The 228,660-nt window shown below is 73.6% G+C and carries 191 protein-coding genes, 5 pseudogenes and 2 riboswitches (1 of these 198 cut by a window edge); of the genes and pseudogenes, 105 read left to right on the top strand and 91 right to left on the bottom strand.

From position 1 onward, the window contains the following. The 7 genes from mmsA to AC6JBM_RS31605 all read left to right on the top strand — a co-directional run. A protein-coding gene (gene mmsA, locus AC6JBM_RS31635; protein WP_497977678.1) for a CoA-acylating methylmalonate-semialdehyde dehydrogenase crosses the window boundary here: on the top strand, positions 1-373 show its 3' end. It extends 1,112 nt beyond the left edge of the window; 373 of the gene's 1,485 nt are visible here — the last part of the coding sequence; its start codon lies off the left edge, out of view; it ends in the stop codon at positions 371-373. Positions 374-376: 3 nt separating this feature from the next. Continuing rightward, positions 377-1,372, top strand: coding sequence for a TIGR03842 family LLM class F420-dependent oxidoreductase (locus AC6JBM_RS31630; protein WP_497977677.1), 996 nt, complete (start codon positions 377-379; stop codon positions 1,370-1,372). Further along, positions 1,369-2,241, top strand: a complete 873-nt coding sequence (locus AC6JBM_RS31625) for an ABC transporter permease (protein ID WP_497977676.1) — start codon at positions 1,369-1,371, stop codon at positions 2,239-2,241. Before AC6JBM_RS31630 ends, AC6JBM_RS31625 begins: the two co-directional genes overlap by 4 nt. Before the next feature lie 56 nt (positions 2,242-2,297). After that, complete coding sequence (locus tag AC6JBM_RS31620) at positions 2,298-2,996, top strand: ABC transporter ATP-binding protein (protein ID WP_497977675.1); 699 nt, start codon at positions 2,298-2,300, stop codon at positions 2,994-2,996. Further along, on the top strand, positions 2,993-3,742 hold the full coding sequence (locus tag AC6JBM_RS31615) for an ABC transporter permease (protein ID WP_497977674.1): 750 nt from the start codon (positions 2,993-2,995) through the stop codon (positions 3,740-3,742). Before AC6JBM_RS31620 ends, AC6JBM_RS31615 begins: the two co-directional genes overlap by 4 nt. Positions 3,743-3,757: 15 nt before the next feature. Next, on the top strand, positions 3,758-4,891 hold the full coding sequence (locus AC6JBM_RS31610; RefSeq protein ID WP_497977673.1) for an ABC transporter substrate-binding protein: 1,134 nt from the start codon (positions 3,758-3,760) through the stop codon (positions 4,889-4,891). A gap of 114 nt (positions 4,892-5,005) precedes the next feature. Continuing rightward, positions 5,006-6,613: a cellulose binding domain-containing protein gene (locus AC6JBM_RS31605; protein WP_497977672.1), complete on the top strand. Its 1,608-nt coding sequence runs from the start codon at positions 5,006-5,008 to the stop codon at positions 6,611-6,613. Between the two features lie 12 nt (positions 6,614-6,625). On the opposite strand, the gene AC6JBM_RS31600 is transcribed toward AC6JBM_RS31605, so the two are convergent. After that, entirely contained in the window at positions 6,626-7,966 is a 1,341-nt protein-coding gene (locus tag AC6JBM_RS31600; RefSeq protein WP_497977671.1) for an aspartate aminotransferase family protein, read from the bottom strand. A gap of 78 nt (positions 7,967-8,044) precedes the next feature. On the opposite strand from AC6JBM_RS31600, the gene AC6JBM_RS31595 reads away from it, so the two are divergent. Genes AC6JBM_RS31595 through AC6JBM_RS31580 form a run of 4 tightly spaced genes read left to right on the top strand, consistent with a single transcriptional unit; the run spans position 8,045 to position 11,358 of the window. After that, complete coding sequence (locus tag AC6JBM_RS31595) at positions 8,045-8,656, top strand: pyridoxamine 5'-phosphate oxidase family protein (RefSeq protein WP_497977670.1); 612 nt, start codon at positions 8,045-8,047, stop codon at positions 8,654-8,656. 49 nt (positions 8,657-8,705) lie between these two features. Beyond that, positions 8,706-9,995, top strand: coding sequence for a sensor histidine kinase (locus AC6JBM_RS31590; protein ID WP_497977669.1), 1,290 nt, complete (start codon positions 8,706-8,708; stop codon positions 9,993-9,995). Beyond that, the gene (locus AC6JBM_RS31585) at positions 9,947-10,588 is read left to right on the top strand and encodes a LuxR C-terminal-related transcriptional regulator (RefSeq protein WP_350618483.1); all 642 of its coding nucleotides are present in this window, start codon (positions 9,947-9,949) and stop codon (positions 10,586-10,588) included. Before AC6JBM_RS31590 ends, AC6JBM_RS31585 begins: the two co-directional genes overlap by 49 nt. Next, positions 10,585-11,358 carry a putative protein N(5)-glutamine methyltransferase gene (locus AC6JBM_RS31580; protein ID WP_497977668.1) on the top strand — a complete coding sequence of 258 codons (774 nt, stop codon included), beginning with the start codon at positions 10,585-10,587 and terminating at the stop codon, positions 11,356-11,358. Before AC6JBM_RS31585 ends, AC6JBM_RS31580 begins: the two co-directional genes overlap by 4 nt. Positions 11,359-11,364: 6 nt before the next feature. Here the strand turns inward: AC6JBM_RS31580 and AC6JBM_RS31575 are convergent, their stop codons facing one another. From AC6JBM_RS31575 to AC6JBM_RS31565, 3 genes are all read right to left on the bottom strand, one after another. Next, positions 11,365-11,859: a YciE/YciF ferroxidase family protein gene (locus AC6JBM_RS31575; protein WP_350618487.1), complete on the bottom strand. Its 495-nt coding sequence runs from the start codon at positions 11,857-11,859 to the stop codon at positions 11,365-11,367. A 112-nt stretch (positions 11,860-11,971) separates the two neighbouring features. Next, positions 11,972-13,285, bottom strand: coding sequence for an ABC transporter substrate-binding protein (locus AC6JBM_RS31570; RefSeq protein WP_497977667.1), 1,314 nt, complete (start codon positions 13,283-13,285; stop codon positions 11,972-11,974). A gap of 12 nt (positions 13,286-13,297) precedes the next feature. After that, complete coding sequence (locus AC6JBM_RS31565) at positions 13,298-14,602, bottom strand: diguanylate cyclase domain-containing protein (RefSeq protein WP_497977666.1); 1,305 nt, start codon at positions 14,600-14,602, stop codon at positions 13,298-13,300. 62 nt (positions 14,603-14,664) lie between these two features. Between AC6JBM_RS31565 and AC6JBM_RS31560 the strand changes: the two genes are divergently transcribed. From AC6JBM_RS31560 to AC6JBM_RS31550, 3 genes are all read left to right on the top strand, one after another. Continuing rightward, positions 14,665-15,990, top strand: a complete 1,326-nt coding sequence (locus AC6JBM_RS31560; RefSeq protein ID WP_497977665.1) for a bifunctional 3-(3-hydroxy-phenyl)propionate/3-hydroxycinnamic acid hydroxylase — start codon at positions 14,665-14,667, stop codon at positions 15,988-15,990. Between the two features lie 368 nt (positions 15,991-16,358). Beyond that, complete coding sequence (locus tag AC6JBM_RS31555) at positions 16,359-17,648, top strand: ATP-binding protein (protein ID WP_497977664.1); 1,290 nt, start codon at positions 16,359-16,361, stop codon at positions 17,646-17,648. A gap of 197 nt (positions 17,649-17,845) precedes the next feature. Next, positions 17,846-17,986, top strand: coding sequence for a hypothetical protein (locus AC6JBM_RS31550; RefSeq protein ID WP_497977663.1), 141 nt, complete (start codon positions 17,846-17,848; stop codon positions 17,984-17,986). A gap of 2 nt (positions 17,987-17,988) precedes the next feature. Here the strand turns inward: AC6JBM_RS31550 and AC6JBM_RS31545 are convergent, their stop codons facing one another. Then, entirely contained in the window at positions 17,989-21,264 is a 3,276-nt protein-coding gene (locus AC6JBM_RS31545; RefSeq protein ID WP_497977662.1) for an NACHT domain-containing protein, read from the bottom strand. A gap of 150 nt (positions 21,265-21,414) precedes the next feature. On the opposite strand from AC6JBM_RS31545, the gene AC6JBM_RS31540 reads away from it, so the two are divergent. The 6 genes from AC6JBM_RS31540 to AC6JBM_RS31515 all read left to right on the top strand — a co-directional run bounded on the left by AC6JBM_RS31540 (position 21,415) and on the right by AC6JBM_RS31515 (position 26,873). Continuing rightward, entirely contained in the window at positions 21,415-22,167 is a 753-nt protein-coding gene (locus tag AC6JBM_RS31540) for an NUDIX hydrolase (RefSeq protein WP_497977661.1), read from the top strand. After that, positions 22,164-23,114 carry a serine/threonine protein kinase gene (locus AC6JBM_RS31535; RefSeq protein WP_497977660.1) on the top strand — a complete coding sequence of 317 codons (951 nt, stop codon included), beginning with the start codon at positions 22,164-22,166 and terminating at the stop codon, positions 23,112-23,114. Before AC6JBM_RS31540 ends, AC6JBM_RS31535 begins: the two co-directional genes overlap by 4 nt. A gap of 9 nt (positions 23,115-23,123) precedes the next feature. Continuing rightward, on the top strand, positions 23,124-24,089 hold the full coding sequence (locus tag AC6JBM_RS31530) for a hypothetical protein (protein ID WP_497977659.1): 966 nt from the start codon (positions 23,124-23,126) through the stop codon (positions 24,087-24,089). Between the two features lie 8 nt (positions 24,090-24,097). Then, positions 24,098-25,279, top strand: coding sequence for an adenylosuccinate synthetase (locus AC6JBM_RS31525; protein ID WP_497977658.1), 1,182 nt, complete (start codon positions 24,098-24,100; stop codon positions 25,277-25,279). Between the two features lie 81 nt (positions 25,280-25,360). Next, entirely contained in the window at positions 25,361-25,774 is a 414-nt protein-coding gene (locus tag AC6JBM_RS31520; protein WP_497977657.1) for a hypothetical protein, read from the top strand. A gap of 265 nt (positions 25,775-26,039) precedes the next feature. Continuing rightward, on the top strand, positions 26,040-26,873 hold the full coding sequence (locus tag AC6JBM_RS31515; protein WP_497977656.1) for an SCO6745 family protein: 834 nt from the start codon (positions 26,040-26,042) through the stop codon (positions 26,871-26,873). Positions 26,874-26,882: 9 nt separating this feature from the next. Here the strand turns inward: AC6JBM_RS31515 and AC6JBM_RS31510 are convergent, their stop codons facing one another. Next, positions 26,883-28,613, bottom strand: coding sequence for a DEAD/DEAH box helicase (locus AC6JBM_RS31510; protein WP_497977655.1), 1,731 nt, complete (start codon positions 28,611-28,613; stop codon positions 26,883-26,885). Between the two features lie 111 nt (positions 28,614-28,724). On the opposite strand from AC6JBM_RS31510, the gene AC6JBM_RS31505 reads away from it, so the two are divergent. Beyond that, a complete protein-coding gene (locus AC6JBM_RS31505) occupies positions 28,725-29,135 on the top strand; it encodes a hypothetical protein (RefSeq protein ID WP_497977654.1) in 411 nt (136 codons plus the stop codon). Here the strand turns inward: AC6JBM_RS31505 and AC6JBM_RS31500 are convergent. From AC6JBM_RS31500 to AC6JBM_RS31490, 3 genes are read right to left on the bottom strand one after another with little or no spacing between them, the layout of a single operon-like run. Beyond that, positions 29,119-29,661, bottom strand: coding sequence for an RNA 2'-phosphotransferase (locus AC6JBM_RS31500; protein WP_497977653.1), 543 nt, complete (start codon positions 29,659-29,661; stop codon positions 29,119-29,121). The two genes, AC6JBM_RS31505 and AC6JBM_RS31500, sit on opposite strands and share 17 nt — an antisense overlap. Before the next feature lie 53 nt (positions 29,662-29,714). Next, a complete protein-coding gene (locus AC6JBM_RS31495; protein ID WP_497977652.1) occupies positions 29,715-30,314 on the bottom strand; it encodes a TetR/AcrR family transcriptional regulator in 600 nt (199 codons plus the stop codon). A 30-nt stretch (positions 30,315-30,344) separates the two neighbouring features. Then, complete coding sequence (locus AC6JBM_RS31490) at positions 30,345-32,063, bottom strand: AfsR/SARP family transcriptional regulator (RefSeq protein ID WP_497977651.1); 1,719 nt, start codon at positions 32,061-32,063, stop codon at positions 30,345-30,347. 101 nt (positions 32,064-32,164) lie between these two features. Between AC6JBM_RS31490 and AC6JBM_RS31485 the strand changes: the two genes are divergently transcribed. Next, positions 32,165-32,287, top strand: coding sequence for a hypothetical protein (locus tag AC6JBM_RS31485; protein WP_350618537.1), 123 nt, complete (start codon positions 32,165-32,167; stop codon positions 32,285-32,287). 20 nt (positions 32,288-32,307) lie between these two features. Here AC6JBM_RS31485 and AC6JBM_RS31480 read toward each other — a convergent pair whose 3' ends face one another. After that, positions 32,308-32,673 (bottom strand): MmcQ/YjbR family DNA-binding protein, encoded by a 366-nt coding sequence (locus tag AC6JBM_RS31480; RefSeq protein WP_497977650.1) that lies wholly within the window; start codon positions 32,671-32,673, stop codon positions 32,308-32,310. Between the two features lie 186 nt (positions 32,674-32,859). Here AC6JBM_RS31480 and AC6JBM_RS31475 point away from each other — a divergent pair. After that, positions 32,860-33,537: pseudogene (locus AC6JBM_RS31475) on the top strand (hypothetical protein); the annotation flags it as partial. An 851-nt stretch (positions 33,538-34,388) separates the two neighbouring features. Here the strand turns inward: AC6JBM_RS31475 and AC6JBM_RS31470 are convergent. Next, positions 34,389-34,613 carry a hypothetical protein gene (locus AC6JBM_RS31470; RefSeq protein WP_497977649.1) on the bottom strand — a complete coding sequence of 75 codons (225 nt, stop codon included), beginning with the start codon at positions 34,611-34,613 and terminating at the stop codon, positions 34,389-34,391. A gap of 290 nt (positions 34,614-34,903) precedes the next feature. Between AC6JBM_RS31470 and AC6JBM_RS31465 the strand changes: the two genes are divergently transcribed. From AC6JBM_RS31465 to AC6JBM_RS31435, 7 genes are all read left to right on the top strand, one after another. After that, positions 34,904-36,229 (top strand): DUF4132 domain-containing protein, encoded by a 1,326-nt coding sequence (locus AC6JBM_RS31465; protein WP_497977648.1) that lies wholly within the window; start codon positions 34,904-34,906, stop codon positions 36,227-36,229. A gap of 68 nt (positions 36,230-36,297) precedes the next feature. Beyond that, positions 36,298-37,395 (top strand): ATP-binding protein, encoded by a 1,098-nt coding sequence (locus tag AC6JBM_RS31460; RefSeq protein WP_497986557.1) that lies wholly within the window; start codon positions 36,298-36,300, stop codon positions 37,393-37,395. Positions 37,396-37,660: 265 nt separating this feature from the next. Next, complete coding sequence (locus AC6JBM_RS31455) at positions 37,661-40,231, top strand: DUF5682 family protein (RefSeq protein WP_497977647.1); 2,571 nt, start codon at positions 37,661-37,663, stop codon at positions 40,229-40,231. Next, a complete protein-coding gene (locus AC6JBM_RS31450; RefSeq protein ID WP_497977646.1) occupies positions 40,228-41,403 on the top strand; it encodes a VWA domain-containing protein in 1,176 nt (391 codons plus the stop codon). The genes AC6JBM_RS31455 and AC6JBM_RS31450 overlap by 4 nt, the downstream gene beginning before the upstream one ends. After that, positions 41,400-43,385, top strand: coding sequence for a YehQ family protein (locus AC6JBM_RS31445; protein ID WP_497977645.1), 1,986 nt, complete (start codon positions 41,400-41,402; stop codon positions 43,383-43,385). The genes AC6JBM_RS31450 and AC6JBM_RS31445 overlap by 4 nt, the downstream gene beginning before the upstream one ends. 104 nt (positions 43,386-43,489) lie before the next feature. Beyond that, the gene (gene dnaE / locus AC6JBM_RS31440; RefSeq protein WP_497977644.1) at positions 43,490-47,023 is read left to right on the top strand and encodes a DNA polymerase III subunit alpha; all 3,534 of its coding nucleotides are present in this window, start codon (positions 43,490-43,492) and stop codon (positions 47,021-47,023) included. A gap of 25 nt (positions 47,024-47,048) precedes the next feature. Then, on the top strand, positions 47,049-48,413 hold the full coding sequence (locus tag AC6JBM_RS31435) for a hypothetical protein (protein ID WP_497977643.1): 1,365 nt from the start codon (positions 47,049-47,051) through the stop codon (positions 48,411-48,413). Here AC6JBM_RS31435 and AC6JBM_RS31430 read toward each other — a convergent pair. Then, positions 48,380-48,673 (bottom strand): CBU_0592 family membrane protein, encoded by a 294-nt coding sequence (locus tag AC6JBM_RS31430; protein WP_350608934.1) that lies wholly within the window; start codon positions 48,671-48,673, stop codon positions 48,380-48,382. The two genes, AC6JBM_RS31435 and AC6JBM_RS31430, sit on opposite strands and share 34 nt — an antisense overlap. 75 nt (positions 48,674-48,748) lie before the next feature. On the opposite strand from AC6JBM_RS31430, the gene AC6JBM_RS31425 reads away from it, so the two are divergent. Then, positions 48,749-49,645, top strand: coding sequence for a LysR family transcriptional regulator (locus AC6JBM_RS31425; protein ID WP_497977642.1), 897 nt, complete (start codon positions 48,749-48,751; stop codon positions 49,643-49,645). Between the two features lie 31 nt (positions 49,646-49,676). Here AC6JBM_RS31425 and AC6JBM_RS31420 read toward each other — a convergent pair whose 3' ends face one another. From AC6JBM_RS31420 to AC6JBM_RS31410, 3 genes are all read right to left on the bottom strand, one after another. Beyond that, positions 49,677-50,933 carry an SGNH/GDSL hydrolase family protein gene (locus tag AC6JBM_RS31420; RefSeq protein WP_497977641.1) on the bottom strand — a complete coding sequence of 419 codons (1,257 nt, stop codon included), beginning with the start codon at positions 50,931-50,933 and terminating at the stop codon, positions 49,677-49,679. 72 nt (positions 50,934-51,005) lie between these two features. Continuing rightward, a complete protein-coding gene (locus AC6JBM_RS31415; RefSeq protein WP_497977640.1) occupies positions 51,006-52,064 on the bottom strand; it encodes a coiled-coil domain-containing protein in 1,059 nt (352 codons plus the stop codon). A 40-nt stretch (positions 52,065-52,104) separates the two neighbouring features. After that, positions 52,105-52,653 carry a hypothetical protein gene (locus AC6JBM_RS31410; RefSeq protein WP_497977639.1) on the bottom strand — a complete coding sequence of 183 codons (549 nt, stop codon included), beginning with the start codon at positions 52,651-52,653 and terminating at the stop codon, positions 52,105-52,107. Positions 52,654-52,756: 103 nt separating this feature from the next. Here AC6JBM_RS31410 and AC6JBM_RS31405 point away from each other — a divergent pair, with 103 nt between their 5' ends. Then, positions 52,757-52,975 carry a ferredoxin gene (locus tag AC6JBM_RS31405; RefSeq protein ID WP_350608938.1) on the top strand — a complete coding sequence of 73 codons (219 nt, stop codon included), beginning with the start codon at positions 52,757-52,759 and terminating at the stop codon, positions 52,973-52,975. A gap of 12 nt (positions 52,976-52,987) precedes the next feature. Here AC6JBM_RS31405 and meaB read toward each other — a convergent pair whose 3' ends face one another. The 7 genes from meaB to AC6JBM_RS31370 form a co-directional block, all read right to left on the bottom strand. Beyond that, on the bottom strand, positions 52,988-53,929 hold the full coding sequence (gene meaB / locus AC6JBM_RS31400; RefSeq protein WP_497977638.1) for a methylmalonyl Co-A mutase-associated GTPase MeaB: 942 nt from the start codon (positions 53,927-53,929) through the stop codon (positions 52,988-52,990). A gap of 17 nt (positions 53,930-53,946) precedes the next feature. After that, positions 53,947-56,082 carry a methylmalonyl-CoA mutase gene (scpA, locus tag AC6JBM_RS31395; RefSeq protein WP_497977637.1) on the bottom strand — a complete coding sequence of 712 codons (2,136 nt, stop codon included), beginning with the start codon at positions 56,080-56,082 and terminating at the stop codon, positions 53,947-53,949. Next, a complete protein-coding gene (locus AC6JBM_RS31390; RefSeq protein WP_497977636.1) occupies positions 56,079-57,788 on the bottom strand; it encodes a methylmalonyl-CoA mutase subunit beta in 1,710 nt (569 codons plus the stop codon). The genes scpA and AC6JBM_RS31390 overlap by 4 nt, the downstream gene beginning before the upstream one ends. Positions 57,789-57,865: 77 nt before the next feature. Next, the gene (locus AC6JBM_RS31385) at positions 57,866-58,468 is read right to left on the bottom strand and encodes a hypothetical protein (RefSeq protein ID WP_497977635.1); all 603 of its coding nucleotides are present in this window, start codon (positions 58,466-58,468) and stop codon (positions 57,866-57,868) included. Then, positions 58,422-59,816: a hypothetical protein gene (locus tag AC6JBM_RS31380; RefSeq protein WP_497977634.1), complete on the bottom strand. Its 1,395-nt coding sequence runs from the start codon at positions 59,814-59,816 to the stop codon at positions 58,422-58,424. Before AC6JBM_RS31380 ends, AC6JBM_RS31385 begins: the two co-directional genes overlap by 47 nt. Further along, positions 59,813-60,205 (bottom strand): hypothetical protein, encoded by a 393-nt coding sequence (locus tag AC6JBM_RS31375; RefSeq protein ID WP_497977633.1) that lies wholly within the window; start codon positions 60,203-60,205, stop codon positions 59,813-59,815. The genes AC6JBM_RS31380 and AC6JBM_RS31375 overlap by 4 nt, the downstream gene beginning before the upstream one ends. A gap of 90 nt (positions 60,206-60,295) precedes the next feature. Next, positions 60,296-60,877: an ATP-dependent Clp protease proteolytic subunit gene (locus AC6JBM_RS31370; protein WP_497977632.1), complete on the bottom strand. Its 582-nt coding sequence runs from the start codon at positions 60,875-60,877 to the stop codon at positions 60,296-60,298. 194 nt (positions 60,878-61,071) lie between these two features. Between AC6JBM_RS31370 and AC6JBM_RS31365 the strand changes: the two genes are divergently transcribed. Next, positions 61,072-61,575 carry a chemotaxis protein CheX gene (locus tag AC6JBM_RS31365; protein WP_497977631.1) on the top strand — a complete coding sequence of 168 codons (504 nt, stop codon included), beginning with the start codon at positions 61,072-61,074 and terminating at the stop codon, positions 61,573-61,575. Positions 61,576-61,643: 68 nt separating this feature from the next. Here AC6JBM_RS31365 and AC6JBM_RS31360 read toward each other — a convergent pair whose 3' ends face one another. After that, a complete protein-coding gene (locus AC6JBM_RS31360) occupies positions 61,644-62,276 on the bottom strand; it encodes a hypothetical protein (protein ID WP_497977630.1) in 633 nt (210 codons plus the stop codon). A 135-nt stretch (positions 62,277-62,411) separates the two neighbouring features. On the opposite strand from AC6JBM_RS31360, the gene AC6JBM_RS31355 reads away from it, so the two are divergent. Continuing rightward, positions 62,412-64,457: a sensor histidine kinase gene (locus AC6JBM_RS31355; protein WP_497977629.1), complete on the top strand. Its 2,046-nt coding sequence runs from the start codon at positions 62,412-62,414 to the stop codon at positions 64,455-64,457. Positions 64,458-64,462: 5 nt separating this feature from the next. Next, on the top strand, positions 64,463-65,119 hold the full coding sequence (locus AC6JBM_RS31350; protein WP_350608950.1) for a response regulator: 657 nt from the start codon (positions 64,463-64,465) through the stop codon (positions 65,117-65,119). Here AC6JBM_RS31350 and AC6JBM_RS31345 read toward each other — a convergent pair. Beyond that, a complete protein-coding gene (locus tag AC6JBM_RS31345) occupies positions 65,116-65,880 on the bottom strand; it encodes a hypothetical protein (protein WP_497977628.1) in 765 nt (254 codons plus the stop codon). The genes AC6JBM_RS31350 and AC6JBM_RS31345 overlap by 4 nt on opposite strands. Next, entirely contained in the window at positions 65,867-66,418 is a 552-nt protein-coding gene (locus tag AC6JBM_RS31340; protein WP_497977627.1) for an RNA polymerase sigma factor, read from the bottom strand. The genes AC6JBM_RS31345 and AC6JBM_RS31340 overlap by 14 nt, the downstream gene beginning before the upstream one ends. 162 nt (positions 66,419-66,580) lie before the next feature. Between AC6JBM_RS31340 and AC6JBM_RS31335 the strand changes: the two genes are divergently transcribed. The 4 genes from AC6JBM_RS31335 to AC6JBM_RS31320 all read left to right on the top strand — a co-directional run bounded on the left by AC6JBM_RS31335 (position 66,581) and on the right by AC6JBM_RS31320 (position 79,910). Further along, the gene (locus tag AC6JBM_RS31335) at positions 66,581-69,154 is read left to right on the top strand and encodes a putative bifunctional diguanylate cyclase/phosphodiesterase (protein ID WP_497977626.1); all 2,574 of its coding nucleotides are present in this window, start codon (positions 66,581-66,583) and stop codon (positions 69,152-69,154) included. A gap of 250 nt (positions 69,155-69,404) precedes the next feature. Next, positions 69,405-72,947, top strand: a complete 3,543-nt coding sequence (locus tag AC6JBM_RS31330) for a LamG-like jellyroll fold domain-containing protein (protein WP_497977625.1) — start codon at positions 69,405-69,407, stop codon at positions 72,945-72,947. Positions 72,948-73,048: 101 nt separating this feature from the next. Next, positions 73,049-79,609 carry an RHS repeat-associated core domain-containing protein gene (locus AC6JBM_RS31325; RefSeq protein ID WP_497977624.1) on the top strand — a complete coding sequence of 2,187 codons (6,561 nt, stop codon included), beginning with the start codon at positions 73,049-73,051 and terminating at the stop codon, positions 79,607-79,609. Position 79,610: 1 nt separating this feature from the next. After that, on the top strand, positions 79,611-79,910 hold the full coding sequence (locus tag AC6JBM_RS31320) for a YrhB domain-containing protein (protein WP_497977623.1): 300 nt from the start codon (positions 79,611-79,613) through the stop codon (positions 79,908-79,910). A 75-nt stretch (positions 79,911-79,985) separates the two neighbouring features. On the opposite strand, the gene AC6JBM_RS31315 is transcribed toward AC6JBM_RS31320, so the two are convergent. Then, entirely contained in the window at positions 79,986-80,564 is a 579-nt protein-coding gene (locus AC6JBM_RS31315) for a TetR/AcrR family transcriptional regulator (protein WP_497977622.1), read from the bottom strand. 94 nt (positions 80,565-80,658) lie between these two features. Between AC6JBM_RS31315 and AC6JBM_RS31310 the strand changes: the two genes are divergently transcribed. From AC6JBM_RS31310 to AC6JBM_RS31290, 5 genes are all read left to right on the top strand, one after another. Beyond that, complete coding sequence (locus AC6JBM_RS31310; protein WP_497977621.1) at positions 80,659-81,108, top strand: MarR family winged helix-turn-helix transcriptional regulator; 450 nt, start codon at positions 80,659-80,661, stop codon at positions 81,106-81,108. Then, on the top strand, positions 81,105-82,676 hold the full coding sequence (locus AC6JBM_RS31305; protein WP_497977620.1) for an MDR family MFS transporter: 1,572 nt from the start codon (positions 81,105-81,107) through the stop codon (positions 82,674-82,676). Before AC6JBM_RS31310 ends, AC6JBM_RS31305 begins: the two co-directional genes overlap by 4 nt. Positions 82,677-82,761: 85 nt before the next feature. Continuing rightward, complete coding sequence (locus tag AC6JBM_RS31300) at positions 82,762-83,526, top strand: phosphodiesterase (RefSeq protein WP_350608965.1); 765 nt, start codon at positions 82,762-82,764, stop codon at positions 83,524-83,526. A 121-nt stretch (positions 83,527-83,647) separates the two neighbouring features. Continuing rightward, a complete protein-coding gene (locus AC6JBM_RS31295) occupies positions 83,648-84,085 on the top strand; it encodes a hypothetical protein (protein ID WP_497977619.1) in 438 nt (145 codons plus the stop codon). Between the two features lie 201 nt (positions 84,086-84,286). Then, on the top strand, positions 84,287-85,390 hold the full coding sequence (locus tag AC6JBM_RS31290; protein WP_497977618.1) for a hypothetical protein: 1,104 nt from the start codon (positions 84,287-84,289) through the stop codon (positions 85,388-85,390). Positions 85,391-85,424: 34 nt separating this feature from the next. Here the strand turns inward: AC6JBM_RS31290 and AC6JBM_RS31285 are convergent, their stop codons facing one another. The 4 genes from AC6JBM_RS31285 to AC6JBM_RS31270 form a co-directional block, all read right to left on the bottom strand. After that, the gene (locus tag AC6JBM_RS31285) at positions 85,425-85,988 is read right to left on the bottom strand and encodes a hypothetical protein (RefSeq protein WP_497977617.1); all 564 of its coding nucleotides are present in this window, start codon (positions 85,986-85,988) and stop codon (positions 85,425-85,427) included. A gap of 298 nt (positions 85,989-86,286) precedes the next feature. After that, entirely contained in the window at positions 86,287-86,655 is a 369-nt protein-coding gene (locus tag AC6JBM_RS31280) for a hypothetical protein (protein ID WP_497977616.1), read from the bottom strand. A gap of 74 nt (positions 86,656-86,729) precedes the next feature. After that, a complete protein-coding gene (locus AC6JBM_RS31275; RefSeq protein ID WP_497977615.1) occupies positions 86,730-87,515 on the bottom strand; it encodes a hypothetical protein in 786 nt (261 codons plus the stop codon). Between the two features lie 136 nt (positions 87,516-87,651). Further along, positions 87,652-88,521 carry a hypothetical protein gene (locus tag AC6JBM_RS31270; RefSeq protein ID WP_497977614.1) on the bottom strand — a complete coding sequence of 290 codons (870 nt, stop codon included), beginning with the start codon at positions 88,519-88,521 and terminating at the stop codon, positions 87,652-87,654. Positions 88,522-88,623: 102 nt separating this feature from the next. Next, positions 88,624-88,745, top strand: a riboswitch (cobalamin riboswitch). A gap of 57 nt (positions 88,746-88,802) precedes the next feature. On the opposite strand from AC6JBM_RS31270, the gene AC6JBM_RS31265 reads away from it, so the two are divergent. The 6 genes from AC6JBM_RS31265 (at position 88,803) to cobM (ending at position 95,017) form a co-directional block, all read left to right on the top strand. After that, complete coding sequence (locus tag AC6JBM_RS31265; protein ID WP_497977613.1) at positions 88,803-90,005, top strand: magnesium chelatase ATPase subunit I; 1,203 nt, start codon at positions 88,803-88,805, stop codon at positions 90,003-90,005. A gap of 109 nt (positions 90,006-90,114) precedes the next feature. Beyond that, positions 90,115-90,849, top strand: coding sequence for a vWA domain-containing protein (locus AC6JBM_RS31260; RefSeq protein ID WP_497977612.1), 735 nt, complete (start codon positions 90,115-90,117; stop codon positions 90,847-90,849). 4 nt (positions 90,850-90,853) lie between these two features. Next, complete coding sequence (cobO, locus tag AC6JBM_RS31255; RefSeq protein ID WP_497977611.1) at positions 90,854-91,456, top strand: cob(I)yrinic acid a,c-diamide adenosyltransferase; 603 nt, start codon at positions 90,854-90,856, stop codon at positions 91,454-91,456. Beyond that, complete coding sequence (locus tag AC6JBM_RS31250; RefSeq protein ID WP_497977610.1) at positions 91,450-92,778, top strand: cobyrinic acid a,c-diamide synthase CobB; 1,329 nt, start codon at positions 91,450-91,452, stop codon at positions 92,776-92,778. Before cobO ends, AC6JBM_RS31250 begins: the two co-directional genes overlap by 7 nt. Beyond that, entirely contained in the window at positions 92,769-94,277 is a 1,509-nt protein-coding gene (cbiE, locus tag AC6JBM_RS31245; protein ID WP_497977609.1) for a precorrin-6y C5,15-methyltransferase (decarboxylating) subunit CbiE, read from the top strand. Before AC6JBM_RS31250 ends, cbiE begins: the two co-directional genes overlap by 10 nt. After that, positions 94,274-95,017 carry a precorrin-4 C(11)-methyltransferase gene (cobM, locus tag AC6JBM_RS31240; RefSeq protein WP_497977608.1) on the top strand — a complete coding sequence of 248 codons (744 nt, stop codon included), beginning with the start codon at positions 94,274-94,276 and terminating at the stop codon, positions 95,015-95,017. The genes cbiE and cobM overlap by 4 nt, the downstream gene beginning before the upstream one ends. A 6-nt stretch (positions 95,018-95,023) precedes the next feature. Here the strand turns inward: cobM and AC6JBM_RS31235 are convergent, their stop codons facing one another. Continuing rightward, positions 95,024-95,758, bottom strand: a complete 735-nt coding sequence (locus AC6JBM_RS31235; RefSeq protein WP_497977607.1) for a LamG-like jellyroll fold domain-containing protein — start codon at positions 95,756-95,758, stop codon at positions 95,024-95,026. A gap of 162 nt (positions 95,759-95,920) precedes the next feature. On the opposite strand from AC6JBM_RS31235, the gene AC6JBM_RS31230 reads away from it, so the two are divergent. The 7 genes from AC6JBM_RS31230 to AC6JBM_RS31200 all read left to right on the top strand — a co-directional run bounded on the left by AC6JBM_RS31230 (position 95,921) and on the right by AC6JBM_RS31200 (position 106,508). Next, positions 95,921-96,958, top strand: coding sequence for a hypothetical protein (locus AC6JBM_RS31230; protein ID WP_497977606.1), 1,038 nt, complete (start codon positions 95,921-95,923; stop codon positions 96,956-96,958). A 115-nt stretch (positions 96,959-97,073) separates the two neighbouring features. Further along, a complete protein-coding gene (locus AC6JBM_RS31225) occupies positions 97,074-98,270 on the top strand; it encodes an ROK family protein (RefSeq protein ID WP_497977605.1) in 1,197 nt (398 codons plus the stop codon). 257 nt (positions 98,271-98,527) lie between these two features. Next, positions 98,528-99,934 carry a ricin-type beta-trefoil lectin domain protein gene (locus AC6JBM_RS31220; protein ID WP_497977604.1) on the top strand — a complete coding sequence of 469 codons (1,407 nt, stop codon included), beginning with the start codon at positions 98,528-98,530 and terminating at the stop codon, positions 99,932-99,934. A gap of 238 nt (positions 99,935-100,172) precedes the next feature. After that, complete coding sequence (locus AC6JBM_RS31215) at positions 100,173-100,742, top strand: hypothetical protein (protein WP_497977603.1); 570 nt, start codon at positions 100,173-100,175, stop codon at positions 100,740-100,742. Between the two features lie 69 nt (positions 100,743-100,811). Then, positions 100,812-103,001: a pectate lyase-like domain-containing protein gene (locus tag AC6JBM_RS31210; RefSeq protein ID WP_497977602.1), complete on the top strand. Its 2,190-nt coding sequence runs from the start codon at positions 100,812-100,814 to the stop codon at positions 102,999-103,001. Positions 103,002-103,018: 17 nt separating this feature from the next. Continuing rightward, a complete protein-coding gene (locus AC6JBM_RS31205) occupies positions 103,019-103,729 on the top strand; it encodes a cobalt-precorrin-6A reductase (RefSeq protein WP_497977601.1) in 711 nt (236 codons plus the stop codon). Positions 103,730-103,739: 10 nt separating this feature from the next. Continuing rightward, the gene (locus tag AC6JBM_RS31200) at positions 103,740-106,508 is read left to right on the top strand and encodes a tetratricopeptide repeat protein (RefSeq protein WP_497977600.1); all 2,769 of its coding nucleotides are present in this window, start codon (positions 103,740-103,742) and stop codon (positions 106,506-106,508) included. Here AC6JBM_RS31200 and ileS read toward each other — a convergent pair. The 4 genes from ileS to AC6JBM_RS31180 all read right to left on the bottom strand — a co-directional run bounded on the left by ileS (position 106,490) and on the right by AC6JBM_RS31180 (position 112,512). Further along, positions 106,490-109,579, bottom strand: coding sequence for an isoleucine--tRNA ligase (gene ileS / locus AC6JBM_RS31195; RefSeq protein ID WP_497977599.1), 3,090 nt, complete (start codon positions 109,577-109,579; stop codon positions 106,490-106,492). The two genes, AC6JBM_RS31200 and ileS, sit on opposite strands and share 19 nt — an antisense overlap. 218 nt (positions 109,580-109,797) lie before the next feature. Further along, entirely contained in the window at positions 109,798-110,631 is an 834-nt protein-coding gene (locus AC6JBM_RS31190) for an ABC transporter ATP-binding protein (protein WP_497977598.1), read from the bottom strand. After that, positions 110,624-111,625 carry a FecCD family ABC transporter permease gene (locus AC6JBM_RS31185; RefSeq protein WP_497977597.1) on the bottom strand — a complete coding sequence of 334 codons (1,002 nt, stop codon included), beginning with the start codon at positions 111,623-111,625 and terminating at the stop codon, positions 110,624-110,626. The genes AC6JBM_RS31190 and AC6JBM_RS31185 overlap by 8 nt, the downstream gene beginning before the upstream one ends. Next, positions 111,622-112,512 (bottom strand): FecCD family ABC transporter permease, encoded by an 891-nt coding sequence (locus AC6JBM_RS31180; RefSeq protein WP_497986556.1) that lies wholly within the window; start codon positions 112,510-112,512, stop codon positions 111,622-111,624. The genes AC6JBM_RS31185 and AC6JBM_RS31180 overlap by 4 nt, the downstream gene beginning before the upstream one ends. Positions 112,513-112,667: 155 nt before the next feature. Between AC6JBM_RS31180 and AC6JBM_RS31175 the strand changes: the two genes are divergently transcribed. Both AC6JBM_RS31175 and AC6JBM_RS31170 read left to right on the top strand, forming a co-directional pair. Beyond that, a complete protein-coding gene (locus tag AC6JBM_RS31175) occupies positions 112,668-113,669 on the top strand; it encodes an ABC transporter substrate-binding protein (protein WP_497977596.1) in 1,002 nt (333 codons plus the stop codon). Further along, complete coding sequence (locus AC6JBM_RS31170; RefSeq protein WP_497977595.1) at positions 113,666-114,418, top strand: siderophore-interacting protein; 753 nt, start codon at positions 113,666-113,668, stop codon at positions 114,416-114,418. The genes AC6JBM_RS31175 and AC6JBM_RS31170 overlap by 4 nt, the downstream gene beginning before the upstream one ends. Positions 114,419-114,463: 45 nt before the next feature. Here AC6JBM_RS31170 and AC6JBM_RS31165 read toward each other — a convergent pair whose 3' ends face one another. From AC6JBM_RS31165 to AC6JBM_RS31155, 3 genes are all read right to left on the bottom strand, one after another. Beyond that, complete coding sequence (locus AC6JBM_RS31165) at positions 114,464-115,960, bottom strand: flavin-containing monooxygenase (RefSeq protein ID WP_497977594.1); 1,497 nt, start codon at positions 115,958-115,960, stop codon at positions 114,464-114,466. A gap of 2 nt (positions 115,961-115,962) precedes the next feature. Beyond that, positions 115,963-116,427, bottom strand: coding sequence for a cupin domain-containing protein (locus tag AC6JBM_RS31160; RefSeq protein ID WP_497977593.1), 465 nt, complete (start codon positions 116,425-116,427; stop codon positions 115,963-115,965). A gap of 81 nt (positions 116,428-116,508) precedes the next feature. Further along, the gene (locus tag AC6JBM_RS31155) at positions 116,509-117,270 is read right to left on the bottom strand and encodes an IclR family transcriptional regulator (RefSeq protein WP_497977592.1); all 762 of its coding nucleotides are present in this window, start codon (positions 117,268-117,270) and stop codon (positions 116,509-116,511) included. A 14-nt stretch (positions 117,271-117,284) separates the two neighbouring features. On the opposite strand from AC6JBM_RS31155, the gene AC6JBM_RS31150 reads away from it, so the two are divergent. The 6 genes and pseudogenes from AC6JBM_RS31150 to AC6JBM_RS31125 all read left to right on the top strand — a co-directional run. Beyond that, positions 117,285-118,040, top strand: a complete 756-nt coding sequence (locus AC6JBM_RS31150; protein WP_497977591.1) for an SDR family oxidoreductase — start codon at positions 117,285-117,287, stop codon at positions 118,038-118,040. Beyond that, the gene (locus AC6JBM_RS31145; protein WP_497977590.1) at positions 118,040-118,534 is read left to right on the top strand and encodes a cupin domain-containing protein; all 495 of its coding nucleotides are present in this window, start codon (positions 118,040-118,042) and stop codon (positions 118,532-118,534) included. Before AC6JBM_RS31150 ends, AC6JBM_RS31145 begins: the two co-directional genes overlap by 1 nt. Beyond that, complete coding sequence (locus AC6JBM_RS31140; protein ID WP_497977589.1) at positions 118,527-119,405, top strand: alpha/beta fold hydrolase; 879 nt, start codon at positions 118,527-118,529, stop codon at positions 119,403-119,405. The genes AC6JBM_RS31145 and AC6JBM_RS31140 overlap by 8 nt, the downstream gene beginning before the upstream one ends. Before the next feature lie 85 nt (positions 119,406-119,490). After that, a complete protein-coding gene (locus AC6JBM_RS31135) occupies positions 119,491-120,423 on the top strand; it encodes a DODA-type extradiol aromatic ring-opening family dioxygenase (RefSeq protein WP_497977588.1) in 933 nt (310 codons plus the stop codon). Positions 120,424-120,500: 77 nt separating this feature from the next. After that, positions 120,501-120,695, top strand: a pseudogene (locus AC6JBM_RS31130) (acetaldehyde dehydrogenase (acetylating)); the annotation flags it as partial. A gap of 126 nt (positions 120,696-120,821) precedes the next feature. Next, positions 120,822-120,977, top strand: a pseudogene (locus AC6JBM_RS31125) (4-hydroxy-2-oxovalerate aldolase); the annotation flags it as partial. Between the two features lie 45 nt (positions 120,978-121,022). Here the strand turns inward: AC6JBM_RS31125 and AC6JBM_RS31120 are convergent. The 4 genes from AC6JBM_RS31120 to AC6JBM_RS31105 all read right to left on the bottom strand — a co-directional run bounded on the left by AC6JBM_RS31120 (position 121,023) and on the right by AC6JBM_RS31105 (position 124,673). Next, positions 121,023-121,397 (bottom strand): hypothetical protein, encoded by a 375-nt coding sequence (locus AC6JBM_RS31120; RefSeq protein WP_497977587.1) that lies wholly within the window; start codon positions 121,395-121,397, stop codon positions 121,023-121,025. Positions 121,398-121,492: 95 nt separating this feature from the next. Next, positions 121,493-123,004, bottom strand: coding sequence for a precorrin-2 C(20)-methyltransferase (locus AC6JBM_RS31115; protein WP_497977586.1), 1,512 nt, complete (start codon positions 123,002-123,004; stop codon positions 121,493-121,495). After that, the gene (locus AC6JBM_RS31110) at positions 123,001-123,621 is read right to left on the bottom strand and encodes a precorrin-8X methylmutase (protein WP_350609029.1); all 621 of its coding nucleotides are present in this window, start codon (positions 123,619-123,621) and stop codon (positions 123,001-123,003) included. Before AC6JBM_RS31110 ends, AC6JBM_RS31115 begins: the two co-directional genes overlap by 4 nt. After that, positions 123,618-124,673: a ferredoxin-like domain-containing protein gene (locus AC6JBM_RS31105; protein ID WP_497977585.1), complete on the bottom strand. Its 1,056-nt coding sequence runs from the start codon at positions 124,671-124,673 to the stop codon at positions 123,618-123,620. The genes AC6JBM_RS31110 and AC6JBM_RS31105 overlap by 4 nt, the downstream gene beginning before the upstream one ends. Before the next feature lie 36 nt (positions 124,674-124,709). Next, positions 124,710-124,845, top strand: a riboswitch (cobalamin riboswitch). Between the two features lie 37 nt (positions 124,846-124,882). Here AC6JBM_RS31105 and cobN point away from each other — a divergent pair. Next, positions 124,883-128,432: pseudogene (gene cobN / locus AC6JBM_RS31100) on the top strand (cobaltochelatase subunit CobN). A gap of 22 nt (positions 128,433-128,454) precedes the next feature. Here the strand turns inward: cobN and AC6JBM_RS31095 are convergent. Further along, the gene (locus tag AC6JBM_RS31095; RefSeq protein WP_497977584.1) at positions 128,455-129,243 is read right to left on the bottom strand and encodes a class I SAM-dependent methyltransferase; all 789 of its coding nucleotides are present in this window, start codon (positions 129,241-129,243) and stop codon (positions 128,455-128,457) included. Positions 129,244-129,293: 50 nt separating this feature from the next. Here AC6JBM_RS31095 and AC6JBM_RS31090 point away from each other — a divergent pair, with 50 nt between their 5' ends. Next, positions 129,294-129,881: a TetR/AcrR family transcriptional regulator gene (locus AC6JBM_RS31090; protein ID WP_497977583.1), complete on the top strand. Its 588-nt coding sequence runs from the start codon at positions 129,294-129,296 to the stop codon at positions 129,879-129,881. Between the two features lie 210 nt (positions 129,882-130,091). Next, entirely contained in the window at positions 130,092-131,201 is a 1,110-nt protein-coding gene (locus AC6JBM_RS31085) for a lytic polysaccharide monooxygenase (protein ID WP_497977582.1), read from the top strand. A 7-nt stretch (positions 131,202-131,208) separates the two neighbouring features. Here AC6JBM_RS31085 and AC6JBM_RS31080 read toward each other — a convergent pair whose 3' ends face one another. Both AC6JBM_RS31080 and AC6JBM_RS31075 read right to left on the bottom strand, forming a co-directional pair. Next, entirely contained in the window at positions 131,209-132,039 is an 831-nt protein-coding gene (locus AC6JBM_RS31080) for a histidinol-phosphatase HisJ family protein (RefSeq protein WP_497977581.1), read from the bottom strand. 25 nt (positions 132,040-132,064) lie between these two features. Continuing rightward, positions 132,065-132,842: pseudogene (locus AC6JBM_RS31075) on the bottom strand (class I SAM-dependent methyltransferase). Positions 132,843-132,991: 149 nt separating this feature from the next. On the opposite strand from AC6JBM_RS31075, the gene AC6JBM_RS31070 reads away from it, so the two are divergent. Both AC6JBM_RS31070 and AC6JBM_RS31065 read left to right on the top strand, forming a co-directional pair. Continuing rightward, complete coding sequence (locus AC6JBM_RS31070; protein WP_497977580.1) at positions 132,992-133,543, top strand: cysteine hydrolase family protein; 552 nt, start codon at positions 132,992-132,994, stop codon at positions 133,541-133,543. Continuing rightward, positions 133,540-134,442 carry a GlxA family transcriptional regulator gene (locus tag AC6JBM_RS31065; RefSeq protein ID WP_497977579.1) on the top strand — a complete coding sequence of 301 codons (903 nt, stop codon included), beginning with the start codon at positions 133,540-133,542 and terminating at the stop codon, positions 134,440-134,442. Before AC6JBM_RS31070 ends, AC6JBM_RS31065 begins: the two co-directional genes overlap by 4 nt. Positions 134,443-134,879: 437 nt before the next feature. On the opposite strand, the gene AC6JBM_RS31060 is transcribed toward AC6JBM_RS31065, so the two are convergent. Further along, positions 134,880-139,175 carry a galactose-binding domain-containing protein gene (locus tag AC6JBM_RS31060; RefSeq protein WP_497977578.1) on the bottom strand — a complete coding sequence of 1,432 codons (4,296 nt, stop codon included), beginning with the start codon at positions 139,173-139,175 and terminating at the stop codon, positions 134,880-134,882. A 723-nt stretch (positions 139,176-139,898) separates the two neighbouring features. Here AC6JBM_RS31060 and AC6JBM_RS31055 point away from each other — a divergent pair. Together AC6JBM_RS31055 and AC6JBM_RS31050 are read left to right on the top strand one after the other, a co-directional pair. Next, complete coding sequence (locus AC6JBM_RS31055) at positions 139,899-141,200, top strand: ROK family protein (RefSeq protein ID WP_497977577.1); 1,302 nt, start codon at positions 139,899-139,901, stop codon at positions 141,198-141,200. 529 nt (positions 141,201-141,729) lie between these two features. Next, positions 141,730-141,957, top strand: coding sequence for a hypothetical protein (locus AC6JBM_RS31050; protein ID WP_497977576.1), 228 nt, complete (start codon positions 141,730-141,732; stop codon positions 141,955-141,957). Positions 141,958-142,377: 420 nt separating this feature from the next. Here the strand turns inward: AC6JBM_RS31050 and AC6JBM_RS31045 are convergent, their stop codons facing one another. Next, entirely contained in the window at positions 142,378-143,007 is a 630-nt protein-coding gene (locus AC6JBM_RS31045) for an alpha-ketoglutarate-dependent dioxygenase AlkB (protein WP_433086059.1), read from the bottom strand. Positions 143,008-143,266: 259 nt separating this feature from the next. Here AC6JBM_RS31045 and AC6JBM_RS31040 point away from each other — a divergent pair, with 259 nt between their 5' ends. Beyond that, entirely contained in the window at positions 143,267-144,487 is a 1,221-nt protein-coding gene (locus AC6JBM_RS31040) for a cytochrome P450 (RefSeq protein ID WP_497977575.1), read from the top strand. Positions 144,488-144,824: 337 nt separating this feature from the next. Further along, positions 144,825-145,205 (top strand): STAS domain-containing protein, encoded by a 381-nt coding sequence (locus AC6JBM_RS31035; protein ID WP_497977574.1) that lies wholly within the window; start codon positions 144,825-144,827, stop codon positions 145,203-145,205. Between the two features lie 458 nt (positions 145,206-145,663). Here AC6JBM_RS31035 and AC6JBM_RS31030 read toward each other — a convergent pair whose 3' ends face one another. Beyond that, the gene (locus tag AC6JBM_RS31030; protein WP_497977573.1) at positions 145,664-147,052 is read right to left on the bottom strand and encodes an aminotransferase-like domain-containing protein; all 1,389 of its coding nucleotides are present in this window, start codon (positions 147,050-147,052) and stop codon (positions 145,664-145,666) included. On the opposite strand from AC6JBM_RS31030, the gene AC6JBM_RS31025 reads away from it, so the two are divergent. From AC6JBM_RS31025 to AC6JBM_RS31015, 3 genes are all read left to right on the top strand, one after another. Next, complete coding sequence (locus tag AC6JBM_RS31025; RefSeq protein ID WP_497977572.1) at positions 147,051-147,983, top strand: DMT family transporter; 933 nt, start codon at positions 147,051-147,053, stop codon at positions 147,981-147,983. The two genes, AC6JBM_RS31030 and AC6JBM_RS31025, sit on opposite strands and share 2 nt — an antisense overlap. A gap of 20 nt (positions 147,984-148,003) precedes the next feature. Next, entirely contained in the window at positions 148,004-148,447 is a 444-nt protein-coding gene (locus tag AC6JBM_RS31020) for an RpiB/LacA/LacB family sugar-phosphate isomerase (protein WP_497977571.1), read from the top strand. Between the two features lie 445 nt (positions 148,448-148,892). Next, the gene (locus AC6JBM_RS31015) at positions 148,893-150,644 is read left to right on the top strand and encodes an ABC transporter substrate-binding protein (protein WP_497977570.1); all 1,752 of its coding nucleotides are present in this window, start codon (positions 148,893-148,895) and stop codon (positions 150,642-150,644) included. 117 nt (positions 150,645-150,761) lie between these two features. Here the strand turns inward: AC6JBM_RS31015 and AC6JBM_RS31010 are convergent, their stop codons facing one another. Further along, positions 150,762-151,409, bottom strand: a complete 648-nt coding sequence (locus tag AC6JBM_RS31010) for an NAD(P)-dependent oxidoreductase (RefSeq protein WP_497977569.1) — start codon at positions 151,407-151,409, stop codon at positions 150,762-150,764. An 83-nt stretch (positions 151,410-151,492) separates the two neighbouring features. Here AC6JBM_RS31010 and AC6JBM_RS31005 point away from each other — a divergent pair, with 83 nt between their 5' ends. Then, on the top strand, positions 151,493-152,065 hold the full coding sequence (locus AC6JBM_RS31005; RefSeq protein WP_350609070.1) for a TetR/AcrR family transcriptional regulator: 573 nt from the start codon (positions 151,493-151,495) through the stop codon (positions 152,063-152,065). Between the two features lie 81 nt (positions 152,066-152,146). Here the strand turns inward: AC6JBM_RS31005 and AC6JBM_RS31000 are convergent, their stop codons facing one another. Beyond that, positions 152,147-153,223 carry an AOC03_06830 family ribosome hibernation factor gene (locus AC6JBM_RS31000; RefSeq protein ID WP_497977568.1) on the bottom strand — a complete coding sequence of 359 codons (1,077 nt, stop codon included), beginning with the start codon at positions 153,221-153,223 and terminating at the stop codon, positions 152,147-152,149. Positions 153,224-153,619: 396 nt separating this feature from the next. Here AC6JBM_RS31000 and AC6JBM_RS30995 point away from each other — a divergent pair, with 396 nt between their 5' ends. The 4 genes from AC6JBM_RS30995 to AC6JBM_RS30980 all read left to right on the top strand — a co-directional run bounded on the left by AC6JBM_RS30995 (position 153,620) and on the right by AC6JBM_RS30980 (position 159,158). After that, positions 153,620-154,993 carry an FAD-binding oxidoreductase gene (locus AC6JBM_RS30995; protein ID WP_497977567.1) on the top strand — a complete coding sequence of 458 codons (1,374 nt, stop codon included), beginning with the start codon at positions 153,620-153,622 and terminating at the stop codon, positions 154,991-154,993. Beyond that, entirely contained in the window at positions 154,990-156,336 is a 1,347-nt protein-coding gene (locus AC6JBM_RS30990) for a class I SAM-dependent methyltransferase (RefSeq protein ID WP_497977566.1), read from the top strand. Before AC6JBM_RS30995 ends, AC6JBM_RS30990 begins: the two co-directional genes overlap by 4 nt. Positions 156,337-157,008: 672 nt before the next feature. Beyond that, positions 157,009-158,649 carry a S1C family serine protease gene (locus tag AC6JBM_RS30985; RefSeq protein WP_497977565.1) on the top strand — a complete coding sequence of 547 codons (1,641 nt, stop codon included), beginning with the start codon at positions 157,009-157,011 and terminating at the stop codon, positions 158,647-158,649. 152 nt (positions 158,650-158,801) lie between these two features. Then, positions 158,802-159,158, top strand: a complete 357-nt coding sequence (locus AC6JBM_RS30980) for a hypothetical protein (RefSeq protein ID WP_497977564.1) — start codon at positions 158,802-158,804, stop codon at positions 159,156-159,158. Between the two features lie 210 nt (positions 159,159-159,368). On the opposite strand, the gene AC6JBM_RS30975 is transcribed toward AC6JBM_RS30980, so the two are convergent. After that, positions 159,369-160,115, bottom strand: coding sequence for an SAM-dependent methyltransferase (locus AC6JBM_RS30975; RefSeq protein ID WP_497977563.1), 747 nt, complete (start codon positions 160,113-160,115; stop codon positions 159,369-159,371). A gap of 67 nt (positions 160,116-160,182) precedes the next feature. Here AC6JBM_RS30975 and AC6JBM_RS30970 point away from each other — a divergent pair, with 67 nt between their 5' ends. The 3 genes from AC6JBM_RS30970 to AC6JBM_RS30960 are packed head-to-tail and all read left to right on the top strand — an operon-like array spanning position 160,183 to position 163,834. Then, the gene (locus AC6JBM_RS30970) at positions 160,183-162,390 is read left to right on the top strand and encodes a PAS domain S-box protein (RefSeq protein ID WP_497977562.1); all 2,208 of its coding nucleotides are present in this window, start codon (positions 160,183-160,185) and stop codon (positions 162,388-162,390) included. A 30-nt stretch (positions 162,391-162,420) separates the two neighbouring features. Further along, on the top strand, positions 162,421-163,260 hold the full coding sequence (locus AC6JBM_RS30965; protein ID WP_497977561.1) for a class I SAM-dependent methyltransferase: 840 nt from the start codon (positions 162,421-162,423) through the stop codon (positions 163,258-163,260). Continuing rightward, a complete protein-coding gene (locus tag AC6JBM_RS30960; RefSeq protein ID WP_497977560.1) occupies positions 163,253-163,834 on the top strand; it encodes a TetR/AcrR family transcriptional regulator in 582 nt (193 codons plus the stop codon). The genes AC6JBM_RS30965 and AC6JBM_RS30960 overlap by 8 nt, the downstream gene beginning before the upstream one ends. Here the strand turns inward: AC6JBM_RS30960 and AC6JBM_RS30955 are convergent. Continuing rightward, on the bottom strand, positions 163,718-164,932 hold the full coding sequence (locus AC6JBM_RS30955) for a hypothetical protein (RefSeq protein WP_497977559.1): 1,215 nt from the start codon (positions 164,930-164,932) through the stop codon (positions 163,718-163,720). The two genes, AC6JBM_RS30960 and AC6JBM_RS30955, sit on opposite strands and share 117 nt — an antisense overlap. Before the next feature lie 116 nt (positions 164,933-165,048). Between AC6JBM_RS30955 and AC6JBM_RS30950 the strand changes: the two genes are divergently transcribed. The 6 genes from AC6JBM_RS30950 to AC6JBM_RS30925 are packed head-to-tail and all read left to right on the top strand — an operon-like array spanning position 165,049 to position 171,390. After that, entirely contained in the window at positions 165,049-165,996 is a 948-nt protein-coding gene (locus AC6JBM_RS30950; protein ID WP_497977558.1) for an ABC transporter permease, read from the top strand. 6 nt (positions 165,997-166,002) lie between these two features. Further along, the gene (locus AC6JBM_RS30945; RefSeq protein WP_497977557.1) at positions 166,003-166,968 is read left to right on the top strand and encodes an ABC transporter permease; all 966 of its coding nucleotides are present in this window, start codon (positions 166,003-166,005) and stop codon (positions 166,966-166,968) included. A gap of 9 nt (positions 166,969-166,977) precedes the next feature. After that, on the top strand, positions 166,978-168,720 hold the full coding sequence (locus AC6JBM_RS30940) for an ABC transporter substrate-binding protein (protein WP_497977556.1): 1,743 nt from the start codon (positions 166,978-166,980) through the stop codon (positions 168,718-168,720). Positions 168,721-168,725: 5 nt separating this feature from the next. Beyond that, a complete protein-coding gene (locus tag AC6JBM_RS30935) occupies positions 168,726-169,505 on the top strand; it encodes a serine hydrolase (protein ID WP_497977555.1) in 780 nt (259 codons plus the stop codon). Beyond that, a complete protein-coding gene (locus tag AC6JBM_RS30930; protein WP_497977554.1) occupies positions 169,502-170,599 on the top strand; it encodes a mandelate racemase/muconate lactonizing enzyme family protein in 1,098 nt (365 codons plus the stop codon). Before AC6JBM_RS30935 ends, AC6JBM_RS30930 begins: the two co-directional genes overlap by 4 nt. Next, positions 170,596-171,390 (top strand): C40 family peptidase, encoded by a 795-nt coding sequence (locus AC6JBM_RS30925; protein WP_497977553.1) that lies wholly within the window; start codon positions 170,596-170,598, stop codon positions 171,388-171,390. Before AC6JBM_RS30930 ends, AC6JBM_RS30925 begins: the two co-directional genes overlap by 4 nt. Here AC6JBM_RS30925 and AC6JBM_RS30920 read toward each other — a convergent pair. The 4 genes from AC6JBM_RS30920 to AC6JBM_RS30905 form a co-directional block, all read right to left on the bottom strand. Next, complete coding sequence (locus AC6JBM_RS30920) at positions 171,335-173,254, bottom strand: N-acetylmuramoyl-L-alanine amidase (protein WP_497977552.1); 1,920 nt, start codon at positions 173,252-173,254, stop codon at positions 171,335-171,337. The two genes, AC6JBM_RS30925 and AC6JBM_RS30920, sit on opposite strands and share 56 nt — an antisense overlap. Before the next feature lie 6 nt (positions 173,255-173,260). After that, positions 173,261-174,484 (bottom strand): C39 family peptidase, encoded by a 1,224-nt coding sequence (locus tag AC6JBM_RS30915; protein WP_497977551.1) that lies wholly within the window; start codon positions 174,482-174,484, stop codon positions 173,261-173,263. A 104-nt stretch (positions 174,485-174,588) separates the two neighbouring features. After that, positions 174,589-175,494, bottom strand: coding sequence for an N-acetylmuramic acid 6-phosphate etherase (gene murQ / locus AC6JBM_RS30910; protein ID WP_497977550.1), 906 nt, complete (start codon positions 175,492-175,494; stop codon positions 174,589-174,591). Next, the gene (locus AC6JBM_RS30905) at positions 175,491-176,387 is read right to left on the bottom strand and encodes a MurR/RpiR family transcriptional regulator (protein WP_497977549.1); all 897 of its coding nucleotides are present in this window, start codon (positions 176,385-176,387) and stop codon (positions 175,491-175,493) included. The genes murQ and AC6JBM_RS30905 overlap by 4 nt, the downstream gene beginning before the upstream one ends. Positions 176,388-176,440: 53 nt before the next feature. Here AC6JBM_RS30905 and AC6JBM_RS30900 point away from each other — a divergent pair, with 53 nt between their 5' ends. The 4 genes from AC6JBM_RS30900 to AC6JBM_RS30885 all read left to right on the top strand — a co-directional run bounded on the left by AC6JBM_RS30900 (position 176,441) and on the right by AC6JBM_RS30885 (position 180,604). Then, complete coding sequence (locus AC6JBM_RS30900) at positions 176,441-177,400, top strand: BadF/BadG/BcrA/BcrD ATPase family protein (protein ID WP_497977548.1); 960 nt, start codon at positions 176,441-176,443, stop codon at positions 177,398-177,400. A gap of 75 nt (positions 177,401-177,475) precedes the next feature. After that, the gene (ngcE, locus tag AC6JBM_RS30895) at positions 177,476-178,882 is read left to right on the top strand and encodes an N-acetylglucosamine/diacetylchitobiose ABC transporter substrate-binding protein (protein ID WP_497977547.1); all 1,407 of its coding nucleotides are present in this window, start codon (positions 177,476-177,478) and stop codon (positions 178,880-178,882) included. A gap of 2 nt (positions 178,883-178,884) precedes the next feature. Next, positions 178,885-179,766, top strand: a complete 882-nt coding sequence (locus tag AC6JBM_RS30890; protein ID WP_497977546.1) for a carbohydrate ABC transporter permease — start codon at positions 178,885-178,887, stop codon at positions 179,764-179,766. Between the two features lies 1 nt (position 179,767). After that, complete coding sequence (locus tag AC6JBM_RS30885; protein ID WP_350609116.1) at positions 179,768-180,604, top strand: carbohydrate ABC transporter permease; 837 nt, start codon at positions 179,768-179,770, stop codon at positions 180,602-180,604. Here the strand turns inward: AC6JBM_RS30885 and AC6JBM_RS30880 are convergent. Genes AC6JBM_RS30880 through AC6JBM_RS30870 form a run of 3 tightly spaced genes read right to left on the bottom strand, consistent with a single transcriptional unit; the run spans position 180,597 to position 184,012 of the window. Beyond that, entirely contained in the window at positions 180,597-181,799 is a 1,203-nt protein-coding gene (locus AC6JBM_RS30880; protein WP_497977545.1) for an NAD(P)/FAD-dependent oxidoreductase, read from the bottom strand. The genes AC6JBM_RS30885 and AC6JBM_RS30880 overlap by 8 nt on opposite strands. 9 nt (positions 181,800-181,808) lie before the next feature. Further along, positions 181,809-183,113 (bottom strand): glycoside hydrolase family 16 protein, encoded by a 1,305-nt coding sequence (locus AC6JBM_RS30875; protein WP_497977544.1) that lies wholly within the window; start codon positions 183,111-183,113, stop codon positions 181,809-181,811. Positions 183,114-183,124: 11 nt separating this feature from the next. Then, positions 183,125-184,012: an EamA family transporter gene (locus tag AC6JBM_RS30870; RefSeq protein ID WP_497977543.1), complete on the bottom strand. Its 888-nt coding sequence runs from the start codon at positions 184,010-184,012 to the stop codon at positions 183,125-183,127. A 56-nt stretch (positions 184,013-184,068) separates the two neighbouring features. On the opposite strand from AC6JBM_RS30870, the gene AC6JBM_RS30865 reads away from it, so the two are divergent. After that, the gene (locus AC6JBM_RS30865; protein ID WP_497977542.1) at positions 184,069-184,554 is read left to right on the top strand and encodes a MarR family winged helix-turn-helix transcriptional regulator; all 486 of its coding nucleotides are present in this window, start codon (positions 184,069-184,071) and stop codon (positions 184,552-184,554) included. A 20-nt stretch (positions 184,555-184,574) separates the two neighbouring features. Here the strand turns inward: AC6JBM_RS30865 and AC6JBM_RS30860 are convergent, their stop codons facing one another. The 4 genes from AC6JBM_RS30860 to AC6JBM_RS30845 all read right to left on the bottom strand — a co-directional run bounded on the left by AC6JBM_RS30860 (position 184,575) and on the right by AC6JBM_RS30845 (position 188,233). Continuing rightward, a complete protein-coding gene (locus tag AC6JBM_RS30860; RefSeq protein WP_497977541.1) occupies positions 184,575-185,354 on the bottom strand; it encodes a methyltransferase domain-containing protein in 780 nt (259 codons plus the stop codon). Between the two features lie 51 nt (positions 185,355-185,405). After that, a complete protein-coding gene (locus AC6JBM_RS30855) occupies positions 185,406-185,960 on the bottom strand; it encodes a phosphonate degradation HD-domain oxygenase (protein WP_497977540.1) in 555 nt (184 codons plus the stop codon). A 99-nt stretch (positions 185,961-186,059) separates the two neighbouring features. Next, a complete protein-coding gene (locus AC6JBM_RS30850; protein WP_497977539.1) occupies positions 186,060-186,566 on the bottom strand; it encodes a hypothetical protein in 507 nt (168 codons plus the stop codon). A 2-nt stretch (positions 186,567-186,568) separates the two neighbouring features. Next, positions 186,569-188,233, bottom strand: coding sequence for an Hsp70 family protein (locus tag AC6JBM_RS30845; protein ID WP_497977538.1), 1,665 nt, complete (start codon positions 188,231-188,233; stop codon positions 186,569-186,571). Between the two features lie 116 nt (positions 188,234-188,349). On the opposite strand from AC6JBM_RS30845, the gene AC6JBM_RS30840 reads away from it, so the two are divergent. From AC6JBM_RS30840 to AC6JBM_RS30830, 3 genes are all read left to right on the top strand, one after another. Further along, positions 188,350-191,346, top strand: a complete 2,997-nt coding sequence (locus AC6JBM_RS30840) for an FtsX-like permease family protein (protein WP_497977537.1) — start codon at positions 188,350-188,352, stop codon at positions 191,344-191,346. Then, positions 191,343-194,369, top strand: a complete 3,027-nt coding sequence (locus AC6JBM_RS30835; RefSeq protein ID WP_497977536.1) for an FtsX-like permease family protein — start codon at positions 191,343-191,345, stop codon at positions 194,367-194,369. Before AC6JBM_RS30840 ends, AC6JBM_RS30835 begins: the two co-directional genes overlap by 4 nt. A gap of 1,077 nt (positions 194,370-195,446) precedes the next feature. Further along, complete coding sequence (locus AC6JBM_RS30830) at positions 195,447-195,896, top strand: hypothetical protein (protein ID WP_497977535.1); 450 nt, start codon at positions 195,447-195,449, stop codon at positions 195,894-195,896. A 430-nt stretch (positions 195,897-196,326) separates the two neighbouring features. On the opposite strand, the gene AC6JBM_RS30825 is transcribed toward AC6JBM_RS30830, so the two are convergent. Genes AC6JBM_RS30825 through AC6JBM_RS30800 form a run of 6 tightly spaced genes read right to left on the bottom strand, consistent with a single transcriptional unit; the run spans position 196,327 to position 202,672 of the window. Continuing rightward, positions 196,327-197,397, bottom strand: a complete 1,071-nt coding sequence (locus AC6JBM_RS30825; RefSeq protein ID WP_497977534.1) for an endonuclease/exonuclease/phosphatase family protein — start codon at positions 197,395-197,397, stop codon at positions 196,327-196,329. Next, positions 197,394-198,410: a glycosyltransferase family 2 protein gene (locus AC6JBM_RS30820; RefSeq protein WP_497977533.1), complete on the bottom strand. Its 1,017-nt coding sequence runs from the start codon at positions 198,408-198,410 to the stop codon at positions 197,394-197,396. Before AC6JBM_RS30820 ends, AC6JBM_RS30825 begins: the two co-directional genes overlap by 4 nt. Beyond that, complete coding sequence (locus tag AC6JBM_RS30815) at positions 198,407-199,423, bottom strand: glycosyltransferase family 2 protein (RefSeq protein WP_497977532.1); 1,017 nt, start codon at positions 199,421-199,423, stop codon at positions 198,407-198,409. Before AC6JBM_RS30815 ends, AC6JBM_RS30820 begins: the two co-directional genes overlap by 4 nt. Beyond that, a complete protein-coding gene (locus tag AC6JBM_RS30810) occupies positions 199,420-200,358 on the bottom strand; it encodes a UbiA prenyltransferase family protein (protein WP_497977531.1) in 939 nt (312 codons plus the stop codon). Before AC6JBM_RS30810 ends, AC6JBM_RS30815 begins: the two co-directional genes overlap by 4 nt. Beyond that, on the bottom strand, positions 200,358-201,368 hold the full coding sequence (locus AC6JBM_RS30805; protein ID WP_497977530.1) for an NAD-dependent epimerase/dehydratase family protein: 1,011 nt from the start codon (positions 201,366-201,368) through the stop codon (positions 200,358-200,360). Before AC6JBM_RS30805 ends, AC6JBM_RS30810 begins: the two co-directional genes overlap by 1 nt. Further along, positions 201,362-202,672 (bottom strand): aspartate aminotransferase family protein, encoded by a 1,311-nt coding sequence (locus AC6JBM_RS30800; RefSeq protein WP_497986555.1) that lies wholly within the window; start codon positions 202,670-202,672, stop codon positions 201,362-201,364. Before AC6JBM_RS30800 ends, AC6JBM_RS30805 begins: the two co-directional genes overlap by 7 nt. A gap of 276 nt (positions 202,673-202,948) precedes the next feature. On the opposite strand from AC6JBM_RS30800, the gene AC6JBM_RS30795 reads away from it, so the two are divergent. The 3 genes from AC6JBM_RS30795 to AC6JBM_RS30785 are packed head-to-tail and all read left to right on the top strand — an operon-like array spanning position 202,949 to position 205,362. Beyond that, positions 202,949-203,908 (top strand): glycosyltransferase family 2 protein, encoded by a 960-nt coding sequence (locus tag AC6JBM_RS30795; protein ID WP_497977529.1) that lies wholly within the window; start codon positions 202,949-202,951, stop codon positions 203,906-203,908. After that, the gene (locus tag AC6JBM_RS30790; RefSeq protein WP_350609149.1) at positions 203,905-204,555 is read left to right on the top strand and encodes a polysaccharide deacetylase family protein; all 651 of its coding nucleotides are present in this window, start codon (positions 203,905-203,907) and stop codon (positions 204,553-204,555) included. Before AC6JBM_RS30795 ends, AC6JBM_RS30790 begins: the two co-directional genes overlap by 4 nt. Before the next feature lie 6 nt (positions 204,556-204,561). Further along, on the top strand, positions 204,562-205,362 hold the full coding sequence (locus AC6JBM_RS30785; protein ID WP_350609151.1) for an AfsR/SARP family transcriptional regulator: 801 nt from the start codon (positions 204,562-204,564) through the stop codon (positions 205,360-205,362). A gap of 12 nt (positions 205,363-205,374) precedes the next feature. Here AC6JBM_RS30785 and AC6JBM_RS30780 read toward each other — a convergent pair whose 3' ends face one another. The 5 genes from AC6JBM_RS30780 to AC6JBM_RS30760 form a co-directional block, all read right to left on the bottom strand. Then, complete coding sequence (locus tag AC6JBM_RS30780; RefSeq protein ID WP_497977528.1) at positions 205,375-206,001, bottom strand: class I SAM-dependent methyltransferase; 627 nt, start codon at positions 205,999-206,001, stop codon at positions 205,375-205,377. 10 nt (positions 206,002-206,011) lie between these two features. Further along, on the bottom strand, positions 206,012-207,859 hold the full coding sequence (locus tag AC6JBM_RS30775; protein ID WP_497977527.1) for a glycosyltransferase: 1,848 nt from the start codon (positions 207,857-207,859) through the stop codon (positions 206,012-206,014). A 78-nt stretch (positions 207,860-207,937) separates the two neighbouring features. Beyond that, positions 207,938-208,315 carry a cupin domain-containing protein gene (locus AC6JBM_RS30770; RefSeq protein ID WP_497977526.1) on the bottom strand — a complete coding sequence of 126 codons (378 nt, stop codon included), beginning with the start codon at positions 208,313-208,315 and terminating at the stop codon, positions 207,938-207,940. A gap of 79 nt (positions 208,316-208,394) precedes the next feature. Continuing rightward, on the bottom strand, positions 208,395-209,330 hold the full coding sequence (gene lipP1, locus AC6JBM_RS30765; RefSeq protein WP_497977525.1) for a LipP1 family hormone-sensitive lipase: 936 nt from the start codon (positions 209,328-209,330) through the stop codon (positions 208,395-208,397). Further along, on the bottom strand, positions 209,330-209,920 hold the full coding sequence (locus tag AC6JBM_RS30760) for a GDSL-type esterase/lipase family protein (RefSeq protein WP_497977524.1): 591 nt from the start codon (positions 209,918-209,920) through the stop codon (positions 209,330-209,332). The genes lipP1 and AC6JBM_RS30760 overlap by 1 nt, the downstream gene beginning before the upstream one ends. A gap of 68 nt (positions 209,921-209,988) precedes the next feature. Here AC6JBM_RS30760 and AC6JBM_RS30755 point away from each other — a divergent pair, with 68 nt between their 5' ends. From AC6JBM_RS30755 to AC6JBM_RS30745, 3 genes are read left to right on the top strand one after another with little or no spacing between them, the layout of a single operon-like run. After that, a complete protein-coding gene (locus AC6JBM_RS30755; protein ID WP_497977523.1) occupies positions 209,989-211,095 on the top strand; it encodes an alpha-hydroxy acid oxidase in 1,107 nt (368 codons plus the stop codon). Further along, the gene (locus AC6JBM_RS30750; RefSeq protein WP_497977522.1) at positions 211,095-212,333 is read left to right on the top strand and encodes an aminotransferase-like domain-containing protein; all 1,239 of its coding nucleotides are present in this window, start codon (positions 211,095-211,097) and stop codon (positions 212,331-212,333) included. Before AC6JBM_RS30755 ends, AC6JBM_RS30750 begins: the two co-directional genes overlap by 1 nt. After that, complete coding sequence (locus AC6JBM_RS30745; RefSeq protein ID WP_497977521.1) at positions 212,330-212,938, top strand: 4'-phosphopantetheinyl transferase family protein; 609 nt, start codon at positions 212,330-212,332, stop codon at positions 212,936-212,938. Before AC6JBM_RS30750 ends, AC6JBM_RS30745 begins: the two co-directional genes overlap by 4 nt. On the opposite strand, the gene AC6JBM_RS30740 is transcribed toward AC6JBM_RS30745, so the two are convergent. The 17 genes from AC6JBM_RS30740 to AC6JBM_RS30660 all read right to left on the bottom strand — a co-directional run bounded on the left by AC6JBM_RS30740 (position 212,919) and on the right by AC6JBM_RS30660 (position 228,304). After that, the gene (locus AC6JBM_RS30740; protein ID WP_497977520.1) at positions 212,919-213,680 is read right to left on the bottom strand and encodes a 2-hydroxy-acid oxidase; all 762 of its coding nucleotides are present in this window, start codon (positions 213,678-213,680) and stop codon (positions 212,919-212,921) included. The genes AC6JBM_RS30745 and AC6JBM_RS30740 overlap by 20 nt on opposite strands. Beyond that, entirely contained in the window at positions 213,677-213,961 is a 285-nt protein-coding gene (locus tag AC6JBM_RS30735; RefSeq protein WP_350609171.1) for an acyl carrier protein, read from the bottom strand. Before AC6JBM_RS30735 ends, AC6JBM_RS30740 begins: the two co-directional genes overlap by 4 nt. 26 nt (positions 213,962-213,987) lie before the next feature. Further along, positions 213,988-214,911, bottom strand: coding sequence for a 3-oxoacyl-[acyl-carrier-protein] synthase III C-terminal domain-containing protein (locus AC6JBM_RS30730; RefSeq protein WP_497977519.1), 924 nt, complete (start codon positions 214,909-214,911; stop codon positions 213,988-213,990). Then, on the bottom strand, positions 214,908-216,287 hold the full coding sequence (locus tag AC6JBM_RS30725) for a condensation domain-containing protein (protein ID WP_497977518.1): 1,380 nt from the start codon (positions 216,285-216,287) through the stop codon (positions 214,908-214,910). The genes AC6JBM_RS30730 and AC6JBM_RS30725 overlap by 4 nt, the downstream gene beginning before the upstream one ends. Further along, entirely contained in the window at positions 216,280-217,911 is a 1,632-nt protein-coding gene (locus AC6JBM_RS30720) for a class I adenylate-forming enzyme family protein (protein ID WP_497977517.1), read from the bottom strand. Before AC6JBM_RS30720 ends, AC6JBM_RS30725 begins: the two co-directional genes overlap by 8 nt. 11 nt (positions 217,912-217,922) lie before the next feature. Next, positions 217,923-218,693 carry an SDR family NAD(P)-dependent oxidoreductase gene (locus tag AC6JBM_RS30715; RefSeq protein WP_497977516.1) on the bottom strand — a complete coding sequence of 257 codons (771 nt, stop codon included), beginning with the start codon at positions 218,691-218,693 and terminating at the stop codon, positions 217,923-217,925. Position 218,694: 1 nt separating this feature from the next. After that, a complete protein-coding gene (locus AC6JBM_RS30710) occupies positions 218,695-219,675 on the bottom strand; it encodes an alpha-ketoacid dehydrogenase subunit beta (RefSeq protein ID WP_497977515.1) in 981 nt (326 codons plus the stop codon). After that, positions 219,672-220,637: a thiamine pyrophosphate-dependent dehydrogenase E1 component subunit alpha gene (locus tag AC6JBM_RS30705; RefSeq protein WP_497977514.1), complete on the bottom strand. Its 966-nt coding sequence runs from the start codon at positions 220,635-220,637 to the stop codon at positions 219,672-219,674. Before AC6JBM_RS30705 ends, AC6JBM_RS30710 begins: the two co-directional genes overlap by 4 nt. Positions 220,638-220,648: 11 nt before the next feature. Beyond that, positions 220,649-221,446: a DUF3050 domain-containing protein gene (locus tag AC6JBM_RS30700; RefSeq protein ID WP_497977513.1), complete on the bottom strand. Its 798-nt coding sequence runs from the start codon at positions 221,444-221,446 to the stop codon at positions 220,649-220,651. Positions 221,447-221,465: 19 nt separating this feature from the next. Then, positions 221,466-222,383, bottom strand: coding sequence for a phytanoyl-CoA dioxygenase family protein (locus tag AC6JBM_RS30695; protein WP_497977512.1), 918 nt, complete (start codon positions 222,381-222,383; stop codon positions 221,466-221,468). Beyond that, a complete protein-coding gene (gene hppD, locus AC6JBM_RS30690; RefSeq protein ID WP_497977511.1) occupies positions 222,380-223,480 on the bottom strand; it encodes a 4-hydroxyphenylpyruvate dioxygenase in 1,101 nt (366 codons plus the stop codon). Before hppD ends, AC6JBM_RS30695 begins: the two co-directional genes overlap by 4 nt. Before the next feature lie 30 nt (positions 223,481-223,510). Continuing rightward, a complete protein-coding gene (locus AC6JBM_RS30685; RefSeq protein ID WP_350609191.1) occupies positions 223,511-224,773 on the bottom strand; it encodes a beta-ketoacyl-[acyl-carrier-protein] synthase family protein in 1,263 nt (420 codons plus the stop codon). Continuing rightward, positions 224,770-225,228, bottom strand: a complete 459-nt coding sequence (locus AC6JBM_RS30680) for a beta-ketoacyl synthase chain length factor (protein WP_497977510.1) — start codon at positions 225,226-225,228, stop codon at positions 224,770-224,772. The genes AC6JBM_RS30685 and AC6JBM_RS30680 overlap by 4 nt, the downstream gene beginning before the upstream one ends. Next, positions 225,225-226,292, bottom strand: coding sequence for a beta-ketoacyl-[acyl-carrier-protein] synthase family protein (locus AC6JBM_RS30675; RefSeq protein ID WP_497986554.1), 1,068 nt, complete (start codon positions 226,290-226,292; stop codon positions 225,225-225,227). The genes AC6JBM_RS30680 and AC6JBM_RS30675 overlap by 4 nt, the downstream gene beginning before the upstream one ends. A 73-nt stretch (positions 226,293-226,365) precedes the next feature. Beyond that, positions 226,366-226,608, bottom strand: a complete 243-nt coding sequence (locus tag AC6JBM_RS30670) for a hypothetical protein (protein WP_497977509.1) — start codon at positions 226,606-226,608, stop codon at positions 226,366-226,368. 2 nt (positions 226,609-226,610) lie between these two features. Next, entirely contained in the window at positions 226,611-226,886 is a 276-nt protein-coding gene (locus AC6JBM_RS30665; RefSeq protein ID WP_350609195.1) for an acyl carrier protein, read from the bottom strand. After that, positions 226,883-228,304 (bottom strand): class I adenylate-forming enzyme family protein, encoded by a 1,422-nt coding sequence (locus tag AC6JBM_RS30660; RefSeq protein WP_497977508.1) that lies wholly within the window; start codon positions 228,302-228,304, stop codon positions 226,883-226,885. The genes AC6JBM_RS30665 and AC6JBM_RS30660 overlap by 4 nt, the downstream gene beginning before the upstream one ends. Positions 228,305-228,660 lie beyond the last annotated feature (356 nt).

The following is a 228,660-nucleotide window of genomic DNA, read 5'->3' as shown; positions in this document are numbered from 1 at the left end:
GGACTCGGCGCTCTACCGCGACGAGATCTTCGGCCCGGTGCTCTCGGTCGTGCGCGCGGACTCCTACGACCAGGCGTTGCACCTTGTGAACGACAACGAGTACGGCAACGGCACCGCGATCTTCACCCGCGACGGCGGCGCCGCGCGGCAGTTCCAGTACGACGTGGTCTGCGGCATGGTCGGCGTGAACGTCCCGGTGCCGGTCCCGGTCGCCTACTACAGCTTCGGCGGCTGGAAGTCCTCGCTCTTCGGCGACCTGCACATGTACGGCCCCGAAGGCATCCAGTTCTACACGCGCAGCAAGGTCGTCACCTCGCGCTGGCCGGACCCGGCCACGTCCGAGATCGACCTCGGCTTCCCAAAGGTGCGGTGACATATGGACGTAGGGGTGGTGCTGCAGTGCGACCCGCCCGCCATGGGCGTGGTCGAGCTGGCCAAGAAGGCCGAGGCGGCCGGCTTCAGCCACGTGTGGACGTTCGACTCCCACGTGCTGTGGCAGGAGCCGTTCGTCATCTACAGCAAGATCCTCGCCGACACCGAGCGGGTCGTGGTCGGCCCGATGGTGACCAACCCGGGGACCCGGGACTGGACGGTCACCGCGTCGCTGTTCGCCACCCTCAACGAGATGTACGGCAACCGCACGGTCTGCGGCATCGGCCGCGGCGACTCGGCGGTGCGCGTGCTCGGCTCCCGCCCGACCACCCTCGCCGAGCTGCGCGAGTGCGTGCAGGTCATCCGCGAGCTCGGCAACGGCCGATCGGTGCGCCTGCGCGACCGGGATCTGCACTTCGAGTGGGCGCCGGAGAGCCGGCTCGAGGTCTGGGTCGCGGCCTACGGGCCGAAGGCGCTCGCGCTCACGGGCGAGGTCGGCGATGGGTACATCCTGCAGCTGGCCGACCCCGACATCGCGGCCTGGATGATCAAGGCGGTCCGCGCGGCGGCGGAGAAGGCCGGCCGGGACCCGGCGGCCATCAAGTTCTGCGTCGCCGCCCCGGCCTACGTCGGCGACGACCTCGCGCACCAGCGGGAGCAGACGCGGTGGTTCGGCGGCATGGTCGGCAACCACGTCGCCGACATCGTCGAGCGCTACGGCGCCGACGGGGCCGTGCCGACCGTGCTCACCGACTACATCAAGGGCCGCCAGGGCTACGACTACGCCGAGCACGGCCGCGCCGGCAACCCGCACACCGACTTCGTCCCCGACGAGGTCGTCGACCGGTTCTGCATCCTGGGCCCGGTCGAGCGCCACCTCGAGCGCCTCGCCGAGCTCAGGGCGCTCGGCGTGGACCAGTTCGCCCTGTACCTGCAGCACGACGCGAAGGAGTCCACGCTCGCCGCCTACGGCGAGCATGTCATCCCGGCCGTCGGATGAGACGAGTCCTGGGTGCCCTGAGCGCAACCACCGCCGGGGTCGCCGCCTTCGTCCTGCTGTGGGAGGGCTACAAGGCGGTCGGCAACGACGAGGGCACCAAGGTCTTCGGGGTGCGCATCCTCCCGCGCGCCGACGACCTTTCCATGCCCCACCTGTACACCGTCGTGCAGCGCCTGGGCCGTCCCGAGCTCACCGGCGGGCGGCCCATCTGGCGGGTGGTCCTCGACGCGTGCCTGTTCACCCTCGGCGTCACGGCGGTCGGCTTCGCCGCCGGGGTCGTGATCGGCTTCGTGCTCGCCGCGCTCATGCAGCGCTTCCGGGTCGTGGAGCGGGGCCTGCTGCCCTACGTGATCCTGTCGCAGACCGTGCCACTGGTGGCGCTGGCGCCGCTGGTGGCCGGCTGGAGCGGGGCGCTGTCGTTCGGCCCCTACCCGTGGCAGGACTGGATGACCGTGTCCACGATCGCCGCGTACCTCGCGTTCTTCCCCGTGGCCGTCGGGCTGCTGCGCGGCCTGCAGTCGCCCTCGGCGAGCGGCGTCGAGCTGATGCGCAGCTACGCCGCCGGCTGGTGGCGCACGTTCGTGAAGCTCCGGCTGCCCAGCGCGCTGCCGTTCCTGTTCCCGGCGCTGCGCCTGGCCGGGGCGGCGGCGGTCGTCGGCGCGGTCGTCGGCGAGATCTCCACCGGCACGCGGGGCGGGATCGGCCGGCTCGTCATCGAGTACTCCCGGGAGGCCACCTCCGACCCCGCCAAGGTCTACACCGCGATGCTGGGCGCGGCCCTGCTCGGCCTGTGCGTCGCCGCGTTCGTCAGCCTGCTCGAGCTCCCCCTCATGCGTCATCGTCGTCGGGTAGAGGTGAACGTCATATGACCGCGGTATCGATCGCGGGTGTCACCAAGGTTTTCAATCAAGGGCGTCCCGACGAAGTGACCGCCCTCTCCGACGTGGACCTCACCGTCGACAGTGGACAGTTCGTCTCCCTCATCGGCCCCTCCGGGTGCGGCAAGTCCACGCTGCTGCGGCTCATCGCCGACCTCATCGAGCCGAGCGCGGGGACCGTCAGCGTGGCCGGGAAACCCGCGGGGCAGGCCCGCCGCGAGCAGGAGTACGGCATCGCGTTCCAGCAGGCCGGGCTCTTCGAGTGGCGGACCGTGCGGCGCAACGTCGAGCTGCCGCTGGAGCTGCGCCGGATCCCGCGCCAGCAGCGGCGCACCCGCGCGGAGGAGATGCTCGCGCTGGTCGGGCTCGCGGACTTCGGCGGCCACTACCCGGCCCAGCTCTCCGGCGGCATGCAGCAGCGGGTCGCGATCGCGCGGGCGTTGGCCGTACACCCGCCGCTGCTGCTGATGGATGAGCCCTTCGGGGCCCTGGACGAGATGACCCGCGAGCGCCTGCAGGGCGAGCTGCTGCGGATCTGCGCGGCGACCGGCACGTCGACCGTGTTCGTCACGCACTCGATCTCCGAGGCGGTGTTCCTCTCCGACAAGGTCGTCGTGATGTCGGCCCGCCCCGGCCGTATCACCGCGACCATCGACATCGCGTTCGCCGAGCGCGACGAGGCGGCCCGCCAGTCCACCGAGTACTTCGACTACGTGACCGCCGTGCGCAAGGCCCTGCGGTCATGAAGCGGGTGCTGCCCCCGGTGCTCGTGGGCATCCTCGGGCTTCTCGGCTGGGAGCTCGTCGTGCGGGCCGGCCGCATCGCGCCCTTCATCCTGCCGGCCCCGTCGGCGATCTGGGCCGAGCTCGTCGAGCAGCGCTCCAACGTGCTCGACGCGGCCCTGGCCAGCGGGGCCAACGCGCTCGCCGGCCTCGTCGGCGGCACGGTCGTGGCGGTCCTCGCGGCGCTCGCGACCAGCCGGCTGCGGCTGCTCAGCGAGGTCTCGGTGCCGTTCGCGGCGGTGCTCAACGCGCTGCCGATCATCGCGCTCGCGCCGATCCTCAACAACATGTTCGAGTCCACCAGCAGCGTGCCGCGCCGGCTGGTCGCCGGGATCATCGTGTTCTTCCCGGTCTTCATCAACACGCTGCGGGGCCTGCGCGAGGTCGACCCGACCCACCGCGAGCTCATGGACAGCTACGCCGCGGGCGGCTGGACCTTCGCCCGCCTGGTGCGCCTGCCGGGCGCGCTGCCGCACCTGTTCACCGGGCTGCGGCAGGCCTCGTCGCTGGCCGTCATCGCCGCGGTCGTCGCCGAGTACTTCGGCGGCCTGCAGGACGGCCTCGGGGCGCGGATCACCTCGGCCGCCGCGTTCACCGCCTACCCCCGGGCGTGGGCGTTCGTCTTCGGCGCCTGTGTGCTCGGGCTCGCCTTCTACCTCACCACGCTGCTCGTCGAGCGGCTCGCGATGCCCTGGAAGTCCCGTTTCTGACGGAGGTTCCCCCCAATGAAGAGAATGCCGATCATCGGCGCCGTGGTCGCGGCCGGGCTTGCCCTGTCCGCCTGCGGCACGGCCGACTCCACCTCCCCCACCACCACGACCAGCGGCGGCATGACCACCGTGAAGCTGCAGCTGCAGTGGTTCTACCAGGCCCAGTTCGCCGGCTACATCGCCGCCGTGGACAAGGGCTTCTACAAGGAACAGGGCCTCGACGTGCAGCTGCTGGAGGGCGGCGTCGACATCGTGCCGCAGACCGTCCTCGCGCAGGGCAAGGCCGACTACGCCGTGGCCTGGGTGCCCAAGGCCCTCGCCTCGCGCGAGCAGGGCGCCGGCATCACCGACGTCGGGCAGATCTTCGCCCGCTCCGGCACCTACCAGGTCGCGTTCGCCAGCTCGAACATCAAGGGCCCGGCCGACTTCAAGGGCAAGAAGGTCGGCAACTGGGGCTTCGGCAACGAGTTCGAGCTCTTCGCCGGCATGACCAAGGCCGGCCTCGACCCGGGCAAGGACGTCACCCTGGTGCAGCAGCAGTTCGACATGCAGGCGCTGCTGAAGAAGGAGATCGACGTCGCCCAGGCGATGTCCTACAACGAGTACGCGCAGCTGCTCGAGGCCACCAACCCGGCCACCGGCCAGCTCTACAAGCCCGAGGACTTCCAGATCATCGACTGGAAGACCGTCGGCTCCTCGATGCTGCAGGACGCCGTGTGGGCCAACACCGAGAAGCTCAAGGACAAGGCGTACCAGGACCAGACCGTGAAGTTCCTGACCGCCACGATCAAGGGCTGGGCCTTCTGCCGCGACAACGCGGAGGAGTGCCGCGACCTCGTGGTGGCCAAGGGCTCCAAGCTCGGCAAGACCCACCAGCTGTGGCAGATGAACGAGGTCAACAAGCTCATCTGGCCCTCGCCGAAGGGCGTCGGCCTGGTCGACGAGGCCGACTGGTCGCGCACCGTCGACATCTCCATGACCACGAAGAACCAGACCGGCGACACGGTGCTCAAGAAGAAGCCCGAGGGCCTGGCGTACACCAACGACTACATGCAGAAGGCGCTCGACGCCGCGAAGGCCGCCGGCGTGGACACCACGGGCTCGTCGTTCGCCCCCAAGACGGTCACCCTGACGGCCGGCGGCGCGTAACTTTCAGCGCTTTGTATATGTCGCGCGTTCATCGGCGCACCGCACGTTGACGGCGCTCGCTGGGCGTGGGCCTACTGAAGCGGTTCAGTAGGCCCACGCTGCCCAGGAGTGTCCATGAAAGCCCCCGCCCGGCTCGCGCTCGCGGCCGTCTTCGCCGTTCTCATAGCCGTCGTCGCGGTGCCGCTCGTGCGGGCCTCCGCGGCCACCGCCGGCTTCGTCAGCCGCTGCGGCATCCACTTCTGCCTCGGCGGCCACACCTACTACTTCGCCGGCGCCAACGTCTACGACACCTTCACGTACGGCGGCAGCTACGGCGACACCGAGACGCAGTGGATGGACAAGGCCCGCATCGACAACCACATGGCCGAGATGGCCGCCGACGGCGTCACGGTCCTGCGCACGTGGATGTTCGACCACGAGGCCTGGCACGGCTTCGAGCCCAGCAAGGGCGTCTACAGCGAGCAGCAGTTCGCCGAGTTCGACTACATCCTCTACTCGGCCGCGCAGCACAACATCCGCGTGATCCCCGTCTTCGAGAACTACTGGGAGGCGTACGGCGGCATCGACACCCGCCTGTCCTGGGAGGGGCTGGCGACGGGGCAGGCCAACCGGTGGCGCTTCTTCAACCAGGCCGCGTGCCCGGGCTGCTTCACGCAGTACCAGAACTACGTGTCGTACGCGCTCAACCGCACCAACCACTACACCGGCGTCAAGTACAAGGACGACCCGGCCGTGTTCGCGTGGGAGCTCATGAACGAGCCGCGCTACGAGGGCCAGGGCGCCGCGGAGAACGTCAACGGGACCACGCTGCGCAAGTGGGTCGACACCATGGCCGCCTACATCAAGGGCATCGACGGCAACCACATGGTCGACGCCGGGCTGGAGGGCCACGGCACCAAGTACGGCTTCGGCGGCGACGAGGGCAACCCGTTCGTCGCCATCCAGCAGTCGCCGTACATCGACTTCACCTCGGCGCACCCGTATCCGAACGAGGGCTGGGCCAACCTGACCCTGGCCCAGACGAACACGCTCATCAACGCCTGGATCGCCGACTCCCACACCGTGGTCGGCAAGCCCTTCTTCCTGGGCGAGTTCAACACGCAGGGCGTGGACCGCAGCACCTGGTGGACCTCGATCTACAACAACCTGCAGGCCCAGGACGGGGACGGCAGCGCCTTCTGGTGGTACCCCGACGGGCAGGCCGGCGGCGACAACTACAGCGTCAAGAAGGGCGCGCCGGAGCTGTCGGTGTTCAAGGCGCACTCCGCGTTCATGGTGGCCAAGAGCGGCGGCAACCCCCCGACCTCCACGAGCGCCTCGCCGTCCAGGTCCTCGTCGCCGTCGCCGTCGCCGTCGGCATCGGCCTCCGCGTCCCGTTCGCCCTCCGCGTCGCCCTCGGCCGCCGGCGGGTGCAAGGTCGGCTACACGCTCAACGACTGGGGCGGCGGCTTCACGGCCAACGTGACGGTCACCAACGCGGGGACGGCCCCGGTCACCGGCTGGACCCTGAAGTGGACCTTCGGCGGCAACCAGACGATCGGCAACGCCTGGAACGCCACGGTGACGCAGTCGGGTCAGGCGGTGACCGCGGCCGCGATGTCCTACAACTCGACGATCCCGGCCGGCGGCAACGCGCAGTTCGGTTTCCAGGGCACCTACAGCGGCACGAACGCGGTCCCGGCGCAGTTCACCCTCAACGGGGCGGCCTGCGCCAGGGTCTAGCACGGAGCCTGGCTACCCCAGGTGCTCGTCCGCCGTCTCCAGGGCGTCGTCGATCGCGTCGATGCCCTGGAGCAGCTCCTCCTCGGAGATGATCAGCGGTGGTACGACGTGCACGCGGTTGAAGTGCGTGAAGGGCCACACGCCGCGGCGCTTGCACGCGGCGATCACGTCCGCCATGGGCTTCGCGGCCGGGCCCGCCGCGTTGTAGGGCACGAGCATCTCGCGCGTGCCGCGGTCGCGGACGAGCTCGATCGCCCAGAACAGGCCGAGCCCGCGCACGTCGCCGACGGACGGGTGCCGGTCGCGCAGCTTCTCCAGGCGCGGCCGGACCACCCGCTCGCCGAGGTCGCGCACGCGCTCGGGGATGGCCTCGTCGCGCATGACCTCGATGGTGGCCACGGCCGCGGCGCAGGCGAGGGGGTGCCCGGAGTAGGTGAGTCCGCCGGGGAAGGGGCGCTCGGCGAACGTCTCGTAGACGCGCGGGCCGAGGATGACGCCGCCCAGCGGTACGTAGCCGGAGTTGACGCCCTTCGCGAACGTGATGAGGTCGGGCACCACGCCCCAGCGGTCGACCGCGAACCACTCGCCGCACCGGCCGAACCCGCTCATCACCTCGTCGGCGATGAGCAGCACGCCGTGGCGGTCGCAGAGCTCGCGGACGCCGGCGAGGTAGCCGGGCGGGGGCACGAGGATGCCGTTGGTGCCCACGACCGGCTCGAGGATCACCGCCGCGATCGTCTGCGGGCCCTCGAGCGTGAAGACCTCCTCGAGGTGGGCGAGGGCGCGCTCGGACTCCTGCTCCTCGGACTCGGCGTGGAAGGGGGAGCGGTACGCGTACGGCCCGAAGAACCGCACCACGCCCGGCATCGCGGGCTCGTTGGCCCAGCGGCGCGGATCGCCCGTGAGCGTGATCGAGCCCGTGGTCGCGCCGTGGTAGGAGCGGTAGGCGGCGAGGATCTTGTGCCGGCCGGTGGTGCCGCGGGCCATGCGGATCGCGTGCTCGTTGGCCTCGGTGCCGCCGTTGGTGAAGAACACGTGCCCGAGATCTCCGGGCGCGACCGAGGCGATGAGCCGGGCGGCCTCGCTGCGCGCCGCGTTGCCGAACGTGGGCGCGATCGTGCACAGCTTCGCGGCCTGCTCCTGGATCGCGGCCACGACCCGCGGGTGCTGGTGGCCGAGGTTGAGGTTCACCAGCTGCGAGGAGAAGTCGAGGTACCGCGTCCCGGCCTCGTCCCAGAACGTGGCCCCGAGCCCGCCCTCGACCACCACCGGGTCGAGCAGGCGCTGGGCGGACCAGGAGTGGAAGACGTGCGCGCGGTCGTCGCGGTAGGCGTCGGTGCGTTGTCCCGTCATGAGCCGACGTTAATGGCACACGTTCGCCCGAACAATATCCGCTCTGTTTCAGATTGTTACCGGCAGTATCCTGACCCCATGCAGATCACCTCGGTGACGGAACTGGAGGAACTGCTCGGGTCGCCGATGCCCCGGGCCGTGACCAAGGAACGCGACCGCCTGTGCGCGACCGACCGCGACTGGCTCGGTCTCTCCCCGTTCGTGCTCGTCGGCACCGCCGACGCGGACGGCAACTGCGACGTCTCGCCGAAGGGCGACCCGCCGGGGTTCACGCACATCATCGACGACCGCACGATCGCCATCCCCGAGCGCCCCGGCAACCGGCGCGCCGACGGCTTCCACAACATCCTCGCCAACCCGCACGTGGGCCTCATCTACCTCGTCCCCGGCCGCCGGGAGACGCTGCGGATCAACGGCCGGGCCCGGCTGCTGACCGACGCGCCCTGGTTCGGCGAGCTCGTCGTCGAGGGCCACCGCCCGATCCTGGCCCTGGTGGTCGACATCGACACGATCTTCTTCCACTGCCAGAAGGCGTTCATGCGCTCGAAGCTGTGGAAGCCCGAGACCTGGACCCCGGAGGAGCTGCCCACGCACGCCAACCTGGTCAAGAGCGTCCAGGACACCCCGGAGACGGTCGAGGAGCTCGAGGCCTACTACGCCGAGAGCAACTACGCACGCGGCCTGTATTAGGGGCTTAGCCCCACTGCGCCCGGCGCCCCCGGCGAGAAGAATGGCCTGCATGAAGCCGTGGCCGTTCGCTCGCCGGGGGCTGCTCAGCGTCGCGCGGGTGGCGTTCGCCGGCATCCTCTGGCTGCCGGTCCACATCGTGCTCATCGTGTTCACCGTGGTCTCGTTCGTGCTCACCGCGGCCGGCGTCGGGCTCGTGCTCGCCCCGCTCGTCCAGATGATGGTGCGCGCCTACGCCGGCCGGCGCCGGCGGCTGGCCCGGGAGTGGAGCGGGGTCGACATCCCGCCGCCGTATCGCCCGCGGCCCGCCGGGGCCTTCATCGGCTCGCCGCGGCGGTGGATGTGGCTGGTGCGCGACCCGGCGACCTGGCGCGACCTGCTGTGGCTCGTCGGCGGGGCGCCGCTGGGGGCCGCGTTCGGGGCGGTCGCGCTGGCGGGGCTGCTCTACGGCGCGCAGGGCGTCGTGCTGCTGCCGGTCATCGCCAACGTCGTCTCCGGCGACGACACCGGCTACGGCGTCACCTGGCCGCTGCACCCGATCAGCTACGCGTCGGTGCCGTTCCAGGGCGCCCTGATCACGGCCGGCGTGCTGTACGGGGCGCCGTGGCTGCTGTGGGCGCTGGCGAAGTACGACCACAGCCTCCTCGGCCCGACCGGCAAGGCGGTGCTCGCCCGCCGCGTCGACACCCTGACCCAGACGCGCACCGACGTCGTCGACGCGCAGGCGGCCGAGCTGCGCCGCATCGAGCGCGACCTGCACGACGGCGCGCAGGCCCGCATCGTCGCGCTCGGCATGAGCCTGGGCATGGCCGAGGACCTGGTCGTCCACGACCCGGCCGCCGCCCGGCAGCTCATCGCCGAGGCCCGCGAGGCCAGCGGCCTGGCCCTGGCGGAGCTGCGCCGGCTCGTGCGCGGCATCCACCCGCCGGTGCTCGCCGAGCGCGGCCTGATCGGCGGCCTGCGCGCGCTGGCCCTGACCCTGCCGCTGCCCGTCGTCGTCGAGGGCGACCTGCCGGGCCGGCCCCCGGCGCCGGTCGAGTCCGCCGTCTACTTCGCCGTCGCCGAGGCCCTCGTCAATGTGGCCAAGCACAGCGGGGGCGGGGCCGCCTGGGTATCGTTGTCGTACCTCGGGGGAGCCCTCTACTGCAGCGTCAGCGACGACGGCGTGGGCGGCGCCGCGCCCCGGGCCGGCTCCGGGCTGGCCGGGGTCGAGCGGCGGCTGGCCGCGTTCGACGGCCTGCTGCGCGTCGACAGCCCGCCGGGCGGACCGACCGTGCTGACGATGGAGCTGCCGTGCGTGTTGTCATCGCCGAAGACCTCGCCCTCCTCCGCGACGGGCTGATCAGGCTCCTCGGCGCGTACGGCTTCGAGGTGGTCGCGGCCGTCGACAACGGCACCGACCTGCGCTCGGCCCTGCTCAGCCACCGCCCGCAGGTCGCGGTCGTGGACGTGCGCCTCCCGCCCACGTTCACCGACGAGGGCCTGCGCGCGGCGATCGCGGCCCGCGCCGAGGTCCCCGGCCTGCCCGTGCTGGTGCTGTCCCAGCACGTCGAGCAGCTCTACGCGCGCGAGCTGCTCTCCGATCGCGGCGGCGGCGTCGGGTACCTGCTCAAGGACCGCGTCGCCACCGTGGGCGAGTTCGTCGAGGCGGTCCGGCGGGTCGCGGCCGGGGGCACCGCGATGGACCCGGAGGTCGTCTCGCAGCTGCTGGCCCGCAACGCCGGCGCCCCCACCCGGGCGCTCACCCCGCGGGAGCGCGAGGTGCTCGGGCTCATGGCCGAGGGCCGCTCCAACGCCGCCATCGCGGGCCGGCTCTTCGTCACCGAGAAGGCGATCGGCAAGCACATCGCCAACATCTTCACCAAGCTCGGCCTGCCCCCGTCCGAGGACGACAACCGCCGCGTCCTCGCCGTCCTCGCGTACCTCAACGCATGAACCGGGGCGCGCTGATCGCCCGGCTCCGCGCCGCCGGGTGCGTCTTCGCCGAGGAGGAGGCCGACCAGCTCCTCGCGGCCGGGTCCGACCCCGCGGCCCTGGAGTCGATGGTCGCGCGCCGGGTCGCCGGGGCCCCGCTGGAGCACGTCCTCGGGTTCGCCGAGTTCGCCGGTGTACGGGTGGCCGTGACCGACGGCGTGTTCGTCCCCCGGCACCGCACGCAGCTGCTCACCGACACGGCCCGCGGACTGCTGCGCGACGGCGGCACGGTGCTCGACCTCTGCTGCGGCACCGGCGCCCTCGGCCTGGTCGTGGTCCGGGGCTTCCGCGGCGTCCGGCTGGTCGCGACCGACCTGGACCCGGTGGCCGTCGGCTGCGCGCGCCGCAACCTGTCCGGCGTGACCGAGGAGGTCTTCGCGGGCGATCTCTTCGCGCCGGTACCGGATGATCTGCGCGGCCGCGTGGACGTCCTGCTCGCCAACGTGCCCTACGTGCCGACCGCCGAGATCGCCTACCTGCCCGAGGAGTTCCGCGTGCACGAGGCCCGCGCGGCCCTGGACGGCGGCGCGGACGGCCTCGACGTGCTGCGCCGCGTCGCCGCACTGGCCGCGGGCTGGCTGGCCCCGGGCGGCGCGCTGCTCACCGAGGCCGGCGAGGGGCAGCTGGGCACCGCCCACGCGCTGCTGCGCGCGGGCGGGCTCCGGCCGCGCACGGTCACCGATCCGCGGACCGAGACCAGCGTCGTCGTCGGGGTACGGGACGTGACCTAGTCGTGCTCAGACGTTCATGGCCACGCGCTGCCCGAGCTCGTGGCTGATGCGCTCGAACGTGCCCGCGTTCTCCTGCTGCTGCACCAGGTTGGTGCGCAGGATCTGGGCGCACTGCACCTCGCCCATGAGCAGCGCCTTGTCGATGAGGCCGTGGTAGGCCGCGACGCCCATGTGCGCCAGGCGCGTCTCGGCGTCGACGGTGTAGATCTCCATCGCCTCCATCGACGGGCCCTGCCCCGCGAAGGCCTGGAACTCGGCGCGCATCCCGTCCACCGTCAGGCACGGGACGTCCTCGGGCTCGGCCTCCATCATCGCGAAGCACGTCTCGAGGTTCTGGATCTTCTGCTGACCCTGCTGCTGCTGGGCGCGCAGGATCTGGGCCAGCGGGCTCTGCTCGGTCCGGCCGAGGATCTCGCCGACGAGCTGGTTGCTCCTGCGCTCGGCGTCGTACAGGCCCGACAGCTCGTAGAGGAACAGGTCGGCCGGATTGTCCAGTGGCATGCGCTTCTCCCTCGGGTTGATTGGGGACGCACCCGAGCTACCCGGAATGCTCGCGGCATCCGCGCCGGTGGCGGGGTGTTCCGAGGGTGGTTCGCGGCGAAAGGGCCCGCACCTAGTCCTTCGGCCAGCTCGCCTCGATCGCGTCGAGGACGTCCTTCGTCGGCTTGCCGTTGAGCCAGTCGATCATCCCGGTCCAGAAGGTGCCGGTGCCGACGGCCGCGGGCATCATGTCGGAGGCGTCGAAGCGGAACACCGTGCCCGGATCGGTCAGCAGCTGCGCGGACAGCTTCTCGACCGGCGAGCGCAACGCGTCGCGGTCGATGGCCCGGTTCGCGCTGACCGCCCCGCCGAGCCGGGCACGGTGATCCGCCCACTGGGGTGTCGAGAGGTAGGACGCGACGGCCCGCACCTCGGGCCGGTCCGTGAAGGCGCCGGCGAACTCGCCGGCGCCCAGCACCGGCCGGGGCCGGGCCGGGTCGAGCGGGGGCAGGTAGAAGGCGAAGACGTCGCCGTCGGGGCCGATCCGGGTGCCGTCCGGCCACTCGTTGGCGTAGAAGGACGCCTGGCGGTGCAGGGCGCACGCGTTCTGCAGGATCGGCAGGCCGCCCTCGGACATGGCCACGGTCGCGATGGACTGCACGCCGCCGTAGCCGCCGTTGACGTACCGCGGGTCGCGCAGGATCGCCCCGGCCTTGTCCAGCGCGCCGGCGATCCGGGCGTCGTTGAACGGGATCTTGTGGGCGACCCACAGGTCGTACACCTCCGGCCCGGCCGTGCGCAGGAGCACGTCCTCGAGCCAGTCGGTGATCGGGAACCCGGTCGCGGCGCCCGACTCGGCGCCGGCGCACCACGGCTTCACCCCGTCGGCCGCGATCCGCTCGGTGAGCGTCATCACCTGCGCCCACGTGTCCGGGATCGCGTACCCGTGCTCGGCGAAGAACCTGGGGGAGTACCACACGAGCGACTTGATGTTCGCGTTGAGCGGGGCCGCGTAGAGCTCGCCGTCGACGGTGCCGTACGTCTGCCACTCCGCCGACCACCAGCGCTCGACGTGCGCCTTGACGTCGGCCGAGACGGGCTTGAGCCCCTTGCCGCGGGCCATGTCGGCGATGAGGCCCGGCTGCGGGAACAGCGCGATGTCGGGCGGGTGCCCCGCGGCCGCCCGGTCCTTGAGATCCTGCTCGAACGCGGCGATGCCGTCGTAGTCGACGGTGATGCCGGTGCAGTCCTCGAAGTCGTTCCACGAGCGCAGGAGCTTGTCCGCCTCGGCGTTGCGGATCGGGCCGGTCATCGTGACCTTCGTGCCCGCGTGGCTGCCGTACTCGGCGTACTGCGCGCACGCGTCCGACGCCCGGTCCGCCGGCGTGCTCTTCGCGCAACCGGCCAGCACCAGGCTCAGCGCGACAAGGACGACACGGAACCGCATGGCAAGTTGATCTTAAGCCGCCAGGGCCGGCCCCGGGACCGGGTTCGCCACCATCACGCATCCCTTGCCGCTCGCCTTGGCCGCGTACATGGCCTGGTCGGCGTCGTGCAGGAACGCCTCGACGTCGTCGTGCCCGTGCCACCGCGCGACGCCGATGCTGGCCCGCGGCACGATCTGGACGGAGCCGAACGTGACCGGCTCCCGCAGCGCGGCGAGCAGCCGCTGGGCCACCACCACGGGATCGACGGCGCCGTCGAGCAGCACCGCGAACTCGTCGCCGCCGAGCCGGGCCGGGGTGTCGGCGCCGCGCACCAGGTCCCGCAGCCGGTCCGCGACCGCCACGAGCAGATGGTCGCCGGCCGCGTGCCCGTGCACGTCGTTGACCTGCTTGAACCCGTCCAGGTCGATGAGCAGCAAGGCGGAGTCCGGCCGGTGGCGGGCCTGCTCCAGGCGCTCGCGCAGCAGCACCCGGTTCGGCAGCCCGGTCAGCCCGTCGTGGTAGGCGCGGTGGTTGAGCTGGTCGAACGCGTCGCGCAGGACGCCGACCGTGTTGTTCAGCGACCGGCTCATCTGGCCGACCTCATCCCTGGAGTCGAGGTCGAGGTGCTGCTGGAAGTCGCCCTCGGCCACGGCGGTGAGCACGGTGACGGCCCGGCGCAGCGGCCGGCTCAGCTGCCGCGCGGCGAGGATCGCGACGCCGGCCGCGACGACCCCGCCCACGACGAGCAGGATGGTCACGTTGCGGCTGGTCCGGGCCGTGCGCTCGCCGATCTGCCGGTTGCCGGCGGCGACCGCGCCGACGAGCTGCTGCAGGAACTCGTCCGCGCGGGTCTTCACCGTGCGCGCGACCGACTCGGAGCGCACGAGCACGATCGAGACCGCGTTGTCCCGGTCGCCGCGGCGGCTGGCCGCGAGGCCGGTGTCGCGGGCGGTGCGGTACTGCCCGATGACCTTGCGGAGCAGCTCCAGCTCGCGCAGCTCCGCCTTGGTGAGCCCGATGTGCGCCAGGTCCGCGAGGTGCGTGTCGATCTGCCGGTCGGTGTCGGCGATCGTGGCCTCGTAGCGGTCGCGGTAGAAGCCGGGCTGGGAGAGCAGGTGCGACTGCACGGCCTCCATCTGCAGCCCGACCGCGGAGCGCACGGCGACCATGTGCGACATCGCCACGACGTCGCGGCGGTACTGCACGTCCTGCTGGGCCGCCACGCCGCGGAGGTTCACCAGCCCGTACACCGCGATGCCCGCGAAGATCGAGGCGACCAGCATCGCGATCCCCACGATCTTGGTGGCGATGCTGCGATTACGGACCCACGACGGCACGGTGTCACTGATCGACCGGCCCGCGGTTGCCGCGGAGTACTTTCCGGTTGCAACCTGAGCGTGTGGATCGGGTTGTGATCGTGGGCGCGGGGCCGGTCGGGGTCACCGCCGCGATCCTGCTCGCCCAGCGCGGCATCGCCAGCCTGCTGCTCGACCGCTACGAGGAGCCGTACGCCCTCCCGCGCGCCGTCCACGTCGACGACGAGGTGGTCCGCATCCTGCACGCCGTGGGCGTCGCCGGGGACTTCCTGCGGATCAGCCGCCCCGGCCTGGGCCTGCGCCTGCTCGACGCGCGGCACCGGGTGATGGCCTCGTTCGACCGCGCCCCCGGCGGCGGCCCGCACGGCTACCCGCAGGCGAACATGTTCGACCAGCCGGACCTGGAGCGCCTGCTGCGGGCGCGCATGGCCGAACTGCCCCTCATCGAGTTCGTCGGCGGCGCCACGGTGGTCGGTGTCTCGCCGGCATCGGTGCGCTACGAGCGCGACGGCGTCCTCGTCGACGTGCCGGCCGCCGCCGTGCTGGGCTGCGACGGCGCCGGCAGCACCGTCCGCGAGCGCATCGGCGCGCACCTGGTGGACCTGCGCTTCGCCGAGCGCTGGCTCGTCGTCGACGGCGTCTGCCCCGAGGACCTGCACGCCTGGGGCGGCGTCCACCAGGTGTGCGACCCGCGCCGCGCGGCGACCTTCATGGAGCTGGGCCCGCGGCGGTACCGCTGGGAGTTCCGCCTCCTCGACGGCGAGACCGACCTCGACCTGGACCCGCTGCTCGCCCCCTGGCTGCGGGGCCGCCCCGTGGAGATCCTGCGCCGCTCGGAGTACACCTTCCGCGCGACCATCGCCTCGGCCTGGCGTCAGGACCGCGTCTTCCTGCTCGGCGACGCGGCCCACCAGACCCCGCCCTTCATCGGCCAGGGCCTCGGGGCCGGCCTGCGCGACGCGTACAACCTGGCCTGGAAGCTCGCCGCCGACCTGACCACCCCCGGGGGAGCCGCGGCCCTGCTCGACTCCTACGAGCGCGAACGGGTCCCGCACGTCCGCGCCCAGATCCGCCTCGCGATCGTGGCCGGCTGGGCCATGACGGGCGGCCAGGACCGCGCGGCGGCCGTGCGCCGGGTGATCCTGGGCGCGATCTGGCGCATCCCGGGACTGAAGGGCCTGGCCCTGCGCTCGACCTCGCCCAAGCTGACCGGCGTCGGCCGCGGCAGGCTGGCCGGGACGCTGGCTCCCGTGGCGTACGACGAGTGGGTGGTCCTGCACACCGGCAGGCCCCCGGCCTGCGAGCATCGCCCGGTCGAGGCCACGGACGCGGCCGTGCGCCGCTGGCTGCGCGGCCGGGCGGTCGTCATCCGCCCCGACGGCGTCGTGCACGCCGTCCTGCGCCGGTGACGTCAGTCGGGCACGCGCTTGACGGTGATCCCCGGACCGAGGCCCTCCAGGCCGCGAACTTCCTGGTGGCGGGCCAGGGTGACGAGCAGTGCCCGGCCCGCCAGCGGGGGTGAGGTCGACCGGGGTCGCGACGCTGCCGAGGGTGATCCGCGAGCTCAGCAGCGATGATCGTGTCCGAGGCGCCATGGGTGGCCATTGCCGCGGCGATATGGTCGGCAGCCCGGAACAGTGCGGCCACGCCATCGTCCCGGATGAGACGCAGCCTCACGAACGAGACGGACCGAAGCATCGGCGCCGACCCCCGACCATCTGCCCGGAGGAGGAGCGTCCAGACGCCCACGAATATGGCGACCAGATGTCCACGGATCATGCGTCCGATCGTCCATAATGCTGGCATGGCAGACGACCGCAAACTGATCCCCCGGCACGTCGAGCCCCTGGTCGCCGAGGCACTGACCGACACCCGCGTGGTAGCCGTCAACGGCGCCCGGCAGGTAGGCAAGAGCACGCTCGCCACGGCACTGATGTCAAGGGCGCGCAACCCGGTCATTCGGCTGCTGGACGACCCCGCGATGCTGCGCGCCGCCCGCGAGGCACCGACCGACTTCGTCGAACATGACGGCCTCATGGTCATCGACGAGGTCCAGCTTGCCCCCGAACTGTTCCGAGCCATCAAACTCGTCGTCGACGCCGACCCGACGCCCGGACAGTTCCTCCTGACCGGATCCGCCCGCATCCTCGCCCTGCGCGACCTGCCCGACGCCCTGCCCGGGCGTATGGAAACCGTCGAACTCTGGCCGTTCTCCCAAGGAGAAATCGACGGTACGCCCGACCGGTTCGTCGATGCCGCTTTCGCATACGGCCCGGATCTGTCCCACACCTCGACGCTGCGCCGCCGCGACTATCTGGACCGGGTCGTGCGCGGCGGCTACCCGGAGGCGGTACGCCGTACGCCACGCCGGCGGGCGGCGTTCTTCGAGTCGTACCTGACGACGCTGATCGAGCGGGACGTAACTGAACTGGCCGCCATCGAACGCCGTGGTGAGCTGCGCCGCCTGCTGGCCCTGCTCGCCGGTCGCTCCGGCGGTCTGCTGGTGGCCGCGTCACTCGCCACCCAGTCCGGCATCCCCCGCACCACACTCAACCGGTACCTCGAACTGCTCGCCGCGGTCTTCCTCATCAAGCAAATCCCCGCCTGGTCCGGCAACCAGACCCACCGCGCCGTCGGGACACCCAAACTGGCGTACATCGACAGCGGCGTCGCCAGCCACCTGCTCGGCCAGGACGCCGGACGACTCGCCGAACCCGACGGCGCGGCCGGTCAGCTGATGGAGAACTTCGTCCTCATGGAACTGGCCCGCCAGCTCACCTGGAACGACGAGCGAGTACGCCTGTACCACTACCGCACCAAGGACGGTGTGGAGGTCGACGCCGTTCTCGAAGCCGCCGACGGCCGGATCGTCGGTATCGAGGTCAAGGCCGCATCCAACGTGCGCGGCGGGGACCTGGCCGGGCTGCGACACCTCGCGGAGCGGGTCGGTGACCGCTTCGTCGCCGGCTACATCCTCTACACCGGCCAGCAGACACTCCCCTACGGCGAGAAGATCCGCGCCCTTCCCATCGAGGCACTGTGGTCGACGACCACCAATCGAGACTGACACCCCTCGATACAGCTGACACCGGCCGACACGCGTCGTTGCCGAATATCAGGCGACCAAGAACGCCGCCATCGCAAAGCGGGAAGCAGCCCGGGTACAGCCGGGAGACCGTCCACCAGGCACTCCATCTGGAGACCCGTCTCGCGGCCAACAGCAGCCGGCGGCGTAAGACTGCTGGCGCCTCTGCGCAGGTCTGGGTGGTCCTGCACACCGGCAGGCCCCCGGCCTGCGAGCATCGCCCGGTCGAGGCCACGGACGCGGCCGTGCGCCGCTGGCTGCGCGGCCGGGCGGTCGTCATCCGCCCCGACGGCGTCGTGCACGCCGTCCTGCGCCGGTGACGTCAGTCGGGCACGCGCTTGACGGTGATCCCCGGACCGAGGCCCTCCAGGCCGCGAACTTCCTGGTGGCGGGCCAGGGTGACGAGCAGTGTCCGGCCCGCCAGCGGGGTGAGGTCGACCGGGGCCGCGACATCGCCGAGGGTGATCCGCCGCAGCGAGGGGATCGCGGCGGCGACGCGAAGGTCGACCTCGGCGGTGTACCCGAGCACCAGCATCTCGAGTGCCGGGTGCTCGGCGAAGGCGGAGAGGTCCACGTCCGGGGCCCCGGTGATCGCGAGCTCCCGGAGGCCGGGGAGCTTCGCCAGCGGGCTCAGGTCGCGAAGCCAGCCGCATCCGTTGAGCCAGAGCGACCGGACCCCCGGGACCGCCTCCGCGAGCGCGCGGACGCCGCCGGAGGGCTCCTGCGAGTCGTAGAACCCCAGCAGATCGAGCCGGGGCAGCCCGGCGAACAGCGACACGTCCCGGGACGGCCAGCGATGCACCTGCAGTGTCGTGAGTTGCGGGTGGGCCGCGACGGGTGACAGGTCGCGCACCCCGTCCAGGTAGCCGAGCTCCAGCCGGGTGACCCGGCCGAGTCCGCGCACGAAGTCGAGCGTCGTCAAGCCGGTCAGCAGCCACAGGTTCAGGAACTCCAGCTCGGTCAGCCCGGCGACCGGGGCCGGGTCCGCGGCCCGGTCGCCGAAGTAGCCGTCGAGGCGGCGCAGGTGCGGGTGCCCGGCCAGGGGCGTCAGATCCCCTGACACGCCCTGGTCGAAGGCGACCTCGGCCAGGTGCGGCACGCCGTCCAGGCAGCTGAGATCCACGAGGGTGGCGAACTTGACCGACAGGTTCCGCAGGGTGCCGAGGCGGTGGACGGCGGGCAGGAGGTTCGGGTTCGTGACGGTCAGCGCGCCGCCGGGCAGGGGCGCCCCGGCGAGGACCCGCTCCGCGTACTCGTGCGGGTCGAAGTACTCCCACACCCGGGCCAGCTCGTGCTGCACGCCGGGGCGCGGATCCGCGGCGTAGCGGGCGAGCAGGTCGAGCGCCGCGGGCCCGTTGACCAGCGCGACGGACCGGATCGCGGCCGCCGCCCGGGCCGCCGGCATCTCCCGGCTGTCGGTGGGCAGGCGCCGGATGAGCGGATCGCCCACGGCGGCGAGCGTGCGGGCCTCGGCGACGCTGCGCGGCGGCACGAGCGAGCGGAACTCCCGTTCGACGCGTTCGAGCAGCTCCGGCGGATCGAGCGACGGGACGGTGCCGAGGCAGGCGGCGGCGAGCAGCCGCAGCGTGCGGCCGTGCCGGGGCACGGCCGCGGCCCGATCGAGCAGGGCCGCGAGCAGCTCCCGGCGCACGACCGCGTTGCCGTGGCCGGCCGCCATCACCACCGTCTCCCGCCAGGAGTCCAGGTGGGCGTGCTCGACGAGCAGCCCGACATCGCCCTGCTCGGCGGCCTCGCGGGCGGTCAGGTACTCCTGGAACGTCCGGTGCACGAAGTCGATGCGGCCGGGCACCGGCTCGCGCAGGACGCCGCTGCGGTGGACGAGGTGGTCGAGCACGGCACGCGGCTCGCCGTCCACCTGCGGCATCACCGCCAGCCGCTCGCCGACGCGCTGCTCGGCCGCCTCCCGCGACAGCTCCGTGGCGTTGTTGACCGACAGCCGCCACGCGAGGCTCTGCAGGAGCTGCAGCTTGTTGCGGGAGGAGAGGCCGGTCACCGCCTCGACGAGATTGCGCTGAGTGTCCCGGCGTTCCAGCAGCAGGTCGACGGCGGCCTGATACAGCGCCATCCGGTCGAGCGGCAGGTGCGTGTTGCGGTCGAGGTTCAGCGCGCACAGCATCGCGCAGAGCAGCGGGCTGGTGGCCAGCGACTGCAGGTGCGCGCTGGCGTCGAGCCGGGCGAGCAGCGCGCTCTCGTAGCGCGGCAGGTCCGGCTCCGGGCACGGCAGGCTCCCCGCGTCGCGCACCGCGCGATGCCAGTGCCGCACGAGGGCCCGCACGTCGGCCGGGCTCATCCGCTCCAGCATCGCGGCGGCGAAGCCCTCATCGGCCAGCCAGCGCTCGGCCGCCGCGGCCGGGCGCGAGGTCACCACGACCCGGATGCGCGGATACTCCCGCAGCAGCCCCGACAGCCACGGCTTGATCTGCGTCCGTTCGGCCGCCGGCAGCTCGTCGACGCCGTCGACGAGCAGGAGCGCGGCGCCCGAGCTCAGCTGCCGATGGACCCAGCCCGGCGGCATGAGGCCCGCGACCGGATCGGCCACCCCGTCGAGGAACCGCTCCGGCGGCGGCAGGCGCCGGCCGGTGTGGCTGCGCAGCTTCACCAGCAGCGGGACGCAGCCGTTCCAGGCCGTCAGGTCGCCGCCGAACCCGCCGCCGGCCGCCGTGACCGCGAGCCACTTCAGCACGGTGCTCTTGCCGGACCCGGCCTCCCCGCGCAGCAGGAAGCGATCGCCGCGGCCGAGGGCCTGCTCCACGCGGATCCCCGGAAGCTCCGCGGCCGTGCGGCGCAGGTCACCCGGCGACCATTGGGCCCGGTCCAGCGCGGACGGCTCGTTCGCGGCGCTGACGGTCAGGCTGATGTAGGCGATCGAGAGCGTCGTGCGCGGGCGGTAGTGGTGGATGTCGACGCCGAAGAGCTCGAGCTCGTTCAGCGACTTCGCGAGGTAGCCGAGGTACCGCTGCCGGAACGCGTCGTCGTGCGGGACCCCGGCCGGGGCGTCGACGCTGGTGGCCGGGGTGCGCTCGACGAGCGTGCGCAGCTCGTCGGCCAGGCGCGCGGTCCGGGCCAGCAGCTGCGCGTCGGCCCGGGCCGCGAAGGTCGGCAGCTGGACCACGAGCGCCGCGAGGTAGGCGCAGCATTCGTCGAGGACGAGCTGGTACAGCCGCTCGGCCGGCTCGGACAGGCCCGCCCGCGCGGGTGCGTCCCGGCAGCGCAGGCGCAGCTGCGCGGCCAGCGTGGCCGGGTCGAGGTCGGCGCCGAAGAGGCCCTCGTCGCTCAGGTCGGCCCGGCCGAACGTGTCGGCGACGGCGGCCAGCGCGGCGTCGCGCTCGTGGTCCGGCACGCCCGCGAACCGGGTGGCGAGCAGCGGCTGCAGGCGCTCGGCGACCGCGTCGACCATCGTCTCGATCTCGCGCTCGACCTTGCGGCGGGCGAACTCGTCGGTCACCCGGCGGTTGATCAGCTCGGCGAGGGGGAGATCGCGCTCGGCCCGCTTGCGCCGTTCGCCGAGCCAGCGGGTGACCGCGGGGCGGACCACGAGCCGGCCGAGCTGAATCAACGCCGTCTCGATCCCGGTCACCGATCAAGCATCGACGATCGGCGGGGGGCTCGGGTGTCCGGCGGGCGACAGAAAACGGCGTTGCGCGCTCGCCGGGGTGGGTCTATGGTTGTTCTCAGATCGAGTAAGACTCAAATTGAGAAAGACTCCAGCTGAGAAGGACTACGCGACGTGGCTGATGCAGAGGCCGAGTTCCTGGCCAACTACGACCCGCGGCGGTATCCGCCGGTCGCGGTCACCGTCGACGTCGTGGCGTTCACGATCCGCGACGGGCGGCTGCACGTGCTGCTCGTGCGCCGGGCCTGCCCGCCCGACAAGGACAAGTGGGCGCTGCCCGGCGGGTTCGTGGGGGAGTGGGAGGACCTGCCCACCGCCGCGGCCCGCGAGCTGGCCGAGGAGACCGGGGTCGCGACCGCCAACCGGCGGCTGCACCTGGAGCAGCTCGGCACCTACGGCGCGCCGGACCGGGACCCGCGGATGCGCGTGTTCTCGGTGGCGTACCTCGCCTTCGCCCCGCACCTGCCCGACCCGGTGTCCGGCAGCGACGCGCGGGAGGCGGCCTGGATCGCCATGGACGACCGGCCGGAGGCGCTCGCCTTCGACCACACCACGGTGCTCGCCGACGGGCTCGAACGGGCGCGCTCGAAGCTGGAGTACTCGCCGCTGGCGACCCGGTTCGTGGGCGAGGAGTTCACGATCGCGGAGCTGCGGGCCGTGTACGAGACGGTGTGGGGCGAGCCGCTGCACGCCGGGAACTTCCATCGCAAGGTGCTGTCGGTGCCCGGGTTCGTCGAGAGCACCGGGGCCACGACCGAGCGGGGCGGGGCTCGAGGGGGGCCCCGCGCCAAGCTGTACCGCGCCGGCGACGCCCAGCTCCTGCACCCCGCGCTGCTGATGCCGAGCCGGGAGGAGACGCTGCGGTGAACACCGACGAGGCCATCGCGCTCATCGAGCGTTCGACGGCCGCGGAGCTCTTCGGCGGCGACGACGGGCACCGGCGGTACCGAATCCTGGCCAAGCTCGTGCATCCCGACGCCGTGGGGCCGAAGGGCACCCGGGCGTTCGCGCGGCTGTCCGAGCTCTGGCGCAACCGGGGCGTGATCCGCACGGCCCGGGGCACGTACTCCACCGACGTCCTCGACCACCGCGGCGACCTGACCAACCTGTACCGCATCCCCGAGGGCCACCTGAAGCTCGTCCGTGACCCGTCCTGCAACGACCTCATGGCCCGCGAGGCGGCGGCCCTGCGCCGGATGGCCGAGCACGGGGATCCGCGGTACCTGCCGTACGTGCCCCGGCTCGTGGAGACCTTCCGGCACCGGTCCGAGTCGGGGCAGATCCGGCGCGCGAACGTCATCGCCACGTCGGCGTCGCGGCTGCACAGTCTGCAGGAGGTACGGCGGAAACGGCCCGACGGCCTGGACCCCCGCGATGCCGCCTGGATGTGGCGCCGCCTGCTCGTCGCGCTCGGCCTCGCGCACCGGGCGGGGGTCGTGCACGGGGCGATCGTCCCGCAGCACGTGCTCATCGAGCCCGACGAGCACGGCGTGGTGCTCGTCGACTGGTGCTACAGCGCGAGCGACCCCGCGCAGCGCATCGCCGCGATCGTGCCCGGGCACCGCGACGACTACCCGCCGGAGGTGCTGTCCCGCGGTACCCCGGGTCCCTCCACCGACATCCACATGGCCGCCGGTGTGATGGCCGGCCTCATGGGCGACCGCGCCCCGAAGCCGCTGCGCCGGTTCGCCGACGGCTGCCGGCTGAGCTCCACCCGCCAGCGCCCCGACGACGCCTGGAAGCTGCTCGGCGAGTTCGACGAGCTGCTGCACCGGCTGTACGGGCCGCGCACATTCCGTCCCTTCACGCTTTAGGAGACCTTCATGGGAAGTGGAACCTGGTCGACCGACGTCTACGACGCCGCCGACCGCTACCGACGGGCCACGGGCGCGAGCGCCTTCGCCTACAGCGACTCCGGGGCGCGCCGCGTCCACACCGCCCTCGACCCGAAGGGCGTCGGCACGCGGGAGAGCCGCGACTCCGACGAGCACCCCGACTCGGTCGCGATCGCCGTGCTCTTCGACGTCACCGGCTCGATGGGCTCGGTGCCGAGGGTGCTGCAGCAGAAGCTCCCGCAGCTGCTCGGCCTGCTGCTGCGCAAGGGCTACGTGACCGACCCGCAGATCCTCTTCGGCGCCATCGGCGACGCCACCTGCGACCGGGTGCCGTTGCAGATGGGCCAGTTCGAGTCGGACAACCGCCTCGACGAGGACCTCGGCCGTTTCGTGCTCGAGGGCGGCGGCGGGGGCCAGATGACGGAGTCGTACGAGCTCGCGATGTACTTCATGTCCCGCCACACCTCGATCGACTGCCTCGAGAAGCGGAACAAGCGCGGGTACCTCTTCATCATCGGCGACGAGCAGGCCTACCCGAAGGTCAAGCCGAACGAGGTCCGCGCCGTCATCGGCGACCGGCTCGGCGAGGCGATCGGGCTGCGCGCCATCGTGGACGAGGTCCGGCGCAAGTACGACACCTACTACATCCTGCCGGCGGGCTCCTCCTACGCGGGCAACACCGCGATCCTCGACTTCTGGCGCGACCTGCTCGGCCAGAACGTCATCGCGCTCGACGACCTCGACGCCGTGTGCGAGACCATCGCGCTGACCATCGGCCTCGGCGAGGACAGCATCGACCTCGACGAGGGCCTCGCGGACCTGGGCGAGGTCGGCTCGGCCTCAGCCTCGACGGTCGGCAAGGCGCTGGCCCGCATCGGCGGCGGCCGCGCCCCGCTCGCGCACGGCTCCGGCCCGGCGGACCTGGCCGGCCCGGTCAGCGTCGAGCGGCTGTAGCCACCGCCATGCACTACATCGTCGTGGACCTCGGGTTCGGCGACTGCGGCAAGGGCACGACCGTGGACTACCTGTGCGCGACCCGCGACATCGACACCGTCGTGCGGTTCAACGGGGGCGCGCAGGCGGCGCACACGGTCGTGCTCGCCGACGGGCGCAAGCACACGTTCGCCCAGTTCGGCTCCGGCTCGCTGCGGCCCGGGGTCCGCACGCACCTGTCCCGCTTCATGGTCGTCGACCCCCTCGCGCTCGTCACTGAGGCCTGTGGCCTGATGTCGCTCGGCGTGACGGACATCTGGCAGCGCCTGACCGTCGACCGCTCGGCGCTGATCGCGACGCCCTACCACCGCGCGGCGAACCGCTCGGCCGAGCTGGCGCGCGGGGCGGACCGGCACGGGTCGTGTGGGATGGGGGTGGGGGCGACGATGGAGTACGCGCTGCGGTACCCCGACGACGCCCCGCGCGCCGGCGACTGCGCGTCCCCGTCCGTGCTGCGCCGCAAGCTGGCCCAGCTGCGCGACCGCCTCGGGGCGGGCGGCCCGCCGGTCGAGGCCTGCCTGCCGGCGTTCTCGGGCTTCGCCTCGACGGTCACGCTGGTGGACGGCTTCCGCCCGACGGGCTCGTGCGTCTTCGAGGGCGCCCAGGGCGTGCTGCTGGACGAGTGGCACGGCTTCCACCCGTACACGACGTGGAGCACGACCACGTTCGCGAACGCCTTCGCGCTGCTGCCCGACGCGCCGGTCCTCCGGCTGGGCGTCCTGCGAACGGTGACCACGCGCCACGGCGCCGGCCCCCTGCCGACGGGGGACATCCCGGGCATCGGTGACCCGAACAACCCGACGAACGACTGGCAGGGCCCCTTCCGCGTGGGCTACTTCGACGTCCCCCTGCACCGCTACGCCCTGCAGGCCGCCGGCGGCGTGGACGGCCTGGTCCTGACCCACCTGGACCTCGACGTCGGCCGCTACTGTCCCGAGTACCGCGACTCGAGCTTCCTGCGGGTCGGCGAGCCCGGGGACCTCGACCGCCAGGCCGCGATGACCCGGTCCCTCCTGGCGGCCGAGCCCCGGTACGCGCCGGTCACCGACTGGGTCCGCACGGTCGAGGAGTCGCTGGGGGCCGACGTGGTGCTGGAGTCGTGGGGCCCGACGGCGCAGGACAAGAAACCGTCCGGCCGGTTGACGGCCTGAACCCGCACCTCAGTCGCACCACACCGGGACCTCAGCCCGCCGTGCTCTGCTGTGCCCCTCACAGACGACTTGGGGGCGACGATGGGCCTGGCACGCGACGCGATCCGGGCGGTCTCGGTGGCGGCGGCGGCCGGGATCGCGGTGGGCGGCGCCTTCGGCCTGCTCGCCCCGTCCTCGGCCGCGGCCGTGGACACCCCGCCCGCCCCGGCCGCGGCGGCCCGCCCGGCGATCGTCACGAGCGTGGACCTGCTCGGCCGGGCGCAGCTCTCGGTCACGGTGCGCTTCACGAACACGGGCCGGGCGACCGAGCACCTGACCGGCTTCGACGTGCTGGCCGACGGCCGCCCGCTGACCCGCCTGGGCGTCGAGCCGGCGGCGCTCGACCTGCGCCCGGGCGCCACGGCGGACGAGACCGTGTCGTTCACGGCTCCCACCCCGGCGGCCGCCCTGACGCTGACCCTTCCGGACGGCGAGCAGCTGCCCCTGGAGCTGTAGCCCACCGGCATACGTCGGGCTCGCGGCCTGCTGTTCAACGCCGACGGTGGCCGACCACGGCAACACCTCGGGACCGGGCTTTTCCTCTTTGGAAATTTGATGGTTCGTCGCACTTCGCTTGTGCTCGTAAGGCGGCCGTCGCGCGGGAAGGATGCCTGAACGACCTCGCCAAAAAGAATCTCGGCGGGGGTGTCGGATCGGGGCCGGGGTGTTCGTAGCAGGGTCGAGCAGCCCCACAGGACCTCGAACCCAGGAGATGATCCGGATGCAGTCCACGGTTTCCGCGCCCGCCGTCACCGCCCGCCACCTGCACGAGCTCGTCGAGCCGATCCACCTGGTCGCCTACTTCGCCGACGAGCCGGACCAGGCCCTCCTGGCGCTCGGCCTCCGCAACACCTGGGACGCCTACTTCGCCGGGCGGGCCGCCCCGCTGGGCCGGGTGCCGGCCGCCGTGGTCGACGCCGTCTTCTACAACTTCGCCCCCGGCGAGGTCGCCCGCCACATCCCCCACGTCTGGGACATCACCACCCCCGAGGAGGCGATCGCCGCCCGTGAGCAGGGCTGTGTCGCGGCGCTGCGCCGGATCCTCGGCGACACCCCCACGCTCGAGCGCGCCGCCGACCTGGCCACCAAGGCGGCGACGAGCGCCCCGGCGCACGGGCGGGTCCTGTACGCCGCCCTGCGCACGCTGCCCGTGCCCGAGGAGCCCTTCGCCCGGCTCTGGCACGCGGCCACCCTCCTGCGCGAGCACCGCGGCGACGGTCACATCGCCGCCCTGGTCGCGGCCGGGATCGGCGGGACGGAGGCCCACGTGCTGCACGCCCTGTCCGAGGGCATGCCCGCCGAGCAGTTCGGCCGGGTCCACCACCTGCCGGCCCGGCAGCTGGCCGCGGTCGTGGACGGCATGCGCGAGCGCGGCCTCGTCGGCGCCGACGGCTGGCTCAGCGACGAAGGCCGCGAGACCAAGGCGCGGATCGAGGCGATCACCGACGATCTCGCCGCGGCGGCCCTCGCCGGCCTCGAGCCGGGCGAGCGCGACGAGCTCGTCGCCGCGCTCGAACCCATCGCCGCCGCGCTCAACGCCGCCGGGTCGCGGTAGTGGCGCCGGTCAGGACGCTCGGTGGCGCTCCCGGCGGACGACCGGGCGGCGGCCCTTCAGCGTGGTGCGCCGCAGGGTGTCGATGACCTCGTCGACCGCGCCGTCCGGGACCTCCACGAGGGAGAAGCGGTCCGCGATCTCGATCGCCCCGACGTCGCGGCCGGTCAGGCTCGACTCGCCGGTGATCGCGCCGACCAGGTCCTGCGGCCGGATGCCCGCCGCGCGGCCCGCACCCACGAACAGGCGGGTCATCCCGCCCGTCGGGGCGCGCCGGCCGCCGGTGTCGCGGCCCCGGCCGCGGCCGTCGGAGTCGCGCACGCTGACCCGCCGGTTGGGGTTCGAGCGCTCGTCACGCGAAGACTCCCGCGGCTGACGCAGCGTGACGTCCGGGATCTCCTCCTCGTCGTTCTCCCCGACGGCGGTCGACTCGTGGGCGAGCTTGATCGCGGCGAGCGCGATCTCCATCGGGTCGAACTCCTCGGCGAGGGACTCCACGATCACCCGGAAGCGCTCGAGGCCGTTGTCGGCGATGAGGCTCTCGTGCAGGGCGGCGCGGGTGAGCTCCATGCGACGGGCGCGCAGGTCGGCGACCGACGGGACCTTCTCGATCGTGATGCGCTGCTTCGTGACGCGCTCGATCGTCTTGAGCATCCGGTGCTCGCGCGGCTCAGCGAGGGTGATGGCCACGCCCTCGCGGCCGGCGCGCCCGACGCGGCCGATGCGGTGCACATACGACTCCGGCGCCGACGGCACGTCGTAGTTCACCACGTGCGTGAGGTGCTCCACGTCGAGCCCGCGGGCCGCGACGTCGGTGGCCACGAGCAGGTCGGCGGTGCCGTTGCGCAGCCGGGCCATCACGCGGTCGCGCTGCTCCTGGCCCATGCCACCGTGCAGGGCCTCGGCCCGGTAGCCGCGGCCGTTGAGCGTCTCCGTCAGCTGGTCGACCTCGTCGCGGGTGCGGCAGAAGACGATCGCCGCCCCGGGCGCCTCGACGTCCAGGACGCGTCCGAGGGCGGCCGGCTTGTGCGCCCGCGGTACGACATATGCCACCTGGCGCACGAGCGGTGCCTCACCCGCGGGGGTCGGCTCCCGGCCGATCTGGATGCGCACCGGGTCGTTGAGGTGGCTCGCGGCCAGCCCGTCGATCCGCGGCGGCATCGTGGCCGAGAACAGCACGGTCTGCCGGTCCTCGGGCGTCTCGGCCAGGATCGCCTCGATGTCCTCGGCGAAGCCCATGTCGAGCATCTCGTCGGCCTCGTCGAGCACCACGACGTGCAGGTCGTGCAGGCGCAGCGTGCCGCGGCCGAGGTGGTCCAGCGCCCGGCCCGGGGTCGCGACCACGACGTCGACGCCGAACTCGAGCGAGCGCAGCTGGCGGCCGATGGGCTGCCCGCCGTAGATGGGCAGGACGCGGACGCCCAGGTCGCGACCGTACCGATGGATGGCCTCCGACACCTGGACCGCCAGCTCGCGGGTGGGCACCAGGATCAGCGCGGACGGGTTGTCGCCCCCGGGCGAGGGCAGGCGCTGCAGCAGCGGCAGGGCGAACGCGGCGGTCTTGCCCGTGCCGGTCGCGGCCTGGCCGAGCAGGTCCCTTCCGGCGAGCATGGGCGGGATGGCCTCGCGCTGGATCGGGGTCGGCTCCTCGTAGCCGAGGCCGGCCAGCGCTTTGAGCAGCTCGTCGCGCAGCCCGAGCTCGCCGAAGCCGGTCACGTCCTCATCATCGAAGGTCGCGGTCACGGGTGCTCCTCACTCAGGCAATGCAGGCGGCGCCTCTAGCATCCCAAACGCCTCGGGGGCCCTCGGTGGCGCGGTCGCTGAGTGTGATCTGCGACCGGATAGGGTTTCGCCGTGACCGACGATTGGCGGGAACAGAGGGCGCGGGCGGTGGCCCATCACGGGGCCGAGCTCGAGCGCCGCCGTGAGGCCGAGGCCGAGCAGGCCAGGGCCCTGATCGCCGGGTTCGTGGCCGCCGCGCGCGCGTCGGGCCCGGCGCCGGAGCCGCTGCGGGCGCGCTCCTACAGCGGACGGTCCTACCGCACGTCGCTGCGGGGGTGGTACCTCAATCCCGCCCGCACCATCGCGATCGCGCAGGACGGGGAGTACTACTCGCTGCTCGTCCCGTCGTCGGTGAAGGCGCTGCTCGTGGGGGCCGACCCGACCCCGCAGCCGCCGCGCCTCATCGTCGGCGAGGGGGCGCGCGACGGCGAGTCGATGCCGCTGGCGGCGCTGCTGGAGCGGCTGCTCAGCCGGTCCGGATGAATTCGGACGGCACCGTGTCCGTCAGCCACACCCCGTTGTCCGACCGGTAGAAGACGTGCCCGGCCCGGGCCATCTCGCCGGCGAGCACCGTGAGGATCACGATGGCGCCCCCGCGGCGGGCCCCGACCCGGCGCGCGGTCGCGGTGTCGGGTGACAGGTGCACGTGGTGACGCCCGCCCCGGTTGAGTCCGGTCGCCTGGATCGAGGCCAGGGCGGCGGCACCGGTACCGTGAAACAGCACTTCGGGCGGTTCCGCCTCGGCCAGCCCCAGCTCGACGGGGACCGAGTGGCCCTGGTTGGCCCGGATGCGTTCGACGCCGTCCTCGCCCACGGCCACGGCGAAGCGCTGCTTGTCGTTGCCGTCGACCACCTCGTCGAGGGTGGCCCGATCGATGCGCATCGCGGCGAGGAACTCGGCGACGGGCACCCACCCGGCGGCGTCGAGCGTCAGCCCGACCCGTGCGGGCTCATGGCGGAGTGCCTTGGACATCCGCTTACTGATCTTGACTAACTGCTGATACTCCATATCGAACCCGATTGTGCGCCGTCCTGCGTGCGGGGGCCACGGCATTTCCCGCGTCACGGCGCGTTGCGCAGCCCGTCCAGGATGACCCTGATCGCGGTCGCGCGCGTAGGCTCGTCCGGGGCCCACATGGCCGCATGCGAGGCCCCGACCAGCACCGCGACCACCGCGGCGCCCCCGACGTCCGCCCGCACCGCCCCGGCCGCGCGGGCCCGGGCGACCAGCGCGTCGACGGCGGCGAGCAGCGCCGCGCGCACGTCCCGGACGACCTCGGTGACGTCGACCCCGGCCCCGGAGAGCGCGTCGGCGAACGCGTGCTTCGTGGCGCTCTGCTCCACGACGTGCTCGAGGAACCCGAACAACGCGCTTGCGGGGTCGTCGTCCCCGGCCGCCCGGCTCGCGTGCTCGACCAGGGTGCGCATCCGCTCGACGAGCACCGCCTCGAGCAGCGCTTCCTTGGTGGGGAAGTGCCGGAAGACGGTACCGATGCCGACGCCTGCCCGCCGTGCGACCGCCTCGGTGGGGGCGCCCACGCCCTCGGCCGCGAACACGGCCTCGGCGGCCTCGAGCACCCTGGTCCGGTTCCGGCGGGCGTCGGCCCGCATCGGCCGGGTGGCGTCCGGAGCAGCCGCTCCGAATCGCTCGATCGGAGTCACGAGTGCGACTGTACGGGGCCGCCCCGCCGCTCAGGCCAGCCGGGCGCGCAGGTGCTGGCCACGGGCGGCCGAGACCTGTGCGGCCACCGCGGCCCGCACCAGGCCGCTGCGATGCCGGACGTGGCCGCCGGGCCCCTCGACGAGCAGGTGCGCGTGCACCAGCTGGTCGACGGCCCCGAGCACGTCGTCGAGCTCCAGCCCGCCGGCCGCGGCCACCTGCTCGACCCGCAGCGACCCGAGCGCCGCGGTGAGCCGGAGGATCTCCCACGCCGCCGGCGGCATCCACCGGGTCCGCTGCCGGGCCAGGTGCATGGCGACCTCGCCGCTCAGCTGCGGCCCGAGCTCCCGCGCCGCCGTGACCAGCCCGGGGATGCCCCCGCTGGCCTCGAGCACGTCGGAGGGCAGGTCCGCCGCCGTCAGCGGGGCCAGCCGCAGCACGAGATCGGCGTCGAGGGCCCCGAGCGGCCGGTCGGCGATCGCGGACGGGTAGCGGTACGACACCACGACCCGCACCCCGCGCTCCCGCAGCCACCGCAGCTCGGCGACGGAGTCGGCGTCGAGGTGCTCGGCGTCGTCGATGGCGACGACCGCCCGCACGGCTCCGCGCGGCAGCCGCCCCGCGATCTCGTCGAGCTCGCCGGGCAGCAGGTGCCGCCGCTCGGCCATGGCCGCGTCGAGCACCGCGTCGGTCGGCGCCCCGAGCTGGTGCAGCACCGTGCGCAGCCACCCCAGCCGCAGCGCCCCGCCCGGCCCGGGTCCCCGCCCGAGCCCGACCACGTCCGGGTACAGCTCCCGCAACCGCCCGAGCAGCGCCGACTTCCCGGCCCCGGCGGGCCCGGCGACGTGCACGACATCGGGCCCGGCCGCGAGCGCGTCGAGCTCGGCGACGCGCCCGACGAACCCGCCCGGGCCGCCCCCGGCCGGTTCCCGCGCGGGCGCCACCGTCGCTTCGCGGGGTGCCCGCCGCCGATCCCCTCGGCGCCGGTCGAACGCCGGCGGCCCGCCCTCCAGCGTGGCGACCAGCGCATCCCGCAGCTCGGTGGTGGCGGCGGCGGGGGCGATCCCGAGCTCATCCGTCAGCGCGCGGACGCACCGCTCGTACCATCGCAGCACCTCGTCCTTTCGCCCCTGCCCGGCCACGGCCCGCATCAGCGCGCGGTAGCCCCGCTCGGCATAGGGGTCGAGCTCGAGCGCCTGCCGCCCCAGCCGCAGCGCCCGCCCCGGGTCGCCGTCGACGCACCGCTCGGCCAGGTCGAGCAGCGCCCCGACGAGCGCGGCCCGGACCTCGCCCCGGGCCGGGGCCGCCCAGTCCGCGTACTCGTCCTCGGCGAACGGCAGATCCCGCGCGAGCCGCACGATCTCCTCGCGCACGTCCGTGCGGTCCGGCTCGGCCTCGGCCGTGCGCGCCGCCGCCCGCAGCTCGGCCAGGTCCAGCCGGGCGCGGTCGGTGGCGAACACGTATCCGCCCGCCCGCGTCACGATGAACGACCGCGACGTCGGCACCCCGGGTTGCAGCGCCCGCCGCAGCACCGACACGTAGTGCTCCAGCGCCGCCGCGTGGTTGCCGGGCAGCTCCTCGCCCCAGACCGCGTCGGCGAGCGCGTCCTTGGACTGCACCCGGTCGTGCCGCGCCGCGAGCACCCCGAGCACCTGCCGGGCCCGGCGGGGCAGATCCTCGCCGGTCAGCCGCCGCGCGCCCGCGTCCGCGGGGTCGATGATCTCGATCGTGCCGAGCACCCGAACGTCCACGCCGCCGGATTCGGCAGCCCCGCGGGGGATCTGAGTGCTCCCATCGGTGCACTTCAGGTTCACCACAGCCGGACGTCAGGCCGCTGTGCTTCCCTCGGTGGATGAAGCACACCGCCGCTCACGCCGGCGCGGCCATCCGCCTCACCTGGCGCATCGCCCTGGCCGCCGTCCTGCTCACCGCTCTGGCCGCCGGCCTGATCACGACCATCGTCTCCGCCACCTGAACCGGCTCACGGCCGCGGGTTCAGCAGAGCGGAAGGTCGGCGCGCGCCACGATGAGCCGCGGCGCCGTCATCCGCCACGCCTCCGTGATCAGGTCGGCCAGCTCGTCCTCGTGGGCCTTGCGCAGCCGCACCTGGACCCAGCCGATCCGCCCGGACGCGCGGGCCTTCTTGTACGCCCGCGGGTCGTCCTCCACGAGCGCGGCCTGCTCCTCCCGGGTCGCCTTCACGAGCATGGTCAGGTCGTCGGCGCACAGGTACGCGAACGCCCTGTCCCGGATCCGGAACCCGAGGTGGTTGCCGTGCTGGCGCTGGTCGACCTCGGGCAACAGGAGAACCATCCGTAGCGCCTCGTCGACGCTCACCCCGCGTACGGTCCGCAATCCCATGACTCTGATGTAACAGGACGGTACGACACTTTTCCCGGGATCCGATTTTCCCCATTTGGCGACTTTGTCGGACCACTCCGCCCGCATCCGCATTGCCGCAGGTCGCGGGCACCGCCGCGAAAAAATGTCGGTGGGGGTCGCTAGTGTGTCGCCCGTCGGGACGGATCACGAGGGGGTCGACAGGCGATGAGCGAGGACCGGTTCGTCACACCGGCCGAGTGGCGCAAGCACCTGCTGCCGCGCCGGGGCGGGATGCCCGTGCCGTATGCGCCCGAACCCGCCGCCGCGTCCGTCGTCGCCAAGGCCACCCAGGGCCGGGCCGGCATCCGCGAGAGCCTCACCCACGCCAGAACGCCGCCGGACATCTCCGCGGCCGGTCTCGCCCATCTCGACGGCGAGGCGGGCAGCACGCCGCTCGGCGCCGCCGCCGTCGCCGTCTTCGCGGTCGGGCCGCAGCCGAAGACCGACGCGAAGACGAGCCGGGCCATCGCCGACCAGTGGATCAGCGAGCGCGGGCTGGCGTTCGCGCTCAGCGCCGCCGTCGAGCTGGTCGAGCTGCGCTTCATCGCCGAGCGCGAGCAGCGCTACGGGCAGGACGCCGGCCCGGCACCGATCACCCGATACGGCCGCAACGACGTCCCGCAGCACTTCTACGCCGACGGCGTGACGCTGCTGCTGCACCGGCTCCGGGCCGCGGCCGCGGCGGCGCCCGAGGAGGAGTTCGCGGCGGCGGTGGCGGCCCTCGCCGAGCTGCGCGCCGGCGAGCTGGCGTGGCACCAGGCCGCCGTCGCCTCCTTCCTCGTCGCGACCGAGGACGGCTGGGTCAACCGTGACGTGGGCGCGCTGACGGGACGGCAGGGGCACGAGTGGCCCAAGCTGCTGCTCACCGCCTGCGTCACCGAGCCCGACCGGCTGCGGACCCTGTTCACCGGCTATGTGCCCAGCCACCTCGTGGGGTCGCCGGAGCATCTCTACACGGTCGCCGAGGGCCTCGGCGCGGACGGGCTGCCGGTCTACCTCGACCTGCTGACGACCTACGGATCCTGGGGCGACGGCCAGCGCATGCTGCTGGCGCTGATCTCGGCGGTGCCGTCCGACGAGGCCTTCCTCGCGCTGCTCGAACGATCCGACTCCAAGGCCGGATCCCTCGCCCTGACCGAGGCCGCGGACCGCTTCCCGCGCCGGGCCGTCCGCCTGCTCGCCACCGCGGCCTGGACCGGCTCCCGCGGCGTGGTGCTCGGCGAGCTCCTGCGCACGCAGGTCGTGCGGCACCGGGCGGAGGCCGACGAGGTCGCCGCGACGCTGCCCGAGGTCGCCGCGCGCCGGATCACCGCGATCACCGCGCGGCTCGACTCCGTGCACGAGGCCCCCGCCGAGTCCGTCCCGCCGCTGCTGGCCGCGCCGCCGTGGAGCGCCGGCGGCAAGCTCCGCAAGCCGATCGTGGTCGCGGGGCTGCGGTGCACCGACCCCGTGACCCTGGAGTGGGTCGCGGGCGAGCAGGAGGCCTGGCAGAAGGCCGGGCAGGGCTACCGCTCATACGGCCGGCGCGACTACGAGCGCCTCGCCGAGGAGGTTCGCACGGGACGGGCGCGCCCCTACGACGAGCCCGGGTTCTTCCTGGTGGCGCCGGACGCCCTGACGCTGCCGCTGCTGGAACGGTGGCGGCCGCGCGAGTTCTGGAACGCGGAGCACTGGTTGCGGGGCCTGGTCGCCCGCTACGGGCCCGCGATGTATCCGGCCGCGCTCGCGGGAGCGTCATCGGCCGCGGCGGCCATGGTCCAGGTGCTGCAGCCGTTCACCGGGCCGGCGGTCGGGCCGCTGATGGCCGAGTGGTTCGGGCGGCTCAAGTCGGTGCGGCCCACGGCGGCGGCCTGGCTGCGCCGGCACCCGGCGGCCGCGGCGCGCGAACTGGTCCCGGCGGCGCTGGGCAAGGCGGGCACCGCCCGGCGATACGCGGAGCGGGCGCTGCACTACCTCGCCGGCGAGGGGCACGCCGACGCGATCCGGGCCGCGGCCGAGCACTACGGGCCGGCCGCCGCCGAGGGGATCGCGGCGCTGCTGGAGACCGACCCGCTGCACCTGCTGCCGGCGAAGGTGCCCGCGGTGCCGGAGTGGGCCGATCCCGCGCTGCTGACGCCGATCGAGCTCGCCGACGGCTCGGGCGGCCTGCCCGCCCCGGCCGCCGGCTCGGTGCTGACGATCCTGGCGATGTCGCGCCTCGGCGAGCCGTATGGGGGGGCTGGCGATCGTCACCCGGACGTGCACGGCCGAGTCGCTCGCCGAGTTCGCCTGGTCGCTGTTCCAGCGCTGGCAGCTCGCCGGGTTCCCGTCGAAGGAGTCGTGGGTGCTCGACGCGCTCGGGTTCCTCGGCGACGACGAGACCGTGCGCCGGCTCGCGCCGCTGATCCGCGCCTGGCCCGGCGAGGGCGGCCACGCCCGCGCGGTCGCCGGCCTCGACGTGCTCGCCGAGATCGGCTCCGACGTGGCGCTCATGCACCTGCACGGCATCGCGGAGAAGGTGAAGTTCCGCGGCCTGAAGGAGCGGGCGCAGGAGAAGATCGCCGAGGTCGCCGACGCCCTCGGCCTGTCGCCGGAGCAGCTCGCGGACCGGCTGGTGCCCGACTTCGGCCTCGACCCGGACGGGACGCTCGTGCTCGACTACGGGCCGCGGCGGTTCGTGGTGGGCTTCGACGAGCAGCTCAAGCCCTACGTGGCGGACGAGGACGGCAAGCGCCGCAAGGACCTGCCCAAGCCCGGCGCCAAGGACGACCCGCAGCTCGCGCCGGCGGCCGCGGCCCGGTTCGCCGGGCTCAAGAAGGACGTGCGGACCGTCGCGGCCGACCAGATCCGCCGCTTCGAGCGCGCGATGGTGCTGCGGCGGCGGTGGACGCCGGCGGAGTTCCAGCAGTTCATCGTCGAACACCCCCTCGTGTGGCACGTGGCGCGGCGCCTGGTGTGGGCCGCATATGGCGCCGCGGAGCCGGGGGAGGCCGGGGGTGCGGTGCTGGTGAGCCTGCGGGTGGCCGAGGACCGCACGCTCGCCGGGCCCGGCGACGAGCCCGCCGCGATCCCCGACGGGGCCGTGATCGGGGTCGCGCACCCGCTGGACCTCGGCGCGGACCTCGCCGCCTGGGGTGAGGTGTTCGCCGACTACGAGATCCTGCAGCCCTTCGAGCAGCTCTCCCGCGACACCCAGGCGCTGACGGAGGAGGAGCGGCAGGCGACGCAGCTGCGGCGGCAGGAGGGGCTCAAGGTCCCCACCACCACGGTGCTCGGCCTGGAGCGGCGCGGCTGGCGGCGCGCGGCCCCGCAGGACGCGGGCGTCCAGCCGGCCATGGAGCGCGACCTGCCGGGCGGCGCGACGCTGATGCTCGACCTCGACCCGGGCATCATCGTCGGCCTGGTCACCGAGTTCGAGAACCAGACGCTCGGCACCGCCTACATCCTGACCGAGGGCAGCGCGAGCTGGGACCGCCGCAGGGGGCTGCCGTTCGGCGCGCTCGACGCGGTGACGGCCTCGGAGATCCTGCGTGACCTGCGCGAGGTGACCCAGTGAGCGGGGCGCCGCCGGCGGGTGGCGACGGCGCGTCCGGAGCCGCCGTCGTCGAGGTCGCCGAGCCCGGCCTGCCGGGTGGCGGGGCCGGCTCGGTGCAGCGGCCGCCGGCCGAGGTGCGGTTCGCGGATGAGCTGCGGCTGCTGGCCGAGACCGACGGCGGGCCGCGCCCGCCGGGGTGGGTGCTGAGCCTCACCGCGGCCCGGCGGTTCATCGTCGGGGACCCGGGCGCGGGGATCAGCCGCAAGTTCGTCGGCGATCCGTCGCTCATCGACCGGGCGCTGGTGTCGCTGGCCACGAGCCGGGGGCTGATGCTCGTCGGGGAGCCGGGCACGGCCAAGTCGCTGCTGTCCGAGCTGCTCGCGGCGGCCGTGAGCGGGGTGTCGACGCTGACGATCCAGGGCGGGGCGGCGACGACCGAGGACCAGATCAAGTACTCCTGGAATTATGCGCTCCTGGTCGCCGAGGGGCCCTCGACCCGCTCGCTGGTGCGGGCGCCGCTGCTGCGCGGGATGGCCGAGGGGCGGGTGGTGCGGTTCGAGGAGATCACCCGCTGCCCGCTGGAGGTGCAGGACAGCCTGCTGTCGCCGTTGTCGGACCGGGTGCTCGCGGTGCCGGAGCTGACCGGCCCGGACGCGATGGTGTTCGCGCGCGACGGGTTCAACGTGATCGCCACGGCCAACACCCGCGACCGGGGCGTCAACGAGATGAGCGCGGCGCTCAAGCGCCGGTTCAACTTCGAGACCGTCTTCCCGATCCCGGACCTGCAGACCGAGCTCGCGCTCGTGGAGGCCGAGGCGGCGGCCCTGCTGCGGCGCTCGGGGGTGACGGTGCCGCCGCGGCGGGACGTGCTCGAGGTGCTGGTCACCACGTTCCGGGAGCTGCGGACCGGGCGCACGGCCCGCGGCGACTCGATGGATCGGCTCACGGCGGTGATGAGCACGGCCGAGGCGGTGTCCGTCGCGCACGCGGTCGGGCTGCGCGGGTGGTTCCTGCGCGGGGAGCCCGGCACCGCGGCCGACCTCGTCGCCTGCCTCGCGGGCACCGCGGCCAAGGACAGCCCGGAGGATCTCGCGAAGCTGCGGCGATACCTGGAGCAGCAGGCCACCTGGCGCGGCGGGGAGCAGTGGCGGGCCCTGCACGCCGCCCGGCACCAGCTGCCGGGCTGAGGTCCGCGGTGACGGCGACGTGCGTCGAGGGGCGAAACGACGGTCCGGCGCGTGCCCGCGTGACCGGCGTCGAGCGGGGCAACCACGGTGCGGCCCGTGCCCGCGGGGCCGGCGGCGAGGGGCGAGGCCACGGTCCGGCGCGCGCCCGCGGGGCCAGCGTCGAGTGGCGGGACCACGGCCTGGCCCGTGCCCGCGGGGCCGGCGGCGAGGGGCGAAACGACGGTCCGGCGCGCGCCCGCGGGGCCGGCGAGAGGGCCGCCGCGCGATGACGGTGACGTTCATCGGGGTGCGGCACCACAGCCCGGCCTGCGCCCGCCTGGTCGGCGAGACGATCGCCGCGCTGCGGCCCGCCTACGTGCTCGTCGAGGGGCCGGCGGACATGAACGAGCGCATGGACGAGCTGCTGCTCGGGCACACGCTGCCGATCGCGGTGTTCAGCAGCTACCGCGACGAGCATCGGCACGCGGGATCGTGGGCGCCGTTCTGCGAGTACTCGCCGGAGTGGGTCGCGCTCACCGCCGGCCGCGCCGCGGGGGCCGAGGTGCGCTTCATCGACCTGCCGGCCTGGCACGAGGCCCTGGCCGGGCGCGAGAACCGCTACTGCGACGCCGAGGAGCGCTACGCCGAGGCCGTCGACCGGCTGTGCGCGGCGTTCTCGGTCGACAACGTGGACTCGCTGTGGGACCACCTCTTCGAGATCGAGCCCGCCACCGCCACCGCCACCGGCCCAGGCGGGCTCGCGGAGCCGGGCGCCGGCCCGGGCGGGCTCGCGGAGCCGGGCGCCGGCCCGGGCGGGCTCGCGGAGCCGGGCGCCGGCCCGGGCGGGCTCGCGGGGCCGGGCGCCGGCCCGGGCGGGCTCGCGGGGCCGGGCGCCGGCCCGGGCGGGCTCGCGGGGCCGGGCGCCGGCCCGGGCGGGCTCGCGGGGCCGGGCGCCGGCCCGGTGCAGCGCCACGACGACACCCCGGCCGTGGGCGGGACCGGGTCCGGCAGCGCGATCGAGGCGCGGCTGGCGGTCTACTTCGACCTGCTGCGCGGAGAGTCGGAGGCGAGCGACGGGGATCGGGCGCGCGAGGAGTACATGGCGCGGTGGGTGCGGGCCGCGCGGCACAAGGCCGGAGCGCGTCCGGTCGTGGTGGTCACGGGCGGGTTCCACCGGCCCGCGCTGATCCGGCTCACGGGCCGGGATCACGGACATTCGGCGCCCGCGGGGGCCGAGCCCGGCGACGGGTGGCCGGCGGCGCCCTCGTTGCCGGGCGGGGCCGTCGGCGGGAGCTACCTCGTGCCGTACTCGTTCCGGCGGCTCGACGCGTTCGACGGATACCAGTCGGGGATGCCGTCGCCGGAGTACTACCAGCGGCTGTGGGAGTCGGGGGCGCAGGCGGCGGCCGACGGGCTGGTCGGTGCCGTGGTCCGGCGGTTGCGTGAGCGGCGGCAGCGGGTCTCCACCGCCGATCTCATCGCGGCCCGGGCCTCCGCCGCCGGGCTCGCGGCCGTGCGCGGGCATCGGCACCCGGGCCGGACCGACATCCTCGACGGGCTGGCCGCCGCGCTGGTGCAGGACGCGCTGGACGAGGCGTTGCCGTGGGCCACCCGGGGGAGGCTGCGGGCCGGCACGCACCCGGTGGTGGTCGAGATGGTCGCCGCGCTCAGCGGGGAACGGGTCGGGCGGCTGCACGAGGCGACGCCGCTGCCGCCGCTCGTGCACGACGTCGCGGCGGAGCTCGAGCGGGAGGGGCTGGCCACGGGCGGGGCGGTCGCGCTGAGCCTGACGGAGCCGGACGGGCAGCGGCGCAGCCGGACGCTGCACCGGCTGCGGGTGCTGGCCATCCCGGGGTTCGAGCGGCGGCACGGGCCGGCCACCGGGGTCGATCCGGTGCTGGACGAGCAGTGGACGGTCAGCGAGCACGAGCACCGGCTGCCGTCGCTGATCGAGGCGGGGGCGTACGGGGCGACGCTCGAGTCGGCCGCGGCCGCCCGGATCGCCGAGCGCGTCGCGGACGCGGGCGGGAACGTGGGAGAGCTGGCCGGGGTGCTCTTCGACGCGGCGCTGTGCGGGACGACCCGGCTCTCCGAGCAGGTGCTGCGCGACCTCGGGCTCGGCATCGCCTCGGCGCAGGATCTGGGGGAGCTGGGGCGGCTGCTCGGGGTACTGCTGGCGCTGTGGCGCCACGATCGGCTGCTCGGCACCGCCGGGTCCGCGGCGCTCGGGGTGGTCATCGCGGCCTCGCACGATCGGCTGCTGTGGCTGGCGGAGGGGGCCCGGGGGGCCTCGGCGGCCGCGGACCCGGGGCGGATCGGGGCCGTGGTCGCGCTGCGGGACGTCGTGCGGCACGCGGGGGCGCGGCTCGGGCTCGATCGTGCGGCGGCGCTCGGGACGATGGCGCGGATCGCGGCCGGGCGGGACGGACCGCCGGATCTGCGGGGCGCGGCGTTCGGGTTCGGGTGGGCGCTCGGCGCGCAGGACGACCCGGTGCGGGCGGTGCGCGGCGCGGGCGGGGCGGTGGCGCTCGGGGACTGGCTGGCCGGGTTGTTCGCGGTGGCGCGCGAGGAGGTGCTGCACGCCGAGGGGGTGCTGGACCTGCTGGACGAGCTCGTCTCCGGGCTCGGGGCGCAGGACTTCCTGGTCGCGCTGCCAGCGCTGCGGCAGGCGTTCGCGTACTTCCCGCCGCGGGAGCGGGAGACGATCGCGGAGCACGTGCTGGCGCGGCGCGGGGTCGCGGGGTCGGGGCGGGCGATGCTGCGGGCGCCGTCCGTCGATGCGGAGTCGCTCGCGCTGGCGGCCGTGCTGGAGTCCCGGGTCGACGCGGCACTGGCGCGGCACGGGATGCTGTCATGAACGGCGAGCCGGTGCCAGGACGCCCCGAAGCGAAGGGCGGGGCCGATCCGGGGCTGCAGCGGTGGCGGCTCGTGCTCGGGCACGCCGCCGACGGAGGCCTGGGCGGCCGGGGAGTGCTCGACGGCGTCGGGACGGGGCAGGACGCGGCGCTGGAATGGCTGTACGGGCGGGACGAGGAGCTGCGGCGGCGCGGGGTCCGGGGCAGCGGGCGGCACGGCGGGGACGGGCCGTCGGTCCTCACCACCGTCGACTGGCTCGACCAGATCGCCAAGCTGTTCCCCAAGGAGACCATCGAGCGGCTTGAGCGCGATGCGGTGGAGCGGTACGAGATCCATGACGTGGTGACCGATCCCGCCGTCCTGGCCCGGATCGAGCCGAACGAGACCCTGCTGCGGGCGGTGCTGCGCACCAAGCACCTCATGGATCCCGAGGTGCTGCGCCAGGCGCGGCGGATCGTCGAGGCGGTCGTGCGCCAGCTCATGGAGCGGCTCGCCACCGAGGTCCGGCGGGCGTTCACCGGGGCGCGGTCGCGCACGGCGAGCCGGTTCCGGCTGGCGCGCGACTTCGACGTGCGCCGCACGCTGCGGGCCAACCTGGGGCACTACCGGCCGCAGGAGCGCAAGGTGTACGTCGAGCAGGCGTACTTCTTCTCGCGCACCCGCCGCCACGTCGAGCGGTGGCAGCTCGTGCTGCTGGTGGACCAGTCCGGGTCGATGGCCGGGTCCGTGATCCACGCCGCCGTCACCGCCGCGTGCCTCTGGGGGCTGCCGGGCGTGAAGACGCACCTGGTCACGTTCGACACCGACGTGACCGACCTGACCGGCGAGGTCGACGATCCCGTCGAGATCCTGATGAAGGTGCAGCTCGGCGGCGGTACCGACATCGCGCGGGCGGTCGCCTACGGCACGCAGCTGATCGAGCAGCCCCGCCGGAGCATCGTCGCGGTCATCAGCGACTTCTACGAGGGCGGGGACCCGGGGCGGCTGGTGCGCGGGGTGCGGGCGCTCGTCGAGCAGGGCACCACGGTGCTGTGCCTGGCCGCGCTGGACGAGCAGGCGGACCCGTCGTACGACCCGGACATGGGGCAGCGGCTCGCCGACGCCGGGGCCGCGGTGGGGGCGATGACGCCGGGCGAGCTGGCGGCGTTCGTGGCGGAGCACGTGGGCCGATGAGGGCGGACGTGCTCGCGCTGACGGCCGACTCGCTGGCCGCGCTCACGAACCGGGGGCTGGTGAAGCGGGCCGCCCGCGAGGCCGAGGCCGCGCCGCCCGGCGTCGCCGAGGACGCCGACGGGACGCTGCGGGGCACCTTCGCAGACGGGGCCGCCCCGGCGCTGCCGACCGGCGGGCTGGAGCGGGCCACCTGCACGTGCGGGGCGGCCGGCGTCTGCCGGCACGTGCTCGGGCTGATCCTGGCGTACCAGGCGGCGGGCGGCAACGGCGAGGGGACGGCGGGCGGGACCGGCGAGGCCGCGGGCGAGGCCGGTGTGGAGGCGGGCGGGACCGCCGGGTGGTCGCCGGGCGGGTTCACGGACGAGCAGGTCGCCGGGCGGATCGGGGCGCGGATGATGGCCGCGGCGCGCCGGGCGCGTCGGGCCGGGTACCACGCGCGGGTGTACCGGCCGAGCGCCGCCGATCCCGTCGCGCGCGTCGACCTCGGGTCGGCCACCGTGCGCTTCCTGGTGCCGGACGACCTCGGGTTCGTGCACACCGACGCCGTGGCCGGGACCCGCGACGACGTGATCGCGCTCGCCGTGTGGGCGTTCCGGGAGGCCGACCGGCAGGCGCCGGGCCAGGCCGACGTGCGGGTCGACGTCGGCGAGCCGGTGACGGAGCACGGCGACGGGCCCGACCTCGCGGCCGGGCTGGCGGGCGAGGTGCTGCTCGGCGGGGCGGTGCAGCTCGGGGCCGGGATCGTCGGTCGCATCGCCGACGTCGCCCGGCGGCTGGAGCGCGACGGGCTGCGATGGCCGCTGCTGGCCGTCGGGGAGCTGGCGGAGCAGCTCGAGGCGTACCGGGACCGGGGGAGCGGGTACTCGCCCGAGCGCCTGGCCGAGCTGGTCGGGGAGCTGCACGCGCGGGCGCGGGCCGCCCGGGGCCTCGGGGGCGGGGCCCGGGCCCGGGTGCTCGGCACCGAGGAGGCGGCCGAGACGGCGCTGCGGCGGGTCCGGCTCGACGGGCTCGGGTGCCGCGTCGTGGCCGCCGGGAGCGCGGTGACGGGGGACGAGCGGCGGGTCGTCGAGGTGTACCTGGCCCACGCCGACAGCGGCACCGTGCTCGTGCTGCGCCGGGCCTGGGACGGCGACGAGCCCGGGGCGCAGCTCGGGCGGCGGCGGCTCGCCGGGTCGAGCGTCGGGGCGCTCGCGGCCGGCACGCTCGTGACGGAGTCCGCGGTGCGCAGCGCGAGCCGGGCCGTGCGGCTGACGACGAGCCGGGTCGCGAAGGCCACCGTCACCGCGTCGCGCGGCGCGTGGGACCGGCTCCCGGACACGCTGCTCGTGCGAGACCTGGCCGCGCTCGCCGGGGAGCTCGACGGGCTGCCGCCGCGGGTCGTCCGGCCGCGGATCGAGGCCGAGCTGGTGCGGGTGCTGGAGGTCGCCCAGGTGCACGCCGTGGCGTACGCGCCGGGGGCCCAGCGCCTCCGCGCCGACCTCGCCGACCGGCACGGCAACCGGGCGGTGCTCGCCGCGACCCACACCGCCGCCGCCCCGGGCCGCCTCGACGCCATCGCCGGGGCCCTCGCGGCCGCGCCGTCGTACGTCAGCGGGGTGGTGCGCAGGACCGGCGGCGGGATCGAGATCGACCCGCTCGCGATCGTGGCGGGGACGACGGTCGTCGTCCCGGATCTCGGCGAGGCCGGCGCCGGGGAGCTGGCGCTGCCGGACGGTGGCCGCCAGGAGCCGCTGCCGGCGGCGCTCGACCACGCGATCGCCACGCTCGCCGAGATGCCGCACCGGGGACTGCGCCACCTCCCGCCGGGCTTCGGTGACCGGCTGCGCAAGGCCGGTGACGGGCTGAACCGGGTCGGGCTCCACCAGGCCGCCGCCGCGCTCGAGGCGCTGCGTGACGCGCTCGGGCCCGACCCCGGCGAGGCGGCGGCGAGGGCCTGGGTCGATGCCCATCTGCGACTGACGGTGACGGCGGAACTGCGGTAGCGCAGTGCCGTTCGACACGTCCGTGGGGGGTCCGACCAAAGGCGTCCGGATGGGGGTAGGGTCCATGGCCGGACCTGTCAGACCGAGCCCCGGGGGGGTTGAGCATGGCCGACTCGTTCGTGCATCTCCACGTGCACACCGAGTACTCCATGCTCGACGGCGCCGCGCGCCTCAAGGAGATGTTCGCCGAGGCCAACCGGCTCGGCATGCCCGCCGTCGCGATCACCGACCACGGCAACATGCACGGGGCCTACGACTTCTACAAGCAGGCCAAGGGCGCGGGCGTCACGCCGATCCTGGGCGTCGAGGCCTACGTGGCGCCGGAGTCCCGCCTGATCAAGAAGCGCGTCAAGTGGGGGCGGCCGGACCAGAAGGACGACGACGTCTCCGGCTCCGGCGGCTACACGCACAAGACGATCTGGGCGCGCAACAAGACCGGCCTGCACAACCTGTTCCGGCTCAACTCGCGCGCGTCGATCGAGGGTCACTTCGTGAAGTGGCCGAGGATGGACGCCGAGATCATCGCCGAGCACGCCGAGGGCCTCATGGCCACGACCGGCTGCCCGTCCGGCGAGGTCCAGACGCGGCTGCGGCTCGACCAGTTCGACGAGGCGCTGAAGGCGGCCGCGAAATACCAGGAGATCTTCGGCAAGGACAACTACTTCCTCGAGGTCATGGACCACGGCCTCGACATCGAGAAGCGGGTCCGCGAGGGCCTGACCGAGATCTCCAAGCGGCTCAACATCCCGCCCGTGGTCACCAACGACTCGCACTACACGCACCAGGCCCAGGCCGAGGCCCACGACGTGCTGCTGTGCGTGCAGACCGCGGCGAACATCAACGACCCCAACCGCTTCCGGTTCGGCGGGTCCGGCTACTACCTCAAGTCGGCCGACGAGATGCGCGCCGTGGACTCGTCCGAGCTGTGGCAGGCCGGCTGCAAGAACACCCTCCTGGTGGCCGAGAAGGTCGACACCACGGACATGTTCAAGTTCGTCAACCTGATGCCGCGCTTCCCGGTGCCCGAGGGCCACACGGAGGAGTCGTTCTTCCGGGCCGAGGTCGCCCGCGGGATGGCCCGGCGGTTCCCGAACGGCGTGGACGAGGTACACCAGAAGCAGGCCGACTACGAGACGGACATCATCCTCTCGATGGGCTTCCCGGCGTACTTCCTCGTCGTCTCGGACTTCATCATGTGGGCCAAGAACGAGGGCATCGCCGTCGGCCCCGGGCGTGGTTCGGCGGCCGGAAGCCTGGTCGCGTACGCGATGGGGATCACCGACCTCGATCCCCTCCCGCACGGGCTGATCTTCGAGCGGTTCCTCAACCCCGACCGCGTCTCCATGCCCGACATCGACATCGACTTCGACGAGCGCCGGCGCGGCGACGTCATCCGCTACGTGACCGAGAAGTGGGGCGACGACCGCGTCGCGCAGATCGCCACCTTCGGCACCATCAAGGCCAAGGCCGCCATCAAGGACTCGGCCCGCGTGCTGGGCTACCCGTTCGCGGTCGGCGACAAGATCACCAAGGCCATGCCGCCCGCGGTGATGGGCAAGGACATCCCGCTCTCGGGCATCTTCGACCCGAACCATCCGCGGTACTCCGAGGCGGTCGAGTTCCGCGCGCTGTACGACAGCGACCCGGACGTCAAGAAGGTCGTCGAGACCGCCAAGGGCCTCGAGGGCCTGATCCGGCAGACGGGTGTGCACGCCGCCGGCGTGATCATGTCCGCGGAGCCGCTCATCGACCACGTGCCGCTCATGCGGCGCGACGCCGACGGGGCGATCATCACGCAGTTCGACTACCCGACCTGCGAGACGCTCGGCCTGCTCAAGATGGACTTCCTCGGCCTGCGCAACCTGACGATCATCGACGACGCGGTCAAGAACATCAAACGCCGCGGGATCGACCTCGACCTGCTCGCCCTGGAGCTCGACGACAAGCCGGCCTACGAGCTGCTGGCCCGCGGCGACACCCTCGGCGTGTTCCAGCTCGACGGCGGCCCGATGCGCTCGCTGCTGCGGCTGATGAAGCCCGACAACTTCGAGGACATCTCGGCCGTGCTGGCGCTGTACCGGCCCGGTCCGATGGGCGCCAACTCGCACACGAACTACGCCCTGCGCAAGAACGGCCAGCAGGACATCATCCCGATCCACCCCGAGCTGGAGGAGCCGCTCAAGGAGATCCTCGGCCCGACGTACGGCCTGATCGTCTATCAGGAGCAGGTCCAGCGCGCCGCGCAGAAGCTCGCGGGGTACACCCTGGGGCAGGCGGATCTGCTGCGCCGGGCCATGGGCAAGAAGAAGAAAGAGGTCCTGGAGAAGGAGTACATCCCGTTCCGCGACGGCATGCGCGGCAACGGCTACAGCGACGAGGCGATCAAGAGCCTCTGGGACGTGCTCGTCCCGTTCGCCGACTACGCCTTCAACAAGGCCCACACCGCCGGGTACGGCCTGGTCTCCTACTGGACCGCGTACCTCAAGGCGAACTACCCGGCCGAGTACATGGCCGCCCTGCTCACCAGCGTCGGCGACGACAAGGACAAGATGGCCATGTACCTCGCCGAGTGCCGGCGCATGGGCATCGACGTCCTCCCGCCCGACGTCAACGAGTCCGCCGGCCCCTTCACCCCGGTCGGCAAGGACATCCGGTTCGGGCTCGCCGCGGTGCGCAACGTCGGCCACAACGTCGTCGACGCGATCGTGCGCTGCCGGCAGACCGCCAACGGGCCGTACAAGGACTTCGACGACTTCCTGTCCAAGGTCGACTCGGTCGCGTGCAACAAGAAGACGATCGAGTCTCTGATCAAGGCGGGCGCGTTCGACTCGATGCAGCACCCGCGCCGCGGCCTGCTGGCCATCCACGCCGACGCGATCGACAACTACGCCGACCTCAAGAAGAACGAGGCCATCGGGCAGTTCGACCTGTTCGGCGACGCGTTCGGGGCGGACGACTCCTCCGGCGGCACGGCGATGTCGGTGCAGATTCCGCAGATCGAGTGGGACAAGCGCGAGCTGCTCACCTTCGAGCGGGAGATGCTCGGCCTCTACGTCTCCGACCACCCGCTGTTCGGCCTGGAGTCGGTGCTGTCGAAGGCGGCCGACACCGAGATCAGCCGCCTCTCGGAGGAGGGCGCGATCGCCGACGGCGCCGTGGTCACCCTGGCCGGCATGCTCACCGGCGTGCAGCGGCGCATCACCAAGCAGGGCAAGCCGTGGGCCTCGGCGTCGCTGGAGGACCTCGGCGGCGCGGTCGAGGCGCTGTTCTTCCCGAACACGTACGAGCTCGTCGGGCAGTACATCGCCGAGGACGCGATCGTGGTGGTGAAGGGCCGGGTCGACCGCCGCGACGAGACGCCCCGGCTGATGGCGATGGACCTGTCGATCCCGGACGTGAGCGCGGCCGACGAGAACCGGCCGGTCGTGCTGTCGCTGCCGGCCACCCGGTGCACCCCGCCGCTCGTCGACCGGCTCAAGGAGATCCTGGTCAACCACCCGGGCAAGGCCGAGGTGCACGTGAAGCTCAGCCACGGCTCGCGGGTGACGCTGCTGCGCCTCGGGCCCTACCACGTGAACCCGACGACCGCGCTCAAGGGCGACCTGAAGGCTCTGCTCGGCCCGAACAGTTTCAGCTGACGTGATCGCGGGGTAACCTCGGCGGGTGCATGCGCACGCCTTAGCCGACGACCTGCGCCCGCGTCGGTCGCTGTGGCTCTCCCGGCGTGCGCGGTGGTCGGCGTCCGGAGTCGCCGCGCTGGCCGTCGTGCTGCTGGTCTTCGGGTTCGTGTACCGGCTGAGCCAGCGCCCGTACGGCTTCGAGCGCTTCGAGCGGATCGGCGGCGTCGCGCTGCCCGCCGACAGTGTCCGGGCCCGGGCCTTCCTCGACGGCGGCCGCGCCTTCCTCGGCCGGGCCACCGGCGGCGGGGGCTACGAGCTGCGGGCCGTCGACTCCGACAAGCCCGCCGTCGCGATCTGGACCAACACGTCGCTGACCGACGTCGACACCTTCCGCTCGGCCCGCGGCATGGTGCAGGTCACCGGGCTGCCCGACGCGGCCGGGCACCGGCGGGTGACACTGCTCAACGCCAACAACGGGGTGCCGTTCGCGACCTTCGACGTCGACTCCGGCGACCGCTGGGCGCTCGTGGGCAAGTACTTCGTGCGGTACGCCGGCGCCGAGCACCGCCTGCGCGTCACCGACGTCGGCACCGGCAAGACGACCGCGGTGTTCGACCAGCCGGGTGGCGCGGCGAGCTGGTGGCTGACCGACAACTGGAGCGGCCAGCAGGTGCCGACGTCCACGGCGGGGGAGCCGCTGGACGAGGCGCTGACCGTGGACCCGAACATCGTCCGGGCCATCCCCGACCGGGGCCTGGAGGTCGTCGGGCTCGCCGGGGGGCACGTGCTCGGGGCCGGGACGGGCCTCGCCGACCCGGACGATCTCGTGTACCCGTACGAGGACCAGGTCTTCGTGGCGCCCCGGGCGGCGAAGTTCGCGCTGCGGGCGTACGACCGCAAGAGCCTCGGCAAGGCCAGCTGGACGTGGGCGTCCCCGGACGCGCAGGCCCGGCCCCTGTTCGTCGCCTCGTGCGGGGAGCAGCGGGTGTGCGTCGGCGAGGAGCACTTCCTCACCCAGCTCGACACCGCGGACGGCCGGGTGGTGTTCCGCATCGCGGCCGAGCGCCCCTCGCAGGCCGTGCCGGTCGGCGACCGCATCATGATGCGCACCGTGTCCGGCACCGACACCGCCGAGACGCTCCTGGACGCCGACGGCCGGACGGTGCGCAGCTGGCCCGGCAAGCGCGCGGCGCGCCTGGACGAGGGCAGCTACCTGCTGCTGCCGGCGGTACCGCCCACCGGCGCCTACCCGTGGATGGGCGTCGACGCCGAGCACGGCACCGCGCGCAACCTCGGCGACGTGGACGCGCGCCCCGACTCCTGCACCTGGAGCCACACCTACCTGGCCTGCGCGACCGAGGGCGAGTTCACGTTCTACCGCATCCGGGCGCCCTGGTACTCCATCTGAGTCGCCTGAGTCGCCCTGCGCACCCGGGCCCGCCGCGCGATCCGGAACATGGCCACCGCCCCGATCCCGACCCACACGACGTTGACCGCGGTCGACGGCCACGCGTGGCTGACGGCCGAGTTCCAGGCGAGCGCGACCGCCCCGACGATGTTCATGGCCTGGAACGCGAACCCGTCGCCGGTCAGGCGCTTGGCGGACACCAGGCCGTACGCGGCGAGCACCAGCCCGGCGCCGACCCACCCCATGAAGCCGATCAACATGCCGACGATCGTCGCATCAAGTGCGGCTAACGTGTGAGCGAGAATCGCTACAGCAGCACTGCAGTTGGGCTTCACATGGATCTTGACCCGCGCCGCCTCGCGGTGCTGGCCGCGATCGCCCGCCGTGGCACCCTGGCCGGCGCCGCGGCCGCCCTGCACGTGACCCCGTCGGCGGTGTCGCAGCAGCTCGCCCAGCTCGAGCACAGCGTCGGGCGCCCCCTCGTCGACCGCTCCGGCCGCCGCGCGGTGCTGACGGCCGCGGGCCGGGTGCTGGCCGGCCGGGCCGAGGCGATCGCCCGCGAGCTGGCCGAGGCCGAGCGCGAGCTGGCCGCGATGTCGGGCCGGGCCGCGGGTCTCGTGCGGGTCGCCGCCTTCGCGACGGTGATCCGGCACCTGCTCGTGCCGGCGATGGCGCTGCTGGCCGAGGACTTCCCGGACGTGGTCTGCGCGATCACCGAGCTGGAGGGCGCCCCGGCCCTGCGCGAGCTGCGGCTGGGCGGCATCGACCTGACCATCACCGAGCGCGACGCGGTCCTGGGCCTGGAGACCCACCGCCGGCTGACCGTGATCCCGCTGTGCGAGGACCAGTACCGCGTGGTCGTGCCGGTGGGCTGGCCGCCCGTGCACTCGTACGCGGACCTGGTCGACCGCCCGTGGGTCGCGGGCTCACCGTCCTCGACGACGGGCCAGATCCTCGACCGGGTCTGCCGCGAGCAGGGCTTCACGCCCCGGCGGGTGCACGAGTGCCTGGACTATCCGACGGTGCTGGCGCTGGTCGCGGCCGGGCACGGGGCGACGATCGCGCCGGACCTGGCCCTGCGCGGGGCGAACCACAACGAGATCACCGTGACCTCGCTGCCGGGCGCGGGCGCGCGCCGGCTGGACGCCCACGTGACGGCGGCGCGAGCCCAGCTCCCGGCGGTGGAGGCGCTGCTGTCGTGCCTGCGGACGGTGGCTCCCGGGCCTCGGTAGTGTCCCGACCGGCCGAGGCCCGGAAGCGTCGCTAGGCGGCGACGATCGTGCCGTCGGGCTGCCTGGTGCAGGTGACCGCCCGCGCGGCCGTCGTCGAGGCGGCGGCCAGGCACTTGGCCAGCACGGCCTGGCCCGCCGCCGTGGGGTGCCACGACTCCTGGCAGGTCTGGAAGTACGAGACGCAGGTGTTGGCGATCCGCTGGATGGCGATCTTGTCCTTGCCCGAGAGGCTGGTCACGAAGGTGCCGCTGGGGCCGTCCTGCAGGCGGATCGGGGTGGCCAGGGCGCCGACCGGGCTCCCGGGCTTCTCGCACAGCCGGGCGCCGTCGAAGGCGTGCTGGACGTCGAGGAACACGAGGTCGTCGTTCGGGCGCTCGGCCGCGAGGGTGTTGCGCACGGTCTGCACCATCGTGCCCAGGCCCTGCGAGAAGAGGTGCCCGGCGGAGAGGCTCGCGCGGTGGATCGGGCAGCCGGCCGCGTACCGCAGGGCGCCGAGGTCGCGGAACTTGTCCCGGTCGTCCTGGCGGCCGTCGGCCTCCCAGTAGGACGGGTCGAGGTCGAACGGCAGCGGGTTGGTGTAGTCCTGGAACACGACCCGGTGCTGGTGGTCGGCGTCGACCTGGTCGAGGGTGGTGAGCAGCTGGCGGACGGCGGCGATCGTCTCGGCGGTGGCCGCGTCGAACTGGGCCTGGGTGGCCAGGTCGCCCGCGGCGCACGGGGCCTGCTCGACGGGGCCGCCGAGGTACGCCCAGAACTCCCACCACCCCGTCCACGCGTCGGCGATGAAGCGGTTGGCGCACTTCTCCGCCACGTCGCCGAAGGTGAACTGGCTGTTGTTGGAGCCGAGCCCGACGAGCACGAGGTCGATGTCGTGCGTCTGGGCGACGGCGCGGAGCTGGTCGAGCTGGGCGGCGACGCTCCGGCCCTTGTCGCGGGCCGAGGACGGCGTGGCGAAGTCGGCGGGGCGCCCGCCGGAGCAGGCGAGGTTGTAGCGGTCCTGAATCCCCGGCAGCGTGGCCTGCAGCAGCGAGGCGTTGGCGGAGCGGTGGCAGAAGAAGGCGTTGCTGTTCGGCGCCGACCAGCCGGGGAAGCCCTGGGCGACCCCGTTGACGTCGACGACGGGCTGGTAGGCGCCCGCCCCCTCGCCGGAGATGAAGCTGTCACCCAGGGCGACGGCGGCGGTGGGCAGGGCGGCCGCGGCAGCGGTGGGCGGGGTGGCGGCGGTCGCGGCGAGGGCTCCGGAGGCGACGACGGTCGCCACGAGCGCGGCACGGAGGAACTTGGACACGGGCGGTCTCCTCGATCCCAGAACGTGAAGAGTTCTCGGATCAGATCACGGGAGCACCACGGAGGTCAATGTCTAATAGATCGACATGTGGACATGGTTCGTGTGGTCGCTGCTCGGGTCGCCCTGGCCGCTGGCGTACGGGTGCCAGCCCGCGGCCGGGGTCCAGATCTGGCGGTACCAGATCACGTACATCACCCCGAGCGCCGACGCGTTGCGCACCAGCCACGTCGCCAGCTCGGTGCCGTACTCCTTCGCCGCGCCCGTCGCCACCCCGCCGAAGCCCTTCGGGTCGGCCGCGAAGTCGCAGGCCCGGCCCTTCGGATGCTCGTAGGGGCCGCTCGGGCGGAAGCACGACACGTAGTGCTCGAAGCCCGCGAGCTTGACCTGCTCCAGCGCGTGCTCGGTGCGCGGGGTCAGGCAGCCCGACGTCGTCGGGTCGTGCAGGCCGCACGTCTCCGGCGGCCACGAGCCGTCGGGGCGGCGCGGGGCCGGCTGGGCGTTGACCAGCGGGGTCTTCACGCTCGTGGTCGTCGCCGGGTCGAGGATCGGCTGGGACTCCCGGTTCAGCGCCTCGGCGAGCGCCTGCTCCACGGCCGCCTTCTGCTGGGCCATCACCGCGAGCTGGTCCTGCTGGCGGCGCACCTCGGTGTCGATGGTCGCCTTGTTCGCCTCGAGGGTGGCCCGCACGCTCGCCAGCTCCTGCAGCTGCGCGGACTGCCGCCGGGCGACGAGCTCGAGCAGGCTCACGCGGTCGGCGAAGACACCGGGGCTGGGGCTGTCCAGCAGGGTCGCCGCGTCGCGCAGGCCGCCGCCGTACTGGTACGCCGCCACGGTCACGGTGCGCGTGGCCTCGACGAGCCGCTGGTAGCGCGGCTCCAGCTCGGCCTGCTCGGCCTGCACGAGCGCCTGGCGCGCCTGGGAGGCGGCGAGCTGGTTCTGCGCGTCGATGTAGGCCTTGTTGGCCACCTCGAGCTGCTCGGAGAGCGCGTCGGAGCCGGTCTCGGCCGCCACCGTAGCCCCGGGGGAGGGCTGCTTGGTCGATGGCTGCGGCTTCGGACTCGCCGACGCGGGGGCCGCCGTCAGGGCCAGCAGGGCGCACACGACGGCCGCGATCCATGGTGATCTGGTCATACCGCTCGTCTGATCGGCAGGGAGCGGGCCGGCTTGAGGGCTACCGCACCGCCGCGTAGAGCCCGGCCGTGGTGCTCGTCCCCGTGGCCCGGACCAGCACCCGCTCCAGGTCGCTGAGGAAGCCGAGCGGGCCGCGCCGGCCGAGGTACCCGTGCGCGGCGCACAGCCGCAGCTCGGCGGTCCGCCCGAGCCGGAGCAGGCACAGGAAGAAGCGCGCCCCCGCCGGGGCCGGATCGCGGGGCACGACCGCGGCCAGCCGTGCGGCCCCGTGCACCCCGGCGGCCCCGGTCGCATCGTGCCGCCGGTCGGCGAACCAGCAGCCGTCCGGGCGGGAGTCCTCGTAGGCGACCTCGGCCCGGCGCAGCAGCGAGCCGAAGGGCTCGTGCCGGTAGCGCGAAGGGGTGCAGTCGAGCCGGAACCCGCCCGCCGGCACGCGCAGGGCGGCCTCGTCCTCGCCCGTGTACGCGGCCAGCTCCAGCGCGACGGCCGCGAGCAGCACCGTGACCGGGTCGGCCCGGTGCCGCGCGCCGAGGCAGTGCACGGCGAGCGCGAGCGCGGGCGACTCGATCAGCCCCGAGTCGAGATCCATGTGGTCCACCGGTGCCGAAACTAGGGCCGCCCGGGCAAGCCGATCAATGCGTTATCGCGGAACTTGCCGGTTTCTTGCGGCACGCGGCGATAGATTGGCAGACATGTGGCAGATCACCATCAGCGACGCCTGCATCGGCTCCGGCAGCTGCGTCGGGGTCGCGCCGGGCCGCTTCGACCTCGACGACGCCGAGGGCCGCTCGCACCCGGTGCACCCCGAGATCGAGCCGGGCGACGAGGCGGTGCTCGACGCGGTCGCGAACTGCCCGATGGAGGCGATCACCGTCGTGGACCTGGAGACCGGCCGGACGGTCGAAGCCTAGAACGGTCGAGGCCTAGGACGGGGCCTCACCGCGGTAGGCGGCCAGGAGCGCCTCGGCCGCCTGGACCGGGGTCAGCGAGCCGTCGAGGACCGCGCGCTCGACGCGGGGCGTCAGCTCGCGCACCGACGGCGACGTGCGCAGGCCGTCGAGCAGGGCGTCGCGGGTCATCGCCCAGACCCAGCCGATCTGCTGGCGCTCCCGCCGCGACCGCAGCTCGCCGCTGGCCTCCAGCCCGTCGTGGTGGCGGCGCAGCCGGTCCCACAACGTGTCCAGGCCGGCCCCGGTCAGGCCGCTGCACGTGAGCACCGACGTGCCGGAGTGCAGCAGCCGCAGGGCGCCGGAGAGCTCGCGGGCCGCGGCGCGGGCGTCCTGCTCGTGCGGGCCGTCGGCCTTGTTCACCGCGATCACGTCCGCCAGCTCCAGCACGCCCTTCTTGATGCCCTGCAGCTGGTCGCCGGTGCGGGCCAGGGCCAGCAGCAGGAACGTGTCGACCATGTCGGCGACCGCCGTCTCGGACTGGCCCACCCCGACGGTCTCGACCAGCACTACGTCGTAGCCCGCGGCCTCCACGACCACCATCGCCTCGCGGGTCGCGCGGGCCACGCCGCCGAGCGTGCCGGAGGTGGGAGAGGGGCGCACGAACGCGGCGGGCTCGTTGGCCAGGCGGTTCATCCGCGTCTTGTCGCCCAGGATGCTGCCGCCGGTGCGGGTCGAGGACGGGTCGATCGCGAGGACGGCGACGCGGTGGCCGGCCTCGATGAGGTACATCCCGAGCGCGTCGATGAACGTGGACTTGCCGACCCCGGGCACGCCGGTGACGCCGATCCGCCGGGCGCCGCCCGCGTGGGGGGCGAGGGCGTGCAGGAGCTCCTGGGCGCGGGCGCGGTGGTCGGCGCGCGTGGACTCGACGAGCGTGATCGCCCGGGCGATCCAGGCGCGCGAGCCGCCCCGCACGCCCTCGACCAGGTCGCTCAGTGCTGCAACCGGGATCGCAGCACCTCCAGCAGGTCCAGGGCCGCGTCGGCGATGACGGTGCCCGGGCCGAAGATCGCGGCCGCCCCGGCCGTGCGCAGCTCGTCGTAGTCCTGCGGCGGGATCACCCCGCCGACCACGATGAGGATGTCGTCGCGGCCCAGCTCGGCGAGCTCGTGGCGCAGGGCCGGTACGAGCGTCAGGTGCCCCGCGGCGAGCGAGTTGACGCCCACGATGTGCACGTCGGCCTCGACCGCCTGCCGGGCCACCTCGGCCGGCGTGGAGAACAGCGGGCCCACGTCGACGTCGAAGCCGAGGTCGGCGAAGGCGGTCGCGACCACCTTCTGGCCGCGGTCGTGCCCGTCCTGGCCCATCTTGGCCACGAGGATGCGCGGCCGGCGGCCCTCGTCGTCGGCGAAGGCGTCGGTGGCGGCGCGGGCGCGCTCCACGTTTCCGGCGCCGGCCGCCTCGTCGCGATACACCCCGGAGATGGTACGGATCTGCGCCGTGTGCCGCCCGAAGACCTTCTCCAGCGCGTCGGAGATCTCCCCGACGCTCGCGTGCGCCCGGGCCGCGGCCACGGACAGCTCGAGCAGGTTCCCGCCGTTGGACGCGCCCTCGGTGAGCGCCCGCAGCGCGTCGTCGCAGGCGGCCTGGTCGCGCTCGGCCCGCAGCCGCTCCAGCCGGGCGATCTGGGCCGCGCGCACCGCCGAGTTGTCGACCTTGAGCACCTCGATCGGCTCGTCGGTGTCGGGCCGGTACTTGTTCACCCCGATCACCGGCTGCCGCCCCGAGTCGATGCGGGCCTGCGTGCGGGCCGCCGCCTCCTCGATACGCAGCTTCGGGATGCCCTCGTCGATCGCCCGGGCCATACCGCCGGCCCGCTCGACCTCCTCGATGTGTGCCCAGGCGCGGGCGGCGAGGTCGTGGGTGAGCCGCTCGACGTACGCGCTGCCGCCCCACGGGTCGATCACCTTCGTGGTGCCCGACTCCTGCTGCAGCAGCAGCTGCGTGTTGCGCGCGATGCGGGCCGAGAAGTCGGTCGGCAGGGCCAGGGCCTCGTCCAGCGCGTTGGTGTGCAGCGACTGGGTGTGGCCCTGGGTCGCGGCCATCGCCTCGACGCAGGTGCGCACCACGTTGTTGAAGACGTCCTGGGCGGTCAGCGACCAGCCCGACGTCTGGCAGTGCGTGCGCAGGCTCAGCGACTTGGGGTTCTTGGCGCCGAACTCGCGCACCAGGCGCGCCCACAGCAGCCGCCCGGCCCGCAGCTTCGCGACCTCCATGAAGAAGTTCATGCCGATCGCCCAGAAGAACGACAGCCGCGGCGCGAACACGTCCACGTCCAGCCCGGCGTCACGGCCGGCCCGCAGGTATTCGACGCCGTCCGCGAGCGTGTAGGCGAGCTCGAGGTCGGCGGTCGCCCCGGCCTCCTGGATGTGGTAGCCGGAGATCGAGATGGAGTTGAACTTCGGCATGTGCTTCGAGGTGTACCCGAAGATGTCGCTGATGATCCGCATCGACGGCGCGGGCGGGTAGATGTAGGTGTTGCGGACCATGAACTCTTTGAGGATGTCGTTCTGGATGGTGCCCGAGAGCTGCTCGGGCTTCACCCCCTGCTCCTCGGCGGCCACGATGTAGAGCGCCAGCACCGGCAGCACCGCGCCGTTCATGGTCATCGACACGCTCATCCGGTCCAGCGGGATGCCCTCGAAGAGGCGGCGCATGTCCAGGATCGAGTCGATGGCGACCCCGGCCATGCCGACGTCGCCGGCGACGCGCGGGTGGTCGGAGTCGTAGCCGCGGTGGGTCGCCAGGTCGAACGCGACCGAGAGGCCCTTCTGCCCGCCGGCCAGGTTGCGCCGGTAGAACGCGTTGGACTCCTCGGCCGTGGAGAAGCCGGCGTACTGCCGCACGGTCCACGGCTGCGTCGTGTACATGGTCGGGTAGGGGCCGCGGACGAAGGGCGCGATGCCTGGCAGGCTCCCGAGGGACTCGACCCCGGCGAGGTCGTCGGGGCCGTAGACGCCCTTGACGTCGATGCCCTCGGGCGTGGCCCAGACCTCGCCGGGCTCACCGCGCCCGGCCGGCTCGACGCGCGGCGTGCCGAGGGCGACCTCGGAGAAGTCGGGGATCACGGTGCCACTCCCAGGTCCTCGTGCGTGCGGCGCAGGACGGCCAGCGCGTCGCAGCCGCTGTACAGATAGGCGTCCACGCCGTCGTAGTCGCCCTTGCCCGCGAGCCAGACCGTCGCGACCCCCTCGGCGCGCAGGCGGGCGGCGGTGGCCGCGGCCTCCTCGGCGTAGGAGCGGTCGGAGCCACAGATGCACGCGACCGGCGCCGCGCTGTCCTCGGTCAGGCGCACGCCCCCGGCCGCGAACAGGTTGGCGGCGAAGGCGACGCGGGCGGAGTGCGCGGCCACCGGGCCGAGCGCGACCAGGCGCACCGTGGGGGGCTCGGCCGCGGCGTCGGCGGCGTCGCGGAGCGCCTCGAAGCCGTGGGCGTACGACATCCGCGGCAGGCCGCCGCCCGGCGGCAACGGTGCCGGGGGTCTGACCGGCCGCCGCTCGTCCAGGTCCGGGAACTCCGACACGCCCGTGATCGGCTGCCGGCGGTGGGCCAGGTCGGCCTCGCGCCGCTGCCGGACCGCGCCGACGCGCTCCTCGACCAGCCCCGAGCGCAGGGCCGCGGCCATCCCGCCGGCGCGCTCGACCTCGGTGAAGACGTCCCAGGCGGCGTGCGCGAGGGCGTCGGTGCGCGACTCGACGTACCAGGACCCGCCGGCCGGATCGAGCACCCGGGCGATCCCGGACTCCTCGATGAGCAGGGACTGGGTGTTGCGCGCGATGCGCCGCGAGAAGGCGTCGGGCAGGCCGAGCCGCGCGTCGAACGGCTGCACGGTGACCGCGTCCGCGCCGCCGGCCCCGGCGCCGAAGCACGCCACGGTGGTGCGCAGCAGGTTGGTCCAGGGGTCGCGGGCGGTCATCATCGCGTCGCTGGTCACCGCGTGCTGCCGCTGGGCGCCGAGGTGCGGCACGTCGCAGACCTGCGCGACCCGCGCCCAGATGCGCCGCGCGGCGCGCAGCTTGGCGATCGTGGCGAACTGGTCGGCGGTCGCGGCGAAGCGGAACTCCAGCTGCTTGAGGGCCATGCCCGCGGAGAGCCCGGCGCCGACGAGCTCGCGCAGGTACGCGACCCCGGTCGCCGTGGCGTAGCCGATCTCCTGGGCGTCGCTCGCGCCGGCGTCGTGGTAGACGGTCGCGTCCACGGTCGCGACGGGGACCGGGGAGGCCTTCAATGCCGACAAAATGCCCATATCGGGCGCTGACCCGGTCCGCGCGGCCAGGCCGAGCGGATCGGCGCCCAGGTTGCCCGACTTGTCCGCTCCGGGCAGGGCCAGGAACGCGCGCGCGGCCTCGTGGGTCAGCGGCCCGTGGTCCAGCACGACCGCGGCCAGATCGAGCAGCACCCCGTCGAGCGCCTCGGCGAGGTCGCCCGGGGCGATCCCGGCCAGCCACAGCGACGTGGCCCCGTTCTCGAGGTCGGCCAGCACCGCCGCCCGGGTCACCTTCGGGTCAGGATCGGCGTGGCGCTGCCGCACGTCCCACGGCCGCGGCGCCGCGCTCGCGCCCCGCACGAACGGCACGTGCCCCGGCTGACCGGCCGGCGGCGCGGGGTCGGCCGCCGTGTACAGCGGCGCGATCCGCAGTCCGTCGTAGGTCTCGGTCGCCAGCAGATCCGCCACCGCCTCCGGCGGCGTGTCCTCGCCGGCCAGCCCGGACTTGCGCAGCACGCCCAGTGCGAGCCGCTGCCAGTCCAGAAGTTCCTCGGTGGGCGTGCTCATGGTGGACACGTTAAGGCCGCGTGCGCGCCGGTGGGCACCCCTGTGACAACCTCCACCCACTCCACACTGCCACCGGCTCAGCCCCTACGCAGGATCTGCAGGCCGAGCACGATGCCGAACGGGGAGTCGGTCACCGCCGTCACCGCGCGGTGGCCCCCGGTCCGGGCGGTGAGCAGGAGCTGGGACACGAGGACGTGCTCGGCGACGCACTCCATGTCGACGAAGGCCTCGTCGTCGCCGATCCGCAACAGCGCCCAGACCTGCCCGTCGCCGAGGCAGATGGCCTGGAGGCGGTACTCCCCGGCCGGCAGGGTGCGATCGTCGTCGAGCCGCAGGAGGTTGTCGCGCCGCCCGCTCATGAGCCGCTCGGGCGTCGTCTCGACCGCGTCGGACTCGGGCTTGTTGTACTCCTTCACCCGGCGCAGCATCGTGCCGACCTGCTCGCCGGAGAGCCCGGCGGGCACGGGGTCGGTGGTGGCCGGGGCCAGTGGCGCGGCCGGCGCGGCGACGATCGTGCGGGTCGCGGGGCGGGCGGTCGCGAGCGCGTAGCCGAACGCGACGCCGACCGCGAGCACCACGGCGATCGTCAGCGCCCCTTGACCACCACCGGCACCACGGCCACCACCGACGCGCTCAGGCCGCTCCGGCACCGGCCGCGCGCCGGTCACCTCGATCTCCACGCTCACCCTCCGGCGCCGGCGGGTCCGGCTGGGCCGGGATCGTCGGGCTCGCGGGAGCGGGCGCGAGGCCCACGACGAGCCACGTCGCGGCACTGACCCCGGCCAGCATCGCCATCACGATCGTAACCCGGTCGACGGAGGTGGACAGGTGCCAGCCGATGGGATACGGCGAAATGAGATAAATAAACGTGATCGCGGCCCAGTAGCCGCCGAAGACCACCCACAGCCATCCGTCGCCGGCCAGCCCGAGCGCGTGGCGGCGCCCGCGCAGGAAGAAGGTGCCGAGCGCCGCGGCGAGCAGGGCGGCCCCCACGACGTAGCCGACCTGGTCGTTCAGCGCCGCCTGAATCTCCGGCAGCCGGCTCCAGGCCGCGTGGTCGCCGTGCAGCAGCTGCCCGAAGCGGCCCTCGGCCATGAGATCGTTCTTCGCGCCGAACGTGCGCGCCGTCGCCGACCAGACCGCGGCGATCCCGACCGGCAGCCAGCACCACGCGGCGCGGCGCGGATCGCGGCGCAGCCGGACCGTCGCCACCACCGCGACGACCCCGGCGAGCGGCAGCCCCTCGTTCTTCGTCAGCACCGCGGCCGAGACGAGGAACAGCGCGAGCGGCGTGACCCGCACCGGATCGGCCGCGCCCAGCAGCAGCACCGCCCCGGCGACGAACGCGGCCGCGTACATCGTGTCGCTGTAGCCCTCGGCCGGCGCGGTGTACTCCGGCAGCCAGGCCGCGCACGCGGCGGCCAGCGCGGCCGGGACCGACAGCCAGGCCGGGGCGCTCGCGGTCGCCCGGCGCACCGCGTACGCCACCAGCACCACGGCCGACCAGGTGATCGCGACATTGACCGCGATGGCCGGGCGGAACGTGAGGGAGTCCAGCAGCCGCCACGCCACCGCGACCGGGGCCGAGGCGATGGGCGGGTAGTCGGTGTGGGTGATCGCGATCGTCTCGTTGCCGATCGCGGCGCGGGCGAAGTCGCCGCCCTGCGCGAAGTATCCGGCGTGCTGCCACCAGATCGCGTGCGCGTCCCAGCCGACCGGGCTCTGGAACATCATCAGGAAGGGCGCCAGCATCGGTACGCCCAGCAGCCCCGCCTCCCGCCAGGAGCCCCCCGGCACCGGCGCGGCGCCGCGCGCGAACCACGCCACGGCGACGGTGGCCAGGAACACCGCCCCGAACCAGGGCAGCAGCGGCCCGCGCAGCCACAGCATGAGCACCACGGCGACGGTCGACACCGCGGCGGCGGCGAGCGGGGAGAGCACGACGGCCAGCGGCACCGAGCGGGTCAGCGCCCACGCCAGCGGCAGCCCGGCCACGGCCAGCGCGAAGACGGCGACGATACTGGTCATCGGGCGGCCGCCGTGAGCTCGAGCCCGACCCCGTCCGGGAGCCTGGGATCGACGCGGCGGCGCAGCACGACGTCGGCCCGCTCGCGGGCGCTCACCGTGGTCACGCCGTGCATGGCGGCCAGCTCCTGCAGCCGGAACCACCAGATGCCGTCGGGCTCGTCGATGTAGACCAGCGCGCCCGCGGGGACCTCGCGCCCCATCTGCTCGCCGAGGTGCTCCATGGCCGTCAGGAGCCTGCGCTCGGGCTGCCCGGCGGCGCCCCGGTAGCGGGCCGCGAGATAGGCCCCGGCGTGCGCGGCGTGCGCCGCGTTGATCACCGCGGGAACCAGCGCCGCGACCGCGACCAGCGCGACGACGAGCCGTGTCGCGACGAGCCGTCCGTCCCTCATCCCATCCCCCGGTGATCCGTGTGGCGGGGACTATACGTGGCGCGGTGGGTACCTCGCGCCCCGCAGCGGGGTGGTTCTGCCCGGGGCCGTTCAGCGTCTGACGATGCCGCCGATCAGTCCGTAGTCGATCGCCTCCGCGGCGGTGAGCACCCGGCCGGACTGCAGGTCGTCCTCGACCCGGGAGCGGGCCTGGCCCGTGGCGCCCGCGATGCGCAGGATCAGGTCCTCCAGGTCGCGCAGGTAGCGCCCGGCCTCGGCCACCACCTGGTCGGCCGTGCCGCCGGGGGAGGAGACCTTCGGCTCGGCGAGCCGGAACCGCGCGTGCGCGAACGCGGAGCGCTCGGCCGCGGCGCAGAACACCCCGAGCGCCGCCCCGCTCACCTCGCCGACGGCGGTGGCGTGCACCGGGGCGTCGATCGAGTCGATGGCGTCCACGAGCGTCCAGACCGCCGCGAGGTGGCCCTGCTCGGCACTGAGGTGCAGGCTGATCGGCTCGGCCCCGGCGGCGTCGAGCGCGAGCAGCGTCGCCGCCGCCCGGGCGGCCATCTCGGGCTCGATCGGCCCGCGCAGGAACACCATGCGCCGGGCGAACAGCTGCTCGTCGAGCCAGGGCGCGTGCTGGGCCGGCGCCGGCGTCGGCTCCTCGTCCCGCCGTTCGTAGTAAGGGCGCATGTGCCGAACATAGGCGAGAACCGGTGATCCGGCCGCCTGCCGTTCCCGGTTTCCGCTCCGGGCTGAAACCCCCGCGGTGCCCCGGTCCGGCCCGCGCAAATGTGGCAAACCGGTCGCGTTGAAACCCTAGGCTGGCACCATGCGGTGAGGAGGCACCGGCAGGCGGTGCCGTGTCGCAACCGTCGGGAGCCGCCATGGCGGACGTTTCCACCGCAGAGTCCGGACTGGTGGACCAGGACCTCGCCGAGATCGTGCACGAGGTCTGGGGCGCCTACCTCCAGCAGCCCGACGCCACCGCGGTCGACGCCCCGCCCGTGCAGGACGCCAAGGCGATCACCGCCGCCGTGTCGATCACCGGCGCCTGGGAGGGTCACGTCCGCGTGCTCGTCCCGCCGAGCGCGGCCGGCGACATCACCGCGATCATGCTGGCCATGGACGCCGCCGAGATCACCGACCGCGACGTGACGGACGCGATGGGCGAGCTCATCAACGTCGTGGGCGGCAACATCAAGAACCGCGGCGCCCAGCCCGCCAAGCTGGGCCTGCCGGTCGTGGCGACGGGCCGGATGCTGTTCCCGGCCACGCGCGAGACCCACCGCCTGGCGATCGGCTGGCCGGCCGGCGACCCGATCGTGTTCAGCGTGCTGCACGTCAACCCGGACCGCGCGGTCCTGCCCGTGGCGGCCAAGAAGGCCTGACGTCCCCGCGTGGGTCCGGCGGCCGGAGCCGCCGGACGATGCGGGTCAGCAGGGGCCGGCCCAGCGGGTCATGCGCGGGCCCCCGTCAGCTCCGGGCGGGCGGCCAGGATCAGCCCCAGCGCCGCGTAGCCCACCAGCAGGTGCGTCCCGCCCACGTAGTCGGCGGCCGGTGAGCCCAGGATGGCGAACGTCGGCACCGTCACCACGGCCCAGCTCTCGGCGACCGTCGGCCAGACCCGGGCCGCGCCGCGCCAGCGGGCGGTGAAGAGGATCTTCAGGCCGATCACGAACATGCCCAGCATCGACAGCGGCCAGAACACGTCCATCGGCACCAGCCAGACGGCGTCGCGCAGGGCCGGGATCGCGTGCAGGAAGCTCCACACGGTCGCGACGGCGAGCAGGACATGCTCCACGTACAGCATGCCGCGCGCCGCCTTCGAGGTGCCCGTGGCCGCGGTGCGCAGCTGGATCGCCAGCAGGGCGAAGAGGCCCAGCTGGAAGGCGCCGCCGCCCAGGTCGGTGACGGTCAGGCCGAGCGAGTCGGTCGGGTTGGTGCCGACCGTGAAGATGGTGGCCGCCCAGGTCAGGGTGCCGGCGGCCAGGGCCAGGGCCAGCGCCCGGGTCGGGCCGGTCGAGATGCGGGCGGTGACGGTGGGCGCAAGGTCGGTACGAGCGGGAATCGGCTCAGTTCGAATGGTCATGCCGGGAACTCTGCGGCGCCGGCCGACCCGGGCGGCAGGGTCCGGCGACCCCGGCACCGTCCCCCGTCGTGTCCCGCACCGGACGGGACTGCGGTCCTAGGGCCTTCGGGACACCTCGGATGGCACCATGACCGGGTGTCCAAGCCCCGCGTGCCCACCCTGGTCGGCGGCGTGCTCGTGTGCCTCACGCTCGCCGCGACCGTGGCCTCCGTCGTGCTCGAGGCGCGGATCGGGGCGCGGCAGCGCGCGGACGACGGGCTCGAGGCCGGCTGGATCTCGGGGCTGGCCGGGCTCGCCCTCGCGGTGCCGGGCGGGCTGCTCGTGCACCGGGTACCGCGCAACGCGGTCGCGTGGATCCTGTGCGCGAGCGGGCTGCACTGGGCGCTCGACGGGGCCGCGGTCGCCTACGTCGCCCACGCGGTCACGCACAGCCCGGTGCCGGACGGGACGGCGTTCGCCTACTGGGTGTACCAGCGCGTCGGCGCCGGCCTGCTGTTCTCCCTGCCGCTGCTGCTCGTCTTCTACCCCGACGGGCACCTGCCCCGCGGCCGGTGGCGCTGGGCCGTGCTGGGCAGCCTGGGCGCGACGGCGATCCTGCCCACGACGCTGCTGTTCGTGCCCGCGCGCATCGCCGACGCGATGAACGACGGCCCCGCGCCCGCCGCCGCGCGCGACCTGTCGATCGACCTGCTCGCCCTGCCGCTGCCCGACGCCGCCTGGCAGGTGCTGCTGCGGGTCGGCTACGCCGCGCTGCCCCTGAGCCTGCTGGTCCCCTTCGCCGTGGTCTTCCGCCGGTACCGTGCGGCGACCGGACTGCAGCGCACCCGCATGCGGTGGCTGGTGTGGGCCGGCGTGGTGGACGTGCTCGTCATGCTCTCCGCGCTCGTGCTGCCCCAGTCGGTGCTCGGCGCCGGGCTGTTCGTGGCGATCGCGATCACCGGCGGGGCCATCGCGATCGGCGTGCTGCGCCCGCAGCTGCTCGACATCGACCGGCTGCTCGGCGGCACCGTGCTCTACGGTGCCCTGGCCGCCATCGTGGTGCTCGTCGACGCGGCGATCCTCGCGCTCGTCACCACCCTGCTCGGCGACCGGGGCGCGGCGCTGGTGGGCCTGCTCGTGGTGCTGCTCGTGTACGGCCCGCTGCGCAACCGCCTCTGGGTGCTGGTCCAGCGCGTGGTGCTGGGGCAGCGGCACGACCCGTACCGCATCATCTCCGGCCTCGCCGAACAGCTCGAGCGCTCCGACAGCCCCGAGCACCAGCTGCTCGCCGTCGTGCGCAGCGTCGCCGAGGCGTTCCGCTCGCCCTACGTCGCCGTCGAGGTCCACCGCACCGGCGGGCAGGCGCTGCTGGCCGAGCACGGCACGGCGCCCGCGGACGTGCAGACGATGCCGATCACGTACCGCGACGAGACCGTCGGCCGCCTCATCCTCGCCGCCGGCGGCTACCGGGCCGCGCTCTCCCCTCGCGACGAGCGCCTGCTCGCCGACGTGGTCCGCCAGGCGGCGGCCGCGGCCCGTTCCAGCTACCTCGCGGCCGAGCTGCAGGTGAGCCGCGAGCGGCTGGTCGGCGCGCGGGAGGAGGAGCGCCGCCGGGTCCGCCGCGACCTGCACGACGGCCTCGGACCCGCGCTCGGGGGCGTCGCGCTGCGCATCGACACCGCCCGGAACCTGCTGTCGCGGGCGCCCGAGCGGGCCGACGAGATCCTGCGGCAGGCCCGCGACGACGTCTCCGCCGCGCTCGCCGACGTGCGGCGGCTGGTGCACGACCTGCGCCCGCCCGCGCTGGACGACGTCGGCCTGGCCGGCGCGGTCGGGCAGCTCGCCGAGCGCCTCCGCGCGCCCGGCCTGACCACGCGGGTCTCGGCCTCGCTCCCGGCGGACCTGCCGGCGGCGGTCGAGGTGGCGGCGTACCGCATCGCCTCCGAGGCCCTGACCAACGTCACCAAGCACGCGAACGCCGCGACCTGCACGGTCGCGCTGACCGCCGGCGACGGCGCGCTCACGGTCGAGGTTCGCGACGACGGCACCGGGATCGCGCCCGGCACCCCGAGCGGCGTCGGCCTCGTCTCCCTGCGCGAGCGGGCGGCCGAGCTCGGCGGCCGCTGCGAGATCGAGTGCCCTGCGGACGGCGGCACGCTCGTGCGCGCCCACCTGCCCCTGCCCGCCCCGGCACTAGGGTGACCGCCATGACCAACGACCGCGCGATCCGGGTCCTCGTCGCCGACGACCACCCGATCTTCCGCGACGGGCTTGCCGTCCTGCTCGGCTCGGTCGACGGCCTCGAGGTCGTCGGCACGGCGGCCACCGGGCTCGAGGCGGTCGAGCTGGCCGTGGCGCGGCGGCCGGACGTCGTCGTCATGGACGTACAGATGCCGGATCTCAACGGCATCGAGGCCACCCGGCGGCTCGCGGCCGAGGCCCCCGAGTCCGGCGTCGTGGTGCTCACCATGTCCGAGGACGACGGCACGGTCTTCGCGGCCGTGCGCGCCGGCGCCCGCGGCTATCTCGTGAAGGGGGCCGAGCAGGAGGAGATCGTGCGCGCGATCACCACGGTCGCGGCCGGCGGCGCGGTCTTCGGCGCCACCCTCGCCAGGCGCATCGCCGAGTTCTTCGCCGCCGGCCCCCCGTCCGCGAGCACGGCCTTCCCGGAGCTGACCGCCCGCGAGCGCGAGATCCTCGAGCTGCTCGCGGCCGGGCGCTCCAACGCGCAGATCGCCCAGGTGCTGTTCCTGTCCCAGAAGACCGTGCGCAACAACGTGTCCAACGTCTTCGCCAAGCTGCGGGTCGCCGACCGGGCCGAGGCCATCGTCCGCGCCCGCGAGGCCGGGCTGGGCCTTTCCTAGGGCACGACCGGGCCCGAGATCATCATGGCGTGCTGGAGCACCGGCGAGGCGTCCTGGCCCGGCGTCGGGTGAACGTCGGCCGGCAGGTAGTACAGCTCGTAGGCGTGGTGCTCCTGCAGCGTCGTGATGCTCGGCACCGTGAACGTGAACGGCGGCGAGATCGTGGTCCCGGTCGTGACCGTCGGCCACACCGTGCCGGAGCCCGGGAAGAGCAGCCCGTTGGAGTGGTCGTCGAGCAGCCAGATCCGCTTCGGGTCCAGCGGCGGGCAGGTGCCGACCGCGTCGGTGGCCGTGAACTGGCCGTTTTCGAACTTCAGGTGCATGCCGACCGCGCACTGACTCGGCAGCAGGCTGCTCGGGCCGCCCGGAATCTCCCCGCCGCCGATCGACGGCGTCGGCCCGCCCGAGGGCCACGTGTCCGTCGGCAGGCTGCCGGTCGTCCACTGGCTGGGGTGGCCGCCGCCGAGGCTGGGGCCACCGACGCCGACCTGCGAGGCGTCCTGGAACCCGCCGCCGAGGCGCCCCGTGGCCACCCCGATGACCAGCACCAGGCCGACCACCCCCGCGAAGACGCCCGCCAGGGCGACCCGGCGCCGGCGCCGCACGTTCACCGTGTGCCGGCGCTCGATGACCTTCTCCGGCTCGTCGACCGGCGGCCGCCCGGCCCGCCGCACCACTTCGGCGAGGCCCGCCTCGGCGTCGAAGGGCTCGCCGGCGTACGCGCGGCGCACGAGCTCCCGGGTCACGTCATGCTCGGCCATGCTCACTCGCCTCCATGATCTGCTGGAATCGGCGCACGTACGGCTGCAGCACCTTGCGCAGCTCCGCCACGTGCGTGCGCACGGTCGACTCGCTCATCTCGAGCACGCTCGCGATCTGCGCGTAGCCGTCGTCGTGCAGGAAGTAGAGCAGCGCCACCTGGCGCCGCCGGGGCGGCAACGAGTCGATGAGCCGCCGCACCGCCCCCTCGAGGCCGAGGCTGTCCTCGACCCGGCCGAGGCCGTCGTCGTCCGCGGAGGGCTCGGTCCACGGCCGGTCCTCCAGGCCGATGTACCGCGACTCCGCCTCCGCCCGCCGCCGCGCATAGTTCTTCGCGGTCGTCAGCACGTACGCGCGGCGCTGGGGCGGCCCCAGCTCGCGCAGCCGGTCCCAGCGCTCGAGCATCCGGGCGAAGCCCTCCGCGGCCGCCTCCGCACCGAGCTCGCGTCCGGCGAACGCGCACAGGACGTGCTGCACCCGCGCCGCCTCGGTCCGGTAGAACTCCGCGAAGTCCGCCGGTGCCGTACCAATCTCGTGCATCACGTCTATAGAGAGCCGAACGACCCGGATTCCGTCCAGTGGCCACACGGTACGCCTCAAGAGTGACCGATCGAGCGACCGCCGTCACCCTCCCGGATCGGGGTCGTTACCGGGGTCAGCTAGCCCGAACCCCCCTTCCCGGCGAGCGAACGGACCCCTCCCATGCGACCAGGAGTCGGCGGCGCGCACAGATCCCGGCGGCACTGGTTGACGGCGTCCGCGCCGCTGACCCTGACGGCCGCCGCCGCGGTCCTGCTCGGCGGCCCGCCGCTCGGGCTGGCCGTCCCCGCCGCCGTGCTCGTGGCCGCGGCCGTCTCCGGGCTCCTGCACGCGGGCCGGCTGGCCGGCCTCGCGGTCGCGTCGCACCGGGCCGGCGGCGGGCGCCGGAGGGTGGCGAGCGCCGGCGGCCTCGCCGCGGGGCTCGTCGCGGCCGGGGTGTGCGCCGCGCTGCCGTCCACCGCGCCCGTCGCGGCGCCGGTCGGCGGCCTGGCGCTCGTCGCGGGCCTGCTGCACCTGCCCGGCGTCGCGGCCGGCCCCGGTGCCGCGCTGCGCCGCGGCCTCGACGGGATCTGCGTGGCCCTCTGGAAGTTCCTGACGCTGCTCGTACTCGTCCTGCAGCAGCGCGGCGAGGTGAGCCGCACCGTCTTCGTCACCTGCCTGCTGGCCATCCTCGGGCTCACGATCGCGGTGGTGAGCGGCGTGCGGGCGCCGTTCCCGCGCGGGGCCGCCGTCACCGCCGCCGGCGGCGTGGCCCTCACCGTGCTCGCCCTCGCGATCGTGCCGCTGCTGCCGGCCGAGCCCGCCCGGCACGACGCCTGGCTGCTGTCCGCCGGAGGCCTGCTCGTTCTGGGTTCGGTACTGGTCTGGGCCGGCGCCCGCCGCTCGCTCGACGGGCGCGCCAGGACCGCCCGCGTCACCGACGGCACGCTGATCGGCGACCCGCTGCTGGTCGCGCCGGTGCTCGCCGGGGCCGCCGCAGTGCTCTACGCGCTGGTGAGCCGCGGCCGCATCGGCACCCCGGCGATGGTGGTCGGCGCGGCCGCCGTGCTCGTCGTCGTGCTCCGCGAGATCGTCGAGGCGCTGGTGACCCGGCGCTTCAGCGGCGAGCTCGCGGCCACCCGCAGCGCGTTCGCGACCATCGTGGCCGGCTCCAGCGACGTGACCCTGGTGCTGGCCGAGGACCTGTCGGTGCGCTGGCAGTCGCCCGCCGCGGCGCGCCAGTTCGGCCTGTCCGACCAGGAGGTGCTCGGGCGCCCCTTCGTGCGTCTCGTGCACGCCGGGGACGTGGCCACGGTCCGGGCGGCCCTCGCGGACGGCCCGGGCGCGACGGCGCCGCTGCGGACCCGGATCTTCGACGGCTTCGGGGTCTGGCGGCACGTGGACTGCACCGTCAGCGACCTGCGCGACGACCCCGCGGTCGCCGGCGTCGTCGTGCACCTGCGCGACGCCGAGGAGCGGCTGGAGCTGGAGCGCAGCCTGCGGCGCAGCACGCGCAACGACCCGCTCACGGGACTGGCGAACCGGGGCGCCCTGCTGCGCGAGCTGGCCGCCGGCACCGGGTTCCTGGTCACCGTCGGCCTCGACGGCTTCGCCGGCGTCAACGACCTGCACGGCCCCGGCGTCGGCGACGCCCTGCTGGTCGAGGTGGCCGGCCGCATCCGCGCCGCGATCGCCCCCGGCGACGTGGCCGCCCGCCTCAACGGCGACGAGTTCGCGGTGTTCACGCGGGCCGACCGGGTGCGCGCGTACACGCTCGCGACGCGCCTGGCGGGGGAGCTCGGGGAGCCGTACGCCCTGCCCGGCACGGTGCTGCGGCTCTCCGCCGGCATCGGCCTGGCCCCGGCCGGCGGCGGCCCCGAGGACTCCCTGCGCCGCGCCGACCTGGCCCTGCGCCGCGCCAAGCGCACCGGCCGCGGCCGCGTGCAGTGGCACGACGAGGCCGCCGAGAAGGCCTACGTCCGGCGGGCCACGCTGGAGCAGCACCTGCCCCGCGCGATCGAGCGGGGCGAGCTGGATCTGGCCTACCACCCCGTCTACGACCTCGTGGAGGGCCACCCGATCGGCGTCGAGGCCCTGCTGCGCTGGCGCCACCCGCGCCTGGGCACCGTCCCGCCCGCGGAGACCCTGGCGGTGGCCCGCGAGCTGAACCTGACGGCCCCGATCACCGACTGGGTCCTCACGCGCGCGGCCCGGCAGCTCTCGCTGTGGCAGCATGAGGGGTACCACCTCTGGATCTCGGTGAACGCGGGCTTCGACGACTTCGTGGACCCGACCTTCCCGGCCCGGCTGAGCCTGGCCCTGGACAGCCACCAGATCCAGCCGCGGGACTTCGTGATCGAGCTCGCCGAGCGCGAGGTCGGCGCCGACCTGGAGCGGGTGACCGAGCCCATGGCGACCGTCCGCGCCGTCGGGGTCCGCACCGCGCTGGACGGCTTCGGCACCGGCTCCGCCTCCCTGGCGCACCTGCGCCGCCTGCCGACCGACCTGCTGAAGGTGGACCGCAGCCTGTTCACGAGCCCGGTGGCGAGCAAAGGCCGGGCGGCACCGATCATCGACGTGGTCGTGGGCCTGGGCCGCCGCCTGGGCGTGACGGTGGTGGCGCACGGCCTGGAGGCGGGGGAGCACCTGGAGCTGGTGCGCAGGGCGGGGTGCCGCTACGGCCAGGGTCACTACTACGGCCCACCGGGCCCGGCGGAGCGCGTCGAGGCGGCCCTGGTCCGCCAGCGCACCTGGTAGCCCGCCGTTGACGCATCCGCAAGAATGCTCGGCCGGCGATCTTCCCGGAATTTTCCGCAGCGGGTGCGAAAACGGACCTAAGTCACCTTGCGTCGGTGTGCAGGCATTGACTGAGGCCTTTTATAGATAGGTTCTCTCACGAGTCTCTCGCGACGCTATTGTCGGCCTAAGGAACTCCTGACCTGCGAATTTGCCTTCCTGGGAGATAGCTGAAAGTAATCATTGGCAGTCGTCGCATCGTGGCTCTTAGATGTCCTCGGTCCTGAATGGGCGATCGGGGAACGGGGAACTCAATATGCGGCATGCTGCCGTGCGCCGGTTATCGGCGCTTGTTTCGTTCGTCACTTTCGGTGTGGTGGCCGCGGTGGTGCTTCCGCCCGTGGCCGCCGAGGCCCAGGCACTGTCCTGTGTGGACACAGCCGGCGATGACTTGGCCGCATCGGCGATGGCCAAGGCGTGCGGCCGGCGCGTCGAGGTGCTGGGCCGGCGCACCGAGACTGCGCAGGTCTTCGCGAATCCGGGCGGCAACTACACGTTCGAGAGCACGATGAAGCCGGCCCGGGTCAAGCGCTCGGACGGTTCATGGGTGAAGGCCGACGCGACGCTGACCCACGCGGCCGACGGCACCGTGACCCCGGTCGCCGCGACGCTGCCCATCACGTTCTCCGGCGGCGGCACCGGCCCGATCGCGCAGATCCGCAAGGGCGACCAGCGCCTGGCCCTGCGCTGGATCGACGATTCACCGCTGCCGGCCCCGGTGCTGTCGGGCACCTCGGCAACCTATCCGGACGTGCTGCCCGGCGTCGATCTCAAGCTGACGGCGGACGTCGACGGCTTCGCCGAGGTCCTCGTCGTCAAGACCCGCGAGGCCGCGGCCAACCCGGCGCTGAAGGCGCTGCGGTTCCGCACCGAGAGCGAGCACGTGTCGCTGAAGGTCGACCCGGCGAGCGGTGGAGTGTCCGCGGTCGACAGCGCCGGGAACGTCGTGTTCGGCGGCTCGACGCCGACGATGTGGGACTCGGCGAACACGCTGCCGCCGACAAAGGCCGCCGGTGTCAACGGCCGCACCCTGGAGACCGAGCGAGGGCACGTCGAGGCCGGTCGGCCGGAGTCGCGGCAGCGCAAGATGACCGCCACCGCCGACGCCGCCTCGCTGACCGTGGTGCCGGACGCCTCGCTGCTGGCCGACCCGGCCACCACCTTCCCGGTGCAGATCGACCCGACGTTCCCGGGCGGCCGCCAGCACTGGACGATGCTGTGGAAGGAGAACGGCGGCACCTCGTACTGGGACCGCAGCTGCGTCAACTGCGACAGCGACGAGAACGACTCCGGCGTCGTGCGGGTCGGCTACCAGAACTTCAGCGGCGTCTCCACCGTCCGGTCGCTGTTCCAGATGGACGTCTCCGGCGTCATCGGCGCCCAGATCACCAAGGCCACCTTCTCGCTGACCCAGTCCTGGTCCGGCAAGGCGTGCGGCGGGACCGCGGGCGCGACCAGCCTGTGGTGGGTCGGCACGATCAACAGCGGCATGACGTGGAACAACTCGACCAGCTTCGCCTGGATCTCGAACATGAGCAGCAACTCGCAGGTGCGCCGGTTCAACGGCTCCGGCGGCTGCGCCAAGGGCAACGTCGAGTGGAACGCCTTGGAGGCCGTCAAAGCCGCGGCGAACGGCGGTGCCGGCGCAACCACGGTCGGTCTGCGGGCCGACAACGAGAACGACCAGTACGCGTGGCGGCGGTACCAGCTCGACCCGATCATGTCGATCGAGTACAACAACCCGCCGATCGCGCCCGACAACCTCACGGTCGCGGCGACGCCGCAGGAGCCGGGCGTGGCCTGCGGTGCCGGGGTGAACCGGCCGGTGCTGCGCTCCACCGCGGTCAGCCTGCGCGCGCACGTCGTCGACCCGAACGGCGACACCATGTACGTCCCGTTCACCGTCGCGAAGCAGAACGGGAGCACCTGGACGGACGTGGTGAGCGTGACGGCGGAACCCGTCGCCAGCAACAGCGTCGCAATGGTCAACGTGTCCGGCCTGCAGGACGGCGGCGTGTACGCATTCCGGGTCTATGGCGACGATCACAACTGGTATGGCCCGACGGTCGGCGGCCCCGGCAACTGCGAGTTCAGCATCGACGCCACCGCACCAAGCGCGCCGGGTGCGGTCACCTCCGCGATGTATCCGAGCAACGGTGAGTTCGGCGGCAGTACCGGCAAGACGGGCGATTTCGTCATCGCTGCGCCGGCCGTGCATCCCGAGGACGTCGACCACTACGTGTACGCGGTGACGCCGTACACCACCCCGCCGACCGACGGTACCCGGACCATCGCCGCCAACCCGGCCACGCACGGCGCGACGCTGTCCGTGACGCCGACCCTGAGCGGAGCGAACCAGCTGCGTGTCTGGTCGGTCGACAAGGCCGGCAACACCTCGCCGCTCGCCACTCCGGCCGTCTACAGCTTCCTGGTGGGCAGCCCGACATATCCGGTCGGAACCTGGCGTACGGACGACCCGGCGGGCTCCGGCAGCTTGATCGACTCGTCCGGCTGGGGCCACGACGCGATCCCGACCGGGGCCACGCTCGGCGCACCTGGCCGGGTCATCGGCACGACCGCGACGGCGTTCAGCGGGTCACCGACGTCGGGTGCGAACACGGCCCCGGGCGCCGCCCCCGACTTCGACACGGCGCGCAGCTACAGCGTCTCCGCCTGGGTCACGATGACCAGCGCCCAGGGCACCTACGCGGCGGTGAGCCGGGAGGGAGTGCGCGGCTCGGCGTTCCAGCTCGGTTATGCCAATGGGCGTTGGCGATTCGCGGTCGAGGGCAACGACGTCGACGGGCCGATCATGAACTACGTGCTGTCCGACGCGCCGGCGCTGGCGAACAAATGGACGCTGTTGACCGGAACCTACGACTCGGCGAGCGGAACGCTGCGCCTGTACGTCGACGGCGTGCCCCAGAGCGCGGTGTACGCCGGCGCCCCGGCGTATACCGCGACGGGCAGCCTCGACATCGGCCACCGCAAGTGGGCAGGCGTCTATGACATCGGCTTCTCGGGCCGGATCGCCGACGTCAACGTCTGGGACCGGGTCATCTCCGACACGGAGGTTGCCGCGCTGAGCGCCACGACGGCCGGGTCGTGGGATCTCGCCGGCACCGGCGACGACGCCCTCGGGCAGCATCCGCTGACCCAGGTCAACGGTGCGAGCTGGGGCACCGACCGGTTCAACGTCGCCAACGGCGCGGCCGTGGTCGACTGGAACGCCGCGCAGTCGCTGCAGGCGAGCGGCCCGGTGCTGCACACCGACCAGTCGTTCACCGTGTCCGCCTGGGTGCGGCTGGATTCCGTGACCGGGATTCACAACTACGCCGCGGTCTCACAGGACGGCGCGCATACGTCGTCGTTCTTGCTCGGCTACGAGGGGATCACCAAGAACCGCTGGCGGTTCAGCATCGCCGCGGCCGATGTCGACAGCGCGTCCATGCCCGGTGTCTACTCCACCGCGGCACCCGTGCTCGGCCGCTGGACTCACCTGGTCGGCGTGTACAACGCCAACACCGGCACGCTGAGCCTGTACGTCGACGGCCAGTTGCAGGGCACCACGGCAGCGACGCTCACCTGGGACGCCAGCGGTCCGCTGCGGGTCGGCCGCGGCATGTACACCTCACACGAGTCCGACTGGTGGATGGGCGGCATCGACGACGTCAGCGTCTATCAAGGCGCCCTCGCTCAGCCAGCCGTCGCCAGCGCCTACGTCATTGAGTCGCATCCTCGCCCGCGTCCATGAGCCGGCGCCGATTCGGCCTGACGCATTCCATCGCCTCCGTTCCTCGCGACCGCTGCCCCTGGAGGACCGCAATGGCTCGTGCCCCCATCTGGTCGCCGGCTGTGTTTCGCCGGCTGGCCGGATCACGACTCACCCGCGCGGTGGCGTTCGCGCTGCCGATAACCCTGGCGCTGACGGTGGTCAGCGACGCCCCGGCCCTGGCCGGTCCGGCGAAGGAGCCGGCCGCCCCCGCGGTGCAGAAGACTCCGTCGGTGCCGGTGCGCCCGGTGACCGGCTCCGGCCAGGCGGCGGACCCGGCCGCGGCGGCTGCGGCGCACAAGCCGCCCGCCGCCCGGTTCCCGGCCGCGGCCACGAGCCTCGTGGAGCTCGGCGGCGCGCCGGCCACCGAGGCGCTGCAGAGCGGTTCCGCCGCACGCGGGGCCAAGGCGAACGCCATGCCGGTGTCCCTGCAGGCGGTCACCACCGCCGCCGCGAAGACGGTCGCCGGGGCGCAGGGCGCGGCCCCGGCAAGTGTCGAGGTCAGCCTCTACGGCCACGACACGGCGACGCGGGCGGCCGGCAACGGCGTCGTGCTGCGCCTGGCCCGGCGTGACGGCGGGGTCGTCGCGGGACCGCTGCGCGTCTCGCTCGACTACGGGGCGTTCCAGTCGGCGTACGGCGCCGACTGGTCCAGCCGCCTGACGTTCCTGGCGCTGCCGGAGTGTGCGCTGACCACGCCGGCCGCACCCGAATGCCAGGGCCGGCCGGTCCGCACCGTCAACGACCTCGACCACACGACGCTGACCGCCGACGTGGCGGTCCCGGGCGCAACGGTGGCGACCGCGAAGTCCCCGGCCGCGGTGGACGCCGCGGCCCGGGGCGCCGGCCTGCTGCTCGCCGCGGCATCGACGCCGTCGGGTGGCGCCGGCGACTTCTCGGCGACGTCGCTGCAGGCGTCGTCGACCTGGCAGGCGGGCAGCTCGTCCGGCGACTTCGGGTGGAGCTACCCGATGCGGGTCCCCCCGGCCTTGGGCGGCCCGGCCCCCGGCGTCGGGCTGACCTACTCCTCGCAGAGCGTCGACGGGCGCAGCGAGGCCAGCAACAACCAGCCGTCCTGGGTCGGCGAGGGCTTCGAGACCACCGCCGGTGGCTTCATCGAGCGGCGCTACCGGTCCTGCGCCGACGACATGGGCAACGGCGCCAACAACACCAACGAGACCGGCGACCAGTGCTGGGCCACCGACAACGCGACGCTGTCGCTGGCCGGGCACGCCGGTGAGCTGCTCTACAGCAGCGCCGACGGCACGTGGCACCTGCGCAAGGACGACGGCACGCGCGTGGTCAAGCTGACCGATGCCAACGGCACGGACAACGGCACCTACAACCGCGAGTACTGGAAGGTCACCACCCTCGACGGCACGCAGTACTTCTTCGGCCTGAACCGGATCCCGGGCTGGACCTCGGGGCGGCCGGAGACGAATTCGGTCGGCACGGTCCCCGTCGCCGGCAACAACACCGATGAGCCGTGCCACGCCACCGCGTTCAAGAGCAGTTTCTGCCAGCAGGGGTACCGCTGGAGCCTGGACTACGTCAAGGACATCCACGGCAACTCGATGTCGTACTGGTACACGAAGGAGACCAACAAGTACGCGAAGGCCGGCGACGCGAACACCCTCGCCTCGTACGACCGGGGCGTGTTCCTGACCCGGGCGGACTACGGCACCCGCAGCGACGCCGAGTTCGGTACCGCACCGTTCCAGGTCCGCTTCGGCACCGCCGATCGCTGCGAGTCGAGCTGCGGCACCCACGACGGCACCCACTGGACGGACACGCCGTGGGACATGGAGTGCACGGGTTCGCCCTGCCACGTCGGCTCGCCCACGTTCTGGTCGACGCAGCGCCTGTCCACCATCACGACGAGCGTCTGGGGCGGCTCCGCCTACCGGGACGTCGACTCCTGGACGCTGCACCAGTCCTACCCCGACCCGGGCGACAACACCCGGGCCGGCCTGTGGCTCTCCTCGATCACGCACAGCGGTCTCGTCGGCGGCACCAAGACCCTGCCGGACGTCAAGTTCGACGGGATCCAGCTCAACAACCGGGTCGACACCAGCACCGACGGCAAGCCGGCGATGAACTGGTGGCGTATCCACCGCATCACCAACGAGTCCGGCGGTGACGTCACCGTCGACTACTCCGACCGGGAGTGCGTCACCGACACCCACATGCCGTCCTCGCCGGACACGAACGCGATGCGCTGCATGCCCGTCAAGGGCGACTTCCCGGGGCAGCCCGACCGGATCGACTGGTTCCACAAGTACGTCGTCACCTCGGTGGTGGAGACCGACCACAGCGGCGCGAGCAAGCAGCACATCGTGACGCAGTACCAGTACGTCGGCACCCCCGCGTGGCACTTCGCCGACGACGACGGGCTGGTCAAGCCGAAGAACAAGACGTGGTCGCAGTGGCGCGGCTACGACCGGGTCCGAGTGCTGCGCGGCGACGCCGTGCTCGACCCGGGCCGCCAGACGCTGGTGGAGACGCTGTTCTACCGCGGCATGGACGGCGACCGGCTGGCCGACGGCACCACGCGCCACGTCAGCGTCCAGGCGTCCGAGGGCCCGGCGGCCGTGGACTCCGACTGGTACGCGGGCATGCCGCGCGAGACGATCTCCTACGACGCCGCGACCATGGCCGTCATCGGCGGGAGCATCCACGACGCGTGGGTGTCGGGCCCGACCGCGACGCGCACCATCAACGGCTCCACCGTCGACTCGCGGTTCGCCAACGAGAGCGGCGTGCACACCCGGGTCGCGCTCGACGGCGGCCGCGGCTGGATGCGCGGCGACTCGACGACCACGTTCAACGGCTACGGCCTGCCGGTCACCACGGAGAACACCGGCGACCAGGCGGTCGCCGACGACACCCGGTGCACGCGGTACTCGTACACCCCGAACACCGACCCGAACGTCTGGCTCCTCGCGACGGTGTCCGAGATCCGCATCGACGCGCTGCCGTGCTCCAGCCAGCCGTCCAGCGCCGCGGACATCATCGACGACACCCGCAGCACCTACGACAACCTGGGCTTCGGGGCAACTCCGGCCAAGGGCGACAAGACCACCGAGCAGATCATCTCGAAGTGGCTGCCCGGCGGGGCCTCGGAGTACTTCACGACCGGCCAGTGGAAGTACGACGGCTACGGCCGAGTCGTGGAGTCCACCGACTCACTGCTGCACAAGACCAAGACGGAGTACACACCGGCCACCGGCGGCCCGGTCACGCAGATCAAGACGATCGACCCGAAGCTGTTCACCAGCACGGTCACCAGCGAGCCGGCCTGGGGCCAGCCGCTGACCACGTTGGATGCCAACGACAAGCGGACCGACGTCACCTACGACCCGCTCGGCCGGCTGGCCCAGGGCTGGGCCCCGGGCTGGTCGAAGGCGGATCACCCGACCCAGCCGAACGCGACGTTCGACTACGAGTACAACACCGACAAGGCCACGGTGGTGACGAGCCGCAAGCTCAACGCGGCCGGCAACTACGTCACGACGTACACCCTCTACGACTCGTTCCTGCGCCAGCGGCAGACCCAGGCCCCCTCGCCGATCGCGGCCGGCGGCCGGGTGATCGCCGACACGTTCTACGACTCGCTCGGCCGGGCCAACCTGACCTACGGCGCCTACTACAACTCGGCCGCACCCGGCCCCAGCCTGGTCGAGCCGACCAACGCGGCGCTGGTGCCGCAACAGACGGCGACGCTCTACGACGGAGCGGACCGGCCCTCGGCGACGGTGTTCCAGCCGGGCGGGGTGGAGAAGTTCCGCTCCACCGTCAAGTACGGCGGTGACCGCACCGACTACCTGCCCCCGGCGGGCACCTCGGCCTCGTCCGTGGTCAACGACATCGGCGGGCGGACGCTCGCGCTGCAGCAGTACCACGGCAACACCATCAGCGGCACGCCGGACGTCACCACCTACGCCTACAACCGCCAGGGCATGCTGGAGAAGGTCACCGACCCGTCCGGCAACTTCTGGAAGACGCTGTACGACATCCGCGGCCGAGTCACCGAGACGCAGGACCCGGACAAGGGCAAGACCACCTTCGCCTACGACGACGGCGACGAGCTGACCAGCGTCACCCTGGCCGACCAGAAGAGCGTCGCGTATCAGTACGACGTGCTCGGCCGCGTCACCGGCGTGTTCGACCGCAACGCCACCACGGGCGTCGTCGGGACCCAGCGCGCCGGCTGGACGTACGACACGCTGGCCAAGGGCCTGCTGACCTCGTCGTCCAGATTCGACAACGGCAACGAGTACAAGACCGCGGTCACCGGCTACAGCGACCAGTACCGGCCGACCGGCACCGCGGTGACGATTCCGGCGGTCGAGGGAGCCCTCGCCAACACGTACAACTTCGCCGCCAGCTACAACGGGATCGACGGGAGCCAGGCCTCGGCCAGCTTCCCCGCGATCGGCGGGCTGAACGCGGAGACGGTCCAGTTCGGCTACGACACGGCGCTTGGCCTCCCGAAGACCGCGAAGACCAACTACGGCGGGGTCAACAGCACCTACGTTGCCGACACGACCTACTCCGAGCTCGGCCGGCTGCTGCAGGTCCAACTGTCGACGGGCACCGGGGGCTCGGTCTACGAGTCGTACACCTACGAGACCGACACGGGCCGGCCGCACTCGGCCAAGGTCTCCCGCACCCAGGTCAGCCCGAACACCGTCACCGACACGACGTACACGTACGACGCCTCGGGCAACATCACCAAGCTCGTCGACGCGCCGGCCGGCGGCACCACCGACACCCAGTGCTTCCAGCAGGACTATCTGGGCCGGCTGACCGAGGCGTGGACGCCGACGTCGGGCGACTGCGCCCCGGCGCCGTCGGCGAGCGCGCTGGGCGGCCCGGCGCCGTACTGGCAGTCGTTCGAGTACGACCTCAGCGGCAACCGGAAGAAGCGGACCGATCACGCCACGACCGGCGCGACGACCACGACCAGCTACACGGTCCCGGCCCCGGGCGCGGCCCACCCGCACGAGCTGACCTCGACGTCGACCGTTCAAAGCGGCGGCGGTACCACCCAGACGGCGAACTACGGCTACGACGACCTGGGCAACATGACCAGCCGGCCGGGCACCACGGCGGGCAGCACGCAGACGCTCTCGTGGGACGTCGAGGGGCGCCTCACCTCGGTCACCGAGCCCGGCAAGACGACCACGTTCGTCTACGACGCCGGTGGCAACCGGCTCATCCGCCGCGACGGCACCGCCACGACGCTGTATCTGGGCTCGATGGAGGTGCGCCTGGACAAGGCCACCAACACCCTGGCCTGCACCCGGTACTACGGCGGCCCCAACGGCATGATCGCGGTCCGCACCAGGTCCGGCCTGACCTGGATCGCGGCCGACCCGGCGGGCACGAGCTACGCCCAGATCAACGCCCTGACCCAGCAGGCGAAGGTCCAGCGCCGCACCCCGTTCGGCACCCCGCGCGGCAGCGCGCTGTCCGGCTGGGTCGGCGAGAAGAGCTACGTCGGCGGCGACGACGACGCCTCGACGGGCCTGGAGCACGTCGGCGCCCGCTACTACGACGCGAACCTGGGCCGTTTCATCTCGGTCGACCCGGTGCTGGACATCACCGACCCGCAGCAGATGAACGGCTACGCGTACGCCGGCAACAACCCGATCAACCGCGCCGACCCCACGGGCCTGCGCGACTGGAACGCGATCTTCCACGAGATCGAGATCTTCACGTTCCAGCTGATGGTCTTCGGCATGTGCGAGGCCCTGGTCGGCGCCTCCGGCATCTTCGGCACGATGGTCTGCGGCGGCGTGGCGCAGGTCGCGGTGTACATGGCCGAGGTCATCGCCGGCAGCAAGAAGTTCAGCATGGACGAGCTCATGACCGAGTTCTTCACGGGCATGATGTGGGCCTTCGGCGGCGCCATCGCGGGCGAGTTCATCGGGATGGCCCTGCGCTACGGGGCCCGGCTGATCCGCTGGATCGGCAGCAAGGTCTTCGGCAAGGGCGCCGAGGCCGTGGCCGACGACATGGGGAAGCTGGCCAAGCAGAAAGACCCGTACGGCGCCGACCCGGAGGGCGGCGGCGGGGGCAAGACCGGGGACGAGTACCAGAAGAACAAACACACCGGCGGCGAAGCCGCCCCGAACGAAAACCCCGGCGGCAGCGGCGGGGGTGGCGGCGGAGAGACTGGGGAAGGCGCTGCCGGGGGAAAGTCGTCAGGCAACGGCGGTAAGCAACCGAACAGGCCTTACGAGCAGGGGAATGCGGATGCTCTGGTGCCCCTGGTCAACCCCTCAGGCTGCACAACGAATTGTGGCTTGGTCGCCGAAGCCCTCGACCGGTCGCTCGGCGGGCTGCCCAAGAGGGCAGCCCCCGGACTGGGGATGAGGAGAAGCGAGGTGGAAGCTCTATACGATAATTCGGAGAGGTTCCAGCAGCTCAGCCTGAACGACCTGATCGGCCGGATGCAGTCCTGGGGCGACGGGGCGCGCGGTATCGTCGGCGCCTGGCCGACAGGGGGCAAGAAGGGCCACTACTTTAACGTCATCAACCAGGGGGGCAAAGTGATCTTCCTTGACGCGCAAACAGTGAACCCATGGAGGAAACCTGTCCGCCATTGGGGCGAGTTCCATCTGCTGAGGACGAACTGAGATGATCGACGACGACGATGCGGCGGCGGCCGCCTCGGCTTTCCTCGACGAGGCCTATCGGAGATATCCGGAGCCGGGCCGTCATGCCCGCGACACGGTACGGACCGCGCCCGAACTGGGGTTCAAGGACGGGCGATTCTTCGTCGTTCCGTACAACTCCGTGGATCTGCTCGACCATGGCGACACCGAGGCCGAGCTAGGCGGGAACGCGCCGATCATGGTTGACCGGGAGACCGGGGAGTGCCACTTCATGACGTTGGACGAGGAGTTGGAGTATCACCGTCGGGGTTTCACGATCTGAAGCCTCCGGGCGCACGATCTTGCAAAGGCGGGTTCATCCGGCGACGGATGGGCCCGCCTTCGCTGTGAGTGCGGGTCAGCGGAACGCGGCGCCCATGTCGTTCAGGGACTCGTGCATCACGTCGGCCAGCGGTGTGCCCTTCGGGCGGTCCAGCCACACCTGCACCGCCACGCGCATCGCGACCAGGAACGCCGCCGCCATCAAGCGGGCGTGCATCGGGGACGCGGGGGACCGGCGGGCGATCTCCGTCGTCAGCTCGTCCTCCATCGACGCGTACGTCGAGACCTGCTGCGCCGCCAGGGCCGGGTGCCGGCGCACGAGCCGGACCTGGGTCACCCAGTGCGGGTCGCGGGCGCCGAGGTCGCGCTGGAACTCCAGGGCCGCCGCGGTGAGCGCGGCCCACGGGGGTTCCGACGGTGGGCGCTGCGCCACGGCGGAGACCAGGCGGCGCACGCGCTGCTGGTCGCCGTACAGCAGCGCCTCCTCCTTGCTCGCGAAGTAGTTCGAGAACGTCCGCCGCGACACCTCCGCCGCGTCCGCGATCGCCTCGACCGTGACCTTGTCCACGCCGTGCTCGATCGACAGGGCCACCGCGGCCTCGTGCAGGGCCTGGCGGGTGGCGATCTTCTTGCGTTCCCGCAGGCCTGTTCCCACGCCCCGATGTTACCTAGTTCTCATTGGGCAAACTTGCGCAGAGGGCAAGTTTTTTGGATGCTTGTATCAGGCAAGTATTGCGGGAGGGATCCGAGTGGAGCATGTCGTCGCGCTGCGCGACGGGCTGCGCGAGCTCATGAAGGTCGTGCGGTGCGTGAAGCAGCAGCACCAGGCCGGGCCGGGCATGGTCGCGCCCGGGGTGGCCGGGATGCTCGCCGTGATCGAGCGCCATCCGCGGCTGCACCTCAAGGATCTCGCCGCGGCCTGCGCGCTCGACCAGTCGACCACCAGCCGGGCGGTCAGCGCGTTCGTCCAGGACGGGCTCGTGCGCCGCGTCGCCGACCCGCACGACGGGCGGGCCAGCTTCCTCGAGCTCACCGACGAGGGCCGCGGCGCCCTCGCGAAGGCCGAGGAGCGCTACACCGCCCTGCTCGCGGGCGCCCTGCGGGACTGGACCCCCGCCGAAGCCGAACACTTCGCCGGCCTGCTGCACCGATTTGCGCAGTCGCTGCGCGAGAACCAAACCATGGAGGCAACACGATGAGTCAGACGCACACCGAGGAGCCGATGACCCATCGGCAAGTGCTGGAGGCGCTCAGCGGCCTGCTGCTCGCGCTGTTCGTCGCGATGGTCAGCTCCACGATCGTCTCGACCGCGCTGCCGAAGATCATCGGCGCGCTCAACGGCACGCAGACGCAGTACACCTGGGTCGTCACGGCCACCCTGCTCGCCGCCACGGCGACGACCCCGATCTGGGGCAAGCTCGCGGACCTGTACAGCAAGAAGGTCCTCGTCCAGGTCTCGATCGTGATCTACGTGATCGGCTCCATCATCAGCGGCATGGCGCAGAACACCGGCGAGCTCATCGCCGCCCGCGCCTTCCAGGGCATCGGCGTCGGCGGCCTGCAGGCGCTCGTCCAGGTGGTCATCGCCGCGATGATCCCGCCCCGCGAGCGCGGCCGCTACAACGGCTACCTCGGTGGCGTCATGGCCGTCGCGACCGTCGGCGGCCCGCTGCTCGGCGGCGTCATCGTCGACACCTCCTGGCTCGGCTGGCGCTGGTGCTTCTTCGTCGGCGTGCCGGTGGCCATCCTGGCCCTCGTCGTGCTGCAGAAGACCCTGCACCTGGTGACCATCAAGCGCGACAACCTGAAGATCGACTACCTGGGCGCCACGCTCATCGCGGCCGGCGTCAGCGTGCTGCTGGTCTGGGTCTCCTTCGTCGACGGCTCGTTCGCGTGGGCGTCCTGGCAGACCGCGGCCATGGTCGGCGCCGGTGTGGTGCTGCTCGCGCTCGCGGTGTGGGTGGAGTCCCGCGCCGCCGAGCCGGTCGTGCCGCTGAACATCGTCAAGCAGCGCACCACGGCCCTGTCGATCCTCGCGAGCCTCGCGGTCGGCATGGCGATGTTCGGAGGCGCCGTCTTCCTGGGTCAGTACTTCCAGATCGGCCGCGGCTACACCCCGACCGAGGCGGGCCTGCTCACCATCCCGCTCATGGCCGGCGTGCTGCTGTCCTCGATCGTGGTCGGGCAGCTCATCACCCGCACCGGGAAGATCAAGCCCTACATCATCACGGGCACCGTGGTGCTCGTCGCGGGCTTCGGCGTGCTGGCCACCATCGACCACCAGACCTCGCTGGTCTTCGTGAGCTTCGGGATGCTCCTGGTCGGCATCGGGGTCGGCATGTCGATGCAGAACCTGGTGCTGGCGGTGCAGAACACCGTACCGCTGAAGGACATCGGCGCCGCCAGCTCGACGGTCGCGTTCTTCCGCTCCCTCGGCGGCACGATCGGCGTGTCGGTCCTCGGCGCCGTCCTGGCCCGCCGGGTCACCGACAACATCACGCACTCGCTCGCGGCCGCCGGCGTGCAGGCCCCGGCCGGTGGCGGCGAGACCTCCAACCTCAACCTGAGCGCCCTGCCGCCCGCGTTCCAGCACATCGTGCGGGCCGCGTACGGCGACGCCACCGGTCACATCTTCCTCATCTCCGCGGCCATCGCGGTGGTGGGCGTGATCGCCGCGGTGCTCATGAAGCCGGCCATGCTGCGCAGCACGCTGGACCTCTCGGCGCAGAAGCCGGCCTCGGACGAGCCGGTCGGCGCCGCCCGGTAGCCGAACGGCCACAACAGCACGGGCGGGGAAGGCTCACCCCCTGGAGCCTCCCCGCCCGCTCGCGTGCAGGCGCAGAATGGCCGGCATGCCGCTCATCGCGCATCTCAGCGATCCGCACATCACCACCGGCGCCCTGTCCGCCGAGCCCGCCCGCGGGCTCTACAAGGCCCTGACCCGCGTGCTCGCCCTGGAGCCGCGCCCGGACTGCGTCATCGTGACCGGCGACCTCGTCGACCACGGCCGCTCGGACGAGTACGAGGTGCTCAAGGAGCTCATCGGGCACTTCCCGGTCCCGATCCACCTCGTCCCCGGCAACCACGACGGCCGGGCCGCGCTGCAGGCCGCGTTCGGTCTCGAGCGGACCTCGTACGTCGCCGAGTACCCCGACTTCAGCGTCGTCGTGCTCGACTCCCTGCGCCCCGAGCTCGGCGACGCCGGCATCCTCGGCCCCGAGCAGCTCGAATGGCTCGACCACACGCTCGGCCGGCACGGCGGGGCGCCCGCGTTCGTCTGCCTGCACCACCCGCCGGTCCGGGTCGGCATCCCGGGCATGGACGCCATCCGGCTCGTCGACGGGCCCGAGCTCGCCGAGGTGCTGCGCCGCCACCCGCACGTCGTCCGGGTGCTCGCCGGGCACCTGCACCGCGTCGTGACCGCCGGGTTCGCCGGGACCATCCTGAGTGTTGCGCCCAGCACGTACCGTCAGGTGGACCTCGGCATGCGTGAGGGCCGCCCGGTCGGCTTCGTCCCGGAACCGTCCGCGTTCCTGCTGCACCGGCTCGAGGGCAGCGAGTGCGTGACCCATCTGGTGCAGGTGAGCCACACGGGTGCGCCCGTGATCGCGTATTGAGGCCGTTGAGCCGACCGCGCGTGGCACGTTTCCGGGATTTGGGGCGTCGCGGCTGCCCGTACCTTGAATGCAGCAGATGAGCGCAGTACCCCATACAGACGCACCCGAGAGGACCACCCCCATGAGCGAGTACGGCGAGTACGAAGCGGGCCACGAGACCGCCTCCCTGGAGGCGGCCCACTCCGGCCAGGGCCAGGAGCTGGACCACCAGTCGCAGTACGGCATCCTCGAGCAGGACCACCACAGCTACGAGCACGAGGAGTTCGAGCAGCTCAAGCACATCGAGTACACGGACGCCGCGGGCAACCACTACGAGATCACCGAGTACACGCACTACGAGCACACCGAGGTCGAGGACAGCCACACGCTCATGGCCTACGGCCAGGAGAGCACCGGCGAGGCGGGCTTCGGCGAGGCCGACGGCACCGACGCCGGCTTCGGTGAGGCGGGCTTCGGCGAGTCCGGCTTCGGCGCCGCGTCGGCGGGCGCGAGCCTGGAGAGCATCACGTCGCGGCTGCAGAGCTTCCTCGGCAACGGCTTCGACGACGCCAGCGCCTAACCGGCCCCTCTCGGGGGTGCCAGCGCTCACGGCGCCGGCCGGCGGGACTTCCGCCGGCCGGCGCCGCGTCGTGTCCGGACTCACGTCGGCCCGCGGGCGCGCTGCTGAGCAGCGAGGACATGCTCCGGTGTCATGTGTCAAGCATTTTCGGGACCGGAATTCGGCGGCGGTCCGGCCGCAACCGTCGCAGACTGGGACGCCATGAGCCTCGACGACGACTGGCACTACCTGCCCACCCGGACCCGGGCCGGCGCGCTGCAGCGCGGACTCGGGCGGGGCGCGGTGCGGGCCAGACAGGACCCGGCCGCGCCGGAGCTGGTGTACGCCTGCATCCGCCGCGACCATCGCTGGCTGCCCCTGGACGACCGCGGGGTCTACCTCGCCCGCCTGGTCCGCGACCTGGAGCTGCCGATCGGGCCGATCATCGCCCGGCTCTACACCGCCGACGACGACTCCGGCGAGTTCACGCACGTCCTGCGGGTCGCCGAGGCGCTGGGCCGCGCCGGTTCCGGCGACATGGTCGAGAGTCTGCGCCGGTACGTCCGGATCGGCGCCTACTGGCGCGAGGCCCTCGGCACCATCGCCGCCGCGTGGCCCGCGAACTGGTGGGACGACCTGCTCCCGGTCGCCGCCGACCGCCTCGCCAGCGCCGGCCGCCCGCTGCACCTGCCGCCGGGCGCCCCCTGGGGCGAGTGGGCCGGCCGCGACGAGCGCATCCACGCCGCCGTGGCCCACGGGCCCGAGCCGCTGACCGGGCTCGGCGAGCTGCTGAGCGCCGCCGACGACTTCGGCTGCCTCGCCGAGCCGGTCGTCGACTCGCTGCCGGCCGCCCGGCGGGTGGTGGCCGATCCGGCCTCGGGGCAGTACTGGAGCGCCCTGTGCGTGCTCGCCGAGCACGGCGACGAGTCCGACGGCCCGGCGCTGCTGGCCGGCCTCGACTGGCTCGACCAGCGCGAGGACGACATGTGCGGCTACGACCGCCTGGTCGACGGCCTCGCCCGGGTCGGCGGCGACGCGGCCCGCCAGGCGCTGCCCCGCGTCCGCTCGCTCTGGTTCAGCCCGCACTCGTACGAGCGCGCCGCCTACCTGCGCGCCCGGCTGGAACTGGAGCCGGACGCGTGCGCGGGCGCGCTGACCGAGGGCCTGTGGGACTGCGAGGCCGACGTGCGCCTCATCGCCGTGCGCCGCGTCCCGCTCGACGAGAAGCTCGAACGGCGCCTCGCCTACCTGCGCGACGACCCGATCGAGACCCCGGAGGTCCGGGCGGCCGCCGCGGAGCGCCTGACCCTCGAGGCCATGCTCTAGAGGGCTCGAGCTCTGCGCTGCCGACCGCTCGGCTTCAGCGCAGCACGACGACGGCGTCCAGGACCCGGCGCAGCGTCGCGGCCGGGTCGGCGTCGGGCCCGTCGACCACGAGCACGCCCAGGGCGGCCGCGCCGGAGGTCCAGGCGCACACCGTGTACCCGAACCCGTCGCGCCGCGTGTCCGTGCACGTGGCCCGGCCGCGGTGCGGTCCCGGGTCGGCGTCGGCCGTCGTCCCGCCGCCGGGGTCCGGCACGAACCGCAGCGTCCGTTCGCGCAGGGTGCGCAGCAGCGCCGCGTCGTCGGCCCGCTGGACCGCCCGGCCGGTGCCGCCCCAGACCAGCAGGGGCCGCCCGTCGGCGCTGAGGTACGCCGCGCTGAACGGCCGCGCCCCGAGCGCCTCCTGGTCGCCGAGCACTCCCTCGGCCAGCGTGGCGGCGAGCGCCGGGGCCGCCGCCCGGTCCCCGATCCCGGCCGGGGCCGCCAGCCCGACCGTCCGCCCGAACACCAGATCGCTCGTGAGCAGCACAAACAGCACCAGCACCGCGCAGCCCGCGATCCCCGCGGCCCACATCGCCGCCCGGCGCGGGTCGGCCGGCACCACCGGGCTCGGGCGCGAGCGAGTCGAGGTCGAGTTCGTCGCGGCTCACGGCACGCAACATACGTGACCGGGTCGATGCGCGCGGACCTGTCGCGTGCGTGACACATCGGCGCAAGTGCGCGCCAAGTCGCCGCCAAGTGCCGCCCCGCATGCTTACCGCAGCAACACCGAAGGGACCGCGGCGACGGGGTCCTCGCACCACTTACCTCGAGAACACGCTCTCGATATTCATACATATATGAGCCGGCCCCGCGACACTCCTCCCCCCTCGTGTCGCGGGGCTTCTCGTTGTGCGGGACTACCTGGCCGTGCCGCAGGTGGCCTGGATGCGCTGGGTCAGCCGGTCGGCGAAGGCGGGGTCGCTGACGACCTGCTGCTGCAACGCGTCGACCTGCGCCGCGGTGAGGTCCGTATAGACGGGGCGGGACGCGTACGCCGAGGCCATCGCCGCCGGGTCGGTGTAGACCTGCGACTGCACCGAGCAGAGGTGCTGCGCGGTCGCGTCGAGGAAGATGGTCTCGCGGCGGTCCTGGGTCAGCGAGGCCGACGGCGACGGCTTCGGCGCCTGCATCTCCGTCTTGGTCGAGTTCCCGGACTTGCCACACGCGCAAAGGCCCGCCGTGAGGGCCAGGGCGGCCACGGCGAGCAGGGCACGGGAGCGGATCACCAGAGTTCCCACCTCTCTGTGGAAAAGACGGCGGGCCGGCCGGTGCCGCGGGAGGCACCGGCCGGCCCGGGCCGTCAGACGACGACGAGCGTCAGGTCGTTCGAGTCGGTCGTGCTGCCGTAGGAGAGCTTGACGGTGAGCTTGTAGGTGCCGGCGGCCACGCTGGTGGCGTCGAACTTGACGGCGGCGAAGTCGTCGGTGCCGACGGCCAGGCCGGTGCCCTTGTTCAGGGCGGTGTAGGCGCGGTCGGCCGGGTAGGACACGACCAGGCCGCTCGGCGCGCCCGCGACCGTGATCTGCAGGTTGTCGACGCCGGCCTTGCGGGACTGGAAGACCAGCTGCGACCAGACCGGGGTCGCCTTGGGCACGGTCACGAGGGTCGTCTTCTGCACCACGGCGTCGCCGGTGACCGAGACGACCGGGAGCGTGGCGGTGATCGAGCCGGAGCGCGGGGTGCCGGTGCAGGACGCCGCCCCGTCGGCCTTCGTGGTGTAGGAGTAGTCGAGCTTGAGCGGGACCAGCGCGATTAGGCTGTCGGAGGAGAGCGAGACGTTGAACGCGGCGTAGTCCACGCGGCCCTTGGCCAGCGAGTCGCCCTTCGACAGCGACGAGTAGGTCGCGGTGTTGGCCGGGTACTTCACCGTGACCCCGGTGCCGCTCGCGGTCACCTTCACGTCGCAGATGTCGCTGGTGGCGGCCCACATGGTGCCCACCCAGCCCGTCTGGCCCGGCAACATCGGCGCGAGCACCGGCACCACCAGCCCGAAGTCCGGCGTCGCCGCGGAGGCCGGGGCCGCCGCGGGGAGCATGGCGGCCGCGCCGGCGGCGCAGGCGAGGGCGATGGAGGCGGTACGGCGCATCGGAGGGGTCCTTCCCAGGATGACTGCTGTCGGCCGGCTGATCGGCGGCGGGCGGGGAGGGTTGAGGCAGGTCGTGGTTCACCTCCGGTTCGGCTGGGGTCGATTCGGGTTCGCGGTTCTCCTGGCCGCTCAGTTCCTAGCCGCTCAGCGCGACCCAGGACTCGTACTGGTGCACCGCGATGCCCGCGAACGCCGGGTACCGCTGAGCGGCGGAGTCGACCGCGGCCAGGGTCTTGTGCAGCTGGCCGGCGGTGGCGCCGTGGAAGCTGCAGTAGGCGCAGTCGCCCAGGGCCTGCGTCTCCGCGCCCAGGCGCGCCGGCTTGGCGACCCGGCCGGCCCGCCGCAGCAGGTCGTCGGCGACCCCGACCATCGAGTTGGCGCCGGTGGCGGTGTTGCGGTAGCTCATCACCGTGACGCCGGAGACGCGGGCGAGCACGGCGTCGGCCAGGTTCGCCCCGCCGGCGAGCGTCACGGTCGGCAGCCAGAACGGCACGTCGGCCTCGAGCGGCAGATCCGTGGCCGCGGCCGTCTCTTCCAGCAACGACAGATAGTCCGGTACCAGTGATGCCTGGTCCTGGCTCCAGGAGGGCAGCAGGTAGGGCTCGACGTCCAGGTGCAGCCCGTGGAACAGGCCCGTGGCCGCGGCGCCCTCGGCCCAGGCCAGCGCGGCGGCGTGGCCGGTCGTCCAGCCGGGCTCCCCGCCGAGCGCGTCGAGCACGATGCCGGCCGCGTCGCACAGCTCCCGCAGGCGCCGCAGCCGCGCGGTGTCGTCGGTGCGCGGGTCGTAGTACGCGAACAGCGCTCGCACCCCGTTGGCCGCGGCCCAGTCCACGACCGGCCCGGGGTCGTCGTGCTCCCACAGCCACATCGCCCGCGTGCCCGGCGGCGCCACCGAGGTCTCCGGGGCCAGCCCCGGCAGCCGCGGCGGCGTGGCGGCGATCAGCGCGATCGCCACGAGGAGCACGCACAGCAGGGTCTGCGCGGCCGAATCCAGGACGCGCCGCATGCCCGTACCATCGGCCGGCGGGTGCGGATCGTGAGGGTCACACCGCGCCACGTTGACGTGCCGGTCGCCGGTGGGACACGATGGCGGGCGAGCGGTATGCGGAGGAACCCGGTGCGAGTCCGGGACGGTCCCGCCACTGTGACCGGGGAGTCGCACCTCAGCACCCACGGCCGGCGACGGCCGAGGCGGTCGAGGGGCGGCGGGGATCCGGCAGTCAGGAGACTCCGGCCGCTCGCAACAGCCGCCTCGCGGGCGCGGACCCGCCGAAGGGAAGAGTGCCCGTGACCCCGCCGTATCCGTTCTCGGCCGTTGTCGGCCTGGCCGATCTGCGCCTCGCCCTGCTGCTCACGGCGGTCTCGCCGGCCATCGGCGGGGTGCTCGTCCGGGGTGAGAAGGGCACCGCCAAGTCCACCGTCGTGCGCGCCCTGGCCGCGCTGCTGCCCGAGGTCGAGGTCGTCGCCGGCTGCCGCTTCGCCTGCGACCCGGCCGCGCCCGACCCCGAGTGCCCCGACGGCCCGCACATCCCCGGGGCGGGCACCCACCACCGCCGGTCCGCCCTGGTCGAGCTGCCCGTGGGGGCCACCGAGGACCGTGTCGTCGGCACGCTGGACCTGCAGCGGGCCCTCGGCGACGGGGTCAAGGCCTACGAGCCGGGCCTGCTCGCCGCCGCGCACCGCGGGGTCCTCTACGTCGACGAGGTCAACCTGCTGCCCGACCACCTCGTCGACCTGCTGCTCGACGCGGCCGCCATGGGCCGCGCGCACGTCGAGCGCGACGGCGTCTCGGTCAAGCACGCGGCCCGCTTCCTGCTCGTGGGCACCATGAACCCCGAGGAGGGCGAGCCCCGGCCGCAGCTCGTGGACCGCTTCGGGCTCGTCGTCGGGGTCGCGGCGCCCCAGGAGGCCCCGCCGCGGGCCGAGGTCGTGCGGCGGCGGCTGGCGTACGAGGCCGATCCCGCGTCGTTCGCCGAGCGCTACGTGGCCGAGGACGCCGCCCTGGCCGCGCGGATCGTGAGCGCCCGGGCCCGGCTCGGGGCGGTGGCCCTGCCCGATGCGGAGCTCGACCGGATCGCGCGGATCTGCCTGGCGTACCGCGTTGACGGCCTCCGGGCCGACATCGTGGTGGCCCGCACGGCGGTCGCGCTCGCGGCCTGGCACGGGCGGACCGTGGTCACGAAGGCGGACGTGCGCGACGCGGCCCGGCTGGCGCTGCCGCACCGGCGCCGGCGGGACCCGCTCGACCCGCCGGGGGCCGACCGCGACCGCCTCGAAGAGGTGCTCGAGCAGGAGGCCGGGCCGGACGAGGACCCGCCGCCCGGCGATGGCGGGCCGCCGCCGGACGATGACCCGGTTCCGCCGAGCCCGACGGATATTTCGGAAATGTCCGACTCGCCGGACGGGTCTGGTGAGTCGCCCGGGCCGGAGCGCGCCGGGGGGGCCGCCGCCGGTCGCGCCCGAGCAGCGGCCGCCCGTCGAGCCGAATGATGGTTCCGTTACCGACAAATCCGATTCGCGGGGCGAATCGGATGCCTCGGACGCGGGGGACGCGGCGGGGGACAGCGTCGGGGCGCCGGGGCAGCTGGCGTTCGCCGGGGTGCCGTACAAGCCGAAGCTGCTCAGCATCGCGGGCCGGGCGAACCGCGAGGCGGGCGCCCACGCCGGCCGCCGCTCGCCCGCCCTGTCCCGGCACGGCCGCGTGGTGCGCTCCCGCGCCCCGATCGGCGGCAAGCTCACGAGCATCCACGTGCCCGACACCATCCGCGCCGCCGCGCTGCGCGGGTCGAGCCGCGCCGAGGCCCGCGACGTGCGCGAGGCGGTCAAGGTCGGCCGCGAGGCGAACCTGGTGCTGTTCGTCGTCGACGCGTCCGGCTCCATGGCCGCCCGGCAGCGGATGAGCGTGGTGAAGACGGCGATCCTGTCGTTGCTGCGGGACGCGTACCAGCGCCGGGACAAGGTCGGGATGGTCTCCTTCCGCGGCCACGACGCCACGCTGGTGCTCGAGCCGACCGCGAGCCACGAGGTCGGCGTGGTGCGCCTGGCCGCGCTGCGCACCGGGGGCCGCACGCCGCTGGCCGCCGGGCTGCGCCAGGCCGCCCGCACCCTGCACGGCGAGCGCCGCCGCGACGCCCGCCGCCGCCCGCTGCTCGTGGTCGTCACCGACGGGCGCTCGACCAGCGGGCCGGACCCGCTCAGCGTCGTACCGCTGCTGCACGGCGTCCCCGCGGTCGTGGTCGACTGCGAGCAGGGCCCGATCCGCCTCGGCCTCGCCCGCCGCCTGGCCTCGGCCCTGGACGCCTCCTGCATTCCACTCGCGAGCCTGGGAGCCTAGACAGATGCCGCAGGGCAAAGTAGAGCACGTGCCCGACGACGGGCTCACCACCCGCCAGCGCCGCCGCCAGCACGTCCTCGCCGTGCACACCGGGCAGGGCAAGGGCAAGTCCACCGCCGCGTTCGGCATGGCCCTGCGCGCGTGGAGCGCCGGCTGGCCCATCGCCGTGTTCCAGTTCGTGAAGAGCCCGAAGTGGAAGGTCGGCGAGGAGACCGCCCTGCGCGCGCTCGGCGCGACCGGCCAGGGCGGCAGCGTGGTGTGGCACAAGATGGGCGAGGGCTGGTCGTGGATCCAGCGGCCCGGCACCGAGCGCGACCACGCCGTCGAGGCGGCCGAGGGCTGGGCCCAGATCAAGCGCGACCTGGCCGCGGAGGCGTACCGCTTCTACGTCCTCGACGAGTTCACGTACCCGATCAAGTGGGGCTGGGTCGACATCGCCGACGTCGTGGAGACCCTGCGTGAGCGGCCCGGCAACCAGCACGTGGTCGTCACCGGCCGCGACGCGCACCCCGACCTGGTCGAGCTGGCCGACCTGGTGACCGACATGACGAAGGTCAAGCACCCGATGGACGCCGGGCGAAAAGGCCAGCAGGGCATCGAGTGGTAGCGCGGCTCGTCATCGCGGCACCGGCCTCCGGCCACGGCAAGACCACCGTCGCGACCGGCCTGCTGGCGGCGTTCGCCGCGCGGGGCGAGCGCGTGGCGCCGTTCAAGGTGGGGCCGGACTACATCGACCCCGGCTACCACGCCCTCGCCGCCGGGCGCCCGGGCCGCAACCTCGACCCTGTGCTCGTCGGCGAGGAGCTCGTCGGGCCGCTGTTCGCGCACGGCTCGGCCGGCGCGGACCTGGCCGTGGTCGAGGGCGTCATGGGCCTCTACGACGGGCGCACCGGGGCCGGCGAGTTCGGCTCCACCGCGCACGTGGCCCGGCTGCTCGCCGCGCCCGTCGTCCTCGTCGTCGACGCGACCGCGCAGGCGCGCTCGGTGGCCGCGCTCATCCACGGCTTCCGCTCGTTCGGCGACGGCATCCACATCGCCGGCGCGATCCTCAACCGCGTCGGCTCCGACCGTCACGAGCAGATCCTGCGGGACGCCTGCGCCGAGGTCGGCACGCCGGTGCTGGGCGTCCTGCGCCGCCACGACGCCGTCGCCGCCCCGTCGCGCCACCTCGGCCTGGTGCCGGTGGTGGAGCGGTCGGCGGAGGCGGCCGCGTCGGTCGCGGCCCTGGCCGGGCTCGTGGCCGCGAGCGTGGACCTGGACGCGGTGCTGGCCGTGGCCCGCTGCGCCCCGCCGCTGTCCGCGCCTCCGTGGACGCCGGCCGTCGCCGAGCCCGTGGCCGGTGCGCCGGTCGTGGCGGTCGCCGGCGGGCCCGCGTTCTCGTTCGGCTACGCCGAGACCGTCGAGCTGCTCGCCGCGGCCGGCGCCCGGGTGTCCACAGTGGACCCGCTGCGGGACGAGGCCCTGCCCGACGGCGCCCGCGCGCTCGTCGTGGGCGGTGGTTTTCCGGAGGTGTACGCCGAGCAGCTCTCCGCCAACGAGCCCCTCCGCCGCGCGGTGGCCGGCCTGGCCGCCTCCGGGGGCGCGATCGCGGCCGAGTGCGCGGGCCTGCTCTGGCTCTGCCGCACCCTCGACGGCCGCCCGATGTGCGGGGTCCTGGACGCGGAGGCGGTCATGACGCCCTCGCTCACGCTGGGGTACCGCGACGCCGTCGCCCTGTCCGGCAGCGTCCTCGCCCCGGCCGGCACGCGCGTGACCGGCCACGAGTTCCACCGCACGCGCGTCACCCCGGCGACGGGCGCGGCCCCGGCCTGGGCGTGGCGCGAGGGCCGCGACGGCTTCGTGTCCGGCGCCGTGCACGCCTCCTACCTGCACCTGCACTGGGCCGGCCACCCGGCCTTCGCGCACCGCCTGGTGGCGTCGTGCGCCTAGTGCTCGGCCTCGGCGCCCGCCCGTCCACGGACCCGGCGGAGGTGCTCTCCCTCCTGCGCGAGTCACTGTCCACACTGGACGACATCGGCGTGGTGGCCACCGTGGACGCCCGCCGCGACCTGGCGGAGTCGGTGGCCGCCCGGCTCGGGTGCGCGGCGGTCTCCTTCCCGCCCGGGGAGCTGGCGGCCGTGCCGGTGCCGTCGCCCTCGGCGCGCGTGTCGCAGGCCCTCGGCACGCCCAGCGTCGCCGAGGCGGCCGCCCTGCTCGCCGTGGCCGGCCCCGCGGTGCTCACCGTGGGCAAGCGCTCCTCGCCCGGCGCCACGATCGCCGTCGCCGCGCCCGCGCCCGGCGTCGTCGTCGTGGGCATCGGGGCCGACGGGGAGCTGAGCGCGAAGGGCCTGGCCGCGCTGCGGGACGCCGAGGTCGTGTTCGGCGGCCCGCGCCAGCTCGACCTGCTGTCCGATGTGGACGCCGAGCGCGTCGCGTGGCCGTCGCCGCTCGTGCCCGCCCTGCCCCGGCTCCTGGCCGAGCGGCACGGGCGGCGCGTCTGCGTGCTGGCCAGCGGCGACCCGATGCACCACGGGATCGGCACCACGCTCGTGCGCCTGCTCGGCCCGGCCCACGTCACCGTGATCCCGCACCCGTCCTCGGTGTCGCTCGCCTGCGCGCGGCTCGGCTGGCCGGTCGAGGACACCGACGTCGTGCGCGACGCCGCGCTCGTCCGGCGGTTCCTGCACGACGGCCGCCGGGTGCTCGTGCTCTCGGCCGGGCGGCAGACGCCCGCGGAGGTCTGGCGCATCCTGGAGGAGACCGGGTTCGCGGACAGCGCCGTCACGATCCTCGAGGACCTCGGGGCGCCGGACGAGCGGGTCCACCACGACCCGGCCGCGGCGCGCCCGCTGAACATCGTGGCGGTCGAGGCGCGCGGCGGCACCGGGATCGCCGTGGTGCCGGGGATCGACGACGGGCGGTACGACTCCGACGGCCAGCTCACCAAGCGCGAGATCCGGGCCGTCACGCTCGCCGCGCTGGGGCCGCGCCCGGGGGAGCTGCTGTGGGACGTGGGCGCCGGCTCGGGCAGCATCGGCATCGAGTGGATGCGCGCCCACCGGGCCTGCCGCGCGGTCGCCTTCGAGCGCGACGAGGCCCGGGCCGGGCGTATCCGGCGCAACGCCGAGACGTTCGGGGTGCCCGGGCTGCGGCTCGTGCTCGGCGGCGCCCCCGAGGTCCTGGCGGGGCAGCCCCGGCCGGACGCGATCTTCATCGGCGGCGGGTTCACGGCCCCGGGCGTGTTCGACGCGTGCTGGAGTGCGCTGCGCCCCGGCGGGCGGCTCGTCGTCAACGCGGTCACCATCGAGTCGGAGCGGCTGGTGGCGGAGCTGCAGCAGCGCTACGGCGGGGACCTCACCCGCATCGCGGTGAACCGGGCCGCGCCCGTCGGAGGGTTCCTGGGGTGGCGGCCGATGCTCCCCGTGACGCAGTGGGTGGTGCACACGTGACCGTGTACTTCATCGGGGCCGGCCCGGGCGCGGCCGACCTCATCACCGTGCGCGGCCGCGACCGCCTGGCCGCGGCGCCGGTGTGCCTCTACGCGGGCAGTCTCGTGCCCGTCGAGCTGCTGGACTGCTGCCCGCCCGGCGCCCGCCTCGTCGACACCGCGAACCTCGACCTCGACCAGATCCTGGCCGAGCTCGTCGCCGCGCACGAGCGGGGGCTCGACGTGGCCCGGCTGCACTCCGGCGACCCGTCGGTGTTCAGCGCGATGGCCGAGCAGCTGCGCCGGCTGGACGCGGCCGGCGTGCCCTACGAGATCGTGCCCGGCGTGCCCGCGTTCGCGGCCGCGGCGGCGTCGCTCGGCCGCGAGCTGACCGTCCCCGGCGTCGCCCAGTCGGTGATCCTGACCCGCACGGCCGCCCGGGCGACCCCGATGCCGCCCGGCGAGGACCTGGCCACGCTCGCCGCCAGCCGGGCGACGCTCGTGCTGCACCTGGCGGTCCAGCGCATCGATGTGCTCGCGCCGGAGCTCGCCCAGTGGTACGGCCCGCAGTGCCCGGTCGCGGTGGTGGCCTACGCGAGCCGCGCCGACGAGGTGATCCTGCGCGGGACGCTGGCCGGCATCGCCGAACAGGTCCGCGCGGCGGGCATCAGGCGCACCGCGGTCATCATCGTGGGGCCGGCGCTCGCCGCCGAGGCGTTCCCCGACAGCCACCTGTACTCCACCAGCCGCCACCGGGACTAGCCAGGACTAACCAAGGGCGATCCAGACGTCGTCGAGCGTGCCGTGGAACTGGTCGTTGTCGGTGCCGTTTCCCTTGCCGCCGATGCTCAGCGGCACGGTGTTCGTGATGGCCAGCGTGGCCGGGATGGCGAGCGTGGCGTGCACGGCCCCGTCCACCAGCAGGGTCAGGGCCGCGCCGGCGCGCCGGCACTCGAGCGTGTGCCACGTGCCGTCGGCGATCGAGACGTCGGAGCGGGCCATGTGGATGCCGCGCACGACGTTGTCGGACACGACGCAGCTGGGCCGGCCCGCCTTGCCGTCGACCTGGAGCTTGTACTGCCCGCCCGAGGCCGAGTACCCCTTCTGCAGGATGTTCTCGCCCGAGCCGGTCTGACCCTTGGCCAGCCGCACCGTCGCGCCGAAGCGGATCGGGCCCGCGCCCGGGTTGAGCTCCGGGGCGTCCGGCGCCTGCAGCACCGCGTGCGGGCACTTCTTGCCGGTGCACTTGGCCGGGAACGCGGCCGCGCGCCCGCTGCCGCGCGCCGGCAGCTGGACCTTGCCCCCGTGCACGGCGGACGGCGACAGCGTGTGGCCGTGCCCGGAGACGTCGGCGACGGTGGCGCCCTTCTGGGCCGCGTCGAAGTCGTAGCGCGCGATGACGACCGGCTCGGCGGCGGCCGGGTTCGCGATCGCCCCCGAGCCCATGACCGGCAGCGCGGCCGCCCCGGCCGCCAGCCCGGCCAGATTCCCCCATGTCTTCATGTCCGAAATGTTCCATATTTGCGGGATGCGAAACGCCGCATTCCACCAACGTGTCGGTTACTGTGCGCGTCTGTTCGTACGACCCATGGTCACCGGATCGGCTCTGTCAGACTGGAGCGCGTGCGACGGGCGGCGGTGATCGGGGCGGTTGTCATCTGTGCCGTGGCCGTTCCAGCGCCGGTGTTCGCGCGGCCCGAAGGGGCCACGGAGGCGTGCCGCATCACCGACCCGGCGGTCACCGAGGCGTCCGGCCTCGCGGCACTGCCCGGCGGCGGGTACCTCGTCGAGAACGACTCGAACCCCGACCCGAAGAAGACGCGCCTGTTCTACCTCGACGCGGACTGCAAGGTGACCCGCAGCGTGGGCTACCCGACGACGGCCCGCGACCCCGAGGACCTCGCCGTGGGCCGCGACGGCACGGTGTGGATCGCCGACATCGGCGACAACAGCCCGCTCACCGGCGGCTCCGGCAAGCGCCGCGACACGATCGCGCTGTGGACGCTCGCGCCCGGGGCGAAGAGCATGAAGATCCATCGGCTGCGGTACCCCGACGGGACCCCGCGCGACGCCGAGGCGCTGATGATCGACGGGTCGGGCCGCCCGGTCATCGTCACCAAGGACCCCAGCGGCCAGGTGTTCCGGCTCGACACCCCGCTGCCGACGGACAACGCCGAGGGGGCCCCGCTGACCGCCGTCGGCCGCTTCGAGGCCACGCACACCGGCACCAGCAACCCGTGGGGCTTCCTCGGCGAGGGGTTCGTCACCGGCGCGGCCGTCTCGCCCGACGGCACCCGGGCGGTCGTGCGCACCTACGCCGACGCCTACGAGTTCGACGTGCCCGACGGGGACGTGGCCAAGGCGATCACCACCGGCACGCCGAGGGTGACCCCGCTGCCGGACGAGCCGCAGGGCGAGGGGATCGCGTACACGCCGGACGGCCGCGACTTCCTCACCGTGTCCGACCAGCCGGGGCCGGTGAGCATTCTGCGGTACACCGTGCAGCGCCCGAAGCCGTCGCCCTCGCCGGTCGTGTCGAGCCCGGCCGCCGCGCCGAAGCCGAGCCCGGGCGCCGTGGCGGCCGCCGGTCCGGACAAGCGGGGCAAGGTGGCGCTGCTCACCGGGGCCTTCGTGGTGGTGACGATCGGCCTGGTCGCGGGGGTGGCACGGCGGGCGCGGCGGCGATCAAGCGGCCCTGTGTGACGATCGGCCTGGTCGCGGGGGCGGTGCGGCGGTGAACCGACCCTCCGGTGTCGACGCGCATCGGCGCGCGTGACACGATCGCTACCGAGGGATCAAGGGGGAGGTCGGAACCGCGGTGGTGCGCATCGAGGTCGAACGCGCGACGACGCGCGACATGCGCCGGCGCAATCGCTCGACGCTGCTGTCCGAGCTGTTCTTCCGGGGGCCGCTCAGCCGCCACGACCTGAGCCGCATCACCGGCCTCAGCGCCGCGACCGCCAGCAGCGTGACGGCCGAGCTGCTGCACGAGGGCCTCATCATCGAGGCCGGCCAGATCGAGTCCGACGGGGGCCGCCCCCGCGTGCTGCTGCGCGTCAACCCGGACTTCGGCCGGCTCGTCGGCGCCGACGTCGGCGAGACCGGGGTCAAGGTCGAGCTGTTCGACCTGTCGATGACCCGCCTGGCCACCGTCGACGAGCCGCTGCCGTCCTCGCGCCCCGACCCGTCCGTGGTCGCGGGCCAGCTCGAGGCCGGGATCCGGGAGGTGCTCAAGGACACCGCGGCCCAGGACGTGCTCGGCATCGGCATCGGCGTGCCCGGCACCGTCGAGCAGGCCGACCCGCCGCTGGTCTACGCCCCGACGCTGGGCTGGCGCGGGGTCTCCTTCCACACCCTGCTGCGCGAGCGCGGAATCACCGCCCCGCTGTTCGTCGAGAACGGCGCCAAGACCCAGGGCCAGGCCGAGATGTGGTTCGGCGCCGGCCGGGGCGCGGGCAACGCGGTGATCGTGCTCGTCGGCTCGGGCGTCGGGGCGGCCGTGATCACCAACGGCACCGTCTACCGCGGCGCCAGCAGCAGCGCGGGGGAGTGGGGGCACACCACCGTCGTCTACGGCGGCCGGCAGTGCCGCTGCGGCGCCCGCGGCTGCCTGGAGGCCTACGTCGGCGCCGAGGGCATCCTCGAGCGGGCGCGGGCCCTCGACCCGTCCCGTCCCGCCGCCGCGGGCGAGATGGCCGACGTGGCCGCGCTCATCGCCGCCGGGACCGAGGCCGCGGCCGCGACCCTCGACGAGACCGCCGGCATGCTCGGCGCCGGCATCGGCAACCTGGTCAACCTGTTCAACCCCGAGCGCGTGGTCCTCGGCGGCTGGGCCGGCCTGGCCCTCGGCGCCCGCCTGCTCGACAAGATCCGCGCGGCGGCCCGGGAGCAGGCCCTCGAGCACCCCTTCGGCCAGGTCTCGATCGAGCTGTGCGAGCTCGGCCCCGACGCGGTGGCCTTCGGCGCCGCGACCCTGCCCATGGCCGAGCTGCTGCGCCGGGCGTCGCGTCCTTAAGGAGCCCCGCCGGGCGTCGCGTCCTTAAGGAGCCCCGCCGGCGCCCGTTCCCGGGGAACGCCCGGCGCTGAGCAACGCCCTGCTCACGCCGTGTCGCCAGGCTCAAGGGGACCTTAATGGCACCCCTTTTTTTGCCTCTTTAATTGACGCGTGATGGATCTGGTCATAGCCTGCCCTCAATCTGGAAGGGCGCTTAACAGATAGCTTGCCGCCCGAAACGGGCGCCCGTCCGGGGCCACCCTCATGAAAGGCCTCTCATGGCAAGAACCCGCCTGATCCGCCGCGGAGTGATCGTCGCGGCCGCCCTCGCCGTCGTCGGCGTGGTCGGTGTCGTGGCGATGAACTCCGCGTCCGCCGCCACCGTCGGAGCCATCACCGGCTACGGCGGCAAGTGCGTCGACGTCGCCGCGGCCAGCTCCGCGAACGGCACGCAGGTGCAGCTCTACACCTGCAACGGCACCACCGCCCAGCAGTGGACCATCGGCGACGACGGCACGATCCGCGCCCTCGGCAAGTGCCTCGACGTCGCCGCGGCCAGCTCGGCCAACGGCACCAAGGTCCAGATCTATGACTGCAACGGGACCACCGCCCAGAAGTGGACCCGCAACAGCGACGGCACGCTGCGCGCGCTCGGCAAATGCCTCGACGCGACCGGGCCCAGCTCGGCCGACGGCACCCCGCTGCAGATCTGGGACTGCTTCGCCAGCGCCAACCAGAAGTGGACGCTGCCCGGCGGCACCACGACGCCGACCTCCAACCCGCCGACGTCGAACCCGCCCACGTCCAACCCCGCGATGGGCGCGGCGCCGTACGCGTACCTCGGCTGGGGCAACCTGCCCGACCCGCGCACCATCATGAGCGCGACCGGCGTCAAGTGGTTCACGATGGCGTTCATCCTCTCCAACGGCGCCTGCGACCCGCTCTGGGACGGCTACCGGCCGCTCACCGGCGGGCAGGACCAGACCACCATCAACAACATCCGGGGCGCCGGCGGTGACGTCGCCGTGTCGTTCGGCGGGGCCAGCGGGCCGTGGCTGGAGCAGACCTGCAGCAGCGCGAGCGCGCTCGCCGCGGCCTACCAGAAGGTCATCAACGCCTACGGCCTCAAGGCGATCGACATCGACATCGAGGGCACGGTCTACAACAACCCGACCCTCCAGCAGCGCACCATCGACGCGCTCAAGACCGTCAAGGCCAACAACCCGAACACCGCCGTCTACGTCACGTTCCCGAGCGACCGCACCGGGCCGGACTCGTCGATGATCAACCGGGCCGCGGCCAGCGGCCTGACGGTCGACGCGTGGACCATCATGCCGTTCGACTTCGGCGCGGCCGGGCAGAACATGGGCAACCTGACCGTCCAGGCGGCCGAGGGCCTCAAGAACGTGGTCAAGAACGGTTACCACTACACCGACGACCAGGCCTACCGGCACTCCGGCATCTCCTCGATGAACGGGATCACCGACGTCGGCGAGACCGTCACCGTGGCGGACTTCCGCACCATGCTCGCCTACGCGCAGCAGCACCACCTGGCCCGGTTCACGTTCTGGTCGGCCAACCGCGACCGGCCGTGCAACGGGGGCAGCACGAACGACGACACGTGCAGCGGCGTCTCGCAGAGCGCGTGGGACTACACGAAGGTCATCGCCCAGTACCGGGGCTGAGACCCGATGAGCGGGTGCCCCGGTATGCGGACGGCCGGGGCACCGGCACGAAAAGGAAACGGCGGGCCGGTCGACTCACCCGAGGCCGGCCCGCCTTTCCCAGGGGGTGAGGTAGCACACGTCGGTTGTCGGGTGGCATACATCGGGGATTCAACGGGGCCGCGGCGCGCATAAGTTGCTCTTCGTCCGACGAAGACACTCCGCGTGCCACATGCGGTACCACATAAAGGAATCCCCGATGAAGCGCCTGCTGCCCGTCGTCTGCGCCGTGCTGCTGCTCACCGCCGCGTGCGGCGACGACAAGAAGGAAGCCCCCAAGACCGACTCCGCCCCCGCGTCCGCCTCCGCGGCCGCCGAGTCCGCCGCGCCGTCGGCCTCCGCCGGCGCGTCGGCCAAGGCATCGGCGAAGACCTCCGGCCAGGCCGGAAAGCTCGAGTTCTCCACCGTCGGAAAGCTGACCGGAGAGCTGTTCACCAAGGACCCCGACTGCAAGTTCGGGCAGTGGGACACCAACTCCACCGGCGTGGAGCCCAAGTACCGCTCGTCCGTCGCGAGCTTCAAGCAGTTCGACTGCTACGAGAAGAAGGGCGACTCCCTCCCGCACCGCGGGCAGCAGGCGCTCTTCGTGGAGTTCAAGGCGGCCAACGCGGCCCGGGCGTACGCGCAGGACCAGGCGAAGTCGTACCCGACGCTCCTGGCCGGCAGCACCGTCGTCGTCGGCGGCACCGGCCTGAAGGCGACGGACATGAAGGCCTGGCTGGAGTCCGTCAACGAGACGATCGGCGGCTCGGGCCAGATCGCCGCCTGACGGCAGGAGCCCAGTGGTGGTCCCGGGGGTGGGAACAGCTTTCCGTACCCACCCCCAGAAGGGACCGCAGTGAACCCCTCCACCACACGGCGACGGCCTCGCCTGAGGATCGGGCTCGCCGTCTCGGCGACCGTCCTGGCCGCCGCCGGCATCGGCGTGTTCGCCATGACGAGCGCCTCGGCGGCCACCTCCGGCCGGATCACCGGCTACGGCGGCAAGTGCGTCGACGTCGCCGCGGCCAGCTCCGCGAACGGCACGCAGGTGCAGCTCTACACCTGCAACGGCACCACCGCCCAGCAGTGGACCGTCGGAGACGACGGCACCATCCGCGCGCTGGGCAAGTGCCTGGACGTGAACGCGGCCAGCTCGGCCAACGGCGCCAAGGTCCAGATCTACGACTGCAACGGCACCGCGGCGCAGCAGTGGTCGCGCAACAGCGACGGCACGCTGCGGGCGCTCGGCAAGTGCCTCGACGCGACCGGGCCCAGCTCGGCCGACGGCACCCCGCTGCAGATCTGGGACTGCTTCGCCAGCGCCAACCAGCAGTGGACGCTCCCGGGCGGCACCACCCCGCCGACGTCGAACCCGCCCACGAGCAACCCGCCGAACACCGGCAACCCGGACCTCGGGCCGAACGTGTCCATCTTCGACCCGTCGATGCCGGCCGCCACCATCCAGAGCCGGCTCAACGCCGTGTTCAACGGGCAGCAGAGCAACCAGTTCGGCTCCCAGCGCTACGCGCTGCTGTTCCGGCCGGGCACCTACAACGTCGACGCCAACGTCGGCTTCTACACCCAGGTCGCCGGCCTCGGCCTGTCGCCGGACCAGGTGACCATCAACGGGGCCGTGCACGCCGAGGCGGACTGGTTCCAGGGCAACGCGACCCAGAACTTCTGGCGCTCGGCCGAGAACCTGTCGGTCAACCCGACCGGCGGCACCGACCGGTGGGCCGTCTCCCAGGCCGCGCCCTACCGCCGCATGCACGTGCGCGGCAACCTCCAGCTCGACGACGGCGGCTGGTCCTCGGGCGGCTGGATCTCCGACTCGGCCGTCGACGGGCAGATCCGCTCCGGCTCGCAGCAGCAGTGGATCACCCGCAACTCGACCATGGGCAGCTGGACCGGCTCCAACTGGAACATGGTGTTCGTCGGCGACACGAACGCGCCCAGCGGCAACTTCCCGAGCCCGCCCTACACGCGCGTGGCGAGCACCCCGGTGGTGCGGGAGAAGCCGTTCCTGTACGTCGACGGCGCCGGCAACTACCAGGTGTTCGTGCCGAGCCTGCGCACCAACGCGACCGGCAACTCGTGGCAGGGCGGGAGCACGGCCGGCACCTCGCTGCCGATCAGCCAGTTCTCCGTCGTCAAGGCGGGCGCCACCGCGGCCTCGATCAACGCGGCCCTCGCCGCCGGGCAGAACCTGCTGTTCACGCCGGGCGTGTACCACGTCAGCGACACCATCCGGATCACCCGCCCGGACACCGTCGTGCTCGGCCTCGGCCTGGCCACGATCGTGCCCGACAACGGGGTGACCGCGATGACCGTCGCCGACGTCGACGGCGTGAAGCTCGCCGGGATCCTCTTCGACGCCGGCACCGTCAACTCGCCGGTGCTGCTCGAGGTCGGCCCGAGCGGATCGTCGGCCGACCACTCGGCCAACCCGGTCTCGCTGCACGACGTGTTCTTCCGCATCGGCGGGGCCACGGTCGGCAAGGCCACGGTCAGCCTGCGGATCAACTCGAACAACGTGATCGGCGACCACGCCTGGATCTGGCGCGCCGACCACGGCAACGGGGGCACCGTCGGCTGGAACACGAACACCGCCGCCAACGGGCTCGTCGTCAACGGCGCCAACGTGACGTTCTACGGGCTCTTCGTCGAGCACTACCAGCAGTACCAGGTGATCTGGAACGGCAACGGCGGGCGCACGTACTTCTTCCAGAACGAGATCCCCTACGACGTGCCGAACCAGTCGGGCTGGTCCAGCGGCGGCGGGGCGCAGGGCTGGGCGGCGTACAAGATCGCGGCGAACGTCACCACCCACGAGGCCTGGGGGCTGGGCAGCTACTGCTACTTCAGCACCAACCCCAGCATGGTGCTCGGGCACTCGTTCGAGGTGCCGCAGGCCGCCGGCGTGAAGTTCCACGACATGGTGACCGTCTCGCTGGGCGGCACCGGCACCATCTCGCACGTCATCAACAGCACGGGCGCCGCGGTCAACTCCGGGCACCAGGTCGAGAACCTGGTCAGCTACCCGTGACGCGTTAGGCTTTCCCGGTGCCGACTCTGCTCATCCTGGGCGGCACCGGGGAGGCCCGGCGGCTGGCCTCGGTGCTGCCGCCGTCGTACCGCGTGATCTCCTCCCTCGCCGGCCGCGTCGCCGACCCGGTGCTGCCGGCGGGGGAGGTTCGCATCGGTGGCTTCGGCGGGCCCGCCGGGCTCGCGGCCTACCTGCGCGCCGAGCGCGTCGACACGGTGGTCGACGCCACCCACCCCTTCGCCGCCCGGATCTCCGCCAACGCGGCCCTCGCCTGCGCCGAGGCGCGCGTCCCGCTGATCGTGCTGCGCCGGCCCGGCTTCGCGGTCGCGGGCCACCGGGTCCCGTCGCTCGAGGCCGCCGCGGAGCTGCTGCCGTCGCTGGGCCGGCGGGTCTTCCTCACCACCGGCCGGCAGAGCATCGGGCACTTCCGCGACCCGGGGACCCGCTACCTGCTGCGGTGCGTGGACGAGCCCGACGAGCTGCCGTCCAATGTGGACGTCATCCGGGATCGCGGCCCGTTCACGGTGGACGGCGAGATCGCGCTGATGCGCGAGCACGCCATCGAAGTGCTCGTCACCAAGGACAGCGGCGGCGCCATGACGGCCGCGAAGCTGGAGGCCGCCGAGCGCCTGGGAATCCCGGTGGTCGTCGTCGACCGCCCGCCGGTCACCCCCGGCGTCCCCGTCTGCGCCTCCGTCGAAGAGGTCACGGCCCGCCTGCTCGGCTAGCATTGCTCTGATGCGTGTCGATGCCGCCTTCGTCGGCCGGGAGCCCGAACAGGCGCGCTTCCGGGCCGTCCTCGCCGACCCGGACGGCGGCCGGATCCTCGTGCTCACCGGCCACGGCGGCGCCGGCAAGAGCACCCTGTTGCGCCGCCTGGCCGCGATCGCCGCCGCCGACCCGGGCCGTGACATCGTCGCCACCGTCGACTGGGAGGCGGAGCAGCCGGTCATCCGGGCCGAGTCCGCGACCGCCGCCGGGCCACCGATCTGGCTGGTGCTCGACCGGATGTACCGCGCCCTGACCGACGCCGTCCCGCCCGGCGCCGGCCGCAGGCGGATCGAGCGCGCCTTCCACCCGTTCCGCGAGCGGATGCGGCGCGTCCCGGCGCTGGCCGCTCGCGCCCGGGACCTCGGCCTCGACGCCGGACGCCGCCCCGCCCTCAGCGACGACGAGCGCACCCGCCTCGCCGACGCCGGGGAGGACCTTGCCGCCGTCGCGCTGGCCGCCCCGCTCGGCCCGGCCGCCGCCCCGCTGGCCAAGGCCGGCCGGGCGGCGATCACCGCGGCCGTGCGCCGGATCGCCGGATGGCGGGTCGAGGACGAGGAGTATCCGAGCCTGATCTCCGAGGTCGACGCGCTCGTCCGCGCGTTCGGCCACGGCCTCGACAAGCTGGCCGGTCGCGGCCGCCCGCCGGTGCTGCTGCTGGACTCCTGCGAGCTGCTCGGCCCCGCGCTGGACTGGCTGCCCGCGCTCGCCGGCCGCCCCCGCGCCGCCGAGACCTGGGTGCTGGGCCTGCGCGACGCGGCGGACCCCACCGCCGGCGGCCCCGCGGCCCGCCTGGTCGCCGCCCTGCCGGCCGAGCGCGCCGAGACGATGCCGGTGCGCCCGTTCGGGCCGGCCGAGTCGGCCGCGTACCTGGCCGAGGCGTTCGGTGCGGCGCCGCCACCCGACGTGACGGCGGAGCTGATCGTGGCGACCGGCGGGGTGCCCCTCGCCGTCGCGCTGCTCGTCGGCCTGCTGCGCAGTGACGTCCCGCGCGACGAGGTGTTCGCCGACGGCCCCGGCCGGGCGGCGGTGGCGACGCTGATGCGCCGGTATCTGGCCCGGCTGCTGGCCCGGCCCGAGTCGGCCGAGGACCTGGCCCTCGTGCACGGGCTCGCCCTGCTGCCCGGCCGGCTCGACCCGGCGCTGCTGGCCGCGCTGTGGGACGTGCCGCCGGCCGAGGTCGCGGGCCGCCTGGACACGCTGGCGGCGCGCTACGACTTCGTAAGGCCCGGCCGGCTGCCGCTGCAGCGCGACGTGGCCACGGTCGTGCTCGCCCACCTGTCCGGCCCGGCCGAGCGGGAGATGGTGCGGCCCATGCACGAACGCGCCGTCGCCGCGCTGCGGGCCCGGCTGTCGCGGCACGCGGCCGCGGGCGAGGCCGCGGTGACCGACGAGGACTGGCAGCGCGACGTGGCCGCCCTGCTGTGGCACACCTACTGGACCGGCGAGCGGGCCGGGCACCGCCTGCTCTGCCACCTGTATGCGCCGGTGGCCGTGCTGGCCCCCGGGTTCGCCCTCGAACTGGCCGACATCCCGGGCTCGTTCGCGCACTCCTATGCCTCCGCCGATCGCCCGGTGCTGCGCGGCGTGGCGGTCCTGGCCGCCCGCCCGCTCGAACACGGCCCCGCCGACCCCGCCGCCGTGGGCCGGCCGGTGCTCGAGGCCCTGCGTTGCCATGACGACGAGGGGGTCCTCGCCGCCGACGTCTGCCGCCGCCACGCGGACCTGGTCGCGGTGATGCACGGCGACCTGCTCGGGCTGGGCGTGCTCGAGCGGCTGGAACTCGCCGAGGCCGCGGTCGAGCGGGTCGCCGGCGCGGACGAGCGCGTGCGGCGCCCGGTGGCGGCGGTCCATCGCCGATACACCGGCTGGCTCGCCGTCCAGTACCTCGACGAGGACACGACGCTGCGGCGTGAGGACGCCCTGCGCGCGGCCCGGCGCGGGGTCGAGGTGAGCCCGGACGACCCGCTCGCCCACGTTGTCCACGGCACGGTGCTGACCCGGATCGGCGAGTTCGCCGCGGGGGAGGCCGCCCTGCGCGAGGCGAAGCGCCGCGACCCCGCCAACCCGGCGCGGAGCATCATCCTCGCCTACGCGCTGCTGATGGACGGACGGTACGAGGAGGCGGAGCCCGAGCTGCGCCGCGGCGTCGAGGCGCGGCCGGAGTCGGCGGAGTTGCGGCAGCTGCTCGGCTGCGTGCTGCTGTCGCTGCGAAAGCGGGGCGACGAGGCGGTCCGTGTCCTGTGCGAGGCGGACAGGCTTGCGCCCGGCGACATCGTCACCCTGGAGGCGCTGGCCTCGGCGCTGATCAACGAGGCCAGGTATGCCGAGGCCGAGCCCGTGCTCCGGCGGGCGATCGCGATCGCGCCCACGGGGAAGCTGTACACCCATCTCGGGCTGGCCGTCGGGAAGCTCGGCCGGCCGGATGCCGCGCTGGCGGCCCACCGGCGGGCCGTCGAGCTCGACCCGCGGGACGCCGCCTCCCGGGTGGGCCTGGCGGCGGTGCTCGGGGCCCGGGGCGATCACGCCGGAGCCGAGCGGGAGGCCCGGGCGGCGATCGAGCTCGACCCGAGCCTGTACGTCGCCCACGAGAACCTCGCGGCGTCCCTGCACTACCAGGGACGCCGCGAGGAGTCGGAGCGGGCCTTCCAGCGGGCGGCCGTGGTCAAGGCCGCATCCGGCGACGAGGTCACGGAGGTGTCCCTCGCCTGGGTGAAGGATCAGGCCTTGCGCAGGTAGTACGTCACGCCGGGGGCCTCGTGCGGGTCGGCGCCGGGCCAGGGGCCGTCCTGCGTGAAGGCGGTCGCCAGGACCTCGTCGGCGATCGACGCGGCGTGCTCCCGCAGGGCCTCCGCGGTCTGCGGGTCGCTGGTGGCGTACCGCAGCTCGATCCGGTCCACCACCTCGAGCCCGGAGGACTTGCGCGTCTCCTGCACCTGCCGGATCACCTCGCGGGCGATGCCGGCGCGGCGCAGCTCCGGCGTGATGTGCAGGTCGAGCGCCACGGTCGCGCCGGCGTCGCTGGCCACCGCCCAGCCCTCGCGGGGCGTCTCGGTCAGGAACACGTCGTCGCGCTCGAGCACCACCGGCTCCCCGCCGACCTCGAGGGTCGCCGAGCCCGCCTCGCGCAGCGCGGCGCCGAGGGCCGCGGCGTCGGTCGCGGCGACGGCGGCCGCGATCTCCTGCACGCGCTTGCCGTACCGCTTGCCGAGGCTGCGGAAGTTCGCCTTCGCCGACGTGTTCACCAGCGAGCCGGTGAGCGGCTCGACCGATTGCACGTTGAGCTCCTCGGCGAGCAGCTCCAGCAGCGGCCCGTCGAGGCCCGGCGCCGAGACCAGCACCCGGGCCAGGGGCTGGCGGGTCTTCACCGTGGCATCGGCGCGCGCGGCCCGGCCCAGCTCGACCAGGCGCCGCACGAGCGCCATCTCCTCCGACAGGCGCGGGTCGATCAGGGTGGGATCCGCGACCGGGTAGGCGGCCAGGTGTACCGACTCCGGAGCACCGGGGGTCGTGGACACCACGAGGTCCTGCCAGACCCGCTCGGTCATGAACGGCGTGAGCGGCGCCATGAGCAGCGTCACGGTCGTGACCGCCTCGTGCAGGGTGCTCAGCGCGGCCGGGTCGCCGCGCCAGAACCGGCGCCGGGCCCGCCGCACGTACCAGTTCGACAGGTCGTCGACGAACGCGGCGAGCAGCCGCCCGGCCCGCTGGGTGTCGAACGCGTCCATGGCCGCGTCGACCTCGCCGACGAGCAGGTTGAGCTCGGAGACGACCCAGCGGTCGAGCACCGGCCGCTCGGCGACCGGCACGATCTCGGCCGGGGTCCAGCCCGCGGTGCGCGCGTAGAGGCTCTGGAACGCGACGGTGTTCCAGTACGTCAGCAGGACCTTGCGCACGACCTCCTGGATGAGCGTGTGCCCGACCCGCCGCGCCGACCAGGGCGAGCCGACGGCCGCCATGAACCAGCGCACCGCGTCCGCGCCGTGGCGCTCCAGCAGCGCCATCGGCTCCAGGATGTTGCCGAGGTGCTTGGACATCTTGCGGCCGTCCTCGGCGAGGATGTGGCCGAGGCACACGACGTTGCGGTAGCTGGACCGGTCGAACACGAGCGTGCCGACCGCCATGAGCGTGTAGAACCAGCCGCGGGTCTGGTCGATCGCCTCGGAGATGAAGTCGGCCGGGTAGCTCGCGGTGAACCCGTCGGCGTTCTGGTGCGGGTAGCCGTACTGCGCGAACGGCATGGCGCCCGAGTCGTACCAGGCGTCGATGACCTCGGGCACGCGCCGCGCGGTGCGCCCGCACTCGCACGGCAGCTCGACCTCGTCGATGTAGGGGCGGTGCGGGTCCAGGTCGCTCAGGTCGCGCCCGGCGAGCGCCCCGAGCTCGGCCAGCGACCCGACGCAGGTGAGGTGGCCCTCCTCGCAGCGCCAGATGGGCAGCGGGGTGCCCCAGTACCGGCTGCGCGACAGCGCCCAGTCGACGTTGTTCGTGAGCCAGTCGCCGTACCGCCCGTGCTTGATCGACTCCGGGTGCCAGGCGGTCCGCTCGTTCTCCCGCAGCAGGGCGTCCTTGATCCGGGTGGTGCGGATGTACCAGGAGGGCTGCGCGTAGTACAGCAGCGGGGTGTGGCATCGCCAGCAGTGCGGGTAGCTGTGCTCGTAGGCGAGGTGCCGCAACAGCAGGCCGCGCGCCCGCAGATCGTCGACCAGCGTGGCGTCGGCGTCCTTGAAGAACACGCCGCCGACCTCGGGCACCTCGGGCGCGAACCGGCCGTCGGGCTGGATCGGGTTCACCATCGGCAGGTCGTAGGCCTTGCACGTGGCGTAGTCGTCGGCGCCGAAGGCGGGCGCCTGGTGGACCAGGCCGGTGCCGTCCTCGGTGGTCACGTAGGTGCCGAGGACCACGAAGTGCGCGCCCTCCATCGGCACCAGGTCGAAGGGGCGCCGGTACGTCCAGCGCTCCATCTGCTTGCCGGTGAAGGACTCGCCGGTCGTCGTGAAGTCGTCGCCGAGGGCCTTGCCGACGAGGGGCTCGGCCACCACCAGGCGCTCGGTGCCGTCGGTGGCCACGACATAGGTGACGTCCGGGTGTACCGCCACCGCCGTGTTGGACACGAGGGTCCACGGCGTGGTCGTCCACACCAGCAGGGACGCGTCCTCGAGCGGCCCGGAGGTGAGCGGGAACCGGACGAAGACCGACGGGTCCGTCACGGTCTCGTAGCCCTGGGCGAGCTCGTGGTCGGACAGGCCGGTCTGGTCCCGCGGGCACCACGGCGAGACCCGGAAGTCCTCGGCGAGCAGCCCCTTGTCGAAGATCTGCTTGAGCGACCACCACACGGACTCGATGTACTGCGGGTCCATGGTCCGGTAGGCGCGGTCCATGTCGACCCAGTAGCCCATGCGCTCGGTGAGCCGGCCGAACGCGTCGGTGTGCCGGGTGACCGACTCGCGGCACTTGGCGTTGAACTCGGCGACGCCGTAGGCCTCGATGTCCTGCTTGCCGGAGAAGCCGAGCTCCTTCTCGACGGCGAGCTCGACGGGCAGCCCGTGGCAGTCCCACCCGGCCTTGCGCCCGACGTGGAAGCCCTTCATGGTCTTGTACCGCGGGAAGACGTCCTTGAACACGCGCGCCTCGATGTGGTGCGCGCCCGGCATGCCGTTGGCGGTGGGCGGCCCCTCGTAGAACACCCACTCGGGTCTGCCCTCGGACTGCGCGAGGCTGCGCCCGAAGACGTCGCGCTCCTTCCAGAGCGCGAGCACCTGATGATCCAGCTGGGACAGGTCGACCTGCGCCGGAACCGGTCGATACATGATGAGTGGCACCTCTCCGTCGTCGTGGCGTTCGACGGAGGGACGAGACCGTGCGCCGGCCCCGCGGTACCACCCTCCTTGGCCGCGGCGGTCGCACGGCCCACTCGTGTTCAGTTGTGGCCGGGTCTACTGAGCCGCGCGCGGCCGTTCTTCCGGCGGCTCCGGGGTGATCTTCCCGCCCGCGCACGCCTGCCGGGCTTCCACCGTCCCCGGTTCGCTCAAGGCTGCGTGCGGGGGTACTCGTCCCCTTCAACGCCCGCCGCAGAGTATAGGCGCCGCCGGGGGATCACGAGCGCGGTGCCGGTCTCGGGGTCGGGGATCACGCGGCAGGGCAGCGCGAAGACCTCCTCCATCATCGCCTCCGTCACCACCTCGGCCGGGGTGCCTTCGGCCAGGACGCGCCCGTCGCGCATGGCCACCAGGTGGGTCGCGTAGCGGGCGGCCAGGTTCAGGTCGTGCAGCACGGCGACGAGGGTGCGGCCGTGCTCGCGGTGCAGGCGCGCGCACAGCTCGAGGATGTCGAGCTGGTGGGTGATGTCGAGGTAGGTGGTCGGCTCGTCGAGCAGGAGCAGCGGCGTCTCCTGGGCGAGCACCATCGCGATCCACACGCGCTGGCGCTGGCCGCCGGAGAGCTCGTCGACGAACGCGCCGGCCAGGGGCGTGACCGCGGTGGCCTCCATGGCCCAGCGCACCGCCCGCTCGTCGGCGTCGCTCCACGTGCTCAGCGGGCCCCGGTGCGGGTAGCGGCCGCGGGAGACCAGGTCGGCGACGGTGATCCCGTCCGGGGCGACCGCGGTCTGGGCCAGCAGGCCGAGGGTGCGGGCGACCTCGCGGGCCGGTCGCGTGGCGATGTCGCGGCCGTCGAGCAGGACGTGCCCGGCCTTGGGCTTCAGGACCCGGGCCAGGGAGCGCAGCAGCGTCGACTTCCCGCACGCGTTGGGCCCGACGATCACGGTGAAGGAGCCGTCCGGGATGTCGATGCGGAGGTCCTCGGCGACGGTCCGGCCGTCGTAGCCGAGGGTCAGGTCGATGCCGCGCAGCCGGTCAGACACGGGCTCTCCTTGCGGTTCGGGCCAGGAGCAGGACGAGGTAGCCGCCGCCGAGCAGGCCGGTGACGACGCCGACGGGGAGCTGGTGGCCGGGGAAGAGGCGCTGGGCCAGCACGTCGGCCCCGGTGAGCAGGGCGGCGCCCAGCAACAGCGACGGCAGCAGGTTGGGCCCGGTCGCCCCGGTGAGCCGGCGGGCCAGCTGCGGGGCGGTGAGGGCGACGAAGAGCACCGGCCCGGCGGCGGCCGAGGCCGCGGCGGCGAGCAGCACGGCGCACGCGAGGGCGGTGAGCCGGACGGGGCCGACGTTCACGCCGAGCCCGCGGGCCGGGTCGTCGCCGAGCTCGAGGTTGGCCAGGGCCCGGCCGAGGACGGCGACGACCGGGGTGAGCAGGACGAGCGCGCCGCCGGCGACGGCGGCGTGGCCCCAGCCGCGCCCGTCGAGGCTGCCGGTGAGCCAGAGCACGGCCCGTGCCGCGTCCACGATGTTCGCGCGGGTGAGCAGGTAGCTGTTGACGCCGGTGAGGATGCCGGCCACGCCGATGCCGACGAGGATCAGCCGGTGGCCGTGCCCGCCGCCGCGCCAGGCCAGCAGGTAGATCGCGGCGCCGGTGGCGATCGCGCTCAGCACGGAGCCGGCGGCCACGGCCGTGGTACCGCCGCCGAGGACGACGACCGCGAGCAGGCCGCCGGTGGCCGAGCCCTGGGTGAAGCCGAGCACGTCGGGGCTGCCGAGCGGGTTGCGCACGAGGGACTGGAACAGCGCGCCGGCCAGGGCCAGGGCGCCGCCGACGGCGAGGGCGGTCACGACCCGGGGCAGGCGCAGCTCCCGCACGATGAACGCGTCGGCGGGGGAGCCGCCGCCGAACAGGGTGCGCACGACGTCGGGCAGGCTCATCGGGTAGTCGCCGCCGCCGATCGAGACCAGGGCGATGACGATCGCCGCGACGGCCAGGGCGGCGCTGACCCCGACGACCCGCAGGCGCGCCCGCGCGGTCACGTCGCCCTCCGGCGCCGCACGATGGCCAGGAAGAAGCCGCCGCCGACGACCGCGGTGACCACGCCCACCTGCAGCTCGCCGGGGCGGCCGGCCACGCGGCCGAGCACGTCCGAGGCGAGCAGCAGGGCCGGGGCGAGCATCGCGCTGAACGGCAGCAGCAGGCGCACGTCCGGGCCGGTGAACGGGCGGACCAGGTGCGGCACCATGAGGCCGAGGAAGACGATCGGGCCGCACGCCGCGGTCGCCGCCCCGCACAGCAGCACGATCGACACCGCGGCGAGGACCCGGATGCGGCCCGGGTGGGCGCCGAGCGCGCGGGCCGAGTCGTCGCCGAGCGCGAGCGCGTTGAGCGGGCCGGCCAGCAGCGCGGCGATGACGACGCCGGCCAGGACGAACGGGGCGATCAGCGCCGCGGTGCCGGGGCGGGCCGCGGCCAGCGAGCCGGCGGTCCAGAACCGCATCCGGTCCAGGGACGCGGTGTCCAGGAGCTGCACGGCGGCGACGTACGCGTACAGGGCGGCGCTGACCGCGGTACCGCTCAGCGCGAGGCTGCCCGGGGAGGAGCCGCGCCCGCCGGCCACGGCATAGACCACGACGGAGACCAGGGCCGCCCCGCCGAAGGCGAACCACACGTAGCCCGAGAGATCCGTCACGCCGAGGAAGGCGATGGCGCTCACCACGGCCGCGGACGCGCCGGCGTTGACGCCGAGCAGGCCCGGGTCGGCGAGCGGGTTGCGGGTCAGCGCCTGCATGAGCGCCCCGGCCAGCCCGAGCGCGACGCCCACGAGCAGGCCGAGGACGGTGCGGGGCAGCCGCAGGTCGCGCACGACGGTGGCCCCGGCCGAGCCGGCGTCGGTCAGGCCGTGCCAGACCTCGGCGGGGCTCATCGCCCTCGCGCCGATGGCGAGGCTGGCGGCGGCGACCACGACGAGGACGCCGGCCGCCCCGGCGAGGCGAGCGAATGACTGCACAAGGACCGCCTTGACACGATCAAGTTAAGTGAGGCTACCCTAAGTGCCGATCGAGAGAGAGGCAACCCGCCATGTCCTTCAACGTGTCCCGCCGCGGCCTGCTCGCCGGCGTCCTCGGCCTCGGCGCGCTCGCCGCCTGCGGGGACGGCGGGTCCGGCTCGGGCGCCGACCCGGCGGCGAGCGGCACCGCTGGTGGCCCCTTCGCCTTCACCGACGACCGCGGCACGGCCGTGAACCTCGCCGCCGCGCCGAAGCGGATCGTGGCCTACGTGGGCACCGCGGCCGCGCTGCACGACTTCGGCGTCACCTCGTTCGCGGGCACGTTCGGCCCGCTCAAGGGGGCCGACGGCGGCAAGGACCCGCTCGCCGGCGACCTCGACCCGGGCAAGGTCGAGTCGCTGGGCAACGCGTGGGGCGAGTTCAACATCGAGAAGTACGCCGCGCTGCGCCCCGAGCTGCTGATCACCAACATGTACGAGGCGAACCAGCTGTGGTACGTCCCGGAGGACTCCAAGGACAAGATCCTCGCCCTCGCGCCCAGCGCCGGCATCACGGTGTCGCGCACCTCGCTGGCGAAGGTCATCCAGCGCTACGCCGACCTGGCCAAGGCGCTCGGCGGCGACCCGGAGGCGGGCAAGGCGCGCTTCGACGCGGCCGCCGAGGCGGTCAAGGCGGCGGTGAAGGCCAACGGCGGGCTCAAGGTGCTGGCCGCCTCGGCGAGCCCGGACCTGCTCTACATCTGTGACCCCAAGGTCTACGGCGAGCTGAGCTACTACCAGGAGCTCGGCGTCGAGGTCATCGCCCCGAACGCGGTCACCGGCGGCTACTTCGAGAACCTGAGCTGGGAGAACGCCGACAAGTACAAGGCTGACGTGATCCTGCTCGACAACCGCGCGCAGGCCCTGCAGCCCAAGGACCTCACCGCGAAGCCGACCTGGGCGAACCTGGCCGCGGTCAAGGCCGGGCAGGTCGTGCCGTGGCAGAGCGAGCCGCGCTTCAGCTACGCCGGGTGCGCGGGCGCGCTGGAGACCCTGGCCAAGGAGCTGGCGGGGGCGAAGAAGGTCGCGGCGTGACCTACGACTTCTTCGACGTCCACGTGGTCCGGCACGAGGCCCTGACGCCGGACGCGGTCCGGGTCACCTTCGCCGGGGACGCGCTGGACCGGTTCGTCAGCGGCGGGCGGGACCAGCGGTTCAAGCTGTTCTTCCCGGCGCCCGGGCAGGACACGGCGATCGTCCCGCGCGGCGGGGCGTGGTATCCGCACTGGCGCCGGCTGGACCCGGCGACCCGCGGGATCATGCGCACGTACACGGTCGCGGCCGCCCGCCCCGGCGAGTTCGACGTCGACTTCGCCCTGCACCCGGGCGGCGGCCCGGCGATCCAGTGGGCCTCGAGCGTGGCCGTCGGCGATCGCCTGCTCGTGCTGGGCCCGACGGTGACCGACAACGGCGGCGTCGACTTCCAGCCGCCGGAGGGCACGGAGTGGGTCCTGCTCGCGGGCGACGAGACGGCGGTGCCGGCCCTGGACGCGATCAGTGCCTTCGTCGGCTCCTCGCTGCCGGTGTACGCGTTCGTCGCCGCGTCGCCGAGCCGCTGCGTCGCCGGCGTGCACTGCCCGGACGGCCTGCTCGAGCCGATCCGCTCCGCGCGGCTGCCGGACGGCCCCGGCTACGCCTTCGTGGCCGGCGAGTCGGGCGAGGTCCGCGCGCTGCGCCGGCACCTGGTGCAGGAGCGCGGGTTCGACAAGCGCCGCGTGACGTTCACCGGCTACTGGCGCCGCGGCGCGTCCGAGGACGACCTGATCGAGGAGTCGGCCGCCTGATGAGCTGTGGTCCCGGCGGCTGGTCTGTCCGCCGGGACCACGTCCTCACGCGATCGGCGCCGGGGCCGGGGGCCGCGGGGCGGTGGCCAGGCGGCGCAGCACCGCCGGGGTGACGGCCCGGTAGGCGGCCGGGTTCACCGGGTTCAGCCAGTGCGACGCGCGGACCGGGGCGCCGATGTTCACGTCCAGGTCGCCGAGCACCTCGTCCACGTTGTGCAGCGAGAACGGGATGATCTTGCCGCCGCGGCTGTGGTGGCGGTTCGTGGCCTCGTCCATGAAGGCGAGCTGCTGGGTGATCGCCGCGCGCATGTCCGGGGGGCTGGGGCGGCGGACCGCGCCCGCGATGTCGGCCGCGATCCACAGCGCGGCCATCTCGGCGTTGAGCGGGCTGAAGAACGACGAGTTGTAGCCGTTGAAGTACAGGTCGGGCACGTCGACGGGGAGGATCTGGCGGTACAGCTGGAAGTTTCCCCGCTCGTCCAGCAGGCGCCCGGTCACCGCGTCCGGCAGGAACGGCACGCCCTGCGTGAAGCCCGTCGCGCAGACGATCAGGTCGGCCGGGAGCCGGGTGCCGTCGTCCAGCTCGGCGTGCGGGGCGCCGCCGACGGTGAGCAGGCGCGCGATCACGCGGTTCTTGTGCACGGCGATCCGGCCCGCGGTGACGCCCTCGAAGAAGCCCTCGGTGGCCAGGCCGATCGCGCCGCGCACGATGTCCTCCATCCGGCCCGGCGGGACCAGGCCGAGCCGCTCGAGGCCGAACTGGCGGACCGACACCGTGCCGATCGAGTTGATCATGCCGGCGCGCAGGCCCTTGCCCGGGCCGTGCAGGAACTTCTCCATGCCGCGCAGCACCCGGTACCGGAACAGGGCCTCGCCCATGCGGGTCAGCAGGAGCAGCTTGAAGTTCAGGACGCCGCCGACCTTGCGCGGGACCTTCCACAGCAGATGGCGCGCGATGACGCCGGTGCTGGCGGCGACCTGCGACAGCGGCACGGTGACGTCGCACGCCGACTTGCCGTAGCCGACGACGAGGACGTGCCTGCCCCGGGCGGCGCCGGCGTCGTGCAGCGCGGTGCCGGCCACGACCTCGCCGCCGGCCGCGGTGAACTCCTCCAGGCCCGGGTAGGCGGGGACGAGGGGCTCGCAGAAGATGCCGTTGGCCACCACGAGCTTGTCGAAGCTCGCCTCCCCGGCCGGGGTCGTGAGCGTCCAGCCGCCGCCCGCCGCGGGAGTGGCCGAGCGGACCTCGGTCGACAGGCGCAGGGCGGGCGCCAGGCCGAACTCGTTCGCGTAGGACTCCAGGTAGGCCTGGACCTGGGCGCCGGTCGGCCACTGCGGGTAGTCGCGCGGCATGGGGTGGTCCGACAGGGAGTACTGCGCCTTCGGGCTCTGCGTGGTCAGGCCGGGATAGCGGCGGGTCCGGCTCCACACCCCGCCCACGTCGGGCGCCTTGTCGTAGACGGTCACCTCGTGGCCGGCCTGCCGCAGCACCTTCGCGGTGCTCAGCCCGGCGACGCCGGCCCCGATGACGCCGACGCGCATGCTCAGCTCACCTCGGGCGGCAACTGGAGCACCAGGCCGAAGTCGGCCATGATCTGCTTGATCTTCGTGATGTCCCGCGGCCCGGGCGGCAGCTCGGCCAGCGCCTGGTAGTAGCCCTCGAGCCCGGCCGGCGAGACGACGGAGATGACCCGCGCCTCCTCGCCGGTGCTGTTGCGGAACGTGTGCACGACGTCGCGAGGCAGGTACAGGTAGTCGCCCAGGCCGATGGTGAACCGCTCGCCGCCGAGGAAGCAGTCGAGCCGGCCGGCCAGGCAGATGAACGACTCGTCCTCGCGGGTGTGCAGGTGCGGCGGGGGTCCGTCGGTGTGCGGGGGGACGGCGTACTCGAACAGCGAGTACGCGTCGCGCGTCGTCTTGCCGTCGGCCTTCATCGTGATGCCGAGGCCGATCGCCGCGATCCGGGTTCCTTCGCGGGAGGGCAGCATGTATCCGCCGCCGAGGGTCATCGTCGTCTCCCTAAGCCGTAGGTCGTCACAGCGTGGGCGCCCCGCGGAAGGAGAAGCAATCGGCAGTCCCGGTGAGCGGGACTACGAAAGCCGTGCGTAGGCCCGGGACGCGGCCGCGGCGGCCATGCGCACCGCCGGGCCGATGCGGTCGGCCCGCACCAGGGGGCTCGGGCCGGTCACCGACAGGGCCGCCGCCACCGAGCCGAGCGGCCCGAAGATGGGGGCGGCCACGCAGCTCACGCCGATGTTGCCCTCCTCCCGGTCGACCGCCCAGCCCCGCTCGGGGACCGCGGTGAGCTCCCGCATGATGGCGACCGGGTTCGTGAGCGTGCGCGGGGTGCGGGCCGGCATCGGCTGGCCGAGGACCGCGTCGATGACCTCGGGCTGCGAGTACGCCAGGATCGCCCGGCCGAGCGCGGAGCAGTACGCCGGAATCACCCCGCCGACCTGGGACAGCATCGGCAGCGCGCGGTGCCCGCTGATCTTCTCGACGACCAGGATCTGCGCGCCGTCCAGGACGCCCAGCTGCACGGTGATCTTCGTGGCGTGGTGCAGGTCCTGCAGGAACGGCAGCACCGCCTCCCGCAGCTCCAGCCGGATCGGGGCCAGCCCGGCGACCTCGAAGAGGCGGTTGCCGATGCGGTACCGCTCGGCGGGCTTGTCCAGCCACCCGAGCCGGATCATCTTCTCGGCCGTGCGGTGCGTGGTCGAGCGTGGCAGCCCGCACCGGGCCACCAGGGCGGCGAGGGTCAGCTCCCGGTGCGCGGCGTCGAACGCGCCGAGGATCGCCGCGGCCCGGTCGAGCGCGCCCTCGGCGGGCGTGTCCCGCTCAGCGGGACTCATCGTTGGCTCCGGCTGTGCACACCGGTCAGGCTAGGCGCACTCGCACTGAGGAGGCCACCATCAAAGCCCTCGTCGGCGGGGGAGCGAGCGGCATCGGCTTCGCGATCGCCGCCCGGCTCGCCGCCTTCCACGACGTCACCATCATGGGCCGGCACGAGCGGACCCTGCGCGGGGCCGCGGCGCAGATCGGGGCGGACTTCCTCGTCGCCGACATCACCGAGCCCAACGACCTGCGACCCGACGTGCTGATCGTGAACGCGGGCGGCCCGCCGCCGGGACGCATTCTCGACGTCGGCGACGATGCCTGGCAGCACGGCGCCGAGCTGCTGCTCTTCGGCCCGCTGCGGATGGCGAGGGCATGCCTGCCCGCGATGGCCGGGCGCGGGTTCGGCCGGGTCGTGTTCATCACCTCCACCGCCGTCCGCCAGCCCCAGCCCGATCTGGCCGTCTCGGTCGTGCTGCGCTCGGCCGTCACCGCCGCCGCCAAGCTCCTCGCGCGGGAGTACGCGGACCGTGGCGTCACCGTCAACTGTGTCGCCCCCGGCCCGACGGACACCGCCCGCCGCCGCGAGATCCTCCAGGCCCGCGCCGCCCGCACGGGCGAGTCCTACGCCGAGCTCGACCGGCGGGACGCGGCGCTCGTGCCCGCGGGCCGGGCCGGCGAGCCGGACGAGATCGCGGCGGCCGTGCAGTTCCTGGTATCCCGGGACGCGAGCTACATCAACGGGACCGTGCTCACGGTCGACGGCGGAAGAACGGAAACCATCTGATGGGATTGTCTGGCAACGGCTTCGACCTCGGCGAGTTCCTGGCCGCCATCGGCGACACCGTCCGGCCCAGCGCCGCGCGGCCCGTGGTCGTGCACGCCGGCGAGCTCGAGACGCTGCCGGCCGGGCAGATCCACAACCCGACGACCCTCGCGATCGCCGGGAAGCTGCCCACCGCGACCTTCGAGATCTTCCGGCAGACCATCCCGCCGGGCGAGAGCTCCGACATGCAGCGGCACTACCACGAGACCGTCCACTACGTGATCGCCGGGCGCGGGCACAGCGACGTCGAGGACGAGACCGAGGCGTGGGCCACCGGCGACTTCGTCTACACGCCGCCGTGGACCTGGCACCGGCACTACAACGACTCGGCCGAGGAGCCGGTCGAGTTCCTGACCATCGAGAACTCCCGCCTGCTGGCCGCGCTGGGGATCGTGCGCCGCCAGAGCGCCGGGCTGTGCACGGTGGACGAGGCCCGGAGGAGATTCCATGACTGACCTGCCCGAGCACATCTCGATCTGGGCCGAGCTGGCCGACCTCGACCACGAGCTGCGCCACGTCGACGTCGCCGGGGTGCGCACCCGGGTCCTGCGCGCCGGGAGCGGGCCCGACCTGGTGCTGCTGCACGGCACCGGCGGGCACCTCGAGGCCTACGCGCGCGACCTCGCCGGCCTGGCCGAGGACTTCACGGTCACCGTCTACGACATGGTCGGCCACGGCTGGTCCGGCCTGCCCGACCGGCCGTACACGATCGACGTGCTCAGCGATCACCTCGTCGGGCTGCTCGACGCGCTCGGCATCGGCGCCGCGCACCTCTCGGGCGAGTCGCTCGGCGGATGGGTAGCGGCCTGGACGGCGGCCTTCCACCCCGGCCGCGTCGACCGCCTGGTGCTGAACACGCCCGGGAACATCACCAACAAGCCGGAGGTGATGCGGCGGCTCAAGGATTCGACCCTGGCGGCCGTGCGCGACCCCAGCGACGAGACCGTCCGGCGCCGGGTCGAGTTCCTGTTCCACCACACCGAGATGGTCACCGACGAGCTCGTCGGCCTCCGGCGGCAGGTGTACTCCCGGCCCGGCTTCGTCCGCGCCATCGAGAACACGCTCGTGCTGCAGGACCCCGTGGTCCGCCGGGACTTCGCGTGGGACCCCGCCTGGGTCGGCAAGATCGCGGCGCCGACGCTGCTGCTGTGGACCGACCACGACCCGACCGGCGGGCTGGACGAGGCCGAACTGCTGCTCGGCTGGATTCCCGACGCCCGGCTCACGGTCATCGCCGACGCCGGGCACTGGCCGCAGTGGGAGAAGCCGCAGCAGTACCTGCGGGTGCACCGCGAGTTCCTGCGTGACCGCCGGGAACCGTCATGAGCGGTACGGAGCGGAGCGGAGTGGCCGCTCATCAGCAGGCTCAGCCTTCGTCATGGCGCGGCCGGAGCGAAGCGGAGGCCGCGTCATGAGCGAGATCGTGGGACTGGTGGGCATCTCGCACTCGCCGTTCGCCACGATGATGCCGCCGACGGGACCGGACGCGCCCGGGGGCCGGTTCCTCGCCGACGCCGCCCGGGTCGCCCGCGCGGTCGCCGCCCTCGCGCCCGACGCGCTCGTCGTCGTCGGCCCCGACCACTTCCACGCCAACTTCTACGACGCCATGCCCCCGTTCGTGCTCGGGGTCGAGGAGGCCCACGCGTTCGGCGACTTCGGCAGCCGCCGCGGCCGCCTGCCGGTCGCCGAGGAGCTCGCCTGGGCGGTGCGCGACGGGCTCGCGGGCGCGTTCGACGTGGCCCTCTCCTTCGCGCTGACCGTCGACCACGGCATCGTCCAGGGCTACGAGATGCTCCGCGGAACCGCGGACCTCCCGCTCGTGCCGCTGGTCGTCAACACCGCCGCGCCCCCGCTGCCGTCCCTGGCCCGCTGCGTCGGGCTCGGGCGGGCGCTCGGGGCCGCGATCCGCGCCTGCGCCGGCCCGGGCCGGGTGCTGCTCGTCGCGAGCGGCGGCCTGTCGCACTGGCTGCCGTCGAACGACCCCCGCGACCCGGCGGTCCCGGCCGACCGGCGGGCCTCGATGATCCACGGCCGCCGCGACGTCGAGGCGTTCTCGGCCGCCCGCGAGCCCCGCGTCCGGGCCCTGGCCGGGCGCCCCGACGCCCCCGTGAACGCGGCCTGGGACGCCTGGTTCCTCGGCCGCCTCGCGCGCTGCGACGTGGACGCGGTCGTCGGCCTCGGCGACGACGGGCTGGAGCAGGACGCCGGCAGCGGCGGCCACGAGGTGCGCACCTGGCTCATCGGCCTGGCCGCGGCCGGGCGCCCGCTGGTGTGGACGAGCTACGAGCCGGTCCCCGAGTGGATCACCGGCATGGCCATCGGCACGACCTTCGAGGTGAGCTGAGCGTGGACGCGCTGTCCTGCCTGCCGGAGGCGCGGGCCTCCGGCGTCCCCGGCTCGGGCAACATCGGCACCGACCTGATGATCAAGCTGCTGCGCGGCTCCGGGGTGCTCCAGCCGCTGGCCATGGCCGGGATCGACCCGGGTTCCGGCGGGCTCGCGCGGGCCGCGCGGCTCGGGCTGGCCACGACCGCCGGCAGGGTCGAGGGGCTGGCGAAGCTCCCGTGCTTCGGCGACGTCCGGGTGGTGTTCGACGCGACCTCGGCCTCGGCGCACGCGGCGAACCGGCGGCGCTGCGCGGGTACGGCATCCGCGCGCGCCGCCGGGATCGCCGCCGCCCTGGACGCCGCCGGCGTCGACGGCATCGAGGTCGCACACGGCGACGGCCTCGCCGGCACCAGCCTCACCTCGAGCTTTCTGCGCCACGCGGAGCTGGCGGCCGAGCGCTACGGCGCCGACGTGCGCGCGCTGCTGCTGGAGGCGGGCCGACGCGGCCTGGTCGGCGGCCAGGAGGACATGCTGATCGACATCGCCCTCGACCTGGCCGCACGCGCATGAGCCTGGCCGCGGTCCGACGACCGCGGCCAGGCTCCGGGGCTTGCGTCAGTTGGAGGCGACGCCGAGGCCGGCCTGGCCGGTGGTGTCCGGGCCACCGAGGTTGCCGAGGCGGGCGTGCAGGTCGTCGATGTCGCCACCGGTGAACGACGGCGACTCGCCCTCGTCGTAGCCGGCGCTGTACGCCTCGTGGTGACCCTGCTCGAGCGCGGTCGACTCGGCCTGGTGGGTGTCGTGCTCGAACACGCCGAACTGCTGGCCGAAGTCCGTCTCCGAGCCGTTGTCCGCGTGCAGCTGCTCCATCGCGCTGTGGTCCTGGCCGGCCTCGAAGTGGCCGAAGTCGGCGCCCTGGCCGGCGAAGTCCGGCTGCTCGTCGCCGTGGAATCCGGGGTCGAGCTGGCCGCCGTCGTCGTAGTCGCTCATGCTGTCCGTCCTTCGGGAAATGTCGCGGTGGGTGTTCGGCTGAAACGATAGGCGCCCGGCCCCGGCCCGCGTATCCCCAAACCGCGCCACCCCGCTCAGGCGGGGTAGCGCCGCGGCGTCCAGACCACCGGCGGCTCGCCGTCGCGCTCGCGGACCCGCGTCTGGGACGAGCCGATGATGAGCAGCGTGCGCATGTCCACCTCGGAGGGCTCCAGGTCGGCCAGGGCGACCACGCGCACCGACTCCTCCGGGCCGCCCACGTCGCGGCCGATGACCACGGGCGTGCCGGCCGGCCGGTGGGCGAGCAGGAGCGCCTTGGCCGCCTCGACCTGCCACGTGCGCGACTTCGAGCCGGGGTTGTAGACGGCGATCACGAGGTCGGCCCGGGCCGCGGCCTCGAGGCGGCCCGCGATGACGTCCCAGGGCTTGAGGCGGTCCGACAGCGACAGCACGCAGAAGTCGTGGCCCAGCGGGGCGCCGGCGCGGCTGGCCACGGCCTGGGCCGCGGTCAGGCCCGGCAGGACCCGGACGGGGACGTCCTTCCAGCGCGGCTCGGCCGCGACCTCCAGCACCGCGGCGGCCATCGCGAAGACGCCCGGGTCGCCGGAGGAGACGACCGCGACCCGGCGCCCCTCCTTGGCCAGGGCCAGGGCGAACTCGGCGCGCTCGGCCTCGACCCGGTTGTCGGAGGCGTGCCGGCGCTGGCGGGGGTTGCCGGGCACCCGGGCCAGGTACGGCCCGTACCCCACGAGATCGTCCGCGGCGGCGAGCGCGGCCTGGGCCTGCGGCGTGAGCCAGTCGCGGCCGGCCGGGCCGAGGCCGACCACCACCACCTCGCCCGCGGAGCCCGGTGCGGGCCGCTCGGCCAGGGCCGCGGCGGTCTCGTCGTGGACGCGGGACGGCAGCAGGGCGATCGAGAAGTACGGCACCGTCGCCGGGTCCACCCCGGCCAGCGGGGCGACGCGCTCGCCGGCGGTGGTGGCGCGCTCGACGTACCAGGCCTCGTCCAGCCGGCCCGCCCGCTCGAGCGCGTCGCGGACCTTGCCGAAGGTGCGGCCCAGCTTCATCACCGCGGCCGAGTCGGTCGCGGCGAGGCGCTCGGCGAGCGCCTCGGCGGGCAGGGTGCCGGGCAGCACGGTCAGCACCTCGTCCCGCTCGACCAGCGGGCGGCCCAGCACCGCGGAGGCGCCGGCCACGGACGTCACGCCGGGGACGACCTCGGTGCGGTACCGCTGCGACAGCCGCTTGTGCATGTGCATGTAGGAGCCGTAGAACAGCGGGTCGCCCTCGCACAGCACGACCACGTCCCGGCCGGCGTCGAGGTGGACGGCCAGCCGCGCCGCCCACGCGTCGTAGTGCTCCTCGATCACGCCCCGGTAGTCGGGCGTGTCCTCGGTCGTCACCGGGTAGACCAGGGCCTCCTCGACCTGCTCCGGGCGCAGGTAGGGCGCGGCGATCGCGCGGGCGATGCTGCGGCCGTGGCGGGCGCTGTGGTAGGCGACGACGGGCGCGGCCGCGACGAGCCGGGCCGCCTTGACCGTCATCAGCTCCGGGTCCCCGGGGCCGAGGCCCACCCCGTACAGCCGCCCAGTCTCCACCGTGATCATTCCTTCTCGCTCGCGATGGCGTTGACGGCGGCGGCCGTCATCGCGCTGCCGCCCCGGCGGCCGTGCACCACGAGGTGCTCGAGGCCGGACTCGGCCAGGGCCGCCTTCGACTCGGCGGCGCCGATGAACCCCACCGGGATGCCGATCACCGCGGCGGGCGTGCCGGCCCCCTCGGCGACCATCTCCAGCAGCCGGAACAGGGCGGTGGGCGCGTTGCCGACGGCCACGACGGCGCCGTCGATGCGGCCCCGCCACAGCTCGAGCGCGGCCGCGCTGCGCGTGTTGCCCAGGGTCGAGGCCAGCGCCGGTACCGCCGGATCGCGCAGCGTGCACACGACCTCGTTGTCGCGGGGCAGCCGCGCCCGGGTCACCCCCGACGCGACCATCTCGGCGTCGCACAGGATCGGCGCGCCCGACCGCAGCGCGGCGCGCGCGGCCGCGACCACGCCGGGGGAGTAGCCGACGTCGGCGGGGAGGTCGACCATGCCGCAGGCGTGGATCATGCGGACCGTCACCTGGGCGACGTCGGCCGGCAGCCCGGACAGGTCGGCCTCGGCCCGGATGGTCGCGAACGAGCGCCGGTAGATCTCGGCCCCGTCGCGGATGTAGTCGCTCATCCGCGCACGCTGCGCTGGTAGCCCGACGCCGTCGCCAACATCTCCACGTGTCTCCCCTTCGGTGCGCCGCAGCGCCGCTCGCAGCCCACCCAGTGCGCCGGCTCCGAGGAGCCCGCGAGCACCGAGGCCCGGGCGTCCGCGCGAACGTCGGCGAGCGCCTTGGCACACCCCGGGCGGCCCGCGCACGCCGTCACCCCGGCCCACGGCGAGGCCGGGTCCGCGACGAGCCCGGACGCCACAGCTTGCGGCATCGTCGATGTGGGCACGACCACGGTGCGCCATGGCGTGACGATGATCTCTCCGGCCAGCGCCGCGGACTGGGCCGGCGTGAGCAGTCCGAGCGGCACGGCGAGCACGGCGGACGAGCCGTGGATGCCGGGCTCGGGCGGGCCCGACCGGGTGAGCGGAGTGTCCGAGACGGTGGTGCCCAGCCGCGCGGCGACGCGCGCCGGGCCGTCGTCCAGCTCGGCCAGCCGCCAGGCCTGCGAGGACTGCGCGGCGCGCTCGGCCAGGAACGCCTCGGCGGCGCGAACGAGCAGCTCGGGGCCACCGTGCCGCGCGGTGGGGCGACCGGCGAGGGTCAGCCGGGACCCGTGCAGGCCCACGTCGCCGAGCAGCGGCGTCACGTCCCCGCGGCCGTCGTCGACGGTGGCCAGGAACCGGCCCGGCAGCCCCGCGAGGGCCGGCGTGGCGCACAGCAGCGCGTCGAACGCCGCGACCAGGGGGCGCACGGCCGCGCTCAGCGGGCTGGCGACGATGTTGCGGACCCGCTCGTGGGTGGCCGACGGCAGCAGCCCGGCGACGGTGAGCCGGGCCGCGAGCTCGTGCTCGGCCCCCGGCCGCAACGCCCTGACCTGCACGTTTCCGCGAGAGGTGAGCTCCAGTGCCGGATCGCCGAGTTCGGCCGCGGCGGTGCGCAGGACCGTCAGCCCCGCGGCGGTGAGCCGCCCGCCGGGCAGCCGCACGCGCGCCAGCCCGCCGTCGGCGGCCGCGTGGACCTGCACGGCGCCGGGGCACCGGTCGGGGGCGTCGCGTCCGCTGGGAGCCTGCACGCGGCGGATACTACCTGCGCTTGACGGCACACACGCTCGTCCTGAAGAGTTGACGGCGCTGTGCAACGGCGACGTGGAGGAACCCGGTGCGAATCCGGGACGGTCCCGCCACTGTGAACCGGAGAGACGATTTCCGGCAAGCCAGGATACTCTCCGCCGCCGGACCCATCCCACCGTCTTGGGGCGCGGACCCCGAGGGAGGACCCGGCGTGATCCTGCTGTTGTCGACGTCCGACACCGACCTGCTCAGCGCCCGGGCCAGTGGTGCCGCGTGGCGCCTGGCCAACCCCTCGCGCACGGCGGTCGAGGACCTGCCGGGGCTCGCCGAGGGCGCGGAGCTGGTCGTGGTGCGGTTCCTCGGGGGGGTACCGCGACTGGCAGGAGGGCTTCGACGCGCTCCTGGCGACCGGGCTCCCGGTGGTCGTCCTCGGCGGCGAGCAGGCCCCCGACGCCGAGCTCATGAGCCACTCCACGGTCCCGGCCGGCCTCGCCGCGCAGGCCCACGCCTACCTGGCCTTCGGCGGCGCCGCCAACCTCGCCGAGCTGCACCGCTTCCTCTGCGACACCGTCCTGCTCACCGGCCACGGCTTCGCCGCCCCGGTCGAGACCCCAGCGTGGGGCGTGCTGGAGCGCGAGGCCGCGCCGGTGGACGGGCCGACGGTCGCCGTCATCTACTACCGGGCCCACCACGTCGCCGGGAACACCGCGTTCGTCGAGGGCCTCTGCGCCGCGCTGGAGGCTGAAGGTGTACAGCCCCTGCCGGTCTTCGCCGCCTCCCTGCGCACCGCCCCGCCCGAGCTGCTCGACACCCTGCGCCGGGCCGACGCGCTCATCGTGACCGTGCTCGCGGCCGGCGGCACCCGCCCGGCCGACGCGCAGGCCGGCGGCGAGGACGAGGCCTGGGACGTGGGCGCGCTCGCCGCCCTGGACGTGCCGATCCTGCAGGGCCTGTGCCTGACCAGCAGCCGCGAGACGTGGGACGGAAACGACGACGGGCTGTCGCCGCTGGACACCGCGACCCAGGTCGCCATCCCGGAGTTCGACGGGCGGCTCATCACCGTGCCGTTCTCGTTCAAGGAGATCGACGAGGACGGCCTCACCGTCTACGTCGCCGATCCCGAGCGGGCGGGCCGGGTGGCGGGGATCGCCGCGGCCCACGCGCGCCTGCGGGGCCTGGCGAACGCGGACAAGCGGATCGTGGTGATGCTCAGCGCGTACCCGACGAAGCACTCGCGGATCGGCAACGCCGTCGGCCTCGACACACCCGCGAGCGTCGTGCGGCTGCTGGCCGCGCTGGCCGAGCGCGGCTACGACCTCGGCGAGGGCTTCCCGTCCGACGGCGACGCGCTCATCCACGAGCTCATCGCGGCCGGCGGCCAGGACGTCAACTGGCTCACCGAGGAGCAGCTGCGCGGCAACCCGGTGCGGATTCCGGCCGAGCGCTACCGGGCGTTCTTCGAGACGCTGCCGGAGGACCTGCGGGCCGGGATGGAGCAGCACTGGGGCCCGGCCCCGGGCGAGCTGTTCGTGGACCCGGACGACGGCGACATCGTGCTCGCCGCGCTGCGGCGGGGCAACGTCGTGGTGATGGTGCAGCCGCCGCGCGGGTTCGGCGAGAACCCGGTGGCCATCTACCACGACCCGGACCTGCCGCCGTCGCACCACTACCTCGCCGCCTACCGCTGGCTCGCCGACTCCTTCGGCGCCCACGCCGTCGTGCACGTCGGCAAGCACGGCAACCTCGAGTGGCTGCCGGGCAAGACGGTCGGGCTGTCGGCCGGCTGCGGCGCGGACGCGGCCCTGGGCAACCTGCCGCTCATCTACCCGTTCCTCGTCAACGACCCCGGCGAGGGCACCCAGGCCAAGCGCCGCGCCCACGCCACGCTCGTCGACCACCTGGTGCCGCCGATGGCCCGGGCGGACACCTACGGCGACATCGCCCGCCTCGAGCAGCTGCTCGACGAGCACGCGAACATCGCCGCGCTCGACCCGGCCAAGCTGCCGGCGATCCGGGCCCAGATCTGGACCCTCATCCAGGCCGCGAAGCTCGACCACGACCTGGGGCTGGACGACCGGCCGCACGACGCCGAGTTCGACGACTTCCTGCTGCACGTCGACGGCTGGCTGTGCGAGGTCAAGGACGTGCAGATCCGCGACGGCCTGCACGTGCTCGGCCAGGCCCCCTCCGGCGAGGCGCGGATCGACCTGGTGCTGGCCATGCTGCGGGCCCGCCAGATGTGGGGCGGCCAGGTGGCGGCCCTGCCCGGCCTGCGCGAGGCGCTGGGGCACGATGAGTCCACTGTGGATAGGGCCGCGGTCGACGACGTCGAGTCGCGCGCCCGCGCGCTTGTCGCGGCGATGGAGGCTCGCGATTGGGATGTCTCCGGATTGTCGGAGATTTCCGACAATCCGGATGTCGTACGTGTCCTGCGCTTCGCCGCCGAGGAGATCGTGCCGCGCCTGGCCCGCACCACCGACGAGCTGACGATGGTGCTGCACGCGCTCGACGGCGGCTACGTGCCCGCCGGGCCGAGCGGTTCCCCGCTGCGCGGCCTCATCAACGTGCTGCCGACCGGCCGCAACTTCTACTCCGTGGACCCCAAGGCGGTGCCGAGCCGGCTCGCCTGGGAGACCGGGCAGGCCATGGCCGATTCGCTGCTCACGCGGTACCGGGCCGACCACGGCGACTGGCCCCGCTCCGTCGGGCTGTCGATGTGGGGCACCAGCGCCATGCGCACCGCCGGCGACGACATCGCCGAGGCCCTCGCGCTGCTCGGCGTGCGGCCGGTGTGGGACGAGGCGTCGCGGCGGGTCACCCGGCTCGAACGCATCGAGCTCGCGGAGCTGGGCCGGCCGCGCATCGACGTGACCATGCGCATCTCCGGCTTCTTCCGCGACGCCTTCCCGCACGTGGTCGCCCTGCTCGACGACGCCGTCCAGCTCGCGGCCTCGGCCCCGGGGGAGTCGCCGGAGGAGAACTTCGTCAAGGCGCACATCGAGGCCGACGTCGCCGGGCACGGCGACGCGCGCCGGGCCTCGCTGCGCGTGTTCGGCTCCAAGCCGGGCGCCTACGGGGCCGGCATCCTCCCGCTCATCGACAGCCGGAACTGGCGCGACGACCGCGACCTCGCCGAGGTCTACGCGGTCTGGGGCGGCTACGCGTACGGCCGCGGCGTCGACGGCATCGAGGCGCGGGCCGACATGGAGGGCGCGTACAAGCGGATCAGCGTCGCGGTCAAGAACACCGACACGCGCGAGCACGACATCGCGGACTCGGACGACTACTTCCAGTACCACGGCGGCATGGTGGCGACCGTGCGCGCCCTCACCGGGAAGGCACCCGCGGCGTACGTCGGCGACAGCACGAACCCGGACGCCGTGCGCACCCGGACGCTGAGCGAGGAGACCGCGCGGGTGTTCCGGGCCCGGGTCGTCAACCCGCGCTGGCTCGCGGCGATGCGCCGGCACGGCTACAAGGGCGCGTTCGAGCTCGCGGCCACCGTCGACTACCTCTTCGGCTTCGACGCCACCGCCGGGGTCGTGGCCGACTGGATGTACGAGAAGCTGGCCGAGTCCTACGTGTTCGACCCGGACAACCACAAGTTCCTGACGGAGTCGAACCCCTGGGCGCTGCACGGGATCGCCGAGCGGCTGCTGGAGGCGGCCGACCGGGGCCTGTGGGAGCACCCCGAGCAGTCCACTCTGGACGGTCTGCGCGAGGTGTACCTCCAGACGGAGGGCGACCTCGAGGACGTGTAGCTGCTTCGGCGGGCCGCGACCGTTAGCTGCTTCGGCGGGCCGCGACCGCGACGGTGCTGTAGACGACCGGGAACGCGTCGGGGATCGCCCGGCCCACCTTCGCCAGGACGCCGGCGAGGGTCTCGGCCGGGAGCCGGTTCACGCCGCCGGAGGTGGACACCTGCTCGAGCCACTCGTCGCGGGTGTAGTCGCGCCGCCACGGGAACGTCCACGGCTCCGGCTCGCCGAAGCCGCCCGCCGTGCGCATCCCCTCGGCGGCCCGGTCGGCGAGGGGGCGGTACGCCTCGCCGCCGAACGAGAACCGGGCCGCCACCGGGATCGGGATGTGCTCGCGCAAGGCGTTCCCGGTGGCCTCGGCGACCTCCGGCGGCGGCTCGACGCCGTTCCAGAACAGCGCGAGCAGGCCGCCCGGCCGCAGCGCCCGCGCCGCCGTGGCCGCGCCCCCGACCGGCTCGACCCAGTGCCAGGTCTGCCCGGCGACGACGGCGTCGAAGGCGCGCCCGGCCGGGTCCCACGCCTCGATCCTCGCCACCTCGACCTCGAGCCCCTGCCGGCGCGCCACCTCGGCCATGCGCGGATCGGGGTCGACGCCGAGCACCGAGCACCCGGCGGCCTGCAGCTGCCGCGCGACGATCCCGGTGCCGCAGCCGACGTCGAGCACCGTCCGGCCGGGGCTGCCGGCGAGGATGCGCTCGATCAGCGCGGCGGGGTATCCGGGGCGGGCGCGGTTGTAGCGCTCGGCGTCGGCGCCGAAGGACTCCGCGACCGCCCGCTGCTCATGCGGGTGCTCCGGTGACGGTAGAGTGGGCATGCGCCCACCTTAATGGGCAAGCGCCCACTAGGCAATGGAGGGTTGCACACGTGCCGACCGGGGTGGCCATCCGCGACGTCCGCGAGCAGCTGTTCGCCGCCGCCGACCGCATCCTGCTGCGCGACGGCCCGAGCGGCCTGACCAGCCGCGCGGTGACGACCGAGGCGGCGGTCGCCAAGGGCGTGCTGCACAAGCACTTCGCCGACTTCGACGCGTTCCTGGCCGAGTTCGTGCTCGACCGCGCGCACCGCATGGCGCCGCAGGCCGAGGCGCTGCGGTCCGCGGCGGGCGGCGGCACCGTCGCCGGCAACGTTGCCGACGCGCTCATCGGCGTCTTCGGCTCGGTCGCGGTCGCCATCGTCGCCCTGATCACCTTCCGCGACGAGCTGCGCGCCCGGCTGCGCGACACGTGGCCGGCCGGCGTGCCGGTGCTCACCGACGCCGCCGTCATGCTCGGCGACTACCTGGCCGCCGAGCGCGACCTGGGCCGCCTCGCGCCCGGCGCCGACCCGCAGACCCTGGGCGCGATGCTCATCGGCTCCGCGCACCTGCTCTTCGCCGACCGCACCGGGCCGTCCCCGGGTCGTGCGGCGGTCGAGCGGGCGGTCCGTGGCGTGCTCGACCTGGTCCCCGGGTGAGCCGGCTCTTCGCCGGCCGCACCGGGCCGTCCCCGGACCTCGACCTGGTCCCCGGGGTGAACCGGCCCGCGCAGATATTCACATTCCTCGTTTAACCGGCTACCCTCCCCGGCGGGAGCCGCGCGCGTTGACATGGTCCGTCCGAATGTCAGCCGCGTCGCCGCCGCGCCCGGACGCGCGACGGCGGCAGCGCACCCCCGAGGAGTACCGATGCAACTTTCATCGACCGCCCGGCGCCTCGCGGTCGGGGCCCTCGTCGTGGTCACCGCCGCCCTGGGCCTGACCGTGCTCGACCGGCCCACTTCGGCCGCCGCGCACGGCTCGCTCACCGATCCCCCGTCCCGCAACTACGGCTGCTGGGCCCGCTGGGGCTCCGACTTCCAGAACCCGCACATGGCCGACACCGACCCGATGTGCGCCCAGGCCTGGCAGGCCAACCCGAACACGATGTGGAACTGGAACGGCCTCTACCGCGAGGGCGTCGCCGGCAACCACCAGGCCGCGATCCCCGACGGGCAGCTGTGCAGCGGAGGCCGTACGCAGAACGGCTTCTACGCCTCCCTGGACACCGTCGGCCCGTGGGTCGCCGCGACGAAGCCGAACAAGTTCACGCTCACGCTGACCGACCAGGCCCAGCACGGCGCGGACTACCTGCTCATCTACATCACCAAGCAGGGCTTCGACCCGGCCACTCAGCCGCTGACCTGGAACAGCCTGGAGCTTCTCCAGCGCACCGCCCGGTACGCGCCCGCGCCGCAGTACCAGGCGGAGGTCGACGCCGGCACCCGCACGGGCCGGCACGTGATCTACACGATCTGGCAGGCCAGCCACCTGGACCAGTCGTACTACCTGTGCAGCGACGTCATCTTCACCGGCACCGGCGGCGGGACGGGCTCACCGTCGGCCTCGCCCTCGAAGTCCCCGTCGGCGTCCGCCTCGCCGTCGCGCTCCGCGAGCACCTCGCCGTCGGCCAGCCGCTCGGCGTCCGCCTCCGCCTCGGCCTCGACCCCGCCGGTCACCGGCGCGTGCGCCGCGACCTTCACGAAGACGTCGGAGTGGGCGGGCGGCTTCGGCGCGGACGTGAAGGTCACCGCCGGCTCGGCGGGCATCAGCACCTGGACGGTGAAGATGACCTTCGCCAACGGCCAGACCGTGAGCAGCTACTGGAACGCCACGCTGACGAGCAGCGGCTCCACGGTCACCGCGGTCAACGCGAGCTACAACGGCCGGCTGAGCGCGGGGCAGAGCACGAGCTTCGGGTTCAACGGCACCTGGACGGGCACGAACAACCCGCCGGCGCTGACGTGTAGCGCGGCGTAGCGCTCGTTCAGCGGATCCAGTGGTCGTACGGGTGGCGGCCGGGCCGGAACCCGGTCGCCTCCGCGAGCGCGGCGGCGTCGGCGAACCCGGCCGCCACCGCCTCGGGCCGGTGCGCGTCGCTGCCGAAGCTCACGGCGGCGCCACCGGCCTCGCGCCACCACCGCAGCAGCGTCGGCTCGAGCGTGCGGCGGGTGTTGATCTCCAGCGCGCGGGACTGCCCGGCGAGGGTCTTCAGCACCTGCCGCACCTCGTCCTCGTAGTCCTCGATGCGGAACACGTGGCCCTCGGGCACGTACCGCACCGGGTAGTCCAGGTGCGTGAGCGTCGAGAAGTCGCCGAAGGACTCCAGCATGCGCACGACCTCGGCGAAGTAGTCGCGCAGCACCTCGGCGACGCCCCGGGAGCCGTACTCGTCCTCGACGAGCCGATCCTCGTCGCCCACGCGCACCGAGTGCAGCGAGCCGATCACCCGCTCGAACGGCGCGCTCGCGAGCAGCGCGGCGGCCGGCTCGGCGAACCAGTGCGGCTCGCCGAGCTCGACCCCGGTGATGATGCGCAGCGACGGGTACCTCGCGCGGCACCGCTCGATCGCCGCCAGGTAGCCGTCCACGTCCAGCGGCGGCGGGGCCAGGTGCGCCGGGCCGGCCATGTGCGGGGTCCACCGCTGCGGCACCGTGTCCGGGTCCACCGTCCACGACACGAAGTCGGTGTGCTCGGTGAACGCGATCGCCGGCAGGCCGAGCTGGACCGCCCGCGCGCACGAGCCCTCCATGTCGCCGGTGTCGGTGTCCCAGGAGAACTGGGAGTGCGTGTGCAGGTCGGCGGGAAGCTGGCTCACGCGCTCATGCTACGGCCGGGCTCAACTACGGCCTGGCGAGGATCTCGCCGTGCAGCAGGGACATCCAGCCGTCGGGATCGCCCGCCCACTGCTTCCAGCCCTCGGACAGCCGGTCCAGCTCCTCCTGCGCCACCCCGGCCGCAAGCGCCTGCCGGGCCATCGCCGACTCCTGCACCCGGTCGGCCCACATCCCGCCCCACCACGCGCGGTCCTGCTCGTCGGCGAAGCACCAGGTGCTCGACGTCGCGGTCACGTCGGTGAACCCGGCCGCGTGCGCCCAGGCCAGCAGCCGCCGGCCGGCGTCCGGCTCGCCGCCGTTGGCGCGGGCCATCCGCTGGTACAGGGCCATCCAGTCGTCGAGCTCGGGCGGCTGGGGGGTACCACGTGAACGCCGCGTAGTCGCTGTCGCGCACGGCCACGTAGCCGCCGGGCTTGCACACGCGGCGCATCTCGCCCAGGGCCGCCACCGGGTCGGCGACGTGCTGCAGCACCTGGTGGGCGTGCACCACGCAGAACGTGTCGTCGGGGAACGGCAGCGCGTGCACGTCGCCGAGCACCACGTCGGCGTTCTCCACCCCGGCGAGCCCCTCCCGGGCCACCCCGACCGCCTCCTCGTTGACCTCGAGCGCGGTGACGTGCGCGACGCGCGCGGCCAGGTCGCGGGTGATGGTGGCCGGACCGGCCCCGACGTCGAGCACGCGCATCTTCTCGATGAGCACCGGCAGCAGGTAGGCGGCGGAGTTCTCGGCGGTGCGCCAGCGGTGGGAGCGCAGCACCGACTCGTGGTGCCCGTGGGTGTACACGTTCGTAGGCATGCTCGTACGCTAGTCCCGCCTTCTCAAACTTCGGAACGACTATCTCGAATAATGAGATAGCGCCATGACCGGATCGGTCCGCTTCGAGCCCGGCCCGGCCCTGGCTCAACCGGCGGGACGCGCGCAGGATCGACGGCATGAGAAGCGCACTGCTCGTCATCGACATCCAGGAGTCCTTCCGGCAGCGCCCCAGCTGGGCGGACATCTCCAACCCCGGCATCGCCGCCACGGTCGCCCCGCTCATCGCCGACGCCCGCGAGCGCGGCGACCTCGTCGTGTGGGTGCTGCACGCCGAGCCCGGCACCGGCAACGTCTTCGACCCGCAGCGCGGCCACCTGCGCTACCTCGAGGGCCTCGAGCCGCGGCCCGGCGAGCCCGAGCTGGTCAAGACCAGCCGCAACGCGTTCACCACCACGGGCCTGCAGCAGCTGCTCACCACCGAGGGCATCCGGCACCTGATCGTCACCGGCATCCAGACCGAGCAGTGCTGCGAGACCACCGCCCGCGTCGCCGCCGACCTCGGCTACGACGTCACCTTCGTCACCGAGGCGACCGCGACGTTCCCGATCGCCCACCGCGACCCGGGCGGCCCGGCGCTGAGCACCGAGGACGTCATCGCGCGCACGGAATATGCTCTGGCCGGCCGCTTCGCCACCATCGCCACCGTCAAGGAGGTTCTCGCGCGGTGAGGATCGTCTTCCTGCTCGTGCCGCAGGTGCACCTGCTCGACCTGGCCGGCCCCGCACAGGTGTTCTCCACCGTGCGCGACCTCGGCCTCGGCTACGAGCTGCACTACGTGGCCGAGCGGGAGGAGGTGCCCACGGCGCAGGGCCTGCCCCTGCGCGCCCGGACCGGCTGGCCGCCGCTCACCCGCGACGACCTCATCCTCGTCCCCGGCTGGCGCGCGAGCCGGCTGGGCGAGCACGGCCGGCTGACCGGATCGACCCGGGCCAGGATCGCCGGCCACCACGCCGGCGGCGGGACGGTCGCGAGCGTCTGCGCCGGCGCCGACGCGCTGGGCCAGGCCGGTCTGCTCGACGGCCGCCGCTGCACGACGCACCACGGGCTCCAGGACCACCTCGCGCGGCGTTACCCGAACGCCCGCGTGGTTCGCGACGTGCTCTACGTCGTGGACGAGCGGGTCGTCACCTCGGCCGGCATCGCCAGCGGCATCGACCTGGCGCTGCACCTGGTGGCGACCCGCCACGGCCCGGCCGTGGCCGCCCAGGTGGCCCGGGAGATGGTCGTCTACGCCCGCCGCAACGGCGACGAGCGCCAGCACAGCGCGATGCTGCGCCACCGGGACCATCTGAGCGATGTCGTCCACCGCGTACAGGACGTCATCGACGGCCGCTTCGCCGAGCGCCTGCCGCTGCGCGACCTCGCGGTGGCGGCCGGGGTGAGCGAGCGGACCCTGACCCGCGCGTTCGGCGAGGCGACCGGATTGACCCCGCTGCGCTATCAGCAGCTGCTGCGCCTCGAGCGGGCCGAGCACCTCATCGGCCACGGCGCGACGGTCGAGGCCGCCGCCCGCGCCGCCGGGTTCGAGGACGCGCGCATGCTGCGGCGCCTGAGGGCTAGAGCGTAAGCCGCCGTCGGCCTGTTCGTCGACGCGTGCGTGCCGCGGCGCCTGAGGGCAAGGGCTTGCGTGGCGCCTTCTGCGTGGCGCCTTCTGCGTGGCGCCTTCTGCGGGGCGCCTTCTGCGTGGCGCCTTCTGCGTGGCGCCTTCTGCGTGGCGCCTTCTGCGGGGCGCCTTCTGCGGGGCGCCTTCTGCGGGGCGGCGTCTTCTGTGCGGCGTCTTCTGTTCGTTGACGGGTGCGTGCTGCGGTGCCTGAGGGTCAGGGCATGCGGCGCCGTCAACCTAGTTGATGAAAGTCGGCCCGCCGAGCCGAAATCAACCTGGTTGACGAAAATCAACATGGCGCGTCGACATCGACGTGCCGGATGCACATCCACATGCCTGGCGGGCATCAAACGAAACGGCCGCCGGATGGCATCCGGCGGCCGTTCCCTGGTGCGGCGGTGTTACGGGTTGATCGTGAGCGTGAACGTGCTGGTCGTGTTCCTGATGTTCTCGGCGTTCCCGGAGAACGTCAGGTGGTTGAACGTCGCCGAGCCGACCGCCGGGCCCTGACCGGGCTCGGGCATCTCGTTGACCCAGATGCCGATGCCGGACTTGGCGTCGAACGCGTCACCGCTCCGCTTGGCGCCGGAGATGCTGATGTTGGTGAACACCGTGTCCGTCACCGGGTTCTCCGGCGAGGAGCCGGTGTACTTCGTCTGGAACATGATGCCGGAGTACGTCGGGTCGACGATGTCCACATCGGACACCCGGATCCCGCGGAACACCTTCGAGGCCGAGAAGACCCAGATGGCGCCGAAGGCCTGCTGGCCCCAGAAGTGGCCACCGTCGCGGACGAGCGACACGTTCTGGATGTTGGTCGGCTGGGTGCCGAAGCCCACGAACGGGTAGCCGAAGTCCAGCGAGCTGATCGTGATGGCCGAGTACGTCAGCATGTCCGCGATGTACATGTTGCGGAACGTGTTGTTGTACCCGCCGTAGACCGCGAGGCCGGCCGCGCGCCAGGTGAGCGTCGCGGACAGGTTCTCCCACAGGTTGTCGTGGTTGCCCACCGAGCCGCCGCCGTCGGTCGCCGAGAACAGCGCGAACGAGTCGTCACCGGTGGAGCGGGCGTCGATGTTGTTCAGGTGGGTGTTGGTCGTGTCGTTGGTGAAGTTGATGCCGTCGGCGAACGTGTCCCGGATGCGGCTGTTGGAGATGTTGATGCCGCTGTTGTGCACGCCCCAGTACATGCAGACCGTGTGCTCGACCCAGACGTTGTCGATCGTCAGGTTCTGGTTGTCCTTCAGCTCGCCCCACACCTTGCCGGGGCCGTCGATGCGCTCGACGTAGTTGCCGAAGAAGGCCAGGTTCTTGAACGTCGAGCCGTTTGCTGAGGTCGCGACCCGGAAGCCGGCGTCGGTGTTCTGCTGGTCCTGCGGCGTGGTGAACTTCGTGTACCACGGGCCGGCCCCGACGACCTGGATCGCCTTGCTGTTGATGTCGAACTTGCCGGTGGTGACGTAGGTGCCCGCCGGCAGGTAGACGCCGACCGCGGTGCTGCTCTGGGTCGCGGTGTTGAAGGCGTTCTGCACGTCCTGCTGGGTGAAGCCGGCCGGGGTGATGTACGTGGCCGGGTTCGGGTTGGCGATCGGGGCGACCTGCTCGGTGTTGATGAAGTCGACCGCGATGTTGCCGCCGTTGGCCGCGTCCTTCTGCAGCTTGATGGTGCTGCCGGCGTTGACCGTGCTGTCCAGCATCACGTTGGCCTCGTCGTAGATGTGACGGGGGCCGGTGCCGGGGGAGTTGGTCGGCGACGCCTCGTTGCCGTAGAGCCACGAGTACTTCGACGTCAGCGAGATCGCCTTGGCGAAGGAGCCGTTGACGTAGACGTTGATCGACGACGTGGTGCCGTCCGGGATCGAGAACCGCACGACCACCGTGTTGGTGCTCTGCCGCGTGGTCCACTGCACGTACTGCCCGGTCCCGTTCAGCGTGACCGCCTTGCGGCCCGACGCCTCGCCGGCGAGGTCACCGATGGTGCGGTTCGGCCCGACGACCTGCGCGCCGCCGCCGACGGTGCCGTCCTCGGCCTCGTACATGTCGTAGGGCATGTTCGCGCCGCGCCCGACGAACAGCGGGTTGTCGCTGGTGTTGTTGGCCTGCTTGACCGACAGCTCGTTGGTGTCCGCGGCGAGGACGGTGGTGACCGTGTACTTGCCGTTGACCGCGGTCCACGTGCCGAGCGTGACGACCGGGGAGCTGGCGCCGGCGGCGAGCGTCCCGGTGTACGAACCCGTCAGCGTCTTGACCGTGGCGCCGGCGTTGTCCTTCAGCGTCAGGGTGATGCCGTGCGCGCCCGAGCCGCTGGCCTGGGTGCCCTGGTTCTTGATGACGACGCTGAAGGTGACCGTGTTGCCCGCGGACGGGTTCGACGGCGACCAGGCCACCGGGGCGGCGACCAGGTCCGAGGACTGCACCGGCTGCACCACGAGGTTCGAGCCGCTGGTGAACGAGTTGTTGGCCTCGTTGGTCTCGATGACCGAGTTGCTCTCGTCGACCTTCGCGCTCACCGTGTACGTGCCCGCGGTGCGCGGCCCGATGTTCGCGGTGAACGTGCCCTGCGCGCCGGCGGCGAGGCCGGTCACGTTGGCGGTGCCGGCCAGGACGGTGCCCTGGGCGGTGCCGAGGTAGAAGTTGACGTTGGTCGCGCCCGAGGCGGCCGTGCCCGCGTTCTTCACCGTGGCGGTCAGGCTCACCGAGTCGGTCTCGACGGGCGAGGCCGGCGAGGACGAGATCGCGGTCACCTGGAGGTCCGGGTTCGGCGCCGCGGCCCCGAAGATCTGGAACTCGGCGATCTGGCCCGACGGGGCGCCGGTGTTCGAGTTGATCTTCAGCTGGACGTCCGCGACCCGGGCCGAGACGGTGATGTCGACCGAGTTGCCGGTGGCCGGGTCGAAGCGGTAGTCCGCCGCCGAGACCAGGTTGGTGAACCCGGTCGCGCTCTGCTCGCGGCCGAGGACCTGGATGTTCTGGGTCCGCGCGCCCCACGCGCTGCTCGGGTCGAGCTTGAGCGTGATCTTGGTGATGTCGTTGTTCGAGCCGAGCTTCGCGGTCAGGGTCGCCGGGAAGCCGGCCGCGCCCTCCCAGTACGTGGTGACGCTGTTGTCGTTGGCGTTGGCCGGCACGAAGGTGAAGACCGAGCCGCTGGCCTCGACCGGCTTGCCCAGCGCCACGTTGGTCCCCGGCGGCGGGTTGCCGGTGCCGGTACGGGTGACCGTGTTGCTGGCCGCGGAGGCGTTGCCGGCGGCGTCGCGGGCCTTCACGTAGTACGACACCGTGGCCGTGTCCGGCTGGTTGTCCGTGTAGGTCAGCACGTTGCCCGCGACGGAGCCGCGCAGCGAGTTGTTCGCGTAGACGTCGTACCCGGCGATGGAGCCGCTGTTGTCGGTCGAGGCGGTCCAGGTCAGCTTGATCTGGCCGCTGGCCGGCGTGGTGTAGGCCAGGTTGCCGGGCGCGGTCGGCGCCTGGGTGTCGGGGTTGGTGCCGGTGCGGGTCACCGTGTTCGAGTTCGCCGACTGGTTGCCGGCGGCGTCGCGGGCCTTGACGTAGTACGCGACCGTCGCGGTGTCGGGCTGCATGTCGGTGTACGTCAGGATGTTGCCCGCCACGCTGGTGCGCAGGGCGCCGTTGGCGTAGATGTCGTACCCGGCGATGGAGCCGCTGTTGTCGGTCGAGGCGGTCCAGGTCAGCTTGATCTGGCCGCTCGCCGGCTGGGTGTAGGTGAGGTTGCCCGGGGCCGTCGGCGCCTGGGTGTCACCGGTCGTGGGGCCGTACACCTCCAGCTCCGAGAGCTGCGCGGCCGCCCAGCCGGTGTTCGCGGTGATGTTGACCCGCACGTACCGGGTGGTCGTCTGCGTGAACGGGATCGTCACGGTGTTGCCCGTGCCCGGCGCGAAGGTGTACGCGTTGCTCGCCACGATGTCCGAGAACGAGCTGCCGGTGGTGCTGCCCTGCACGGACAGCGTCTCGGTGCGCGCGCCCCAGGCGGCGGGGAGCTTCAGCACCACGGAGCTGACGGGCACCGCGGAGCCGAGGTCGACCTGCAGCCACTGCGGGAAGGCGCCGGAGCTCTCCCAGTAGGTGTCCTGGTTCGAGTCGCCGCCGTTGCCGGGGACGTACTGCGCGTTCTGGCTGCTGGCCGAGAACGTCTTGCCCGCGGCCAGGTTGGTGCCGGTGGTGGACACGCCGTAGATCTCGAACTCGGAGATCTGCGCCGCGGGCCAGCCGGTGTTGGCCGAGAAGTTCAGCCGCACGTACCGGGTGGTCGTGGCGTTGAAGCTGATCGTGACCGTGTTGTGGGAGGCCGGGTTGAACACGTATCCGGTCGAGCCGACGATCGTGGAGAAAGTCGTCCCGTCGGGGCTGCCGGTCACGGTCAGCGTCTCGGTGCGGGTCGCCCAGGCGGTGTCGTCGGGCAGCTTCAGCTTGATCTGGTCGATGCTCTTGGCGCTGCCGAGGTCGATCTGGGCCCACTGCGGCCAGGAGTTGTTGGCGCTCTCCCAGTAGCTGGCCTGGTTGCCGTCGTTGATGTTGCCGATGCCGTTCGCGCCGTTGGTGCTGCTGGAGGTGGCGGGGCGGCCGCTGGCGAGGTTGGGGCCGCCGGCGGCCTGCGCCGGCAGCGTCTGCGCCGTCACGGCGACGAGGGTGGCCACGGCGAATGCCGCGAGCACCCTTCGCGTCACGAGCCTTCTGCTCATCGGGATCCTTCTCAATGCGTCTGAGCGGGGTGATCGGTGCGGGGTGGCGGCGAGTTCGACCTGCTCTTGTGTTGGTGGACGGCAAGAGGCTTTGGCGGGGGTCGGCGTCGGTGTTCGCTGGGCGCTTCCCGCGCGCGGGCGGGATTGGCGGTGCGCCGGCAGGCGGCCACGGGGGTTTGTGCTCATCTGTGGGGTCAGCAGGTGGTGAAGCGCGGCCGCGTGGGTGGTCCGCGACCGTGCGGCGACGTGCCCCTCTGCACGGCAACCCTCTCCGTAGGCGGGTGGTGGGCGATCGAGCCGCGTTGGCGGTTCGGCTGCGATCGAGTTGCGGAGAGTAGCGAAAGTCTGTCTGACGCTTGTAGGAATCTTGCACTGCGTTGCGCCAAATGTTGCAGACAAGCTACCGGCAAGTCAACGGTCATCGCTCGCACTCTTGAGTTGTGTGGCATCCCGTTCGATTGACGCGTTGGAATCTGCGCGGGTGGTTGGCCCTGTCCCGCCGGGTTTCGAAACGTTGACGATTCGTTGCCCACGGGTCTGGTGCAGCCGGGATGTTTCATGGTTGATTCGTCGGACGGACCACGAGTGAGCCGCGTCGATGCGCTGCTCCCGGCCCCGGGCCCTTCGGCAAGGCCCCGTGCGCCGAATCCGGTCCGCCGTGTGTTCACGTCGTTGGCGCCGCAGGAGTCGGCGCGCGCGTGCTGGAGCCCCAGGGGTGAGCCGATGGTGAGCAAGGAACGCGCGGGCGCCGGATCCGCGGAGGAGCCCACCGACCAGCTGGCCCTGCGCCGCACCAACCTGACGAGAACCCTGCGCCACATCAGGAGGAACGGCCCGAGGTCCAGGGCCGCCATCGCCGCCGCGACGGGCCTGCACAAGGCGACGGTGTCGAGCCTGGTGGACGAGCTGCTGACCCGCCGCCTGGTGCGGGAGATCGGAGCCGACTCCTCGGGCGCCGCCCGCCCGGCCCGCGGGATCGCCCTGAGCCCGGACGTGGGCGCCATCGGCATCGAGATCAACGTCGACTACCTGGCCGTCCACGGCGCCGACCTGACCGGCCGCACGGTGATCGAGAAGCGCGTGAGCTTCGACGCCATGCACCGCGACGTGGAGCGCTGCCTCGAGGACCTGACGGAGGCCGCGAGGCGTTCCGTGGCCGAGCTGGTGCGGCGGGGCGTGACGCCGGTCGGCCTGACGGTGGCGGTGCCGGGCCTGGTGGACGTGGCCCGAGGGGTCGTGGTGCTGGCCCCGAACCTGGGCTGGCGGGACGTCCCGGTGGCGGCGAGACTGGCGCACGGCCTGGCGCCGGGCCTGTGGGTCGGCGTGGACAACGACGCCAACCTGGCCGCGCTGGCCGAGTACACCGGGGGCGTGGCGGCCGGCACCGACGACCTCGTGTACCTGACCGGCGAGGTGGGCGTCGGCGGCGGGGTGATCGTGAACGGCCACCTGCTCAGGGGCGCCGACGGCTTCTCGGGCGAGGTGGGCCACCTGCCGGTGGAGCCGGGCGGCACCCCCTGCGGCTGCGGCCGGGCCGGCTGCTGGGAGACCAAGGTGGGCCTGGCCGAACTGGTCCGCAAGGCCACTCCGGACGAGGCCTACGGCCGCTCGGACGACCCCGTCCCGGACCCGCAGGAGCGCATCGCCGAGATCAGCCGCCGCCTGCAACGCGGCGACGAGGCGGCGACGCGGGCCGTGGAGGAGGTGGGCCGCTGGCTGGGCCACGGCGGCGCGATCCTGGTCAACCTCTTCAACCCGAGGGTGATCGTCCTGGGCGGCTACTTCGCCGAGCTGGCCGACCATCTCATCCCCGCGGCCCAGGCGAACCTGGCACGCCTGGCGGTGGCGTCAACGGCCGCGAGATGCCACTTCGTAGCGTCCCACCTGGGCTTCACAGCAGCCGCCCGCGGCGGCGCGGGCGTGGTGGTGGAGCGCATGATCGAGGACCCGACGGCGGTGACGCTGACCCCCGCACAACCCCAGCCGGGTGGCGGCCCGCGCCCGCTTCTCCTGGCCGGCCCCTGATCCACATCGCTCTGTTTTCGCCGGGGTTCAAAATTGTCGTCGGGGGTTCGTTGGAGGGTATTGTTTGAGCGGTCTGGTATCGCGGATTCGGCGGCATTTCCGGCACGGTCGGAGCGTCCCGGAAATGCGATATGGTTCGACGGTGAGGTGTGGTCCGCGGTTTGCGGATCGGGCTGGGCCGGGGGCGGATGCGTCTCCATACCGGCGTCGTTGCCGCCGCGGCGCTCGGCGGTAGGCGGGGTGGTCGACTCGCGAACCACCACCGCCCGCCTCCTTCGTTCGCGGGCGGCGGCTGCTCCGGCTGTTGAAATGCAGTGACCGCGTTGGGCTGTTCGGGGGCGGTCGGGTCGGGTGTGGTTGCTTTGTGGGGTGCGGTGGTGGGGGTTCTGGGCTGTTCGGGGGCGGTGGGCTCGGGTGTGGTTGCTTTGTGGGGTGCGGTGGTGGGAGTTCTGGGCTGTTCGGGTGTGGTCGGTTCGGGTGCGGTTGCGTTGCGGGGTGCAGCGGCGGGGGTTGCTGGCGAGGTGCCGCCGTGGATGCGGCGCAGCTTCGCGGCGTGCCGCTGCGCGAGTCCCCAATCGCGATGCTGGGCGTGTTCGCGCCGGAACTGCTCAGCGGCGGGCGAGTAGTTCCGGCGCCGGCTCCGATCCCGCATGGCAGCTATTTCACTTCGCGTGAAAAACTGCAGCTGACCCATGCCGAGAATTATCCCAGAATTGACCCGAAAACCCGACCTAAGGCCGCACCCGATCGCAAATAGCGCACACTTTGCTCTTGCCGCCGAATGCGCCCACGAATCGCGAAGCCAACAACGCCGGGACTGACGATCGCGTATCCGCGCAACGTGGGAACCGGGAGTGGCGATTGTGTATCAGCGCAGCGTGGGACAGCGGCTGAGGAGTGCCTCGAGAAGAACGACGAGCTCAGCGCCGCGTGTGCGCCGTCGTCGTGCATTAGCACATGCTCGTTTCTCGGCTCGCTGGCGACAAAGGCGCAGACGTCCAGGCCCGCTGCGCACCACGAACGGGTGGTGGCGCGAGCGCAGGGCTCGGATGGCTCCCGTGGCGCGTCCGCGCGCTTCTACCCCGGCCTGCTCGAGGCCGCGGACGCCCCGCCCCGGGGCCTGTTCGGCCGGGACTGCGTTCGTCTGGCGTGCGTGTGCCTCGAGGGTGGGCCGGTCTCAGGCGACTCCGGCCGGCCGGAACTGCACCGACACGCGCGGGCCGACTGCGCGGGCCGTCTTGGGTACGCAATGCTCCCAGGTCCGCTGGCAGGAGCCGCCCATCACCACCAGGTCGCCGTGGCCGAGTGGGAAGCGGACGCTGTCTCCGCCGCCGCGGGGCCGCAGCAGAAGTGCGCGCGGGGAGCCGAATGACACGATCGCCACCATCGTGTCGAAGCGGGCTCCTCGTCCGATGGTGTCGCCGTGCCAGGCGACGCTGTCGCGCCCGTCGCGATACAGGCACATGCCGGCGGTCATGAAGGGCTCGCCGAGTTCCTCCACGTAATGCGCCGTGAGCCGGCGCCGGGCCTCTGTCAGCAGCGGGTGCGGGAGCGTCTCCTCGGCGGGATACCACCGCAGCAGGCGGGGGACGTCGACCACGTCGTCATACATCTTGCGCCGCTCCGCTCGCCAGTCCACCTCGTGCAGGAGCGTCTGCAGGATGGCGTCGGACCCGAGCACCCAGCCCGGCAGGTGATCGACCCACGCGCCGCGGCTCAGGTGGTGGCGGGTGACCTGCCCGGTCAGCGACCCGAGCGAGGGGCCGGCGACGTCGAACATCGACGGCTGATACGCGAGGTCAATCATGGCTTCGAGTCTACCGGAGTTCGAACACTAGTACGAGCGCAATCCGCCGAACGGGTTGGGGATTTACAGTATGTCGATGTGGTCGTCACGCAAGGTTGATCGGGGTTCGGTTCCGTTCGGCTGTCCGGCCGTGATCAGGGACGATGCGGCGCCCCGTCCCCGTGCCGCGGCCGAGGGCGAGCCGGTGAGGCCAGGCGATGGCGGCCCGCGTCCGAGCGCTGCCGCGAGCGCGGGCAACGAGGGCATGAGCGGCGGGGCCGTGAGCGATGAGGACGTGCGCGGCGGGGGAGTGGGCGCCGGCCGCGTGAGCGGTCAGGACGTGAGCGGTCAGGACGTGGGCAGCGGGGGAGTGGTCCGCGGTGACGACGGAGTGTGGCACGTGTGCGGGCACGCGGCCGGGCGGGCCGTCCTGCGCAGTGCCGACACCGTGCAGGCGGGGCTCGGCGTGGAGACGGTGGAGAAGCTGCCGCCCAGCATTCGCCGGCCCGTGCTCTATCGGGATGGGGCGGAGCATCGGGAGTACCGTCGGCAAACCGCGAAGTTCTTCACCCCGCGCCGCGTGGACGAGCACTATCGCGGGCTCATGGTCGAGATCGCCGAACGGCAGCTCGACGTCCTGCGCCGCGACGGGGAGGCCGAGCTCTCCACGCTCAGCTTCCGGCTCGCGATCGACGTGGCCGCCGCCGTGATCGGGCTGACCGAGAGCCGCCCGGGCATCGACGCGCGGCTGGAGCGCTTCTTCCCGGAGAAGTTCGGCCGCCCGGGGTTCACGAGCCTTGCCGGCCTGCGGTGGTTCCTGCGCCAGAACGTGCAGTTCCTCGGGATCTACCTCAAGGACGTGCGCCCCGCGATCCGCCCCCGCCGCCGGGCCCGACGCGACGACCTGATCTCGCACCTGCTGGACGAGGGCTGCCGCGACGGCGAGATCCTGGGCGAGGTGATCACGTTCGCGGCCGCGGGCATGGTGACCACGCGGGAGTTCATCAACCTGGCCGCCTGGCATCTCTTCACAGACCAGGACCTGCGCCAACGGTACCGTCACAGCCCCGAACCCGCGCGCCACGCCATCCTGCACGAGCTGCTGCGCCTGGAGCCGGTGGTCGGCAACCTCAAGCGCCGCGCCACGGCCCCGATCACCGTGCCCGACGGCGAGCGCACCGTGACGATCCCGGCCGGCGCCGTCATCGACGTGGCCGTGCACGCCGCCAACCTCGACCCCGCCGCCGTGGGCCCGGACCCGTGCGCCGTCCGCCCGTCCCGGCCCCTGGCGCAGGGCGTGGCCCCGGCGGCGCTGTCGCTCGGCGACGGCGCGCATCGCTGCCCCGGCGCGTACGTCGCCATCCAGGAGTCCGACATCTTCCTCACGCGCCTGTTCGCGCTTCCGGGCCTGCGCATGACCAGCCCGCCGAGGGTGACGATGAAGCCGGACATCAGCGCGTACGAGCTGCGAGGCCTCCGCATCGCCGTCGACCGCCCCTGACGCGGCCTCCGGCCCCGCGATCGCTCCTGGCTCGACTCCAACCCCGCGATCGCTCGTGACTCGGCTTCGAGCTCGTGATCGCTCCCGGCTCGGCTTCGAGCTCGTGATCGCTCCCGGCTCCGCTTCGAGCCCGTGATCGCTCCCGACCCGGCTTCGAGCCCGCGACCGCCCAGACTCGTCTCCGATCCCGCGACCCGCCGCGAGATCCGGGCCGGCGGCGAGCGGCCCTGTTCTCGTTCGGTGTTGAACGATTCGCCCATGGTGATGGCCCGGGGTGACGCGCGGCGTGAATGCCCGTATCGTGAGAGCGGCTCGAATGTTGGAAGGTGTTGAGCCGATGAGTCCCGCCGATCGTTTCGCCGTGTTCCCCGAATTCAACGTGACCGTCGAGCCGTTGCCCAACCAGGCGCTGCGCGTGCGCGTCGCAGGCGAAGTGACGCTGGAGAACGTGGGCGAGCTGCGCACGGTGCTCTTCCGCGCCATCGACGACGTCCGCGCCCGTGCCGTCGAGGTCGACATGAGCCTCGTGACCTTCATCGACTCGACCGGCATCGGCAAGCTCGTCAGCGCGCGCGCCCACGCCATCACGAACAACAGCGACCTGTGGATCGTGAACCCCAGCCCGGGGGTGCGCCGCGTTCTGAGCCTCCTCGGCCTGATGGAGATCCTGGGCACCCCGACCGGCACGAGCGGCTGGGCCCCGCCGAAGTCCGCCTGAGGATTCCCAACGCGCGTGAACGAGGCCGAGCGCGCGAATGGCACAACGCCACCCGGCCGAGCGGACGCCCCCGCGGCCGCGGTTAACGAACGTGTGCCGGGGGAGCCGCGGCGGTCGCGACGGCGGCGTCGGTCCCGTCGGGGCTGGCCGAGCAGCGCCCGGGGGAGAGCCCACGCGGCCGCGGTGAACGAACGTGTGCCGAGGGAGCCGGGGGAGCCGCGGCGGGTCGAGTCGTGGTGGCGGCCGCTAGTCGTGCAGTGCCTGGGCGAGCCGGTGCGCGACTCAGCAGCGCCGGGGGAGCGCGGCGGACGAGCGAGTGCCCGGGCGGCGGGTCGAGTCGTGGTGGCGGCCGCTAGTCGTGCAGTGCCTGGGCGAGCCGGTGTACGACTCAGCAGCGCCGGGCGAGCGCGGCGGACGAACGAGTGCCCGGGCGGCGGGTCGAGTCGTGGTGGTGGCGGCTAGTCGTGCAGCGCCCGGGCGAGCCGGTGCACGCCCTCCTCCAGCAGCGCCGGGGGAGCCGCGGCGAACGTGAGGCGCAGGTGCGGCGCGTCCGGCTCGGCGGCGTACCAGGGCCGTCCCGGGAAGACCACCACGTGCCGGGCCGCCGCGGCGGTCGTCACGGCCACGTCGTCGGTCCCGTCGGGGAGGCGGAGCCAGGCGTGGAGGCCTCCGCGCGGTACCGATGGCGGATCCAACGCCGGCAGGTGGCGCCGGATCGCGTCGAGGAGCGCGTCGCGGCGCGTGCGCAGGGCCGCTCGTAGCGCCCGCAGGTGCCGCGGCCACGCCGGTGAGGTCACGAAGTCCAGGGCGGCCTGCTGCAGCGGGCCCGACACGAAGAAGTCGTCGAGCACGCGGGCCGCGCGCAGCCGGGCGCCGGCCGGGCCCCGGGCGCCGATCGCGGCCACGCGCAGGCCGGGCGCGGCGGATTTCGTGAGCGAGCGCAGGTACACCACGTGGCCGTCCGGGTCGGCGCAGACCAGCGGCGGCGGGGGATCGGCGTCGATGGCGAGGTCGCGCGCGTAGTCGTCCTCGAGCAGGAACGCGCCCGCGGCCCGCACCTCGGCCAGCACCCGCTCGCGGCGCCCGGGCGCGAGCGTGGCCCCGTGCGGGTTGGCGAACATCGGCTGGCAGTAGAACAGCCGGGCGCCGGTGCGCCTGAACGCGGCGGCGAGCAGGTCGGGGCGCACGCCGGTGGCGTCGGCCGGCACCGGCACGACGCGCAGGCCGGCGGCGCGGGCGGCGGCGAGCGCGCCGAGGTAGGTCGGGGACTCCACCAGCACCGTGTCGCCCGGCGCGGCCAGCGCGCGGAACGCGGTCGAGAGCGCCGCCTGCCCGCCCGGGCAGATGACGAAGTCGTCGGCGCGCAGGGCCCCGGCGCCCCGGGCGAACCAGGCGCGCAGGTCCTCGCGCCCCTCGGCCGGCCCGCGCTGCCAGCTCGAGGGGTGCCGGGCCGCCCGGGCGAGCGCGGCGCCGAGCGTGGCGGCCGGCTGGAGGTCCTCGTCGAGGTACCCGCTCGACAACGGGATCGCCCCCGGTCGCGGTACCGCCAGCAGCGCCGACATCGCGTCCTCGCCCGCCGGCCGCGGCCCGAGCGCGATCGACTGCCACGAGAGGTCGGGCGCGGGCGCGGCCGCGGCTCGCGCGGCGACGAACGTGCCCCGCCCGGGCTGCGTGTCCAGCAGCCCCTCGGCGGCCAGCGTCCGGATCGCGCGGCTGACGGTGATCGGCGACGCCTGATGCCGCGCGGTGAGCTCCCGCACGGTGGGCAGCCGGCTCCCGGGCGCCGACCCGGTCGCGACGGCGCGCAGATCTTGGATAACGCGATCGGCTGCGTTATCGTCATTCATGAGAAGCAAGGATAACGTTACCCGCTCGGATGCGATAACGGGGGCCGCGCTCGGCGCGCTGGGCGTCCTCGGGTTCAGCATGTCGCTGCCGGCCACGCGGGTGGCCGTCGAGCACCTGGACCCGTGGTTCGTCGCGTTCGGGCGGGCGGTCGGCGCGGGCCTGCTGGCCGCGGCCTATCTGGCGCTCGTCCGCGCCCCGCGCCCCACCGCGGCCCAGTGGCGCCGCCTGGCCGTGGTCGCGCTGGGCGTGGTGGCGGGCTTCCCGATGTTCACGAGCCTGGCCCTGCAGACGAGCACCGCCGCCCACGGCGCCGTCGTGGTCGCGCTGCTGCCCGCGATGACGGCCGGCTTCGCGGTCCTGCGCGCCCGGGAGCGCCCGACCCCGGTCTTCTGGCTCGCGGGCGCGGCCGGCCTCCTGGCGGTCCTCGTGTTCCTGGCGCTGAGCGGCTCCGTCTCCGGCGCGCTCGGCCCCGCCGACCTGTTCCTGCTGGCGGCGATCGTGCTGTGCGGCCTCGGGTACGCCGAGGGCGGCGCCCTGGCCCGCGAGCTCGGCGGCGCGCGCACGATCTGCTGGGCGCTCGTGCTCGCCCTGCCCGCCACGGTCGCCATCACCACAACGGCCGCGCTGCGCCACCCGCCGGCCGCACCCGCCGCCGGATGGGCCGGCTTCGCCTACCTCACCGTGATCTCGATGTTCCTGGGCTTCTTCGCCTGGTACGCCGGCCTGGCCCGCGGCGGCGTCGCCCGCGTCGGGCAGACCCAGCTCGCCCAGCCGGTCCTCACGCTGGCCTGGTCCGCGTGGCTGCTGCACGAGCACGTCCCGCCGATCGCCCTCGCCGCCGCCGTCCTCGTCCTCGCCTGCGTGGCGCTGACCCAGCGGCTCCGGTTCGAGAAGCCGAAGGCCTACGGCCCGGACCGCGTCACCACCTGATCGCATCGTGGAGGCGCACGATGGACGGGCACAATGGGGTCGTGCGCATCGCCTTCGCGGCCGACGACAGCAACGCGACCACCGAGGCCGTCCTCGCCCACCTCGCCGAGGCCGGCCACGACGTGCTGCGCCTCGGCGAGCAGCCCTGGCCCGGCCTCGGCGCCGGGGTGGGCCGGGCCGTGGCCGAGGGCCGCGCGGACCTGGGTGTCGTGATGTGCTGGACCGGCACCGGCACGGCCATCGCGGCCAACAAGGTCCCCGGGGTCCTCGCCGCCGTGGCCTGGGACCCCTGGGTCGCCCGCGGGGCCCGCCTCTGGAACGACGCCAACGTCCTCGCGATGAGCCTCAAGCGCCTCGCCCCGGACGTCGCCGTCGAGGTGCTCCGCGCCTTTCTCGAGACCCCCGGGCCGGACCCGGACGAGGCCGGGAACATCGCGCTGCTGAAGGGGCTGGACGAGGACTGAGGCACGCGTCGCGGCGGTCGGACAAGAATCGGTAACGCAGGCAACCGTTTGCGCGCTCGCGGTCTGACCGGCGGCCCGCTGCGCGGTGACCAATCCGTTATCCGGCAATGAAGTTCCCGACGCAACCGGGCCGGGCCGCCCGAGGTCTTTGCACAATGACGGCGACGAACATCGCCGTCAACGTGACGTAGCAACGCCATCGTCAACCGACATCCGGCGACCCACACGGTGGGCGTGGTGCATGCCCACGCCCTGTGCACAGTGGACGGTCCACTGTGCACACGTTTCGAGCCGCATCCGAGCGGCACGCCGTGGAGGGCCGAAGCGGGCGCCGGTCGATGGGTGCTGCCTGCGTCCGGGACCCCGAATCCGCGGCCCTACAACCGCGGCACCCTGAAAGGCCCTGCTCGTGAATATGACGTATGCACATATGAGAAGGCGTGCGATGGTGGCCGGTGCGGCCGCCGCGGCGCTCGCGCTGTCGGCCTGCGGAGGCGGCTCCAGCGGCGACGATACCAGCAAAAACAACGGTCAGAAAGGCTCCGGGGGGTACAACGCGGCCATCAGCGGTGTGCTGAACCCGTCCGACAAGAAGGGCGGCACGCTCAAGCTCACCACGAACCCCGACCCCGACTCGTGGGACCCGGCGATCGCGTACTACGCGAGCGAGTGGAACATCATGAAGGGGTTCTACGTTCGGACGCTGCTGGCCAACGAGTCCAAGCCGGGCGCCGACGGGCTCAAGCTCGTGGGTGACCTCGCGACCGAGGTGCCCAAGCCGACCGACAACGGCACGACGTACACCTTCCACCTGAAGCCGAACGTCAAGTTCGAGGACGGCGCGCCCGTCACCTCGAAGGACATCAAGTACGGCATCGAGCGCATCTTCGCCTCCGAGGTCGTCAACGCCGGCCCGAAGTGGCTCGTGGACGCGCTCGACCAGGGCCAGAACTACCCCGGCGCGTACAAGGACCCCGACCCGAACAAGCTCGGCCTGAAGTCCGTCGAGACGCCGGACGACAACACCATCGTGTTCCACCTGGCCAAGCCGAACTCGGACCTCCTCTACTGGCTGCAGATGCCGGCGTCGAGCCCGGTGCAGCGCTCCAAGGACACGGGCACGCAGTACGCCAACCACCCGCAGTCCACCGGCCCGTACAAGTTCGAGTCGTGGGAGCAGGGCAAGAAGCTCACCATGGTCCGCAACGACCAGTGGGACCCGGCGACCGACACCGTGCGCAAGGCGCTGCCGGACCGCATCGAGATCACCTACGGCACCGCGGTCGACGAGATCGACAACCAGCTGCTGTCCAACGAGGTCGACCTGGACATCGCCCAGACCGGCGTCCAGCAGGGCGCGCAGCCGAAGATCCTGCTCGACCCGGAGAAGAAGAAGAACGCCGACGCGCCGGTGACGGGCTTCATCCGCTACGTCGCCATCAGCACCAAGGTCGCGCCGTTCGACAACATCCACTGCCGCAAGGCGGTGCAGTACGCGCTGGACAAGACCGCGATGCAGACCGCCCGCGGTGGCGCGGAGGCCGGTGGTGACATCGCCACGAACATGCTGCCGCCGACGATCAACGGCCACGACCCGGCCGACGACCTGTTCAACACCAAGTCCGGCAAGCCGCAGATCGACAAGGCCAAGGAAGAGCTCGCGGCGTGCGGCAAGCCGAACGGCTTCGAGACGGTCATCGCGACGCGCAACCAGGGCAAGGAGCCCAAGACCGCCGAGGCGCTGCAGCAGTCGCTCGCCGCGGTCGGCATCACCGCGAAGCTCGACCCGCAGGACTCGGGCCTGTACTTCCGCTCCACCATCGGCTCGCCCAGCAACGTGCACAACAAGGGCTACGGCCTGATGATGGCGGGCTGGGGCGCTGACTACCCGGCGGCGTCGGGCTTCCTGAAGCCGCTCGTCGACGGCCGGGCCATCTCCGAGTCGGGCAACAACAACTACGCCGAGCTGAACGACCCGGAGATCAACTCGCTCATCGACCAGGCCGCGGCCGAGGCCGACCCGGCGAAGAACGCCGAGATCTGGAAGCAGATCAACCGCAAGGTGTCGGAGTCGGCGGCCTACATGCCCTTCACCTACGACAAGGCGCTCAACTACCGCAACCCGCGGCTGACCAACGTCTACATCACGCAGTACTACGGCATGGTGGACTTCGTCAACCTGGGCGTCATGAGCTGACCGCTGCATGCAACGTGCCGGGTTGACGAGGGACTTCCCGGCACGCGCGGTCACCCGGCCGGCTGCTCTGCCTCCTTGAGCGGCCGGCCGTCGTCGCGCCCTCGTGCGGGTCCTCGTTCAGTACGCGACATTGACCCGGCGATGGATCCACTCCGGCTCGTCGAGGGCCCGGAACATCGCATCCGCCACGTCGGCGCGCGACAGCGTCCGTCCACCCCGGACGTTCACGTCGAGCACCGTCCGATATGGACGGTTCGGCCCGTCGGTCAGCCGGGGCGGCGCGATCAGCGTCCAGTCGAGCCCGCTGTCGCGCAGCACCCGCTCGGCCACGGCCAGGTCCGCGAACCCCTCGCCGAGGAGGCGTTGCAGGAGCGGCTTGACGACGTGCCGCGTGACCGGCCCGTCGCCGCCGTCCGCGACCCGCCCCGCGGCGTCGACGCTGACGATCCGCCGCACGCCGGTGGCCCGCATCGCGGCGACCTCGGCCCGGGCCCCGTCGGCCTGCACCGTGCTGCGCGCGCCCGGCTCCCGGCTCCGGCGCGCCTTCAGCTCCGCGGGCCGCATCCCGAGCGCCGACAGCACCGCGTCCCGCCCGGCGACCGCGGCCGCCAGCGCGCCGGCGTCGCCGAAGCCGGCCACCACAACCTCGCAGCCGAGGTCGACGGGCCGCCGTGAGACCGCGGTCAGCTCGTGCCCGCGCGCCCGGCCCTGCCGGATGAGCTCGCGACCGATCCCGCCGGTCGCCCCGAACACGGTCAGCTTCATGCCTGACGTCCCCCCTGTCGGTTAGTGAGTACTCACTAACCCCTACGATGGCACGTGACCACGAGTTTCGGAAGGGGTGCCGGTTGGCGACGACGCGCGACGTGATCCTCGACGCCGCGGCGCGCGTGCTGCGCGAGCGCGGCCTCGCCAACGCCACGACGAAGGAGATCGCGCGCGAGGCGGGCTTCTCCGAGGCGACGCTCTACAAGCATTTTCGCGACAAGCTCGAGCTGATGGTCGTGGTCCTGCACGAGCGCGGCCCGCAGTTCATCCCGATGCTCATGACCCTGCCGGGCCGCGCTGGCTCGGCCCCGGTCCGCGACATCCTGACCGAGCTGGCGACCGTGTGCATCACGTTCTACCGCGACGGCTTCCCGATGTTCGCCTCGATCTTCTCGGACCCCGCGATCCTGGCCGCACACCGCGACCACCTGCGCGCGCGCAACCTGGGCCCGCACCGCGCGAACGAGGGCCTGGCCGCGTATCTGCGGGCCGAGCAGGCGCTGGGCAACATCGCGGCGGACGCCTCGCCGGAGGCCCTGGCCGGCCTCATCCTCGGCGCGTGTTTCCAGCACGCGTTCATCACGTTCTTCGCCCCCGAACCGGTCGCGGACGACGAGGCGGCGGCGGCCTTCATCGCGGGCCTGCGGCTCTAGCGGCTTTTCGACCCACCGCGGAGGCCGGGATGCCTGGCGGGAGCGACGGTCCGGACCACCGCGGACCCGAGCCATGCGCTTCTAGAACCTGACGATGAGCGCTATCCGGCCGTCGGCGGCGAGGCTCTCGTCGCCGACGAAGGTGACCTCGCCGCCCTGGCGGGCCACGGTCTCGACGATGTCGTCGACGGCGTCGTCGAGGAGCACGCCCGGCGCGTCGCGGTGGGGCTCCTGGTCGGGCGGGTGCAGGTGGTCGTCGTGGACCCAGGCGGGGCTGTGGAAGCCCTCCTCGACCAGCAGGTGCGCGCCGCGGCCCTGGTGCGCGAGCGACCAGCACTCGGCCAGGCCGGCCGCGAACCGGTTCGCGCCGCGCGCCGCGTCCAGCGCCTCGAGGGCCGCGACCTGCTCCATCGCCGTGTACGCGGCCAGGCGCGGGGCCAGCAGCTCGTACACCTCGTGCGCGCCCGCGTGGTCGTAGTTGCCCAGCACCGTGCCGGCGAACGGGCGCGGCCACTCGGCGGCGAAGTGCGCGAGGTAGCGGTCGACCCCGAGCACGAACACCGGCCGCGGGTCGAGCCGGTCGACCTCGCCGAGCGCGGTCGCGATGTCGCGGAAGAAGCGCCGGTGCCGCTCGCGCTCGTGCTTGCTCGGCTCCTGCCCGTAGTCGCGCGGCAGGCCCATGCCCTCGTGCGTGAACGGGAACCCGTGCGTGGTCACCTCGACGAGCTCGGCCCCGTCGCCGCTCCACAACCGTGTGGGCTGCTCGGACAGGACGACGGCCCAGTACCGGTGGCGCCGCGCCGCGTCGGCGACGACGTCGCGCACCTCGAACGTCTCGGCGATGACGACCCGCTCCTGCACCGGGGAGTCGAGCACGCGCACGTGCACCTGCCCGGGCGAGGCGAACACCGCCAGCCCGTCGCCGGTGTGCCGGAGATCGACCTGCCCGGCGGCCGTGGCGATCTCGTCGTACACCTGCGACGCCACCTCCCGCGGCACCGTCTCGTCGTGCTCGAGCCGCCGCCGCGCCTCCGCGAGCAGGTTGCGCAGCCGAATCGGGTCCTGCAGGTTCTCCGGCGCCGTACGGTGGGTCGGCATGAGCAGGGACACCGCCGGGTACCCGCTCGGGGTCAGGGTCGCGAGGTCCTTCACCGTCATGTGCCCACCGTCCCGCGCGCACCGCCGCCCGGGGTCGCCTCCGGAGGGTCAACGTCCGCGGCATTTCCATGGCTCGGGTCCGCGGTGGTGCGGACCGTCGCTCCCGCCAGGAATCCCGGCCTCCGCGGTGGCAGGACCGCACCGGGGCGCCTCACCCGGGGCCGCGCACCCGTCACCCGCCCGGATGAGCGCCGGGTGGCCGCCGGTCCGGCCGGAGTCCCACGCCGAGATGGTTGTAAACGCGTCGAGCGGGGGAGATGGTGGCCGAGGCGCCGGGGTATCGCCGGAGTTACACGTGTGCGTGAGTTCAGTCACCAGCCGTTGGCTGATCTTGCGGAGTGTGCAAGTTTGAACTGAGGCAAGCCTCCACTTCACGGGGAAAGGCGAGGTGGTTGCATGGGACGTGGTCAACCGGTCGGCTGGGCGGCGCACCGCCGGGCCGTCGATACCCTCAAAGCTTCCTACGCCGCGATTCCACTCGGCAACACGGTGCGGCTGGCGAAGAAGACCTCGAATCTGTTCCGGCCGCGCGCCGAGGCGCACCACGGGCTGGACGTCAGCGGGCTCGGGGGAGTGATCGAGGTCGACCCCGCGGCACGAACGGCCGAAGTACAGGGCATGTGCACGTACGAGGACCTGGTCGACGCCACCCTCCCGCACGGGCTCATGCCGCTCGTCGTACCGCAGCTGCGCACCATCACCCTCGGCGGCGCCGTCACCGGGCTCGGGATCGAGGCCACCTCGTTCCGCCACGGGCTGCCGCACGAGTCGGTGCTGGAGCTGGACATCCTGACCGGCGCCGGCGAGGTGCTCACGGTGCGGCCCGACAACGAGCACGCGCAGCTGTTCGAGGCGTTCCCGAACTCGCTCGGCAGCCTCGGGTACGCCACCCGCCTGCGCATCGAGCTGATGCCGATCGCCGCCGGGGTGCGCACCAGCAACGTGCGCTTCGACGAGCTCGACGATCTGCTCGAGGTCGTCGGCGAGGTGATGAAGACCGGGCAGTACGAGGGCCGGGCGGTCGACGTCATGGACGGCGTCGTGTTCCGGCCGGGCGAGTCCTACCTGGTGCTGGGCCAGTTCACCGACGAGCCCGGCCCGTCCAGCGACTACACCGGGCAGGACGTCTACTACCAGTCGCTGCGCGCCAAGGCCGGCGATCGTCTCTCCGCCTACGACTACCTGTGGCGCTGGGATACCGACTGGTTCTGGTGCTCGGCCGCGTTCGGGGCGCAGATCCCCGCCGTGCGCCGGCTGTGGCCGCGGCAGTACCGCCGCTCCGACGTGTACCACCGCATCGTCCGCCTCGAGAACCGCTACGGCTTCGCCGCCAAGGTCGGCCGCTGGCGGGGCGAGCTCGACCGCGAACGGGTCGTGCAGGACGTCGAGCTGCCACTCGAACGCACGGGCGACTTCCTGCGGTGGTTCGCCCGGGAGGTACCGATGGCGCCGCTCTGGCTCTGTCCCCTGCGACTGCGGGAGCGGGAGTGGCCGCTCTACCCGATGCATGCCGGGCAGGCCTACGTGAACGTCGGCTTCTGGGGCACCGTGCCGATCGAGCCGGGCCGCGCCGACGGCGACGTGAACCGCCTCATCGAGGACAAGGTCTTCGAGCTCGGCGGCCACAAGTCCCTCTACTCCGATGCCTATTACGACCGGGAGACCTTCGACCGGCTCTACGGCGGTCCCGCGTACCGCGCCGCCAAGGACCGCTACGACCCCGGTCACCGATTGACCGACCTCTACGACAAGGTTGTGGGGCGCAGATGACCAGCACCTACCGTCCGACGAACACCCAAGGATCCGTACCCGGCCAGCCCCGCCGCCGGCCCCCCGTGCCCAAGGTCGCCGACATCGTCCGGGCCGTCACCAACAGCGAGCCGACGGTCCGCATCACCGCCTACGACGGCAGCGCGGTCGGTCCCGAGGACGCCGCGATCGGCCTGCACGTCGCGTCCGAGCGGGGCCTGTCCTACGTGCTCACCGCGCCCGGCGATCTCGGCATGGCCCGCGCGTACGTCACCGGCGACCTCGAGGTCCGCGGCGCCCACCCCGGCGACCCGTACCCGGCCCTCAGGGCGCTCGCGACCGGCCTGCAGCTGCGGATGCCTTCGGCGAGCGAGGCGCTGCGGCTGGTCCGCGGCCTCGGCTGGGAGCGCCTGCGCCCGCCGCCGCCCCCGCCGCAGGAGGCGACCCCGGGCTGGAAGCGCACCCTCGCGGGCCTCGGCCTGCGCCACGCCAAGGGCCGCGACGCCGAGGCGATCCACCACCACTACGACGTCTCGAACCGCTTCTACGAGATGGTGCTCGGCACGTCGATGACGTACACCTGCGCCTGCTACCGCTCCGAGTCCGACTCGCTCGAGCAGGCGCAGGCGAACAAGTACGACCTCGTGGCCGGCAAGCTCGCGCTCAAGCCGGGCCAGCGCCTGCTCGACGTCGGCTGCGGCTGGGGCGGGATGGTGCGGCACGCGGCGCGCGAGTACGGCGTGCGCGCCCTCGGCGTGACGCTCTCGCGCGAGCAGGCCGAGTGGGCGCAGGAGGCGATCGAGCGGGAGGGCCTCGGCCACCTGGCCGAGGTACGGTACCTCGACTACCGCGACGCCCCCCTCGAGCACTTCGACGCCGTCAGCTCCATCGGCCTCACCGAGCACATCGGCGTGCGAAACTACCCGCGCTACTTCGGGGCGCTGCGCGATCGCCTCAAGCCCGGCGGCCGCCTGCTCAACCACTGCATCACCCGCTCGGACAACCGCGCCTCGCACAAGCCGGGCGCCTTCATCGACCGCTACGTCTTCCCCGACGGCGAGCTGGCCTCGCCGGGCCGCCTCGTGAGCGCCGTGCACGACGCGGCGTTCGAGGTGCAGCACGAGGAGAACCTGCGCCTGCACTACGCGCTGACCCTCGCCGGCTGGAACCGCAACCTGGTCGAGCACTGGGACGCGTGCGTGAACGAGGTCGGCCTCGGCACCGCGCGGGTCTGGGGCCTCTACATGGCCGGCTCGCGGCTCGCGTTCGAGCGCAACGAGATCCAGCTGCACCAGATCCTCGCGACGAAGACGACGAAGGACGGCGTTTCCTCGTACCCGCTGCGGCCCGACTGGACCGCCTGACACCACGTGCCGCTTGCCGCGGGCGCCCGGGTTCGTGCCCGGGCCGCCCGCGCTCGCGTCTCCAGCTTCTCCGGCGACGGTTTTCTGCGGACGGCGGGGCGACAGGCCGCTCGCACTCGCGTTCGCGGCTCGCCGGCGCGCGGGCGCTGTCGACAGCGTGGCGATGGTGACCGTTTCCGCGGGCCGCTCGGGTGCGCACTGGCGCGTTGGTGGCTGCGTCTGGTCGGGCGGCGCGGTGGCCGTTTCGGCGGCGCTTGGGCGCGTTTGGTGGCTGCGTCTTGTCGGACGGGCGGCGCGGTGGCCGTTTCGGCGGGCGCTTGGGCGCGTTCGTGGCCCCGGCTCGTCGGCGGGCGGCGACGGTTTCTCTGCGCAGGGCCGGGCGTGCACAGGCCGCTCGCGCCCGCGGCTTCGGCTCGCCGGCGCGTGGGCGACGACGACGGCGTGGCGACGATGACCGTTTCCGCACGCCGGACGCCCGATGTACCCGGCCGTCAGCGATAAATCCGGACAAGCAGGCTTGTCCTGATTTATCGCTTATATCATCATGTAGCGGGTTGTCATCGCCCCGGACGAAGCCGGACGTATCCGACTGCGGCGGTCGAATCGCGGCTCTCGGCTTTCTCCCAGGGAGAATCCAGTTTCGTGGCAGCCGCGGCGTGCAATCTGGACATCATGAGTGACCAGGACCGCCAGTGGAGCACTGCGGAGCCCGCCGAGACGCCCGGCCCCGCTTCGAAGCCGGAAGAGCTCGCCGCTCCGCCGCAGCCGCCCCAGGCATCCTGGCCCCCACCGACCCCGCCCGCCGCGACCCCGCCGGCCCAGTACCACCCGGCCCCGTCTTCGGCCCCGCCGTCCCAGTACAACCCGGCGCCGTCCTCGGCCCCGCCGGCCTGGATGACCCCGTCGGACCCGAGCGCCCAGGCCTCAGCGCCGCCCGCCTACCCGGCCTCGGCCCCGCCGGCCGCCATGAGCTCCGCGCCCCCGGCCCCGCCGCACCCGCCCGTGTTCGCGCCCCCCGGCGGCGCCGTCACCGCGCCCCAGCCCGCCGTCGCGCCGCCCGGCTCCCCCTGGAGCCGCCCGGCGACGAACGGCCACGCCTACCCGGCGGCCCACACGACACAGCAGCTCCCGGCCAACGGCCACCCGACGGGCACCTTCGCCACGACCCCGATCTCCACCGGCGCCCCCTACGGCCACAGCACGGGCGCCTTCCCGCAGGCCGGCCACCCGTACGGCCCGCCGCCCGGATACCCGCCGCACCCGGGCCAGCCCGGGTACGGCCAGCCGGGAGGGCAGCGCGGCGGACGGGTGGGCCTGCTCATCGTGGGTGCCGTCGTGCTCGCGCTGCTGTCGGCGTTCGGCGGGGGACTGGTCGCGACCCAGCTCGCCGGCGACAAGCAGGCCGCGTCGCCCTCCGTGGTGTCGCAGAACCCGGCCCCCAACCTGGACCGGTCCTCGGTCGGCGGGGTGGCGGAGACGGTGCTGCCCAGCGTCGTGGACATCAGCACCGGCGAGGCCGAGGGCTCCGGCGTCATCATGACCGCCGACGGGCAGGTCATCACCAACAACCACGTGGTGGCCGGGGCCTCGAAGCTCCAGGTCACGTTCAGCACCGGCAAGACGGCCGCGGCGACCGTGGTCGGGACCGACCCGGCCGGCGACATCGCCGTGATCAAGATCCAGGGCGTCTCCGGGCTCACGCCGGCCAAGTTCGGCGACAGTGACGCGCTGCGGGTCGGCGACACGGTGCTCGCGGTCGGCTCCCCGCTCGGCCTGCAGGGCTCCGTGACGGCCGGGATCGTGAGTGCGCTGCACCGTACGATCGAGGGCGAGCAGGGCGGCAAGTCCATCGCGGACGCGATCCAGACCGACGCCGCCATCAACCCCGGCAACTCCGGCGGTGCCTTGGTCAACCTGCGTGGCGAGGTCGTCGGCATCAACACCGCGATCGCCACCGCGGGGGAGAACAGCGGCAACATCGGCGTCGGGTTCGCCATCTCCGCCAACCGCGCCCGCTCCTCGGCCGACCAGCTCGCCAAGGGCGGGAAGGTCAGCCACCCGTACCTCGGTGTGCAGCTCACCGACGGCAACGGCGGCGCCCTCATCGGCGGCGTGGTCGCGGGCGGCCCGGCGGACAAGGCCGGCCTGAAGACCGGCGACCTGGTGACGAAGTTCGGCTCGGCGACGGTGAACGACGCGACCGGCCTCATCAACGCGGTCCAGGGTGCCAAGGCCGGCGACAAGGTCCAGGTCACCATCAACCGCAACGGCAGCGAGCAGACGGTCACCGTCACGCTCGGCGAAGCCCCCTAGTCCAAGATTCCTTTCGCAGCAGCGGCCCGCGTTCGCCACAACGCGGGCCGCTGCGTTTTCCCCGGACGCGCGGCGGCAGCGTGGCGGGATGCGCGATGAGGCGATCAGCGGGCCGCTGCGTTTCCCTGAAGGCGCGGCGGCAGAATGGCGGGATGGACGATCAGCGGTACTGCCGCCTGCGCGTGATCGGCGACAACCTCGACCTGACCGGCTCGCCCGCGGCGCTGCGGGCGCTCGCCGACCTCCTGCGCGAGGCCGGCCCGGCCGTGCGGGTGCCGATCCGCAACGGCGCCGTGGTGCAGGAGCGGGCCGAGGGGCCGCTGGTGATCGAGCTGCGCGGCTCGCCCACCCTGCACCTGCGCGGGGCCGGCGACGCGCTCAAGGACGTGTGGGCCGCGCTGGAGGCGGTCGCCGCCGAGGCGCCCGTGGCCGGCCGGCCCGCGCCGCACCGGCACGTCGAGCGGCTCGTCATCACGGCCGAGGCGGAAGCGGCCGACGAGGACCTCTAGGGCCTGTTTCACAACTGAGGCGGGGCTGCGGCGGGCCCAGATTCCGCCTGCGCGCACCCCGCGAAGGCCGGGTTACAACACCGGTAGCCAGGCCTCCGCGGGGCACACGCAGCGCCTTGGCTGGGCCGGCCTGGCGCAGCGCGCCGGGCCAGCCTTGGCGTCGCGAAATCTGGACTCCGCCTCGCTCCCACCCCAGTTGTGAAACAGGCCCTAGGGGCGCACCGCGACCGCGGCCAGCGTCGCGTACGAGTCCGGGTCGGCGACGGGCTCGTCCGGGCGCCACGCGGGCCCGTGCACCACGCCGGGCTCGACGAGGTCCCAGCCCTCCAGGAGCCCGGCCAGCTCGCCCCGGTCGCGCAGCACCATCGGCGTCCCGGTGCGCGTGTACAGGTCGGCGAGGTCGCCCACCTCCCCGGTCGCGTGGGACAGCGCGATGAGGCTGCCGGGCGCGAGCGCGTCGCGGTACGCGCGCAGGGCCGCGCGCAGCTGCGGCGTGTCCGGCACGAAGTGCAGGATGGCCACGAGCAGCAGGCAGACCGGGCGCGTGAAGTCCAGCAGGGCCTTGACCTGGGGATCGCCGAGGATCTGCTCGGCGTCGTGCAGGTCGGCCTGGATGACCGCGGTGGACGGGTTGCCGGCCAGGATCTGCCGCGCGTGCACGACGGCGGTGGGGTCGACGTCGACGTACACCACCTTCCCGGACGGCACGATCTCGTGGACGTTGCCCTCGGTCGGAATCCCCGAGCCGATGTCGAGGAACTGCACCACCCCGCGGGAGGCGGCGTACCGCACCGCGCGGTGCAGGAACGCCCGGTTGGCCCGGGCGATGCGCGGGAGGTCGGGGATGAGCGCGAGCGCGCGGGCGGCCACGGCCCGGTCCACGGCGAAGTTGTGCCGCCCGCCGAGGTAGTGATCGTAGATGCGGGCGGCGCTGGGCCGGTTCGGGTCAACGCTCATATGTCACATGTTCCCGAAATGTCCGAAGTCTAAAACGCAAAGTCACGATTCTTCTACTCTTGGTGAAATGCGGTGGACGGAGCGCCTGGCCGAGAGCCTGCTGGAAGTGGCGCCTGACCCCCTGATCATCTCGAGCTACGGCGGGCGGATCGTGCTGGCCAACGCCGCCGCCCGGGCGCTGTTCGGCCGCGAGGACCTGTCCGGATGCGCCGTCGACGTGCTCGTGCCGGCCGACGGGCCCTCGATGGTGCCCCGGCTCGCCGCGTACATGGACGGCGAGCACCCCGCGGTCCGCACCGGCCAGCCGCTGACCATGGTGCGCGGTGACGGCTCGCAGTTCCTGGCCGACATCACGCTCTCGGTCATCCGTGACGACGACGGGCCGCTGCTGGTGGCCACCATCCGCGACACGGGCGCGGAAGGGTTCGACCCCGCCCAGTCGCTGCTCGCCTCGATCGTGCAGTCCTCGCACGACGCGATCGTCACCACCGACCTCGACGGGCGCGTGCTGTCGTGGAACCCGGGGGCCGAGCGCCTCTACGGCTTCGCGGCGGGCGAGATGGTCGGGCGGCCCAAGGACGTCATCATCCCGCCCGACCGGCGCGGGGACGAGGCGGAGATCCGCGCGATCGTCGCGGCGGGCGGGCGGGTCGACCGCTTCCGGACGGTACGGCAGCGGCGCGACGGCACCGAGGTCACCGTGTCGATGCTGGTGTCGCCGCTCACCGGCCCCGACGGGCGCACGGTCGGGGTCACCACGATCACCCGCGACATGAGCGAGCGCGAGCGGGCCGAGGCGCAGGTGCAGGCGGTGCTCGACGCGGCCCCCGACCCGCTGCTGGGCGTCGGCGAGGACGAGCGGATCGTGCTGGTCAACGCCTCGGCCGAGCGCCTCTTCGGCATCGCGCGCTTCGACATGATCGGGATGCCCGTGCGGCGGCTCCTGCCGGGCGGGGTCGACGCGTCGCGGGGCGAGTCCGCGGTCGCCCACCGGCGCGACGGCACCGGGCTGCCCGTCGACATCACGCTGAGCACGCTCAAGGGCGACGACGGCGAGATCACCCTGGCCAGCGTGCGGGACATGACCGAGCACCGGCGGCTGCGCGAGGAGGCGGAGCGGCAGAAGGACGAGGTCCGCCAGCAGCGCACCCAGCGCCTGGAGAGCCTGGGCCAGCTCGCCGGCGGCATCGCGCACGACTTCAACAACCTGCTCGCGGTGATCCTCAACTACGCCGAGTTCATCGTCGAGGACGGCTCCGACACGCCGTTCGCCCTCGACGCCGAGCAGATCCTGCGGGCCGGGCGCCGCGGCAGCGAGCTCACCCACCAGCTGCTCGCGTTCGCCCGCCGCGAGGTGGTGCGCCCGAGGCCGCTGGATGTCAACGCCGTCATCGGCGAGGTACAGCTGATGCTGAACCGCTCGATCGGCGAGCACATCTCGCTGCGCACCGCGCTGGCCGACGGGCTGCCGACCGTGGTCGCCGACCCCGGCCGGCTCGAGCAGGTGCTGGTCAACCTGGCGGTGAACGCCCGCGACGCGATGCCCGGCGGCGGCGAGCTGACCATCGACACCGGGCTCGTGCTCGTCGACGACGGGCACACGGCGGTCCGCGAAGGTCTCACGCCGGGCCCGCACGTGCGCGTCCGGGTCTCCGACACCGGCACCGGCATGCCCCGCGAGGTCATCGAGCAGGCCTTCGAGCCCTTCTTCACCACCAAGCCCAGCGGCGAGGGGACCGGGCTGGGGCTGGCCACCGTCTACGGCATCGTGGCCCAGGCCGGCGGCAGCGTGCAGATCTACTCCGAGCCGGGCGTCGGGACCACGATCACGATCCTGCTCCCGGCCAGCGACGCCGTGCTCGTCGCCGAGGACACCGCCCGGGTCGCGCGCCCGCCCGGCCGCGGCCAGACCGTGCTCGTCGCCGAGGACGAGCCGGCGCTGCGCGAGGTGACCACGCGGATCCTGCGCCGGGGCGGCTACACGGTGCTCTCGGCCGCCGACGGGGTCGCCGCGCTGCAGCTCGCCTCCGAGCACGGCGGCGCGATCCACCTGCTGCTCACCGACGTGGTGATGCCGAGCATGCTCGGCCGGGTGCTGGCCGAGCGGGTGCTGCAGCTGCGCCCGGCGACCCGGGTGCTGTTCATGTCCGGCTACGCGCAGCCCGTGCTCACCAGCAACGGCATCCTCGACCCGGGCGTGCACCTGCTGGAGAAGCCCTTCACCGGGGCCGACCTGCTCAACGCCGTGGCCGAGCAGCTCGCGGTGGTCTTGTAAAATGGACGTTCATTCATTATTCTGACCCGCATGCGAGGCAGCAGCCGCTCCGCGGAGCACGTGGCGCTCTTCCGCGCCCTCGAGCACAACCGCCGGCGCGACCGGCTCTTCGACGACCGGCTCGCGGCCCGGATGCTGCCGCCCATGCACCGCGCGGTGGCGGCCGCCTCGCGGGTGCCCGCCGTGCACCGGTGGATCGTGCGATACCTCGACCACCACTTCGCCGGCGGCCCGCGCGCCTCGGCCGTGGTGCGCACCCGCTTCATCGACGACCAGGTGCGGGCGGCCGGCGGCTCGCAGCTGGTGCTGCTGGGCGCCGGCTTCGACAACCGCGCCCACCGCCTGGCCGTGCCCGTCGCGTTCGAGGTCGACCACCCCGCGACCCAGGCCACCAAGCGGCGCCGGGTGCCCGCGGGCGGCGCCGTCCGCTACGTCCCGGTCGACCTCACCCGCGACGCGCTCGCCCCGGCCCTGCTCGCCGCCGGCTTCGACGCGTCGGCCCCGGCCGTGGTCGTGTGGGAGGGCGTCACGAACTACCTCACCGCCGAGGCCGTCGACGCGACCCTGCGCGCCCTCGCCGGCCTGCTCGCCGCGGGCGGCACCGTCGTGTTCACCTACGTCGACCGGGCCGCTCTCGACGGCACGGGCATGTTCACCGGCGTCGCGCGGTGGCACGACGCCGTGCGCCGCGGGGGCGAGCCGTGGACCTTCGGCTTCGATCCCGCCGAGCTTCCGGCGTACCTCGAGCAGCGCGCCCTGCACCTCGTCGAGGACCTGTCCACGCGGGACGCGGCCGCGCGCTACCTCGAGCCCCTCGGCCGCGACGAGCCGACGGCCGAGTTCTACCGCATCGCGGTCTGCCGTGCCTAAGGTCGACGACGCTCACTTCGCGGCGCGCCGGCGCCAGATCCTCGACGCCGCGGCGGCCTGCTTCGCGCGGGAGGGCTTCCACCGCACGTCGATGCAGGACATCGTGCGCGCGTCGGGCATCAGCGCCGGGCTCATCTACCGGTACTTCACCGGCAAGGACGCCATGATCGCCGCCATCGTCGCCGAGTGGCACGAGCGGCGCACCACCATGCTCGGCGACGACCCGGCCGCGGGCTACCTCGACGTGCTGCGCCGCGTCGGCGCGCCCGAGACCCGGCCCGAGCTCCAGCTGGCGGTGCAGGTGTGGGCGGAGACGGTGCGCGACCCGGACGTGCGCGCGATGTCCCGCGCGAACGTCGATCGCCCCGTGGCCGCCGTCGCGCCGCTGCTCGCCGGGCAAACCGAGGACCCCGAGTCCCTGGCCCGCGTGTTCGTCGCCATCTACCAGGGGCTGGTGCTACAGACGCTCTGGGACGACGGGCTCGACCACGAGGCCTTCGTCCGGGCGGTCGGTCTGCTGATGGCGCCGGTTGCGCAGCCGGCGGCTCCAGGGGGCGGCGGCGAGCAGGAGTAGGGCGACGGTCAGCGGCGCCTTCCACAGTGGACTCACGCCGCCGTCGATCCCCGTCGCCCGGTCCGGTGCGGTGTTCGCCCATACCAGGAACGCGTCCCCGATCGGGAGCACGCCGAGGGCGTACCGCTTGGTGTGCCAGGTGGTGATCGGCACTCCGGCGAGCTCGCCGTAGGCCGCCAGCGCGTCCGCGAGCGCGCCGTCGCCGTTGACCCGGGCCGCGCCGATGCTCACTACCGTGGCCGAGAACGAGATCCCCAGCGGCAGCGGCCCGCTGTCGACGTCCCCGGGGCCGTCCGTCCCCTTCGGATACTCGCGCACCGCGGGGCCGAGGTGCAGCGGGGAGTCCACGAACAGGTCGCGGAAGCGCAGGTACTGCTCGCGCGCGAACCCCGGATCGACGTCGGCGAGGAAGCGCAGGATGACGCTCTGCGAGCTGCCCCGCGCCCCCTGCAGCGGCTCGCCCGTCCCGGGATCGGTGACGTGGGGCAGCAGCCCGGTGGCGGGGTCGAGCCGCTGCCTGGCCTTGTCCACCCACGCCCGCACGGTGCCCGCGTGGTCGGGGGAGAGGCGCAGCGAGGCGATCGCCACCGTGGAGTCGACGGGCCAGGACTGTCCCGGATAGGCCGGCAGGAACGGCGTCGCGCTCGCGTCGAACGCCCGCGCGATCTCCCGCGAGTCGGACTCGAACCGCCGCACCTGATCGGGGTCCCGCCGCAGGCTGAGCAGCCCGCCGCGCAGCCAGTTCGTCCACCCGGCGTAGAAGACCCCGTAGCGCGGCGCGAGCCCGGCGCTGAACGGTGCCGTCCCGCTGGGTGAGTCCAGGCGGTCCAGCGCCCACCGGCTCTCGCGCACCGCCTCGCCCTTGTCGCGCGCGTGCCGCCCGACGTCGACCCAGGCGAGCCCGTAGAGCGCGTGCAGGAAGAAGTACCCCTCCGGAAAGAGCCGCTGCGCGTCCTGCCCGGCCCCGGCGTCGAGCTCGGCCCGCAGGTGGTGCAGCTGGCGCTCGGCCCCGGAGACCGGCGCGTGGAAGCGCAGCAGCGCGCTGGCCGCGAACGCCGACACCAGCGCCGCCAGCAGCACCCGCACGATCTTTCCCACCCGGCCGAGGATAGAGGGGCTTCACACATCACCCGTCGTCGTTGTAGCTTATTTTCGTAGCTGCGGCAGTGCCCGGCGAATAGCTACATAGACCGCGTTCGGGAAGGGGCGGCCGCATGAGCATCACGCCCCTCGAGCTCGCCACGCGCTCGCCCGGGCGCATGGCGTGGCGGCGGCTGTGCCGCGACCGGACCGCGCTCGTCAGCGGCGTGGTCTCGGTGCTGCTCGTGGTCGTCGCGCTCGCGGCGCCGCTCATCCGGCTCGCCTACGGCGTCGGGCCGCAGGACGACTTCAAGGACGACCTCGACCGCTACGGGATGCCCTACGGCGTCTCCGGCGGCATCAGCGGCGCGCACTGGTTCGGCCTCGAGCCCGGGCAGGGCCGGGACCTGTTCATGCAGATGGTCTACGGCATGCGCACCTCGCTGGGCATCGCGTTCGCCGCCGCGCTCATGACCACCGTCGTCGGCGTGCTGCTCGGCATCGTCGCCGGCTACCTCGGCGGCTGGGTCGACGCGGTGCTCAACTGGGTGACCGACGTGACCCTGGCGCTGCCGTTCCTCATCTTCACCCTCGCCGTGATCCGGCCGCTGGAGCTGCACTTCTACGGCCCCCGCGAGGCGGTGCCGGGCTGGTTCCGGGTCGTCGTGCTCATCTCGCTGTTCACCGCGTTCGGCTGGACGACGACCGCGCGGCTCGTGCGCGGGCAGGTGCTCTCGCTGCGGGAGCGCGAGTTCGTCGAGGCGGCCAAGGCCGGTGGGGCCCGCGTGCCGCGCATCCTGCTGCGGGAGCTGCTGCCCAACCTGGGGGCGCCGATCCTGGTCGCCTTCTCGCTGGGGATCCCGGCGTACATCACCGGCGAGGCCGCCCTGTCCTTCCTCGGCATCGGCATGCTCGAACCGACCCCGGACTTCGGCCGCACCATCTTCCGCAGCCTCAACTACCTGCAGACCGACCCCGCCTATGTGCTGTTCCCGGGCGTCACCATCTTCGTGCTCGTGCTGGCCTTCAACCTCTTCGGCGACGCGCTGCGCGACGCGCTCGACCCGAAGTCGCAGCGGTAGGCGCGCATGGGCACCTTCCTGGTCCGCCGGGTCTGTCTGGGCCTGCTCACGCTCTTCGCGGTCAGCGTCGTGACGTTCCTGATGTTCTTCGCGCTGCCGCGGGACCCGGCCGCCGCGATGTGCCCGAAGAACTGCGACGCGCAGCGGCTGGAGCGGGTGCGCGACGAGCTCGGGCTCAACGATCCGAAGCCGGTGCAGTATCTGCGGTACTTCAAGGGCGTGTTCGCCGGCCGCGACGGCTGCCCGGCGCCCTGCCTGGGGTACAGCTACGTCAACAACGAGCCGGTGCGCGACACGTTCGCGCGGACCCTCCCGGTGACGCTGAGCATCGTGATCCCGGCGGCGGTGCTGTGGCTGGCGCTGGGCATCGGCCTCGGCATGCTCTCCGCGCTGCGCCGCGGCACCGTGTTCGACCGGCTCGCGATCGGCTTCTCGCTGTCCGGGGCCTCGATGCAGCTGTACTTCGTCGGCGGCGTCCTGCTCCTGGTGTTCGTCTACACGCTGAAGGTGCTGCCCTACCCGCGCTACACCCCGCTGCTGGACGATCCCCTGGCCTGGCTCACCGCGCTCGTGCTGCCCTGGTGCACCCTGGCGTTCCTCTTCTCCGCCGTGTACGCCCGGCTGGCCCGCGCCCAGATGCTGGAGACGATGTCCGAGGACTTCGTGCGCACCGCCCGCGCGAAGGGCCTGCCGGAGCGGCTCGTGGTGCGCCGGCACGTGCTGCGCGCCGCGATCACCCCGCTCGTGACGGCCGCGGGGCTGGACGTCGGCACGGCGCTCGGCGGCACCGTCATCACCGAGACCACCTTCGGATTCCGTGGCCTCGGCCGCACCGCCATCGACGCCGTCCGCGACGGGGACCTGCCGACGATCATGGCGACCGTCCTGCTCGCGGCGGCCTTCATCATCGTCGCCAACATCGTCGTCGACGCGCTCTACACCCGGATCGATCCGCGGGTCCGCTTGCGATAGGGGAGGACAATGCGCAGAGAACTCACGGCCGCCGTGCTGCTCACGCTCGTGGCGGGGCTCGGTGCCTGCACGAACAACACCAAGACCGACGACGACCCGGGCGTCGACACCAACCGGCAGGCCAGCGGCGCGATCGCCACCGACCCGAAGGACTCGCAGGGCCCGGCCGCCGAGGTGCCCGGGGCGGCCAAGGGCGGCACCGTGACCGTCATCCGGCAGACGAAGATCGCGCACCTGGACCCGCAGCGCGCCTACAGCTTCGTCGGCCTCAACGCCTCCCAGCTCTACGCCCGCCGGCTCACCACCTACAAGGACGACGGGCAGGGGCACGTGACGCTCGTCGGCGACCTCGCGACCACCCCCGGCACGGACGTCAACAAGGACTGCAAGACCTGGCGCTTCACCGTGAAGGACGGGGTGAAGTTCGAGGACGGCTCGGCGATCACGGCGCGGGACATCGCCTACGGCATCGCGCGCTCCTTCGACCTGTCCCTCACCGGCGGCCCGACCTACATCCAGGAGTGGCTCGCCGACTCGCCCCAGTTCGACACCGCGTTCGACTTCAAGAGCAACAAGACCGGGCTCCCGCCGGGGCTCACCGTCCCCGACGACAAGACGCTGCAGCTCACGTTCGCGAAGCCGCACTGCGACCTGCCCTTCGCCGCGTCCCTGCCGGCGACCGCGCCCGTGCCCGCGGCGAAGGACACCGGCACGCAGTACGACGCCAAGCCCGTCTCCTCCGGGCCGTACAAGATCACCAAGAACGAGGCCGGCACCCAGCTCACGATGGAGCGCAACACCGCGTGGGACCCGGCCACCGACCCGGTGCGCCACCAGTATCCGGACGCGTTCGTCTGGTCGTTCGGGCCCGACCCGGTGACCCAGACCAACCGGATCATCACCGACGGCGGGGCCGACCAGACCGCGGTGTCCTGGAACGGCGTCGACCCCTCGCTGGTGTCCAAGGTGGTCGGGGACGCGGCGCTCAAGGACCGCATCCTGCAGGCCCCGACGCCGCAGCACTTCACGCTCACCATCAACAACCAGCGGGTCACCGACCTCAAGGTGCGCCAGGCGCTCAACTACGCCATCGACCGCGACGGGCTCATCAAGACCCTCGGCGGGGCCACGTTCGCGGCGCCGGTCACGACGCTCATGCCGCCGGCGACGATCGGGTGGAAGCAGTACGACGCCTACCCGGCGGGCAAGAGCGGCGATCCGGCCAAGGCGAAGGAGCTGCTCGGCGGCGCGACGAAGGAGCTCGTGCTCGCGTTCGCCGACGACGCGACGTTCCAGGCGCTCAGCACCCAGCTGGCGGGCAACCTGGAGAAGGCCGGATTCAAGATCACGCTGAAGGCGATCCCGGCCGACTCGTTCCTCGACGAGACCAAGAAGCGGGACAACCCGTGGGACCTCTACATCGGCTCCTGGGGCGCGGACTGGCCCAGCGGCGCCGCGATCCTGCCGGTGCTCTACGACGGCCGGGCGATCAAGGACGGCGGCAGCAACAACGGCGCGTCCTACCTCAACGCGCCCGCGCTGAACGCCGAGTTCGACCGGGTGCTCGCGCTGCCGGTCGAGCGGCAGGGTGACGAATGGGCGAAGCTGGACGAGAAGATCATGCGCGAGTACGCGCCGGTGGTACCGCTCTACGTGCAGGTCATGTTCACGCTGCACGGCTCGCGGGTGCACGGCGTGTTCATCGACAGCATCTTCGGCAGCCCGCAGTTCGTGAACACCTATGTGAAGTAGGCCGGATGACGAGCTATGTCTCGGTGTGGGTGGGTCGCCCCGGCGGCCCGCCCCGGCACGCGCAGGACCCCGACCGCCTCCACGGCGCCGCGAGCACGATGAAGGTGGCCGTGCTCGCGGCGCTGTACCGCACCGGCGGTCTCGACGAGCCGGTGCCGGTCGTCAACGACTTCGCCAGCGCCCTGGGGGACGGCTCGCGGTACCACAACGACCGCTCCTACGACGATGACGACGAGGTCTGGCCGCACCTCGGCACCGCGGTGCCCGCCCGGTGGCTGGCCCGCCGGATGATCGTGCGCTCCAGCAACCTGGCCACCAACCTGCTCCTGGCCCGCGTGGGCCTGCCCGCCGTGGCCGAGGTGTGGCGGCTCGCGGGCGCGGCGCACAGCGTGACCGCCCGCGGCATCGAGGACTACGCGGCCCGCGACGCCGGGCTGGACAACGTCGTCACCGCCGCCGACCTGGCCGCGCTGTTCACGGCCCTGCACCGCGGCACCCTCGCCGAGCCGGAGGCGTGCGCGGAGATGCTCGACCTGCTCGCCGCCCAGGAATGGCGCGTCGACCTCGCGGCCGGCCTGCCCGGCGGGGTGCGCGTCGCGCACAAGAACGGCTGGATGACGGGCGTACGGCACAGCGCCGGCCTCGTCACCCCGCCCGACGCGGAGCCGTACGTGATCGCCGTCTGCACCACCTCGCGGGGCGTCCCGCCGGACGACTACGACGAGCAGGCCTGCCGCCGGATCGCCGAGATCTCCGCGGACGCCTGGGCGGGGCGGGCCGGATGACGATCGAAGCCGTCCGCACGCACCGGGTCAGCGTGCCGCTGCACACCCCGTTCGTCACCGCCCTGCGCACCGCCACGACCGCCGAGAGCCTGATCGTCGAGGTCGTCGACGCCGACGGCCGCTCCGGCTTCGGCGAGGCCCCCGAGGTCTGGAAGGTCACCGGCGAGTCCGTCGCCGGCGCCGAGGCCTGCGTGGCGCAGCTCATCGGGCCGGCGCTCACCGGCCGCGACGCCGGCGACCTCAACGCGAACCTGCGCGCGGTCCAGCGGGCCGCGGCCGGCAACTTCGGCGTGAAGGCCGCGGCCGACACCGCCCTGCACGACCTCGCCGCCCGCCGCCTCGGCATCCCGCTCGTGCGGCTGCTCGGCGGCAACCGGCTGCGCGTGCCCACCGACGTCACCCTGCCCGCGGGCGGCGCCGACGAGCTCGCCGCGGCCGCCGCCGCCCGGGTCGCCGAGGGCTTCCGGGTGCTGAAGGTCAAGGTGGGCAAGGGCGCCGGCGAGCGCGACGCGGCCGCCGCCGACGTCGCCCGCGTCGCCCGCATCCGCGCCGCGGCCGGCCCGGACGCCCGCATCCGCCTCGACGCCAACCAGGGCTGGACCCCGCGCGCCGCGGTGCGGGCCATCCGCGGCATGCAGGACGCGGGCCTGGACGTCGAGCTCGTCGAGCAGCCCGTGCCCGCGGCCGACCTCGACGGACTGGCCTGGGTCAGCGCCCGCGTCGACGTGCCGATCCTGGCCGACGAGGCGGTCTTCGGGGTCCGCGACCTGACCGAGGTCATCCGGCGCCGCGCCGCCGACCTGGTGAACGTCAAGCTGGCCAAGTGCGGCGGCCTCGGCCCGGCCCGCACCCTGCTCGAGCTCGCCGCCGCGCACGACGTCGGCACCATGGTCGGCTCGATGATGGAGACGGAGATCGGCGTCGGCGCCGCGGCGAGCCTCGTGGCCGCGTGCGGCACCACGGTCGTCTCCGACCTCGACGCGGCCTGGTTCCTGGGCGCCTCCCCGGTGACCGGCGGGCTGCGCTACGACGGCGCCGAGGTCGTGCTGCCCGACGCGCCAGGACTGGGGCTGAGTCTCGAGGAGCCGCCATGACGCACACCGTCCGCATCCCGCTCGCCACGCTCTACCGCGACCCCGAGCACCGAACCCCGCCGAACGTCGTGACCCAGGCCCTGCTCGGCGACGCGGCCGAGGTCAAGGAGGTCCACGCCGACGGCTGGGCTCGGGTCACCCTGCCCGGCCAGGGCGACTACCCCGGCTGGCTGCCGATCACCCAGCTCGCCGAGGCGGCCGACCCCGACGGCCCGGTGTCCATGGTGGACGCGCTCTCGACGGACCTGCGGGACGAGCCGAACGGGACGCTCGCCATGCCCGGCGTCCCGCTCGGCACCCGGCTCGCCGCGGCCGGCCCGAGCCGCGACGGGTGGCGGCCCGTCCGCGTGCCGGGGGCCGCGCAACCGTTGTGGGTCGCCGAATCCGACGTGCGCGCCGACGCGCCCGACCCCCTCGAGACCGCGCGGCGGCTGCTCGGCGCCGTGTACGTCTGGGGCGGCCTCTCCCCGCACGGCATCGACTGCTCCGGCCTCGTCCACCTCGCCTGGCGCCGCGCCGGGGTGAGGCTGCCCCGCGACGCCCGCGACCAGGCGGCCGCCGCCGAACCGGTGCCGCTGGGCCAGGAGCGCCGCGGCGACCTGTACTTCTTCGCGCTGCCCGGCGCCCGGGTCCACCACGTCGGCATCGTGGTGGAGCCGGGCGTCATGCTGCACGCGTGCGGCGACGCGCGGATCGTGGTCGAGGAGCCTTTGCCCCCGGCCCGAGCCGCCACGCTCATTGGCGCGGCGCGCCCAGCGGCGACGGCACCAGCTGCACATCGTCGAGATTGACGAACATGAACCGGTGCCCGAACTGGATCTGCACGTACTTCGTCTGGCCCCGAACGACCGTCCGGTCGCCGGGCGCGGAGCCGTCGAAGGACACCGCGCGGTAGTACTCGCCGGGCACGATCCCCGCGACCGCGTACCGCTGGCCGGCCGCGAACGTGTACTGCAGCGGCGTGATCGCCTGGTAGGGCACGCCCGCCGGGTACGCCGCCTGCTCCGGGTACGCGCGCCCGTAGACGGGGATCGTGGCCCGGCCCGGCTTCGGCACCGCGACGAGGCCCGTCGCCCACTTCGCCGCCGGGTGCGCGGGCGGGTTGAGGAACCAGCCCCGCTGCCCGAGGTACCAGATCGCCGTCCAGTCCCCGGAGCGCCCGGCGACGGCGTAGGTCTGCCCGGCCGACACCCGCGATCCGGTGTCGGACAGGGCCATCGTCGCCGCCGAGCCGTCGGGGTGCAGCCCGGGGTCGCTCAGCAGCGGGGCGTTCGCGTCGGGCGCGGTGTGCAGGATCAGCGCGGAGGCGCCGTGGGAGGGGCAAGGGCCGCCCGTCGTACCGTCACAGCCGGTGAACGCGGGCCGGTTCGCGTCGTAGTCCGGGTCGATGGTGACCAGCCCGGTGTGGGCCGTGCCCGTGCCGCGGAAGGGCGCGTGCAGCAGGTCGAAGTAGTGCCCCCAGTCCCAGTAGGGCGCCGGGTCCCAGTGCATCCCGGCCACCGTGGACGGCACGGTGCCCGGCACGTTGTCGTGGCCGACGATGTGGCCGCGGTCGAGCGGGACGTCCAGCCGGGCCGCGAGGTAGCGCACGAGCTTCGCCGAGGCGCGGTACATCGCCTCGGTGTACCAGGCGCCCTCGGCCGCGAAGCCCTCGTGCTCGATGCCGACCGAGGTCGCGTTGACGTACCAGTTCCCGGCGTGCCACGCGACGTCCTTGGCCTTCACGTGCTGGGCCACGTGCCCGTCGGCCGAGCGGATGGTGTAGTTCCAGCTGACGTACGCCGGGTCCTGCACCAGCTGCACGGTCCGGTCGTAGTACTCCTCGGTGTCGTGGATGACGATGTACCGCACCCGCTGGCTCGCCGAGCGGTCGCCGAGGTCGTGGTTGCCGTAGTCCCCGCCACCGAGATCCGCGTACGGGGCCGGGATCCACTCGCACGGCAGGTCCGGCGGGCACTCGACGCCATCCGGCCGCGGCGGCTTGCGCAGCCCGAGCCGGTCGAGCCAGGCGACCTGCGGGCGCACCGCCGCGTGCGCGCTCAGCGTCACGTGCTCGCCGTCGTCGGTCACCCGGTCGGCGCCGTCGCGCAGTGTCGCGTACACCTCGTCGGCGAAGTCCCCGGCCGCGTCGGCCGTGTCCGCGCCGCTGTAGCGGGCGACGGCGCCGTACCAGGCGGCCGGGTCGCTGCCGGCCCCGCCGGGCGCGCCGAGGTCGCGCTGGTAGGAGGCCAGCAGCGCGGCGCCGCCCCGGATGTTGTCCCGCGCGTCCGTGCGCAGCCGGTCCCGGCCGAGCCCGGTGAGCTCGGCGGCCCGGTCGAGGGTCTGCGACCCCGGCGCCGGCGCGGCGGCCGGAGCATCCACCGTGGACGGTCGCGCGGTGTCGCCCCGCGCGTCCCCGATACCGTCGTGGCGTGCGCTCACCGCGGCGGCGTCGGTGAGATGCATGGGGCCGAAGCCGCCGCTGGTGCTGGGGGCGCCGCGGTTGGTGTCCCACCGCGACTCCAGGTACGACACGGCGAGGAGGACGTCGGCCGGTACGCCGGCGGCGTTCGCGGCATCGGTGAAGTCCTGCTGGCGTCCGGCCTGCGCCGCACCGGCCGTGCCGGGTGCGGCGAGGATCGCGGCGCCGAGCACCGCGACGGCGAGGATTCTCATGTCGGCCTACCAATTCTCCGAGCCGGGCACGCGGGGCAGCGCCTTGCCCGGCGGTGCGATGAGGTATGCGATGCCGCCGCTGCCGGAGGCGACCGACCCGTCCGCGCGGTGGCGCTTGGTGCGCAGCCACACCTGCTCGAACTCGGTGCGCTTGTAGACGTTGCGGACCGCGTCGTCCGACGACGAGGCCGGGTCGTTGACGATGACGTCACCGGTCGCGGTGAACCCGACGACCACGAACAGGTGCCCGGAGGTCGAGTAGTTCGCGCCGGTGAGCTCCGAGGCGAGGAACGACTGCGAGGTGACGACCGGGATGCCGGCCGCGATGAAGCGCTCCAGCTCGTCGAGGGAGTGCAGCCGGGTCACGATGCCGGTCAGCCCGAACGTCGCCGCGTAGGCGGTGTTGAACGGCCAGTTCCCGGCGCCGGCGTAGGTGTAGTCGTAGGTCATCCGGGCCGCGTGGTCGACCTGCGGGTCGGCGTAGGACGGGTCGACCCAGGCGAGGTCGGCGGCGCTCGGCCTGCGGCCCCAGTACTCGACGACCATCTCGGTCGAGGTGGGGGAGCACCACGCCTCGCCGCCGCCGTCGTACTCCGGGTACTGTCCGATGTGGATGTTCTGCGAGTACCGCGGGACCGTGAGCTCCCGGCCCCAGGCGATGTGCCCGGCGCTCGGGGTGACCGTGAAGCGGTCCGGCACGTTGGAGACCATCGCGCCGATCTGCCGGACGCGCGGGAACGCGTGCGAGCCGGGCTTGCGGAACAGGGTCACGCGGAGGCGGTAGCTGTCCAGCAGCACGCCCTTGGACACGTCGTCGATGGAGAACGTGTCCGTGTAGACGCTGGAGTAGGCGTCGCCCTGACCGTCCACCGAGGACCGCTTGATGTCCTGGTCGCCCGAGGCCCAGCGGCCCATGACGTAGGCCGGTGTGCTCTCGCCGTTGGTGTACGTGCCCAGCAGCTCGACCTGCAGCCAGGTGCCCGTGGGCGTGTCGGCGTTCCAGGAGGCGACGAGCTCGCTCGCGCCGAACCCGGTGCGCTGCCGCGGTGAGGTCCAGGTGGCGGTCTCCCAGCCGTCCGCGCCGCCGCGGTCCCAGTGCTGGAAGGTGCGCCACCGGTGGAAGGAGATCTGTTCGTCGTGCGTGACCGGGGCGGCCGAGGGTGTGTCGATCGGTGCGCCGAGCGGTGCGGCGAGCACGGCGGTTGCGACCAGTGCCGGGATGAGGGCCATCGCTCCTCCAGGGGAAACCTGAGGCGATTGATTGATGGCACGCTATACCGTCACCGGCGTCGATGTCGATACCTTCCAACCGGATCCAGGTGGATGAAGGTTTTTTACCGACCGTGCAGCTCGGCCAGGGCCGCGTGCACCACGCCGTCCGAGCGCTCCAGCGCGCGGCGGGCGTCCGCGGGCGGCGTCTGGGCCAGCAGCGCCACCAGGGCGACCTTCGACTCGCCGCCCGCCTCGGCCAGGGCGGCGGTGCACGCCTCGGCGGGCAGGCCGGTCGCCTGGGCGAGCATGCGCACCTGGCGGCCGCGCAGCTTGCGGTTGCTCGCCACCATGTCGGTCATCAGGTTCGAGTACGTGCGGCCGAGCCGGACCATGACCGCCGTCGACAGCGCGTTGAGCACCAGCTTCTGGGCGGTGCCGGCCTTCATGCGGGTCGAGCCGGTGATCGCCTCGGGGCCGGTGTCGACGGCGATGACGACGTCGGCCAGGCCGGCCAGCGACGCGTTCGGGTTCGCGGAGATCAGCACGGTGCCGGCCCCGGCGGCGCGGGCGGCGCGCAGCGCTCCGCCGACGTACGGGGTGGCGCCGCTCGCCGTCGCGCCCACGGCGAGGTCCCCCGCGGCCAGGTCGGCCGCCGCGGCCGCGCCGAGCTCGGCGTCGTCCTCGGCGCCCTCGGCCGCGGTGTGCAGGGCCGGGAGCCCGCCGGCGATGTGGGCGACGACCCGCTCGTAGCCGACGCCGAACGTGGGGTGCAGCTCGGCGGCGTCCAGCACCGCCATGCGGCCGGAGGTTCCCGCGCCGAAGTAGTGCATGCGCCGGCCCGCGCGCAGGGCGGTCACGGCGAGCTCGACGGCCTCGGCCACGTCGGGCAGTACCGCGGAGACCGCCGGAGCGACCTTGGCGTCCTCGGCGTTGATGAGCCGGAGCATGTCGAGCGTGGGCAGCTGGTCGATGTAGACCGTGTGCGGGTTGCGCTCCTCGGTGGGCGAGACCCCGGGGGAGACGCTCACCAGCGGCCCCGATCGGCCTTGGTCCGCCGGCTTCGCACCGCGTCGCGCGTCGACTCCAGGGCCGAGCGTGTGCGGTCGTAGGTGCGCTGGGCGACGCCGACGAACACGCAGTCGACCACGGTGAGCTGGGCCAGCCGGCTGGCCATCGCGCCCGAGCGGAACGTGGTCTCCCGCGCGGCCGTGGTCAGCACCAGGTCGGCGACGCGCGTGATCGGCGACTTCGGGAAGTTGGTGAGCGCGACCGTCGTCGCCCCGCGCCGCCCGGCCTCGGCGAAGGCCTCCATGGTGTCCACGGTGGTGCCCGTGTGCGAGATGCCGACCGCGACGTCGCCCTCGCCGAGCAGGGCCGCGCTCGTCAGCGCCAGGTGCAGGTCCGACCACGCGTAGGCGGTCAGCCCGATGCGGTGCAGCTTGGTCTGGAAGTCCTGGGCCACGAACGCGCTCGCGCCCACGCCGTAGATGTCGATCCGGCGGGCCGCGGCGATCGCGGTGACGACCTTGCCCAGCGCCTCCAGGTCGAGCTGGGCGGCGGTCTCCTCCACGGCCCGGGCGTCGGCGTAGGCGATGGTCTTGACCACCTGGCCGAGGTCGTCGGAGCGGCTGATGTCGCTGCCGATCGCCTCCTGGGCCGGGTCGTCCTGCACTCGCCCGGCCTCGGCGGCGAGCTTGAGCCGCAGCTCGGGGTAGCCGGAGACGCCGATGGCGCGGCAGAAGCGGATGACCGTGGTCTCGGAGGTGTCGGCGCGCTTGGCCAGCTCCGTGATCGTCATCTGCGCGGCGGTGGCCGCCTCCTCGATGATGATTCGGCCGACCCGCTGCTCGGCCCGCGACAGCGAGGGCAGGAGCCCGCGGATCTTCACGGCCGTGGAGATCTGGCGAGCGTCGTCCGTCATGTGGAAAAGTTTCCGTTGCCTCGTCGGTTTCGTCAATGGAATGCGGTGACGCGATGCTTGAGCCCCTGGTCATCGGTGTTGACGCGGGCGCCACGACCACGCGGTGCGCGCTGAGCGACCTGCACGGTACCGTCCTGGCACGGGCGGAGTCGGGCGGTGCCAACCGGAACTCGAGCGGCGCGGCGCCGACGGAGGCGCTCACGGTCGCGCTGCGCAATCTACTCGCCCGATCCCGGGACGGCGCCGGGCGGGTCGCGCTCGGGGTGGTCGGCATCGCGGGCGGTGCGGCCGTGCGGGCCGCGACCCAGGCGGCGGCCGAGGCGGCCTGGCGCGCGGCGGGGCTCGGCGGTCGCGTGGTCGCGGTGACCGACCTCGAGGTCGGCTTCGCCGCGGGTTCGCCGTCGCCGGACGGGCTGCTGCTGCTCGCCGGCACCGGGGCGGTCGGGGCCGCGTTCGCGGGCGGGCGGCTGACGCATCGCTGCGACGGGTACGGCTGGCTGCTCGGCGACGAGGGCTCGGCGGTCTGGCTCGGCCGCGCGGGTCTGCGCGCCGTGCTGCGCGCGCTCGACGGCCGCGGCCCGGCCACGGCGCTCACGCAGGCGCTGAGCCCCCTGCTGGGCGTCCCGGCCGCCGACGACCAGGCCCTGCTGCGCGCCGCGTTCGACCGCCCGCCCGCCGCGCTCGGTGCCCTGGCGCCGGCCGTGAGCGCGCTCGCCGCGGCCGGGGACGCGGTGGCGGTGGCGCTCGTCGAGGAGGCCGCGGGGCATCTGCTGCACACCCTGGAGACGGTTGCCGGGCGCGCCGCGTTGCCCCGGCCGGCCGTCGTGCTCGCGGGCTCCGTCCTGCTGTCGCCCGGCCCGGTGGCCGAACGCGTCCGGGCGGCCGTGCGGGAGTGTTACCGGATCGTGCCCATGGCGGCGACCTACGGCCCGGCGGGGGCCCTCTGGCTGGCGATCACGCAGGTCATCGGGGCCGCTCCGGATGCCGCGGTACACGCCCGGCTGACCCGGTAACAATCTACCGCCCCTTGCAAGTTTGGTTGGAAACCTTCATTGTCATCGACAGACGTCCCTTGCGAAGGAGCGGCGATGAGTCTTCTTTCCCGGCGGGCCCTGCTCGGCTCGAGCGCCCTGGCCGCCGCCTCGGCCACCCTGGGCGCGTGCGCGCTGTCCGGCGGCGACGACAAGCCCTCCAGCACCGAGCAGGGCGCGAAGGACGCCGCGAACCCGCTCGGCGTCAAGGAGGACGCGCCGCTGGAGGTCGTCATCTTCAACGGCGGCTTCGGCGAGGACTACGCCAAGGCGCACGAGGCGATGTACACCGAGAAGTACCCGAAGGCGCAGATCAAGCACTCGGCGACCCAGCAGATCGGGCAGACGCTGCAGCCCCGCTTCGTCGACGGCAGCCCGCCCGACGTCATCGACAACTCCGGCGCCGGCCAGATCGACTTCAACGGCCTCGTCTCGCAGGGCGCCCTGGCCGACCTCGGGCCGATGCTGGACGCGCCCAGCATCGACGACCCGGCCAAGAAGGTGCGCGACACGCTCCTGCCCGGCTCGCTGCTGCCCGGCACCTACGACGGCAAGACGATGGCGCTCAATTACACCTACACCGTCTACGGGATCTGGTACTCCGCCAAGCTCATGAACGACAAGGGGTGGCAGTACCCGAAGACGTGGGACGAGATGATCGCCCTGTGCAAGACCATCAAGGCCGCCGGCATCTCGCCCTGGACCTATCAGGGCAAGCATCCGCGGTACATGTCGTGGCCGATCCTGTCCGCCGCGGCGAAGCTGGCCGGCCAGGACGTGCTCGTGGCCATCGACAACCTCGAGCCCAACGCGTGGAAGCACGAGGCGATCCTCGCCGCCGCGGACGCCTACTCGCAGCTGGCGGTCGACGGCTACATCATGCCCGGCTCGGAGGGGCTCGACCACATCCAGTCGCAGACCGAGTGGTGCAAGGGCAAGGCCGTGTTCATCTCGTGCGGCTCCTGGCTGGAGAGCGAGCAGAAGGCCGTCACGCCGCCCGACTTCCAGATGACCGTCGCGCCGACGCCGAGCCTGTCCGCCTCCGACAAGCTGCCGTTCGAGGCGCTGCGCGGCACGACCGGCGAGCCGTTCATCGTGCCGGCCAAGGCGAAGAACCTCGCGGGCGGGCTGGAGTACCTGCGCGTCATGCTGTCGAAGAAGGGCGCGATCGACTTCACCAACCGGGTCGCGAGCCTCACCTGCGTCGCCGGGCTCGACCAGGGCGTGAACCTGCCGCCCGGGCTGGCGTCGGTCACCAGGGCGCTCAAGGCCTCCGGCGACAAGGGCTTCAACTGGGTGTACAACTCCTACTACCGCAAGCTGGAGCGCGAGCTCGTCGACGCCGCGTGCGGGGCGCTGTTCACCAAGCAGATCAACGCCAAGCAGTTCGTCGAGCAGTGCCAGAAGGGCGCGGACGCGATCGCGAAGGACGACTCCATCAAGAAGTACAAGCGGAGCAGCTGAGGATGCGCCACGGTCGGCGCCTGTTCGCCATCACGTTCCTGATGCCCGCCGTGGCGGTCTACGCCGTCTTCGTCGTCTCGCCCTACCTGCAGGCGTTCCAGGTCTCCACGACCAACTGGCGCGGCCTGAGCCCGACGTGGGACTACGTCGGGACCGGCAACTTCACGCGGCTGCTGTCGGACGAGTACTTCTGGAACGCCCTGCGGCACAACGCCGTCCTGCTCGCCGTGCTCCCCGTCGCCACCATCGTGCTGGGCCTCTTCTTCGCGTCCATGCTCAACATCCACGGCGTGCGGTTCGGCGCCGTGTACCGCATCGTGTACTTCTTCCCGCAGGTGCTCTCGGTGGCCATCATCGGCGTGCTCTGGCGCGAGATGTACGCCCCGAACGGCGGCCTCGTCAACGGCTTCCTGCGCGCCGTCGGGCTCGGCTCGCTCGCCCGCACCTGGCTCGGCGACCCCGACGTGGCCTTCTGGGCGGTGCTCGTCGTGATGGTGTGGAGCAACGTCGGCTTCTACGTGGTGCTCTTCGGCGCCGCGATGTCCTCGATCCCGCGCGAGATCTACGAGGCCGTCATGCTCGACGGCGCGAGCCGCTTCACCACCCTGTGGCGGATCACCGTGCCGCTGCTGTGGGACACGATTCAGGTGGCGTGGGTGTACCTCGCCATCATCGCCCTGGACGGATTCGCCCTCGTGCAGATCATCACCAACGGGGGCCCCGGGTTCAGCACGGACGTCGTGGGACTGCGGCTCTACAACACCGCCTTCGGCGACGCCAAGTTCGGCTACGCCTCCGCGATCGGCGTCGCGATGTTCTTCGTGACGCTCTCGGTCGCGATCGCGTCCCTGCGCCTGACCCGCCGCGAACGCATCGAGTACTGACGTGCGCCCCCGCCTCGGCAACGCCTTCTCCCACGTCTTCCTCTTCGGCTGGGCGCTGCTGACCACCTTCCCGCTGCTGTGGGCGGTGGTCAGCTCCTTCAAGAGCGACGACGAGATCCTGTCCGACGCCTGGAGCCTGCCCTCGTCGCTGCGCTTCTCGAACTGGGCGCGCGCCTGGAACGAGGCCCACATGGGCCGCTACTTCCTCAACAGCACCATCGTGGTGGCCGGCGCCCTGGCCCTGACCATGCTGCTGGGCGCCATGGCCGCCTACGTCCTGGCCCGCTACGAGCTGCGCGGCATGCGCGTCGTCTACTACGCCTTCGCCGGCGGCATGGTCTTCCCGGTGTTCCTGGCCCTGGTGCCGCTCTTCTTCGTGGTCAAGAACCTGGGCCTGCTCGGCACCCTGCCCGGCCTGATCCTCGTCTACACCGCCTACTCGCTGCCGTTCACGGTGTTCTTCCTGACCGCGTTCTTCCGCACCCTGCCGACGGCGGTGGCCGAGGCGGCCCTCGTGGACGGCTGCTCGCACTGGAGCCTGTTCTTCCGCATCATGCTGCCGATGGCCCGGCCGGGGCTGATCAGCGTGGGCATCTTCAACTTCCTGACGCAGTGGAACCAGTACATCTTCCCGATCGTGCTGCTGCAGGGCGAGGGCAGCGAGAAGCGCTGGGTCCTGGCCCAGGGCCTCACCGCCCTGGCCGTGAACGAGGGCTACGCGGGCGACTTCGGGGGCCTGTTCGCGGGCATGACCATCGCGATGCTGCCGGTGCTGCTGCTCTATCTGGTCTTCCAGCGCCAGGTCCAGTCCGGCCTCACCGCCGGCCACCTCAAATAGCGGCTCCCGCGGCGCCGGACATGATGCGGGCGAGGTTGTCCGGGGCGAAGTACTCCGGGATCGGCGTGCTGCCCTGCATGACGCCGAAGAAGCGGGTCGACTCCGCGGGGCTGGCCGCGATCGTGGCGAACAGCGCGGCCATCTCCGGGCTCGGGGGCTCCATCGACGCCAGCTGGCAGGTCAGCTGGAGGGCCGGCAGGAAACGGCGGTCGCGTTCCTGCGCGTAGGACTGCACGGCCGCGTCCAGGCCGCCGCCGGAGAGTCCACTGTGGATCGCGTCGGCGAGCAGCTGCGCGCACACGAAGGCGTCCGTGATGCCCGCGGCCATCACCGGGTCCTTGTGGTAGCCCGCGTCGCCCACCAGGGCCCAGCCCGGGCCCGCCGGCGTGCGGAAGAAGTTCGGCACGTCGGCGGTCGCGTGCATGCGGCCGACCCGTTCCGCGGCGGCGACCCGGGCGGCCACGGACGGTACCCGCGAGATGGCCTTGGCGTAGTGGGCCTCCACGTCGGTGCGGAAGTCGTGGAACTGCGCGCTCGGGCACGCCACGAACACGCAGGTCGCGTCGTCGTTGGTCGGGAAGAGCACCACCGCGCGGTCGCCCAGCTGGTAGATCTCGGCGTTGTCGCGGGGGAGGAGGCCGCGGTAGTAGGCGTAGTAGCACGCGGTCAGCGACGGGGTGTCGTGGTACGTCCCGGCACCCGCCTCGCGGGCCACCACCGAGCGCAGGCCGTCCGCGCCGATGACGATCCGGGCGTGCTCCTCGAAGCCGTCACCGCGGACCCCGGTGACGCGGCCGGACTCGTCGCGCAGCAGGCCCTCGACGGTCACGCCCTCCCGCACCTCGGCCCCGGCCGAGCGGGCGGCGTCCAGGAGGATGGCGTCGAGGACGGTGCGGCGCACGCAGTACGGGTGCGCGGCGCCGTCCGAGGGCGGCGGCGGGGCGCTGATGACAAATGGGCCGAAGTCCATGGTGAACCGCGAGAGCCGCGGGGCGCCCGCGTTCGCGACGGCGTCGTGCAGGCCCCAGCCGCGCAGCAGTGCCATCCCCGGCACGTGCACGAGGTGCGTCGAGATGACGTCGCTCGGGAATGTGGCCCGGTCCAGCAGGAGCACCCGGTGGCCGGCCCGGGCGAGCAGCATGGCGGTCGGGGAGCCGGCGACGCGCGCGCCGACGACGATGGCATCGAAGCTCACGGTGCGACCCTATCGCCACCAGTGCACGGAATCGACGTACATCGTCTGCGGAAATGGCGTCGAGGACGGCGGGGTGCCGGGCCAGCGGCCGCCGACGGCCACGTTCAGCAGGAGGTAGGCGGGGCGCTCGAACACCCACGCCTGCTTCGCGCCGAGGTCTTCGCGGCGCAGGGTGGCCTGCACGACGCCGTCGACCGACCACTGCAGGACGCCGGGCCACCACTCCAGGCCGTACCGATGCATGCCCTTCTCGGGCCCACCGGCCGGCTTCGCGGCGAACGGGCGCTCCCAGCCGCGCTCGGAGCCGTCGGGCCCGTGGAAGGTGCCGTGCACGACGCCCGGCTCGCCGGCGCCCAGCGACTCCATCAGGTCGATCTCGCCGGCCTGGGGCCAGCCGGTGGTGGCGACGTCCGCGCCGAGCATCCAGAACGCGGGGAGCAGGCCCTTGCCCGGGGGCACCTGCAGCACGCCCTCGATCCGGCCGTACCGCCCCTCGAACGCGCTCCTGATGCGGACCGACGTGTACTTCCCGCCGTCGTGGCGCGCGGTGACGGCCAGCCGCCCGTCGCCGGTGAGCGCGCCGTTCCCCGGATCCTGGGTGTACTCCTGCAACTCCCCGTTGCCCCACCCCCCGCCGCCGAGCTCGTGCCGCCAGCCCGGCAGCAGCGCGGTGCCGGCCGCCCCGTCGAACTCCTCGGTGAGGTCGGCGTGCAGGGCGTCGGTGCCGGTGCGCGCCATGGTGGCGGTGACGGCCGCGACCCCGGCGAGGTGGTGCAGCGCGCCGACCGTGAGCCGGGCCGCGTCGCCGGTGACGGGGACGAGCACGACGGCGTGGCGCACCCGCCCGGCGCCGGTGCCGGCGAGCTGGACCTCGCGCGCGTCGCCGCCGGGCAGCGTCACGGTCACCGACGCCTCCGGGGCCGCGCCGCGCTCGGGGGCCGAGAGCGAGAGGGTCACGGCATAGGTGCCCGGCTCCGGCACCGGGAGCGTGAACGTCGGCGTGCCGCTGCGGGTGTACCGGTACGGCGCCGGACTCCCCGCGCCGAGCGCCCTGGGCGCGTTGCCGCCCGCGACGACCCCGGCGTCGGGGTCCCACGCGTTGCCGGCCGCGTCGGTGACGCCCTCGGGCGCGGCGGTCCAGCGGTGCGTCCAGCCGACCCCGGCGGTGATCTGCGTCGAGGAGGTCCGCGTGAGCACCCGCCCCGGCCGGTCGCCGCCCCCGCGGGGCAGGACGAGCGCCGCCGCCCCGGCCAGCGCGACGACGACGAGCGCGGCGATCCCGGCCCGTCGGGCCCGCGGGCGCAGCGACACCATGCGCACCAAGGCTACGGCGCGGCGGCGGCCCGCAGCGCGGTTGTCGGCTTGCCGACCTTGCCGGCGCCGGTGCCGATCAGCACCGCGACCAGCACGATCACGGCCCCGGCGAGCTGCCCGGCCGACAGCGACTGGCCGAGCGCGAGCCACCCGGCGGCGGCCGCGACGACGGGGCTGAGCAGGCTGAACAGGGTCACCTGGGCGGGCTGGAGGGTCGTCACGCCGCGGAACCACAGCAGGTAGGCCCCGGCGGTGCCGATCAGCGACAGGTACCCGAATCCGGCCGCGTTCACCCAGCTCAGGGCGGGCGGGAGCCCCTCGATGAGCAGGGCCGCGGGGGCGAGCAGGAGGCCGCCGACGGTGAGCTGCCAGCCGGTCAGGGCGATCAGCGCGGTCCGGCGATCGCCCTCGGGCGCTCCCCAGCGCCGGCCGAGGACCGTCCCGAGGGACATGGACACCATGCCGCCCGCGGCCGCCGCGAGGCCGATCGGGTCCAGTGCCGTCGCGGAGCGCAGGACCAGCAGCGCGACGCCGAGCACGCCCGCGGCTCCGGCCGCGAGCACCGTGCGGGAGGGGCGGCTGCCGAGCAGCCCGAACGCGAGCGCGGCGACCACGAACGGGCCGAGCGCGCCGAGGACGGCCGCGACGCCTCCGGGGAGCCGGTACGCGGCCACGAACAGCAGCGCGAAGAACAGCCCGATGTTGAGCGTGCCGAGCACCAGCGAGCGCCACCACCAGGCGCCCTTCGGCAGCGCGCGGGCCGCGGCGATGAGCAGCAGCCCGGCGGGCAGGGCGCGCAGGGTGCCGGCCAGCAGCGGCCGGCCGGGCGGGAGGAGCTCGGTGGTGACCAGGTACGTGGTCCCCCACAGCGCGGGGGCGATGGCCGTAAGGTTCCTCATGACTAAGTAGCTTACAACTAAGCTACTTAGACGCAAGGGGGTGCTAGAGTTCCGGCATGGACGACGTCGACCGGATCGTGGCCCAGTGGGGGCGGGAGCGGCCCGAGCTGCAGACCGACGCGATGGCCGTGTTCGGGCGGATCTATCGCCTGGCCCGGGTGGTCGGGGACCGGCAGGAGCAGGTGTACTCCGGCCTCGGCATCAACCGCGGCGAGTTCGACGTGCTCGCCACCCTGCGCCGGGCCGGGGAGCCGTTCCAGCTGTCCCCGAAGGCGTTGAGCGCGTCGCTGATGCTGACCACGGGCGGGATGACGGGCCGGCTCGACCGCCTCGAGCGGGCCGGCCTGGTGACCCGCTCCCCGGATCCGGCCGACCGGCGCGGCCTCGTGATCACGCTGACCGGCCGCGGCCGCGAGGTCATCGACGAGGCGGTCGGCATCGGGCTGGACGCGCAGCGCGAGGTGCTGGAGCGCCTGCCCGAGGCGAGCCGCAAGCGCCTGGCGGCCCTCCTGCGCGACCTGCTCGCCGCCGCCGAGGCCTGACCTCCCGCCGGGCCGCGGGGTCACACGGTCGCGGTCGCCACCCACATCGTCAGCGTCGCCAGGAAGTCGCCGCGCTCGCCCGCCTCGCCCAGCGCGCCGAACCAGTCCTCGCGCAGGTCGTCCGGGATCAGGCCGGTGTCGGCCGGCACCATCGGGTTGACCATCGGCAGCACGGCCGCGGCGGCGAGGGGGTCGGGGAAGTACAGCGCGACCGGCACCGCGCTCACCTCGCGCAGCCCCGCGCCCAGCAGCCGCCGCCGCAGGGTGCGGCCCATGTCGAGGTGCTGGCCGACCACGGTCGCGAGCAGGTGCTCGCGGACCCGGGCGACCAGCGGCCGGGGCAGCCCGTCGACGGCGACCGACTCCCAGTCGGTGTCGACGAGGCACACGCGCCCGCCGGCCCGGGTGACGCGGGCCAGCTCCGCCACGGCGACGTCGGGCTCGGCCAGGTGCTGCAGGACCCGCTCGCAGCGCACCGCGTCGAACCAGCGATCGGGGAAGTCCAGGGCGGTCACGTCGCCCTGGGTGTACCGCACGCTGGTCCCCTCGTCGCGGGCGACCGCCGCGGCGATCGCGGCGGCGGAGGCGTCGAGCGCCACGATCGCGCCGCTGCCGCACAGCCGGGTCGCGAGCAGCCGCGCGACCTCGCCGGTCCCGGCCCCGGCGTCGAGGATGCGCTGCCCCGGCTCGAGGTGCAGCGCGGCGAACGCGACCTCGCGCACGCGCTGGATCTCGGGGTTCGCGGCCATCTGGTCCAGCGCCCCGATGAGCCGCCCACGGGGATCCGGATCGTTCGCCATCCCGCCAGTCTGGCCCGGCGACGCGCCGCCTGGCTGCCCGGAATCCGATCGTCAATCCGACATCAGGCGGACAAGCAGGCCGCGGTACCACCGCAACGGCGCCACGCCCGCCCCCGGCTCCTTGGCGAGCTCGTCCCACCGGCGCAGCCGCACGGCGTCGCCGGAGTACTCGAGCGCGGCGAACCGCGCCGCTTCCTGCGCCGTCATCGGCCCCCCCTGCACGCCGAGCGTGAACTTCGAGGCGTCGGAGAGCCGGTCGTGGTACCCGGGCTCGACCGCGCACAGGTACCGCTTCGCCGCCACGTGCAGCCGCACCGGCTCGCACACCGCGGGCCCGAACCACCGCGCGAGCCAGTCGGCCCCGGTGTCGCTGTGCCGGTTGTCCCGCCCCCGCATCAGATCCGCCCCGGTGAGCACCCCGTGGAAGTGCCCGACGTCGTGCAGCAGCGCGGCGGCGACGAGGGCTTCGGGGGCGTCGTCCCGCACGGCCAGGGCCGCGGCCTGCAGCATGTGCTCGGCCTGGGTGACGGGCTCGCCGAGATAGTCGCGCGCGCCCTCGCCCTCGAAGAGCGCCTGGATCTCGTCGACCGCCGCGTCGGTGTTCATGCGGCCGATCCTCCCGGGCGCGGGTGAACCGCCGCTGAACACCCGGCTTCCCCTGCTCCCGCGGTGGCCGCCGCGCCCGCGGTGGCCCCGCTCGGCCCGCTATGCCCCGGCGGTTCGTTTCCAGCGCAGTCCGACGATCAGGGCCAGCGCGCCCGCTACCGCGTGGCCGAGCGCCCACGCCAGCTCCCGGCCGGTGGAGGCACTGCCCTGGACCACCACGTAGATCGCCCCGGCCAGCAGCGCGCAGCCCGGCACGACGGCGAGGACGGCGGCCAGGCGGTCCAGGACGGGCGGCCCGGGCCGGCGCAGGCGGTAGCCCCGGATCGCCGCGGCCAGGACGAGCCCGAGCGCCATCAGCCAGCCGAAGCGCAGCGCCTGGATGCCGGTCGTCGCGACCGCGGTGACGATCGCGGCGAAGGCCACGGCAGCCAGCCCGCGGATCTCCGCGCCGTCGCCGGGCAGCTTCGGCAGGGGCGCGTCGTCGTCGGCCTCGGCCGTCTGCGGGCGGGCGGTCCGGGTCGCCCAGACCGCGATCGCGGTGGCGCCGAGCACGAGGAGGGCACCGGAGGCCGCGCGCGCGGAGAGGAAGGCCGTGTAGTCGAGCATCGTCACATCACCATCAGATAGCGGTAGGCCGCGAGCGCGAACGTCAGCGCGCCGATCGCGACGGCGACCCAGTCGACGGCCCGGGGTCCTCGGCGGCGCAGCCTCACGGCCCGCCAGACGACGGCGAGCCCGATCCCGCTGCCGGCGATGAGCTTGAAGCCGGTCACCTCGCCGAGCGCGGTCGGCGAGAGCAGCAGCAGGGCCGTGAACGCGCCGGCGACCAAGGCGAACAGTTCCTGGAAACTCGTGCCGACACCGCCCTTCCCCCGCACCACCCGCATCGGTTCGGGAGCCGCTTTCGGTTCACGCCCCGGCATGTCGGGCCAGAGCCGCTCGTCGACCGGCGGGGCGGCCGGCTGCGGCGCGACGGAGGCGACCGGCGCACCGACGCCCACCGGCGGCGCGGAGATCGGCGCGGCTGTGACCGGTGGGGCGTTGAACGGTGCGGCCGTGACCGGTGGGGCGGAGATCGGCGTGGCTGTGACCGGTGGGGCGGAGATCGGCGCGGCCGTGACCGGCGGCGCGGTGAACGGGGGTGCGGCGGCCGCGATCGGCGCGCTGGTGACCACGGGTGCGGCGGCGACCGGGCTGTCGGCGGGCATCGTGGCCAGGTGCAGGGCGCCCTCGGCGACGACCAGCTGCGGCTCCTCCAGCACCGTCGGGGCGAGGCCCGTGGCGCGGTGCAGCATGGTGGCGATCAGGGGCGTGCGGGTACCGCCGCCGACGAGGAACCACCCGGCGACCGCATCCGGCCGGACCCGGGCCTCCTTGAGCGTGGTCAGGGCCACCTGCACGGTGCGGGCGAGGACCGGCTCGGCCGCGGCGTCGAACTGCTGCCGCGTGAAGAGCACCTCCTGGTCCGCCACCGGGATGAACATGCTCGCCGAGGACTCCCGCGACAGCGTCTCGCGCAGGTGCCGGGCGTCGGTCCACAGCATCGTGACGTGGCGCAGGTCGCTGGCCGACTGCGGCGCCGTGAGCCGGGTCCAGGTGCCGGGCGCGGCCGGTTCGACGACCGTGCGGGCGTGCGCGACGACCAGCGCGTCGAGGTCGAGGCCGCCGACGTCGTCGAGGCCGCGGCAGGCCAGGTCCCGGAATCCGTCGGCGGTGCGCTGCACCACGCTGGCGTCGAACGTCCCGGCCCCGAGGTCATAGACGACGACGCATTGACCCGGCTGTACCGCATGACCGAGAACGGCCGCGAAGTAGGTGGCGGCCGCGACGGGCTCGGCGACCAGGGCCGGCACCGGGAGCCCGGCCAGCGCGGCGGCGTCGAGCAGCACCTGGCGGCGGGCCGAGCCCCAGGTCGCGGGGCAGGTCATGGTCAGCGTCGCGGGCGGGCCGCCGAGGGTGCGCAGCGCCTCCGCGCGCACGCGGATCAGGGCCGCCGCCACCAGCTCGGGCACCGGCACGGCGCGGTCGCCGAGCAGCACCTCGAGGTCGTCGATGCGGCGCTTGGGGTTCGGCTCGTAGCGGGCCGGGTCGAGGCGCGCGGCGTGCTCCGCGTCGCGGCCGACGAGCAGGCGCCCGGCGTCGTTGCGGAACACCGCCGACGGCAGCAGCGGCGAGGAGTCGAACAGCAGCGGGCGCACCTTGCCGCCGGGATGGCGCAGTACGGCCACGGTGCTCGACGTTCCGTAGTCGATTGCGAGCGCGGCGTCCTGCACGCCGCGAAGCATAGGGATGCCATGCGGCACACGGCGATCGGTCGATCGGCTCGCGAAAACTGTCGGACCCGCCGCGTAAGGTGCCCATTGCGATCGACCCCGAAAGGAGGCCCGCCGTGCTCGGATTGGTGCTCAGCGCGCTACGGGCGCGCGCCGCGCAGGCGTGGGCCGTGTTCGTCCTCGCCGTGCTGCTCGTGACCGCGGCCGCCGCCGGGCCGTGGTTCGCCGCCGGGGCCGAGCGCCGGGCCGCCGCGGCCGACGTCGCCGCCGCGCCCGCGGAGGAGCGCACGATCTCCGTGCGCCGCCAGACCAACGCGGACGGCGATCCGCGCTCGGCGCTGGCCGCCTACCGCGACACCGTCGAGCGGCTGCTGCCCGGAACCGGTCGCCTCGGCGTCACCGCGAACATGCTGCTGGACGGCGCCGACTCCACGCCCAGGGTCTCGGTGGCCCACCGCGACGACGTCTGCGAGCACCTCCGGCTCGACGGGCGCTGCCCGCAGGCCGCGGGCGAGGTGCTGGTGAGCGTCGCCACCGCCGACGCGCTCGGGCTGCACACCGGCGACGCGCTCACGCTGCGCAACCAGCCGCGGGCGAAGCCGGTGCCGGTGACCGTCGTCGGGCGCTACGAGCTCGCGGACCCCGGCGGCGTCTACTGGGGCGACTCGCTGTTCCGGGCCGACGCCGGCGGGCTCGACCCGCTGTTCACCGCCGTCGACACGTTCGAGAGCCCGCAGCTGGCCGGGCCGGTGTTCGCCTACACCGCGGAGCTGCCCGAGTCCGCGTTCACCGACCCCGGCTCCCCGGCCGGCGACCGGCTGCGGGCGGCCGACTTCGCGCTGAGCCGCGGCGGGATGACGCTCGTCGCGCCCGGGCAGCGACTCGTCGACCGGATCGCCGCCGACCGGGCCGCGATCCGGGGCGGGGCGCTCGCCGGGACGCTCGGCACCGTGGTGCTGTGCTGGTTCGCGCTCGCCCTCGCCGGCCGGCAGACCGCGCGCGAACGGCGCGGGGACGCGGCGCTGCTGCAGCTGCGCGGCGGAACCCGGCGGCGGGCGCTGCGGCTGGGGGTGGGGCAGCTGGCCGTACCGTTGCTGGCCGCCCTGCCGATCGGGCTCGCGCTCGGGTGGCTCGCCGGGCGCCTGCTCGGCGGGCCCGCGGCCGGGCTCGCGCCGCCGTTCGACGGGGCGCTCGGGCCGTGGCTGCCGGCCGGGCTCGCCGCCGTCGCCGGGGTGCTCGGCGGGCTGGCCGCGCTCGCCGCCGGGGAGCTGGCGGTGCTGCGGGCGCCGGTGGAGGGGTTGCTGCGGAGGGTGCCGTCGCCGGGAAGGGCGCGCCGGGCCGCCGTCGACGTGGTCCTCGTCGTGCTCGCCGGGTTCGCCGCCGCCCAGCTGTGGGGGACCGGGCTGCGCACCGCCGTGCCGCTGCTCGTCGCGGTCGTCGTCGCCGTGGTCGCCGCCCGGATGCTCGCCACCGCCGCCTCCCGGGCCGGGGCGGGCGCGCTGCGGGCGGGGCGGCTGCGGGCCGGGTTCGCCGCCGTCGCGCTGTCCCGCCAGCCCGGCGCCGACCGGCTGATGGCCCTCGTCGCGGTCGCGGTCGCCGGCCTGTGCGCCGCGACCGGGGGCTGGCTCGCCGGGTTCGACGCCCGCGACGCGCGCGCCGCGCAGGAGCTCGGGGCGCCGCGGGTGCTCACCGTCCGGGCCGCCAACCCGACCGCCCTGCTCGACGCCGTCCGCCGCGCCGACCCCGGCGGGCGGGAGGCGATGGCGGCCGTCGTCGACGCGGCCGCGACCCCGCCCGTCGTCGCCGTCGACGCCGCCCGGCTGCCGGCGGTGGCGGCGTGGCGCCCGCAGTGGGGACCCCGGCCCGCGCTCGTCCCGCCCGGCACCGGCGCCGACGCGCCCGCGGTCACCGGCGGCCGGCTCGTGCTGCGCGCCCGCAACGACGGCGCCGAGCCGGTCCGGCTCGCCGTCGCGGTGCAGAACACCGTCACCGGCCGGTCGGCCAAGCTCACCCTCGGCCCCGTCGACCCCGGCGAGCACGAGGCCGCCGCCGACGTCGCCGGCTGCGCCGAGGGCTGCCGGGTGGTCAGCCTCGACCTGCTCCAGCCGCGGCCCGCGAACGCCGGCGACGATCCGCCGAAGGCCGGGCCCGACACCCCGCCCAGCGACGTCGCCGCGGCCGTGCTCACCATCACCGAGCTGCGCCAGGAGGCCCCGGCCGGGCGCGTGCTCGACGCGGCGTTCCTCGGCGACCCGCGGCAGTGGCGCACCGGCGCCAAGGGCCCCGCGATGCAGGTCAGCGCCCGGCAGGGGGCGCTCACGCTCACGCTGCCCGACGTGGCCTGGAACTTCGACGACCGGGTCTACGTGATGGCCGCCGGGCTGCCGCTGCCCGCCGTCCTCGCCGGTGAGGTCCCGGGCCCGTGGCGCCTCGGCGACCCCATGCTCGAGCTCTTCGGCGGCGGCGCCGTGCCCGTCCACGTCGCCGGGACCGCGCCGATGCTGCCCGTCGTCGGGGGCTCCGGCGTCCTCGTCGACCTCGACGCCGCCCAGCGCCTCGGCGCCGGCGGGTCCTCGGCCGGCACCTATCAGGTGTGGCTCGCCACCGGGGCCGGGGCCGGCGTCGAGGACCGGCTCCGCGCCGCCGGGCTGACGATCCTCGGCGCCGACGACACCGGGGCGCGGGCGGCCCGGTTCGCCGCCCGCGGGCCCGCCGTGGCCGAGCGCTACCGGCTCTTCGCCGCCGTCCTCGGGCTGCTCGCCGCGGCCGCCGCCCTCGCCGTCGCGGTCGCCGCCGAGCGCCGCCAGCGCGGCGCCGACCTGCGGGCCCTGCGCGTGCAGGGGCTCGCCGCGCGCACCGCCGCGACGGCGGGCCGGGCCGGGTCCGGCGCCATCGTCGTCGCCGGGGTGCTGGCCGGTCTGCTCGCCGCGATCGTGGCGCGCTTCGCGTCCGGGCCGCCGTTGCCGTACTTCGCCGACGGCTGGAACCCGCCCGACCCACCGGAGCCGTTGCCGCCGCTGCCCCTGCTCGCGACCGCCGCCGCGGCCCTGCTCCTGCTCGCCCTCGTCTGGCGCGCCGTCACCGCCGGACGCGCCGAAGGGAAGACCCGATGATCTCGCTGCTGCTGTCGATGCTGCGGGCCCGGCGCGGCCAGGCGCTCGTGCTGGCGCTACTGTCGCTGTTCGCGGTCGCGGCGGCCGTCGCCGCCCCGGCCTACCTGCAGGCCGTCGACCGCTCCGTCGTCGCCGGGCAGGTGGAGACGGCCGCGGCGCGGGAGCGCTCGCTGAGCATCACCGCCACCGTCAACGCCCGCGACGCGGACGGGTTCGACTTCACCGACGTCGCCGGCGGCCTCGTGAATCTGCCCGGGTTCGACCAGGTCTACGGCGCCGACTTCCCCGCGGTCGGCATCGAGCCGGAGAAGGTGCGGGCGTCGCGGGTGACCTACCGCCAGGACGCCTGCGCCCACCTGACCATCGTCGCCGGGCGCTGCCTGGCCGGGGCCGGCGACGTGGTCCTCGGCGAGCAGACCGCGGCGCGGCTGGGGCTCGGCCCCGGCGACCCGATCACGCTGACGTTCGCGGCCCTCGGCGGCAGCAACTCCCAGCCGACCTACGTCGCCGACGGCACCCCGGCCCGGCTCACGGTCGCCGGCACCTACCGGCCCGCGAACCCGGCCGAGGCCTACTGGGGCGGCCACGGGTATTTCGACCTCGACACCGCCGGCCGGCCCGGCGAGCCGGTCTTCACCGGCGCCGCGACCATGGCCGCGATGGACCACGGCACCACCGCGATGTCCGTCGACGTGACCGCCGGACCCGCCGCCCTCACCGCCGACGGGCTGCCCGACACCCGCCGCCGCCTCGCTGAGCTGAAGTCCCGCGCCACCCAGCTCGGCCAGGGACTCGTCGTCACCACCGAGCTGCCCCGGCTGTTCGCGCGCATCGACGCCAGCCAGGAGCTGGCCCGCCACAGCGTCCCGGCCGGCGCCGCCCCGCTGCTGCTGCTCGCCTACGCGGTGCTGTTCATCGCCGCCGACTACGCCACCACCGGGCGCCGCCCCGAGCTCGCCGTCGTCGCGCTGCGCGGCACCCGCTGGTGGACCCGCTGGTGGCTGACCCTCGGCGAGGGGCTGGCGGCGATCCTGCTCGGCGGGCTGGCCGGCTGCGTCGCCGGGCAGCTGCTCGTCGCCGCCCTCGTCGCCTGGCGCTTCCCCGGCGTCGGGGCGCCGGTGTTCACCGTGGACGCGCTGCGGTATGCGCCGGCCGCCCTCCTCGGCGCCATCGCGGCCGCGCTCGTGGCCCAGCGCCGGCACCTGGCCGCGCCGGTCGCCGGGCTGCTGCGGCGCATCTCCCGCCGCGCCGCCGGCTGGCGGGTGCGCACCGGCGAGGCCGTCGTCGCCGTGCTCGCCGCCGCCGCGACCGCCCAGCTGTTCCTCACCGGCGGCTCGCTCACCGGCGTCGCGATCGTCGCGCCCGCCCTGGTGATCCTCGCGCTCGCGCTGCTCACCGCCCGGGCCGTCACGCCGCTGGCCCGGCTCGCCGGCACCCGGGCGCTGCGCCGGGGCCGGCTCACCACCGCGCTCGCCGCATTCCAGCTGTCCCGCCGGCCCGGGGCGCAGCGGCTCATCCTGCTGCTCGTGGCGGCCGTGGGCGTGCTCGGCTACGCCGTGACCGCCACCGACCTCGCGGCCCGCGACCGGGACCTCGCCGCGCAGATCTCCACCGGCGCGCCCCGGGTGCTCACCGTCGCCTCCGTCGGCGGCGAGCAGCTGCTGCAGGCCGTGCGGGCCGCGGACCCCTCGGGCGCCTACGCGATGGCCGTCGTCGGGCTGCCCGCGGGCCGCCCCGGCGAGGCGCCGCGCCTCGCCGTCGACACCACCCGGCTCGCGGCCGCGTCCACCTGGCTCGGCGCCTACGGCGACACCGACCCGGCCCGCCTCGCCGAGCGCCTGCGCCCGCCCGTGCGCGACGCCGGGCTGACCATCCCCGGCCAGGACCTCGCCATCGACGCGACCGTCACCGGCGCCCGCCCCGACAACCCGGTCGCGCTGAAGCTCGTGCTCGCCGGCCGGCACGGCCGCGCCAACGTCGACCTCGGCGCCGTGCACAACGGCGCCGGCACCTACCAGCAGCGCGTCAGCGACTGCGCGGACGGCTGCCGGCTCGTGGGAGTGCACCTCACGAACCTGGAGCCGGCCGCGACCGCGACCCGCCTCACCGTCGTGCTCAACGCCGTGCGCACCATCAACCCGGCCCGCACCGCGGCCACCGGCGCCCAGCTCGCCGACCTGGCCCGCTGGCGCTCCGCCGACGCGACACTCACCGCCGCGCCCGACGGCCTGCGCATCGGCGTCGACGCCCCCGACGGGCTGCCGCACGGGGCATGGGTGCAGCCGGCGGAGGTCCCGCTCCCGCTCCCCGTCGCCGCCACCGCCACCGCCAGGTCCATCTCCGGCCTCGACGGCCTCGACATCCCGGTGACCGTCGCCGCGCACCTCGACGCCGTCCCCCGGCTCGGCCTCGACGGGACCATCGTCGACCTCGAATACGCCGAGCGCCTCAGCACCGACTCCGGCCTCGCCCGCGACCCCGAGGTCTGGCTCGGCCCGGCCGCCCCGCCCGACGTCCTGAACCGCCTCGCCGCCCAGGGCCTCGTCATCGTCGGCGACACGGGCATCGCCGACGCGCGGGCCCGCCTGGCCGCGCAGGGCCCGGCCCTGTCACTGTGGTTCCACGTGCTGGCGGGCGCGCTCGCGGTCCTGCTCGCCGCGGGCGGCCTGGCGCTGGTCATCGCCGTGGACCGCCGCGACCGGCGCGCCGACCTGGCCGCCCTGCGCGCCCAGGGCCTGCCCCGGCGCGCGGCGGCGCGGGTCGCGCTGTGGACCTACCCGGCCCTGGTGCTCGCGGCCGCGCCGCCGGGCCTGGCCACGGCCCTGATCGCGTGGCGCCTGACGGGCTGGGCGCTGCCCGTGTTCGGCGAACCGATGCCGGCGCTGCCCCTGCCACACTGGCCCACGGGCCCGGCCGTGCCACTGGCGTGGCTGCTGACCCTGCTGCTGCTGGTCACGGTGGCGGCCTCGACGGCCCGCGCCACGACGCCCCCGCCCCGCCGCCCGCGCCCCGCGACGAACTGACCCACGCCGCTCGCCACTTCGCCGGCGAACTGACCCGCGCCGCTCGCCACTTCGCCTGCGCCGTACCGCCCACGGGCCCCGCGCTGCCCGCCGGCGTGGCTGCTGACCCTGCTGTCCAGCGTGGCGGCGTCGACCACTCGGGCCACACGTCCCAGCTTCGCCCCCGCCCCGCCCGCCGCCCCGCGCCGCGCCGCGCCGCGCTGTCCCGCGCCGCGCCGCGCTGTCCCGCGCCGCGCCGCGCCGTCCCGCGCCGCGCCGTCCCGTGCCGCGCCGTCCCGTGCCGCGCTGTCCCACGTCGTGCCGTGCCGCGCTGTCCCGCGGTGTGCAAGCCGTGCCGTCCCACGGCGTGTCGTTCCGTGCCGTCCCGCGAACGCGTCACCGACGATCGCCTGCCGCTGAAGGCGACCATGCCGACAACACCGTGCCGCGTTCGCAACGAGCCGCCGGTGGACGCGGGTCGGCCGCGTCAAAGGCCGCTGGTGAATATTATTCCAAAATGTTCACAATGTGCGTGGCGGCCTGGTCGGTGATCGTGGCTTCGGTCGCATTCTGGGATAATTCTTGGTATGGGGCAGATGCAGTTGTTCAGCTCGCGTGAATTGGCTGCTATGCGGGATCGGACGAAAGCGCGAAACTGGTGGCCGGAAAAGGACGAGTTCCGGAAGGAGACGCAGCGGCGGCGTGACTGGGGATTGGCGCGACGGCACGCGGAGAAGCTGCGCCGAATCCACGATGCCGCACCATCGGCACCCTCATCACCAGCGCGAATGCCGCATCAATCGGTGGGCGAGCGCCCCGGTCCGACCGGTGCTGCGGCGGCACCGCCTCCCAGCCTGCGCCCCGGAGAAAGCGTTCCGACAAAGCCGGCGTCCGATCCCGCCGAAAATCTTGACCACCACGCCGCAGTGATACCTGCGAGGATACCCGAACATTCGCATCGAGCCGCCGAGAAAAGCCGCGCCCGCGTCTGCGTAAAATTTTGCGTCGCGATTCTGCCTAGTCGCAATCCCGCCGGCCACCCGTTCACGGGAAGTTGGACCCGAGCCGCCGGTGCCGGCCCTGGCGGCGTCCGGCCGGATGGCCGAGTTTTGGCTGGCTCGCCTTGCGGTGGAGGAGTGCGTCACGAGGGCTGTGTGTGCGGCCCTTTTCAGGTTGATTGTTGCCGAGGCGGTCGGGAACGCCGGGTCGTCGTTGAGGCTGGTGGTGGATCTGGCGGCGTTCGGCCGGATGGTGAGGTTGTGGCTGGCTCGCCTCGCGGTGGAGGGGAGCATGACCTGGGCCGTGTTCGTCGGCGTGCACGCGATCCTCCTCGGTCGACGGTGGCCGAGGCGGTCGGAAACGCTCGGCCGTCACCGAGGCCGGTGGGATTCGCTCGGCGTGGGCGCGCTTGGTGTGAACCGGCGTGATGTGCCGCTGCCTGAGGCAAGCCCTGTGCGTCGTGGCGATCTGGGTGGCTGGCTGGGAGTGTCACACCGACCGGCTACCGGCGTCGGCGGGATCTGCTCGGCGTGGGCGTGCTTGGTGTGAACCGGCGTGATGTGCCGCGCGCGCGGGCCGGTCACCGGCGTCGGCGGGATCTGCTCGGCGTGGGCGCGTTCGGTGTGAACCGGCGTGACGTGCCGCGCGCACGCGGGTCGGCTACCGAGGCCGGCGGGATCCGCTCGGCGTGGGCGCGCTTGGTGCGAACCGGCGTGATGTGCCATGCGCGCGCGGGCCGGCTACGGGCGCCGGCGGGATCTGCTCGGCGTGGACGCGTTCGGCGTGATGTGCCGCTGTCCGAGGCAAGTTCTGTGCGTCGTGGCGATCTGGGTGGCTGGCCGGGAGTGTCGCACCGACCGGCTACCGGCGTCGGTGGGATCTGCTCGGCGTGGGCGCGCTTGGTGTGAACCGGCGTGATGTGCCGCTGTCCGAGGCAAGCCCTGTGCGTCGTGGCGATCTGGGTGGCCGGCCGGGAGTGTCACACCGAGATGCGCAGGATTTGGAAGCTGTGGTCGGACTGGCCGTCGGTGCGACCGAACTCGTAGGAGTGTACGCGTACGTCCGAGGTGGTGTACGCCCAGTCCAGGCGCCACCAGCGGGGCAGGCCGTCGCGGTCGCGCCAGGAGGCGGGGTAGAGCGATGGTAGCAGCGCGCCCGCGTCGTGCAGGCGGGGCGGGATCTTGCGCAGGTCGCCCATGGCCGGGGAGGTGTTGAAGTCGCCCGCCACCAGGATCGGGTTCGCGTTCGCGGACACGTCGGCGGCCAGGGCGCGCAGCTGTGGCTCGCGCTGGGCGTGCTGGTCGCGGACCGTGCGCCAGAAGGCGCGGTCGAACACGCTCAGGCCGGGGGAGAGCTGGACCGGCAGGTGCAGGTTGTAGACCGACAGGACGTGGCCGGAACCCAAATCTACGTCCGTGCGCAGGATCTTGTCGCGCACGAACTCGGCCACCCAGCCGGTGTCGGTCAGGGGGACGTCGGCCGGCAGCGGGTACGTGCGCAGGATCGGCAGCCGCGACACCGTCACCAGCTCGCCCGCGATCGCGATGTGGTAGCCGGGGAACGCCGCCCGCAGGCGCTCGAGGTCGTGGACGGGCGTGGGGATGTCGCCGTCGTTGAGGTACTCCTGCAGCAGGTAGACGTCGGCGTGCTGGCGCTGCAGGAACGGGTAGAAGGGGCCGCCGTCGCTGTCCCAGTACTCGGTGTTCCAGCTGAACACGGTCAGCGCGCCGGGCGGGGGCGTGGTGGGCGACGTCCACAGGGCCGGCACGTTCCAGCCCGAGATGAACACGCCGGGGATCAGGGCGGCCAGGCTCAGCAGGGCCACCGGGCGGCGGAGCCGGCGGAAGGGGGCCGCCCCGGCCGCGAGCACGACCGGGACGGCGGTGAACACCAGGGGCGGGACGATGTCGGGGACGAGCCAGAGCCACCACCGTCCACTGAGGACGAGGTGGGCGAGCACGAAGGCCGGCCACAGGGCCACCACGAACGGCAGCACGGGCCGGGATCGGGCGGCGACCGGCGCCGGGGCGGGGTCGAGGACGGTCGTCACGCCGTGGCCTCGGCCGGGAAGGTGCGGTCGTAGAGGCGGCGGAACGCGCGCGAGCCGAGCCACTGCACGGCCCCGGCCGCGACCCCCGCGGTGATGGTGACGTTGACGAGGAAGTGCACGGCCGCGAAGAGGCCGAGGAACGCGGGGCCGTTGCGCCGCAGGACGAACGCGTACATGCCGGCGTCGCAGGCGAGCGAGAGCACGAGCAGGGCCGCCGGGAGCAGCACGAGGAACGGGCTCAGCAGCGCCAGGGGGAGGGTGACGAGGGACGCGGCGGCGGCGAGGCTGCCCCACGCGCGGGACTGGGTCTCGAAGCCGGACGCGAAGCGCCGCGCGCGCAGGTAGAGCGGCACCCGCAGGCGGCCGCGGTGGAAGAGCTTGCGCAGCAGGCCCCGCAGCGCGTGGTCGTGGTCGTGGCGGCCGCGGACCTCGGCGGTGAGCACCATCCGCCAGCGGCGGGTGAGGCGGTAGCCGTAGTCGACCTCCTCGGTCTGGCGCAGGTCCGGGTTGAACGGGCCGACGTCGTCGAAGACGTCGCGGCGCAGCGCGCACAGGGCCGGGAAGAGGAACGTGATGTCGCCCTCGGCCGTGATCGACCAGTAGTGGTACTGCAGCCCGCGGTAGCGCGCCGTGATGGTGTCGTGCAGCAGCGGCTCCGGGTCCTCGATGCCGCACACGCACCCGATCGCCGGGTCGGAGCCGAGGATGCGCACGGCGGTCGCGACGGCGTCGGGGGCGAGGCTGACGTCGGAGTCGACGAAGTACAGGATCTCGCCCCTGCTCGCGGCGACGCCGACGTTGCGGGCATTGCCGCAGCCGCCGTTGGCGCCGGTGCTGAGCACCCGCACGCCCAGGCCCTCGGCGACGGCGACGGAGTCGTCGGTGGAGCAGTCGTCGACGACGAGCACCTCGAGGTTGGGGTACGTCTGGTCCAGCACCGAGCGCAGGCAGAGATCGAGGGACTCGGCGTAGTTGTAGTTCGGCACGATGACCGAGACGAGGGGCTCGCTCATCGCGCCAGCTCCGGCACCTCGTACAGGTTGCGGAAGCGGCCCGACCAGAGCCAGGCGAGCACGCCCGCGATGGCCGCGGCCGCGATCACGAGGTTCAGCAGGAAGTGCATCGTCACGAAGTACAGCAGGAAGACCGGTGATCGCAACCGCGCCACGAACCGGTGCATCGGCAGGTCCCCGGCCACGAACAGCGCCAGGAACGCGGCCGGCACCAGCCACAGCACCGGGCCGAGCAGCACCGGCAGCGCGACCGACAGCACCGCGAGCAGCGCGGCGATGCTCACCCAGGCGCGCGGGCCGCTGGTGATGCCGCCCGGGAACGTGGGCTTGCGGATGAACATCGGGATGTGCAGGGCGGTGCGCACGAACACCTTGCGCACCAGCGTCGCGAGGTCGTGGTCGTGGTCGTGCACGCCGCGGACGCGGGGGGAGAGCCAGATCTCGTACCGCTGGGCGAGCCGCCGGCCGTAGTCCGCGTTCTCGGTCTCGCGCAGCCGCGGGTTGAACGGGCCGATCTCCCGGAACACGCCGGCCGGGATCGCCAGCAGCGCCGTGTACAGGGTGGTGATGCGCCCCTCGTCGGCGATGAGCCAGTACGACTGCTGCAGGCACCGGTACTCCTCCAGCAGGCTGTCGCGGATGAGCGGCACCGGGTCGTAGTTGCCGCACACGGCGCCGATCGCCGGGTCCGAGCGCAGCAGCTCCACGGCGTTGGCCACGGCGTCGGGCTTGGCGGCGACGTCGGAGTCGACGAAGAACAGGATCTCGCCGCTCGCGTGTTCGGCGCCGAGGTTGCGCGCGGCCGCCGGCCCGCCGTTGCGCGGGGTGCGCAGCACGCGGAACCCGAACCCGGCCGCGACCGCGGGGGAGTCGTCGGTGGAGCAGTCGTCGACGACGATCACCTCGAGGTTCGGGTAGGTCTGGTCGCGCAACGCCTGCAGGCACAGCGGCAGGGCGCCCGCGTAGTTGTAGTTCGGCACGATGACCGAGACGAGTGGGAGGGCGAGAGTCATGGTCCCATCCAGGTCAGCAGGGTCGGGTGGTGGTGCACGGTGATGGCGGCGGCGAGCACGAGGCCGACGACGCAGGCGCTGGCCACGATCAGCCGGTCGTGCAGGACGGCCCGGACCGGGTCGCCGCCGGCCCGGTGGACGTGGATCGCCTGCAGGTACCGGAACGCCGCGAAGAGCCCGGCGGGCGCGGCGACGGCGAGCACCGCCTGCCGGTAGGGGTCGACGGGCGCGTCGGTGGCCAGGTACAGCAGGAACGCGCCGGCGGTGAGCGCGAGGTTGAGCCCGAGCAGCTGGTCGGTGAGCGGCAGCGTGTACCCGGCCAGGGCGGGGCGGTGCTCGGGCCCGGCGGTGCCGAGCTCGTGGCGGCGCTTGCCGAGCACGAGCACGAGGCAGCCGGTGAACACGGCGCTGAGCAGGGGCAGGGACACGGGGGCGCCGACCGCGCCGTAGCCGTACAGCACCCGCAGGACGAACCCGGAGGCCACGACGCAGATGTCCAGCGGCGCGGCGTGCTTGAGCCAGCGGCTGTAGGCGACGTTGACGAGCAGGTAGGCCGCGACCGGCCACGCCGGCACGGGCGGGCCGATCAGCAGCAGGCTGCCCAGCAGTACCGCCACCAGAGCCCCGAACCCGGCCGCCACCGGTACCGAGATCCGCCCGGCGGCGATCGGCCGGTGCCGCTTGGTCGGATGCAGCCGGTCGGCGCGGCGGTCGCTGATGTCGTTGCCGATGTAGACGAGCACGGCGGCGCACGTGAACACGGCGACCGCCCAGCCCGCCCTGGCCGCTCCGGCCCAGGTCGGGCCGGCGTCGAGCAGGGCCAGCGGGACGGCGAGGAGGTTCTTGGCCCACTGGCGCGGGCGGGCGAGCCGCACCAGCTGCCCGGCCAGCGCGGGCGCGGCGGGCAGGTCGACGGCGGCCCCTTCGGCGGACATCAGAAGAAGACCCTCGCGGCGGACAGGGCTCCCTGCCGCCACGGGTCCCGGCTGGTGCGGCCCTTGGACGTGAGCGTCTTCTGCGTGCGCCACCACGCGTAGGTGGCCAGGATGGCGTCGCGGTTCGACTGGCGCGGCTGGAAGCCGAGGCGTTCCCGGGCCCGGTCGATGCTCACGTACGAGTCCGCCATGAGCTTGTGCAGCAGCCGCCCGTACACCGGGGAAAGTTTCATGCTCTGCAGGCCCTTCAGCGCCAGCAGCGCCGGGCGGGCGGGCACGGACACGACCCGCTTGCCGTGCCCGGCCGCGTCGAGCACCGCCTGGAAGTCCTCGCGCAGCGTCCCGAACTCGGCGGCGGCGAGGTTGTACGTGTCGTTCGCGGCGTCCGCCGGGGCGCCGAGCACGGTCACCACCGCGTCGACGAGGTCCTCGACGGCGAACATCTGGATGCGCACGTCGCCGCGGCCCAGCACCGGGAAGTTGCGCCCCTCCTCGGCCCACTCGAACAGCATCGCGAACAGCCCCATCCGGCCCGGCCCGAGGAACGTCTTCGGGCGCAGGACGGCCAGGCACATCCCGCCGGCGCGATGGCGCTCGGCGACCTCCTCGGCCGCGACCTTCGCCCGGCTGTAGGTGTCGACGGGGCTGCGCGGGTACGACTCCGGCGTCGGCACGACCGTGGGCAGCCCGTAGACGGCCGTCGAGGACACGTGCACGACCCGCGGCACGCGGGCGGCCGCCGCCGCGTCCAGGACGTTGGTGGTGCCGCCGACGATGATCGAGCGGATCTCGTCGGCCGGGTAGCTGGGCAGGGCCGCGGCGCAGTGCACGAGCGCGTCGGCGCCGCCGGCCGCCGCGGCCATGGCGGCCGGGTCGCGCACGTCGCCGACGAGCGTGACGGTCGGGGCGGGCCGCAGGTCCACCCCGCGCACGTCGTGGCCGTCGGCGCGCAGCCGCTCCACGAGCCGGGACCCGAGCATGCCGGCGGCGCCGGTGACGACGGTTACCACAGGTTTCCGACCTTCTGCGCGATGAACCGGGTCACCAGGCGCGTGAGCCCCTGACCGAGCACCTCGCCGAGCGCGTCGACGCCGCGCTGGACGTCGTCGAGGTCGGTGACCAGCGACGGGCCGAGCACCAGCGGGTTCAGTCCGTTGAGCGTGTAGTAGGCGAAGATGTCGTGGTCGCGGTACAGCGCGTTGATCACCGCGCACGTGATGAGCTTCGTCTTGAACCGGGGGTCCTTGTTCATCCCGCCGGGCGCGAGCCTCGCCACGAGGTCCAGCAGCGCCGGGCCGCCGTCGATGAACACGCCCCACAGCGCGCCCGCCCCGGCGACGTGGCTCACCGCGTCGGGGTACTGCTTCGCCAGCCGCTGCAGCCCCGGCTCGAGAACCCGCCCGATCGCGCGCGCCCGGGCGGGGTAGTCGTCCTCGACCACGACGTTGATCGCCTCGATCGCGGTCGCGCACTCCTCGCCGAAGCCGTAGTACGTCGTGCTGGTCGACTGCAGCAGGGCGTCGCCGAGATTGTCGTAGGCCTTGCGGAAGATCTTCTCCCGGGCGACGAACGCGGAGATCGACGACTTGCCGCCGCCGAACGCCTTCGAGGTGGTGAGCACGTCCGGGATGAGTCCGTCGTACCGCATGAAATAGAACAGCTCGCCGGTCTTTCCCCAGCCGGTGTAGATCTCGTCGAAGATCAGCACGATCTCGTGCTCGGTGCACAGCCGGCGTACCTCGCGCAGGAACCCCTCGTCGCACCACGACATCGTCGAGGCGCTGAACGGCTCGACGATCAGCGCGTAGACGTCGCCGGGGTGCTCGCGAATCGCGGCCCGCACCGAATCGACGTCGCCGTAGGTGAATGTCGCGATTCCCGGGATTGTCGGGAAATCGAAGTGCGGCTGCCCGGTCAGCCCGCCGGAGCCGAGCAGTTTTCCGTGAAATCCGATATCCGCGCGCAGGATGGTGCCGCGCCGCCCGCCATGGTACTTGTACGCCAGCTTGACCGCGCCCTCCACCGCCTCGGCGCCCGAGTTCGGCAGAAAGGACATGTTCAGGTCGCCCGGCAGGAGCTGGGCGAGGTTGTGCCCGAGCGCGGCCAGATACGGCGAGAAGTAGGTCTTGTGCACCTCCATGCGCCGCTGCTCGGCGAAGTACCGCCGGGCGGCGAGAATGCGCGGGTGGTTGTGCCCGTGGTTGAGCACGCCGACGCCCCCGGTGAGGTCGAGGATGCGGCGGCCGTCACGCTGCTCGAGGTAGGCGCCCTCGGCCCGGTCGACCAATTCCCGGCCGAACCCGAACGACGTCATCAGGCTCACCTGGCTGGCGTTCACGTAGCGGCGGTAGAGCTCGTGCGTCTCCCGGACGGTGAGCCGCTCGCACTCCCGCAGACCTATCAGGTTGGACATGCCGCGACCGTACTGACGGCACCTCGACGGGATCGGAATCGTTCCTGAATCGACCCTGTACCCGATCTGGACTACCCACCGCAACGCTTGCCCGGGTCGTGATCGGGCCGATACTTTGGGTGCGGCAATGCAGCCATGAGCGTGAATGTCCTTTTGTTCTAAAAAGGAGTTCTGATCATGCGACCGGATGTGTCGGTCATCGTGCCCGCCTTCGACAGCGCACAGACCCTCGGGGCCTGCCTCGCCGCCGTCCGCGCCCAGCGGGAGCCGGTCGCCGAGGTGATCGTCGTCGACGACTGCTCCACCGACGGCACCCGCGAGATCGCCCGCGCCTTCGGCGCCACCGTCGTCGAACAGCCCGAGAACCGCGGCCCGGCCGCGGCGCGCAACGCCGGCATCCGCGCCAGCCGCGGCGACGTGCTGTTCTTCCTCGACGCCGACTGCGCGCCCGAGCCCGACGCGCTCGCCGTGGCCCTGCGCATCCTGCGCGACGAGCCCGACGTCGCCTGCGTGCACGGGATCTACTCGCTGCGGCCGCTCTTCGACGACGGGCCGGTCGAGGCGTACCGCCTGCTGCACGGCCACTACTGGCGGCTCAAGCACGCCGGGCGCGTGCGCACGACCCTCTTCGCGGTGTGCGCGATCCGCCGGTCGGTCTTCGACGAGGTCGGCGGCTTCGACGAGCGGCTGCGCGCGTCCGAGGACGTCGAGGTCGGCGACCGGATGCCGGCCCGGCTCGGGATCGTGCTCAGCCCCGCGATGGTGTGCCGGCACGACGACGACAGCCGGCTCCTCGCGCTGCTGCGCAAACAGTTCCGCCGCTCGCAGCTGCTCCTGCCGGTCGCCCGGCACGAGCGAGGCCCGGCCGGCATCCGGGCGAACTCCGTGGCCACCGTCGGCCTCGCCGGCCTGACCGCGGTGGCCCTGCCGCTCGCCGCGCTGTGGGCGTGGGCGCCGCTGCTGGCGTTCCTCGGGTTCGCCGTGGCCGATCCGGGGCTGCTGCGGTTCGTGGTACGGCACCGGGGACCCGCCTTCGCGGTGTACTTCTTCGCCGTACACCTGCTGGTCGTCTGGTCCGTGCTGGCCGGCGCCCTCGTCGGCGCGCTGCGCCCGTCGCCGTTGCTGGAGCCCGCATGAAGCCGGCCGTGGTCCTGCACTACGCGTGGTTCGCGGCCCGGGCGCTCGGCGTCCTGCGGCCGCGGCTGGGCCCCGTCTTCCGGGTCGAGGGGCGCGCGGTCGCGCTGACCGTCGACGACGGCCCCCACCCCGAGTGGACCCCGCCGCTGCTGGACCTGCTGGCCCGCCACGACGTCCGGGCCACCTTCTTCCTCATCGGCGACCGCGTCCGGGAGCGCCCCGACCTCGCGCGCCGCGTCGCCGACGCCGGTCACGTGCTGGGCAACCACTCGATGACGCACCCGCACCCGTTCGCGGCGCTCACCCCCGGCTCGATCGAGGACGAGATCGCCGGCGCCCAGGACGCGGTCGTCGAGGCGACGGGAGTCGTACCGCGGGTCTTCCGCGCCCCCTCGGGGAACTGGTCACCGGCGGTGCTGCGCGCCGCGGCCCGCCACCGCCTCACCCCCGTCGACTGGGCCGTCAACCCGAGCGACTGGCGCAGCCCCGGCACCGCGCACATCGAGCGCGTGCTGTCCCGCAGCCGCCCGGGCCACATCATGCTCTGCCACGACGGGGGCGGCGACCGGTCGCAGACCATCGCCGCGCTCGCCCAAGTGCTCCCGCGCCTGCGCGCGCGGGGCCTGACCTTCGCGACTTTGGGGTGAGCGGCTGTGTCTGATCTTTCGATCTCGCTGTTAGGTCCCGTCCGGGCCCGCCGCGGTCCCGCCGCGCTGTACCTGGGCACGCCGCGGCAGCGGGAGGTGCTGGCCGTGCTGGCCCTGCGCTCCGGCATGGTGATGTCGGTGGCGCAGGTCGTCGACGCCGTCTGGGGCCCGCGCCGGCCCACGTCCGTGGAGAACATGGTCCACACCTACATCGGCCGGCTGCGCCGCGCCCTGGAGCCGGTGCGGGAGAAGCCCTCCCGCGCGACGGTCCTGTGCTCGACCCGGCCCGGCTACACGCTCGTGCTGCCCGGCTCCGCCATCGACGTCAACCTGTTCGAGCAGGACATCCGCCGGGCGCGCACCGCCCGGGCGGCCGGTCGCCTGCCCGACGCCCTCGTGTCGTTCCAGTCCGCCGTGGCCCGCTGGAGCGGCCCGCCCCTGCACGAGGCGACGGGCCCCCTCGCCCTCGGCGAGCGGACCCGGCTCGTGGAGCTGCACCAGGACGTGCTCGAGGAGATCGCCGGCGTGCGGCTGCTGCTCGGCGACGACGAGAACCTGGTCTCGGAGCTGCGCTGGATGCTGGCCGAGCAGCCGATGCGCGAGCGCCTGTGGGAGCTGCTGCTGGTGGCCCTGGGCCAGTCCTCCCGCCGCGCGGAGGCGCTGACCGCCTTCCAGGACGCGCGCGTGACGCTGGCGGACCGGCTCGGCGTGGAGCCGGGCCACCAGCTGCAGGACCTGCACCGCCGCCTGCTGCGCAGCGAGCCGGTGGGCGTGCGCCCGTGGTGGAACAGCCGGATCCCGGCCTGAGCGCACGCCGGGTCAGGCCCGGACCACGGGCGACTTGAGCACCAGGAACGCGCCGGACGGCCCGTCGCCGAGCCGGGCCGGAACCTCGCGGTCGACCGGCACGCCGCAGCCGCGCACGAGCTCGACCACGTCCCGCGCCTGCTCGACCGAGTGGATCTGCACCACGATCCGCCCGCGGTCGCTGAGCAGCCCGGGCAGGCGCAGCAGCAGGTCGCGGGACTCCTGCGGGGTGAGGTAGTACAGCACCTCGCGGAGCAGGATCGCGTCGTAGCGCTCGTCCGTCGTGAACGTGCGGATGTCGGCGACCTCGAACGACGTGTGCGGCCGGTCGAGGCGGCGGGCCTGGGCGATCGCGGCCCGGCTCACGTCGACGCCGTGGTAGTGGCGGTAGCGGCCCGCGGGCAGGGGCATGTTGGCGCTGCTGCCGCAGCCGAGGTCGAGGATCGTGGGCCGCGGGGCCCAGGTCTCGACCAGCGCGAGCGGCATCTCGCCGTCGCTGAGGCGGTCGAGGTAGCGCCAGAAGCCCAGTTTGTACTGCAGGTCCCAGACGATCGAGTTGATGCGCGGGTTGGGGCGGATGTAGCGCTCGACCGGGGCGCGCAGCAGACGCGACACGCGGGCCAGCACGGCGTTCAGCACGGGGACTCCTCTACGTGGGGACGTTCAGGGCGGGCCGGCGGCGGTGCATCAGCTCGGCGGTCACGAGGCCGCCCGCGCCGACCAGCATTTCGCTCAGGGAGCAGACCAGGCGGCTGGCCAGGACCACCGACGTCGCCACCGAGAACGGCAGCACCGTCACCAGGCCGACCATGACCACCGCCTCGCGCACGCCCAGGCCGTCCGGCGCCACGAGCACCACCACGCCCGCGACCGCGCCCGCGGCGAAGCCGCCGATGCACAGCAGGTACGACGAGGCCGGGGGCGCGCCCGCCACCACCGCCAGCAGCCACAGGTGGTGGCCCGACACGATCCACGACAGCGTCTGCGCGGCCAGTGCCCGGCGCATGCCACGGTCCGACGCGAGCACCTCCGGCGGTGGCCGGCGCAGCACCCGCGAGGCGAACCCGAGGACCGTGTTGAACAGGGCGGGACGGACCAGGAGCGCCGCGACCGGGACGGCCGCCAGCAGCAGCCAGCCGAAGCGCCCGCCGGCCAGGCCCGGCCCCGCGGCGATCCCCACGGTCAGGCCGGTCAGCGCGACCACGCCCCAGCTCAGGACGAACAGGCCGGCCAGCCGCACGGGGCCGACGTCCACCTCGCGGCCCATGCGCAGCAGGACCGGCAGGGCGATGAAGCGGCCCGGCAGGAACTTCGTCAGGAAGCCCACGAAGAACAGCCGGCTCGACGTCCACCCGCTCACCCGCGCGCCCAGGTCGGCGAAGAGCGCGCGCCAGGAGACGAGGCCGAGGACCAGGCCGGCGGCGTTGAGCAGCGCGGCCAGGCCGAGGACGGCCGCGACGCGCGCGGCGCCGAGGTGCCCGGCCAGGTCGCGGGCCGGGGCCCAGTCCTGCGCGCCGAGGAACAGCGCCAGCCCCACGGCCAGGGCGACCCCGAACAGGGCCGTGAACGCCTGGTGGAGGCGGCGGGTGCCGAGCGCCATGCCGGCGAACTCGACGACGTGGGTGAGGTACCGGATCAGCACGAACGAGGGCCCGTAGCGCAGCACGGACCGGTCGAGCACCAGGAAGCCCAGCAGCGCCAGGACCGGCACGAACGCGAACGCGGGCCGCCACAGCGCCAGGCCGATCCCCGGCAGGGTCAGGGCGGCCGAGACCATCGTGGCGACCGCGGCCACGTCGATGCCGCGGCGCCGGCGCACGGACGGGGCGGAGATCGTCGTCGCGTACGTGCGGGCGCGGCGGAACACCTCCCGCAGGTACGGCACCAGCCGGTCGGTGTCGTCGTGGAACCCGACCACCGCCGCGCTCATCCGGATCTCCCACACGTCCGGCAGGCGGGTGCCCCACTCGACGTCCTCGGCGTCGCGCAGCGACTCGTCGAAGCCGCCGACGGCCGCCCAGGCCTCGCGGCGCACCGCGGTGATCGCGAACAGCGTCGCGTCGACGACCCCCGCCCGGCGGCTGCGCCAGTGGTGCTCGGCCCGCGTCTTGTACGCCGCGACCGGCCCGCCACCGGGGAACATCGGCCGGTCCGCGTAGATGCCCTGCACGACGCCGCAGGACGGGTGCCGCTCGAGCTCCTCGACCGCGTTCGCCAGCGCGTCCGGCGCCGGCGCGACGTCGGAGTCGACGAACATCAGCACGTCCCCGGTCGCCAGCTCGGCGCCCCGGTTGCGCGCGTGCGACACGCCGCGGTTGACCGCGAGCCGCAGGAGCCGGATGTCGTACCGCGCCGCGATGGCCGGTGACCCGTCGGTGCTCGCGTCGTCGACGACGATGACCTCGGCCGGGGGCACCGTCTGCGCGAACACCGCGTCGAGGCACGCCGCGAGCGACCGTTCCTTGTCGAAGTTGGCAATGATGACTGAGACGCGCACGGCCCGACGCTATCGGCGCCACATCGACCGGACCTCGACGCGACCTTGACTACGCAGCGTTCACCCCGGGTGAAGCGGTCAGGACCGGGCGGCCCGGCGGGAGGCCCGCTCGGCGAGTTCGTCCTCGTCGACGAGGGTGAGCATCGGCGTGCCCGGCTCGCAGAGCATCGTCACCGTGAAGCGGACCGGGACGTCGGGACGGTTGTTGGCGTCCTGGTAGTGGATGACGTCGCCGCCGGGTTCCCAGAAGACCTCGCCCTCGCGCAGCACCCGGGCGGGGGAGCCCTCGAGCTCGAACACCAGCTCGCCGGACAGGACGTAGCCGAATGCGGGGCCGGAGTGGCGGTGCGGCGGCGTGCCGGGAGAGCCCGGCGGGTGCTCGACGACGATCGTCATCGCGTGCGCGCCGTCCGGGATGCGCGGCGGCGAGACCTCCTGGAGCGTGGTGATCGGCATGGGGGGCTGCCTACCCGGTCGTGCCTGAGGTACACAGGCCGTGGCCGTCCTCGTCCTCCCGGCCCCGGCGCTGGAGAGGTCACTCCTCGAACCACACCCGCAGCTGCTTCGCCGCCTGCGCCTGCGCGACCTTGCCGGCCTCGAGCGAGCCGGCCATGGCGAAGAACCCGTGGATCATGCCCTCGTAGCGGGTCACCGCGGCCGGCACGCCCTCCTGGGCCAGCCGGGCCGCGTACCGCTCGCCCTGGTCGCGCAGCGGGTCGTACTCGGCGGTGATGACCAGCGCCGGCGGCAGCCCCGCGAGGCTCTCGGCCTGCAGCGGCGAGGCGAGCGGGTTGTAGGCGTCGTCGGGGTCGGCGAGGTAGTGCCCGCGATACCAGGCCACCGAGTGGTGGTTGAACAGGTAGGTGTCGTCGTTGGCGCGCATCGACTCGTCGTCGGCGGTCTGGTCGGTGTTCGGGTAGACCAGCAGCTGCCCGGCGAGGGCCGGGCCGCCCGCCTCCTGCGCCATGAGGGTGATGCCCGCGGCCAGGTTGCCGCCCGCGCTGTCGCCGCCGACGGCCACGCGGGCCGGGTCGGCGCCGAGCGTGGCCGCGTTGGCGATCACCCACTCGGTCGCGGCCCAGCAGTCCTCGACCGCGGCCGGGAACGGGTGCTCGGGCGCGAGCCGGTAGCCGGGCACGGCCACGATGCAGCCGGCCGCGTTGGCCAGGCTGCGGGCGATGCCGTCGGCGGTGTCGACGGTGCCGAGGACCCAGCCGCCGCCGAAGAAGTACATGAGCACGGGCAGGTCCCGGGCGGCGCTGGGGCGGTAGACGCGGACCAGCAGCCGGCCGCCGGGGCCCTCGATCCAGTGCTCGGTGACCTCGTGGACCTTCTCGGGGCTACCGCCGGCGGCCCGGATCGAGGCGAGGTCGGCGGCGCGGGCGGCGTCCAGGCTCATCGTGTAGAGCGGGGCCACCGCGTCGTGCTCCTTGGCGTCGCGCATGGCCTGCACCTGCGGGTCGAGCGGCATCAGCGGAACTCCTCCAGACTCGCGAGGCGGTCGAGCACCGCCGCCGCCGCGATCCTATGGCTGTGCGCGTTTCCGTGCAGCCCGTCCTCGCCGGTGAGGGCCTCCCCGGCGGCGATCGCCGGGTGCCGCGACAGGTCGGCGTGCACGGTGCCGAGCCGGGCCGCGAGCGCGTTGGTGCGCTCCGCGAGCACCGCCATCCGCCGCGCGAAGCCCGTCCCCAGCCAGGCCGGCATCCGCGGGTACTCGCGCATGACGAACACCGAGACCGTGATGACGGTCGCGCCCGCGCGCTGCAGGGGCTCGACGATGCCCGCGAACGCCGCGTCGACCTCGTCCGCGCGGGCCTCGTAGCCGGGCCGCATCGCGTCGTTCGCGCCGCACACCACCATCGCCAGGTCCGGCGCGAACGCGAGGGCCCGTGGAAGTTGCGCGTCGCGGACCTCGGCCGCGCGCAGGTTGCGCACGCCGAGGTTGACGAACGCGTCCGGCTCCAGCGCGTCGCGGACCAGCTCGGCGAAGCCGCCCGGCTCCTGGACCACGCTGTCGCCGAGCGCGCAGTAGCGCCGCCAGGGGGAATATTCCGGTGCCATGTAGGCCTTTCGGCTCATGGAAGAGCGGGCGGGGGTACCGATAGGCTACTGCCTATGAGGCCCCGCCGGTGACACCAGTGCGAAGCGGGCCGCCACTGCTCACCGCGTCGGACTACCGGCACAGCGCCGAGCGGATCGCCGAGCCGGACGTGTGGGACTTCATCGAGGGCGGCGCCGAGGACGAGCGCACCCTGGCGGCCAACCTGCGGGCCTTCGACCGGGTCCGGCTGCGCCCGCGGATGCTCGCCGGGGTCCCGGATGCCGACACCACTGTCTCGCTCTTCGGGACGCGGTATGCGACCCCGATCGGCGTCGCGCCCACCGCCTACCACCGGCTCGTGGACCCCGAGGGCGAGGTCGCGACCGCGCGCGGGGCGGGCGCGGCCGGGGCGCTGTTCGTCGTGGGCATGTTCGCCAGCCGCACCGTCGAGGACGTCGCCGAGGCGTCCACGTCCGGGCTGTGGCTCCAGCTGTACTGGCTGCGCCGCCGCGACGTGATGCGCGCCCTCGCCGAGCGGGCCGAGCGGGCCGGCTACGGCGCCCTCATGCTCACCGTCGACGTCCCCCGCATGGGCCGGCGCTGGCGCGACATGCGCAACGGCTTCGTCATCGGCGGCGGGGTCGCCGCGGTCAACATCGACCCGGCCGTGATGGCCTCCGCGCACGAGCGCGACGCCGGCAGCTCCGCGATCGCCAGGCACACCGCGGACGCGTTCGACCCGACGCTGACCTGGTCCGACCTCGCCTGGCTGCGCTCCTGCACCCGGCTGCCGCTGGTGCTCAAGGGCATCCTGACCGCCGAGGACGCCGTGCTGGCGGCCGAGCACGGCGCCGACGCGATCGTGGTGTCCAACCACGGCGGCCGCCAGCTCGACGGCGCCGTCGCGAGCCTCGACGCGCTCACCGAGGTCGTGGACGCCGTCGGCGACCGGCTCCCGGTGCTCTTCGACGGCGGGGTCCGCCGCGGCGCCGACGCCCTCGCCGCGCTCGCGCTCGGCGCCCGGATGGTGCTGCTGGGCCGGCCGCCGCTGTGGGGCCTCGCGGCCGGCGGCGCCGACGGCGTGGCGGGGCTCCTGCGCGCGATGACCGAGGAGCTCGAGCACGCCATGGTGCTGTCCGGCCGCCCGGCGCTGGACGCCCTCGACCGCTCGCTCGTGCGTACAGGAGGCGTCTGATGGTGGTGTTGTCCCGCGAGCAGCTGCACACGTCGGTCGTCGACCCGGTGTCGGCGTCGATGAACTTCCTCAACGAGGTCGCCGGGCGCTATCCCGAGGCGATCTCGCTGGCCGCGGGGCGCCCGTTCGACGAGTTCCACACGCCGTCCGACATCGACAAGCACCTGCAGGCGTTCCGGGCCAACCGGCCGGTGCTCATGCAGTACGGGCGGACGAACGGCCACATCGGCGACCTCATCGCCCGGATGCTCGAGGTGGACGAGAACATCCAGGTCCCGGCGGCGGCGGTGATGGTGACGACCGGCTGCCAGGAGGCGATGATCATCGCCCTGCGCGGCCTGTGCGCCGGCCCGGACGACGTGGTGCTCGCGGCCGAGCCGTGCTACGTCGGGCTGACCGGTGCCGCGCGCATCCTCGGCGTCGAGGTCGTCGGCGTGCCGGAGTCGCCCGACGGGCTGCGGCCCGAGACCGTGCGGGAGGTCGCCGCGGCCACCCGGGCCCGGGGCAAGCACCCCCGCGCGCTGTACCTGGTGCCGAACTTCGCCAACCCCTCCGGCGTCTCGCTGCCCGTGCCGGTGCGGCGGGCCCTGCTGGCCGCGGCCGCCGACGAGGACCTGCTGATCCTCGAGGACGATCCCTACGGGCTGTTCGGCCTCGACGACGAGCCCCGCCCCACCCTCAAGAGCCTCGACAACGACCAGCGGGTCGTCTACCTCGGCTCCTTCGCCAAGTCCTACTTCCCCGGCGCCCGCCTCGGCTACCTCGTCGCCGACCAGCCCGTCGTCGACGCCGCCGGCCGGCACACCCTGCTCGCCGAGGAGCTGTCGACGGTGAAGAGCATGCTCACCGTCAACACCTCCGCGCTGTCCCAGGCGGTCGTCGGGGGCATGCTCATCGACGCCGGCTACAGCCTGCGCGCCGTGAACCAGGCGAAGATCGCGTTCTACCGGCACAACCTGCGCACGCTCCTGGCCGCGCTGGAGCGCCACTTCGCGGGCACCCCGGTGCGCTGGAACAGCCCGAGCGGCGGCTTCTTCGTCGTCTGCGACGTGCCCGCCGACGCGTCCGAGGAGCTGCTGGAGCGCTCGGCCCAGGACTACGGCGTGCTCTGGACCCCGATGCGCTTCTTCTACGTCGGCGGCGGCGGCGAACGGGCGCTGCGGCTGTCCTGCAGCGCCCTGGAGCCGGCCCGGATCGAGGAGGGCGTGCGGCGCCTGGCCGCCCTGCTGCTGCGGTGACCGCGGTCGTCGACGTCTGGCTGGTCGACACCCGCACCCCGTTCGAGTCCACACTGGACGCGCGGGAGCTACGGCGGCGCGACGCGCTGCGCCTGGCCGAGGACCGCCGGCGGTTCGACGCCGCGCACTCGGCCCTGCGCCGGATCCTCGAGCCGCGGGTCGGCGCGGTGCGCTGGAGCCGCGGCCCCAACGGCAAGCCGCACCTCGCCGGGGAAGGGTGCCAGGTGAACCTGTCGCACGCGGGGGAGTGGGCGGCGATCGCGGTCACGGACGCGCGGCCCGTCGGCGTGGACCTGCAGGACGCGGTCGCCGGGCTCGACTACGCGGCGATGGCGCGCCGGTTCTTCCCGCCCGCCGAGGCCGAGCTCGTCGCCGCGCGCGGGGCGGAGGCGTTCGCGCTGCTGTGGGCGCGCAAGGAGGCGGTGGTGAAGGCGGCCGGGGACCGGCTCACCCGCGGCCTGCTGCTGCCCGTGGCCGGGGACCCGCCGCCGGCCGTCACCCACGACGGCACCGGCTACACCCTCGCCGACCTCGAGGCGCCGGACGGATTCCGGGCCGCGGTCGCGCTCGCCGGCCCGGAGCCGTTCAGCATCCGAAGGCACTGACGCAGAGGTACCCCAGCGCCGGGTCGAAGTCCGCGACCACCGCGGGACCGTCCACCGACGCGAGGGCCTCCCAGACGCCCGTCATCGGCTGCGCGGGATCGGCGAGCACGACCCGGTCGGCCTTCACCCCGACGCCGGCGAGGTGCCCGCCCAGCACGACGGTCGCGTCGCCGACCTCGCCGAGCAGGTCCACCACGTCGTGCGGGCCGGCCCCGCGCACGATCCGCGGCCGCGCGACCTCCACAGTGGACGGCCCCAGGTGCAGGGCGACCGCGCAGTGCTCGGCCGGCACCTCGGTGGGCACGCCCGGCTCGTACGGCAGCACCGACTGCTCGGCCACGACGAGCAGCGCCCGCTCGTACGTGCCGGACAAGGCGTAGTCGCGCAGCAGCCGCAGCGCGGTGTGCGCCCCCGCGCGGCCCTGGTCCGAGACGGACAGGGCCATCGGGGCGCCCGGGCACACGTGGCTGAGCCAGGTCGCCGTCGCGCGGCCGGGCTCGACGTCGGGGATGTCGTACGCGAGCACCAGCGCGTCCACCGGCTCCCGCGGCAGCAGCGCCGCGGCCATCTCGCCGTAGGACTGCCCGCCCGCCATGCCGCCCGGCGCGCCCAGCGCGTACGGCTCCAGCAGGTCGCCGAGGTAGGTGGCCAGGCGCGCGGCGTGCCCCGGGTCGCCGGCCTGCCCGGCCGGCTCGGAGAACCGCCGCGCCACCGCGCGCCGCAGACCCCAGACTGGGCTCACTCCTCGTCCAGCAGGTTGCCCGCGACGTAGCTCGCGAGCGTCCCGACCGTCTCGAAGTCGTCGCGGCCGAGGTCCTCGACGCTGATCTCCCGCTCCAGGCGGTCCTCCAGCTCCAGCACCAGCTCCAGGCCGGTCGTCGAGCTCATGCCCAGGTCGTCCATGAGCGTGGTGCCCTCGGACGCGTCGGGCACCTCCCGCTTGAGCACGCGGGGCAGCAGGGCGCAGATCGTCTCCACGACGTGCTCGCGCAGCGCCGGATCGATGGTCGCGGTGTCGGACACGGCAGTTCCTCCAGAGTGCGGGCTGATCAGTGCTCGAAGACCATGGCGGAGAACGTGGCGCCGCGGCCGGCCCCGGCGGCGGCGATCACGTAGCGGTCCCCGGGCCGCAGCAGGCCGCGCTCGACCGCGGTCCGGTGGTTGATGAACGCGTCGGCGCAGAAGATGTGGCCGATGGCGGCGACGTGCTCCAGCAGCACCCGGTCGAGCGGGAACCCGATCCGCTTGCAGGTGCGCTGCCAGGCGACCTGGTTCACGTTGTGCGGCAGGATCACCGCGATGTCGTCGAGCCCGAGCCCGGCCCGGGCCACCGCGGCGGTGACGGCCTCGCCGAGCGCGTCGTGGTAGATGCGCTGGAACTCCTGCGCGACCTCGTCGAGGTCCCCGTCGAACTCGCCGCGCAGCCGGGCCACGTAGGCCAGCAGCCGGTCCCGCTCGCCCGACGCGGCCACGAGGCAGGCCGCCGCCCCCTCGCCGAACATCGAGGTCTCCGGCACGAACCGGGCCTCGCCGGTGAACGCCTTCTCCCCGGCCAGCACGATCGCCAGCCCGTCGTCGCCGTCGGCCGCGAGCAGGCGCCCGGCGAGGTCGATGGCCAGCAGCCCGGACGCGCACGCCTGCTGCCCGACCGCGAACGCCTGCGCGTGGCCGAGGCCCACCGCGGCGAGCGCGTCGTGCAGGGGATTGCGGGGGTACGGCACGACGACCGGGAACGTCCGGGCGTAGAGCACGTACCGGACCCGGGCCCGCTGCTCCTCGCGCAGCGCGAGGTCCTCCAGGGCCAGCCGCAGCAGCCCGGTCAGCGACTCGTCCGAGCGGGCCGCGGCGCCGAGCTTGTGGTAGCGGCGGAACACCCGCACCTGCATCGGCGTGAGGTCGAACTCCTCGGCGTAGGACTCGATGGAGACCCGCGCCTCGGGCACGAAGGTGCCGATCCCGGCCAGCGTCGTCATGGCGTCTCCTCCAGCATCGCGATCGCCTCCCGCACGGCGAGCTCCTCGGCCCGCCGCAGCAGCGCCTCGGCCCCGGCGGCGGACAGGCGGGCGGTGTCGGTGAACACGGTCAGCAGCAGCCCGCCGGAGTCTTCACCGTCGTCGTCGATGTCGACGCTGAGCGGGTCGAACGGGTCGTCCTGCTCGACCGTCCAGCGCAGGGCGCCGGGGGCCGCGGCCAGCAGCGCGGCGGCGTCCGGCACCGGCCCGCTGAAGCCCTGCCGGGTGGCGATCCGGCGGTCGTTGCACCACAGCCCGGCGTCGGGGTCGGCCCCGGCCCGCTCGTACAGGGCGGCGACGGCGTCCGGGTCCACGTAGGCGTACTTGTACGCGGCCATCGCCGCGACCCCGACCCGCCGCAGCGCCTCGGCGAACGGCTCCCCGGCGACGTCGGCGGCGCAGATGCCGCGCTGGGCCACCATGGCGACCACCCGCTCGAACCCGCGCCGGAACCGGTTGCTCACCATCGGCCGCAGCACCGCCGGCCCGTCGCCGGGCAGCGCCTGCGCGAGCAGCGCCATGAGCACCTGCGAGGAGTCGACGTCGGCCCGCTCCGACAGCACGTGCACGGCGAGCGGCAGCGCGGTGGTGCGCAACTCCCCGCGCAGGAACCGCCCGGCGGCCGGCGCCGGCTTCGCGGGGAGGCGGGCGATGGTCCGCTCCCAGTGCCGCAGCGCCTTGGCGTTCTGGCGCTGCCCGGCGTCGCTCGCCTGCCACCGCGCCTGCTCGAGGGGCGGCAGGCCGGTGTCGGGATCGGCGTTCGCGCGGCCGGCGACCTCGGCCAGGAACAGCCGCCCGCCGAGGCCGTCGGTGACCAGGTGGGGCATGACCGTGGACAGGTGCGTGGGCGCGCCCCGGTGCCGGACCACGGCCATGCGCACCGGCCACTCCTCGACGAAGTCGAAGGGGCGGGCCCGGTCCCGCGCGTCGAGCGCGATCACGAACGCCTCGGGGTCGGCGTCGTCCGGGCAGTCGTACACGTCGAGGCCGATCGTGCCGCGGTCGGCCACGCTCTGCAGGGGCCGTCCGCCGGCGGTGAACCGCAGCCGGGTGCGCGCCGGCGGGTACCGCCGCATGATCCAGCACAGCTCGTCGGCGACGTCGGCGAGGGTGGTGCCCGGGGCCAGCCGCGACCAGCCGCCGATGGGCAGCCAGGAGCGCTGGCGCAGCATCGTCAGCCAGATCTCGCGCTGGCCCCACGACAGCTCGCCCAGCCCGGCCCCGTCGCCGGTGAACCGCACCGGGATCCGCCGCACGGGCGCCGGCGCGATGCCGGGCGCACCCGCGCCGGGCACCGCGCGCGCGGCCGTGGCTGTGGCCGTCGCCGTGTCAGGCATGCGCCATCGCGGCGAGGTGCCGCTGGCGCATGAGGAACTTGCGCACCTTCCCCGTCGGCCCGACCACGATGTCGTCCTCACCGAAGACGACGACCTTGCGCAGCGTCGCGCCCGCGGCCGCGGTCAGGGCGCCCCGGACCGCCTCGGTGTGGTCCGCCGCCGGGTCGGCCCCGGCGTGCAGGGACAGCAGCACGTCGGTGACGACGGAGCCCTCCGGCGTGCGGGCCGAGACCACGGTGCAGTCGCGCACCTCGGGCACCGCCCGCAGGATCCGCTCCTCCGACATGGCGGTGTAGAGCCACTCGCCGCCGCCGAGGTCGATGGAGTCCACCGCCCGGTCGACGTGGTAGTAGTAGCCCTCCTCGTCGCGGTACATGAGGTCGCCGGTCAGGTAGTAGCCGGCCAGCCGGTTGCGGTAGGTGTTGACGTGGTCGTTCCAGTAGCCGGGGGCGAGCGTCGGCGACTTGAGCCCGAAGTGCCCGACGGAGCCGACCGGCACCTCGGCGCCGGTCTCGGTGTCGAGCAGGGCGACGTCGGCGAAGACGTGCGGGACGCCGACGCAGCGGCCGTAGCGCTCGGTGTCGCTGCGGTGGGTGATGTGGAAGGCGCTGTGGCCCATCTCGGTCGAGCCGAGCCCGTCGACGAAGCTGGAGCCCTTGACCCGCCGCACGCCCTCGCGGGTGACCACGTTGCGGCTGCCGGCGTTGACGAGGTTGCGGATGTGCGGCTCGTGCGCGCAGTCGCCGGTGTTGAACCACAGCGACACCGAGTCGAGCTCGTGCGCCTCCAGGTCGAAGCGGGCCAGCTCGGCCCAGGTGACGGCGAAGCCGAACACGCCGGTCGGCTTCCAGCGCTCGATCGCCTCCAGCACCGCCGCGCCGTCGTCCTGCCGCGACAGGAACGCTAGCTCCGAGCGGTTGCTCAGGGCGTGGTTGATGGTCATGATGCCGGCCGCGTGCGGGGCGGGCAGGGCGCTGAGGATGCGCTCGGTGCCCTGGGCGCGGGGGCCGCTGAGCCGGATGCGGCGGGTGGCGTGGAACAGGCTCGCGTGCGAGTGCACGACGGCGGTCGGCATCCGGGTCGTGCCGGAGGAGTGGGTGATGGCGATCGGGTCGTCCGCGTGGTGCTTGAACGCCACGGGCGCGCCGGCCGGGTCGGCGGTGCCGGTCTCCGCCACGTCGTGCACGGCGAGGCCATGCAGGTCCTGGCCCTCGAGCCGCTCGCGGTGGGCCGCGTCGGTGAGCAGCGCGACGCCGCGCAGCTTGCGGATGTACTCCGCCGCGATGTCCCCGGGAATGTTCGGGTTCATCAGGGCCGGGATGGCGCCGAGCCAGGTCAGGCCCATCCAGTTCAGGAAGCAGTCGGCGGCGCCGCTCACGTAGATGGCGACCGGGTCGCGGCGGCGGATCCCGGCCGCGTGCAGCCACGCGGCGCGGGCCGCGGCGCGGGTGTAGAGCTCGCCGAGGGTGAGCGGGTGCCAGGCCGGGAACCCGTCGACCGGGGTGTCGAACGCCATGCCGGGCCCGTCCAGCGGGGCGCCGTGCTCGATCAGCTTGTGCAGCACGTTGCCGGCCCCGACGCTCGGGTCGGCGGCGAGCGCCGCCCGGATGTTCGCAGCAGCCATGGTGTCTCCCTCTATTTCGCCGACAGGAAGGGCTTCAGGACGACCTCGGTGCCGTCGGCGCGCAGGGCGGGCGGCAACGCGGGGAACTCGTGGCGGGCGGCGGGCCGGCCGGGGATCAGCGCCCAGGCCTCGCCGGTGCCGGCGCCGGCCGCGACCGTCTCGACGGCGGCGGCGACCTCGTCCGGGCTCAGCAACGGGATCTTCTGCTTGCGCAGCAGGCGCCCGGTGATGCCCAGGAACGGGGTGTCGGTGAACCCGGGGCACAGCGCGTTGATCCGCACGCCGCGCGGCGCCAGCGGGGTCGACAGGGCCCGCACGTAGCCGACGACGGCGGCCTTGGTGAGCGCGTAGACCGGGTTGGCCTGCTCCGGCCCGAGCGCGGCCAGCGAGGCGACCGCGACGATCTGCCCGCCGGAGCGCTCCAGGGCCTCCAGGGCGGCGTCCACGCCGAACACGACCCCGTCGAGGTTCACGCCCAGGGCGCGGCGGTACCGGGCGACGTCCACGCCGGGATCGGGCGGCACGTCGGACTGGATGCCCGCGGCGAGTACGAGCAGGTCGAGGGCGCCGTGCGCGTCGAGGGCCCGCGCCACCATGTCCGCGTTGCCGGCCGGGTCGGCGACGTCGGCGCGCACCGCGGTGCCGCCGCACTCCTTCGCCACCCGCTCGGCCGCGTCGAGGTCCAGGTCGGCGACGACGAGCGACCAGCCGGACGCGGCCAGCCGCGCGCAGATCGCGGCCCCGATGCCGCCACCGCCGCCGGTGACGAGTGCGACCGGCATGTCAGGCCTCCTGACCCAGTTTGTTGACGTCCTCGATCGCGGCGCGGAGCTGGGCCCGGCTGGGCTGCAGCGCCAGGTCGAGCTCGCGCGCGAACGGCAGCACGGCCCCGTCGGGGCGGGTCACGCGGCGCGGGGGCGCGACGAGGCGCATCCCCTCCGCGGCCGAGGCGAGGATCTCCCCGGCGATGCCGCAGGAGCGGTTGGAGTCGTCGACGACCACGAGCCGCCCGGTGCGCTCCAGCGACGCGGCGAGGCCCGCCCAGTCGAAGGGGTGCAGGGTGCGGGGGTCGAAGACCTCGACGGAGACGGTACCGGCGAGCTCCTCGGCGACCGCGAGCGCGTCGTGGACGAGATGGCCGACCGCGACCACCGTCACGTCCTCGCCGGCGCGGTGGACGCGGCCCACGCCGAGCGGGATCGGCTCCAGCGTCGCGAAGTCGACGTCGGCCCGCACGCCGACCGCGCCCGCGGGGGCGAAGACCACCACCGGGTCGTCGTCGCGGATCGCGGTCACCAGCAGCCCGTAGGCGTCGGCGGGGGTCGCGGGCACGACGGTCTTCACGCCGACGTGGGCGAAGAGGCTGTACGGGTGGTCGGAGTGCTGGCCCGCCCAGCCGCCCCGGGAGCCGGAGCTGGGCAGCAGGTACGTCACCGGCACCCGCGTCTGCCCGCCGGTCATGAGCGAGAACTTGTGCGCCTGGTTCGCGATCTGCTCGAAGGCCAGGAACAGCAGCGCCGGGATCTGGAACTCGATCAGCGGCCGCTGCCCGGACAGCGCCGCGCCGGTGGCGAAGCTCGTGAACGCCTGCTCGGAGATGGGCATGTCGATGACCCGGTCGGGCCCGAACTTCTTGTGCAGCCCGGTGGTCACGTTGCTCACCGCGACGCGCACGTCCTCGCCGAACACGCACACGGCCGGGTCGCGCTCCATCTCCGACGCGATCGCGCGGTTGAGCGCCTTGAGGTACGACAGGATCGTCATGCCGCACCCGCCCGCACCCGCAGGCCGTCGGCGTAGAGGTGCTCGAGGGCGGTATCGGGGTCCGGCATGGGGCTCTCCTTGGCGAAGCGCACGGCGGCCTCCAGGACGTCCTCGATCTCGGCGTCGACGCGGGCCCGCTCGGCCGGGTCGAGCCGCGCGCCCTGGATCTCCACGGGGTCGCGGGACGTGCCGTCGGCGACCTCGGCGTCGGTGCGGTAGCGGGGCCGGGCCGCGTGCTCCCAGGTGTGGTGGGCGTCGAACCGGTAGGCGACACACTCCACGAGCGACGGTCCCTCGCCGGCCCGGGCGCGCTCGACGGCGACGCGGGTCGCGGCCAGTACACCTTCCGGGTCCGCACCATCCACGGTGGACGCCGGGATGCCGAACGCCTCGGCGCGCCCGGTGATGGTGCCGGCCACCGCCTCCGCGAGGCGGGTGGTGGTGGCGAAGCCGTTGTTCTCGCAGACGAGCACGACCGGCAGCTTCCACAGCGCCGCGAGGTTGAACGTCTCCAGCACCACGCCCTGGCTCACCGCGCCGTCGCCGAAGTAGGTCAGCGCGACCCGGTCCAGGCCGGCGCGGCGGGCGGCCCAGGCGGCCCCGGTGGCGATCGGCACCGCGGCGCCCACGATCGCGTTGGCGCCGAGGATGCCCAGCGAGAAGTCGGCCGCGTGCATGGACCCGCCGCGGCCGCGGTTGAGCCCGGTGGCGCGGCCGGCCAGCTCGGCCATCATCCGCGCCGGGTCCGCCCCCTTGGCCAGCACGTGCCCGTGGCCGCGGTGCGTGCTCGTGATGACGTCGCCGGGCCGCAGCGCGGCGCACGTGCCGGCCGCGATGGCCTCCTGCCCGAGGTACGGGTGGATGCCGCCGACGATCGTGCCGTCCCGGACGAGCTCGACGGCCCGCTCCTCGAAGCGGCGGATCAGGCGGACGGTCCGGTACAGCCCGGCGGCGTCAGTCACGTTCGGTCCCCTTAAGCCGGAACGGTCGCGTCGATCTCGGCGAGGATCCCGCTCCACAGCTTCGCCCTGGCGGCCAGGGCGAGGTTGATGGTCGCGGCGCACTCGTCCCACTTGGCCTCGTCGTCGCCGCACAGGTCGGTCACCATCTGCATGGCCATCGGCGTGTGCTGCTCGCCGTCGACCTCGATGTGCCGGGCCAGGTAGTCCACGAACGTGTCGAGCTGCCCGACCTGCTCGTTGACCTTGACGACCTGCTGGAACATGTCCGGGATCAGGTCCTCGCGGCCGAACGCGAACGCGGCCGCCTGGCAGTGCACCGGCGCGGTGTCGATGAGGTGCCAGGTGAGCGCGACGAACTCGGCCGCCGGCGCCGGCACCCCGGCCTGCTCCATCGCGGCCGGCACCGGGGTGCCCGCGCGGAGCAGGTCGATGAAGGCGTCGACGGTCGAGCGGTCGGCGCCGGCCTCGGTCATGCCCTCGAGGTACAGCTCGAAGTGGCTGATGAACCCGCCCCGCAGCTCGTCGCTCTCCTCGACCAGCACGATGTCGTTGATGAGCCGGCGGCTGCCCGTCGGCCCGGTCGGGATCCACGGGACCTCGACGCAGGTGAGGTTGCGCTGCAGCGACTTGAGCAGCGACATGAAGTCCCACACGGCGTAGACGTGGTGCTCCAGGAACGTGCGCACGGCTCGCAGGTCGTCCAGCCGGGCATAGATGGGGTGGGTGACGACCTCCTCGCGGGCGCTCGCGATGAGCTCCTCGAGGCGGTCGATACCGGGGTGGCGCTGGCCCCAGTCGTAACGGGACATGCGATCTCCTTCAGGGGATTCAGGCGTTTCGCCACAGGACCGGGCAGAACTCCGGGTCCGCGTAGTCGGGCCGGCCGTCGGCGGTACGGCGGACCAGGACGTCGTGGTTGTACTGCACGACGTCGCCGCTGGAGAGCTGGAAGGCGCGGTACTCGTTCGAGCCGGGCTGCAGGTGGAACGAGATCGCCCGCCGCGGGCTCCCGCTCACGTTCGCGCCGCTGCCGTGGTAGGTGCGGCAGTGGTGGAAGCTCATGTGCCCCTTGGGGATGACCATCGGCACCTTGCGGACCTCGGCCCCGTTGTGCGCCGCGTTGCGCTCCAGCATCTTCTCGAGGTCGTCGTTGTCGCGGTCGGCGAAGTGCTTCGTGGTCGAGTCGTCGGCGCCGATCTCGTCCCAGCGGTGGCTGCCGTCGACCATCGTGATGGTGCCCATCTCGACGCCGCAGTCGTGGAACGGGATGAACGCGGTGAGCATGTCGTCGGACGTGCACGACTGCCAGTAGTGGCGGTCGAAGTGCCACGGCACGACGTTGGAGGGCTCCCCGGCGATCGGCGGCTTGTAGATGAGCGTCGACTGGAAGATCCGGATCTCGTCGGCCTGGGCGAGCCGGGCCGCGACCGCGCCGAGGATCGGCTTGCGCAGGATGCGCGCGATGTCGTCGCTCTCGTAGTGGACGTAGTCGTTGTGCCGCTGCACCGGGCCCTGCTCGGGCGTCCAGTAGGCCAGCCGGGGCGGGCGCACGGGCAGGGTCCGCGCGCGGTCGCCCGCGTAGAACCGCTCGCTGGCCGCGACGAGCTCGTCCACCTCGTCGTCGGTGAACAGCTTGCGGGTGAGGTACCACCCGCTGCGCGCGTACTGCAGGACCTCCTCGTCGGTCGGCAGCAGCGCGAGGTCCTCCGCCGAGAGCGCGAAGTCGCGTTCGATGGAAACGGTCACAGGACGGTCCTTTCCGAGGCAGTGGTATCGCGGACCGCCGCCAGCTCGCGCTCCTTCGCCGCGTACAGCGCGGGGATGTTGCTCGTGCCGAACGTCCGCGCGCCGTGGCGGTCGATGAGCTCGTTGAAGTACGTGCGCCGGATGTGCGTCGACTTCGCGAAGATCTGGTACATCTGGCCCCAGTGGTCGCGGTCGACGAGGATGCCCAGCGGCCGCAGGTCCTCGACGGGGACGTCGGTCTCGCCGAGGCGCGCCGCGAGCATGTCGTAGTAGCTGCCCGGCGTCTGGGCGAACTCGACGCCCCGCTCGCCCAGCGCGCGCACCGCGCCGACGATGTCGTGGGTGCTCAGGGCGAGGTGCTGCACCCCGGCGCCCTCGTGCCAGGCCAGGAAGTCGTCGATCTGCCCGGCGCGGCGGCTGATGTCGGGCTGGATGAGCGTGAAGGTCACCCCGCCGGACGGGCTCTGCACCACCTTGGACTGCATGCCCTGCTCGCCGACCTCGATGTACTCCTGGAAGATCATCGCGAAGCCGAAGACGCGCTCGTAGTAGGCGACGGTGCTGTCGAGCTCGCCGGCCGGCAGGCACACGGCCGCGTGGTCGATCTCGTGCAGCAGGTCACCGTCGGCCGGCACGGTCGCACCGGCCGGCATGTCGATCAGGCCCGGCAGGAACTGCGGGTCGGTGCGGTCGCGCTGGATCAGCCGGTGCGTCACGTCGCCGAAGCCGGACACCTCCGCGATCACCACCGTCGAGCCGCCGTGCGAGACGGTCCGGGGCTCCTCGATCGGGGTGGCGCCCGCGGCGACCGCCTCCGCGAAGGCCGCCCGGGCGTCGGAGCACCCGAACGCGACGATCGCCACGCCGTCGCCGTGCTGGGCCACGTACCGGCTGGCCCGGTGGCCGCCGGAGAGCCCGGACGTGAGCAGGATCCGGATGTCGCGCTGCCCGAGCAGCACGCTGCGCTGGCCGGTCAGACCGGTCTCCGGGCCGCCCTGCCCGTAGACGCGGAAGCCGTACTGCGCGCAGAGCTGTGCCGCCGCCGCGCGCGCGTCGCCCACGTACAGTTCGACGTGGTCGGTGTCCTGGATATCCATTTGCGGGTCCCTTTCGGGTTTCGGGGCGGGTCAGGCCTTCGTCCACTCGGTCGTCGGCTGGGTGCCGGGCGGGGCGAACACGAGGCTCACGTTGTGGCCGCCGAAGCCGAAGGAGTTGGACAGCGCATGGGTCACCGGCGCCGTGCGGGGTGCGCGCAGGTGGTCCAGGTCGCAGGCCGGATCGGGCTCGTCGAGGTTGTGCGTCGGCGGCAGCACGCCGCGGCGCAGGGCCTCCACCGTCACCGCCGCCTCGGCCACCCCGGAGGCGCCGAGCATGTGCCCGGTGACGCCCTTGGTGGAGCTGACCGGCGGGGTGTGCGGGCCGAACACGGCGCGGATCGCGAGGGACTCGGCGACGTCGCCGAGCTTCGTCGAGGTGCCGTGGGCGTTGACGTACCCGATGTCGGTGGGGGAGAGCCCGGCGTCCGCGACGGCGCGGCGCATGCACTCGGCCGCGGCCGTGCCGTCGGGGCGCGGCGTCGTCGGGTGGTGCGCGTCGTTTGTCGCGCCCCAGCCGAGCAGGTCGGCGTGGCGGGCGGCGCGGCGGGCGTCGGCGTGCTCGGGGCGCTCCAGGATCATGACCCCGGCGCCCTCGCCCAGCACGAGGCCGTTGCGGCGCCGGTCGAACGGGCGGCTCGCCTCGGCCGGGTCGGCCCAGCCGCGGGCCAGGGCGCGGGCGTTGCCGAAGGTGTCGGCCAGGGTCGGGAACAGCGGGGCCTCGCTGCAGCCGCAGACGACGACGTCGGCCTCGCCGGCGCGCAGCAGCCGCAGGCCCTCGCCGATGGACTGGGCACCGGCGGCGCACGCGGTGCCGACCGAGGAGCTGAAACCCATGAGGCCGTACTTCATCGCCACCCGGGCCGCGCCCATGTTCGGCAGCATCCCGGGCAGCAGGTACGGGCTCACCCCGGCCCGCCCGCGCCGGTCGCGCTGCACGGCCTGCGCGTCGAGGGTCGCCAGGCCCCCGGTGCCGGAGAGGATGACGGCCACCCGGTAGGGGTCGACGTCGCGCCCGGCGACGATCCCGGCGTCGGCGAGCGCGGCCTCCGCGGCGGCGAGGGCCATCACGATGTACCGGTCGACGAGCCGCGCGTCCGGGCCGGGCAGCACCGACAGCGGGTCGATCGCGGGGCCGAACGCGGCCACGTCCACGGAGCCGGCCAGCGGATGGTCCTGCGGCGGGCGGGACAGCCCCGAACGGCCCTCGCACATCGCGTCGAAGACCTCGGCGGCCGTACCGCCGACGGGCGTGACGAGTCCGATGCCGGTGACGGCGGCGTGGCGCGCGCTCATGTTGTTCCTTCCGAGAGCAGCACTGCGGTGACGGGGTCCGCGGTGACGTCGATGAGCAGCACCCTTCGGGCGTCCTCGTCGGCCAGCAGGCCCCGGGCCGAATCGAGCGCCGATGCGGTGTCGCACAGGCAGCTCACCGGGCCGGTCAGCCCCCACTTGGCGGCGACGTGGCCGAGCACGGCGTTGGGGACCGACTGGAAGAAGAACAGCGGCCCGATCCGGGTGCCGGCGTCGACCGCCTTGGCCACGTGCTCGGCGCTGGCGATGTCGCCCTCGTCGGTCACCAGCATCACCGCGGTCTCCGGCTCCGGGCCGGGGGCCGCTTCCAGGCAACGCCCGGCGACGGCGGCGATGAGCGGGTTGAAGTCCGAGTGCACGAACCCGGCCAGCTTCGGCGGCTCCACATCGCGGGGCCACTCGGCCGACGTGAGGACGGTGAGTGTTAAGCCACTCATGCCGCGCCCAACAGCAGCGCGGTGTTGGCGCCGCCGAAGGCGGCATTCAGGCTGAGCGCGTAGCCGGGCCCGGCCGGGCGCGGCGCGCCGAGCACGAGCTCGAGCGCGCAGTCCTCGTCGGGCTCCAGGTAGCCCGCGTTGACCGGCAGCAGCCCGCCGCGCAGCGCGTGCAGGGTCACCGCGAGCTCGAGCACGCCGGAGGCCTCCAGGGCCTGCCCGTGCAGCGCCTTGGTCGACGACACCGGCACCGTCGCGGCGTGCTCGCCCAGGGCGGCGCGCAGCGCGAGGGTCTCCGCCGCGTCGCTCTGCGCGGTGCCGGAGCCGTGCGCGTTGACGTAGCCGACCTCGCCGGGCTCGGCCCCGGCCCGGCGCAGGGCGCCCGCGATGGCCCGGGCGAGCCCGCGGCCCTGCGGATGCGGCTGGCACGGGTGGTGCGCGTCCCCGGCGCGGCCCCAGCCGGCCAGGCGGGCGAGGGGCTCGATGCCGCGCTCGCCGGCCGCGGCCGCGGACTCCAGCACCACGGCGCCGGCCCCGTCGCCGAGCAGCAGGCCGCGGCGGCCGGCGCTGAACGGGCGGACCTGCCCGTCGGCGGCGAAGGCGCGGCCGGCGTCGAAGAGAGCGTACTGGTCGGGCTCGACGAGGTACCCGCCGGCGACCACGACCCGGTCCGCCTCGCCGCGCGCGATGATCCCGGCGGCGTCCGCGATCGCGGTGCTCGCCGCGACGCACGCGGAGGTGTAGGCGCGGGACGGGCCGAGCCCGGTGTTGCGCGCGAGGCCGTCCGCGAACGCGCTGCCGCCGTGGCGGGGCCGCTCCGCCGGGGCCGAGCGGGCCAGCCGAGGGTCGCCGTGCACCGCCAGGAACAGCGGCGCGGCGGCCCGCTCGGCGGTGCCCAGCTTCGCCTCGTCGCAGGCCTCGTCGACCAGCCACCACAGCTCGTCGTCGAGGTCGGGGTCGCCCGGCAGCGTGGCCGCGACGCCGACCCGGCGCCCGGCGACGTCGAAGCGGGTGACGGGCGCGAACGCCGGCCGGCCGGCGTCCAGGCCGGCGGCGAGCGCGCCCATGCCCCGGCCGAACGCGCTGAGCACGGCCAGGCCGGTGATCAGCACGTCCGTCTTGCCCTTGCTGTTCACAACGTCACCGGGCGCCCGTCTCGGCCTGTAACTCCGCCAGGACCGCGACGGCACCGTCCACGGTGGACATGCGGGCCAGCTCCTCGTCGGAGAGGTCCAGCACGGTGCCGTAGTGCTGCTCGAGCTGGTGGATCAGCCAGGCCAGCTCGAGGGAGTCGATCCCTTCCGCGACGTCCTCGCGGCGCCGGTCGCCGTAGGTGGCCAGCATCGCGACGACCTGGTCGCGGGACGGTGCCGAAGGTGCCACCGTCAGCTGCCCGCGGCCGCGGGGGCCCGGCGCTCGGCGACGGCGGCGATGAACTCGCCGACGGTCATGCTCGCGAGCTTCTCGGCCTCGTCGTCGTCGAAGCGGACCCCGAAGCGGTCCTCGACGCGCACCGCGAGCTCGGCGAGCGACAGCGACTCGAGGTCGGCGCCGGCCGGGCCGAGCGCGGTGTCGTCGTCGATGTCGTCGGTGCTGTAGTTCATCTCGGTCAGCGAGTCCAGCAGGAACTGCCGGATCTCGGTGGCGGTGTCGTCGCTCATGCCTCGGTGTTTCCTTCCTTCACGGACGCCGCGACCAGCAGGGCGCGGTCGCGGACGAGCTTGCCGGTGGCCGTGCGGGGCAGCTGCTGCACGACGCGCAGCACCCGCGGGCGCTTGAAGGCGGCCAGACGCCGGGCGAGCTCGGCCTGGACCTGCTCGGCGGTGGCGTCCTCGCGCAGCATCACGTACGCCTCGATGGCCTGGTCGTGGGTGACGACGGCGGAGACGACGCCGGGCAGCGCGGCGAGGGTGTGCTCGACCTCGGTGAGGTCGACCTTCAGCCCGCCGACGGAGACCTGCGAGTCGTTGCGGCCCTGGATGCGGAAGCGTCCGGTGGCGGGGTCCACGGTGCCGGCGTCGCGGGTGTGCAGCCAGCCGTCCGCCCAGCGGGCCGGGTCGGACAGGCCCAGGTACGGCGACTCGGCCAGCGACACGAGCAGCTCGCCGTGCTCCTCCCGCACCCGCAGGCCGGGCGCCGGGGTCAGGGCCGGGCGGTGCTCGCCGAAGAGGTCGGTGGCGATGACGCCGACCTCGGTCATGCCGTACATGTTGCCGAGGCGGACGCCGAAGCGCTCCGTGAACGTGTCGTGCACGCCGGCCCGCACGAGCTCGCCGCCGGTGGTCATCCCGGTCAGCTGGGGCAGGCGCGGCGGCGTCGGCCCGGAGGACAGCAGCTCGATGTGGAAGGGCACGCCCAGCAGCGTGGTGGGCTCGGGGCCGGCGGCGACCGCGGCGAGGATGCCGTCCGCGGTCATCCGGGCCGGCACGATCACCTGGGCGCCGGCGTGCAGCCCGTAGAGCAGGCCGCCGACGAGGCCGAGCACGTGGACCATCGAGGCCAGGCACACGATGCGCTCGCCGGGCTGGGGCACGCCGGCCCCGATGGCCACGTAGCGCTCCAGCTCCTCGACGAGGTTGGCGGCGGTGCGCGCGATGACCTTCGACGGCCCGGTCGAGCCGGAGCTGAGCTGGACCAGCGCGTGCGGGGTCTCGGACGGGCGGCCCGGGTAGGTGGCGACGCGCTCCTGCACGTCCTGGAAGCCGCGCAGCGGGCCGCCGGTGGCGTGCTTGGCGGACACGACCGCCTGCGGGGCCAGCCGCTGCAGGGCGGCGTCGATCTCGAACGGGGTGAGCCGGTGGTCCAGCAGGGCCGCCCGGGCGCCCAGGCGCCAGCAGGCCAGCAGGTTCGCGACGAAGGCGAGCGACGGGGCGAGGCAGATCGCCACCGAGTCGCCGGGGCCGCTCGCGCCGATGCCGGCCGCGGCCAGCACCGCCTGGCGCTGCTCGACGAGGCGGCGCAGCTCGGCGCGGGTCACCGGGGCGTCGAGGACCAGGGCGGGGGCGGCGTCCGGGCGTCCGGGCCCGCCGGCCAGCAGCACGTCGTCGACCCAGCTCGGGTCGAGGGCCGGTGCGGTCACCGCGGCACCCCCTTCTTGTTCGTTTCGGCACGACGGATCGGCGGCCGGGGGCACCGCGGCGCCGGAAATGCCGGCGGGCGGTGCGCCGGGGCCGCTCGGGCACACCGCGCGCAGGGTTGAGCCGCTGACCGGGCCGGCCCGCATTGGCCGCCGATCAGCGTGCGCATCCCGGGATGAACACACTGCGAAGAGGTCGAGGGCAAGTGGCGCCTGACGTCCGTCATCGTTGTCCGAACTCAAGTGCCCGCCGCATTGCACAATGAATGGGCACCTCGACTAGGGATAGACCTTACGCAATCGAAGTCGTTTGACAAGAGTGTGCAGCCTGAGCATGTGACGGGATGTCCGATCTGTCA

Source organism: Dactylosporangium thailandense, from assembly GCF_059739745.1.
The sequence above is the reverse complement of the archived record's forward strand: the minus strand, read 5'-3'. Positions and strand labels throughout refer to the sequence as shown.

What these genes read in the sequence shown, in the direction of transcription:
- AC6JBM_RS31630 (WP_497977677.1), top strand. Translation starts at nt 377, where the DNA reads ATGGACGTAGGGGTGGTGCTGCAGTGCGACCCGCCCGCCATGGGCGTG.
- AC6JBM_RS31625 (WP_497977676.1), top strand. Translation starts at nt 1,369, where the DNA reads ATGAGACGAGTCCTGGGTGCCCTGAGCGCAACCACCGCCGGGGTCGCC.
- AC6JBM_RS31615 (WP_497977674.1), top strand. Translation starts at nt 2,993, where the DNA reads ATGAAGCGGGTGCTGCCCCCGGTGCTCGTGGGCATCCTCGGGCTTCTC.
- AC6JBM_RS31610 (WP_497977673.1), top strand. Translation starts at nt 3,758, where the DNA reads ATGAAGAGAATGCCGATCATCGGCGCCGTGGTCGCGGCCGGGCTTGCC.
- AC6JBM_RS31605 (WP_497977672.1), top strand. Translation starts at nt 5,006, where the DNA reads ATGAAAGCCCCCGCCCGGCTCGCGCTCGCGGCCGTCTTCGCCGTTCTC.
- AC6JBM_RS31600 (WP_497977671.1), bottom strand. Translation starts at nt 7,966, where the DNA reads ATGACGGGACAACGCACCGACGCCTACCGCGACGACCGCGCGCACGTC.
- AC6JBM_RS31595 (WP_497977670.1), top strand. Translation starts at nt 8,045, where the DNA reads ATGCAGATCACCTCGGTGACGGAACTGGAGGAACTGCTCGGGTCGCCG.
- AC6JBM_RS31590 (WP_497977669.1), top strand. Translation starts at nt 8,706, where the DNA reads ATGAAGCCGTGGCCGTTCGCTCGCCGGGGGCTGCTCAGCGTCGCGCGG.
- AC6JBM_RS31580 (WP_497977668.1), top strand. Translation starts at nt 10,585, where the DNA reads ATGAACCGGGGCGCGCTGATCGCCCGGCTCCGCGCCGCCGGGTGCGTC.
- AC6JBM_RS31575 (WP_350618487.1), bottom strand. Translation starts at nt 11,859, where the DNA reads ATGCCACTGGACAATCCGGCCGACCTGTTCCTCTACGAGCTGTCGGGC.
- AC6JBM_RS31570 (WP_497977667.1), bottom strand. Translation starts at nt 13,285, where the DNA reads ATGCGGTTCCGTGTCGTCCTTGTCGCGCTGAGCCTGGTGCTGGCCGGT.
- AC6JBM_RS31555 (WP_497977664.1), top strand. Translation starts at nt 16,359, where the DNA reads ATGCGTCCGATCGTCCATAATGCTGGCATGGCAGACGACCGCAAACTG.
- AC6JBM_RS31530 (WP_497977659.1), top strand. Translation starts at nt 23,124, where the DNA reads ATGGGAAGTGGAACCTGGTCGACCGACGTCTACGACGCCGCCGACCGC.
- AC6JBM_RS31525 (WP_497977658.1), top strand. Translation starts at nt 24,098, where the DNA reads ATGCACTACATCGTCGTGGACCTCGGGTTCGGCGACTGCGGCAAGGGC.
- AC6JBM_RS31520 (WP_497977657.1), top strand. Translation starts at nt 25,361, where the DNA reads ATGGGCCTGGCACGCGACGCGATCCGGGCGGTCTCGGTGGCGGCGGCG.
- AC6JBM_RS31515 (WP_497977656.1), top strand. Translation starts at nt 26,040, where the DNA reads ATGCAGTCCACGGTTTCCGCGCCCGCCGTCACCGCCCGCCACCTGCAC.
- AC6JBM_RS31500 (WP_497977653.1), bottom strand. Translation starts at nt 29,661, where the DNA reads ATGGAGTATCAGCAGTTAGTCAAGATCAGTAAGCGGATGTCCAAGGCA.
- AC6JBM_RS31485 (WP_350618537.1), top strand. Translation starts at nt 32,165, where the DNA reads ATGAAGCACACCGCCGCTCACGCCGGCGCGGCCATCCGCCTCACCTGG.
- AC6JBM_RS31480 (WP_497977650.1), bottom strand. Translation starts at nt 32,673, where the DNA reads ATGGGATTGCGGACCGTACGCGGGGTGAGCGTCGACGAGGCGCTACGG.
- AC6JBM_RS31465 (WP_497977648.1), top strand. Translation starts at nt 34,904, where the DNA reads ATGGGGGGGCTGGCGATCGTCACCCGGACGTGCACGGCCGAGTCGCTC.
- AC6JBM_RS31455 (WP_497977647.1), top strand. Translation starts at nt 37,661, where the DNA reads ATGACGGTGACGTTCATCGGGGTGCGGCACCACAGCCCGGCCTGCGCC.
- AC6JBM_RS31450 (WP_497977646.1), top strand. Translation starts at nt 40,228, where the DNA reads ATGAACGGCGAGCCGGTGCCAGGACGCCCCGAAGCGAAGGGCGGGGCC.
- AC6JBM_RS31445 (WP_497977645.1), top strand. Translation starts at nt 41,400, where the DNA reads ATGAGGGCGGACGTGCTCGCGCTGACGGCCGACTCGCTGGCCGCGCTC.
- dnaE (WP_497977644.1), top strand. Translation starts at nt 43,490, where the DNA reads ATGGCCGACTCGTTCGTGCATCTCCACGTGCACACCGAGTACTCCATG.
- AC6JBM_RS31430 (WP_350608934.1), bottom strand. Translation starts at nt 48,673, where the DNA reads ATGTTGATCGGCTTCATGGGGTGGGTCGGCGCCGGGCTGGTGCTCGCC.
- AC6JBM_RS31425 (WP_497977642.1), top strand. Translation starts at nt 48,749, where the DNA reads ATGGATCTTGACCCGCGCCGCCTCGCGGTGCTGGCCGCGATCGCCCGC.
- AC6JBM_RS31415 (WP_497977640.1), bottom strand. Translation starts at nt 52,064, where the DNA reads ATGACCAGATCACCATGGATCGCGGCCGTCGTGTGCGCCCTGCTGGCC.
- AC6JBM_RS31410 (WP_497977639.1), bottom strand. Translation starts at nt 52,653, where the DNA reads ATGGATCTCGACTCGGGGCTGATCGAGTCGCCCGCGCTCGCGCTCGCC.
- AC6JBM_RS31405 (WP_350608938.1), top strand. Translation starts at nt 52,757, where the DNA reads ATGTGGCAGATCACCATCAGCGACGCCTGCATCGGCTCCGGCAGCTGC.
- AC6JBM_RS31390 (WP_497977636.1), bottom strand. Translation starts at nt 57,788, where the DNA reads ATGAGCACGCCCACCGAGGAACTTCTGGACTGGCAGCGGCTCGCACTG.
- AC6JBM_RS31380 (WP_497977634.1), bottom strand. Translation starts at nt 59,816, where the DNA reads ATGACCAGTATCGTCGCCGTCTTCGCGCTGGCCGTGGCCGGGCTGCCG.
- AC6JBM_RS31375 (WP_497977633.1), bottom strand. Translation starts at nt 60,205, where the DNA reads ATGAGGGACGGACGGCTCGTCGCGACACGGCTCGTCGTCGCGCTGGTC.
- AC6JBM_RS31370 (WP_497977632.1), bottom strand. Translation starts at nt 60,877, where the DNA reads ATGCGCCCTTACTACGAACGGCGGGACGAGGAGCCGACGCCGGCGCCG.
- AC6JBM_RS31365 (WP_497977631.1), top strand. Translation starts at nt 61,072, where the DNA reads ATGGCGGACGTTTCCACCGCAGAGTCCGGACTGGTGGACCAGGACCTC.
- AC6JBM_RS31360 (WP_497977630.1), bottom strand. Translation starts at nt 62,276, where the DNA reads ATGACCATTCGAACTGAGCCGATTCCCGCTCGTACCGACCTTGCGCCC.
- AC6JBM_RS31350 (WP_350608950.1), top strand. Translation starts at nt 64,463, where the DNA reads ATGACCAACGACCGCGCGATCCGGGTCCTCGTCGCCGACGACCACCCG.
- AC6JBM_RS31345 (WP_497977628.1), bottom strand. Translation starts at nt 65,880, where the DNA reads ATGGCCGAGCATGACGTGACCCGGGAGCTCGTGCGCCGCGCGTACGCC.
- AC6JBM_RS31340 (WP_497977627.1), bottom strand. Translation starts at nt 66,418, where the DNA reads ATGCACGAGATTGGTACGGCACCGGCGGACTTCGCGGAGTTCTACCGG.
- AC6JBM_RS31335 (WP_497977626.1), top strand. Translation starts at nt 66,581, where the DNA reads ATGCGACCAGGAGTCGGCGGCGCGCACAGATCCCGGCGGCACTGGTTG.
- AC6JBM_RS31330 (WP_497977625.1), top strand. Translation starts at nt 69,405, where the DNA reads ATGTCCTCGGTCCTGAATGGGCGATCGGGGAACGGGGAACTCAATATG.
- AC6JBM_RS31320 (WP_497977623.1), top strand. Translation starts at nt 79,611, where the DNA reads ATGATCGACGACGACGATGCGGCGGCGGCCGCCTCGGCTTTCCTCGAC.
- AC6JBM_RS31305 (WP_497977620.1), top strand. Translation starts at nt 81,105, where the DNA reads ATGAGTCAGACGCACACCGAGGAGCCGATGACCCATCGGCAAGTGCTG.
- AC6JBM_RS31300 (WP_350608965.1), top strand. Translation starts at nt 82,762, where the DNA reads ATGCCGCTCATCGCGCATCTCAGCGATCCGCACATCACCACCGGCGCC.
- AC6JBM_RS31295 (WP_497977619.1), top strand. Translation starts at nt 83,648, where the DNA reads ATGAGCGAGTACGGCGAGTACGAAGCGGGCCACGAGACCGCCTCCCTG.
- AC6JBM_RS31290 (WP_497977618.1), top strand. Translation starts at nt 84,287, where the DNA reads ATGAGCCTCGACGACGACTGGCACTACCTGCCCACCCGGACCCGGGCC.
- AC6JBM_RS31275 (WP_497977615.1), bottom strand. Translation starts at nt 87,515, where the DNA reads ATGCGCCGTACCGCCTCCATCGCCCTCGCCTGCGCCGCCGGCGCGGCC.
- AC6JBM_RS31270 (WP_497977614.1), bottom strand. Translation starts at nt 88,521, where the DNA reads ATGCGGCGCGTCCTGGATTCGGCCGCGCAGACCCTGCTGTGCGTGCTC.
- cobO (WP_497977611.1), top strand. Translation starts at nt 90,854, where the DNA reads ATGCCGCAGGGCAAAGTAGAGCACGTGCCCGACGACGGGCTCACCACC.
- AC6JBM_RS31235 (WP_497977607.1), bottom strand. Translation starts at nt 95,758, where the DNA reads ATGAAGACATGGGGGAATCTGGCCGGGCTGGCGGCCGGGGCGGCCGCG.
- AC6JBM_RS31220 (WP_497977604.1), top strand. Translation starts at nt 98,528, where the DNA reads ATGGCAAGAACCCGCCTGATCCGCCGCGGAGTGATCGTCGCGGCCGCC.
- AC6JBM_RS31215 (WP_497977603.1), top strand. Translation starts at nt 100,173, where the DNA reads ATGAAGCGCCTGCTGCCCGTCGTCTGCGCCGTGCTGCTGCTCACCGCC.
- AC6JBM_RS31200 (WP_497977600.1), top strand. Translation starts at nt 103,740, where the DNA reads ATGCGTGTCGATGCCGCCTTCGTCGGCCGGGAGCCCGAACAGGCGCGC.
- ileS (WP_497977599.1), bottom strand. Translation starts at nt 109,579, where the DNA reads ATGTATCGACCGGTTCCGGCGCAGGTCGACCTGTCCCAGCTGGATCAT.
- AC6JBM_RS31180 (WP_497986556.1), bottom strand. Translation starts at nt 112,512, where the DNA reads ATGAGCCCCGCCGAGGTCTGGCACGGCCTGACCGACGCCGGCTCGGCC.
- AC6JBM_RS31175 (WP_497977596.1), top strand. Translation starts at nt 112,668, where the DNA reads ATGTCCTTCAACGTGTCCCGCCGCGGCCTGCTCGCCGGCGTCCTCGGC.
- AC6JBM_RS31165 (WP_497977594.1), bottom strand. Translation starts at nt 115,960, where the DNA reads ATGCGCGTCGGCGTCATCGGGGCCGGCGTCGCCGGGCTGAGCACCGCG.
- AC6JBM_RS31160 (WP_497977593.1), bottom strand. Translation starts at nt 116,427, where the DNA reads ATGACCCTCGGCGGCGGATACATGCTGCCCTCCCGCGAAGGAACCCGG.
- AC6JBM_RS31155 (WP_497977592.1), bottom strand. Translation starts at nt 117,270, where the DNA reads ATGAGTCCCGCTGAGCGGGACACGCCCGCCGAGGGCGCGCTCGACCGG.
- AC6JBM_RS31145 (WP_497977590.1), top strand. Translation starts at nt 118,040, where the DNA reads ATGGGATTGTCTGGCAACGGCTTCGACCTCGGCGAGTTCCTGGCCGCC.
- AC6JBM_RS31140 (WP_497977589.1), top strand. Translation starts at nt 118,527, where the DNA reads ATGACTGACCTGCCCGAGCACATCTCGATCTGGGCCGAGCTGGCCGAC.
- AC6JBM_RS31135 (WP_497977588.1), top strand. Translation starts at nt 119,491, where the DNA reads ATGAGCGAGATCGTGGGACTGGTGGGCATCTCGCACTCGCCGTTCGCC.
- AC6JBM_RS31120 (WP_497977587.1), bottom strand. Translation starts at nt 121,397, where the DNA reads ATGAGCGACTACGACGACGGCGGCCAGCTCGACCCCGGATTCCACGGC.
- AC6JBM_RS31115 (WP_497977586.1), bottom strand. Translation starts at nt 123,004, where the DNA reads ATGATCACGGTGGAGACTGGGCGGCTGTACGGGGTGGGCCTCGGCCCC.
- AC6JBM_RS31110 (WP_350609029.1), bottom strand. Translation starts at nt 123,621, where the DNA reads ATGAGCGACTACATCCGCGACGGGGCCGAGATCTACCGGCGCTCGTTC.
- AC6JBM_RS31095 (WP_497977584.1), bottom strand. Translation starts at nt 129,243, where the DNA reads ATGCCCACTCTACCGTCACCGGAGCACCCGCATGAGCAGCGGGCGGTC.
- AC6JBM_RS31085 (WP_497977582.1), top strand. Translation starts at nt 130,092, where the DNA reads ATGCAACTTTCATCGACCGCCCGGCGCCTCGCGGTCGGGGCCCTCGTC.
- AC6JBM_RS31070 (WP_497977580.1), top strand. Translation starts at nt 132,992, where the DNA reads ATGAGAAGCGCACTGCTCGTCATCGACATCCAGGAGTCCTTCCGGCAG.
- AC6JBM_RS31060 (WP_497977578.1), bottom strand. Translation starts at nt 139,175, where the DNA reads ATGAGCAGAAGGCTCGTGACGCGAAGGGTGCTCGCGGCATTCGCCGTG.
- AC6JBM_RS31055 (WP_497977577.1), top strand. Translation starts at nt 139,899, where the DNA reads ATGGTGAGCAAGGAACGCGCGGGCGCCGGATCCGCGGAGGAGCCCACC.
- AC6JBM_RS31045 (WP_433086059.1), bottom strand. Translation starts at nt 143,007, where the DNA reads ATGATTGACCTCGCGTATCAGCCGTCGATGTTCGACGTCGCCGGCCCC.
- AC6JBM_RS31035 (WP_497977574.1), top strand. Translation starts at nt 144,825, where the DNA reads ATGAGTCCCGCCGATCGTTTCGCCGTGTTCCCCGAATTCAACGTGACC.
- AC6JBM_RS31025 (WP_497977572.1), top strand. Translation starts at nt 147,051, where the DNA reads ATGAGAAGCAAGGATAACGTTACCCGCTCGGATGCGATAACGGGGGCC.
- AC6JBM_RS31030 (WP_497977573.1), bottom strand. Translation starts at nt 147,052, where the DNA reads ATGAATGACGATAACGCAGCCGATCGCGTTATCCAAGATCTGCGCGCC.
- AC6JBM_RS31020 (WP_497977571.1), top strand. Translation starts at nt 148,004, where the DNA reads ATGGACGGGCACAATGGGGTCGTGCGCATCGCCTTCGCGGCCGACGAC.
- AC6JBM_RS31015 (WP_497977570.1), top strand. Translation starts at nt 148,893, where the DNA reads ATGGTGGCCGGTGCGGCCGCCGCGGCGCTCGCGCTGTCGGCCTGCGGA.
- AC6JBM_RS31010 (WP_497977569.1), bottom strand. Translation starts at nt 151,409, where the DNA reads ATGAAGCTGACCGTGTTCGGGGCGACCGGCGGGATCGGTCGCGAGCTC.
- AC6JBM_RS31000 (WP_497977568.1), bottom strand. Translation starts at nt 153,223, where the DNA reads ATGACGGTGAAGGACCTCGCGACCCTGACCCCGAGCGGGTACCCGGCG.
- AC6JBM_RS30995 (WP_497977567.1), top strand. Translation starts at nt 153,620, where the DNA reads ATGGGACGTGGTCAACCGGTCGGCTGGGCGGCGCACCGCCGGGCCGTC.
- AC6JBM_RS30990 (WP_497977566.1), top strand. Translation starts at nt 154,990, where the DNA reads ATGACCAGCACCTACCGTCCGACGAACACCCAAGGATCCGTACCCGGC.
- AC6JBM_RS30985 (WP_497977565.1), top strand. Translation starts at nt 157,009, where the DNA reads ATGAGTGACCAGGACCGCCAGTGGAGCACTGCGGAGCCCGCCGAGACG.
- AC6JBM_RS30980 (WP_497977564.1), top strand. Translation starts at nt 158,802, where the DNA reads ATGGACGATCAGCGGTACTGCCGCCTGCGCGTGATCGGCGACAACCTC.
- AC6JBM_RS30975 (WP_497977563.1), bottom strand. Translation starts at nt 160,115, where the DNA reads ATGAGCGTTGACCCGAACCGGCCCAGCGCCGCCCGCATCTACGATCAC.
- AC6JBM_RS30970 (WP_497977562.1), top strand. Translation starts at nt 160,183, where the DNA reads ATGCGGTGGACGGAGCGCCTGGCCGAGAGCCTGCTGGAAGTGGCGCCT.
- AC6JBM_RS30965 (WP_497977561.1), top strand. Translation starts at nt 162,421, where the DNA reads ATGCGAGGCAGCAGCCGCTCCGCGGAGCACGTGGCGCTCTTCCGCGCC.
- AC6JBM_RS30950 (WP_497977558.1), top strand. Translation starts at nt 165,049, where the DNA reads ATGAGCATCACGCCCCTCGAGCTCGCCACGCGCTCGCCCGGGCGCATG.
- AC6JBM_RS30945 (WP_497977557.1), top strand. Translation starts at nt 166,003, where the DNA reads ATGGGCACCTTCCTGGTCCGCCGGGTCTGTCTGGGCCTGCTCACGCTC.
- AC6JBM_RS30940 (WP_497977556.1), top strand. Translation starts at nt 166,978, where the DNA reads ATGCGCAGAGAACTCACGGCCGCCGTGCTGCTCACGCTCGTGGCGGGG.
- AC6JBM_RS30935 (WP_497977555.1), top strand. Translation starts at nt 168,726, where the DNA reads ATGACGAGCTATGTCTCGGTGTGGGTGGGTCGCCCCGGCGGCCCGCCC.
- AC6JBM_RS30930 (WP_497977554.1), top strand. Translation starts at nt 169,502, where the DNA reads ATGACGATCGAAGCCGTCCGCACGCACCGGGTCAGCGTGCCGCTGCAC.
- AC6JBM_RS30925 (WP_497977553.1), top strand. Translation starts at nt 170,596, where the DNA reads ATGACGCACACCGTCCGCATCCCGCTCGCCACGCTCTACCGCGACCCC.
- AC6JBM_RS30920 (WP_497977552.1), bottom strand. Translation starts at nt 173,254, where the DNA reads ATGAGAATCCTCGCCGTCGCGGTGCTCGGCGCCGCGATCCTCGCCGCA.
- AC6JBM_RS30915 (WP_497977551.1), bottom strand. Translation starts at nt 174,484, where the DNA reads ATGGCCCTCATCCCGGCACTGGTCGCAACCGCCGTGCTCGCCGCACCG.
- AC6JBM_RS30905 (WP_497977549.1), bottom strand. Translation starts at nt 176,387, where the DNA reads ATGACGGACGACGCTCGCCAGATCTCCACGGCCGTGAAGATCCGCGGG.
- AC6JBM_RS30900 (WP_497977548.1), top strand. Translation starts at nt 176,441, where the DNA reads ATGCTTGAGCCCCTGGTCATCGGTGTTGACGCGGGCGCCACGACCACG.
- ngcE (WP_497977547.1), top strand. Translation starts at nt 177,476, where the DNA reads ATGAGTCTTCTTTCCCGGCGGGCCCTGCTCGGCTCGAGCGCCCTGGCC.
- AC6JBM_RS30890 (WP_497977546.1), top strand. Translation starts at nt 178,885, where the DNA reads ATGCGCCACGGTCGGCGCCTGTTCGCCATCACGTTCCTGATGCCCGCC.
- AC6JBM_RS30875 (WP_497977544.1), bottom strand. Translation starts at nt 183,113, where the DNA reads ATGGTGTCGCTGCGCCCGCGGGCCCGACGGGCCGGGATCGCCGCGCTC.
- AC6JBM_RS30870 (WP_497977543.1), bottom strand. Translation starts at nt 184,012, where the DNA reads ATGAGGAACCTTACGGCCATCGCCCCCGCGCTGTGGGGGACCACGTAC.
- AC6JBM_RS30865 (WP_497977542.1), top strand. Translation starts at nt 184,069, where the DNA reads ATGGACGACGTCGACCGGATCGTGGCCCAGTGGGGGCGGGAGCGGCCC.
- AC6JBM_RS30860 (WP_497977541.1), bottom strand. Translation starts at nt 185,354, where the DNA reads ATGGCGAACGATCCGGATCCCCGTGGGCGGCTCATCGGGGCGCTGGAC.
- AC6JBM_RS30855 (WP_497977540.1), bottom strand. Translation starts at nt 185,960, where the DNA reads ATGAACACCGACGCGGCGGTCGACGAGATCCAGGCGCTCTTCGAGGGC.
- AC6JBM_RS30850 (WP_497977539.1), bottom strand. Translation starts at nt 186,566, where the DNA reads ATGCTCGACTACACGGCCTTCCTCTCCGCGCGCGCGGCCTCCGGTGCC.
- AC6JBM_RS30835 (WP_497977536.1), top strand. Translation starts at nt 191,343, where the DNA reads ATGATCTCGCTGCTGCTGTCGATGCTGCGGGCCCGGCGCGGCCAGGCG.
- AC6JBM_RS30830 (WP_497977535.1), top strand. Translation starts at nt 195,447, where the DNA reads ATGGCCGAGTTTTGGCTGGCTCGCCTTGCGGTGGAGGAGTGCGTCACG.
- AC6JBM_RS30820 (WP_497977533.1), bottom strand. Translation starts at nt 198,410, where the DNA reads ATGAGCGAGCCCCTCGTCTCGGTCATCGTGCCGAACTACAACTACGCC.
- AC6JBM_RS30815 (WP_497977532.1), bottom strand. Translation starts at nt 199,423, where the DNA reads ATGACTCTCGCCCTCCCACTCGTCTCGGTCATCGTGCCGAACTACAAC.
- AC6JBM_RS30810 (WP_497977531.1), bottom strand. Translation starts at nt 200,358, where the DNA reads ATGTCCGCCGAAGGGGCCGCCGTCGACCTGCCCGCCGCGCCCGCGCTG.
- AC6JBM_RS30800 (WP_497986555.1), bottom strand. Translation starts at nt 202,672, where the DNA reads ATGACGTCGTTCGGGTTCGGCCGGGAATTGGTCGACCGGGCCGAGGGC.
- AC6JBM_RS30795 (WP_497977529.1), top strand. Translation starts at nt 202,949, where the DNA reads ATGCGACCGGATGTGTCGGTCATCGTGCCCGCCTTCGACAGCGCACAG.
- AC6JBM_RS30790 (WP_350609149.1), top strand. Translation starts at nt 203,905, where the DNA reads ATGAAGCCGGCCGTGGTCCTGCACTACGCGTGGTTCGCGGCCCGGGCG.
- AC6JBM_RS30770 (WP_497977526.1), bottom strand. Translation starts at nt 208,315, where the DNA reads ATGCCGATCACCACGCTCCAGGAGGTCTCGCCGCCGCGCATCCCGGAC.
- lipP1 (WP_497977525.1), bottom strand. Translation starts at nt 209,330, where the DNA reads ATGCCGCTCGACCCGCAGGTGCAGGCCATGCGCGACGCCAAGGAGCAC.
- AC6JBM_RS30760 (WP_497977524.1), bottom strand. Translation starts at nt 209,920, where the DNA reads ATGGCACCGGAATATTCCCCCTGGCGGCGCTACTGCGCGCTCGGCGAC.
- AC6JBM_RS30750 (WP_497977522.1), top strand. Translation starts at nt 211,095, where the DNA reads ATGGTGGTGTTGTCCCGCGAGCAGCTGCACACGTCGGTCGTCGACCCG.
- AC6JBM_RS30730 (WP_497977519.1), bottom strand. Translation starts at nt 214,911, where the DNA reads ATGACGACGCTGGCCGGGATCGGCACCTTCGTGCCCGAGGCGCGGGTC.
- AC6JBM_RS30725 (WP_497977518.1), bottom strand. Translation starts at nt 216,287, where the DNA reads ATGCCTGACACGGCGACGGCCACAGCCACGGCCGCGCGCGCGGTGCCC.
- AC6JBM_RS30720 (WP_497977517.1), bottom strand. Translation starts at nt 217,911, where the DNA reads ATGGCTGCTGCGAACATCCGGGCGGCGCTCGCCGCCGACCCGAGCGTC.
- AC6JBM_RS30715 (WP_497977516.1), bottom strand. Translation starts at nt 218,693, where the DNA reads ATGCCGGTCGCACTCGTCACCGGCGGCGGTGGCGGCATCGGGGCCGCG.
- AC6JBM_RS30710 (WP_497977515.1), bottom strand. Translation starts at nt 219,675, where the DNA reads ATGACGATCCTGTCGTACCTCAAGGCGCTCAACCGCGCGATCGCGTCG.
- AC6JBM_RS30700 (WP_497977513.1), bottom strand. Translation starts at nt 221,446, where the DNA reads ATGTCCCGTTACGACTGGGGCCAGCGCCACCCCGGTATCGACCGCCTC.
- hppD (WP_497977511.1), bottom strand. Translation starts at nt 223,480, where the DNA reads ATGGATATCCAGGACACCGACCACGTCGAACTGTACGTGGGCGACGCG.
- AC6JBM_RS30685 (WP_350609191.1), bottom strand. Translation starts at nt 224,773, where the DNA reads ATGAGCGCGCGCCACGCCGCCGTCACCGGCATCGGACTCGTCACGCCC.
- AC6JBM_RS30680 (WP_497977510.1), bottom strand. Translation starts at nt 225,228, where the DNA reads ATGAGTGGCTTAACACTCACCGTCCTCACGTCGGCCGAGTGGCCCCGC.
- AC6JBM_RS30675 (WP_497986554.1), bottom strand. Translation starts at nt 226,292, where the DNA reads ATGGGCGCGCTCGCCGCCGGCCTGGACGCCGGCCGGCCGGCGTTCGCG.
- AC6JBM_RS30665 (WP_350609195.1), bottom strand. Translation starts at nt 226,886, where the DNA reads ATGAGCGACGACACCGCCACCGAGATCCGGCAGTTCCTGCTGGACTCG.